We start from the raw sequence: 230,686 nt of genomic DNA, 5'->3' as shown, positions 1-230,686 counted from the left end.
GCGACATCTTCTCCAAGGAATACATGGAGACCCTGCGCCAGATCAACGACGAAGTGTTCTACATTTCCGGCGTTGACCGTTCCGGCCTCAAGTCGCTGTGGAGTCCGAGCGTACGCTGGACCGAAGTGACTGAGGAGGGCTTTGCCGGGGGTGAAGTGATCCCGCAGAGCTATAACGGCTCCCAGGCCAGCCTCGACATGCTGCGCAACAACGTCCTCAAGTCCGGGCAGGTCGGTCGCCTGGTGGCCAACGACTTCAAGTCGAGCATCGTCGACATCCCGTTGCTGGAGGCCTATCCGGACCCGCAGGACCAGGGCAAGTTGCTGGCCCTGGACTATCGCAAGTTCTCCCATGAGCTTGAAGACAAGATCCGCAACAAGTTCGAAGCGCAGAACCCCAACATCAAGATCCACATCGTCGGTTTCGCCAAGAAGGTCGGTGACCTGATCGATGGCCTGGTGATGGTGGTGATGTTCTTCGGGGTCGCGTTTGTCATTACCCTGATCCTGCTCTACTGGTTCACCAACTGCATGCGCAGTACCGTGGCGGTGTTGAGTACGACGCTGGTGGCGGTGGTCTGGCAATTGGGCCTGATGCACTTCTTCGGTTTCGGTCTTGATCCTTATTCGATGCTGGTGCCGTTCCTGATCTTCGCCATCGGTATTTCCCACGGCGTGCAGAAAATCAACGGCATCGCCCTGCAATCCAGTGAGGCGGACAACGCCCTGACCGCAGCGCGCCGGACTTTCCGCCAGCTGTTCCTGCCCGGGATGATCGCGATCCTTGCCGATGCCGTGGGCTTCATCACGCTGCTGATCATTGATATCGGCGTGATTCGCGAGCTGGCCATCGGTGCTTCCATCGGTGTGGCGGTGATCGTGTTCACCAACCTGATCCTGTTGCCGGTAGCGATTTCCTATGTCGGCATCAGCAAGCGCGCAGTTGCGCGCAGCAAGAAAGATGCGACTCGCGAACATCCGTTCTGGCGCTTGCTGTCGAACTTCGCCAGCCCGAAAGTCGCGCCAGTATCCATCGCGCTGGCACTGATCGCGTTCGGCGGCGGCCTCTGGTACAGCCAGAACCTGAAAATCGGTGACCTCGACCAGGGTGCGCCGGAGCTGCGTCCGGACTCGCGCTACAACAAGGACAACAACTTCATCATCAACAACTATTCCACCAGCTCTGACGTGTTGGTGGTGATGGTCAAGACCAAGTCCGAAGGCTGCTCACGCTACGAAGCCATGGCGCCGATCGACGAGCTGATGTGGAAGATGCAGAACACCGAGGGCGTGCAGTCGGCGATTTCCCTGGTGACCGTGTCCAAGCAAATGATCAAGGGCATGAACGAAGGCAACCTGAAGTGGGAAACCCTGTCGCGCAACCCGGACGTGCTGAACAACTCGATTGCCCGGGCCGATGGCCTGTACAACAACAGTTGCTCGCTGGCACCGGTGCTGGTGTTCCTCAACGATCACAAGGCTGAAACCCTGGATCGCGCGGTCCACGCCGTGCAGGACTTCGCCAAGGAACACAACACCGAGAACCTGGAGTTCATCCTGGCTGCCGGTAACGCCGGGATCGAGGCTGCCACCAACGAAGTGATCAAGAAGTCCGAGTTGACCATCCTGATCCTGGTGTACATCTGCGTAGCGGTCATGTGCATGATCACCTTCCGTTCCTGGGCGGCGACCTTGTGCATCGTGCTGCCGCTGGTGCTGACCTCGGTGCTCGGCAACGCCTTGATGGCGTTCATGGGCATCGGCGTGAAAGTGGCGACCCTGCCAGTGGTGGCGCTCGGGGTGGGGATTGGTGTGGACTACGGCATCTACATCTACAGCCGACTGGAAAGTTTCCTGCGTGCCGGTCTGCCGTTGCAGGAAGCCTATTACCAGACTCTGAAATCCACCGGTAAAGCCGTATTGTTCACCGGCCTGTGCCTGGCCATCGGCGTGTGCACCTGGATCTTCTCGGCCATCAAGTTCCAGGCCGACATGGGTCTGATGCTGACCTTCATGTTGCTGTGGAACATGTTCGGTGCGCTGTGGCTGTTGCCGGCACTGGCGCGATTCCTGATCAAACCGGAGAAACTGGCAGGGCAGAAGGGCAATTCGTTGTTCGCCCACTGATTCACGCTGCAATGAAAAAGCCGCAACCCTGGTTGCGGCTTTTTTGCATCTGAAGATCGACACACTTCCTGTGGGAGCTGGCTTGCCAGCGATTGCGGTTTAACATTGAACGATGATGTAACTGATAAGCCGCCATCGCTGGCAAGCCAGCTCCCACTGGGATAGTGGTGGTCAGGTGGGATCGCTACCCAGCACGACATTCAACGCACTGCGCGCATCATCCAGCTGCACCAGCGTCGCATGCCGCGCACCCAGGGCGTCGCGGTTTTCGATGGCGGTGAGAATCGCCTTGTGCCGTGGCAACGCCAGTTCATGCAGGTTCGGGCGTTGGTTGGAATGCTTCAAGGCCTCGGCGATGGCCACCGACAGCATGTTGCACAGGTTGGCCAGCAAGTCGTTGTGGGTAGCGTCGGCAATGCGGCTGTGGAAATCCAGGTCCGGTTGCAGCAAGGCTTCAGGCGTCGGCGCGGTTTCCATGCGTTGGTAGGCTTCGCCGATCGCGGCGATGTCGTCGTCGGTGGCGAACTGCGCGGCGAGGGCGGCGGCCGCCGGTTCGATGATGCTGCGTACACTGGTCAACAGATTGAAGAATTCATTTTGCGGGCTGCTTTGCATCAGCCAATGCAACACGTCCGGGTCGAGCATGTGCCATTCCCGACGTGGTTTGACCACGGTGCCCACTCGCGGGCGGGAGTACACCAGACCCTTGGCAACCAGCACCCGTGTGGCTTCACGCAGGACTGGCCGACTGACCGCATATTCTTCACACAGCAACGCCTCTGCGGGCAGTTTGTCGTCTGGCAGGAAGCGTCCGGAGACGATCTGCATGCCCAATTCCTGGACGATACGCGAGTGCATGCTTTTGCGGTCGGAGGGTTTGCGGTAATCCATGGGGAGTGGCGCGGTCCTGTGCGTGGAGGTGCTGCGCATGATAGCAGGCACGACACAATCTTGAGGCGGATTGATCGTTCCCACGCTCCGCGTGGGAATGCAGCCAGGGACGCTCTGCGTCCCAAGTCAACAGCCGAACGCGGAGCGTCCGTTGAGTCATTCCCACGCGGAGCGTGGGAACGATCGGTGGAGAGGGGTCAGTGAGAATGACGCGGCACTTCGGCTCCGCGGCAGCCGACCAGGAAGTCGAAGTCGCAGCCTTGATCAGCCTGCAACACATGGTCGATGTACAGCTGACGGTAACCGCCTACCAGCAATTGCTGCGGTGGTTGCAGGTCGGCCATGCGTGCGGCCAGTTCCGCATCCGGGATGTCCAGGTGCAGCCGGCCGCTGGCGCAGTCGAGCTCGATCCAGTCGCCTTCTTTTACCGTCGCCAACGGACCGCCCGCAGCGGCTTCAGGGGCAACGTGCAGGACCACAGTGCCATACGCGGTGCCACTCATGCGCGCATCGGAAATGCGCACCATATCGGTCACGCCCTGAGCCAGCAACTTGGCCGGCAAGCCCATGTTGCCGACTTCAGCCATGCCCGGATAACCCTTCGGCCCGCAGTTCTTCATGACCAGAATCGAGTTGGCATCCACGTCCAGCTCCGGGTCGTTGATCCGCGCCTTGTACATGTCGAAGTTCTCGAACACCACGGCGCGTCCACGATGCTGCATCAATTCAGGCGTCGCGGCGGACGGCTTGAGTACCGCGCCCAGTGGCGCCAGGTTGCCGCGCAGCACGCAGATACCGCCGTCGGCGCGGATCGGGTTGTCGAGGGTGCGAATCACTTCGTCTTCGCCATAGATCGGCGCATCCTTGGTGTTCTCGCCAATGGACTTGCCGTTCACGGTCAAAGCATTCGGGTTGGGGATCAGGTTGGCCTCGCCGAGGCGACGCAGTACCGCAGGCAGACCGCCGGCGTAGTAGAACTCTTCCATCAGGAAGCGCCCGGACGGTTGCAGGTCGACGATGGTCGGCATGCCGCGACCGATGCGGGTCCAGTCGTCCAGATCCAGTTCCACGCCGATGCGCCCGGCGATGGCTTTCAAATGGATCACCGCGTTGGTCGAGCCACCAATGGCCGCGTTCACACGAATAGCGTTTTCGAAGGCTTCCTTGGTCAGGATCTTCGACAGTTTCAGGTCTTCGCGGACCATCTCCACCGCGCGCATGCCGCACATGTGCGCCAGCACATAACGGCGTGCATCCACGGCCGGAATCGCGGCGTTGTGGGGCAGGGAAGTACCGAGGGCTTCCGCCATGCAGGCCATGGTCGAGGCGGTGCCCATGGTGTTGCAGGTGCCGGCCGAGCGGGACATGCCGCCCTCGGCTGCAAGGAAGTCATCGATGGTGATGGTGCCAGCCTTGACCTGTTCGCTGAGCTGCCAGACCACGGTGCCCGAGCCGATGTCCTTGCCCTTGTGTTTGCCGTTGAGCATCGGCCCGCCGGTGACGACGATGGCCGGCACGTCGCAACTGGCGGCGCCCATCAGTAATGCAGGGGTAGTCTTGTCGCAACCGGTCAACAGCACCACACCGTCAATCGGGTTGCCGCGAATCGCTTCTTCAACGTCCATGCTCGCCAGGTTGCGGGTGAGCATGGCGGTCGGGCGCAGGTTGGATTCGCCGTTGGAGAACACCGGGAATTCCACCGGGAAGCCCCCGGCCTCGATCACCCCGCGTTTGACGTGTTCCGCGATCTGGCGGAAATGCGCGTTGCATGGGGTCAGTTCCGACCAGGTATTGCAGATGCCGATGATCGGCTTGCCGTGGAACTGGTGGTCGGCGATGCCCTGATTCTTCATCCAGCTGCGGTACATGAAGCCGTTCTTGTCGGCGGTGCCAAACCATTGGGCGGAGCGCAGGGTGGGTTTCTTATCAGACATGATCGATTCTCTTATTGTATGACTATATTGTTCGAACTGAGGCGTAACATAAGCTCAATTTCGCCGCTTTGGAAGTGTTGTTGAGTAAATAGTATTACTATATAGTCATTTTCAGCGGAGGGATGGTCCTGGCGATTTGTCGCGAGAGGCGTCCCCCGAGGTTCTATAAAAACAACAATCGGAGACCGATCTCATGAGCCAGGAACTGCGGCTTATTCGTCGCATCACGCTGAAACTGATTCCCTTCCTGATCCTGCTGTACCTGATCGCCTATGTGGATCGCTCCGCAGTGGGCTTCGCCAAATTGCACATGGGCGCTGACATCGGTCTGGGCGACGCGGCCTACGGTCTCGGTGCAGGGCTGTTCTTCATTGGTTACTTCCTGCTGGAAATCCCCAGCAACCTGATGCTCGACCGCTTCGGCGCGCGGCGCTGGTTTGCGCGGATCATGGTCACCTGGGGTGCAATCACCATTGGCATGGCGTTCGTACAAGGGCCGAACAGCTTCTACGTCATGCGGTTTTTGCTCGGTGCCGCCGAAGCGGGTTTCTTCCCTGGCGTTCTGTACTACATCACCCAGTGGTTCCCGGTCCGCCATCGCGGCAAGATCCTCGGGCTGTTCATCCTGTCCCAACCCATTGCCATGATGATCACAGGTCCCGTGTCCGGCGGCTTGTTGGGCATGGACGGTGTGCTTGGGCTGCACGGCTGGCAGTGGCTGTTCATCGTTATCGGCGCCCCGGCGATCCTGCTGACCTGGCCCGTGTTGCGCTGGTTGCCTGACGGCCCTCAGCAAGTGAAGTGGATGGACCAGGCGGAAAAGGACTGGCTCACCGGCGAACTGAAAAAAGACCTCGAAGCGTACGGCCAGACCCGTCACGGCAATCCTTTGCACGCCCTCAAGGACAAGCGCGTGTTGCTGTTGGCGCTGTTCTACCTGCCGGTGACCTTGAGCATTTATGGCCTCGGTTTGTGGTTGCCGACGTTGATCAAGCAGTTCGGCGGCAGCGATCTGGTGACCGGGTTCGTGTCATCGGTGCCGTACATTTTCGGGATCATCGGCCTGTTGATCATTCCACGCAGTTCCGACCGATTGAATGATCGCTACGGCCATCTGGCGGTGCTCTATGTACTGGGCGCCATCGGCCTGTTCCTCAGTGCCTGGCTGTCGGTGCCAGTGCTGCAACTGGCAGCACTGTGCCTGGTGGCGTTCGCGCTGTTCTCCTGTACGGCGGTGTTCTGGACCTTGCCGGGCCGGTTCTTCGCCGGTGCCAGTGCGGCGGCGGGGATTGCGCTGATCAACTCGGTGGGCAACCTCGGCGGTTACATCGGCCCGTTCGTCATTGGTGCGCTCAAGGAATACACCGGCAACCTGGCTTCCGGCTTGTATTTCCTGTCGTGCGTGATGGTGTTCGGGTTGATCTTGACTGGCGTGGTTTACCGCTTGCTGGAGCGCAAGCATGTGCTGCCGGCGGATGAGTTTGCGGCCAGTGCACGTGGCGCGACCCGTACCTGACACAAAACCGGAAATCACCACCATCCCTGTGGGAGCGGGCTTGCCCGTGATAGCAATTGATCTGGCACATCAATGTTGAATGTGCAGCCGTCATCACGGGTAAGCCCGCTCCCACAGGGAACTGAAGTGTTTGGAATAACAGGAGAAATTTCATGCGTTTGGTTCAATTCGAATTAAGTAACGGCGAACGCCGCGTTGGTGTGGTCGAGGATGGCCTGGTGTGCGAAGTGCAAGACGCCCGCACCGTTCGCGACCTGGCCCTGGCGGCTATCGAGGCAGGCGTTGGCCTTGAGCAACAAGTACAAGCCTTGGGCCTGGGGATCAGCCACGATTACGCGCAACTGCTGACACAACTGCGCATCCTGCCACCGCTGGATCACCCGGACCCTGCGCACATGCTGGTCAGCGGCACCGGCCTGACCCACTTGGGCAGCGCCTCGGCCCGGGACAAGATGCACCAGCAGGCCGGTGACGAAGCGGCGATGACCGACACCATGCGCATTTTCAAGTGGGGCGTGGAGGGCGGTAAACCCGCCGCAGGTCAGGCGGGTGTACAACCGGAATGGTTCTACAAGGGAGACGGCAGCATCGTTGTGCGTCCCGGCCAGCCATTCCCGTTGCCGCCGTTTGCCGAAGACGCCGGTGAGGAACCGGAACTCAGCGGCCTGTATGTCATCGGCCATGACGGCAAACCGTATCGCCTCGGTTTCGCCGTGGGCAACGAATTCTCCGATCACGTCATGGAGCGCAAGAATTACCTTTATCTGGCCCACTCGAAACTGCGCAGTTGCAGTTATGGTCCGGAGTTGCGGGTCGGTGAATTGCCCCAGCATCTGGCCGGCACCAGCCGAATCCTGCGCGACGGCGAAGTGCTGTGGCAGAACGAGTTCCTCAGCGGCGAAGCCAACATGTGCCACAGCCTGGCGAACCTTGAGTTCCACCATTTCAAATACAGCCAATTCCTGCGCCCGGGGGATGTGCACATTCACTTCTTCGGCACTGCAACGCTGTCGTTCGCCGATGGCGTGCGCACGCAACCGGGGGATGTGTTCGAGATCAGCCAGGCGGAATTCGGCGCGCCGCTGATCAATGGCATCGCACCGGATGCAGCAGCGTTCGAGCCCGGCACCGTTGGCACACTTTGAGGAATATTGAATGTCCCTGATTCTTGGTCACAACTACATCGGCGGCCAGCGCAGCGCGTTGGGTAGCGTCAAGCTGCAGAGCGTCGACGCCGAAACCGGCGAGGCATTGCCCCATGATTTCATCCAGGCCACGCCGGAGGAAGTCGATACCGCCGCCAAGGCTGCCGCTGCCGCGTTCCCGGCTTATCGCAGCTTGAGCGCAGAGCGGCGCGCGCAGTTTCTGGACGCGATTGCCTCTGAGCTGGATGCGCTGGGTGATGATTTCGTCTCTCTGGTTTGCCGCGAAACGGCACTGCCGGCAGCGCGGATCATCGGCGAACGGGGCCGCACCAGTGGGCAGATGCGTCTGTTCGCCAACGTGCTGCGTCGCGGCGATTTCTACGGTGCGCGTATCGACAAGGCACTGCCGGACCGTCAACCGCTGCCGCGTCCCGACCTGCGCCAGTACCGTATCGGTCTCGGCCCGGTGGCGGTATTCGGCGCCAGTAATTTTCCCTTGGCGTTCTCGACTGCCGGTGGCGACACCGCGTCGGCATTGGCCGCCGGTTGCCCGGTGGTGTTCAAGGCCCACAGTGGCCACATGGCAACGGCCGAGCACGTCGCTGACGCGATCATCCGGGCGGCGGAAAAAACCTCGATGCCGGCCGGTGTGTTCAACATGATTTATGGCGGTGGGGTCGGCGAAGCGCTGGTCAAGCATCCGGCGATTCAGGCGGTGGGCTTTACCGGGTCGCTCAAGGGCGGTCGGGCATTGTGCGATATGGCCGCGGCGCGCCCTCAACCGATTCCGGTGTTCGCCGAAATGTCGAGCATCAACCCGGTGATCCTCCTGCCCGAGGCGTTGCAGGTGCGTACCGAGACCATTGCCCGTGAGCTGGCGGCCTCGGTAGTGCAAGGTTGCGGCCAGTTCTGCACCAATCCGGGGTTGGTGATCGGTATTCGCTCGCCTCAGTTCAGCGCGTTTCAAAAACTGCTGGCCGATGTGATGGCGGATCAGCCGGCGCAAACCATGCTCAATGCCGGGACGCTGGCCAGCTACGGCAAAGGCCTGCAAAAGCTCCTCGATCATCCGGGAATCGAGCAACTGGCGGGTCAACCGCAGCAGGGACGCCGGGCGCAACCCCAGTTGTTCAAGGCTGATGTCAGTTTGTTGATCAACGGCGATGAAGTACTGCAGGAGGAAGTGTTCGGGCCGACCACCGTCGTCGTCGAAGTGGCGGATCAAGCGCAGCTGAGCGCTGCGTTGAACGGCCTGCACGGTCAACTGACAGCGACCATCATCGGCGAACAGGCGGACTTCCAGCAGTTCAGCGAACTGACGGCGTTGCTGGAACTGAAGGTCGGTCGAATCCTGCTCAATGGCTATCCGACGGGGGTCGAAGTGTGTGATTCGATGGTCCATGGCGGACCGTATCCGGCGACCTCGGATGCCCGCGGCACGTCGGTGGGCACCCTGGCGATCGATCGCTTCCTGCGCCCGGTATGTTTCCAGAACTACCCGGACAACCTGCTGCCGGATGCCCTGAAAAATGCCAATCCGTTGCGCATTCAGCGGCTGGTGGATGGCAAGCCATCGCGCGAGGCCATCTAACGACCGGGTTCCCTGTGGGAGCGAGCTTGCTCGCGATGACGGTGTATCAGTCAACGCAATTGTTGGCTGACATACCGTCATCGCGGGCAAGCCCGCTTCCACAGGTTTGTGTGGAACAATCATCAAGTGCATGAGCTATCATTGCGTTTTTCCCATTCAAAGATCGACTGCCATGACAGCTGCAACCGACACCTTGCTCAACGCCCTCGAACACTGCGGGATGGTGGAAATCGATGGGCTGCATGCCTTCGAATTCGCCCTCGATGAGGACGACAATCTGCACATCGAGTGCATGGATGGCCGCAATGCGTTGCACTGGGAGTTCACCCCGGCGCAGATCCAGGCCGCGACGTTCGACGCCACACTGCAAAGCTGGCTGATCAGTGATAACAACGGCGAACACCGACTGGTGTGCCTCGGCGATGTCGTCAGTGGCGACAACGACGACGATGAACCTGCGGATGAATAAGCTGTGGCCACTGTTAATCGCCGGCAGCATGGGCGCGATGGGCGTTCAGGCAACGTGGGCCGATGATTATCAATTGCTCGTGGGTTCGTACACCGGTGGGCAGAGCCAAGGCATTTACCGGCTCAATTTTGACAGCGCAACCGGGCAGATCGCCGCCAGGCCCTTGCAAGTCATTCAAAGCGAAAACCCGTCGTGGCTGACCCTTTCCAAGGATCAGCGGCACCTGTTTGTGGTCAACGAAAACGGCCCGGGCCAGAAAGATCCGGTTGGGCGTGTCAGCAGCTACTCGATTGACCCGAAAAGCCAGGCACTGAGCCTGATCAATCAGGTACAGAGCCTGGGCAATGAGCCGACGCATTCGAGCCTGAGCAACGATGCCAGCCATTTGTTCGTCAGCAATTATTCGGTGGCCGAAGACCCGGGCGGGACCCTGGCGGTGTTGCCGATCGGCGCTGATGGCGCGCTCAAGCCCGTGGTGCAGATGAGCAGTCACCCGGCCAGTCGGGTCAATGCCGAGCGGCAGATGTCAGCGCACGTGCATTCGACGGTTCCATCGCCCGATGGCAAGTTCGTGTTCTCCAATGACCTGGGTGCGGACAAGGTTTTTGTCTACCGTTTCGACCCAAAGGCCAATCCGCAACTGCCGTTGACCCCGGCCACGCCAGCTTTCGTCCAGCTACCGCCCGGTAGCGGTCCGCGTCATCTGCTGTTCAGCGCCGATGGCAACCACGCTTGGTTGACCATGGAAATGAGCGCCCAGGTCGCCGTGTTCGACTACCGCGATGGCAAGCTTGAACAAACGCAGCTCGTTGAGCTGGCAGCCGGTCAGCCGGTTACCGACAAAGCCGCTGCTGCGCTGCACAGCTCGGCCGACGGCAAATTCCTCTACGTCAGTAACCGTGGCACCGCCAATCAGTTGCTGGTGTTCGCCATCGACCCGGCGACCGGCCATCTCAAGGAGCTGCAACGCCGAGCGGTGGAGGGCGATCATCCGCGTGAATTCAGCCTCGATCCAAGCGGCAAGTTCGTGCTGATCGCCAACCAGAAAAGTAACCAGATTGTCGTCATCGAACGCGACGCCAACACCGGTTTGCTGGGCAAGACCGTACAAAAACTGCCGATGGACGCCCCGAGCGACCTCAGGTTTTTGCTGCGACAATAGGCCGCAGGCCCCGGTTTGCGGGGCCTGCGTCTTTCTATCAATGAGGCTGATATGTGGTAATGCTACAAAGCATTTCAAGGCCTCGTTCTTCGAGGGTTAAGTTTGCTTCACGGCCCCACCGGGCATGCAAGCCAACTGACTTCGAGGAATACAGCATGAACTTCAATCTCTTCTCCGTAATCGCCGCGTCCGCCATCTCTGCCACCGTGGCTCTGCCAGCCAGCGCCAACGTTGAAATCAGCGACAAAAAATCCCACACCCAGAGCTACACCCAGAAATACTTGCAACAAAGCGCTAACTTCTACGCCGCGCTGGATCACAAAACCCAGCACTGAAATTTCCTTTCTGCTGCCTTTATGCAGGAGCGAAGTCACTTGCCGATCGAGGTTCAACCACTCGAAAAGCGCTGAAGTGATGTCGCTCCTGCATAACGCATTTACGACAGTATCAAATTGCCATCAAGGTATCGCTTGATATCATCTGGCCAGCGGTTTAAATTTGGCGCGAATTTATTGACTCCTTCCCAAGAAAAGGATCGACAATATGGCGATGCGTCTGGCCGTGGTTTTGCTGTTTCTCTATTCGACCCCGATTCTGTCAGCGGCAGAGCCGATTTCCGGCGAGCCTGACGCGGCCCGCGAGCGCATGATCAGTTTTATTGAAGACTGAGATAGTCTGGCTTAATGATCAACGAAGTTGATATCTGGTATAGACGAGACTCGTTGGTTCTTGGGGCTGTTTTGATTGAATCTGTGGACTCTGAAACATGTCCACGGAGTTCATCATGGCCCACGCAATCATCACTTCCGCCAAACGCGGCGCCTATGTGGCTATCGGTCTTTACCTGGTCATGGTGCTGGTTGTCAGTCTTTCGCCGCAGTCACAACAAACCTACGAAGCGCCGATTCAGGTCGCCCATCCTGGTATCCAGTTTGAACACCGCGCCCAACAGGCGATGGTCGATCAGGCTGACCTCGCAGGAGTCGGCGGAGCATGAACAGATGCAAACTCTTGGTCATCGCCTTCCTGGCTTTCATCACCAATGGATTTTCCTTGCTGGGGATCGGGCAAGGTTCGATAGGTGGTGTAGCGCGGGCCATCGAAGCTAACCACAACATTGCGCGCAACATCGACATCGCCAAGGGCATGGGCCTGCTGGCCGGTAATCCGCCAATCGAACCTGAGAGCAGTTTTTTCGGGCCGTTCCAGGTCGATTGCTCGGTGATCGGAATGTGCGAAGTATTGGCCTGATTCCTTGAAACACCACCGTCCTTGTAGGAGCAAGGCTTGCCCGCGATGTTTTTTTGCGTCCTTGACGGCCCCATCGCGGGCAAGCCTTGCTCCTACAGGTATCGGTTACTTCTTCATGATTGAAGTGAAGAGGTCTGACTCCAGAAACCGTTGCAACCACGCCTGCAAATGCCGATACGGCGTCTGCGCGAACCAGTCGCGATCGACATGAGCGAATTGCCGTATGAACGGCATCAGCGCCACATCGGCCAGGCTGGGGTGTTGCGCCAACAAGTAGTCGCGACGCTCCAGCAGTTGATCCAGCTTGTGCAAAAACTGCGAGCCCTCGGCGCGATAGGTTTCCATCGGTTGCTCGGGGTAGCGTTCGGCGTACTTGTAGCGATTGAGATGAATTTTGAACGACTGATCGTTTTCCGCGATCAGCTCTGCGATTCGCAACTGCCTTTGCGGATCATCCTTGAGCAGCCAGTCCTGCGGATCGTTTTGTGCCAACGCCCAACGCATGATGTCCAGGCTTTCCTCGATCACTTGGCCGTCGACGCTGAGCACCGGCACCGTGCCTTTGCTCGATAGCGCGAGCATCTCTGGCGGCTTGGCCTTCAGGCTCACTTCGACGATGTCCACGGCAACGCCGGCGTAGCGCAAGGCCATGCGCGCACGCATGGCGTATGGGCAACGTCGGAACGAATACAGCGTACTCATTTCACCTCCAGCGTGCTGAGACCGTTGCCTTGGCGGCGCACCTGAATCTGCACCGGAATGCGCTCATGCATTTCCTGCACATGGGAAATTACCGCAACCTTGCGACCTTGCGCCTGCAAGCCGTCGAGCGCGTCCATGGCCAGTTGCAGCGACTCGGGGTCCAGACTGCCGAAGCCTTCGTCGATGAACAGCGATTCGATTTTCAAGGTACTTGAAGCCATTGAGGCGAGCCCAAGCGCCAGGGCCAGCGACACCAGGAAAGTCTCGCCACCCGACAGCGAATGCACCGAGCGCAGTTCGTCACCCATCTCGGTGTCCATCACCAACAGGCCGAGCATGCTGCCGCCACGCTTGAGGCGATAACGGCGCACCAGTTGCCGCAGTTGCACGTTGGCGTGGTGCACCAACAGGTCGAGGTTGTAGGCCTGGGCGATCTTGCGGAAGGTGTCGCCAGTGGCGGAACCGATCAGAGCATTCAGGCGCGCCCAGCGCTGGAACTCGGCGTAGGCCTTGGCAATTTGCTCGGCCAGCGCCTGATTGGCATTCTGCCGTCGCTGATCTTCGGCTTGCTCGGCGCGCAGTTCGGCGCATTGTTGCTCGCTGAGGTTGAATTGACCTTGCAGGTCGGCGAGGGCGCCGGCGAGTTGTTCGGCATCGAGATTGCCGTTGTGCTGCGCTTGATGATCGGCCAGACGCTGATCACGTTCCTGCAGCAGCACCTTGGCCTGCTCAACGGCTTTTTCGTTGTGCTGCAAGCGCTGACGCAGTTCGCTGACCTGAGTGTCATCGACACGCAGCAGGTCTTCGAGACCGCCGTCGTCCAACTCAGGATGACGCGCGCGCCACTCGGCGATTTTGCCCGTTAGCTCGCGGTCTTCGTTTTCCAGGATCTGCTGACGCTCCTGTTGTGCTTTCAACTGCGTAACGATCTGCACACATTGCGTGCGCACGTTCTGCAGTGCCTGGGCCGTTGAGTTTTCGGCGTTGCGCGCCTGTTCCACAGCCTGTTCGAGCTGCTGCTGCCAGTGCTCGGCGCTGCCGTGTTCACCCAGCAGTTGCGCGAGTTTCGCCTCGCTGGCCTGTTGCTGGGCGGCCAGTGCGTTGAATTGCTGTTCGGCGCTTTGCAACTGTTGCGCGCGGCTGAGCTGGCGATCCTGTTCCTTCTCCAGCGTCTGCTGACGTTGCTGCTGTTCGGTCAACTCTTCTTTGTGCTGATCGGCTTGCGCCAGGCGCTCGGCAATTTGCCGATCCAGCTGCAGGAAGGTCGCCGCAGGCTCGACGCGCAGGGCTTCCAAGGTGTCTGCCGGTAGCAGGCTGGCGAACGCGCTGAGTTCCTCATCGAGTCGCTGACGGTCGCTGCTCAGTTCCCGTTGTTGATCGCTCAGGTGCTGCGCCGCTTGCTGATGCGCGGTTTCGGCGTTGCGCAGTTGCTGGGTCAGACGCGCCGCGTCCTGTTGCAGGGTGAGCAGGGCGCTCTGGCGTTGCTCGTCCTGGGTGATGCTCTGGTTCAATTGCTCGTTTTGCCGGACCAGCCAGGCGTCGCGCTTGTCGGCGTCCTGATTGAGCAACGTGGTTGCCAGCGGATGCGCTTCAAGGCTCGGCGTCAGCGCCTGAAGCTGGGCGGTCAATTGCTCCTGTTGTTGCAACAGCTCTTTCTGTCGGGCGATCACGCCACCGACGTCGGCGCGCAACTCGGTGAGTTTTTCCTTGAGCCGATCCACCGCTTGCTGCGCGCTGGCCTGTTCGGATTCATCATGACGGCCGAGGCTTTGCAGCAGGGCCTGCGGCTGATGATACGGATGCTCGTTGCTGCCACAGACCGGGCACGGCTGGTCGTCCTGCAACTGCGTGCGTAGCTCTTCGACACTGGCACTGCGAGCCAGACGCTGACGCTCGAGCAGTTCACGGGTGACGTTGAGGGTTTGCTCGGCGACGCTGAGTTCGGCTTTGGTCTTCACCCCGTCCTCAGTCAACCGCTCGCGCTCCAGTTGCGCATCGAGCAGGCGCTGATGCAGCTCGGCGCCGTGTTTTTCCAGCGCTTGCTGACTGGCCCAGAGCCGCGTCAGGTCTTCGACGGCACGCAGCTGTTTACGATTGTCCTGCAGCAGATTGCCTAGGATGCCGATTTGCTCGGCGACCGCTTCAGGCTCGGCGCCAGCCTCTTTGAACAATACTTCCAATTGTTGCTTTTGCTCGGCCAGCGCTTGGGCGCTGTGCGCGGCGCTCCGTTCGAGGCTGGCCAGTTCGGCCTGGCCCTTGTTCAGGCGATTGCCGATCAACATCAGTTGTTGCAAGCGGTCGCGATAGGCATTCCACGCATCGCTCAGCGGCGCCAGAGAGGCGCTTTGTTCCAGCTCGGCGGCAATCTTTTGCAGGCGCTCGGCGACCTGAACCTGTTTTTCCTGCAACGCCTGAATCGCGCTCTGGCCTTCGGTGCAGGCCTGCTCGGCAGCTTGTCGGGTTTCGGCGCTGAGGGCGGTGTCCCTGGCGAGGCGGGCGAGGGTGCTTTGCTCTTCAAAGGCCTGACGCAACAGCGGGGCGCTTTCGCTGTGTCGCTGCTGCGCTTGGCTCAGGGCAATTGTTGCCGACTCGAGCGCCTGCTCCAGTTGCGTCTGCCGCTGGTTGAGTTCGCCGTGCTGGCGAGTGTGCTCGGCAATTTGTTCGGCCAGCGGCGTCAGTTGCGCATCGAGCCCAGTCTTGCGGGCGAACTGGTGTCGTTGCGGGGCGAGTTGTTCAAGGCGCGTGAGTTTCAGGCGCTCGCCGGCCAGAGCTTCCCACGTTTGCTGTGCACTGTGCAGTTGCTCGGCGGCGGCTTGCTGCGCGTCTTGCAACTGACGCAAATCCTTGAGCCAGCCATGCTGTTGTTCCAGTTGTTTGAGCTGTGCCTGTTGCAGCTTCAATTGTTGCTGGGCGGCATTGAAGCGCGAATCCAGTTCGACCCGGTCTTCAGGAGACAGCGGCGTGACACCGCTGGCCTGATCCTGCAACAGCTTGTGGGCTTCGCGGGCTTCCTTGGCCTTGTCGAAGGCGCGGCGACCGAGGCGGGTGTAGAGCGCGGTGTCGGTGAGCTTTTCCAGCAGTTCGCTGCGGTCGTTGTCATCGGCCTTGAGAAAGGCACTGAACTCGCTCTGCGCCAGCAGCACGGCGCGGGTGAACTGTTCGAAATTCAGGCCCAGGGCGGCTTCGAGCTGGCTTTTGTATTCGCCTTTCTGGCTGGCCAGCAGTTGATCCTGATCGATATCGCGCAGGCTCTGGCGGCTGGCTTGCAACTTGCCACCGGCCTTTTCCCGGGCGCGGTTGGCCTCCCAGCGTGCGCGGTAGCGACGACCATCGACCCCGACGAAATCCACTTCGGCATAGCCTTCGCCAGTACCACGGCGCAGCAAGGTGCGCGGGTCACCGGTGCCGATTTCGCCATCGGCATCGGGCACCTTGGCGTCGCGTCCGGTGTTGTTCAGGCGCGGTACGGCACCGAACAGGGCCAGGCACAGGGCGTCAAGCAAGGTGCTTTTACCGGCGCCGGTCGGTCCGGTAATCGCGAACAAACCGGCGCTGGCCAACGGTTCGGCGGTGAAATCGATTTCAAACGGGCCGGCCAGGGAGGCAAGGTTTTTCAGGCGGATCGCGAGGATCTTCATGGTTGTTCGCTCTCCAGCTGTACGTCTTGCAATAGCTCGGCAAAGTCTTTGAGCGTTTGTTCGTCAACCTCACTGCCGTAGCTGTCCTGCCAGGCACGGCGGAACAGTTCCTGAGGTGTGAGCTGGTCGAGCTCGATCAAGGCGTCGCCCTCGTCGGCGCCTTCGCGGTTGCCGTTACCCGCGTATTCGGCGGCGATTCGCACCAGACGCACGGCCTTGCCTTGCAGCGCGGTTTCGATTTGGTTGCGCAGGTCTGGCTGCGGCTCGTCCAGACGAACCCGCACTTCAAGCCAGGGTTGGCGTTGGTAGTCGGCCAGCAGATCGATATTGGGCAGATCGGCCAGTTGCAGGAGGATTTCTGCCAGAGGCGCCGGGCCAATGCGTTGCAGATTGACCGCACGGGGGATCAGTCTCGGTTCAACGCTGACCAGGGTTTCGCCATCGAGCGTGATGTCGAGAATCTGGTGTTGATAGCCGATCTCGGAGAACGACAGCGGGATTGGCGAGCCGCTGTAGCGAATACGTTCTTCACCGTTGACCTTCTGCGGTTTGTGCAGGTGGCCCAAGGCAACGTAGCTGATACTCGGCCCGAACAGGCTGGCGGGCAGGGCTTCGGCATTGCCGATGATCAGGCTGCGCTCGGAGTCTTCCGAGACCGAACCACCGGCCATGTGCGCATGGCTGATGGCGATCAGCGCCTGGCCCTTCTTGCGTTTGGCGTTGGCTGCCTCGATCAGCCATTCATGAACCTGTCCGATGCCGCGCAGATAATTGTCGCCCAAGTGCGGGCCGGTGACTTCGGCAGGCCGCAAGAACGGTAGCGCCAGGCACCAGGCGACGGTTTTACCTTTTGCGTTCGGCAGCGGTAACAGCAAACGTTCGGCGTCGAGTTGCCCGTCGTCCAGCCACAACACGCGGCCCAACGCATGAGTGCGCAAGCGGCGCATCAACGGCGCGGGCAATTCGATCCGCGAACCGGAATCGTGGTTGCCGGCAATCATCACGATGGTCAGCAACGGTTGCTGCTCGTGGGCGCTGACGATGAAGTCGTAAAGACGTTCCTGGGCTTTGACCGGTGGGTTGACCGTATCGAAGATATCGCCGGCGATCAGCAGCACATCCGGTTGCTGCAGTTTGAGCTGGCGCAGCAGCCAGTCGAGAAAACAACCGTGCTCGAAATCGCGATCCTGGCCGTGCAGGTTCTGCCCGAGGTGCCAGTCGGAGGTGTGGAACAGACGCAAGGGCAACTCCGCTAGATAAAAAATGATGGCCGCGAAGACAAATGACAGCGGCGAAAGGGGAGAGAGTTTACTGGCAAACGACGGTTGTTGCAGAGCACCTTTGAACGCTGACGGCGTCTGCATTTGGCGAAGAATATGGCTACCACCTGTCCCTTACTGTCAGTTCTGTCAGTAGTCGGCATAGGTAACCCGGGTATTTAATGAAGTCGAGCATGGAGCCTTACAGCGCAAGCGACGGAATGTGTCTTCTATCGAAGGGCGGGTAGGTCGAGCAGTGACTGAAGTGGTTAGGGCGTTACATGTGATTCCAGGACTATCGAAGCTGCAACGAATGTTAATGGAGAAATACTATGTCACAGCGACGTCCGAACACGATCAGCAGAAGCAATACACCGCGCCATGGCCATGTCTTTTCCCCCTCTTCACGCGCACATTTTGAGTGGCTTGCGGGGAGACTTGACGAAGGGGCATTGAATCAACGCGAGTCGGGCAAGTTTTTTCCTTTGGTTTCTGGTGGGGTCAGAGATGTTTTTGCTCCAGATGACGACGCCAACGTCCCGCCACCGCCGGATGGAAAAATCGCCAGTGCAAATCAGCTGACCGGTGCATGGCTGGATGAACCGGGCACACACTGGCAAAAGCACGATGTGCGAAGTGGCGATACGCTGGATGTTTCGTGGTATTACAGTGCGACGCATGCCACTCGTCGCTGGAATTATTTCATCACGAAAGTTGATTGGGTGCCTGACGAGGTCTTGTCGCGCAGCCAGTTTGAAGCAGAGCCGTTTTACACCGTGCAAATCAACTTGAAACCGCATTGGGCCCATGGCGAGGCAATGCTGCCTGACTCACCTACGACCCATGGCATCCCGCTGCCCAATCGTGAGGGGTACCATGTATGTTTGGCGGTTTGGGAAGTCGCCAATACGTCGATGGCCTTTTACCAGGTGATTGACCTCAATTTTGTACCGTCGGAAGGGGGAGGTGAACTGCCCGACACTCCGACCGGATTGTCCGCTATCAAGGTTACTGACAAGCAGGTAACGTTGAAGTGGAATGCAGCAACTGGTCAGTTACCGATTACCTCTTACCATATCTTGCGCAACGGAAGCTTTTTAGTCCAGGTAGATGTACCGCAACTAACATTTTCCGATAACGCTGTGGTGCCTGAAACCCGTTACAACTATGCCATTTGTGCAGTCGATGATCGAGGCAGTGTCTCGGTTCCAAGTCGGCCGATTCAAGTGCACACCTTGCCCGAAGGTGGAGTAGGTCCCACCGCTCCGACTAACTTGCACAGCATGGGTCAGACCTCGCAAAGCGTCAGCCTGATGTGGGGGGCATCAACCGGTTCGGCGCCGGTTGTGGACTACCTGATCTATCGAGACGACATTCACATCAAAACCGTAAGCGCCTCTCGCACCTCTTATGAGGACGCTGATCTCACTCCAAACACCCAATATCGTTACGCCGTCAAAGCGCGCGACCTGAATAAACGACTTTCGTCGTTCAGTAACGTCCTGAGCGTCAGAACCCAGGCTGACGGGGGCGAGTATCCGGCGTGGAAGCTGGGTAATACATACGCAAAAAATGACCTGGTGAGCCACGCCGGACAGAACTGGGTCTGCATTCAGGCTCATACGGCACACGTAGAGGAGTGGGCGCCCGGGGTGGGCGACAATGTCCTTTGGAAAGCTTACGCCTGACCTGTTGATGGCTGGAAAGGCTTAAAAGATCGCAGCCTGCGGCAGTTCCTACAGAGATCAATGTAGAAGTTGCCTCAGGCTGCGATTTTTATTTGGGATAAAGCGGCGGCAAGCCGCTGTCAGCTACCGGGTCCTGGACCCGTTCGGCTATCGGAATGGTGCGAATCACCCGCCACAGTTCTTCACCTTGCCAATGCTGGCCGGTCTCGCTGTAGAGCGCGCCGTTCAGACCGTCGAGCGCGTCGGACAACGGGACGAAGCGGGCGGCCATGTCGGCCAGGGTTTCCGGTTGTTGCCTGGCCCAGGCGTCGAGGGCCTGGCGGGTGGCGTGGGGGTCGTTGGCCTGGCAGGCACGCTTGAGGTCGTCGAGCACGGTGCGCGGGCTCGGGCCGGTTTGCGCGGCGCGCAGGATTGCCGGTTGCCAGCGCGCCCGCCACCACAGGCCGAAGCCGAGCAGGGTGGTACAGGCCAGAATCAGCGTGCTGAGTTGCCAGCGCCACAGCGTTTCGCTGTCGGCGGTGGCATTGGTCGGGGCAGTGCCGGCCGGTGTATCGACCATCAGGCTTGGATTGGCCGCTACTTGCAGGGTTCGGGCGGGCAGGCTGGTGTGTTCCAGATGATCTTCAAAGGTGTTCCACCAGACCACTTCAACCGACGGCAATTCGATCGAACCGCTTCGGGACGGAACCAGCGCTTCACGGTCTTCGCGACTGCCAACCAGGCCGCGTTCACTGTTCTGGTTGCCCAGCACCGGCTGATCCGGATAACGGCGCAAGCCGCTGACTTCGGTACCCGGCAGCGGCGGCAGTTGCGAGCTGGACAGCCCTTCGGCGGTGACTTTAAGGCTGCGCGTCAGCGAGTCGCCGACCTGGACATGTTCCGGCTCCGGGCTCCAGCTCTCGCTCAGGCTCAGGCTGCGCGCCGGCAGCCACGGCAGGTCGGCAGGGTAGGTGATGGGTTTGGCCTTGACTGTCAGCAGGAGTTCGCCGGAGCTGACACGCATGAGTTTTCCCGACTTCGGCGTTTGGGTCGAGGCGTCCTTGGCGGGCTGCGCGTCCACCAGGGCAGCGTTGAAAATCTGCCCCGGAATGATCAGTTCGCCGCTGTGCTGCGGATAGATCGCGTAGCGCATTTCAATAACGCCGTGGCGCACACCGTTGATGTCTTTTTCGTAGGTGCGCGATTCGCCGAGCTGTTCGATGCGAGTATCGGGAATCTGCAGCGGGGGCAAGCTGCTGTCGTCGTACAGCGACACCGAATGGTAGATGCGCAAGGTCAGGATCGCCTGGGCTTGCACGTAGACGCTGGTTTGATCGAGGCTGGCGTCGATGAAAACCGCGGCCTGTTTGCTCGGATTGTTCTGGCTTTCGCTCGCGACCACTTGCACGGTAATCGGTTGGCTCTGCGCGTCACCGAGCGTCAATGGCGGAATTTCCACGCTGCCGTTCTGCAATGGCAACAGCGTGACAATCCAGCGGGTGGTCGCGCGATTGTCGCCACTGAGCGTGTTCAATTGGTTGACCTGGCGTGTGCCTCGGACTTCGAACAGCGGCTCCAGCGGCGTCAGGTCAGGTTTGCCGAATTGGGTGACGTCGTTGGATTCCAGGGTCAGCTCGACCGTCTCGCCAGAGTTCAGGCGCGCGCGATCGACACTGGCGACCAGCTCGGCTGCCTGGACCTGCGAAGTGCAGACCAGCAAGGCGATGGTGAAAGCGGTGAAGCGGGTCATCGAGTTTTTCCCTGATCCTGATGTTGTTGCTGTTCGTACCAGAATTTGCGCCTGAGCAATTCTGCCGGGTCGTCCGGAATCTGCCGCAGCCATTGCTCCAGTGCCTGTTGCTGCTCGCCTTCGATGCTGTCGCTGGCCGGGCGCATGGGCGGTGTAGTGTGCTGTTCGTCACCCAGCTCGCTGCCCGGGACTTCGTTGGCGCCGGGACGCGGAGGCAGGGTCGACGGTTGCTCGGTATCGCTGGCCTGATGATCGGTGGCTTTCGGTTCGCCATTGCTCAACGGTTGAGCCTGGGTGCCGGGCGGTGTTTCCTGCTCATTGACCTGGGGCGTTGCGTTGGCGGTGTTGTCCGGTTCGGCTGCAGCCGGGGATACCTTTTGCTTGAGCAGACTTTCCACCAGTGCCTTGTTGGTCAACGCCGGACGCAAATCCGGTTGCCGCTCGAGGGCCTGTTCGTAAGCATCCAGCGCCGCCTCCAGTTCACCACTTTTAGCCAGGGCGTTGCCACGATTGTAGTGGGCGTGGGCGTCGTTGCCTTCGGCGAAACGCTGGGCGGCCCCAGTGTAATCACCGGCCTCATAGAGGGCCACGCCTTGCCATTGGTGATCGGCAAAGTGTTGCGCGGCTTGCGCCGGGCGGTTTTGCTTGAGCAAGTGCAAGCCCTGTTGGTCGGGGCGCAACCACAGGTCCTGGAATTCAAAGGCTTGGCTGGGCTGTGGCAGTGCCAGCAACAACGGCAGGCACAACAACCAGCCACGGCGACCAGCGCAAGCCGCCAGAAGCAATAGCGGCAACAACAGCCAATAACCCTGATCGGCCCAAGTATCCAGGCGCAAGGTCTGGCCATCGTTACGCAAGTTGCGTGGGCCATCGAGCAAACCGAGGGCACGCAGATCCGCGTCGCCCAGGCGTGCATGGCGATAGCGCCCGTCCAGATCTTTGGCAAAGGCTTTCAGTCCGGGGTCATCCAGATGCGGCACCAGAATGGCGCCCTGTTCGTCCTTGAGAAAACTGCCGTCCTCCTGAGTGATCGGCGCGCCTTCGGCGGTGCCGACGCCAATCATCAGCCATTGTGTTGATTTGCCACTCAGCGCGCGGCGGATGCCTTCGCGTTCGGTTTCCGTGAGGGATGAGCCGATCATCAGGATCCGACCGTCTCCCAGCGCTGCTTGCTCCAGCAATGCGAGGGCCTTGGCTACCGCCAGATCAGCGCGGTGGCCGGGTTCCGGCATCAGCGACGGCTTGAGTGCATCCAGCAAGTTGCGGCTGGTCGACAGGTCGTCCGACAACGGCACCAGCGTGTGGGCGCTGCCGGCATAGACGACAATGGCGGTCTGCGCATCGCTACGGTATTGCAGCAGGTCAAACAGCTTGCGCCGGGCTTGTTCCAGGCGGTTGGGCTGGACGTCGGTGGCGAGCATTTCCGGGGTCAATTCAAGGATGACCACCAGCGGATCGGCAGGTTTCTGGCTGAGTTGTTCTACTCGCGACCAGCTCGGGCCGAGCAGCGCGAAAACCGTCAGTAGCCACGCCACACCCAGCGCGACCCAAGGTAATTTACTGTCGCGGCCATTGCCACCACTGAGCAGCGCCGCGTGAAAGGCTGGCGGCAGGATCATCTGCCAGCGGCCGGCGCGCTTCTGCCGGTGCCAGAGCTGCCAGAGCAGCCAGCCTAGCAATGGCAACAGCAGCAACCACCCTGGGCGGAACCAATACGGCCAGAGCGCGCTCATCGGCGTCTCCGCAGGCGCAGGCGTTTAAGACGCTGGCGCCAGTCAGGTAGTTGCGTTTGCAAAAACAGATCCTTGGTAAACAGCCGTTGAAGAGGGTTGTCCGGCCAGAGTTCGCGTGCCACCAATAAAATGCTCAATAACAGCGCAATCGCCAACGGCCAGTGATACAACGCCTGGGCTGGACGAGCCTGGGTCGGTTGCTGGGTCACGGGCTCCAGTTGATCGAGGGTAGCCTTGATGGCCTGCAACTCCTTGCCATCACGTGCGCGGAAATACTGGCCGCCGGTAGCTTCGGCGATGGACATCAGGGAGGGTTCATCAAGATCCAGGCTTGGGTTGATGCCGAGAAAACCCAAGGTGCCGCTTTGTTCCGGGTCTGCGCCGATGCCGATCGGATAGATTTTCACCCCTTCCTTGGCCGCCAGTCGCGCCGCCGTCAGCGGATCGATCTCGCCACCGTTGTTGGCGCCGTCAGTGACCAGAATCAGTACCCGGCTTTGGGCCGGCCGTTGGCGCAGGCGTTTGAGGCCCAGGCCAATCGCGTCGCCGATGGCGGTGTTCTTGCCGGCAATGCCGATGCGCGCCTCATCGAGCCAGACACGCACCGTGTGCCGATCAAAGGTCAGCGGGGCCTGAAGGTAAGCCTGGCTGCCGAACAGGATCAGGCCGACCCGATCGCCCTCGCGGCTTTCCAGGAAGTCGCCGAGCAAATGCTGGACCAGCGCCAGGCGGCTGACGTCCTCGTCCTGCCATTGCATGTCGGGGTAGTCCATGGAACCGGAGACGTCGACCGCCACCAACAGATCCCGGCCACTGGCGGCAATCGGCAGCGGGTCGCCGAGCCATTGCGGGCGCGCGGCGGCGGTCAACAACATCAGCCACAACAGCAGGAACGGAGCCTGTTGGCGCCAGGCTGGCAGATTGGCCCGGGCGCGACGCCCAGCCAGGCCTTCGAGGTCGTTGAGGAAGCTGACTTTGAGCGCCGGTTCGCCACTGTCGGCCACCGGCAACACGATGCGCATCAGCCACGGCAAGGGCAGCAGGGCAAAAATCCACGGCCAGGCGAACTCAAACATGTTTGCGAATCCAGGTTTCAACCGCCTGGGTCAGGCCGGCGATGGCCTTGTCGTCGAGCTTGCATTCGGGCTTGTAGGCGCCCTCGACCAGCACCATCCAGCGGGTCAGGCCGGCAGCCGGGCAGCGGTTGTCGAGGAATGCCAGCCATTTGCGGCCGTTGAGGGTATGGCTCTGGCTGTAAGGGTAGTGGTTGCGGCAAAGACGCTTGAGCAAGCCGTTGAGTTGCTGCAACCAGGCGCCGGCCGGAGCACCGTCGTAAGGCTTGGGCATCAGTGCCAGTTCGGCCAGCGCGGCGACGCGTACCGGGTCCAGCGGTTGTTCGGCACGCACGACGGGGCGTTTGTTGGGAATGAATCGGCGCAGCTTCCACACGCCGAAACCAATGATCGGCAGCAGCAACAGCAAGAACCACCAGCCCGGCGCAGGGGGCCAGAATCCGATCTGGGGCGGAGAGATCAGTGGTTGCAGTTGATCGAGACCGTTCATCGGCCTTTTCCTGGTTTCTGCGGGTTCAAGTATTCGCGCAGCTGTTCGACCATTTCGCTTTGGGTGCTCAAGGGCATCAGCAATACCCGCAGCTTTTGCGCGAGCAATTCCCAGCGGGCGATGCGGCTTTCAGCCTGGGCACGGTAGGTCTGACGCAGATCGAAGTTGAGCGTGTCGAGCTCCAGTTGTGCGCCGCGTTCAGCAAAGCGCAGCAGCCCGGCTGCAGGCAGGGCATGATCCAGCGGGTCGGAAAGAGGCAGCAGCAACAGATCACAATGGCGCGACAACAGGCTCAGCTGTTGTTCGGCGCTTTCCGACAAGGCGCGCTCATCGCAAATCACGATCGCCAGGCTGCCGGGGCGCAATACCTCGCGGGCGCGGCGCAGGGCAATGCCGAACGCGTCGCGATCCGGCTCGCTTTCGGTGTGCAGCGACTGATTGACCCGTACCAGGCGGTTGAGCAATTGCAACAGGCTTTGTTTGCTGCGGCGGGGCTTGATTTCGTAGTGCTCGTTGTCGCCGAACACCAGACCGCCGACCCGGTCATTGTGGCCCAGTGCGGCCCAGCCGATCAGCGCTGCGGCCTGGGCGGCGAGCACCGATTTGAACATCAGGCCCGAGCCGAAAAACAGTCGGCGGCTTTGCTCGACCATGATGAAAATCGGCCGCTCGCGTTCTTCATGGAACAGTTTGGTGTGTGGTTCTTGCGTTCGGGCGGTGACGCGCCAGTCGATGGTGCGCACGTCGTCGCCGGCCTGATAGACCCGCACCTGATCGAAATCCACCCCACGCCCGCGCAGCTTCGAGTGGTGCAGGCCAATCAGCGGGCTGCGTTGGCTCGGCGTGGAAAACAGCTGCACTTCACGCACGCGATGGCGCATCTCGATCAGCTCGGCCAGCGTGACGCGGATGCCCGGTTGAGACGGCAGGAGGGCGTTCATCGGAGTCAAGCGACAGCTACGACGTCGAGAATCCGCTGGACCACTCGGTCCTGATCGATGCCAGCGGCTTCGGCTTCAAAGGAGAGAATGATGCGGTGACGCAACACATCGAACAGCACCGCCTGAATGTCTTCCGGGCTGACGAAGTCGCGCCCGGCAAGCCAGGCGTGGGCGCGGGCGCAGCGGTCGAGGGCAATCGAGCCGCGAGGGCTGGCGCCATAGGCGATCCATTCGGCCATCTCCGGGTCGAATTTGGCCGGGGTGCGGGTGGCCATGACCAGTTGCACCAGGTATTCCTCCACGGCGTCGGCCATGTACAAGCCGAGGATTTCCTTGCGTGCGGCGAAGATCGCCTGCTGGCTGACCCGGCGTTCGGGTTTGGTTTCACCATTCAACGCTTCGCCACGGGCCTGTTGCAGGATGCGGCGTTCGACGGCGGCATCCGGGAAGCCGATTTTCACGTGCATCAGGAAGCGGTCGAGCTGCGCCTCAGGCAGTGGATAGGTGCCTTCCTGCTCGATGGGGTTTTGCGTGGCCATCACCAGGAACAGCGGCGACAACTCGTAAGTACTGCGTCCAACACTGACCTGGCGCTCGGCCATGGCTTCAAGCAGCGCCGACTGAACCTTGGCCGGAGCACGGTTGATTTCGTCCGCCAGCACCAGATTGTGGAAGATCGGGCCTTGCTGGAACACGAAGCTGCCGGTTTCCGGGCGATAGATCTCCGTTCCGGTGATATCGGCAGGGAGCAGGTCGGGCGTGAACTGGATGCGATGGAACTGAGCCTCGATGCCTTCGGCCAATTCCTTGATGGCCTTGGTCTTGGCCAGCCCAGGCGCGCCTTCTACCAGCATGTGGCCGTCGGCAAGCAAGGCGATGAGCAAGCGCTCGATGAGTTTTTCCTGGCCGAGAATCTGCGTTGAAAGAAAGGTTCGCAGCGCCAGCAGCGCTTCACGATGTTCCATCGATGACTGTTCCTGGAAATGGATGGCCGAGAGCGTGCGTAATACGCCAAGGCTGGGGGCGTTACTTTAATCCATCGCGGTGGGCGGCGACTAACGGCATTTGTGCAAAGCGCGGGAAATACCGGGGCGCATTGGTGGTTTTTTGTAGCAGGGGAGTGTTGGACCGGCAGTTCCGGCCCAATCGCTGGCAAGCCAGCTCCCACAGTGATCGCTGCGTTGCATAAATTGCCTGCACGCCGCTAAAACCTGTGGGAGCTGGCTTGCCAGCGATTGGGCCTGTCCAGACGCCATCAAATCTGGCTGATATAGGTGCCAGTGCCGTCCAGAATATTCTTCAAGGTCAGCTCAACCTCAGCCATATCGACCATGTCCGGATTGAAGGTGATCTCCAGTACATCATCCCCATTCAACGCATCGGCATCCGCCGCGGCGATTTCGATCTTCAGCAGGGTCGGGCTCAGGGTGACTTTTACCCCGTCCAGCGTCGATGGCTCGCCATCGAGGGTGATTTCCAGCTCATCCTCGTCCGGATAACGGCTCATCAGGAACATTTCGCCCTTTTCGCTGTGGCAGCAGAGCATGGCCATGTTGTCTTCTTCGTCATCGCATGGGTTGACGATCAAGAGGGCGGTTGTCATTTGCATGGGGCAATTCCTGGCTGAACGAGCGTGATAGGCGCAATAGAGGGCGATTTTGCCAGCACACGCACAATTATGCTCGTCCGAGTGTCAGAGGATATGTCGTGAACGAGCGAAGTGTTGCTGGTCATTTCTGGTACGTATGTCCCGTAAATACGAGCGCAAAACCGTCATTTTTCTGTGCGGATGCTAGTGTTATCCGTTGCACCGGCGTCAAGCTGCGTGCCGTTGACCGAATATGTCGCAGCACCGCAAGCACGGGCCTTGCCGCACTCGTTAAGCTGCGCAACGGATGAGCACCCGTAAAGACATTGCGCTGCACGCAGCCCAGTCGTTTTTGCAGATGCCCATTCACGGAAGGTGAATGTGACCCGAGTGTCTCGTCCAGCTTCACCCACCTGTCACCCTGTTTCCTCTGCCCGAGAATCAGGAACAGGCTGACGGGTAGCCCCTGACAGGGGTTTTGCACGCGACGCTTCCATCAATAACAAGCCCAAGCGGAGTACCACAGATGGCGTTCTTCACCGCAGCCAGCAAAGCCGACTTCCAGCACCAACTGCAAGCGGCACTGGCGCAGCACATCAGTGAACAGGCACTGCCACAAGTGGCGCTGTTCGCTGAACAATTCTTCGGCATCATTTCCCTGGACGAGCTGACCCAGCGTCGTTTGTCCGACCTCGCTGGCTGTACCCTTTCCGCGTGGCGCCTGCTTGAGCGCTTCGATCATGCGCAACCGCAAGTGCGCGTCTACAACCCTGATTACGAACGCCACGGCTGGCAGTCGACCCACACCGCGGTCGAAGTGCTGCATCACGATCTGCCATTCCTGGTGGACTCGGTGCGCACCGAGCTGAACCGTCGCGGCTACAGCATTCACACCCTGCAGACCACCGTGCTCAGCGTGCGTCGCGGCAGCAAGGGTGAACTGCTGGAAATCCTGCCAAAAGGCACCCAGGGCGACGACGTGCTGCAAGAGTCGTTGATGTACCTGGAAATCGACCGTTGCGCCAACACCGCCGAATTGAACGTGCTGAGCAAAGAGCTGGAGCAAGTGCTCGGTGAAGTGCGCGTCGCGGTGGCTGACTTCGAGCCGATGAAAGCCAAGGTCCAGGAAATCCTGACCAACCTGGACAGCAGCCAGTTTGTCGTCGATGCCGACGAAAAAGCCGAAATCAAAAGCTTCCTCGAATGGCTGGTGGGCAACCACTTCACCTTCCTAGGCTATGAAGAATTCGTTGTCCGCGATGAGGCCGATGGCGGTCACATCGTCTACGACCAGAACTCTTTCCTGGGCCTGACCAAACTGTTGCGCGCCGGCCTGACCTACGATGACCTGCGCATCGAAGACTACGCCGTGAACTACCTGCGCGAGCCGACCCTGCTGTCGTTCGCCAAGGCTGCGCACCCAAGCCGTGTACACCGTCCGGCTTACCCCGACTATGTGTCGATCCGTGAGATCGACGCCGATGGCAACGTCATCAAGGAATGCCGTTTCATGGGCCTGTACACCTCGTCGGTGTATGGCGAAAGCGTGCGAGTCATTCCGTATATCCGCCGCAAGGTCGCGGAAATCGAACGCCGTTCGGGCTTCCAGGCCAAGGCTCACCTGGGCAAGGAACTGGCCCAGGTCGTTGAAGTCTTGCCTCGCGACGATCTGTTCCAGACGCCGGTGGACGAGCTGTTCAGCACCGTGATGTCGATCGTGCAGATCCAGGAACGCAACAAGATCCGCGTGTTCCTGCGCAAAGACCCGTACGGCCGTTTCTGCTACTGCCTGGCCTATGTGCCGCGTGACATCTATTCCACCGAAGTGCGCCAGAAGATCCAGCAAGTGCTGATGGATCGCCTGAAAGCCTCGGACTGCGAATTCTGGACCTTCTTCTCCGAATCCGTGCTGGCCCGCGTACAACTGATCCTGCGTGTCGATCCGAAAAACCGTATCGACATCGACCCGCAGCAGCTGGAAAACGAAGTGATCCAGGCCTGCCGCAGCTGGCAGGACGACTATTCGGCCCTGACTGTCGAAACCTTCGGCGAAGCCCATGGCACCAACGTGCTGGCCGACTTCCCGAAAGGCTTCCCGGCCGGTTACCGCGAGCGTTTCGCTGCGCATTCGGCCGTGGTCGACATGCAGCACCTGCTGAACCTCAGCGAAAAAAATCCGCTGGTGATGAGCTTCTATCAGCCGCTGGGCCAGGTGTCCGGTCAGCGTGAGCTGCATTGCAAGCTGTACCACGCCGATACCCCGCTGGCACTGTCCGACGTGCTGCCGATCCTGGAAAACCTCGGCCTGCGCGTACTGGGTGAATTCCCGTACCGCCTGCGTCACACCAATGGCCGCGAGTTCTGGATTCATGATTTCGCCTTCACCGCGGCTGAAGGCCTGGACCTGGACATCCAGCAACTCAACGACACCCTGCAGGACGCGTTCGTCCACATCGTGCGTGGCGATGCCGAGAACGATGCGTTCAACCGCCTGGTGCTGACCGCCGGCCTGCCATGGCGCGACGTGGCGTTGCTGCGTGCCTACGCTCGTTACCTGAAGCAGATCCGTCTGGGCTTCGACCTGGGTTACATCGCCAGCACCCTGAACAACCACACCGACATCGCTCGCGAGCTGACCCGGTTGTTCAAGACCCGTTTCTACCTGGCGCGCAAGTTGAGCGGCGATGACCTGGACGACAAGCAACAACGTCTGGAACACGCGATCCTGGCGGCACTGGACGACGTCCAGGTGTTGAACGAAGACCGCATCCTGCGTCGCTACCTTGACCTGATCAAGGCGACCCTGCGGACCAACTTCTACCAGACCGACGCCAACGGCCAGAACAAGTCGTACTTCAGCTTCAAGTTCAACCCGCACCTGATCCCTGAACTGCCCAAGCCAGTGCCGAAGTTTGAAATCTTCGTCTACTCGCCACGCGTCGAAGGCGTACACCTGCGCTTCGGCAACGTTGCCCGCGGCGGTCTGCGCTGGTCCGACCGGGAAGAAGACTTCCGGACCGAAGTCCTCGGCCTGGTAAAAGCCCAACAAGTGAAGAACTCGGTCATCGTGCCGGTGGGTGCGAAGGGCGGCTTCCTGCCGCGTCGCCTGCCACTGGGCGGCAGCCGTGACGAGATCGCCGCCGAAGGTATCGCGTGCTACCGCATCTTCATTTCCGGTCTGTTGGACATCACCGACAACCTCAAGGACGGCGCGCTGGTACCACCGGCCAACGTCGTGCGTCATGACGACGATGACCCGTACCTGGTGGTGGCGGCGGACAAGGGCACTGCAACCTTCTCCGACATCGCCAACGGCATCGCCATCGACTATGGCTTCTGGCTGGGCGATGCGTTCGCGTCCGGTGGTTCTGCCGGTTACGACCACAAGAAAATGGGCATCACCGCCAAGGGCGCGTGGGTTGGCGTTCAGCGTCACTTCCGCGAACGCGGCATCAATGTCCAGCAAGACAGCATCACCGTAGTGGGCGTCGGCGACATGGCCGGTGACGTGTTCGGTAACGGCTTGCTGATGTCCGACAAGCTGCAACTGGTCGCCGCGTTCAACCACCTGCACATCTTCATCGACCCGAACCCGAATCCGGCGACCAGCTTCGCCGAGCGTCAGCGTTTGTTCGACCTGCCGCGTTCGGCCTGGTCGGACTACGACACCAGCATCATGTCCGAAGGTGGCGGTATCTTCTCGCGCAGCGCGAAGAGCATCGCGATCTCCCCGCAAATGCAGGAACGCTTCGACATCAAGGCCGACAAGCTGACCCCGACCGAACTGTTGAACGCCTTGCTCAAGGCGCCGGTGGATCTGTTGTGGAACGGCGGTATCGGCACTTACGTCAAGGCCAGCAGCGAAAGCCACGCCGATGTCGGCGACAAGGCCAACGATGCACTGCGCGTGAACGGCAACGAACTGCGCTGCAAAGTCGTGGGCGAGGGCGGTAACCTTGGCATGACCCAACTGGGTCGTGTGGAATTCGGTCTCAATGGCGGCGGTTCCAACACCGACTTCATCGACAACGCCGGTGGCGTGGACTGCTCCGACCACGAAGTGAACATCAAGATCCTGCTGAACGAAGTGGTTCAGGCTGGCGACATGACCGACAAGCAACGTAACCAGTTGCTGGCGAGCATGACCGACGAAGTCGGTGGTCTGGTGCTGGGCAACAACTACAAGCAGACTCAGGCATTGTCCCTGGCAGCCCGTCGTGCCTTGCCGCGGATCGCCGAATACAAGCGTCTGATGAACGATCTGGAAGGTCGCGGCAAGCTGGATCGTGCAATCGAGTTCCTGCCGTCCGAAGAAGCCATCAACGAACGCATCGCCGAAGGCCATGGCCTGACCCGTGCCGAGTTGTCGGTGCTGATCTCCTACAGCAAGATCGACCTCAAGGAACAGCTGCTCAATTCGCTGGTCCCGGATGACGACTACCTGACCCGCGACATGGAAACCGCTTTCCCGCCGACCCTGGTGAGCAAGTTCTCCGAAGCCATGCGCCGTCACCGTCTGAAGCGCGAAATCGTCAGCACCCAGATCGCCAACGACCTGGTCAACCACATGGGTATCACCTTCGTTCAGCGACTCAAAGAGTCCACCGGCATGAGCCCGGCGAACGTGGCTGGCGCTTATGTGATCGTGCGCGACATTTTCCATCTCCCGCACTGGTTCCGTCAGATCGAAGCCCTGGATTATCAGGTTTCCGCTGATGTGCAACTGGAGCTGATGGACGAGCTGATGCGTCTGGGCCGTCGCGCCACGCGCTGGTTCCTGCGTGCCCGCCGCAACGAGCAGAACGCTGCCCGTGATGTGGCGCACTTCGGTCCGCATTTGAAGGAACTGGGGCTCAAGCTCGACGAGTTGCTCAGTGGCGAGATCCGCGAAACCTGGCAGACCCGTTACCAGGCTTACGTCGCAGCCGGTGTACCGGAGTTGCTGGCGCGCATGGTGGCTGGCACTTCGCACCTGTACACCCTGCTGCCGATCATCGAGGCTTCCGACGTGACCGGCCAGGACCCGGCCGAGGTGGCCAAGGCTTACTTCGCCGTGGGCAGTGCGCTGGACATCACCTGGTACATGCAACAGATCAGTGCTCTGCCGGTTGAAAACAACTGGCAGGCCCTGGCCCGTGAAGCGTTCCGTGATGATGTGGACTGGCAGCAACGCGCGATCACCATCTCGGTCCTGCAACAGGGCGACGGCACTCAGGACGTGGAAACACGCCTGTCGCTGTGGATGGCGCAGCACGACAGCATGATCGAACGCTGGCGTGCCATGCTGGTGGAAATCCGTGCCGCCAGCGGCACCGACTACGCCATGTACGCAGTGGCCAACCGTGAACTGCTGGACCTGGCGTTGAGCGGGCAAGCGGTAGTGCCTGCTGCTGTCGCGGTAGAACTGGAACCGGCTGCCTGATCAGGCGCTGAATGAAAAAGCCCCGCATTGAGAGATGCGGGGTTTTTTTTGTCCCAAGGTTTTGTGGTGTCAGGTCAGGCCTCATCGCCAGCAAGCCGGCTCCTACGGTGATGTGTTGTTGCAAAACATGTAGGAGCCGGCTTGCTGGCGATGAGGCCATTCGACTTAATACAATTTCATATTCGGAATGTTGTTTATCATCGACACATTACTTGTCGGGCTAGTCAATAAATTATTGAGCGACTGGTCAAACTTCTGCAATGCCCTTACTTGCACGTTTTGTTGTTCGTTAATGTCAGCAACAATCTCTTCGCTGCGTTTATAGTCGGCCCACACCGGGCTGAGCGCTCTGGCGTCATAGCCTTTCGCGGTGCCGATATAATTGAACTGGTTGTCATAGAAATCGGCACTGACTCTGGATTCGACGTCCGAACTGCGCGAGGTGATCAATTGGCTGCGGCTGTCGATGACGGCCACCACATCGGGTTTCGCAGCCTTGAGGCTTTGCATGTCCGGGTACACCGTGACCGAGCCAAACTGACGCTGTAACGAGGCTTTGACCCAATCCACGGCGAGGTCGGGCTTGGAGGTGGCGACGTAGGCATCGTGGATCTCCTGCACCAACAGGCTCTGGCCGAAACCGGTGCCGGCATTGGCCTGATAATCCTGCAGGTATTCACGGTTGGCCTGGGTGTTGCGGCTGTACACCACGCCCAGGGCAACATGGCTGCCGTTGGGGATGCGGGTTGCGTTGCTGCGGCCCACGGGTTGAGTGAAGATTGCGTCCAGCGAGGAAACCGCCGAGGGTGCGGTGGGAACCGAGCAGCCAGACAAAAGAGCAGTTGTAAGGGTTAACGTACTGACAAGTGCAAGTTTCATTGTGTTACTCCAGTGAAACAACATCAGTAAGGAAGTTGCAGTGTCCGGCATTGGCCGGCAGTTGTTCCAGACTAAACCGGGAAGCCCAGAAGGAAATAGCCAATATCCATGGTTATTGGCAGGCCGCTAGTATTGTTTGGTTTAAACACAGAAAGTTAATTGCTCGAGGAAATAAAAACGCCCGAATAGAATTTTTGGACGTTTTTATTTATGGCTATACGCTCAGCGATCAGTTTTTCAAGGGGACCAGCACTTCTTCATCCGGCGACAGCACCATGAACACCAGCAACTTTGCAGGCTCGGTAGCGCTGGCGTTTTTCGAGACCAGGTGCTCGGAGCCGGCCGCTTCGTACCAGTATTCGCCCGCCTTGTAGGTCACTGCTTTCTCGCCTTTGACCTGGGAAGTAATCGACCCGGAAAGGACATAGGCCATGGCCGTACCGTCGTGCCTGTGGGCGATGGACGATTGGCCGGGCTTGTAATCGACTTCGATCATCAATGCTTTTTTGCCCGGTACGTTTTTCAGCATCTGGTCTTGCAGCACCGTGACCTTTTCCGAAGGGTCATGGGCAAAGGCTGAGGCGGAAAAGGCCAGGGCCAGGGCAGCAAGAGGAGTGGCACACAAGCGCAAAACATTCATGTTCATGACCTTCTAAGAGTGGTTGTCGGGATCACAATAAGCTGCGCATCCGGACTGGAAAACAGCCAATTTTCCGGAAGGTCAGGGGACCAATCCTGAGCGTTGAAAGCAAAAAAAACCGCAGCCTGCGCCAGCTCCTACCCTGTAGGATCTGCCGCAGGCTGCGATTTTTCGATCTGGCTTTTAGCGAATCGGAAAGCTGTTGAAGTCGACGGCATTGGCCAGTTGGCAGTCGATCAGGTCGATGAAACCCTGCACCTGAGGGCTGTTGAAGTGCGACTGCATGGCCGCTTCCGATTGCCAATGGGCGCTGACGGTCCAGCGGTTACTGTCCTCAGGGCAGCGGTCGACCATGTAGGAGTCACAGCCCGGTAGTTCGCGCAGGGTGTCGACAATCTTTTGCAGTTGCTTACCCAGTTCTTCCGAGCGGCCGGCGACGGCCTGCACCTTAACGGTATTGATCACTTTGTAGGACATTGGCTCAGACTCCTGAATCAGGCCGGACGAATCCTGCTCATTGAGGGATAACGCCTATGCAGGATAGGCCTGCCCCCCTGGACAACCAATAGCCAATCGCCGGATAAAGCCGCAGACCAATCCGTCAGGCGACTTGCTGCAAAATGTCCCGCAGCCGGTCCAGAGCGGGGTCGATGTCCAGGGTTTCGATGGCGCCAAAGCCCATGAGCAAGCCGGCCCGTGGCGCTTGCTGGTGGAAAAAGCCTTCGATGGAGTAAAGCCCCACTTCCACTTTTTTCGCCAGTTCGATGACCAGGGGAATATCAATCGGCACTTTGCACATGACCGCCATGTGAAAACCTGCCGTGCTCGGGATCGCTTCGAGCCAGGGCGACAGGTCACCGGCCATGCGCGCCAGTATGCGGTCGCGCCGACCGGCATAAATCGTATGGCAGCGGCGGATGTGCTTGAGCAGGCAGCCCTCAGCAATGAATTTGGCCAGCGCCCATTGGGGCAGGGTGGAGGTGTGCAGGTCGGTCAGTTGTTTGGCGCGAACCACCGCCTCGTGGATCGCCGGCGGCAAAATCGCATACCCCAGGCGCAGCTCTGGCAACAGGGTTTTCGAGAACGTCCCGACGTAGGCAACGATCCCGCGCTCATCCATGCTTTGCAGCGAGTCCGTAGGGCGGCCTTCGTAGCGGAATTCGCTGTCGTAGTCGTCTTCAATGATAATCGCCCCCAGTTCATGGGCCTTGGCCAGCAGGGCGACCCGACGCGCCTGGCTCATGGGCATGCCCAGCGGAAACTGATGTGACGGGGTGACGTAAATCAACCGCGTGCCGAGGGGGATCTTGTCCACCTGAATGCCTTCGGCATCCACGGGTACGCCTACCACTGTCGCGCCGTGGGTGCCGAACAGCAGGCGCGCGGGCGGATAGCCGGGGTCTTCCATGGCCACGATACTGCCGGGGCGGGTCAGCACCCGGGCAATCAGGTCCAGCGCCTGCTGAGCGCCATTGCACACCACCACGTCTTCGTCCTGACAATTGACCCCACGGGAGAACGCGATGTGTCGGGCGATGGCATTGCGCAGCGCCGGCAAGCCTTCGGGCAGGCTGTAGAAACCCTTGGACGCGGCAATCTGGCGCAAGGCGTGAGCGGTGCAGCGTCGCCAGTCATCCTGCGGAAACTGGCCCTTGCTGGTGGCGCCACCAATGAAGTCATAACGCAACGAACCTTCCAGCGTCGGATGGCGCAGAAACACCGGCAAGTTGCGCCAGGACTCGATCACCTCAAAGCCTGCCAATTCCGTATGGCTTTGCTTGCGCTCGATCTTGGAGGCCCGCGCATTGACGTAGGTACCTTTACCGATCACGCCAGTGAGGAAGTTTTCGTAGGTCAGTTGTGCGTAGGTATCGGAAATGGTCTTGCGTGAAATGCCCAGTTGCTCGGCCAGCAAGCGGCTGGGCGGAAGCTGTGTGCCCGCTGCCAGGCGGCCCGATTCGATGGCGCTGCGCAGTTGGTTGTACAGCTGGCCCGCCAGGTCCTTGCGGCCATTGATGACAACATGAAGTTCCATACCGGCGAGGCTCCGGAGCAGTTGAGGCGCGTGTGCGTGGCGCCAGATTACCCTCATCGGGTGCGGGTGCAGTAGTTGCGTGCTGGAAAAACCGTTAATTGGTCTGGCATCCAGTGGTCCACGGAATTTCCGCAGAATTGGACCTGTAACGCGCACGCAGCAGCGACTACCTTGAAAGGAACATCTCCGCTGCACGAGGCCCGCCATGACCCCCCGCCTGGATTACTACAGTGCTTCACCCAAAGCGATGAAGGCGATGATCGCCATGGAGGCCCTGACCAGCAGCCTTAGCATCGAAGCGCCGTTGCTGCACCTGATCAAGATTCGCGCCTCGCAACTCAATGGCTGCGCGTTCTGCACCGACATGCATTCGGTGGACGCCCGGCGCCTGGGCGAAACCGACAGGCGCTTGTATTCAATCGTGGTCTGGCGCGACAGCAACTTCTTCAACCCGCGCGAGCGCGCAGCCCTGGCCTGGACCGAGGCGGTGACGCTGCTTTCGCAAAATCATGTGCCCGATGACGTCTATGAACAGGCACGGACGCAGTTCAGTGAGGGTGAACTGGTCGACCTGACCATTGCAGTCACCACCATCAACAGCTGGAATCGACTGGCGGTGAGTTTTCGCCAAAGCCCTAATGCTTGATTGCCTGCACCGTTCGCGCTTTTAGTCGTACATCGGCAACGCGCATCTGCCATGCTCAATGTCCGCAGCACCGCTTCAATCAAAGGAACAATGCAATGGACGACGTACAGCAACTGGGCGAGATGCTTCGTCACTACGCAGAAAGCGAAGCGCACAAGAAGCAGTTGTTCGAAGCGCAATCGGCCGAGTGGGCCAAGCGCATTGGTGAACTGTTCGATCAGATCCAGCAGTGGCTCGAGCCGGTGCAGGCACCACATCTGTTGGAGGTCAGCCGCGCAGCGTATGTCGCGTCAGGGCCGAGCGTTGCGCTCGAGACTTCGACGTTCAAGACGCAAAAGCTGAGCATCCTGATTGCCGGTAGGCCGGTGGAGTTTGTGCCGGAGGTGATGGGCGCTGGCGGGCAGATTTCGGTGGCGGTGCTGGGCTTTACTGCTGCGCGTGTCGGCAGTGTGTCGCTGGTGTGCCTGCCGCCGGCTTCGAACTGGCAGTGGCGCAAGACCAATGGCTTGAAAGACCCGGACACTTTTGCATTTGATGCGAACTTCCTGGCGCAGCAGTTGCAGAGCCTGATTCCCCGCGATCGCGGCTGAAGCAAGTCTCCCCTGTAGGAGTGAGCCCTGCTCGCGATGCACGCAAGGACGCCGCGGGGGTGTCAGGCTGCCAGCGTTATCGTTGACGTCCATCGCGAGCAGGGCTCACTCCTACAGGGATCTTCAGCGACCAGCGATCACTTCAACGCCGGGTCGCCCATGTTCATTTTCTTCCAGCCTTGCAGCAGCACTTGGGCCTTGGGCTCCTGGCCGTTATTCAGGTAGTACTGAATCAGCGCCAACCGAGCGTTGCGGTTGGCGGGCTGCACTTTCAACAGCCTTTCCAGTTCCTCGCAGGCTTGATCAATCTTGCCGCTGTCGTGAAGCGCCACGGCCAGCACGTAACCGTACTGGGCACTTTGTGGTTCCAATTGCGCGGCTTTGCGCAGGAACGGCATGGCCTGTTCGGTTTTGCGCGCACGCACCAGCGACAGGCCCTGAGTGTGCTGCAAAAGGGCGGCATTCGGGTGGTCTTTCAGGCTTTGCGCCAGGAGTGCCTGAGCTTCCTGACCACGGCCATTGGCCTCCAGCCATTGCACCAGCGTCACCAGCGCCGGGTAGAAGTCCGGATCGCGCTTGAGCGCAGTACGCAGCAGCCCTTCGACTTCGCCGCCGCGGCCATCGGCCTGGTACAGCATGGCCAGATTGAGGTTGGCTTCGGCACGTTCGGCAAGGCTCTTTTGCACTGCTTCGTACTCGCCAATGGCAGTGTTCCAGCTGTCCTGATCCGTGCCCATACCGCTGCGCGCCACGCTTAACAAGTCGCGGGCGGCGGCAATGCGCACGGCTTTGACAGGGTCGCTGAGCAACGGCGTCAACAGTGGGGCTCGCTCCGGTGGTGGCAGGAAGGCACTGATCGCACGGATGGCACTTTCGCGCACTTGCGGCGCCGGATTGGCCAAGTCCTTGGTGGCCAGTTTCAGTGCCTGTTCGCTCGGGTACAGAGGCAATTCGCCCAGTAGCGTCGCTCGTTGAATCGCCGGCAGGTTGTTGCGTTGCAGCTGCTCGTACAGCGCTTGCGCTGCACCTGGCTGGCCATTGCGGATCAGCCACAGGCTTTCGTCGTAACGCGGGGCCTGCGGCGCACTGGCGTTGGCGGTGTTCCAGAGCTTGAACTGCTCGGTGACCTTGTCACCGGCCTTGCCCTGATGACAGGTCAGGCAGGCGTCCGGGGTGCCGAGTTTTTTCGCTCGCTCCGGGTTGGGAATGCTGAAGCTGTGGTCATGCCGGAAATCGTTGCCCATGTAGAACTTGCCGGGCATATGACAATCGATGCACTGCGAACCCGGCTGGCCCATGGTGTGGCGAGTGTGTTCGATGGAATCGTAGTTTTTCGCTTGCAGGCCTTTGCCGTCGACACCTTCCACCGGAGTCTTGCCGGCGGTGTTGTGGCATTGCAGGCAGACACCGTTGCCCGGCGCCTTGAGTTCGCTGCTGTGCGGGTTGTGGCAGTTGCTGCAGCGCACGCCTTTGTCGAACATTTTGCTTTGGGCGAAAGAGCCGTGCTCGAACACTTCGTCCTTGATCTTGCCGTCCAGGGCGTACAGCTCGCGGGTCAGGGGGCTTGGCAGGTAATCATCCATCAGTCGGTTACCGGCGCTGAAACCATCACCCAGCGGCGCACGACGGGAGTGGCAACGAGCGCAGGTTTCGATTTCAACGGTGGCGTCCTTGTCCTTGAGGTCGACGGCAAACCCGGCATGAATCAGGTCGGTTTTCTTTGCTGTCCATTCCAGATGATTGGATGCTGGACCGTGGCAGGCCTGACAGCCGACGCCGAGGCTGTTCCACTGGCTGTCGAAGGTGTTTTTTGCCGTATCAAAGTTACGTTTATAACCGGTGGTGTGGCACTCGACGCACATGAAATTGGCGTTCTGGCTCGGTTTGCTCCAGTGCAACGGGTCCTTGAAAGTCACGCCCTGGCCCGGATAGAGATGAAACCAGCGCTGTTTCTCGGTATCCCAGGCGATGCCGAGCGCTTGCAAGCGACCGTCTCCGACCTCGATCAGGTATTGCTGCAATGGCGCTATGCCAAAGGTGTAGGCGACTTTGAAGTCTGCGTTCTTGCCGTCGATTCCAGGCGTATTGACCCAGAACCCATCGTCCTTGCGCGAGAAACGGGTGGTTTCGTTTTCTGCCTTGAACGTGACGTTGTTGAAGTCACCGAGCAGGGTATCGGCGTTGGCCGGTTGCATCGCCAATTGGTGATGGGAGCCTTGCCAATCCTTGACCTGGGCACTGTGGCAGCCTTGGCATTGCTGTTCGTCGACCATTGTTGCCGGCGCCGTGGCCAGCGGTTTTGGCTGCGGTTTGGCAGGTTGCACGGCGGGCGTGCTGACGGGCGCATAGGTCGTCGGCGCGGGGTTGCTGGCAAACAGGAACCAGCCGATAGCTGCGACCGCCAGGAGCAGGATGCCGATGGTGACGGGGAACAGATAACGATGAATCAGCGTGGGCCGTGAATCAGGACCAGGGTTTACTGCTTTGTTTTTATGTTTCGGCATTGCGACTTCCGTGGTCCAGGTGCGTTTGCCGTCAGGCGTGCGTTCATGCTGGGTGCAGCTTTGCCGTAAGGCCGGCGTGTGTCAAATGATGGTTGTGGTGAATCGGATCGCCCCATCGCTGGCAAGCCAGCTCCCACAGGATTTGCATCGGTCACAACATTCCGGCACGACACAACACCTGTAGGTGCTGGCTTGTCGGGTCGCCGCATCGCAGCGATAGCGATCTCTCATTCCCCGACAAACCACCGGTAATACGGATTGCCGCCATCGCCACGCATGACTTCGCGGATATCCCGGCTCCAGGCATCGCGATCGCCCTCATAGGCATGCAGGCTGGCCCGGTAGAACTGCATCAGGCGTTGTTGATGAGTGTTCATCCGCTCGGTAAACCCTTGGTCGGCATTCAACAACGGTGGCGCAGTGTGCAGGTCCAGCAGCGTCGGCAACACACGGGTGATTTCCTTGGCCCGTACCCACGGCGCGTATTCGATTCGTGGTTGATCGTCGGTCACCGGTGGCGCATTCGCGGCGAATCGCTCAAGCCCGGCGCGATCTGTGACCCAGGTGGCCAGCAGCGCGGCCGCCGAGCCGATGCCCACGTCCTGCAAGGTGCTCCGCACGCTGTCCTGTTGGAAGCGTTGGTTGATCTTCGTCGCGTCCAGTTCCATCGGTTCCATGGAACCTACCAGCAGCATTTCATGAAACTCACTGGTCCACAGGCTGGCGTAGGGGTAAACGTCGAGGAAGCTGCGTACCAGCGAGCGCGAATCGTCGATGTTTTGGGTCGGCAATGGCAGCCATTGTGCGACCAGGCCTTGTTTGTTCAACCGACTGGCAGCCAGTTGGTAGAAGTCGCGGGAGTACAGATTTACCACGCCGGCCGCGGAGGGCGGGGGCGGCTCGAGGGTAATGAGGTCATAGCGTTGCGGGTTGCGCAGCAGTTCCTGGCGACCGTCGCGCAGCCGGACATCGACGGCGGGATTGGCTGCCGCGTTGAAGTTGCCCTTGAACAACGGTGCCGCCTTGACCACCGCGGGCAGCAACTCGGCGACCACCCGATGCTCAAGACCCGGGTACTGCGTCAACGCGCCCGCGGTAATGCCAGTGCCGAAGCCGATCACCAGGGCCGAGCGGGGTTCACCGTTGTGGATGAGCAACGGCAGCAGCGCCTGAATCCGCATGTAACGCAGGGAGGGCATGGCGTCGCCGGTATTGGATACGCCCTGGATATACAAACGCTCGAAGGTCCTTTGTCCCTTGCCTTGGGTGACCACGGCAACGGTGCCGCCGCGGCCTTCCTCGTAGTACGCCAGCGTGCCGTTACGCGCGCCGGGAAGCAGGCTGGCCAGTTTGTCTATCGGTGTCAGCAGTGCCAGAGCCAGCGAAATCAGACCGACAGCAATCACCCCCTGACGCCGACCTTTCTTCACGCCGTGACCCTTGCGCACCGCAAAGTAGCCAATCGCGGCAGCGATAATCGCCAGCAACCCAAGGGTTCGCACCAGGCCCAGCAGCGGGATCAGCACGAAACCGCAGAGCATGACGCCGACGATCCCGCCCAGGGTATTGAACGCCACCACTTCACCGACGTTGCGCCCCACGTGATCGTGTCCGACGCTCAAACGCAGCGCCACGGGAAACGCCGCGCCGAGCAGTACGGTCGGCACGAACACGATGCACACGGCCGCCACTGCGAAGCGTGCGCTCATGCCCAGCAGTTCGCTGGCTCCCAACGACAGCACCCAGGCTTCGACCACGCTTTGGGCGAGTACCAGCCAGCGCCCGAGCAAGGCAATTTCCAGTAGCGCGATCAGCCCGGCCCCGGCGATCAGCAGACCAAACACGCCCCAGGGATCGCGCAGGCGATCAACCCGACGGGAGAGCAGGGCGCTACCCAAAAACAAACCGGTGAGGTAGGTCGCCAACACCACGGCGAAGGCGTAGGTGCGCGTACTCATGAATTGCACGATGGATTGCGACCAGACCACTTCATAACCGAGGGCCACGCCACCGGCGATTGAATAGAGCCACAAAGCGAGGCGATCCGGCGCTGTTTTAGTGTGGTGTGTGACGGCCGTTTCCACGGACTGCGAACAATGGCGCTGGAACCACAAGGCACCCGCAGCGGCCAGCAGATTCAGCATCGCAGCGGCCAGGGCGCTGCCGCGTACACCGAGGGTGGCAATCAACACGAAAGCGGCGAGCAGGGTGCCCGCGATGGCGCCCGCGGTGTTTGCCGCATACAGGTGCCCGCCAGACTTGCCCAGGTGCTGCGGATCGGTTGCCAGGGAACGCACCAACACCGGCAACGTGCCGCCCATCAGCAACGCCGGAATACCCACCAGTGCAAACGGCAACACCCAGGCCAGCAGACCGACATGCTGCTCCAGCCAGGCAAACGGACTGGCCGCCAGACTCATGGCGAACGTAGCGCCAACGCCCAGTACGGCAACCAGCACTTCCAGCCCTGCATACAGCAGAACCGGTTGTCGCAGGCGATCCGCCCAACGACCGAACAGCAAGCCACCCAACGCCAACCCGGCAAAGAATGCACTGATCCCGGCAGTAATGGCATACACCTCGACGCCCACCACCAGTGACAGTTGTTTGATCCATAGCACCTGATACACCAGCGCTGCGGCGCCGGAAACGAACAGCAACAGGGCAGGGATCAACAGTGCCGGAGAGGCGACTTGCGGGGCAGGCATGGCCGACGACTTGCTGGCGACACGTGAGGACATTGCGGATTGCCTTGTACAAAATTCGAATTGAACCAAAACCTGTGGGAGGCTGGCTTTGATCGTTCCCACGCTCTGCGTGGGAATGCCTCAATGGACGCTCCGCGTCCACTTCGGCAGGGGACGCGGAGCGTCCCTGGTTGCATTCCCACGCAAAGCGTGGGAACGATCGCCGCTCGCCGATAAAGGCGAGCGGCGCGACAGCGGTCTTACTGTGCAGCTTTTGCTTTTTCAGCGATCTTGGCATCTACCGCAGCACGGATCTGGTCAATGCTGAAGCTTGCCGGTTTCTGGCTGGGTGGATACTCGACGAATGTTTCGAGGAACGCGGCCGACTTGCCTACGGCAATTGCAGTCAGATAAACGTTCTTTGTGGTCCAGTCGTAGTATTGATCGGAAACCACGTCGGCCCTTTCAAACGGGTCCATACGCAGGTTGAAGATTTTTGGCACGCGCAGACAAACGAAGGGCTCGCTCCAGACTTTAAAACCACCCGGTGCGCGCTGCTCGCAAAATACCGCCTTCCAGTTATCGAAGCGCATCGACACCAGCATTCCGTCGTCGTTGAAATAGTAGAACTCCTTGCGCTCGCCTTTGGGCTGTTGGCCGGTCAGGTAAGGCAACTGGTTATAGCCATCCAGGTGCACTTTGAAGTTCGCGGCGCCCGAAGTGGGTGCCCAACCTTTGAGCAACTTGTTCTTCACGTCCGTTTCACCGGCTGCCGCGAGCAGCGTCGGGAACCAGTCCATGCCCGAGAACATCTCGTTGGACACTTCACCCGGCTTGATCTTGCCCGGCCAGCGAATCATCGCCGGCACACGGTAAGCGCCTTCCCAGTTGGAGTTCTTCTCGTTGCGGAACGGCGTGGTTGCCGCGTCCGGCCAGGAGAACTGGTTCGGACCGTTGTCGGTGGTGTAGACGACGATGGTGTTGTCGGTGATTTTCAGGTCGTCGAGGGTTTTCAGCAGTTTGCCGACGTCACCGTCATGCTCGAGCATGCCGTCGGCATATTCGTTGCCGGGCATGCCGCTCTGACCCTTCATCGACTCGCGCACATGGGTGAACAGGTGCATGCGCGTGGTGTTCATCCAGACGAAGAACGGCTTGTCGGCCTTGGCCTGTTTCTCGATGAACGCCTGTGCTGCGGCGGTGGTCTCGTCGTCGATGGTTTCCATACGCTTGGCGGTAAGGGCACCGGTGTCTTCGATCTTGCCATCGGCAAAACTGTGGATTACGCCGCGCGGGGCGTTGGCTTTGACGAACGCGGCATCGTCTTTGGGCCAGTACGGACGCTCGGGTTCCTCTTCGGCGTTGAGGTGGTACAGGTTGCCGAAGAACTCGTCGAAACCGTGGTTGGTCGGCAAGTATTCGTCTTTGTCGCCCAAGTGGTTCTTGCCGAACTGACCGGTGGCGTAGCCCTGGGACTTCAGCGCCTGGGCGATGGTGATATCGCGTTTTTGCAGGCCTACGGGGGCGCCCGGGATGCCAACTTTCGACAGACCGGTACGCAAGGGAGTCTGCCCGGTAATGAACGACGAGCGCCCAGCAGTGCAGCTGTTCTCCGCGTAATAGTCGGTGAACATCATGCCTTCCTTGGCGATGCGATCAATGTTCGGAGTCTTGTACCCGACCACGCCCATGGAATAGGCACTGATATTGGTCTGGCCGATGTCGTCGCCGAAAATCACGAGAATATTGGGTTTATCGGCGGCCACGGCGGTTGCCGAGATCGCCATTACCGATGTCGCCACCAGGGCGAGTTTCGGTAACCAGTTGCGTATGCGAGTCATCTGACTAGCTCCTTTCACTTACGTCGCTCGGTGCGACAAACGTTTATTGCGGCCCTGCGTTACGCTTTTTTTACTGCACTTGCCCGGTAGTGGTGGTATCGAACGGATAGATACGACGCCATTCGGCTGCCATGTCGACGACGGTCCAGCCACGTTTGTTTGCTTCGTCCAGTGCCTTGTCCAGACGACCGATCTGCGACTGGCGGTCGTAAGCCCATTCGCGTTTGGCGTCGGTGTGGTGCACCAGCCCCATGAATCGTTTGCCCGGCCCGGCCGCCGTCCACTGCAGCATCTGCAAGTCACCGTCGGAGTTGCCGAAGGCGAGAATCGGTCGTCGGCCGATCACCGCGTCGATGCTCACCGGTTTGCCCGGGCCGTCATCGTTGTGCGCCAGTTTCGGCGTGCGCAGGATCGACGCCTTGCCATCCTTGTACTCAAACGTGGTGACAAAAGTGGTGCCGATGACTTGCTCGGGTGGAATGCCATAGACCTTTTCGGCGAACGCACGCATGAACGCGGTGTCGCCGCCGGAGACGATGTATGTTTTGAAATTCTGGCTGCGCAGGTAGTCGAGCATTTCCAGCATTGGCTGGAAGATCATTTCTGTGTACGGCTTGCCGGTTTTCGGATGGCGGGCCTGGGTCAGCCAGGTTTTGGCGTAATCGTCGAAGGCCTCGGTGGTCATGCCGGTGTGGGTGGCGCCGAAGATCTTCATCATGCCTTCCAGGCCGGTGGCGGCCAGGGCCTTGTGATCGTTTTCCAGCACGGCCTGGAACGGCTGGGTGGTTTTCCATTCCGGGTGCTGCGCCGCCGTGCGCTTGACCTCTTCGAGGGCGAACAGCAATTCGAAGTACATCGGTTGCTCGCTCCACAGCGTGCCGTCGTTATCGAACACTGCGATGCGGTCCTCGGGTTTGACGAAGTCCTTGCTGCCCTGATCGGTGACGGCCTGGACGAATTCGATGATGTTCTTTTTCGATGGGCCGTCGTTCCATGACGCCAGCGGCTCGGCGGCCTGTACCAGCAACGGCAGGCTCAAGGCCAGCGCCAGCAGGAACTTGAGCCCTTGAATTTGGCGCAACGAACTCGGACTAGTCATGGGAAATCCTTCTCGAGAACGGGGTTGAGTGGTCGCAATGCAGTAGCGACTGATTCTTTGTTGTGTTCGGCCTGACTATGCAGCGTAGTCAAGGATTTCTTCAGTTGGAGCACTGCCTGATCTTTGGTCGGTTCTCGGCCGTAGCAGGCCCGCAGAAACGCTTGCAGGCGCGGGCCGAGGCCAGTGAGCTTCAAGCCCTTGCGGCTGCGGCGCGTCCACAGGTACAGCGCGCTCAGTTGCGGCGGCTTGCCATCAAGTTGCGCCGGTATTTGTTCCCAGGCGTAATCGGCAGAGGCCAGCCAGGCCTTGTGCCGAGCCTGACGTCGAGCCTTCCAGCCGAGGTACGCGCGCCAGGCGTAGGGACGGGCAAACCAGCCCAGCACAAGCAACCCCGACAGCAGCGCGAGCAGGCCGAAGGCAAAACCCGAAAGGTGAAGGCGATGGCCCTGACCGAGTGTTTTCAAGTCTTCAGTGATCGCGAAAACCGGTTTGTAGGCACTGTTGGCGGCGGCATCGAAACTGATCGCCGGCACTTGCGCAGTGCGGATCTGACGAGTGCTGGCGTCCCACCATTTCACCGCGATGGGCGGGAGACTGTAATGGCCTTCGACGTCGATCCGGTAGGTCACGGTATCGATGCGCTGCCCGCCGTTGAAGTGGCCACGGCCATCATCCAGATTGCTGACCTGTGGCGATTTCGCGTAACGACTCAGGCCTCGAAGATCGCCCAGTGACGGCGTTGGCAATGACATGCCCAGCGCGCCATCCGCTTGTAGCGTCAGTTCTCGGGTGATGCTGTCGCCGACTTTCAGTGGGGCGGTCGAATTCACGACCTTTTGCGTGAAGCGCAAGCCTTGCGCCACCAGCACCGGCTCGCCGACGTCAAACCCTGGTGGTGGTGTCGCCGTGAAATGCAGGGGCAAGCTGCGGGCGCTCAACTCGGTACTGGCCTGACCGGGAGTGGCGCGTACGGTCAGTGCTGGAATATCGAAACTCTGTGCTGCGTTCGGGGTGATCAGGTAGCTGTAGCGCAAGCCGCTGAAGGATTGGCCATCAAGGGTCTGATTGATGTGTTCGGCATGGCCGTCAGGCGGCAGCACCAGTGCGCCGGGCAGCTTCAGGTCGGGCAGGGTGGGCGCACGGGTGAACCAGGTATCGGTCAGGACATCGAGTTGCAGTTCGATCAGGCTGCCGACCATCGCCGGTTCATTGGGTTGCAGGCTGGCCTGGACCCGCAGTTCGGGTTCGGCGGCGAGGGCGTTGAGGCTGATTAACAGGGTGCCGAATAAGGTGGTGATTGCTCTGGCGCTATCGCTGGCAAGCCAGCTCCCACAGGGTTTTGTGTGGTTTTGGAATCTAATGAACGACGCAAAACCTGTGGGGGCTGTGGTGCGACGATTCGACTTGCCAGCGATGGAGGTGACTCGGTTTTTCAGGAAGGTCATGGTTTGACCCCCGCCTGATCCTGCAAACTGAACTTCTGTTTGAGGAATTTCGCCGGCGATGTCGTCAGGTTCTGCAACCATTGTTCATCCGAAGCCGCCTGTTCGGTTTGCACCGGTTTTTCCTGACCCTTGCCCGGCGCCTTGTCCATTTTGATTTCGTCGGGTTTGACCTCGGGGGCATTTTTCTGCGCGTCTTCGGTGTCTTTCTGCAAGGCGATCGCCAAGGCCAGGTTGGCCGTTGCCTCAGGAAACTGCGGTTGCAACTTCAACGCCAGGGTGTAGGCCGCGATGGCCTCGTCGAACTTGAAGCGCCGCACGTAAATGTTGCCCAGATAGAAATAGGCTTGTGGCGTTTGCAGGCGCGCGAAACTGACCAGTGCCAGGTCGAAATCAGCAGCGTTATAGGCGGCGATGCCTTTCCAGTAAGGGTCGACGAAATGCGCTGCCGCCTGGGGGAAATGCCCATGCTCGAAGGCCCAGCGGCCTTGCTGGTCCGGGGTGAAGAACGCATCGGTCAGCGGGTTGGCCTGTGCCGGGGTTGGTTGCAAGCCGACGCCGATGGCCAGTAAAAGACCGGCGACCCAATTCACGCTCCAACCCTTGCGCACGCTGAAAAAACCGATCAGCAGCAGTGGCCAGCACAACCAGTACCCGGCGTCTTTCCAATGCAACTCACGCTGTTCATCGCTCGCAGTCTGGAAATGTTGTTGGGCATGCAGGTCGACCCAATCCAGATCGTCGTTGTTGAGCGTCAGGCTGCCCAGCGGCGCATCCACCGCAGAGGCCAACTGCTTGAGCGCTGCCTGATCGAAACGGCCGAGTTGCGGGCGACCATTGCTGTCGGTGCGCGGTTGGCCACTGCCATCGCGGATGATGCCGCCATCCTCGTTGCCGACGGCGAGGACCAGTACCTGCAGAGCTCCGCCATCGAGTTTCTTGTTCAGGTCATCGAGCGTCGATGTGTCTGCGCCGTCGGTGATCAGCAGCAACGTGCCGGGGGTTTTTTCAGCAGCCAGCAGACGTTTGGCCTGGTCGATCACGGCGCCGACGTCCTTTCCGGGTTTGCTGATCAGGTCGGTGCTCAGTGCTTGAATGAACGTGTCGAGCAGGGCCGGGTCGTCGGTGGCCGGCAACACCAGATGGGCGCTGCCGGCGTAGGCGATCAGCGCATTGCGCGCGCCGGCCCGACGCTGGATCAGGTCATGCAGCTTGTGTTTGGCCGCTTCCAGGCGTGTCGGTTGCACATCATTGGCGTCCATCGAGGGCGACAGGTCAACGGCGATGATCAGCGGTGCACGGTTTTCCAGGAAATCCGGGCGATCCTGCTCCCAGGTCGGCCCCGCAGCGGCAACCGCGCCGAGCATCAGCATTGCGCTGACCAGGTGCACCGGGCGCAGCCATTGCTGGTCTTGCGGGGTGATCAACAAGTGCGGCAACAAGTGCTCGGCAATGTTGCTGCGCAAACGCCGCTGCATGTCACGGCTGCGGCGCCACAGCCATGGCAATAATGCCGCGAACGGCAGCAGCAACAGCCAAAGCGGGCGCAGGAAGTGCAAGTCGCCGAGGTTGATCTCCATCTCAAACCTCCTGCCGCTGACGCACAATAAACAAACGTGGACGCAGCATGGCGAACAGGTGATAGAGCGCGAGTACCGCGATGGCCATCCCGAGCGGCCACCAGAACAGATCGCGTTTGGGTTGGTGGCTGAAGGTTTGCACTTGATGAGGGGTGAGTTGATCGAGGGTGCTGTAGACCTGATCCAGTGCATCGCGATCTTCGGCACGGAAGAACTTGCCACCGGTGGCTGTGGCAATCTGCTGCAAGCCCTGCAAATTGACCTTGGCTTCGCCCTCGGCGCCCGGGTCGCCGATGCCGATGGTGTGGATCACTACGCCTTTGGCGGCAGCCATTTGTGCTGCGTGATCCGGCGTGATGGCGCTGCTGGTGTCGTTGCCGTCTGTGAGCAGAATGACGACTTTTTCCTGTTCATGGGCCTGGTCCAGCAGCTTCAGGCTCAGGCCAATGGCGTCCCCGATCGCGGTGTTGGGCCCGGCCATGCCGATGCCGGTATCGTCCAGCAACAGCGACAGGCTGGCATGATCGAGGGTCAGTGGCGCCTGCGGGTAAGCGCCGCTGCCAAACACGATCAGGCCCAGGCGATCCTCTTTGCGTTTGTCGATAAAACCATGCACCACGTCCTTGACCGCTGCCAGGCGATTGATCTTCTGGCCGTTGGCATCCGTGAAATCGGTGGTTTCCATGGACTGGGAAATGTCGATGGCGAGCATCAGGTCGCGCACCGGTTGCTGGCGCTCGATAGGTTTTTCCACGTACACCGGGCGGGCGGCCGCCAGCAGCAACAGCGCCCACACCAGCAGATTGAGCAGCAACTGCCAGTGGTTGGTGCGAGTTCCGGCCTGGCTTGGCGCCTGGCCAACCGCACGGCTCATGGCGCCGAAAAACGGCACCCGGACCGCGCTGCGAGCTTCGCGATAATCAGGCAGGTAGCGATAACCGAGCCACGGCAAGGGCAGCAGCAATAACAGCCACGGGTATTCAAACTGCCACATGATGCCGCTCCACCCAGAGTTTGCAGGTGTCGAACAACTGCTGGCGTTGTTCGGGGGGCAGGGCGCGCAACAGCGCATCCGGTGCATAGGCAAGCAGGGCCAGTTGCTGACTGAAATCGGCGGGGAGTGGCTCTTTACTGTGCCGTTGCAAAAAAGCCTGCCAATCCTCTTTTCCAAGCGCAGCAGGCCCCTGTAGGAGCATGGCTTGCCCGCGATGAACGATAACGCGATCGGTCTTGGCGTCCGAGGTGCCTGATTCGCGGGCAAGCCTCGCTCCTACGGGGTTTGTGCGGGGCATTGAGATGGCCACGCGCTTGAGCAGTTCTGGAAGCTCGCGCAACGCGTTCAGGTCATTGCTGCGTTTTTGTAACTGTGCCAGCCGCACCAGGGCTTCACGCCGATAGCGGTCACGCCGCCATTGCCGATATCGGCGGGCGGTCAGTAATGAAATCGCAACAACCAATACTGCCAAAAGCATCCACCAACCCCAGGTTTGCGGCGCATAACTGATCGGTGCCGGCAAGGCGATTTCCTTGAGCTGCTCGATGCCCGGAATATTCGGGTTCATCGCCGCGTCCCCGACTGCTTGCCCAACTCGGCGCGCAATTGTTCGTGAGCTTCAACGGCGGTGCTGAACATCATCAGTGGCACCTGGCTGCGCCGCAGCAGCGTGGCCACATCTTTGAGCCGGCCGCTGAGAAAGTCGCCCAATGGCTGGTGCACCTGACGGCGTTCCACCGCCAGTTCAACCTGGAGCTGGCCTTGGGTGATCAGCAGTCGGCCATTTTTCGGCAGATTCAAGGCCAAGGGATCGTAGACCTGCATGGCGATCACATCGTTGTGCGCCGCGAGCTGCCGCATCAACTGCAAGGTTCGTTCGCCGGCACCGGCAAAGTCACTGACGATGCAGATCAGGTGATCGTGACCGGCCACGGCCAGGCACTGTTGCAAGACCTTGTCGAGCTGGTCTTGACCTTCAGCGTCCGGGTTGGCGGCATTCAACGCCTGATTCTGTTCGGCGATGCGGCTGCACAACGCTTCGATGCGTTTGCGGCTACGCAGCGGCGCGATGCTGTCGATGCGCCGGTCGTTGAACACCAGCCCGCCGACCCGGTCGCCGGCGTTGAACACCATCCACGCCGCCAGCGCGCCCAGCTCGGCGGCGACCGCGGATTTGAAGCTGCGTTGCGAACCGAAGAACATCGACATGCGTTGATCGACCAGGATCAACGCCGGGCGATCGCGCTCTTCGGTGAAGGTGCGCACCACCGGTTTACCGGTACGCAGCGAGGCGCGCCAATCCAGGTGCCGCAAATCATCCCCCGGCTGATAGCGTCGCAGCTCATCGAAGTTCAATCCGCGACCGCGCAAGCGCGACGCGTGATTGCCGGCCAGAATACTGCCCTGCGGTTGGCGGGCAGCAAAACTCAGGTCGCGAGCCTTAAACTCCACGGCCATCAATTGCGCCAGAGAAACGTAGACCCGCCCATCAGCATTCATGCAGGAATCGCGACTTTATCGAGCAAACGGTCGAGCACTTGATCGGCCGTTACACCATCGGCCACCGCGTCGTAGCTCAGTTGCAGGCGATGACGCAGCACCGGGTGCACCACGGCGCGCACGTTATCCGGCGAGACGAAGTCCTGGCCTTGCAACCACGCATCGGCCCGGGCGCAACGGTCCAGGCCGATCCCTCCGCGAGGGCTGGCACCGATGGCAATCCAGCGAGCTAGGTCGGCGTCGTAATCAGCCGGGTGGCGCGTGGCGTTGATCAGGTCGATCAGGTAGCGGTCGATGGCGGGGGACACGTGCACCGCACTGACTTCCCGGCGTGCGGCAAAGATCACCTCTTGCGACAGCTCGAAGCCTTTGACCGCGGGGGCTTTGGCGCCGAGGGCCTGTTCTTCTTCGCGCAGCAGGCGCAATACCTGGCTTTCGTTTTCCGCACTCGGGTAATCCAGCAGCACTTTCATCAGGAAACGGTCCATCTGCGCTTCCGGCAGCGGATAAGTGCCTTCCTGTTCGATCGGGTTTTGGGTGGCAACGACGATGAACAATTCCGGCAAGGCATGGCTGTTGCCGGCCACGGTGATCTGCCGTTCTTCCATGGCCTCCAGCAAGGCGGCCTGGACCTTGGCCGGGGCGCGGTTGATTTCGTCGGCCAGGATCAGGTTGCCGAACAGCGGGCCGGGCTGGAACTGGATCTGGTTTTGCCCACCGACCTGATGCAGCACTTCGGCGCCGGTGATGTCCGACGGCAGCAAGTCCGGGGTGAACTGGATGCGGCTCATCTTCGCGTCCAGGTGCTTGGCCAGCGCTTTCACCGTGCGGGTCTTGGCCAGCCCGGGCAGGCTTTCCAGCAGCAGGTGCCCGTTGGCCAGCAAGCCCAGGAGGATTTGCCGGATCACCTGGTCCTGGCCGAGCACTGCTTCGGCGATGCTGGCTTGCAGGGCGTTGAGGTCATTGAGCGCAGTCACGCGGCCTCCTAGAAAAATGCCAGTGTCATGTTGACGGCGATGCCATTGCCTTCCGGCCGGTTCTTGGTGTCGAACTCCGGCACCCAGCGCAGGCTCAGGTTGGCTTCGGCGTCGGCAAACTTGCCGGTCCAGCCCACGACAGGACCGGCGCCCACCGAGCGCCCGCGAAAACCGCTGGTGGCGCTGCCGCTATCGTCGTTGATCTGCTGGATGTAACCGGCGGCCACACCGGCAGCCCAGCCATTGCCGAAGCCGTGGGTCCAGAGCGCGTCGAAGGTGAATAGATCGCCGTTCTGGTAATCCGTGGCGTCGTTTTCGCTGTAGAACTCAAGGCCGCTGGACAGGGTGAGCTCGCCACCGTTTCCGTCCAGATGAGTGAACGCCACGGTAGGCATGAAGGTGTAGGTGTTCTGCCCGGGGTTGGCCAAGCGGTCGTCGTTATAGGCGCCGGTCGGCAAGTAGATCGGCAGCGAGAACGAGATGTGGTTGACCTCGTCGAAGTGATAGCCGGCGGCGATCGGTGTCACCAGCATGTCGGCAAACTGGGTGCCTGTGTCTTCTGTCCCCAGGGTTCTGCCGCGAGGACCTGTGATGTTGGCGGTGACGTCGGTGTACTGCACGGGCACGCCGATGGCCGAGGCGTAGTTCCAGCGTCCCTTGCCGGTGTCCCAGACATGGGTGAAGTTGGCCATGGTGTAGGAAACCTTCATGTCCAGCCCGGTACTCAACGCGCCGACAATCGGCACTTGGGTGTTGCCCTTGAGATCGCCGTCATACCAGATGCTGGTCAGCGACATGACCCAGCCCGGTTCGGGCGGCACGATCCCGGCATTGGAAAAAACCTGCTGCCCGGTGATCGGCCGGCCGACGCCGCCTTCAACGGCCAACACCAGCGGACTGCCGCCGATCATGCACAGCGCCAACAATGGGCGCACAACACAGGGCTTGATCATCACTGACTCCGCTTATTGATCTTGTTGGTTGACGGGTGTCAGCAACGGCATTTTCCATTGGCCGCTGTTGACTTCCGGTTTCGGCAAGTAGAGGCGCAATACGCCATAGAACGGACCGTTCGGTGCTGGCAGCCAGTTGCTTTCCAGCTCTTTGGCCGGTGCCTTGTTTTGTATGTAAAGGGTCAGGCCGCCGTCCGCGTCGAGCTTGAGGTCCGGCAGCATGCGCGAGTTGATCAGGTAGCGATTAAGCGGATTGGCCACCAGCAGTTTGTTCCTGCCGTCGTACATCGTCAGCGACCAGAAAGCGTCGGCCGGGGGCAGGGCACCTTTATCGAAATGCAAGGTGTAGTCGTGCTTCGAGGCATCGACAGGGTGGTTGTCCTTGTCGACGAAGTAACCGATGTAATTCGCCTCTTCAGCGGAATTGCCGAAAATCCCCATGTTGGCGCCCGCGTAGCGGTACAGGTAGTTGCCCTTGAGGTGGTCGCGGGTGCCAAAAAAATCGCCGCTGGTGACTTCGTGGGTATCGACTCTGCTTTTCTTGAATTGGGCGAACTCTGCTTTCGCGTCAGCGATGCCATCTTCCAGGGCCTGGCGTTGATCGGCGCTCAGTTTGCTCAGGTCGAATGGTTTGCCGGCTTCGATGCCAATGGTTTTGAAACGTGCAAGAAGATCCTTTTCAACGTCCTGGGGCGGGGTGAAGGCCAGCATGAAATTCAGGTAGCGGAACAGGTCCGGGGTGTCGCTCATGGTCGGCGCGGGTTTGGGCCAGGCGATTTTTGCCGGGGCCGGCGGCGCCTTGTGCTTGTCGTAATGACTCAGGGTTTCGACCTTGTAACCCTTCTGGATCTGCTTGACCTTGGCCAAGTCCGCGTCATCGAACAGCTGGGTGCGATACAGCGCGTAGGCGATGTTGCTTTCACTGCGCAGCAGCCGATCGATGTTCAACGGTTGCTTACCCTGCCAGTCGGGGCCGGCGATCATGAAATGGCCACCGTTATTGCCAGTGCTGCGGGTGCCCAGGTAGGCGAAGTTTTGCGTATAGGCGTCAATCAGCTGCACGGAGTAATAACGGTGCTCTTCGACGGGCGGAAGCGTCAGTACCAGCGGTTCTGCGCGCAAGTCCATCCACACGAAGGAGTAGGGCGTGTCAGCATTTGGCGTGACGAACGCGGTGTCCTTGGCGGTAAAGGCCTTGGCGGTGTTGCCGATCTGATTGAACGGTGCCTTGTAGTTCGCGCTCGTCTCGTCTACGGCCTGGGTGTAGAGCGTCTTGTACATCTCCACCACCGGGAAACCGTATAAATAGGCTTCCTTGGCGATGCCTCTTGCTTGTTCCGGGGTGGCTGTGAACTCGGCCCAGGCACTGGTGCTCAGCGCCAGGGTCACTACGGTCAACAGCACGTTACGTTGATTCATCATGCGTCCTTGTTGCAATCGCGGGCGTTATTCCACGTTTGTGATGTCGTCGAGTTTCCAGCTTTTGTCGAAATAGGCCTCGGTCGGCGCGTACAGACGGAAGTAACTGAACCAGTGCTTGCCCGGCAGGGTTTGTACCCAATTATTCTCGAAGCCTTTTGGTGCGGTCGGGCCGAAGTACAGGTCGACGGACCCATCGGCGTTTTTCTTCAGGTCCTGGCGCGAGGAGAGGTCGGCCTTGCGCTGCGGATTGTCGATCAGGCAGCGACTGTCGATGTCGTACACGGTCATCGACCAGAACTGCTTGGCCGGAGGATTGGCGCCGACGTGCAGGCGATAGTTTTTCCCGCCGTCGAGCCATTCACCCTTGGCATCGGTGTAGGCGCCCAGGTAGGTCTGACCGAGGCCCGGGGTTTTCGAGACCATGCCTTTGGTGTTGGTGACCGCTTCGTAGAACCACGCACTGCGTTCCCACAGCTGGTCGTAATAGGCCACGCGTTGCGATGGCTCGGCGATGTTCAGCACCGTGTCCCATTGCCGATCAGGCCAGTACTGTGCATCCGGGAAACGCTTGGCGAAGGTGTTGGCCTTGGCGATCAGCTCACCGACCTGTGCCCCTTGCTCAAGTGCCTTGCGCTGGTTGTCATTGGGGTTGAACGGCTTGTCTTTCTCGATGCCGAGGCTGGCGAGCATGGCCATGTAAAAGCGGTCGCGTTCGTTGACCGGTTCTTTCTGGATGATCTGGTGCAGGCGCTGCCAATACGTCAGGCCGCGTGGCTGGGTGCCGGACCAGGCTTTGCCGCCGGGAGTGAGCAGTTTGGTCTTGGTCGGCTCGGCACGTTGGGCGTAGGGGTACATCTTGAATTGTTCGACCAGTGCCTTGCCCTTGGCCGGGTCCGGATCGAGCACACGAAAACCCACCAGCACGTTCATGGTTTCCGATTTGGCCAGGTAATACTTGCCAGCATCGGCCGGCGGCTCGGCGCCCGGTGGCAGCACCAGGTATTTGCCGCCCTTGCCTTTGTCCGGGCCGGTCTGGCCCATGTCGATGATCGCCCGCTGCCAGAAATCACCGATGCCGCCCGCCGTTGGGCCTGACGGCAATTCAATGACCAGCGGCCCGGTTTCATTCAAATCGACAAAGCCCAGGATATACGGCGTGGTGGCATTGGCGGTGATCACACCGAGCTTGTCTTCGTAGCTGTTGAGTACCATCAGGTCGCCACTGTGGGCGCCGAGTTTGTCGCGAAACTCTGCCTGCCATTGCGCGTAAGACACCAGTGGCAAGGCCCACAGGTAACTCTGGGTGGCCTGCTGGAAATCCAGTTCAGCGTACAGTTTGGCGACGGAGTCGTGGGCCGGCAGCTCGCCTTCCATGCTGATCTTGCCGATTCGCGTGTCCAGCTCCTGCGCACCGACCCCACAACTGACGAACATGGTCATCAGGCTGAAACCGGCGGCGCGAAGTGCAATGTGCATATAAAAATCCCTATTTGCCGAACGTGACATTGAGGCCGGCGTACAGCGTGAATTTCGGCAGGCCATCACCTTTGTGATCGACGGTCCACTGCGGCTCGATGAACGCGTTGAGGATATTGGAACCGGACTTCCAGACTTTGCCGCCACCCAAACCGAGTGGGATGTAGTGGGTGTCGTTTTTCAGGTCGAAGGTCCAGGTACCGGTTGAACGCAGGTACCAGCCTTTTTCCAGGTTGTGAATGATGAAAGGCTGCAAGGTTGCGCTTTCGACGTGGGGCCGGTCGCTGTCACCTGCGAAAGAGCTCTGGTATTGCACCAGCGCACCCAAAAGGCCCCGGGGCGAGGAATCGATGGCGACGGCGGCCAGACCACCTTGCCATTTGCCGGTGCCGAGCTCGTCCTGATCGGCGGTGGGCGCGGTGATCATCGGGCCAACACCCAATTGCACACCCTCGGTCTTGAGCAGAAAGATATCGAACAGGTTGAGGTCGCCCTCACCGGTGCTGTAGCCGCTGCTGGGGTCGGGGCGAGTGCTGATAGGCGCAGTGGCACGTATCAACTGCGGGACACCGATGAAGTCGTTGGGCGCAATCGGCAGCGTGCCACGCACCAACAGATCGTTGGTGTGGATATTGGAGTCGTAAAACTTCGGGGTGTAATAGTCCTGCAGACTCATCCCCGGTGCGATGTTCAGGGGGTTGTTGCTTTTGTTGGCGGTCTCGGCGTCATCCGCGTGCGCGTAAATAAAAGGCACGAACGAAAACGCCAAAAGAAAGGCGTGCTTCCCCAATGTGTTTGACATGATTCCCCCGGCTCCCTGGTGGCTCACTTGGATGACTCGGCACTTGATGGCCGTTACTGCGTAATCCCTTTCTTATCAAGCCTGTAGGACACGTCTCTTGAACGTAGCAGCTAAATCCGGGTTAGCCAGTCGAAAGTGTTAATTCCTTGGTTTCTTGTATAAGTTTTTGATTTTTTGTATGTACTGAAAAGTTAATACGAATCAGCAGGTTGGACACAGGCGTGGTTGCTGGAACGAAAAACCCGCAGTCTGTAATGAAACAAACGGCGGGTTTCACGGACGTTGCAGTTCAGTGTGAATCAGGGCGGGTCGAGGTTGTCCAGCACCCGGTTGACTGCCAGCTCCCCGAGCATGATCGATTGCTGAATCCCCAGCAGCGTGTTGCTCTGCGAGCCTTGCAGATACCTGGCGAAATCACTGGCCATGACATTCGCCGAGGCCAGCGATTCGCAGGCGTATGCCAGCAGGGTTTGATTGTCGATATTGGGGGCGATGAGGAAGATGTTGCTGGGTTGGTGGGGAGATTGGCTGGAGGTGTCTGGATCGGTGTCCGGTGGAGTTGAGCTCGATTTGGTCATGGGTCGTAGTCCTAATAGTTAGGGCTGCAACTATCTCGCTACTAAACGAAGAGGTGGCAGCTATGCGCAAGTTAGTAGACCGGATACCGACCCAAATCCGGCGCGCCCAAGGGCGCCATGCGCACAGCTACCATTAAGTACAGGCCAATGCCTGACTGAATGAAGCTTGTACAACCGTATCAGGAAGGTAGTCGGGCTACTAAACCCGGTCACTGACAATCAGCGACGCAAATCAAGTTACCGATGGCCTCTGGGACGCACAAGCCGGCGGATTCTGGCGTAGTTGTAGGCAATGCCGCAAGGCGCTGTAGCCTCCCGGAAACTGGCATTTTGATGCAAAACATCACGCTCACTGACGCTGAGCAAAAGTAAGCGGTTTAACAGAGGTAGAGCCCGTCGGAGATCACGTCCACTCGGGACGTGACCATGCCAGCGCATCAAGGCAACCCACTTGAAAATGGCTCAGGACTGCTTGCCCTTGCCAAACGCCCGCTCTTCCTGCTCCCGCAATTCCGGCGTCAGCTCTGCACCGAAATCCTCCATTTCAAATACCTGGCGAATCTCGATTTCCGATTCGGTGCCGGGCATTGGGTTGGGGCAGCGCTTGACCCATTCGACTGCCTCTTCTTTTGATTTCACCTGCCATAGCCAGAAACCGGCGATCAGTTCCTTGGTTTCGGCAAAGGGGCCGTCGATGACCGTGCGTTTATCACCCGCGAAGCGCACGCGGGCGCCTTTGCTGCTCGGATGCAGGCCTTCGCCAGCGAGGAGGATTCCGGCCTTGGCCAGTTCTTCGTTGTAATTGCCCATGGCGGTCAGCAGTTCGGTGCTGGGCATGATGCCGGCTTCGGAATCCTGGCTGGCCTTGATGATGATCATGAAGCGCATGGTGGTTTCTCCGCATGATTTGAACGATTCGCTAATGGTCGAATGGTGAGGACGCAAATCGACAGCGCGTCCAAAAAAACTGAAAGAACCTTAGGCGCGGCATTGCGATGCGTAGCGATTATTTATGTAACACCGCGATTCTCTGTGGGAGCTGGCTTGCCAGCGATAGCAATCGGCCGGTCACAGCGTTGTTGAATGTACGGCCGTCATCGCGGGCAAGCCCGGCTCCCACAGGGTTTGGTGGTGACTGGCAAAGCAATACCTCACGATTTGTATCCGGGGTAGGTCACCGGGCCATTTCGTGGTTAACTTCGACCTCTTCAAAATTCTCTACCACAACGTTCAGAAGGACTCCGTTCATGGCTCAAGTCACTCTTAAAGGCAACCCCGTTCAAGTCAACGGCCAACTGCCTCAAGCCGGTTCCAAGGCGCCAGCCTTTTCTCTGGTTGCCGGCAATCTGTCCGACGTCACCCTGAAAGACTTTGCCGGCAAGCGCAAAGTGCTGAACATCTTCCCAAGCGTCGACACCCCGACCTGCGCCACATCTGTGCGCAAGTTCAACGCCCAGGCCAACGATGTCGCCAACACCGTGGTGTTGTGCATCTCCGCCGACCTGCCATTCGCCCAGGCGCGTTTCTGCGGTGCCGAAGGCCTGGAAAACGTCCAGAACCTGTCGACCCTGCGCGGTGCCGAGTTCATCGAAAACTACGGCGTGGCCATCGCTGACGGCCCACTGAAAGGCCTGACCGCTCGTGCCGTGGTGGTTCTGGACGAGAATGACAACGTGCTGCACAGCGAACTGGTCAAGGAAATCGCTGAAGAGCCGAACTACGAAGCAGCGCTCGCTGCCCTGAAATAAGCTTACCTTTACAAAGTTTAATGCCTCCTAATCTCCACAATGCTGTTCAGTTAAGAGATAGAGCGAGTAATCAGTAACCTGTGGAGGGGGAGCTTGCCGGAGCGCCGCACCGTCCCGCTGGACTGCGTAGCAGTCCCATTTTTTGGGGCCGCTTCGCGCCCCAGCGGGAGCAAGCTCCCTCGCCACAGGTGCAGTGTTCGTCCATAACTGAATAGCATTACCCCTCTGTCCAGGCCGTTTTCATTTGTGTTTCAGTGTCTTGGATACATTTCCTGTTACGTAAGCCGAAGGTAAATTGCCGGTAAAGGCGCTTTGCTTAAGACCCGCCAGTGCTTATCGTTCAGCCTCATGTAAAACAAGCCCACGCGCCCAATGGTTGATCATTCAATGCAATCCTCTGCTTCCCGTAGTCCTCGTCGCTGGCTGTTCGGCCTGCTTGTCCTGCTGGTCATCGCTGGCCTGTGCTGGAAATTCTGGCCCGGCAGTACTGCGCCCAAAGAGGGGGCGGGGCAGAAAGCCGTGGCCGGACACACAGGCCGTTCGGGCGGTATGCGTCCGGGGTTCGGCGGGGCGTCCGGGCCCGTTCCGGTGCGTGTGGCGCCGGCGGTCACCGGTGACTTCCCGCTGTATTACAAGGCGCTGGGCACGGTCACCGCGCTGAACACGATCAATGTGCGCAGCCGCGTGGGCGGTGAGCTGGTCAAGATCCATTTCGAGGAAGGGCAGATGGTCAAGGCCGGCGATCTGCTGGCCGAGATTGATCCGCGTCCTTACCAGAACGCGCTGCTCCAGGCCGAAGGCACCTTGCTGCAGAATCAGGCGCAACTGAAGAACGCCCAGGTCGACGTCGAGCGCTATCGCGGCCTTTATCGCGAAGACAGCATCGCCAAGCAGACCCTGGACACCGCCGAAGCACTGGTCGGCCAGTACCAGGGCACGGTCAAGACCAATCAGGCGGCAGTCAACGACGCCAAGCTCAATCTCGAATTCACCCGGATCCGGGCGCCAATCGCCGGGCGCGTCGGTTTGCGTCAGCTCGATGTCGGTAACCTGGTAGCGGCCAATGACACCACGGCGCTGGCGATCATCACCCAGACGCAACCGATCAGCGTGGCCTTCACCTTGCCGGAAAACAGCCTCGAGACCGTACTGGCCCGTTATCGCAGCGGTGCAAAACTGCCCGCCGAAGCCTGGGATCGCGGCGACACCAAATTGCAGGCCACCGGCGTGTTGCAGAGCCTGGACAACCAGATCGATGTCACCACCGGCACCCTGAAATTCAAGGCGCGTTACGACAACCGTGACCAGGCGCTGTTTCCCAACCAGTTCGTCAATGTGCGCCTGCTGGCCGACACCCTCAAAGGCGTGGTGCTCGCACCTTCGGCGGCGATTCAGTTCGGCACCAACGGCACGTTCGTCTATGCCCTGGACGGCGACAAGAAGGTCAAGATTCGTCAACTGAAGATCGGTGCCAGCGACGGTGAGAACACCGTGGTCACCGAAGGCCTGGCCGCCGGTGATCGTGTGGTGCTGGAAGGCACTGATCGCTTGAAGGACGGCAGCGATGTGGAAGTGGTCAACGATCCGCAGCAAGTGCCGACCAGCCCAGCCGGCCATCTACAGGGCAAATCCGCGGCTACCACGACTGAACCGGCACCTGCCGACAAGGCGAAAAAGGGCGGCGCATGAATCTCTCGCGGCTGTTCATCCTTCGTCCGGTAGCGACGACCCTGAGCATGCTGGCCATTATTCTGGCCGGTGTGATCGCCTATCGGTTGCTGCCCGTGTCGGCCTTGCCCCAGGTCGACTACCCGACCATTCGGGTCATGACGCTCTATCCCGGCGCCAGCCCGGATGTCATGACCAGCGCCGTGACTGCGCCCCTTGAACGCCAGTTCGGGCAAATGCCCGGTCTGACGCAAATGGCCTCCACCAGTTCTGGTGGTGCGTCGGTCCTGACCTTGCGGTTCAGCCTCGACATCAACATGGACGTGGCCGAGCAGCAGGTGCAAGCGGCCATCAACGCCGCCACCAATCTGCTGCCCTCGGACCTGCCGGCGCCGCCGGTGTACAACAAGGTCAACCCGGCCGATACGCCGGTGCTGACCCTGGCCATCACGTCCAAGACCATGCTGTTGCCAAAGCTCAATGACCTGGTCGACACCCGCATGGCGCAAAAGATTGCCCAGATCAGTGGCGTCGGCATGGTCAGCATTGCCGGTGGCCAGCGTCAGGCCGTGCGAATCAAGGTCAACCCCGAGGCGCTCGCCGCCAACGGCCTGAACCTGTCCGACGTGCGCACGTTGATCGGTGCCTCCAACGTCAACCAGCCCAAGGGCAACTTCGACGGCCCGACCCGGGTGTCGATGCTTGATGCAAACGATCAACTGACCTCGCCCAAGGACTACGCCAACCTGATCCTCGCTTACGCCAACGGTGCGCCCCTGCGCCTCAAGGACGTGGCGGAAATCGTCGACGGTGCCGAAAACGAGCGTCTGGCCGCGTGGGCCAACGAAAACCAGGCGGTGTTGTTGAACATCCAGCGCCAGCCCGGAGCCAATGTCATCGAAGTGGTCGACCGGATCAAGGCCTTGCTGCCGAGCATCACCGACAACCTGCCGGCTGGTCTCGATGTGGTGGTGCTCACCGACCGCACCCAGACCATCCGTGCCTCGGTCAAGGACGTGCAACACGAACTGCTGATCGCCATTGCGTTGGTGGTCATGGTCACGTTCCTGTTCCTGCGCCGGGCCAGTGCGACGATCATTCCGTCGGTGGCCGTACCGCTGTCGCTGATCGGCACCTTCGGCGTGATGTACCTGGCGGGGTTCTCGGTCAATAACCTGACCCTGATGGCCCTGACCATCGCCACCGGTTTTGTGGTGGACGATGCGATCGTCATGCTGGAGAACATTTCCCGGTTTATCGAAGAAGGCGACAGCCCGCTGAACGCCGCGCTCAAGGGCGCCAAACAGATCGGCTTCACCCTGATTTCCCTGACCCTGTCGCTGATCGCCGTACTGATTCCGCTGCTGTTCATGGCCGATGTGGTAGGGCGCCTGTTCCGCGAATTCGCCATTACCCTGGCGGTCGCCATCCTGATTTCGCTTGTGGTGTCCCTGACCCTGACGCCGATGATGTGCGCGCGCCTGCTCAAGCGCGAGCCCAAGGAACAGGAACAGGGTCGTTTCTACCGGACCAGCGGCGCGTTCATCGACTGGATGATCGCGGCGTACGGGCGCAAGTTGCAGTGGGTGCTCAAGCACCAACCGCTGACGCTGATGGTGGCCATCGGTACCTTGGCGCTGACTGTGTTTCTGTACATGGTGGTGCCCAAGGGCTTTTTCCCGGTGCAGGACACCGGAGTGATCCAGGGCATTTCCGAGGCGCCGCAGTCGATTTCCTTCGCGGCGATGAGTGAGCGTCAGCAAGCGCTGGCCAAGGTCATCCTCGCGGATCCGGCGGTCGAGAGCCTGTCGTCCTACATCGGGGTGGATGGCGACAACTCGACACTCAACAGTGGCCGCTTGCTGATCAACCTCAAATCCCACAGTGACCGCGACCTGAGCGCCACTGAAGTGATTGCGCGCCTGCAACCGGAACTGGACAAACTGGTGGGCATCCGCCTGTTCATGCAGCCGGTACAGGACCTGACCATCGAGGACCGGGTCAGCCGCACGCAGTACCAGTTCAGCATGTCCTCGCCGGACTCCGAACTGCTCAGTCTGTGGAGTGGGCGTCTGGTGGAGGCGTTGGCACAACAGCCTGAACTGACTGATGTCGCCAGCGATTTGCAGGACAAGGGCTTGCAGGTCTATCTGGTGATCGACCGTGATGCGGCGTCGCGGCTCGGCGTGTCGGTGTCGAACATCACCGATGCGCTGTATGACGCCTTCGGTCAGCGGCAGATTTCCACGATCTACACCCAGGCCAGCCAGTATCGGGTGGTGCTGCAATCGCAATCCGGCGAGAAAATCGGCCCGCAGGCGCTGGACCAGATCCACGTCAAGACCACCGATGGCGGGCAGGTGCGCTTGTCCAGTCTGGCGCGCATCGAAGAGCGTCAGGCGCAACTGGCGATTACCCACATTGGTCAGTTCCCGGCGGTGATGATGTCGTTCAACCTCGCGCCCGGCGTGGCGTTGGGGCATGCGGTGGAGATCATCGAGCAGGTGCAAAAGGACATCGGCATGCCGATCGGTGTGCAGACCCAGTTCCAGGGCGCTGCCGAGGCGTTCCAGGCTTCGCTGTCGAGTACTTTGCTGCTGATCCTGGCGGCGGTGGTGACCATGTACATCGTGCTGGGCGTACTCTACGAGAGCTACATCCACCCGATCACCATTCTCTCGACCTTGCCCTCGGCGGCGGTCGGCGCCCTGCTGGCGTTGATCCTGAGCGGCAATGACCTGGGGATGATCGCGATCATTGGCATCATTTTGCTGATCGGTATCGTCAAGAAGAACGCGATCATGATGATCGACTTCGCCCTCGACGCCGAACGCAATCAGGGCATGGACCCGCAGACTGCAATTTATCAAGCGGCGCTGCTGCGATTCCGGCCGATCCTGATGACCACACTGGCGGCGTTATTCGGTGCAGTGCCGTTGATGCTGGCCACCGGTTCCGGCGCGGAATTGCGCCAGCCGTTGGGTCTGGTGATGGTGGGTGGTTTGTTGCTGAGCCAGGTTCTGACGCTGTTCACCACGCCGGTGATCTACCTGTATTTCGACCGTCTTGGCCGGCGCTGGGGGCGCAAGCCTGAGCCTGTGGACGCGGTAGAGCAGCCATGAACCTCTCCGGTCCTTTCATCAAGCGCCCGGTGGCGACCATGTTGTTGAGCCTGGCGATCATGCTGCTGGGCGGTGTGAGTTTCGGCCTTCTGCCAGTGTCGCCGTTGCCACAAATGGACTTTCCGGTGATCGTGGTTCAGGCCAGTTTGCCTGGCGCGAGCCCGGAGGTCATGGCGTCGACCGTGGCCACGCCGCTGGAACGTTCCTTCGGCGCCATCGCCGGGGTCAACACCATGAGCAGTCGCTCCAGTCAGGGCTCGACCCGGGTGATCCTGCAATTCGATCTCGATCGCGACATCAATGGCGCGGCGCGGGAAGTGCAAGCGGCGATCAATGCTTCGCGCAATCTGTTGCCCAGCGGCATGCGCAGTATGCCGACGTACAAGAAGGTCAACCCGTCCCAGGCGCCGATCATGGTGCTGTCGCTGACCTCTGATGTACTGGAAAAGGGCCAGTTGTACGACCTGGCTTCCACCATCCTGTCCCAGAGCCTGTCCCAGGTACAGGGCGTGGGTGAAGTGCAGATCGGCGGCAGTTCCCTGCCGGCCGTGCGTATCGAACTCGAACCCCAGGCGCTCAACCAGTACGGCGTCGCGCTGGACGATGTACGTAAAACCATCGCCGATGCCAACGTACGCCGGCCCAAGGGCTCGGTGGAAGATGCCCAGCGCCTCTGGCAGGTGCAGGCCAACGACCAATTGGAGAAGGCCAAGGATTACGAATCGCTGATCATCCACTACGCGGACGGTGCAGCCTTGCGCCTGAAGGATGTGGCCAAGGTCAGCGACGGCGTCGAGGACCGCTACAACAGCGGTTTCTTCAACAATGACGCGGCGGTGCTGCTGGTGATCAACCGCCAGGCTGGCGCCAACATCATCGAGACGGTCAACGAGATCAAGGCCCAGTTGCCGGCGTTGCAGGCGGTGCTGCCGGCCAGTGTCAAACTGAACCTGGCCATGGACCGTTCACCGGTGATCAAGGCCACCCTGCACGAAGCGGAAATGACCCTGCTGATCGCCGTGGCTCTGGTGATTCTGGTGGTGTTCCTGTTTCTCGGCAATTTCCGCGCTTCGCTGATTCCGACGCTAGCGGTGCCGGTGTCGCTGGTCGGTACGTTTGCCGTGATGTACCTGTACGGGTTTTCCCTGAACAACCTGTCGTTGATGGCACTGATTCTGGCCACCGGCCTGGTGGTTGACGATGCCATCGTAGTGCTGGAGAACATTTCCCGGCACATCGACGCTGGCATTCGCCCCATGAAAGCGGCGTACCTGGGCGCGCAGGAAGTCGGCTTCACCTTGCTGTCGATGAACGTATCGCTGGTGGCGGTGTTCCTGTCGATCCTGTTCATGGGCGGGATTGTCGAAAGCCTGTTCCGCGAGTTTTCCATTACGCTGGCGGCGTCCATCGTGGTGTCGCTGATCGTTTCCCTGACCTTGACGCCCATGCTCTGCGCGCGTTGGTTGAAGCCGCACACGCAGGGCCAGGAAAACCGTCTGCAACGCTGGAGCCAGCGGGCGAACGAGTGGATGGTCGGCAAATACGCGACCAGCCTGGACTGGGTGCTGCGTCATCGGCGCCTGACGTTGCTTAGCCTGTTTGTGACAATTGGCGTGAACATAGCGTTGTATGTGGTTGTTCCAAAAACATTTATGCCGCAGCAGGATACCGGCCAGCTGATCGGTTTCGTGCGCGGCGACGATGGCCTTTCGTTCTCGGTGATGCAGCCGAAAATGGAAACTTTCCGCCGCGAGGTGTTGAAGGACGAGGCGGTCGAAAGCGTGGCGGGCTTCATCGGGGGCTCGAACGGCACCAATAACGCCTTCATGCTGGTGCGCCTCAAGCCCATCAAGGAACGCGGGATTTCCGCACAAAAGGTCATCGAACGCCTGCGCAAGGAAATGCCCAAGGTGCCCGGCGCACAACTGATGCTGATGGCCGACCAGGACCTGCAATTCGGTGGTGGCCGCGAGCAATCCTCGTCGCAGTATTCCTACATCCTGCAAAGTGGCGATCTGGGCTCGCTGCGCGAGTGGTATCCGAAAGTCGTCACCGCGCTTAAAGCGCTGCCGCAGCTGACCGCGATTGACGCCCGCGAAGGCCGGGGTGCGCAGCAAGTGACGTTGATTGTCGATCGTGACCAGGCCAAGCGCCTGGGTGTGGACATGGACATGGTCACGGCGGTGCTCAATAACGCCTACAGCCAGCGGCAGATTTCCACCATCTACGACAGCCTGAACCAATATCGGGTCGTGATGGAGGTCAACCCGAAATACGCCCAGGATCCTATAACCCTCAATCAGGTGCAGGTGATTACCGCCGATGGCGCACGGATCCCGCTGTCGACCATCGCTCGCTATGAAAACAGCCTGGAAGACGATCGGGTCAGCCATGAAGGCCAGTTCGCCTCGGAAAGCATCGCCTTCGACATGGCCGAAGGCGTAACCGTGGAGCAGGGCAGCGCCGCCATCGAGCGGGCGATTGCCTCGGTGGGTTTGCCTGAAGATGTGATCGCGAAAATGGCCGGTACCGCCGATGCCTTTGCCGCCACCCAGAAAAGCCAACCGTGGATGATCCTCGGCGCGCTGGTGGCGGTGTATCTGGTCCTTGGCGTGCTGTATGAAAGCTATATCCACCCGTTGACGATTCTCTCCACGTTGCCGTCGGCGGGTGTCGGCGCATTGCTGTCGATCTACGCGCTGGGTGGCGAGTTCAGCCTGATTTCCTTGCTGGGCCTGTTCCTGCTGATCGGCGTGGTGAAAAAGAACGCGATTCTGATGATCGATCTGGCGCTGCAACTGGAACGGCATCAGGGCATGGCGCCGCTGGAGTCGATTCGCAACGCCTGCCTGCAACGTTTGCGGCCGATTCTGATGACGACGCTGGCCGCGATCCTCGGTGCATTGCCGTTGCTGCTGGGGCGTGCCGAAGGCGCGGAAATGCGTCAGCCGCTGGGCCTGACCATTATCGGCGGGCTGATCTTTAGCCAGGTGCTGACCCTTTACACCACCCCGGTGGTTTACCTCTATCTCGACAAACTGCGCCATCGCTTCAACCACTGGCGTGGGGTGCGTACCGATGCTGCTCTGGAAACTCCGCTATGACTGACCGTTCGCTGTTCAACCTGGCTACACCGCTGATCACCGCCCGAGGCTCGAGATTGTTGAGCCTGTCGCTGTGCGCGGCCCTGCTCAGCGCCTGCGCTATCGGCCCAGATTACCAGCGCCCGCAAACCGCCGAACCTGCGCAGTACAAGGAAGCGGCAGGCTGGCGTCAGGCCAGTCCGAGCGATTCCCTGGCTCGCGGTGCGTGGTGGGAGTTGTATGGCGATCAGCAGCTCAATGGCCTGATCGAGAAACTCAACAGCTCCAACCAGACTGTCGCGCAATCCGAAGCCCAGTATCGCCAGGCCCAGGCATTGGTGCGCAGCGCCCGGGGCGCGTTTTTTCCAACGGTTGACCTGACCCTTGGCAAAAACCGCTCCAGCCAGGGCACCGGCAGCAGCAGTTCCAGCCTGACCAGTTCTTCCAGCGGTATTCGCGACACCTACACCGCTCAGGCCGGGGTGAGCTGGGAAGCGGATGTCTGGGGCAAACTGCGCCGTGGTCTCGAAGCCGACACAGCCAATGCCCAGGCGAGTTTTGCCGACCTGGCGGCAATGCGCTTGAGCCAGCAATCGGAGCTGGTGCAGAACTATTTGCAATTGCGGGTGATCGACGAGCAAAAGCGTCTGCTGGAAGCCACGGTCGAGGCTTATCAACGTTCTCTTAAAATGACCGAAAACCAGTACCGTGCCGGTGTTTCCGGCAAGGATGCGGTGGCGCAGGCGCAGACCCAGCTCAAGGGCACCGAAGCGGACATGGTCGATCTGATCTGGCAGCGTGCCCAGTTCGAAAATGCCATTGCTGTGCTGGTCGGCTTGCCGCCAGCAGAGTTCAGCCTGGCAGAAACCCCCAACATCCCGGCGCTGCCTGAGGTACCCCTGAGCCTGCCTTCGCAACTGCTGGAACGGCGCCCCGACATTGCTTCGGCCGAGCGCTCGGTGATCGCCGCCAATGCCAACATCGGCGTGGCGAAGGCGGCGTACTACCCGGACCTGACCCTGAGTCTGAACGGCGGCTACAGCAGTAGCACCTCCAAAGACCTGTTCAGCGTACCGAACCGCTTCTGGTCGGTGGGGCCGCAACTGGCCATGACGTTGTTCGATGGCGGGCAACGCTCTGCTGAAGTGGACCGCAGTGAAGCCGCCTACGACGAAACCGTGGCCAAGTACCGACAGACCGTGCTCGATGGCTTTCGTGAAGTGGAAAACTATCTGGTCCAGCTCAAGGTATTGCAGGATGAGGCCGTCGTGCGGCAACAGGCGCTGGATGCCGCGCGCGAGTCGTTGCGCTTGACCCAGAATCAGTACAAGGCCGGTGTGATCGCTTATCTCGATGTGGTCGTGGTGCAAGCGGCGGCGTTGAATAATGAGCGCAGTAACCTGGATTTGTTGCAGAGCCGCTTGATCGCCAGCGTGCAGTTGATTGCTGCACTGGGCGGCGGCTGGGACGGGCAGGTGTCACCGCAGAATCTGTAGGAATAGCAGGGGGGGGGCGGGGGCGAATCCAGCGTTCGAATCCACCGATTCAGAGCGCTGACTTCGGATCAAACAAGCGTTTCATCGCCTTGATGGCCTTTTGCTAATTTTGTGAGTGCGTTCTCATTTGGAATCAGTACAATCGCCCTTTTTGCGCCCCCGAGAATGGAAGCGATACGGCGGTGATTTCGAGAACTTTCCATGCTCATCGGTAGCTACTCCCCCACACTGGTCATCATTTCGCTTTGCGTGGCCATTCTTGCCTCGTACACCGCCCTCGACCTGACCGGCCGTATCGCCACGGCCAAGGGCCGGGCCGTGCACCTGTGGACGGCGGGGGGCGCGTTTGCCATGGGCGTGGGGATCTGGTCGATGCACTTCATCGGCATGCTGGCCTTCAATTTACCCATCGATCTGGGCTACGACATCGCCATAACGTTGCTCTCGCTGCTGATCGGCATTCTCTCCAGCGGCTTCGCCCTGTGGCTGGTCAGTCAGCCGCAATTGCCGCTGTGGCAATTGGGGTTCGGTGCGCTGGTGATGGGGGCGGGAATCAGTGCGATGCACTACACCGGCATGGCCGCCATGCGCATGCAGCCGGGAATCGACTACGACCCGACGCTGTTCAGTACGTCGTTGTTCATAGCGGTCGCCGCGTCCGGTGCGGCGTTGTGGATTGCCTTCCACTTGCGTCGGAACACCCCTCACGTGCGGCTGATTCGTGGCGGGGCGGCGGTGATCATGGGGATTGCCATTGTCGGCATGCATTACACCGGTATGGCGGCTGCACAGTTTGCCGATGGCAGCTTCTGTGGCGCGGCCACCGATGGCCTTAACGGCGAGGGCCTGGATAATCTCGTACTGATCACTACTCTGGCGGTGCTGAGCATTGCCTTGCTGACTTCGATTCTCGATGCCCGCCTGGAAGCCCGCACCGCAAGCCTGGCCCAATCCCTGACCGAGGCCAATCGTGAACTCACACAATTGGCTTTGCATGACACTCTGACCGGTCTGCCGAACCGGGTCTTGCTGGCCGACCGTATCGATCAGGCGATGTCGCGGGTCAACGGCGAGGGCGGTTGCTTTGCCCTGATGTTCATCGATCTGGACGGCTTCAAACCGGTCAACGATGCGTTCGGTCATCACATGGGCGACCAGCTGTTGCGTGAAGTCAGCCTGCGCCTGCGCGAAGACCTGCGCAGCCAGGACACGCTGGCGCGAATCGGTGGCGATGAGTTCGTGTTGCTGGTGCAGTTGACCGAGCCGAACGACGCGGTGGGGCTGGCGGCACGTCAGGTCAGCTTGATTTCCCGGGCTTTTCGCGTCGCTGAACATGATTTGCAGATCTCCGCCAGCGTGGGCATCGCCTTGTATCCGGGTAATGGCCAGAGTGCCCATGAATTGCTGATGAACGCCGACGCGGCGATGTATCACGCCAAAGGCGCGGGTAAAAACGGTTACAGCTTCTTTGACGCTTCGATGAACAGCAACGCGCGCAAGCAACTGCAATTGTTGCAAGACCTGCGCAATGCCGTGGAGCATCAACAATTCTGCTTGCATTACCAACCCAAGTTCGACGCCAGCAACGGCCGGCCGGTCGGTGCCGAAGCGTTGTTGCGTTGGGAGCATCCGACCCAGGGCATGTTGCTGCCGGACAAGTTCATCGAACTCGCGGAAAAGACCGGCCTGATCATTCCCATTGGCGAATGGGTACTCAACGAAGCCTGCCGTCAGATGCGTGAGTGGTATGTGCTGGGCTACACCGATTGGCGTATCGCGGTAAACCTTTCCGCGTTGCAGTTCTGCCATGCCGGACTGGTGCAAAGTGTCGCCAAGGCGCTGGCCACGCACCATTTGCCAGCCAACAGCCTGACCCTGGAAATCACCGAAACCACGGCCATGAGCGATGCCGACGCGAGCATGACGGTGTTGCAGGAACTGTCGGACATGGGTGTCGACCTGTCCATCGATGACTTTGGTACCGGTTACTCGAGCTTGATGTACCTCAAGCGCCTGCCGGCCAATGAATTGAAAATCGACCGGGGATTCGTGCGTGATCTCGAGCGTGACAGTGACGATGCAGCGATCGTTTCCGCGATTGTCGCCCTCGGTCAGGCGCTGGGTTTGCGCATCGTCGCCGAAGGCGTGGAGACGGGGGTACAGCAGGACTTCCTGACCCAGCTCGGCTGTGATTCGCTGCAAGGCTATCTGCTCGGTCATCCGTTGCCGGCGCAACGTTTCATGGTTGAAATCCATCGTGCGGAGCAATTGGAACTCGCCTGACCTGTGGCGAGGGAGCTTGCTCCCGCTGGGTCGCGAAGCGGCCCTCGGTAACGCTCAGTTCAGCGAATACTGCGCAGTAGAGCGGGCGCTAGCTGCGCTCGGCACATCGGTTGGCAGCAGGTTCATGCAAAAACCGCGAAGGACAGTTATTCTTCCCCTCGACCGCTTACGCTTGAAATGGGGAAAGCCTGCATGGTTAAAGTCATCGTCATCACTGGTGGCAGTCGTGGCATCGGTGCCGCCACCGCCCTGTTGGCCGCCGAACAAGGCTATCGGATCTGCATCAACTATCAGTCCGATGAACAAGCTGCGCAGAGCGTGCTGGAGCAGGTTCGTGCCCTCGGTGCCCAAGCCATTGCGGTTCGCGCAGACGTCAGCATCGAAGACGAAGTCATCGCCTTGTTCAATCGAGTGGACACCGAACTGGGCCGGGTTACGGCGCTGGTGAACAACGCTGGCACCGTCGGGCAAAAGTCCCGGGTCGACGAAATGTCCGAATTCCGCATCCTGAAAATCCTCAAGACCAACGTTCTGGCCCCTATGCTGTGCGCCAAGCACGCCATCCTGCGCATGTCGCCCAAACACGGCGGGCAAGGCGGCAGCATCGTCAATGTGTCCTCGGTCGCCGCCCGTCTGGGCGCACCTAATGAATACGTCGACTACGCGGCATCCAAGGGCGCACTCGACACCTTCACCATCGGCCTGTCCAAGGAAGTCGCAGGCGAGGGGATTCGCGTCAACGCGGTTCGGCCCGGATACATCTACACCGATTTTCACGCCTTGAGCGGCGATCCGGACCGGGTCAGCAAACTTGAGTCGGCGATCCCGATGGCACGGGGCGGACGACCGGACGAAGTGGCCGAGGCGATTGTCTGGTTGCTGTCGGACAAGGCATCGTATGCGACGGGGACGTTCGTCGATCTGGGCGGTGGCCGTTAAGCGTAGAGTTGAGTTGATTGCACTGGCCTCATCGCCAGCAGGCTGGCTCCCACAGGGTTGAGTGTTGCACCCTATTGTGGGCGCCAGCCTGCTGGCGATGGCGTCAGTCGAGACACCATCAACCCATCAGAACGACCGCACAATCCGCCCCAACGTCTCCATCGCCTTTTCCGATTCCTCGGTCCACGGGCTCCCATAATTCAATCGAATACAGTTCCTGAACCGCTGCGCCGGCGAAAAGATCGGCCCCGGCGCAATGCTGATGCCTTGCGCCAACGCCATCTGGAACAACTTCAACGAATCCATCTGCGCCGGCAGTTCCAGCCATAGAAAATACCCGCCAGCTGGCTGGCTGACACGAGTCTGTGCGGGAAAATAGCGTGTAATGGCCGCCAGCATGGCGCTTTGTTGATCTTCCAGCGCATGGCGCAATTTACGCAGATGCCGGTCGTAGCCGCCGTGTTGCAGGTAATCGGCAATGGCGGCCTGGGCTGGCATTGATGCACACAGCGAGGTCATCAGTTTCAGCCGTTCGATTTTTTGCGCATAGCGGCCGGCAGCGACCCAGCCGATGCGGTAGCCGGGGGCAAGGCTTTTGGCGAACGAACCGCAATGCATCACCAGGCCTTCGGTGTCGAACGCCTTGGCGGGTTTCGGTGCCTGCTGACCGTAATACAGCTCGGCATAGACATCGTCTTCTATCAGTGGCACCTGATGACCGCGCAGCAATTGCACCAGTTGTTGTTTCTTGGCCTCAGGCATGGTCGCGCCCATGGGGTTCTGGAAACTGGTCATGCACCAGCAAGCCTTGATCGGGTAACGATCCAGGGTTTGCGCCAAAACCCCGAGATCGATGCCGTCACGCGGATGCACCGGGATTTCCACGGCTTTGAGTTTCAACCGTTCCAGTATTTGCAGGCAGGCGTAGAACGCCGGGGCTTCGATGGCCACGAGGTCGCCGGGCTGGGTCACCGCTTGCAGGCATAGGTTCAGCGCCTCGAGGGCACCGTTGGTGATCAGCAGTTCCTCCATGGGCAGCATCAGTCCGCCAACCATGTAGCGCAGGGCAATCTGCCGGCGTAGCTGCGGGTTACCCGGCGACATGTCGGTGACCACCATGCGCGGGTCCATCTCCCGCGTGGCGCTGGCCAGCGAGCGCGACAGGCGTTGCAGCGGAAACAGGGTCGGGCTGGGGAACGCCGAACCAAATGGCACGGTGTTCGGGTCTTTGATCGAATCAAGGACCGAGAACACCAGTTCGCTGACGTCGACCTCGGTGGATTCGTTGACCTGGCTGCTGATCACGGGCTCGGAAAACGGCCGCGGTGCGTGGGCATTGACGAAATAGCCGGAGCGCGGGCGGGCGCGAATCAAGCCACGGCGCTCAAGCAGGTAATAAGCCTGGAACACCGTGGACGGGCTGACCCCGTAGGTCTGGCTCGCATAGCGCACCGACGGCACGCGCTGGCCGGGACCCAGGACGCCGGTGCGGATCAGTTCAGCGATGTCATCGGCGAATTTTTCGTAGCGTTTCATCGGTATCCCGAGATCGAATCAATCAACTGTGGCGAGGGAGCATGCTCCCGCTCGGCTGCGCAGCAGTCGCCAGTTCTTTGGGGGGCGCTTCGCACCCCAGCGGGAGCAAGCTCCCTCGCCACAAAGGCCTGCATCTTAAAGGATCAACGGTTCATCGGCGCAACAAACCGGCTCTTCGCTACGCTGTAGATTCCCGGTTCATCACCGTCGACAATTTTGAAACTGATGCTCTGCGAACTGCTGGTCGGCCGCTCGGCAGTCATGGCCACCGAGACCGGCACGTCGACAATTTCACCGGGTGCCAGGCTCAAGTCGGTCGTGCCCTGCAACTGGAAGCCGTCAGCGTTGACGAGGGTCAATTGGTAATCCTGGTGCTGCTGGGTTTTGTTGATCACTTTCAGGCTGTAGATGTTTTCGATCTGCCCCTGACTGTTCTCGCGGAACAGGCCACGGTCCTTGCTGACATCCAGCGAGACCATAGGCCGCTCGATCAAGGCAAATACCAAGGTCGCGATCATGACCAACAGCACGGCGGTGTAGCCAATCAGCCGTGGCCGTAGCAAGTGGGTCTTGCCACCCTGCAACTGGCGTTGGGAGGTGTAGCTGATCAAGCCGCGCGCGTAGCCCATTTTGTCCATGATCGAATCACAGGCATCGATGCACGCCGCGCAACCGATGCACTCCATTTGCAAGCCGTCGCGGATATCGATGCCGGTGGGGCAGACCTGCACGCACAACTGGCAATCGATGCAATCGCCCAGGCCGACCTCGGCCGGTTTGACTTCACGCTTGCGCGGGCCACGATTTTCGCCCCGGGCGACGTCATAGGAAATGGTCAGGGTGTCCTTGTCGAACATCACGCTCTGGAACCGTGCATACGGGCACATGTGCATGCACACCGCTTCACGCAACCAACCGGCATTGATGTAGGTGGCGCCGGTGAAGAAGACGACCCAGAACAAACTGACACCGCTCATCTGCAGGGTCAGCAGTTCTTCGGCCAGCGGCCGGATCGGCGTGAAGTAGCCGACGAAGGTCAGGCCAGTCAGCAGGCTGATGGCCAGCCACAAGGTGTGCTTGGCTGAGCGACGCATGAGTTTGTTCAAGCCCCAGGGCGCGGCTTGCAGTTTGATGCGCTGATTGCGCTCGCCTTCGGTGATTTTTTCGCACCACATGAAGATCCACGTCCAGGAACTCTGTGGACAGGTGTAGCCGCACCAAACGCGGCCGGCGAATACGGTGATGGCGAACAGACCGAACGCAGCGATGATCAGCAGTGCCGACAGCAGAATGAAGTCCTGCGGCCAGAACGTGGCGCCGAAGATGTGGAATTTGCTTTCGCCAAGATCCCAGAGTACTGCCTGACGTCCACCCCAGTTCAGCCATACGGTACCGAAAAACAACAGGAACAGCAGTCCTGCACCGCTTATGCGCAAGTTGCGGAAAAGGCCGGTGAAGCTGCGGGTGTGAATCAGGTTGTCGCTGGATTTGACCTTCATCTTTGCACGTGAAGGTTCGAATGTTTCAACGGTTCGGACGGGGATTCTCTCGCTCATGGTCTTTCGCTCATCAGCCTCCATCAGGCAGGCGCACTATGAGCGTCGATCTGTTTGCATAACAGACTCAGGTATTGCAATAAAAAGCAGATCAGATGAAGGACGAGCAATGACCTGCGACAAGTTGAAGCACTCGTCCAGGCGCGGCGCAAACGCCCCTGTCATACGCCTGCGGCTGTGGTCGACAGGATCGGTCAGATCACCGAATCACTGTCCGTGGCTTTCAAGTGACGGCGACCATCGACAGCACCTGCTACGGTCAATGCATCAGCCTCGGCTTCAGTGATGTAAATGCGCTGACCGTCGATGTCCACCGCCGACATGGCTTTTTCGCCGTCCGTGACGATCGTCACATCGGGGCACAGGCGAATTTCCTCGCCGTTTTCAGTGGTAAAGAAGCAGGTTTCGTTTTCGATACGTACGGTCATGGCGATGTCCCTGTTTTTTTGCGAGTACTGAAACTTTAGGGCGTCTGCACTGGATATCGTTCTGTGCAACCGATTAATGGTCGCCATGGTCCATGCTCCATGGATCGTTCAAAAGGAAAAACAACATGAATGCCTGGTGGCATGAAGTCTGGGTGACCCTGCAGGCGGAGTTCGCCGACATTGGCGACGCGTCACAGCTGACACGCGTTACCGTGCGCCTGGTGACGGCGGCGGTGCTCGGCGGGATTCTCGGTTTTGAACGTGAGCACAAGGGCAAGGCAGCGGGCGTTCGTACCCACATGCTGGTGGCCATCGGTGCGGCGCTGTTTGTGCTGGTGCCGCAGATGTCCGGCTCGCAAGCCGATGCCATGAGCCGCGTCATGCAGGGTGTGATCGCCGGGATCGGCTTTCTCTGCGCCGGCACCATCCTGAAAAATGAGGAAGGTGATGAAGGTCACGTCAAAGGCCTGACCACCGCCGCCGGTTTGTGGATGACCGCTGCCATTGGGGTGTCGGCCGGGTTGGGGAGGGAAGCAACGGCGGTACTCAGCACTTTGCTGGCGTTGGGGATTCTGAGCGCGATGCCCCGAGTGGTGAAAATCTTCGAGAAGAACAACGACCACAATGATCAACAGAATTAACGGAAGGAGCGAGCCTGGTCGCGCTGGTCCTGAGTATTGCGCGGAGCATCAGGCTTCCCGCGTCATTGTTGACAATCATCGCGAGCAGGCTCGCTCCTGCAGGTAAACGGCGATTGGTCGTTATTCCGGTGTAACGATGACAGGTGGCATGGTCGTCGGTGGTTCTTCCCTTGGAGGAGGGTTCGTTCCGGGTGGGTCTTGCTCGGGCACCGGTTGCGGGTCGCTCGGCGGTATTACCGGGTTGTCGATGTTCGGATCGGGTGTTTCAGCCGGGAATGGATTGTTCATCGTTCCTGCCTCCAGTGGCACATGGCGTGAGTCGTGCTTAAGTTGTTGACCACCGACTGAGGGATTTGATTCCGGCCAAATGCCGATGAACTTTTCCCGGCGATGGTTGCTCGGAACCTAAGTGAGTTGATTGCCGGGCGGATGGCCCGACGGGATGACAACCAGACACTTGAGCGTCCATGGGGCGTAAAGGAGAGATGCTCGATGACGGCTGAAAAACCGACAGAACTGAGCTACAACCCGCACATGCCATTGTCGCAAGCGCTGCTACTGCCGCGCATTGTCATTGAAAACACCATGCCGACGCTCGAAGGTGGCCAGTTTGCGGTCAAGGCCGTTGTGGGCCAGGACGTGGTGGTCACCAGCAAAGTGTTCGCCGACGGTCACGACAAACTGGCGGTGCGTGTGCGCTGGCGGGCCGAAAGTGATGACACCTGGCAAAGCGAAGTCATGGCCGATCTGGGCAATAACGGCTGGCAAGGCAGCTTTCGGGTGCCGAGTCAGGGCCGTTATGTGTTTTGCATCGAAGCCTGGATCGATCAGTTCGCCAGTTTTCGCTACGAGCTGGAGAAAAAACACGCCGCCGCAGTGCCGGTCAGCCTGGAGTTACAGGAAGGGCGCCTGCACGTCCAGCAAGCGGCCGAGCGCAGTGAAGGGCAACTGAGCGAACAACTCGCCGCGTTGCACCATGAATTGTCGGGCCTGCTCGAAACCGAGCAGGTCGCATTGTTCCTGCACCAGCGTAGCGCCGACTTGATGGCTCAGGCCGATCATCGTGCCTACCTGAGTCTGAGCGCTGAATTTCCGATAGACGTTGAGCGCGAGCTCGCACAGTTTGCCAGTTGGTATGAGTTGTTCCCGCGCTCGATCACCGACGATCCTAATCGCCACGGCACTTTTAATGACGTGCACTCACGTCTGCCAATGATTCAGGACATGGGCTTTGACGTGCTGTATTTCCCGCCGATCCATCCGATCGGTCGCAGCTTTCGCAAAGGGCCGAACAATTCCCTGACCGCCGGACCTGACGATCCCGGCAGCCCCTATGCCATTGGCAGTGAAGAAGGCGGGCACGAGGCGATCCATTCGCAATTGGGTACCCGCGAGGATTTCCGGCGACTGGTCGCCGCTGCCGCAGAGCACGGCCTGGAAATCGCCCTCGACTTTGCCATTCAGTGTTCTCAGGACCACCCATGGCTCAAGCAGCATCCGGGCTGGTTCAACTGGCGGCCCGACGGCACGATCAAATACGCCGAGAACCCGCCGAAAAAATACCAGGACATCGTCAACGTCGATTTCTATGCCGCTGATGCGATTCCCAGCCTCTGGATCGAATTGCGCGACATCGTCCTGGGCTGGGTCGAGGAGGGGGTAAAGATTTTTCGCGTGGACAATCCGCACACCAAACCGCTGCCGTTCTGGCAATGGCTGATCGCCGATGTGCGGGCGCTGTATCCGGAGGTGATCTTCCTTGCCGAAGCGTTTACCACGCCGGCGATGATGGCCCGACTGGGCAAGGTCGGTTACTCCCAGAGCTATACCTATTTCACCTGGCGCAATACCAAGACCGAACTGGCGACATATTTCACTGAACTCAATGAATCGCCCTGGCGCGAATGCTACCGGCCGAATTTCTTCGTTAACACACCGGACATCAATCCGGCATTCCTGCATGAATCCGGGCGCCCCGGTTTTCTCATCCGTGCTGTGCTGGCGACCATGGGTTCTGGCTTGTGGGGCATGTATTCCGGTTTTGAACTGTGCGAATCGGCACCGGTGCCGGGCAAAGAGGAGTACCTCGACTCCGAAAAATACGAAATCCGCCCACGGGATTTCACCGCCCCAGGCAACATCATTGCCGAAATCGCCCAGCTCAACCGCATCCGCCGGCAGAACCCGGCATTGCAGACGCATTTGGGCCTGAAGGTCTACAACGCCTGGAACGACAACATCTTGTATTTCGGCAAGCGCAGTGCCGATGGCAGCAATTTCATTCTGGTAGCGGTCAGCGTTGATCCGCATAACGTCCAGGAGGCGAATTTTGAATTGCCGCTGTGGGAAATGGGCCTGCCCGACGACGCCAGTACCCAGGGCGAGGACCTGATGAACGGCCATCGCTGGACCTGGCATGGCAAATATCAATTCATGCGGATCGACCCGGCCTACCAGCCGTTCGGGATCTGGCGGATTACCGTCTAGCAAATGATCGTTCCCATGCTCCGCGTGGGAGTGCAGCCCGTGACGCTCCGCGTCACTGGACGCAGAGCGTCCCTTGAGGCATTCCCACGCAGAGCGTGGGAACGATCTGCTTCAGGGAGTTCTCTCGTATTCAACAGGAGTTTCAAATGGCGAAGAAACCCAAGGCAGCCACCTTCATCAAGGACCCGCTCTGGTACAAGGACGCGGTGATCTATCAAGTGCACGTTAAATCTTATTTCGACTCCAATAACGACGGGATCGGCGACTTTCCTGGCCTGATCGCCAAACTCGACTACATCGCCGAACTCGGCGTCAACACCATCTGGCTGCTGCCGTTCTATCCCTCACCACGCCGCGACGACGGCTATGACATTGCCGAATACCGCGGTGTCCACAGTGATTACGGCACCATGGCCGATGCCAAGCGCTTTATTGCCGAGGCACACAAGCGCGGTCTGCGGGTGATAACCGAACTGGTCATCAACCACACCTCCGACCAGCACGCCTGGTTCCAGCGCGCCCGCAAGGCCAAGAAAGGCTCGGCGGCGCGGGACTTCTACGTGTGGTCAGATGACGATCAAAAGTACGACGGCACGCGCATCATTTTTCTCGACACCGAAAAGTCCAATTGGACTTGGGACCCGGTGGCCGGCCAGTACTTCTGGCACCGCTTCTATTCGCACCAGCCCGATTTGAATTTCGACAACCCGCAGGTCATGAAGGCCGTGCTGTCGGTGATGCGTTACTGGCTGGACATGGGTATCGACGGTTTGCGCCTCGACGCTATCCCGTACCTGATCGAGCGTGACGGCACCAACAACGAAAACCTTCCTGAAACCCACGATGTGCTGAAACAGATCCGCGCCGAAATCGATGCCAATTACCCCGACCGCATGTTGCTGGCCGAGGCCAATCAATGGCCGGAAGACACCCAGCTGTATTTCGGCGACACCGACAAGAAAGGCCTGAACGGCGATGAATGCCACATGGCGTTTCACTTTCCGCTGATGCCGCGCATGTACATGGCGCTGGCCCAGGAAGACCGTTTCCCGATCACCGATATCCTGCGCCAGACCCCGGAAATCCCCGCCAACTGCCAATGGGCGATTTTCCTGCGCAACCACGATGAGCTGACCCTGGAAATGGTCACCGACAAAGAGCGCGATTACCTCTGGAATTACTACGCGGCCGACCGTCGGGCGCGGATCAACCTGGGGATTCGCCGCCGGCTGGCGCCGCTGATGGAACGTGACCGCCGCCGGGTGGAGCTGCTCAACAGTTTGCTGCTGTCGATGCCCGGCACGCCGACCCTGTATTACGGCGACGAAATCGGCATGGGCGACAACATCTACCTCGGCGACCGCGACGGCGTGCGCACGCCGATGCAATGGTCCATTGACCGCAACGGTGGTTTCTCTCGCGCCGATCCGGCCAGCCTGGTCTTGCCGCCCATCATGGACCCGCAATATGGCTACTTGTCGGTCAATGTCGAAACCCAGGCCGGCGACCCGCATTCGTTGTTGAACTGGACCCGACGCATGCTGACCGTGCGCAAGCAATCCAAGGCGTTTGGTCGTGGCACGCTGAAAATGCTCTCGCCGACCAACCGTCGCGTATTGGCCTACACCCGTGAATACACCGGGCCTGACGGCAAGCACGAAATCATTCTGTGCGTGGCCAACGTTTCTCGCAGCGCTCAGGCGGTGGAGCTTGATCTGTCGGCCTACGTCGGCATGGTTCCGGTGGAAATGCTTGGCGGTAATGCCTTTCCGCCGATCGGCCAGTTGAATTTTCTCCTGACCCTGGCGCCCTACGGTTTCTATTGGTTCGGACTTGCCGCCGAAAACCAGATGCCCAGCTGGCACGTCGAGCCGGCGCAAAGCCTGCCGGACTTCACCACGCTGGTGCTGAAAAAACGCATGGAAGAACTGCTCGAAGCGCCATCACGGGGCACGCTGGAACAGAGCATCCTGCCGAGCTGGTTGCAGAATCGTCGCTGGTTTGCCGGCAAGGATGCGGCTATCGACAAGGTCGAGCTGGCTTACGGTGTGCGGTTTGGTGACGCTCAGCATCCGGTGTTGTTGAGTGAGATCGAAGTCACCAGCGGCGGCCAGATCAGCCGCTATCAATTGCCGTTCGGCTTCATCGCCGAAGACCAGGTAGGCGCGGCGTTGCCTCAACAACTGGCGCTGTCGCGGGTGCGCCGAGGGCCTCAAGTCGGCTTGATCACCGATGCGTTCAGTCTGGAAAGCTTTGTCCGCGCCGTATTGCAGGGCATGCATAACAACATGGTGTTGCCTTCGGACGGTGGCGAGATCCGCTTCGAACCGACCGCCGAACTGGCCAAGCTGGGCCTGACGGCGGAATCCGAAGTGCGGTATCTGTCGGCGGAGCAATCCAACAGTTCGGTGGTGGTCGGCAACAGTCTGGTATTGAAGCTGATCCGCAAGGTGGCGTCGGGCGTGCACCCGGAACTGGAAATGAGCGCTTATCTGACCGCCGCCGGCTTCAGCAACATTTCGCCGCTGTTGGGCGCGGTGGTTCGCCGGGACGCCGCAGGCGAAGACAACCTGCTGATGATCGCCCAAGGCTACTTGAGCAATCAGGGCGATGCCTGGGAATGGACCCAGAACAACCTCGAACGGGCACTGCGCGATGAGTTGGCGGACGCTGTGTCGGAACAGGAACAGCATTACAACGCCCTCGGCGAGCTGAAGGATTTCGCCGGCATGCTCGGCCAGCGCCTGGGCGAAATGCATCAGGTACTGGCGGCACCGGGCAACAACCCGGACTTCGAACCGCAAATCACCACGGCAAAAGAGGCGCTGGCTTCGGCCAAGGACGTCGCTGCGCAAATCGAGCACGCACTGAAATTGCTCAAGCAGCATCAAAACGAACTGAACCCGGCAGACAAAACCTTGGTCAGCCGTTTACTGGACAACAAAAAAGCCATCCTCGCCCATGTGCAGGCGCTGGCCAAAAAGACCGCCGGTGGCCTGCGTATCCGCGTGCATGGTGACTTGCACCTGGGGCAAGTACTGGTGATCAAGAGCGATGCCTACCTGATCGACTTCGAAGGTGAACCGGCACGACCGCTGCATGAACGAAGGGGCAAGCACAGCCCGTACAAGGATGTCAGCGGGGTACTGCGTTCTTTCGATTACGCAGCGGCCATGACCATCAACGTGCACAACGTCGACAACACGGCGCAGGCCCAGGTCGCGCGCGAGCGCGTAGCGACTCGCTATTTGACCGAAGCCAGGCAGGCATTTGTCGACGCTTATCGGCTGGCGGCAGCTACGCTTGATCATGCATGGCAAGATCCAGAAGGCGAGGACGCTGCATTGGCGTTGTTCGGCCTGGAGAAGGCGGCGTATGAAGTCGCTTACGAGGCGGAAAATCGCCCCGGTTGGTTGCCCGTGCCGTTGCACGGTTTATATGGATTATTGAGTGGGCTTAAACCCTTTTCCGATCTTGGTGGAGAGTAGTCATGAGTTTCTCGAACAAGGAACAGGGTCAACATCACAAAGAAGCACTGCTACCCAGGGCGCGGGATATCGACGCGTTGGTACGTGCCGAGCATCATGATCCTTTTGCCATTCTTGGCCCCCACGGCGATGGCGTCGGTGGGCAGTTCATCCGGGCCTACCTCCCGGATGCCTTGAGCGTACACGTGGTCGCCAGAGAAACCGGTGAAGAGCTCGGTCAACTTGAAGTTACCCAGACCCCCGGTCTGTTCGTTGGGCATTTCGAGCGTGCGCAACCCTATCTGTTGCGCACTCGTTGGGCCGGTGGCGAGCAAACCGCCGAAGATCCATACAGCTTTGGTCCACTGCTTGGCGAAATGGATTTGTACCTGTTCGCCGAAGGCAATCACCGCGACCTGAGCAGTTGCCTCGGCGCGCAGCTGAAAACTGTCGACGGCGTCGACGGCGTGCGTTTCGCAGTGTGGGCGCCGAATGCCCGACGGGTGTCGGTTGTTGGGGACTTCAACGTCTGGGACGGGCGCCGCCATCCGATGCGCCTGCGCCATCCCAGTGGTGTCTGGGAATTGTTCATTCCGCGCCTGCAAGCGGGCGAGGCGTACAAATATGAAATTCTTGGCAAAGACGGCATTCTGCCGTTAAAGGCCGACCCGATGGCGCTGGCCACCAGCCTGCCGCCAGATACCGCCTCGAAAGTCGCTCCTCCCTTGCACATCGACTGGCAGGATCAGGACTGGATGCTGTCCCGTGCCGAGCGCCAGCGTCCGAGCGAGCCGTTGTCGATTTACGAACTGCACGCCGGGTCCTGGCAATGCGAACTGGATGATCTGGGTGAAGTGGCCCGCCAGTACACTTGGCCCGAACTGGCTGAGCGGCTGATTCCCTATGTCAAGGAACTGGGTTTCACCCACATCGAACTGATGCCGATCATGGAGCACCCGTTCGGCGGGTCTTGGGGATATCAGTTGCTGTCGCAATTCGCCACCAGTGCCCGTTACGGTACGGGCGACGAGTTCGCAGCGTTCGTCAATGCCTGCCACCAGGCGGAAATTGGCGTGATTCTCGATTGGGTGCCGGCGCATTTTCCGACCGATACCCATGGCCTGGCGCAATTCGACGGCACTGCGCTGTACGAGTACGGCAACCCCCAGGAAGGCTTTCACCAGGATTGGGACACGCTGATCTACAACCTCGGGCGCACCGAAGTGCACGGCTACATGCTCGCTTCAGCACTGCACTGGCTCAAGCATTTTCATGTCGATGGCCTGCGGGTGGATGCGGTGGCGTCGATGCTCTATCGCGATTACTCGCGCAAGGCGGGCGAGTGGGTGCCCAATCGCCATGGCGGTCGGGAGAACCTCGAGGCAATCGACTTTCTGCGCCACCTCAACGACGTCGTAGCGCTGGAAGCTCCCGGAGCATTGGTGATTGCCGAAGAGTCCACGGCGTGGCCGGGTGTCAGCCAGAGCACGCAACAGGGCGGACTGGGCTTCGCCTACAAATGGAACATGGGCTGGATGCACGATTCGCTGCATTACATCCAGCAAGATCCGGTGTATCGCGCCCATCACCATAACGAACTGAGCTTCGGCCTGGTGTATGCCTGGTCAGAACGCTTCATCCTGCCGATTTCCCATGACGAAGTGGTGCATGGCAAGCATTCGCTGATCGACAAGATGCCCGGCGACCGTTGGCAGAAGTTCGCCAACCTGCGAGCCTACCTGAGTTTCATGTGGGCGCATCCGGGCAAGAAACTGCTGTTCATGGGCTGCGAGTTCGGCCAGTGGCGCGAGTGGAACCACGACCAGCAACTGGACTGGTACCTGCTGCAGTATTCCGAACACAAAGGCGTGCAGAAACTGGTCGGTGACCTTAACCGTCTGTACCGCGATATTCCGGCGCTGCATGAGCAGGACGATGTGCCGCAAGGCTTCCAATGGTTGATCGGCGACGATGCGATCAACAGCGTGTACGCGTGGCTGCGCTGGAGCAAAGAGGGGCGGCCGGTGTTGGTGGTCGCCAACTTCACCCCGGTACCGCGCGAGGCTTATCGCATCGGCGTACCATTTGCCGGGCGCTGGACCGAGTTGTTCAACAGTGATTCGGCAACCTATGCCGGTTCCAACTACGGCAACAACGGTGGGACGTCCACCGAGGAAATCTCGAGCCATGGGCAGAATCTGTCGCTGGTGTTGAATTTGCCGCCGTTGGCGGTGTTGATGTTGAGTCCGCAGGGCTGATCCGAAATTGCGTCGTTCCAATCGCGGGCAAGCCCGCTCCCACAGGTTCAGTGGTGATCCTTGTGGGAGCGGGCTTGCCCGCGATGGCGTCAGATTGAACCACGCATTTCTTGAGGTCTGATCCTCACCACCGCATCCGCACACCCAGGCTGCCAATGATCCCGTTCAAATCATTGTCGTCGACATCACTGCTGTAGTCGGCGCTGACATACAGGCTCACCGCCGGTGTCACCCGTGCCACCAAGCCCAGGCCCAACTCGACCGTCGACGATTTGCGACTGCTGCTGATCTTGTCGACCTCATCAAGGGTCACGGTATTGCCGGTGTAGACCGTGTGCCACACGTTGGTTCGCACATAAGGTTCGACCGGCAGGCCGTTGATGTCGTAGCTACCTTTCAATTTCGCACCGACCCGTCCGCTCCACGACGTCAGATCGCTGGAGGACGCATTGCCCGAACCGGCATAGGGCGTGTCCAGGGTGATTCGCTGATTGATCAACTGCGCCTGGGGTTCGACCACCCAGTTTTCGCTGATGCCAATCGGGAACCCGCCTTCGACCGACAGCGTCACCGCGCTGCCTTCGGTGGCCTGGCGCGCACCTTGTTCGTTGCGGCTGAAACCGTTGACCCGCCCGCCACTGGCCGACAGATCGACGTGCCAGCCTTGTGGGCCGGTCAGGCTGTAGTAAGCGCCCAGGCTTTGCCCTTGCAGATTGAGAGTGTCGCTGTGCGGGTCGGACATGCCGCGGTTGGTCAACAAGCCATTGCTGTTGCCCTGGATCTGACTGGTGCCGCCGATCAGGCCGACCCGTTGGGTATGGCCGCTGTTGCTCTGCAATGTGAGGATCGCCGGGCTTTTGAGTTCGCCTGAGCCGACGTAGGTAAAGCCTTGGGCGAGGGCATCGGTTTGCGACTGGCGCGAGGTCTGCCCGTAAATCTGATCCCAGGCATAGGGCGTTGCGTCTTCGGTGGTGACGTGGCTACTTCGTATGTCGGGATGGGGGCTGAATCGGCCGGGGTAAGTGGTAGTGAGAGCAGGCAAGGCAAGCGCGGGAATGTCCTGGCGATACCACGGCGTCGCCTCTTCCTCGGCCGGTTGGGCCTGTACTTCCATGGAGGAGCACAGCAGGAGTGAACTCGAGACAGTGCAAAAAGTGATTTTGATCTCTTGTTGGGTGAATGAAGTTCTCATGGCGGGCTACCTTGCAATCGCGTGCCGTACTTGCCTTGGCGTCTCTCCTACCCCGAACGAGGGGCGACCGAATGAGTGGGGCAAGCCGGGGGCCGCCCGTATGCGCGGGTGTCCTGGGGGCTTGCCCCTGATTGTGTTTCCGGGGGTAGTAACGTGAAGTCAAGTGGACCGCCGCCACTGCGTCAAGAAAATGGCCGATAAGTGGTATGGGTATTTCAGGTCTTATAAGTGACTGATTTATGCCGCGTCTCTAAGTACTTGTTTAATTGCAAAATCGTCAAGAAAGTCACCCTATAGAGCCTTTGCTCGATCCTACCAACTCACTCTGAAGCCCAGGTTGCCAGCCATGCCTCGCTGCTGATTGCTGTCTACATTGCTGCTGTAATCAATATTGCCGTACACGCTGACGCCGGGTGCGAGCGACAGAGTCGCGCCGACGCCAAGATCAGCCCATGAAACTTGCTGCTCGGTATCGATATCAGTGGTATTGGCAAAAGTGACCGTGTCGGTGCCTGAAAAAGTGTGCCACAGATTCGCCCGCAGATAGGGTTCCAGCGGTAGGCCGCTGACGTCGTAGTGCCCCTTGAGACGTGCGCCGAGCCGGCCGGTCCAGGAGGGGTCGGTATCGAACTCCACATCGGAGACACCGTCGTTCTGACTGTCGAGTTCGATGCGTTGATGGATGAGCTGTGCCTGGGGTTCGATGATCCAGTCGTTCGCTATCGGGAATGGATAACCGGCCTCTACGGACAGGCTCAGGGCGTGTCCATCGTTATCGAGCTTGAGGCCGCGATCGGAATGGCTGTCTCCATCGAGCCAGGTGTACATCGCAACGGCATCGAGGTACGCATTGCCAGGATCGGTCAGTGTCCAGTAAGCACCCAGGCTGTCGCCCTCGAGCTCGACCTTGCCGGCGCGTTTGTCTTCAAAGCCCTGGTTGAACCCGTCGACATCACCCTGCAAGCGGCTGTGGCCGACGAAGAATCCACTGCGTTGGATTTGCCCGCCAGACAACTGCGAACCGAAAAGGTCATTGCCAACCTGGAAACCGTTCAGCGAGCCGTCGAGTTTCGGTGTCACAGTGCCGGCCCAGGTCTGCTCGAAGTTCTTGCCATAGACCCGACCCCAGCCCGCACCGAAGGCGCCGGTCTCGGTCAGCAGGCGCTGCTCGCCCTGACGATCGTGAAACGTCCCGAGAGCGTTCAGGGTCAACTGCGCCGCTGCAGGTGGCAGCACCGACCATACAGGCACTTCCGGACGATACAGGGGAATGGGCGCGGCGCCGGGTGCGGGAGTAGGCAACGAAGGACTACCGGCCGCTGCCACTGGCGCGGCTATCAACGGCACCAGAATCGGTGGCAGGGTCGGGTCGGGGTTGGGTACCGCGACCAGTGGCGCTGCCACCACCGATGACCGCAAGTACCAACTGTTTTCGCTGCCAACCGTTACGCCGCCCTTGTACAGGACGTAATCGAACGCACCTGCCGACACCGGTGTCTTCAGGCTGAAGGCATCATTGTTGCTGACAGCGGTGCCTTGGGCCTGAACCAGTTGAATGCCGTTTTGCAGGGTTTCTGCACCTGCGCCCTCCAGGTTGCTGACAGTGATGGCAGTCGTGCCGGTCAAGGCACCGTCATTGACCACCAGTTTGTCGCTGGGCGAGTTGTCGCCGCCGAGTACGCTTTGCACAAACAACTGGCCGCCATTGCCTGCGTAGTTGCCCTGCACGGTCAGGGTGTCGCTGGTTCGGCTGTTGCCACTGCTGAGGTCAATGATCCCGGCGTTGTTCAGCGTGGCGCGCTGGCCGACAGTGAAGGGCATGATGCTGCCCTGGACAGACGTCATGACGCTGCTGCTGTCGATGTTGAACACGCCGCTGCCACTGGCACTGTCGCCGAGCATCAGGTTGCCGTCGACGTCGAACTGCGAGCCGTTGCTCAGGTTGATCGTTTCCCAATTTGCGTAACGCGCGGCGCCCGCAGTGGTGGTGCGGTTAAAGGTCAGCACGTCGTTGTCGGTGCCACCGTTGAGGCCCGGGGTCAGGGACAGGGAGCTCTCCAACAGATTGCGCAGGGTTGCGCGGTCGTTGCCAGCCTCCATCAGAATCTGCGAACGGATAATGCCACCACCGTCCCAGACAAACGTGTCATCGCCGGTGCTGGTGCGGATGTCGCCGACGATTTCGCCGCCCGTCACGGTAATGCTGTCGTTGCCGCCGCTGACGCTGATGTTGCCGCCAATCCGGCCGCCCGAGACGATGATGGTGTCGGTGCCGAACCCGGTGACCAGGTTACCGATGATTTGCCCCCCAGACATGTCGAACAGATTGTTGTCGAGCTTCATGTCGACCCGGCCGATGGTTCCACTGGTCATCTTCGCGGTATCACCGTCCTCGAAGGCACCCGTGATCGTGCCGCCGGTCATCAGGAAAAAGTCGCGGTTGTCACCTTGGGCCAGTGACTGGATCGTGCCACCGGTCATGGTGAAATTGTCGATGCCGCTCCCTTGATTGACGGCTCCGGTTACTTGTCCGGCGCTGATGTTGAAGAAATCTGCGCCATCGCCCTGATCGACGCTGCCGACAATCCGACCGGAATCCATGTTGACGGTGTCGCTACCGGCCCCGAATGTAACGTTGCCATTGATCGTTGCGCTGCCGTTGGCGGGAAGGTTCAACGTGTTATTGCCGGCCAGATCGCTCAGTGGGCCGCCAATGCCACTGTCGCACAAATGAGTATCGTCACCGGCGGTTGGAGTAAGGACACAAGCTGCCTGGGCGGGATGGGGCCATCCGAGGAGCAGCCAGATGGAAAAGGCACAGGCGCTGTAACGGTATTTGGGCAGATCGGCAGCCAATGTCATGCAAATCCCTCGCATCGAATGAATCCGGACGACACGACCGTAACAGCCGCCTGAGCGCACGGCTACTGTCACAAATGACAGGTCGGACGAATGATTCAACCCTCGAGGAACACATCAGCGGGTCACAAGTGGACTTCCACCGCCAGCGGTAAATGGTCTGACAGATGCGTCCAGGGCTTGCTGCCGAGAATTTTCGGGTCGTGGCTGCTGGCATTGCGCAGATAGATACGGTCCAGCCGCAGCAGAGGGAAACGTGCCGGGTAGGTCTTGGCCGGGCGGCCGTGGTGCCGCTCGAAGGCTTCGTGCAGATAGTCGCGGCGGGCGAGGGCGGCGTTGCCTTGCAATTGCCAGTCGTTGAAATCGCCAGCGATGATCACCGGAGCCTTGTCTGGCAACGATTCAAGCAATTGGCAAAGCAACTGCAACTGCAACTGACGATGGCTTTCCAGAAGACTCAGATGCACGCAGATCGCGTGGACTTCAGCGTGGCCGGGCACATCGAGCACGCAGTGCAGCAAGCCGCGACGTTCCGGACCGGTGATGGAAACGTCGAGGTTGCGGTATTCGCGAATCGGGTACTTCGACAACAGGGCGTTGCCGTGGTGGCCATCGGGGTAGACCGCGTTGCGACCGTAGGCGAAATCGCTCCACATGCTGTCCGCGAGAAACTCGTATTGCGAGGTCTGTGGCCAATTGTGGTAACGGGTGGAATGGCCGTCATGCTCGCCGACGACTTCCTGGAGAAACACCAGGTCCGCCGAAGTACTGCGTACCGCCTCTCGCAGTTCCGGCAGGATGAAGCGGCGGTTGAGGGCGGTGAAGCCTTTGTGCGTGTTGACCGTCAATACACGCAAGCGATGAATGGCCGGGGGACTGGTCAACGGCACCGATTCGGCCGTCTGCGACTTGGAATGGGTGGTCACGATCACTCCTCTGAATCCGTGTGGCATATGTATGCGACTGATGCACCGCCGGGCAGTTCAGTTTGAGCGATTGCAGGATCGATACCCGTAAAGTCTTGCCACGGGATGATCCGTTCAGACAAAGACGATTTCATAGGGCAAGCGCATTCGCTCCAGCAGCACGCGGGGCAAGGGCGGAGCGATGCCGATGGCGGGCTCGCCGTCCAGTTGGCTGGCGTAAGCGTGGGTGGCGTGGCTTTTACGCGCAACCGTCCAGGTGTCCAGACGCAGTTTGCGAGCGCGATGCCACGGGATCAGTTCGCGATCCCGCGCTGGCCAGTGCCACGCCCAGACGGGTACTTCGTTGAACGTCGCGCCGGCGATCGCCGACGCCTGGGCGCTGGCTCGGCCCACGGCGTCATGGTCGCTGTTGCCGTCCGCGGCCCAGGTGCTGAACACCACGTCGCCGGGGCGCAGGTAACGGGCGATGAAACGGGTCAACTCCAGTTCGTGCTCGGCCAGGGCGTTGTCGGTGAAGCCGCCGCGAATCCATTTCAGGCTGTGCATCGGCAAGCCGAGCCGGCGCAGGGCTTCGACACTTTCCTGGGCGCGGAACACACTCAGGCGTTTTTCCGACCACTGCTGCGACCCCGGGTGACTGGCACTGCCGTCGGTAACCGAGATCAATTGCAAGGGATGGCCCATATTGCTGAGCAGTTGCAATAGACCGCCGCAGGTCACCACTTCGTCGCCGGGATGTGGGGCAATTACCACCACGCGGGCGCCGGGCGGGACCAGGGATTGGGTGCTGATGACCGGAACGTTGTCCAGTTGCAGGGCGCTGTTCCAGATCTGTGCTGGCAGGCTGCTTTCGTTGATGGAAACAGGTTTCATGGGATTACGTCCTTGTTTCATGTCGCCTTCAGTCGTGCGCGATGCTGGCGACAGGCAAGCACGGCAGACCCGTGAGGGCGGATTGATAACGATCGCGGCATTACGAACCCTGAAATGCCGCGCACCGAGTATTGCTCATGTAACGTTATTCGTCGCGTCCGAGGCCCTTCAGCGGCATTTTTTTAGCTGACCGGTACGTTGCAAATTGTTTACTCCTCTTGTTCATGTTGTAACTCGAACAGCAGCAGCGAGCGGCCAGTGACCGAATACTCGTGGCCGAACTCGAATCGCTCCTGGCCGCGTATCGATGGCTGATTGGTGTCGATCATGCAGGTCCAGAAGCCGCCGTCAGGCACTTCCGGCAACAGGAAGTTGACGATGTCGTGATGGGCATTGACCACCAGCAGCAGTGTCGCGTCGGCCCCTTTACGGCGAATGCCGGTTTCCTGTGCACGACCATCGAGCAGCATGCCCAGGCAGCGATTGTGCGCATCGTGCCAATGTTCGGTGGTCATTTCGCTGCCGTCCGCCGCCAGCCAGGTCACGTCCTTGACACCGATGTCCTCGTTGTAATTGCCCACCAGAAAGCGCCCGCGACGCAGGATCGGGTAAGCCAGGCGCAATTTGATCAGGCGTTTGACGAACTTGAGCAGCGCCTTGCCGTCTTCGCTGAGGTCCCAATTGACCCAGCCGATTTCGCTGTCCTGGCAGTAGGCGTTGTTGTTGCCGTCCTGGGTGCGAGCGAACTCGTCGCCGGCCACCAGCATCGGCGTGCCTTGGGCGAGCAGGAGCGTGGCGAAAAAGTTACGCATCTGCCGATGGCGCAGTTCGTTGATTTGCGGGTCGTCGGTCGGGCCTTCGACGCCGTGGTTCCAGGACAGGTTGTTGTTGCTGCCGTCCTGGTTGTTTTCATCGTTGGCTTCGTTGTGCTTGTCGTTGTAGGACACCAGGTCATTGAGGGTGAAGCCGTCGTGGGCGGTGATGAAGTTCACCGATGAATACGGCCGTCGACCGCGCTGATTGAACATCTCGCCGGAAGCGGTCATGCGACTGGCAAAGTCGGCCAACTGGCCGTCGTCGCCTTTCCAGAACGCTCGCACGGTGTCGCGAAACTTGTCATTCCACTCAACCCAACCGGGCGGGAAATTGCCGACCTGATAACCACCGGGGCCGCAGTCCCAAGGCTCGGCAATCATTTTCACCTGGCGCAACACCGGGTCCTGGCGGCAGGCCACGAGGAAACTGTGACGTTCGTCGAAACCGTCGTGGTAACGCCCGAGAATGGTCGCCAGGTCAAAACGGAAGCCGTCGACGTGCATTTCCGTGGCCCAATACCGCAACGAGTCGGTGACCATTTGCAGCACGCATGGGTGGCTCAGGTCGAGGGTATTGCCGGTGCCGGAGTCGTTGATATAGAAGCGTTTGTCGTCGGGCATCAAGCGGTAATAAGAGGCGTTGTCGATACCACGCATGGACAGGGTCGGGCCTTGTTCGTTGCCCTCGGCGGTGTGGTTGTAGACCACGTCGAGGATCACTTCCAGGTTGGCTTCGTGCAGGTGCGCGACCATTTCCTTGAACTCGGCGATCTTGCCGCTGGCCAGGTAGCGCGGGTCGGGGGCGAAGAAGGCGATGCTGTTGTAGCCCCAGTAATTGGTCATGCCCTTGTGCAGCAGGTGCTGGTCGTTGACGAAGGCGTGGATCGGCAACAGCTCCACGGTCGATACGCCGAGTTTGCGAATGTGTTCCAGCACGTCGTCGACCATCAAGCCGGCGAAGGTGCCGCGCAGGTTTTCCGCAACGCCAGGGTGGCGCATGCTGATGCCGCGCACATGTGTCTCGTAAATGATCGTCTTGTCCCAAGGCACGCTGACGCGGTGGTCGTGACCCCAGGTGTGTGCCGGGTCGATGACTTTGCATTTGGGTACGAAGGGCGCGCTGTCGCGCTCATCGAAACTGAGGTCGGCGTCGGGGTGGCCAATGGTGTAGCCGAACAGTGCTTCGGACCACTTGAGTTTGCCTACCAGTTGTTTGGCGTAAGGGTCGATCAGCAACTTGTTGTGATTGAAGCGATGCCCGTTCGCTGGGTCGTAAGGACCGTAGACACGATAGCCATAGATCAGCCCTGGATGGGCGTCGGGCAAGTAACCGTGGTAGATCTCATCGGTGTATTCCGGCAGTTCGATGCGTTCCAGTTCCACTTCCCCGGCATCATCGAAAATGCACAGTTCGACCTTGGTGGCGTTGGCGGAAAACAAGGCAAAGTTGACCCCCAGACCATCCCAGGTCGCACCCAGCGGAAAGGGCAGACCCTCACGGATGCGCGAGGGCTCGGCACGGGGTGCTGGCGTGTCTTTTTTTGGTCGGGTCATAAATGCTCCTGCAATGGAGGGAAATCGGCGTGTTTTTTGCGGGCGAGTGAGCCCGTTGTGACGAGCAGGCTCGCCACATGTTCATTCAGGGCAACAGCGGAAACGTCAGACCGCAGGCGGTTTTCGTGCTGCGCGAGGCTTTTTCTCGGCGGCTTTTTCCCCGGGAGGAATGACGGACGACGCCGCAGCCGGTTTGGTTTTGGCCTTGGGCGCCGTCACCTTGACCTCGCCAGCCTTGCCATTGGCCGTCTTGCTGACGGTGGATTTGCTCGCCGGCGCCTTTGCCGGCTTTTTCGGCGCAAGGGCTTCGGCCTCGGCCAACTTGCGAGCCATTTCCCAGTGCCGGGCTTCCTGGCCTTCAGGCTTTCCTTCTGACTCCCAGATCTGATAGGCAAACTCGCGGATGCGTTTATCGTCGGTACTCATCGCTATGCTCCTGCACTGAACTCAAGTGTCGGTAGTTTGGATAAAGAGATTGACCGGGAAATCCCCCAGCGCGGCGCTGATCATCAGCTCCCTGTTTTTTGTGACTGCGACGCCAGAAAAAAGTCCCTTCAGATTTTCCTCAGCGGTAGTGAACGGCAGACTGATGCGGGTATCGCCCCACTGCGGCGCATCCACGTGCGGTACGGCACTGTTTTCCAGCAGCGGCGCACAGCGGATTGGCACGATGACGATGGCGCGTTTTCCCTCCCATTGGCGAACAAACCCAAGCACCCTATGTGCCTGGTTGCCGATGACATCGAGTGCCTGGTAGGTGCCGTGGCGAAACAGTTCGGCATGCTCGGCACGCAGGTTCAGGGTCTGTGCGATCAAGGCTTGCTTGATGCGCCCGTCATGCCAGTGTTGCAACAGATCAGGCAGATCCAATGGTTGCGACAAGGCCTGTTGGCGACTGGCGTAATCCACCGGGCGACGGTTGTCCGGATCGACCAGGCTGAAGTCCCAGAACTCGTCGCCCTGATAGAGATCCGGCACCCCAGGCACGGTCATGCGCAGCAAGGTTTGCGCCAATCCATTGAGGGCGCCGGGCACGGCGATGGTACGTGCCACCTTGCCAAGGGCGCTGCGCAGCAGGTCACCCTCCGGGCTCAGCAGCAGGCGCCGGGTGAAGTTTTCGCTGGCTTGTTCGTAAGCATCGTTTGGTGCACTCCAGCTACTTTGCAACTTGGCTTCGCGCAGGGCTTTGCGTTGCCATTGGCTGACACGCGCGGCGTAGGCTTCAAGCGCCGATGGGTCATCGGCCTGCAAATCGAGCGGCCAACTGCCAAGCAGTGCCTGATAAAGAATCAACTCGTCACCGGCAGACGGCATCTGGTCATCGTCGCGCAGTGGCCGGGCGAGGGCGCGCCACAGGCCGATCTGTTCGACGTACCATTTACTGCGCTCACTCAAGATCGCCAGGCGCGCGCGCGTATCTTCACCGCGCTTGTGGTCGTGGGTCGCGGTGGCGAGCAGGTTGTCGGGAAACAGTTGTAAGCGCTTGAGGCAGGCCTCATGGAAGTCAGCCACCGGCGCACTGAATTGCTCGGTGTTGAAACCGACGTCATTGCGTGACAGCAACACCGCGGAGCGATAGAACGCCGTGTCTTCCACGGCCTTCGCGGCGGCGGGTGAAGTCAGCTGCTGGAAACGTACGCAAGCATGCTTGAGGCGCTTGCGCAGGCGGCCGGCGGGGCGTTCGCGCCAGGTTTCACCGCCCAACCATTTAGCCAGGCAATCGAGCACCGGCCAGTCGGCTTCGCCCAGGGTTTGGCGGGCACCGTCCATGGCCTGCTGGAAAAACACCTCGTCCTGGGCTGACCGCCCAAGGGCGCTGATATAAGTGCGGTACACCGAAAAATGCACGATCAGTTCCTGCAAGGCGCGACGGATCGCGCCCAGCGTCAAATCGCGGGTCATGAGGTCATCGCGGGCCACTTGCAGCAGGGCCTGGGCCACGCTTTCGAAATCGCCGGCCAGTGAACCGTTGAGAATCTGCTGACGGGCCAGTTGTGCTTCCTGGCGGAAGTCGGCCGGGCGTTCGCTGTAGCGGTGCCAGACTTCACCCAAGGTGGTTTGCCCGTCGGGATCGTGTTGCAGCAGTGACAACTGATTCATGAATTCATAGCCGGTGGTGCCATCCACCCACCAATCACGGCGCAAGGTTTCACCGTCGCCAAGGATCTTCTCGACGTAGATCGGCAAGTGGCGGCTCGCTGACAGGCTGTCGACCCGCCGCCGCAGTTTGCGGCAGTAGCCGCGCGGGTCGGCCAGACCGTCAATGTGATCGATGCGCAAACCGTCGATCAGCCCTTCAGCCACCAATTGGAAAATCTTCGCGTGGGTCGCCTCGAACACCGCTGGACGCTCCACCCGCAAACCACCCAACTCATTGACATCGAAAAAACGCCGCCAGTTGATGTCGTCTGCGGCGGTACGCCAACTGGCGAGGCGATAACTCTGCCGTTCCAGCAGATCGTGCAAGCGTTGGAAGCCTTCAGGGGTCAGCGAATCGTAGGCTTTGAGGTTGTGCTCGATGGCTTGCAGAATCGCGGGGTCGCTGGCCAGTTCGCGCAATTGATCCTTCAATGGACCCGCCAGACTGTGGGCGTCAGTCTGATAGCTCAAGGTGCTGAAGTGGTCCGCCAGCTGTTTGAGCAGCTCGTTGTCCGACTTGAGCAGTTCGCCGTAATGCATCGGGCAAATCGGAAAGTGGTGGTCGTAATGCTCGACATGAAAGGCACCGTTCTGCGCATCGAAGCGCAGGGGCAGTGTGCCGTCCTGCAGGGCCACGCCATAATCGCTGCCGAGAAATGGCACCAGCAGTTGGCCTTCCATCAACGGATCGGGCGAGTGCCATTGGATATCGAAGAACTCGCCGTACGGGCTCAAGCGTCCCCATTCCAGCAAATCCAGCCACCAGGGGTTGTCGCAACCCCCCACAGCCATGTGGTTGGATACGATGTCGAGGATCAGCCCCATGCCTTGCCCGCGCAATGCGTCGACCAGGCGCCGCAATGCGGCCTCACCGCCGAGTTCCGGGTTGACCGAAGTCGGGTCGACCACGTCGTAGCCGTGCATGGAGCCGGCGCGGGCTTTCAACAAGGGCGAGGCATACACATGACTGATCCCGAGGCGGGCGAAGTACGGCACCAGTGGCACGGCATCGTCCAGGGTGAAGCCTTTATGGAATTGCAGTCGCAGGGTTGCCCGCAAGGGCAGCGTCGTCACTTGATTCATTGGTCACGCTCGGCCGCCTGGAGTCGCGCACAAGCGAGCAGTTCCAGACGCCGGGCTGCGTCGGCGTTATCGAGCAGCGCTTCGCTGTAACCGGGCAGGCGTCGCGACCAGTTTGGGTGGGTATCGATGGTGCCGGGCAGGTTGGCCTGCTGTTCTATACCCAGCGCATCTTCCAGCGGCAGCAACACCAGCGGCGCGCGGGTGTGGCCGAGGAAGCGCACGCTGGCATCGAGCACCTGATCGGTCTCGTGGGACTCTTCGCGAAAATTCTGCGGGTCCTGGCTCAGCGTCCTGCGCAAGCCTTCGCGCTCGCGTTCGCGGTGTTGACGCCATTCGATTTCGCCGCTGGCATCGACCAGGCCGAGGCGGGCATTCCAGTCGATGTCGCGGCCATGCCACCAGCCATTGAGGGTCGGCAGGTCGTGGGTGCTGGTGGTCGCCAGGGCATTGTCCGGCCAGTCGAGGATCGGTTTGAAATGGGTGTTGTCCTGTTCAAACAGCAACACACGCATGCCCAGCATCGAGCGGGCGCTGAGTTTTTCCCGCAGGCCCTCGGGCACTGTGCCCAGGTCTTCGCCGAGGACGATGGCCTTGTGACGATGGGATTCGAGCGTCAGCAGACGCAGCAAGTCGTCAATCGGGTAGTAAAGGTAGGCGCCGTCGGCAGGCGGTGCGCCGTTAGGGATAACCCATAAACGTTGCAGGCCCATGACGTGGTCGATTCGCAGTCCGCCGGCGTGGGCGAAATTGGCCCGCAACATTTCGATGAAGGCACGAAAGCCGTTGCGTACCAGACCTTCGGGGGAAAATGCCGAAATCCCCCAGCCTTGGCCCGTGCGATTGAGAATGTCCGGTGGCGCGCCGACCGTCAGGGCGGCGAGCAATTCATCCTGACGACTCCAGGCCTGGCTGCCACCGCCATCGGCACCCACCGCCAGATCGGCGATCAGGCCGATGCTCATGCCACTGCTGCGGGCAGCGGCTTGCGCACGCTCCAGACAGCGGGTGATCAGCCACTGGCAAAAGGCGAAGAAACCGATGCGTCCGGCATTCTCCTCAGCGAACTCAGCCAGCGCGGCGCTGCGCGGATTGCGCCATTGTTCCGGCCACTGGCGCCAGTCGAGGCTTTCTCCATTGGCGGCCCGTGTCTCCTGGATGGCCTCGAAGCGGCAATGGTTTTCCAGGGCTTCGCCACCGGCGTGGCGGAAACTGCTGAAGTCGGCGTGCAACGGGTGCTCGCCTTGTACGAAGCCTTCGTACAGCGCCTGCAACAGTTTGTGTTTGGCTGCCGCGGCGGCGGGCCAGTCGATCAGCGGCAACGCCTCAAGATCCTTGAGCTCGGCGCCCAGACCGGTGGCATCGATAGCGGCACGCATGGCCCGTTCGCCGAGAATGCTCCCCGGCGCGCAGTACAGACTGTTCAAAAACAGACGACTGGAGGGCGAATAAGGACTGTAGCGTTCGGTATCGTTGCTGAACATCGCATGCAGCGGACTGATCGCCAGGGCCTCGGCGCCGCGCTCACCGGCGACCCGTGCCAGATCTTCCAGCGCCTGGGTATCGCCGAATCCGCCATCGCCGGCTCGTCGCAAGGCATATAACTGAACGCTCAGGCCCCAGGCGCGGGGGATCGGACTGTCGACCGCATCGCCGACGCTGTAACAGCGCTCAGGGGCCACGGCCAGGGTAAAGGTTTGTCCGTCGATGGTGACGTGCTGATAACCCACCGGGATCAACCCAGGCAGAATCGCCTCGGCATCCAGTTTCAGATGCAGGCGGGAGCCGTCTTCCAAGTGAACTTCGCAGGGCGTTTCCGGCTGGAAGTAGCGGGCCAGGTCGAGCCCGCTACCGACGTCCACGGTCATCAAAGGTGGCAGGTGCAGGGTGTCTTGTACCTGTTGCAGCTCTTGCAGGCTGGCGTCGATTTCCTGGGCACTTCCGGCCGGGTGACCAAGACCGGTGAGGACATTGCGCAGCACTGCGGGGGCGACTTTTTGCGGGCGGCCATTGGCGTCGATCCAGTCGACTGCCAGGCCCGCCCGGCTTGCAAGGATTTCCAGTTGCGCATCACTCATTGGCGCTCTCCATCGGGGGTAGCAAAGGGGCTGCGGCCGTGAGGCTGACAAGCGCGCAATACGGAGCCAGAGTGCCTCGGTCGAGCAAACTGGCGGACCGGGGCGGGTGTTCAAACAGCAACGAAGTTCTGGCCGACGCAGTGTGGAGTACAGGCGTGTCGCTTAGGTTCAGGTCAATGTGCAACAAACTGCCGTCGCCCAACCGCCAGGACGCGCTGACTGCACCGACGCCCAGGACGTCGGCATCCAGGGCCTGGGTGCCGGGCAGGCGCGGAATGATCTGTTGGTGGCGGATCTGCAACAGCTGGCGATACAAGGCGTGCATCGGCGAAGTCTGGTGGTGCGCCAGATTCGGCCGTGACGCTTTGAAGGTCTGCGGGTCGTTGGGATCGGGAATCTGCTCGCGTCTATGCGGATCGGCGAAGGCGCTGAAGGCAGCAAACTCGTTGCGCCTTCCTTCACGTACCAGCTGTGCCAACTCGCCGTGATGACTGGTGAAAAACAGAAACGGCTGCTGCGCAGCGAATTCCTCGCCCATGAACATCAGCGGAATCATCGGCGAAAGCAGTAGCAATACGGTTGCAGCTTTCAGTGCATCGGGATGGGCCAATTGGTGCAGGCGCTCGCCGAATGCCCGGTTGCCGATCTGGTCATGGTTCTGCAGGAACAGTACGAAAGCGCTGGGCGGCAAATGACCGCTGGGCTCGCCACGGGGTTCGCCATGGCGGTTGATATGGCCCTGGAACACGAAACCCTGGCTGAGGCAGCGGGCCAGTTGTTGCGTAGGATTGTTCGCGTAATCGACGTAATAAGCGTCGGTTTCGCCGGTCAGCAGCACGTGCAGCGCATTGTGGCCATCATCGTTCCACTGCGCGTCGTAGCCTTTTTCCAACAGGCTCGACTGATTGTGTTCGTTTTCCACGGTAAGCCAGATATGTCGCGCGGGGTCCGTCTGCTGGCGCACCCGCTGAGCAAGCTCCTGGAGAAAGTCCGGGTCCTCTATGGCATGCACCGCGTCCAGGCGCAAACCGTCGAAGCGGTACTCCATCAACCACATCAAGGCGTTGTCGATGAAAAAATCCCGCACCTCGCGCCGCCGGAAGTCGATCGCCGCGCCCCACGGCGTGTGCTTGTCCTCGCGGAAGAAGCTTTTGGCGTAGCGATGCAGGTAATTGCCGTCCGGCCCGAAGTGGTTGTAGACCACGTCGAGAATCACCGCCAGACCATGGCCGTGGGCCGTGTCGATCAAGTGCTTGAGTTGTTCGGGCGTCCCGTATGAAGCTTGCGGCGCGTACGGCAACACGCCGTCGTAACCCCAATTGCGCTCTCCGGGAAATTGCGCGATAGGCATCAATTCGATCGCGGTCACGCCCAGCTCGACCAGCCGCGACAGATGCTGCTCGACCGCCTCAAAGCCGCCGAGCAGACCTACGTGCAACTCGTAGATCACCGCTTCGTGCCACGGTCGCCCCTGCCAGGCGCTGTTCTGCCATTGATAAGCCAGCGGATCGACCACCACGCTGGGTTGGTCGATATCACCAGACTGGGCACGGGAGGCCGGGTCAGGCACCTCTATCTCGCCATCGATGTTGTAGCGATAGCGAGTTCCCGCCGGGCAACGGGTGTTGATCACGAACCAGCCGTCGGCCTGGGGCATCAACGGCAAGGATTGTCCATTTTCCAATTCGACACTGACGTAAAACGCATCTGGCGCCCACAACGCGAATCGCGTTTGTTCTGCGTCCAGCTTGATTGCGCCGTGGGGCCAGGTCTCAAGGGTCCGTAACGGCATTTGCAAAACCTCTTATTGTTTGTGCGATTTCCCCAAGGCCTTGGCCACCAGTTGTTCATAGAGTTCGGCATAGGGTTCGACGGCTTTGCACCAGTTGAACGGTGCTGCCATGGCTCGGCAACGCATGGCGTGCAACAAGTCCGGAAATGCGAAGACCTTGAACGCGCGGCTCAGGGCTTCCTGATAACTCTCGACCGTGGATTCATCGAACAGGAAACCGGTCACGCCGTTTTCAATGGTGTCGGCCAGGCCCCCGGTATTGCGCGCCACCGGCAGGGAGCCGAAGCGCTGGGCGTACATCTGGCTCAGGCCGCAAGGTTCATAGCGTGAAGGCATCAACAGGAAATCGCTGCCGGCGAACATGCGCCGGGCATCGGTTTCGTTAAAGCCGATGCGCACGCCGATCTGCCCGGGGAACCGCAAGGCCAGCTCGCGCATCGCTTGTTCTTCTTCCGGCTCGCCACGACCGATGATCGCGATCTGGCCACCGGATTTGACGATGTATTCGGAAACCGCTTCGGTAAGGTCCAGGCCTTTCTGGTAAACCAGACGTGAAACCACGGCAAACAGTGGACCTTCGGAGTCGTCGAGGCCAAACAACTCGCGTACATGGGCGGCGTTGGCGGCCTTGCCGTCCCAGTCACCGATGCTGAACGGGCAGAGCAGGTGCGCGTCAGTGGCGGCGTCCCAGCTTTCATCGATACCGTTGGGAATGCCGCTGAGCAAACCTTGCTGGGTCTTGGCGGCGAGAAAGCCGTCGAGACCGCAGCCGAAATCCGGTGTGGTGATTTCCTGGGCGTAGGTCGCGCTGACGGTGGTGATGTGGCTCGAGTAGGCCATGCCGGCCTTGAGGAACGACATCTTGCCGTAGAATTCCATGCCTTCCTGTTGCAGCGCGTGATGGGGAATACCCAGTTCCGGGCAGGAACCCAGGCTGGTCACGCCTTGATAGGCGAGGTTATGGATGGTGAACAGCGTCGGGGTACGCTGCCCGCGCCAGTGCATATAGGCAGGCGCCAGGCCGGCCGGCCAATCGTGGGCGTGCACCAGGTCCGGGCACCAGTGGATTTGGGCGAGGTTGGCGGCGATATCGGCAGCGGCCAGACCGAGGCGGGCGAAACGAATGTGATTGTCCGGCCAGTCGCGGCCATTGTTGGCGCCATAAGGCGAACCTTCGCGCTCGTAGAGTTCAGGGCAGATCAACACGTAAATGACCAAGCCATCGGGCATGTCCATGCGCCCGATCTTGCACGGCGGCAATGCGGCATGACCGCCAAGCTCGCCAATGATGTGAATCGGATTTTCGCTGTGCAGCACTTGCGGGTAACCGGGAATCAACACCCGCACGTCGTGCAAGTGCGCCATGGCGCGGGGCAGTGCAGCGGAAACGTCGCCCAAACCACCGGTTTTCACCAGGTCGGCGATTTCCGAGGTCACGAACAAGACTTTTTTCTTGTTCGGATTTCGGCTGGCCACGGGAGCCAGTGTCTTGGTGCCGGGAACGCTGATCGATTGGGAAGCCGGTGCACTCACAGTGCTTGATTCGCCGACATGCTGATGAGCACGTTCTCCCTGAACATCTAAAGCCGCACTAATCATATGAATCTCCCGCGTTGTTGATCTTCTTAGGCCTGGCAGACGGTGTTTCGTGGCCAAATCCTGTGGCCGGGCGCTGAAGCGCTGCGCATCAGTGAGCAAGCGCTGCCCAATGCGCTGTAGCAAGATGGGTGGAGTAGCCATTGCAAGGATTGCACCAGTCGCATCGCAGCTTCCTTTTAGTCGACCGACCACGCGTAGCAAAAGTTTCGACTTTTTTCCCACTTTGTGACCGACTGGTTTTACCCCCCGAAAATGAGTCTAGGCCAGAAGTTAGAGCGGTAAAGTGCAGATGGCAAAATTGTTCGACAATCGGTTGACGAGGTACGAGCGTGCCGGATTTGAGGGCTTACGCACCGACGAAGGGCAGGTTTTTTTGCAGTTTTGTCAGGAAATGAAGCAGTACTGTCACATCGGTGTGCGTCAGTGAACAGCGGCAATGCACCATTGCAGTGCAGGCTCTTGGGTGGTCGCCATGAGTACGGGTCTCATCGCGAGCAAGCTTTGCTCCTACAGGTCGCTTCAATGTCTGGGCTCCTGTAGGAGCAAAGCTTGCTCGCGATGAACGATAACGCGGTATCCGTTGAGTACACGAACGGGCTGACCCCACGAATCGCCAATCAGCGTCATTGGCACCGCCTTCAGCCTTGCCTCAATTAACGCACAGGGTTGGTTTTGTTCAGCCAGTCGAGCAGGGCCTTGTGGAATTGCGCCGGTTCTTCCATTTGCGGGGCGTGGCCCATGCCGGGGAATTCGACCAGTGTCGATTGGGGAATCAGTTTTGCCACCTGCTTGCCGAGTACGTCGTAACGGCCGATCTTCGCCTTGACCTCGGGTGAAGCGAGGTCCTTGTTGATGGCGGTGCTGTCGGCCGTGCCGATCAACAACAGGGTCGGCATCTTCAAGTCCTTGAACTCGTAATACACCGGCTGGGTGAAGATCATGTCGTAGATCAGTGCCGAGTTCCATGCGACCTGAGCCTTGCCAGGGCCTTTGGCCAGACCGGCGTACATGTCTACCCAACGATCAAACTCCGGTTTCCAGCGCCCGTCGTAATAGGTGCTGCGCTGATAATCATGAATGCCCTGCGCGTTGACCTTCAGCTCACGTTCGTACCACTGATCGACGGTGCGGTACGGGACGCCGAGGGCCTTCCAGTCTTCCAGGCCGATGGGATTGACCATCGCCAGTTGTTCAACCTGATCGGGATACTGCAGCGCATAGCGGGTGGCGAGCATGCCACCGGTAGAGTGGCCGAGCAGGGTGGCTTTCTGGATGCCGAGGGCTTTGAGCAATTGCTGGGTGTTGCTCGCCAATTGCTGGAACGTGTACTGATAGTGGTCAGGCTTGCTGGATGTGCAGAAACCGATCTGGTCCGGGGCGATGACCCGGTAACCGGCGTCACTCAGTGCCTTGATCGAGGTTTCCCAGGTGGCCCCGCAGAAATTCTTGCCGTGCATCAGCACCACGCTGCGCCCGTTGGCCTTGCCATGGGCGGCGACGTCCATGTAACCCATTTGCAGGGATTTGCCCTGGGATTGGAAGGCAAAGTGTTTGACGGTGTAAGGGTATGCAAAACCTTGTAATTCAGGACCGTACGCCGGGCCTTCAGCGGCAAGGGCCGGCAGTGCGGCGGTGAGCAGCAGGCCGGCAAACCAGTGTGAGCGGGTCAAGGGCATGGGTGAACTCCATTGGAAATCCGCCGATCCTGGATCGGCATGATTAGGGCGACATTAAACAGGCAATCGCCACCACGGTTGGTTCAACCCATCCAGCCCAAAGTGGCCAATGCCAGTACGCCATAGCGTGCGCCCTTGGCCAGGGTCACGATCAGCAGGAATCGCCCCAGCGGCTCACGCAACACACCGGCCACCAGCGTCAGCGGGTCGCCGATGATCGGCAGCCAACTGAGCAGCAGTGACCAATGTCCGTAGCGCTGATAGTGGATACGGGCTTTTTCCAGGTGAGCAGGGCTGACCGGGAACCAGCGCCGGTCACGGTAGCGTTCAACGGCGCGGCCCAACCACCAGTTCACCAGCGAGCCGAGGACATTGCCCAGTGTCGCCACTGCCAACAATGCCCATAGCCAGTATTTGTCGCTGAGCAGCAAGCCCACCAGCAGGGCTTCGGACTGCAACGGCAACAAGGTCGCGGCACCAAATGCCGCCAGGAACAAACCGATATAGGCGCCGAAAATCAATGGGCCGGGTAGTCGGCCACGACCACATCCGTGCCGTCCTTTTTCAGGCCGATCACCTGATAGGCATCGCTCATGCCGTCCATCTCCATGCCGGGCGAGCCCATGGGCATGCCGGGCGCGGCCACGCCCAGCAGGTCGTCGCGTTTGCTCAGGGCCAGCACCTGATCGGCCGGGACATGGCCTTCAACGAATTTGCCGTTGACCAGCCCGGTGTGGCAAGACGCCAGACGCGGCGGTACGCCATGCTGTTGCTTGAACTCACTCATGTTGGCTTCGACGTGGTCCTCGACCTTGAAGCCGTTGGCTTCCAGGTGAGTGATCCATTTTTTGCAGCAGCCGCAATTGGCGTCGCGGTGGACTTCGATCGGGATCAGGTCAGCGGCCTGGGCCAGGGAAGAAATGAAGAGGGCGCTCAAGGCAGCCAGACGCAGAGAGTTTCGCATGACGGGTCAAGTCTCGGATTGCGGGCGAAAAAACGCATTCTGACCGGTTTTTCCGGGCAGGCATTCATGGTTTGTTTCAAAGTACTACGGCGCAGTGCAGCCCTATTATCGTAGATCAAGGCTGTCAGGCAGATGAGGGCGGCATGACAAATTTGTCAGCCGGGGCGGCGCTCAGGCAGTTGATGTAACATGTGGCCCCGGTTGCAACGCCCATCCCCACTGAACGGCAGGGATCTGGCAGCAATCGGGTACACAGCGCATACACTTATTCAGATTCAGGAACTGCAATGACCCAGTCGCAACGTTTGAAATATTCGATTCTGATCTCCCTGGTGGTCCTGGGAATCATGTTTGGCCTTTCGTATTTGCAGAACACCGGTGTCATCAGTGAAAAACTGTTCCAGTACATCGCCATTGGCGTGGCGGTGATCGTGGTCGTGATCAATGGCGTGATGCGCCGCAAGGTGAAGCCCTGAGCCGTGAGGCTCAAGGCCACTTGATCAATCGTTGTGCAGCACCGCGGCGGCCCGTGGGTCGAGGCTGTAGCTTTTGTCCGGGTTGAGGACGATCACGCCTTCGCTGCACAGACGTTTCAACACCTCGCGCACACTCAGAAAGGACAGGGGAATATCCAGTTCCAGCAAATGACTGTGTACACCGCGCACGCCCAGGCTGCGGTCGCTTTCGGCGGCTGTCAGCAAAGCGTCGATGACTTTCAGGCGAATCAGACTCGTTCGCAAGCCAAAGCTTTTGAGCAGGAAGCGAATCCTCTCGTTGCCATTGCGCTCGGTACGCTGGTCGAAAACGCCGACCCCAATGGAGGTGCTCTTTGGCGCGTTGCTACCGTCCGTTGGCAGATGCGAGTTGTACATTGCAAAACTCCTTTTCAGAGCCTGATCAGGAAAAATGGGGCGCTCTTGCATAACAAGACGTATGAGCGACCCAAATAATGAAGACTTGAATGTAGAAATTTCGTCGTCATTACGTCACCGCTCTGTCGGGCGCCTCTGGATGGCAGTTCATTCTCCTAAATTTTTGTCGTTTGCTTCGTCCCTGAAAGGATGCGCAGTGCGTGTCAGTACGCAGAACTGTGACCATTGTTTTTCGATCAGGAGCGAGTGTGATTATTTCCAGCCAGTTAACCAGGTTGAGCCTGGCAGGTTTGTTCTTGGGGCTCAGTCTCGCGGCGAATGCACGCAGCCAGCCTGAGCAGGCGAGTGCCGATATCCGCCGGACCACGTTCGGTGTTCCGCACATTCGTGCCGAAAACGAGCGAGGGCTCGGTTATGGCATCGGCTATGCCTACGCTCAGGATAACCTGTGTTTGCTGGCGAATGAGATCGTCACGGTGAACGGTCAACGCTCGCGTTATTTCGGCCCTGATCAATTCACGTTGGAAGAGCGAGCAAACCTGGCCAGCGACTTGTTTTTCAATGGCTTGAACACAGAGCAGGCGGTCAGCGGGTTCTGGCGGGCACAAACCCCTGAAGTGCGCGAACTGATGGAAGGTTATGTGGCCGGCTACAACCGATTCCTGTCGCAAAGCCGAGGGCAGGGGCTACCGGCGCAATGTCAGGGCGACTGGGTGCGGGAAATCACCACCACGGACCTGGTCAAGTTGACTCGACGGCTGTTGGTCGAAGGGGGGATCGGGCAATTTGCCGAGGCGGTGGCGGGGGCGACACCCCCGACTGCCGTCGCCACCCATGCCGGTGAGCGCGCGTCATTTCAGCTGGCTGCTTCGCGCCTGCAGCGTTTTGCCCTCGACCGCGGCAGCAATGCGGTGGCGGTGGGCAGCGAGCGCTCCTTCAACGGCCGTGGCATGTTGTTGGCAAACCCTCATTTTCCGTGGGTCGGCGGCATGCGTTTCTATCAGATGCACCTGACTATTGCGGGCAAACTGGATGTGATGGGGGCTGCATTGCCGGGCCTGCCGTTGATCAATATCGGTTTCAACCGGCATTTGGCCTGGACCCACACCGTGGACACGTCCAAGCATTTCACCCTGTACCGCTTGCAACTCGATCCAAAGGATCCGACCCGCTATCTGCTCGACGGTAAGTCACTGCCGATGCACAGGCAAGCACTGACCGTCGATGTGAAGCAAGCCGATGGAACGGTCAAAGCCATTTCCCACGTGGTGTACAGCTCGCAGTTCGGCCCGATCGTGCAATGGCCCGGCAAACTGGATTGGGATAACCAGTTTGCCTACAGCCTGCGTGATGCCAACCTGGAAAACGATCGGGTGTTGGCCCAGTGGTACGCGATGAATCGCGCTGATAGCCTTGAAGCGTTTCAGGCCAGTGTCAACAAGATCCAGGGCATCCCTTGGGTCAATACGCTGGCGGCGGATGACAAGGGGCAAACCCTGTACATGAATCTGTCGGTGGTGCCCAACGTCAGTGCCGAGAAACTGGCGCAGTGCAGCGATCCGCGTATCGGTCTGGAAATGATCATTCTCGACGGTTCGAACAGTGCGTGCGCGTGGGACATTGACCCGCGGGCCGCGCAGAAAGGCATTTATGCAGCAGACAAGCTGCCGCAACTGTTGCGCAAGGACTTTGTGCAGCATTCCAATGATTCGGCTTGGATGGTCAACCCGGCGCAACCGTTGACCGGTTACTCGCCGCTGATCAGCCAGGACAATCAGCCATTGGGTTTGCGTTCGCGATTCGCCCTGCAACGGTTGGGCAGACTGACCCAGGCGGGAACGCTCAGCGCGCAGGATCTGCAACACATGGTGATGGATGATCAGGTCTATCAGGCCGCACAAGTGATGCCGGACCTGCTGCAGTTCTGCGCCGATGGTCTTGGCACCGATGCGAAAACGCTGGCCCCGCTGTGCGCCAGTTTCAAGGCCTGGGACCGCAAGGCAAATCTGGACAGTGGCCTGGGCTTCGTACACTTCCAGAATGTCATGGAACCTTTGCTGCAAATCCCGGATGTCTGGCGTGTAGCGTTCGATCCCAAAGACCCGCAACACACGCCACGGGGTTTGGCGCTCGATCGTCCGCACGTGGTGCAAGCGTTGCGCCAGGCGATGTTGGCCTCGGTGGAGCAGGTCAACGCCTCCGGGCTGAAGCAGGCCACGCGCTGGGGTGATGTTCAAGTCGTCAGCAGCGGTGGCCAGCAAACGCCGATTCACGGTGGGCCGGGAACATTGGGCGTCTACAACGCCATCCAGAGTGTGCCCCGCAGCGACGGCAAACGCGAAGTTGTCAGCGGCACCAGCTACTTGCAGGTGGTGACGTTCGATGAGAACGGTCCGCAGGCCAAAGGTGTGTTGGCGTTCTCGCTCTCCAGTGACCCGTCTTCGAAGTACGCGCGGGATCAGACTGAGGCATTTTCGAAAAAACAGTTGAGTGTGCTGCCGTTTACCGAGCAACAGATCCAGGCCGATCCGCACTATCAGGCCATGACCCTGCGCGAGCAGGATGAAAGAACCGGGAAGGTGGCGGCACAGTAAACACCGCTGCAGCCGTTGAATGAAAGGCCGCACTCGGCAAAGGATGCGGCCTTTCAGCTTTTCGGCGGTTGTTGCGGGATGGAGTTGAGGACCGGGTTGCCCTCTTTGTTGCGGGTCAGGTAGACCGGCAGCACCTTGGGCAGGGTTGCCACCAGGCTATTGAGTTCCTTGATGTTGTAGATACCCCCAATCCGGATCGCGCCGGTATTGTGGTCGGCAACCATCAACGGGTTTTCCAGGTAGCGGTTGATCAATGGCAACGCATCGTTGAGCGCCAGGTCATCGAGTACCAACTTGCCGTTGAGCCAGGCCAACGCGTTGTCGTTGTCGTAGGTCTGGCTGATCTGCGGAATGTAATCGCCCTGGCGGTAACTGGCCTGCATCGACGGGCCAAGCCTCAAACCATCTCCCGGCAGGTCATCATTGCTGCTGACCAGCACCGATCCTTCGATCAGATTCACTTTGACCTGGTCTTCATACATCCAGACATTGAACCTGGTACCGGTGACGCGGATCTTGCCTTCAGCCGCCTTGACCACGAAAGGGTGGCCAGTGTCATGGCTGACGCTGAAAAACGCTTCGCCCTTTTTCAGAGTGACCTGACGACGATCCTTGTAATTGCTGTAGGTCAGCTCGCTGCCCAGGTTCAGTTCGACTTTGCTGCCGTCATTCAAAGTGACCTGGCGTATGTTGTTGGTCGCTTCAAAGTGCTGGTATGAATTGGGCAGCCAGCCCAGATTCCAGCCGCTGTAGGCCGCCAGCGGCAGTGCCAGTGCACAGACGGCGGCGGCCATGCCAACGGTGCGCCATGGAGACTGTGACTTGACGGGCACCATCGGCACGACGACAGCAGGCTCTGGACGAGGCAAATCCCCCGCGACATCCCAGATTTCCAGCATGGCTTCGTACTCGAAGGCATGAAGCGGGTGTGCACTGCGCCACTGCTCGAACGCCAGACGCTCCTGCGCGGTGCAGTCTTCGGCGTGCAAGCGCATGCACCAATGCGCTGCGGCATCGGTGATGGCGTCGTATTCGTCTTGGGAGAGAGAGTGGTCGGTCATTGACTCATCCTGATTTGCGCCATTCTAACCTTGAGGGCGGCCGGCGAGAAACATCGGTCATGGCAATTAACCATCAAAGAGTGTTTATTTTTACCGGGATGCCCGTAAACACGGGGACGCCAGGTTTTATTCGTCGTCAGTGTGAAAAAACATTCACGGGCAGACCCGGCGGATCTGCGCATGTTTAATAGATCAGGCTGACGTGTTGGAAGTGGATGGAAGCGGGTCGAGCTGCCGCCCCATTTCACAAATCAGAAAGGCAATCGAATCGGCATTGCGCAAAATGATGTCGATCCGTTTCTCTGCGTTACTCGGATCCAGGAACGCATTGCGGGCTGCTGCCATGGTACGGGTGCCCGCAATAGTGAGGATTTCCTTGCCAATGTGAGTCGAACCCGGGATCGAATCCAGGCTTATCCATGACTGCAAGCGACTGTTCCAGCGTGCGAAGAGTTCCTCCTTCGGGGTGCTCAGGGACAACGCCTCCCGCTGAAACTTCGTCTGACTTTGCTTCATTGCCCGGCCGTAACCGGTGATCGGTGCGACAAGATCGAGAAATGGCCGCCGGGCTTCCAGGGTCGCGATATCCAGGGTTTTTGAAAACTGATGGGAAAATTCGTGAATCAGCGTGGCTGCCTGGCTGTGACCATCGACATCAAAGGGTTCAGTCAGACAGGACTTGTACCAGTCCAGTTGTTGATCGAAGAACCTTTCAGTGAAATGCACATGGTTGCTTGCGTCATCATTGACCACGAACGCGATCAGATTGGCTTGCTGGTATTTGTTCGAACCGACGACAAAGCGCTCGGTGTTCATCAAGTCTTCGTCCGGATCCACCAGTGCCGTACACACCGGCAGTATCGCCTGTTTGATTTTATCGAGCAGGGCGGTGTCGACGGCGCTGACATCAAAAAAACGCTTGAGAAAGGTGTCGAGGCGCGTGCCACTGGTGAGTTGCCTTTGTTGCGCCAGATTGTGCAGGCTGTTGAAGGCGTAATAGCGCGCCAGGTCGATGGCCTGCACAATCATGCGGGCCTTTTCCGGATGATTGGCGCGGATGGCTGCCATGCCCCGCGCTTCGATGTTCAGTACCAGCCTGGCTTCGAGGCTCGCCACATAGTCGTTACGCATTTTTGACAGGGCTTTTCCGTAATGCACGGTGTGCACGTCGGGGTCGAGCACCAATTGCCGGGTCGATGTGCTCGCCAGATAGGGCCCGTCGTGGCTGGCATTGAGGATTTGCCAGACCGCAGCGGGTTTATCGACGCGATAGACCTTGCCGGCGATGGGCGCGTAACGGTGTTTGTCGACTGAATTGAGGTAGGTGCCATCGACGGCATTTTTGCTCAGATCTTTCAGGGACACGGTCGACGCTTCGAAGGTTTGCAATTGAGTGCGTGAGGCAGACGTCAGTTTGATCTCAGACCATTTCGGTTTAGTCACGGCGGTGATGACCGGTGTTGTTTCGCTGGATTCCTGCAATGTCAGCTGTTCATTCTCGAGCGACAAACGCCCCAAGGAGACCATTTGTACCGTACCGGCAATAAACGCCTGCAAGGCCCGCGTCCAATGGTGGTCCTGCAACGCTTCGGCGGAGGCTTTGAAATCCTTGAAGCTTTGCCATAAGAACTGCACATAGGCGAGTTTGCCCGGCAACAGACCGGACGCCAATTTGAGACCGGAGCTGAACAGATGTTTGACGGCCTCCCAATCCGACTGGCCGTTGGCAAGCGATCGGCTGCCGAGCATTCGCTGCAACAGGCTGGCATTGTCGCTGAACAAGCTATCCAACAGATTGCCGTCAATGGCAGACGAGGCGAGGGTGATTTCGCTTTCCTCGCCGATCGTGGACTTGAGCAGGTTACTGAAGATCGATTGTTGGTTTTCAGGTAATCGCCGAATCACCAGGTCCTGGAATGAACCGGGGGTATTGATCGCCGCAACGACTTTGGCCTCGCTTTCAAACTCGCTGAAAGCCGAGCCTGCAAAGTATGGCGCATACAGGACATGCGGCCCGTGATGGCCGGCACCAGGGCTGATCAAATACAGTCCCAGGGTTTTGATGGCAGCAGCCCCCGCTGTCTTGATCAGTTCGAGCGGTCGGACGATAGCGTGCGCGCCTTCCACCGAGGCTCGAGCGGTGGCGTCCGGCATATCGAGCACTTGGCTGACCAGATCGAATGCCTCGCTGGAAAGACGCTGTTGCAACTTCAATGCGTGAGCATGCTGCAAGAGCTGCCAAGGAAGCTGTTGGGCAAAACGACGTTTACACTCTTCAGTGTCAGCGCCGGTCAATGTATCCGCCACCCGTTTTGCAAAGTCACTCTCGATATTCAGGGACTGCAAAAACTGTTGAACAACGCTCTGGTTCAGTCCCTCGGGCAGCGAGGTGGTCGTGGTTGATGTGATCTTGAAGCCCGTGCCTTGAGCAATCTTGACGTGATTGAGGGCGAAATCGGTCAGGGCCAGAGGCGGGCCGGCCAACGCCAGGTTGGGGGTGATTGTGATGTCGTCAGGGCTGAGCGACGTCCCGGGAAACCGGCTGGCAAGCAATGACTTCAACCGCTCGCGCGTGTAGTCAGATAGCGTCTGTATTCCATGCAGATAGTCTTTGTCATCGGTAACGCTGTTGCGGTACTGCTCCAGCAATTCGATGTGCAACTGTTGCTCTTCGACGGGCGCCATGCCCAGCCAGGCGGGTAAGGACTGCTGTTGTGAAATGGCTTTGGCGATACTGGCGGCCCTGGGCAAGTTGGTGTCGATGATGTTTTTCGTCAGTTCGCCAAGTGCCTTGCGCTCTTTGGCCTGCGCAAGCTTGCGCGAGCGTACCTGCTCACAAGTGGCCAGAAAGTGTTCGATGGATGATTGCGTGAGGTGCTCCATCACGTTGCCTTCGATCAGCCGCAACGCGTGGATTGAGTAGCGTTGATGAAATTGACGCAGGGCGGGGGACAGGTTCTCCAGCAGCTCCAGACGGATGCGAGGGTCGAGCAGGCGTCGGTTCAGTACCTGTTTCGCGCGGTTGAGCGAATCAAAGACCTCGAGTCCTGCTGCCGGGGACCTTAAAATGACGCGTCCCGAATGTTGGTTATCAAGTCCGCCACGCTCGGTCAGCAGCACGCAATTGGCCAAGGGCAGCAGCTCTTTCTGTCCGCTGCATTCAATCATCAGCGTGTAGGCGTCAGGCCGGAATCCATTGAGTGCGCGGCGACTTTTGCGATCCGGTTGATCGGGGTTGAACACCGTGTCGACGATGGACTGTTCTGCCGTCCGCAAGGTTTTATCAAGCACCCGCAGCCTGGCTTCCCCGCCAACTCCGACGGACAGGGCATGGGCTATTTTCGGTTTGATTTTCTCCAGATAGAGCCGTTGCAACGCCAGTGAAGTGATCGGTTGGGCGGCGAAGTCTGTGCTGATCGGTGTTTCGACAGCCGTGAAAGTTTTCACGTAGGCCGCCGCGGTGTCGCCGCGCACCGCCGAGGGTTTTTGCTTGCCCACCAGCATTGGCTGTGTACTCCAGCGACCATCGGTGCCGAGCGCGAGCAAGCGTTCGCTGATCATCGAACGTATATCCAGCGCTTTGTCGAACAGGGCATGGAAGTTCACCGTGCCGTCGCTGTGACGGAAAACCTGCAAGGCGTATTCGATGTTTTGCCGTTGTTTGGTGATGATTGCCTCGAACAGTACCGTGAATATCGGGCCGTAAACGACCTCTCCGGAGACTTGCGGCTGATCGAATCCGATGAAGCTGTTTCGTTCGCCCAGACTCAGCAGACCATAGAGTTCATCCTCGTGACCACTGGCGCTGAACTTGCTCATCAACGTCGCTTTCAAGTCTTGATAGTCTTTCAGTACCTGTAATCCCTGGGTCGGGGTGTAAAGGTAGGCAGTCGAGTGGCTGATCATCAGCGAGCCCGCCAATTCCACGAAGTTGGCTTGCTGCTCCCACAGGCGCACCGTCTCCAGGGTAACGGTGTGCGTGGTGGCGGTTGGTTGAAACAAAGTGTGCAGGGCACGGCTTTGGTCGGGGCTGATGATCTTCGCCTCACGCTTGAGCAAAATATCTGCTCGTGCCTGCTGACACAGGGCCCTGCTGAAGAGTGACCGGCGCGTTGCACCGTCACCGGCCGCGGGTGCTTCCCAGTAGGCTTCCAAACGCTGGAAAAGCAGGGGCAGCAGTTTGCTGGAGGCGCTAAGTACCGCAGCTTGCCAATGTTGCTGGTCGGAACTGCTGGCCTTTTTCTGCGGGTGAGAAAACTCGACATGTTGACCCGCTGGCCACTGTTGATTGCGGTAATGGGACAGCACCGCAGCCTTCAGTGACAAGGAGTTGCTCAAGCGTTCAAAGGTGTTCTGCGTCTGGCCGACAGTGGCGTCGAGATAAAAATCTGCCCGGGTCTGACGCTGATCGAGCCCGGGCTGCGTGTTCGCCAGCAAGTCGGCAATTATCGTGTCGAGCAATGAATCGAGGGACGGCAGGGCAACCAGTTCGTCGATGAGTGCCTGATCATTCACAGCCAGGTTTTGGCGAATGGCAGCACCCTGGTCTTCGAATACATCGCCATCGATCGTCTGATAAGTCACCTGGACGCTGGTAGCCTCCGCCAGCGTCTTGCGCTGGGCAAGGGGCATGAAGGCCAGCAGGTTATCGTCCTCGTCAGCGTCGCCAAGTTTTTGTACCAGGTGTTCGGTCAAGGCTGCTCGGCTGTAGAACTTCTGAATGCCGGCGTAGGGTGTATAAACGATCGCCCCGTTGGTATCCGGAGAAGGGCTCAACACGAAACAGCCGGCAAGAGGCACCGGTACCTGGTCGGAGGTGCCTATCAGTATTCTTTCGACGAGCATCGGTGGTGACTGACGACTGCGCAGGGTCTGGCTGGTGAGTTCAATGTGCTTGAACCATTCGAAATCTTTGCGCGCCAGGCCGTGGATATTGCCCAGTTCAGTCCAACGGCCGGGGGACTGCAGGGCTTCGGGGAAAAACAGTGGATCTGGAGGTACAGGCATTATCGAATCTCGAACAAGGCACTGCGCAGAGCGCCAATGGATGGAGCGTCGAGACTAAAAGCCGCGGCTGCGGTACGGGTGGTAGATAGTTAACGCACGACAGGTCCATGTTCATGCAAACAGGCACCACCGAAGGGTTGACAGCGCATACGCCGCGCGTTGTTAATCGGCGCTCTACGTACGCTGTAGCCCCCTCCAATAATTAGTCTGGAGCTTCAGATGTCTGCGCCACACGAACATGTGTCTACTGTTGTCTCGCAAAACCTGTCACTCGATGAGCTGACGGCACTGCTTGAGAAGATATTCCTGCGTCACGGCACTTCGGCCGATGTCGCGCGGGTGCTGGCGCAAAACTGCGCCGGTGCCGAGCGCGACGGCGCCCACAGCCACGGCGTGTTCCGTATGCCTGGCTATGTCTCGACGCTCAAGAGCGGCTGGGTCGACGGCCAGGCTGTTCCGACGGTCGAGGATGTGGCTTCGGGGTTTGTCCGGGTCGATGCCAAAAACGGTTTTGCGCAACCGGCCCTGGCTGCCGCTCGGCCACTATTGATAGAAAAGGCTCGCAGCGCGGGCATCGCGGTCCTGGCGATCCGTAATTCCCACCACTTCGCGGCGCTCTGGCCGGACGTTGAACCCTTTGCCTATGAAGGGTTGGTGGCGCTCAGTGTGGTTAACAGCATGACGTGTGTGGTGCCCCACGGTGCCGATCGACCATTGTTCGGCACCAACCCGATTGCCTTCGCTGCCCCTCGGGCTGACGGCGAGCCAATCGTGTTCGATCTGGCCACCAGCGCCATCGCCCACGGCGATGTTCAGATCGCTGCGCGCAAGGGCGAGCGCCTGGCACCCGGCATGGGCGTGGACAGTCTCGGTCAGCCGACCCAGGACCCGAAGGCGATTCTTGAAGGTGGCGCGTTGTTGCCGTTCGGCGGGCACAAGGGCTCGGCGCTGTCGATGATGGTGGAGCTGTTGGCGGCGGCGTTGACCGGGGGTAATTTTTCTTTCGAGTTCGACTGGAAAAATCACCCGGGCGCAAAGACTCCCTGGACCGGTCAATTGTTGATCGTCATCGACCCGAGCAAAGCCGCCGGGCAGAACTTCGCCGAACGCAGTCAGGAGTTGGTGCGACAGATGCACGGTGTGGGGCTCAAGCGATTGCCGGGTGATCGGCGTCACTATCAGCGGGCCAAGTCGCAAGCCGACGGCATCGCACTCGATGAGCAGACACTGGCGGATCTGCGGGAGCTGGCAGGGCTCTGATCTGAAAAACCTGTGGGAGCGAATTCGCTCCCACAGGTTTTGTGTTCAGGTTGATGATCAGCGGCGTGCCAGGAGCATCCCCACCACAAGGCCGAAACCCGCCGATACCGCAACCGTCTGCCAAGGGTGGCCGCCGATGTAGGTTTCAGTGGCCTCGACTGCAGGCAGTGTCCGGTTGCGTACGCTGGTCACCGAATCCCGGGCCTGCTGGAGTTTCAGGGCGATTTGCCCACGCAATGTCTCTGCTTCCTCACCGACCAGTGAGGCACTGCTTTTGAGCAGCTTTTCCGACTCTTCGATCAGCGATTGAAGCTCGCTGAAGGCTTGATCCTTGATTTGTTCATCGGCAGCCTGTGCGGCGGTTTTCCGGGCCATTGAAGTACTCCTTGCAGTGGGTGAACAGTGAACAATGGAGTCCTCGGCACTGGAAAAAGTTGCAGCGATTTCTCGCGTCAGCCCGATTCCAAAGAAATCCAGCGCAGGACGATTCATCCTACAGTGTAAGATGTCGCCTATTTTATGCAGCAGGAAAAATCCCATGAGCTTCAATCTGGCCGACAAATCCCTCGCCGAGCGCGCTGCGCTTGAAGATGAAAAATCCCGTCTGTTCGAACTCTGGCAAAACAACCTGGGCAAAGCCAAGGGTGAAGCGGCGCGCTTGTTTGGCGAACGTGCTAAACGCAAAGGCAAGTGGGCCGAGTGGGTTCGTGCCGAGCTGGACGGCATGTCGCCACCGGAGTACTCGAACATGGTGCGCAGTGAAGTCAATCGCCTGATGGCCGCCAACAAGTAAGTCGCTACATAAAACTCGCCACGATCGCCTCGCGCACTTTCAGCACCACCGGGTCTGGTTGGGTGCTGGTACGCCAGCCCAGTTCGATCGGATAGCGCGGCAATGCCAAGGGGCAAGGCAGCAATGTCAGGCCGCTGAGCGCAGCAATGCTCCTGGCCGCGTGAGCCGGAATGGTCGCCACCGCCTGGCTGCCCTTGAGCAGATGCGGCAGTGCTGCAAAGTGCGTGGTCGAGGCGCACACCCGGCGACTCAAGCCCACTGCCGCCAGCCCTTCATCGGTAATGCCGATAAAGCCCCCCGAAGACACAAGGATGTGCTCACGGGTGACGAACTCCTCCAGACTGATGGTCTGCTGGCCCTCGCTGAGGCTGAGCGGGTCGACCAGACACAAGTAACTTCCTTCCCCCAGCACCTGACGGCTCAGCAAGCGTTCGGCGAACCCGCCGGCGGTAATCGCCAGATCGATGCTGCGTTCCATCAAGGCCTGAGCGACGATCTGGCTGTGGGTCTGGCGAAAGATCAGGCGCAAATTCGGCGCGCAGCGGGCAATTTCCTCTATCAGCCCACGCCCGTAGGCAATCTCGAAATCATCCGACAAGCCGATACTCACCGAGCGTCCGTCGTAATGGTGGGTGGTCGGATCGACCATCGCCAGGCTCTGCCGGCATTTATTCAGTGCATCGCTGACCACCGGCTTGAGTTGATTGGCCTTGAGCGTTGGCGCGAGGCCCCGGCCGGTTCGGACAAACAATTGGTCGCCATACACCTCACGCAACCGCCGCAATGCGGCACTGACCGCCGATTGCGTGACACCAAGGCGCAGCGCCGCTCGACTGGCACTGGACTCTTCGTGCAGGGCTTCAAAGACTTTCAACAAATTGAGATCGATGTCGCTGATATTCATTTGGTTCATATCATTCAGCAGCTAACTGGGCTTTATTCATGATCCCGTGTCGCCGCAGAATCAGCAACATCTGACCCCGCTGGAGTTACTGTGATGCCCAAGTCAATCGTTGCTGCGCTGCAAATCGGCGCCTTGCCCGGCGGCAAGGCCGACACGCTGGAGCAAATTCTGTCGTATGAAAGTGCGATCATCGAATCCGCCGCCGCTCTGGTGGTGATGCCCGAAGCGCTGCTCGGCGGTTATCCGAAAGGTGAAGGGTTCGGCACCCAATTGGGCTATCGACTGCCGGAAGGGCGCGAAGCCTTTGCCCGTTATTTTGCCAACGCCATCGACGTGCCGGGCTTGGAAACGCAAGCGCTGGCCGGGCTTTCAGCGCGTACCGGCGCCAACCTGGTGATCGGCGTCATCGAGCGCTCGGGCAGCACGTTGTATTGCACTGCGCTGTATTTCGATCCGCAGGCGGGACTGGTCGGCAAGCACCGCAAGTTGATGCCGACCGGCACCGAACGGCTGATCTGGGGCAAGGGCGATGGTTCGACGTTACCGGTGATCGACAGCCAGGTCGGGCGGGTCGCGGCGGTGGTGTGCTGGGAAAACATGATGCCGCTGTTGCGCACAGCGATGTACGCCAAGGGGGTGGAGGTGTGGTGCGCGCCGACGGTGGATGAGCGGGAAATGTGGCAAGTCAGCATGCGGCACATCGCGCACGAGGGGCGCTGCTTTGTGGTCAGCGCTTGTCAGGTTCAGGACTCGCCACAGGCCTTGGGCCTGGAAGTCGCCAATTGGCCTTCGGACCGGCCATTGATTGCTGGCGGCAGTGTGATTGTCGGGCCGATGGGCGATATTTTGGCCGGTCCGCTGCGTGGTGGTCGCGGTTTGCTGACCGCCGAAATTGACACGGACGACTTGATTCGCGCGCGTTACGACTACGACGTGGTCGGGCACTATGCGCGCCCGGATGTGTTCGAGTTGACGGTGGATGAGCGAGCGAAACCGGGTGTGCGCTTTGCTTCATAGCCTCTGCATCTTCAGCGTTACCGGCTGCCCGTCGTCGGCCCTGGCAGGCTGAGCTTGCCGCTATCGACAAAGCGCATGGTGCCGAACAAGCCGTCGGCGAGTTTGCCACGCAGGATGTAGGGCATGTTGTTCAGGGTCTGCGTCTTGCTCAAGCCGAAGGTCTGGCGCAGCACCGAGAACGCCGAGACGCTGACGGGAACCGTGAGCACGGTTTCGGAGAAGCGCGCAATCGAACCCGACTGATCGCTGACACCGGAAGCGAAGGGTTGGCCGTTGATGTCCAGATCCAGCGCCACCCCGTTGAAACTGATCGAGCCCTCATTGGGGTTCTGCACACGAATCTTCACCGCAAAACGGATCTCCATGTCCTGGCTTTGTAAAGGTTCGATGCCAACCACGTTGATGTTCAGCGGATCGCGATTCGGGAGCAGGGCGCAGGCGCTGAGGGAGAGTAACAACAGGGAAAGGATAACGGCGTGGACGCTGCGCATGGACGTGCTCTCACAAGTAAAAAAGGGCTGAGCCGCAATGGCTCGGCCCTTGAGCATTTGCCTAGCTGTTCAACTGTGCGACAACCGCAGGTCTGGCGGGTTCACTCTTGGCCGGGACATCCGGGTTTTCCATGACCTGCAGAATCGACGCTTCAGGATCGAAATCGTCTTCTTCCAGCTCGATGAATTCTTCCGGCAGGAAGATGTTCAGAACGATGGCGCACAATGCACCGACGGTGATCGGCGATTCAAAGATGTTGTGCAGCGCCTTCGGCAGCTCACGCAAGACTTCCGGCACCGCGGCCACACCCAGGCCCATGCCGATGGAAATCGCCACGATCAGCATGTTGCGCCGATGCAGACCGGCTTCGGCGAGGATCTTGATCCCGGCCACGGCAACCGTTCCGAACATCACCAGTTCAGCGCCTCCGAGTACCGGTTTTGGCATCAATTGCAGCACGGCGCCGATCATCGGGAACAGCCCCAGCACGACCAGCAAACCAGCAATGAAAAACGCCACGTAACGGCTGGCCACGCCGGTCAGCTGGATGACGCCGTTGTTCTGCGCGAACGTCACCATCGGCATGCTGTTGAACACCGCGGCCATCGCCGAGTTGAGACCATCAGCCAGCAATCCGGATTTGATCCGGCGAATGTACACTGGGCCTTTGACCGGCTGCCGGGAGATCATTGAGTTGGCGGTCAGGTCACCGGCGGCTTCCAGTGGCGACACCAGGAAAATCACCGCCACCGGCACGAACGCGACCCAATCGAAAGAGAAGCCGTACTTGAACGGCACCGGCACGCTCATCAACGGCACAGCAGGCAGGCTGGCGAAATCGACGTGCCCCAGCAGCCAGGCGACGAGATAGCCAAGGGTCAGGCCGATGACGATTGCCCCCAGGCGCAGGAACGGCACGTCCACGCGGTTGAGTACCACGATAGTGCCAAGCACCAGTGCCGCCAGGCCCAGATGGCTCGCTGCACCGAGGTCAGGCGCGCCGAAACCGCCGGCAATGTCGGTCATTGCAACCTTGATCAACGACAAGCCCATGAGGGTGATGATGGTGCCTGTGACCACCGGGGTGATCAGCATGCGCAGCTTGCCGATGAATTGGCTCAGCACCACTTCGATGAACGCGGCGAAGAAGCACACGCCGAAGATCGTCGAGAGAATCTCATCGGTGCCGCCGCCCCGGGCCTTGACCATGAACCCGGCGCTGAGGATCACGCTGATGAACGAAAAACTCGTGCCTTGCAGGCACAGCAGGCCTGAACCGACCGGTCCGAAGCGTCGCGCCTGAACAAATGTGCCCAGGCCGGAAACGAACAGCGCCATGCTGATCAGGTACGGTATTTCGCTTTGCAGGCCGAGGGCGCTGCCCATGATCAGCGTCGGGGTGATGATGCCGACGAAACTGGCCAGCACATGTTGCAGGGCTGCGAACACGGTAGCCGTCAGGTGAGGGCGGTCGTCGAGGCCGTAGATCAGGTCGTTATTGCGCGGGGTTTTTTCTGGGGAGGTCATGGTGGTTTGCGTGCCGGGAGGCGGGACCGGGTCGGAAAATGGAGGCGCAGGATGCCAGAACGGTCCGATCACGGCAAAAGAACCTTCAGGCAAAAGCCGCCAGTAAATCCTCTTCAAACGCTTTCTGCGCATCCCCCGGCACCAGCGCCCGATGTCTGGCCAGATGAAACGCCACGTCGAAACTCATTTCCTCGCGGCGCACCGCACGTAAGAGGCCTTTGTCTTCCCAAGCACGGGCAAAGTGGCTGGGCAGATAACCGATATGCTTGCCGGACAGAATAAAGGCGAGGGTGCCTTCGACCTGTTCTGCCCGCGCCGAACACAGTTTGCCCTGGAACGGCTCGTCACTGCGCAGGAAGCGGTAAGGGTGATCGACCCGGTCGCAGGCTTGCAGGGCCCGGTCATCCGGCGCTGCATCGGCGAACAGCGGATGGCCGACTGCGCAATACAAATGCTGGGTTTCACTGAAGAGTTGGCGGTAATCAAAAGCGTTCTGGATCTGCGAGAAGTACCCGATCGCCAAATCCAGTCGCTGTTGCAGCAGCAGGCGTTCCATTTCGCCGGGCATGGCACTCATCAACTCAATACGCACCGATTCGTCGCGCTGGCGAAAGCGTCGGATGGCCTCCGCGACCCGTTGCAGCACCGATTGATCCAGCGCTTCGGACAAGCCCAGGCGCACTTCGCCGATCAGGCGACCGGCCACGCCATTGGATTGGTGACGGAACGCTTCGATGGACTCGAACAGGCTGCGCGTGGCGTTGAGCAGTTGCTCGCCCTTGGGCGTGACATTGAAGCCACCCTTGCCACGGCTGCACAGCCGATAGCCGAGGCGAGTCTCGAGCTTGGCCATTTGCTGGCTGATGCTCGACTGGCTCAAGCCCAGCTCGCCCTGCGCCGCGCTGAAGCCGCCGCACTCCACCACACTGACAAACAGACGCAACAGTTGCAGATCCACATCGTGCAGTTGACCGAGCATCAAACATTACTCCCGGGTAATGTCAGGTTAATAAACGTGATATTTCACCAATGTATCCGACGCAGCATCCTGCAACCACTTCCAATGGTCAGGTGTTCGTCATGGCTCCCACGTTCAAGCTGTGTTTACCCGCGTTGTTTCTTGTCGTGTCCGCGTCGGCCAGTGCCGAGGAGAAAGTGCTCAACCTCTACAGTTGGGCCGATTACGTGGCACCGCAAACCTTGCAGCGATTCGAGCAGGAGACCGGCATTCATGTGCGCTACGACACCTTCGATGCGCCGGAAGTGCTGGAAACCAAACTGCTGACCGGTGGCAGTGGCTATGACGTGGTGGTGCCGTCCTCCAGTGTGCTGGCACGCGGCCTGGCGGCGGGTGCACTCAAAGCCATTCCCCACGATGGCTTGAAGGGTTACGCCAATCTTGATCCCGACCTGTTGGAAAAACTGGCGGCGGTCGATCCCGGCAACCGCTACGGCGTGCCCTACACCTGGGGCACGCTGGGCTTGGGAATGAATGTTCAGGCGGTCAAACAACGCCTGCCGAACGTGCCGCTCAATAGCCTGGACCTGCTGTTCAAGCCCGAATATGCCCACCAGCTCAAGGACTGCGGCATTGCGATCATCGACTCACCGCAAGAGGTGATCGGCCTGGCACTGCACTACTTGGGCAAAAACCCCTACAGCACCGACAAGCGCGATCTCGAATCGGCCCAGGCGTTATTGCAGCAATTGCAGCCATCGGTGCTGTACGTCGCCAGCGGCCGGCAGATCAATGATCTGGCCAATGGCAGTGTGTGCCTGGCACTGACCTACAACGGTGACGCGAGCATGGCCGCCGAGCAGGCGCGCAAGGCGGCCAAGCCCTATGACATTGCCTACCGGATTCCCAGGGAAGGCACGCTCGTGTGGCAGGACAACCTGGCAATCCCCAAGGATGCACCGCACCCCGAAGCGGCGCGCCAGTTCATCGAATTCATGCTGCGCCCTGAATCCGTCGCCGCACTGACCAATACCCTGTTTTTCGCCACCGCCAACCAGGCTGCAACGCCGCTGGTGGATGAGGTTGTACGCACCGACCCGGACATTTACCCGCCCGCCGAGGTGCGTGAGCGGCTGTATGCCGACCGCAGCATGAGCCTCAAGGACATGCGCCAGCGCACCCGCGTATGGACCAGTTTCCGTAGCCGTCAATAACAAGGAGCCTTCAATGGACGTCCCAGCGCAGAACGACCAAGCCATCACCCGTGACAGCCTCTACGGCACCGCGGCCGAAAGTACTTACGCTGGCATCACCAGTTTCATGCGCCGTCGTTACAGCCGCGATTTGCGCGGTGTCGACGTGGCGGTCAGCGGTGTGCCGTTCGACACCGCCACCAGCAACCGTCCCGGCGCACGCTTCGGGCCACGCGGCATTCGTGCAGCGTCCACCGGGATTGCCTGGGAACGCCACTGGCCGTGGGCCTTCGACCCGTTCGATCATCTGGCGGTGATCGACTTCGGCGATTGCGACTTCGATTACGGTTCACCACAGTCGACTCCGCAAGCCATCGAAGCCCACGCCGAACATATCCTCGGTGCCGGCAGCGCGATGTTGACCTTTGGTGGCGATCACTTCATTACCTATCCGCTGCTCAAGGCTCACGCCCGCAAACACGGGCCGCTGTCGCTGATCCACTTCGACGCCCACAGCGACACCTGGCCGGACGAAGAGGGCAAGCGCATCGACCACGGCACCATGTTCTGGCACGCGGCCAAGGAAGGGCTGGTCGATCCGTCACGCTCAGTGCAGATCGGCTTGCGCACCACTAACGATGATCATCAGGGGTTTGAGGTGCTGGACGCGCGACAGGTGCATCGATGTGGCGTGGATGCAATCGTCGAAGCGATTCGGGCGCGGGTCGGCGACAACCCGGTGTATCTGACGTTTGACATCGACTGCCTCGACCCCGCTTTCGCCCCAGGGACCGGCACGCCGGTGTGTGGCGGATTGAGCACGGTGCAGGCGCTGGAAATCCTCGGCGGCTTGCGCGGGATCAATCTGGTGGGCATGGATGTGGTGGAAGTGGCGCCAGCCTATGACAATGCAGACATCACCTCGCTCGCGGCGGCGACGTTGGCGATGGAAATGTTGTGCCTCTATGCGGCAAAACATAAGGTCGACCGTTAAGTAGCAATCTCCCGTGGGAGCAAGCTGAACTGGCCAAATGATTTTGCACACTTCAAGCGGGCGCTATGATGGCGCCCGAATCTGAGGTGTTTGCTACTGCCAATTTCTGTCAGTGGCCTCTGCTAAGCTCACTCGAATTTCCGGACTGGGCCTGCCGATCGTGTCGCGAACCACTCGTTTACTGACGTTGCTGCAAGTGTTGCGCGGCCGAAGCCGGCCGGTGACGGCGGCGACGCTGGCCGGGGAACTGGACATCTCCGAACGCACGCTGTATCGCGACATCGCCGAACTCACCGCCCTCGGTGCACCGATCTATGGCGAGGCGGGAATTGGCTACGTGTTGCGCAGCGGTCTGTTCCTGCCTCCGTTGATGCTCAATGCCGATGAAACCGAAGCCATCGTGCTTGGCTTGCGTTATGTCGACCAGCGAGGGGACGAGGTATTGAGCAAAGCCGCTGCCGACGCCCTGGCCAAGATTGCCGCGGTACTGGCGCCGGAAGCGCTGGACGCGTTGCACAACCCGACCGTTCTGCCGGGACCGTCCGGTTATGGCTTTGCGCCAAATGCGGTGCCGTTGAACGTGTTTCGCCAGGCCATTCGCAGTCAAGCCAAGTTGCACATCGATTATGCAGACGCGCAGCAAGTGCCCAGCCAGCGGTTAATCTGGCCACTGGCCCTGGGTTTTCTCAATGAGGTGCGAATCATCGTCGCCTGGTGCGAATTGCGCAGTGCCTATCGCACCTTTCGCACAGACCGTATTTCGCAAGCGAGGGAGCAGGGCGAGCGCTATCCGGGGCGACGCAGCGACCTGCTGCGAACATGGCGCAAGCAGATGCAACTGGACGATGCAGGGCGTTTCACTCCTGACAAGAATTGACATTCACCTGTTCTAGCATGGCTCCAGAACCAACCAACAAGGAGCCATATCATGTCTCATTCAGCTTCTGCGCTGGCGCCGGCCATCGCCGCCTACATTGCTGCCGCCAATGCCCGTGACACTTCGCGCGTCGGCAGTTTTTTCGCTGAAGATGCCAATGTGTTCGATGAGGGCCAGCATCGGGTCGGCACCCAGGCCATCGCCCAATGGATGCAGGACACGGCCGAGCGGTACCAGCCACGGGTCGAAGTGCTGGGAGTGCAGCAACGCACTGGAAAGGTGCTGGTCAACGGCCTGATTTCCGGCACATTTCCCGGCAGTCCGTTGACGTTGCGCTACATGTTCCGCCTCAATGATCAGGGCAAGATCGCCCGGTTGGACATTTCACTGTAGCTGTCGCGATCTGGTGGCATACTGCCGCGCATGAATGTCGACTCCCCACTCAAAGCCTGGCAACACGCCATCGAACAGAAGGGCTTCGTCCAGGACGAAGCCCAGGAACATGCCGTCTGGGCCTTGCAGAAGTGCCATGAAGCGCTGCATGAAGGGCGCTCGCCCGTCATGGGCGTTTACCTGTGGGGGCCGGTCGGGCGCGGCAAGACCTGGTTGATGGATCAGTTTTACCAGCACTTGCGGGTGCCGGCCCGGCGGCAGCACTTTCACCATTTCATGGGCTGGGTGCACCAGCGCTCGTTTCAATTGACCGGTACCGCTGACCCGCTGAAGGCGCTGGCGCGTGAATTGAGCGAAGAAGTGCGGGTGCTGTGCTTCGATGAGCTGTTCGTCAACGACATTGGTGACGCAATCATTCTCGGGCGCCTGTTCCAGGTGATGTTCGAACAGGGCGTGGTGGTGGTCTGCACCTCCAACCTTCCACCCGATCAACTGTATGCCGATGGCTTCAACCGCGACCGGTTCTTGCCGGCCATTGCCGCGATCAAACAGCATATGCAGGTGATTGCAGTCGACGGCGGCGAGGATCATCGTCTGCATCCGGGGCAGGGGTTGCAACGCTACTGGGTTGCCGAACCCGGACAGCCCAGTCCGCTGGCGGATGTGTTCAAGGTCCTGACCGTGGGGCAAACGGTTTCCAGCGCGCCGATCAACGTGGGTTATCGACCGCTGGCTGTGGTGCAAGCCAGTCAATCCGTGCTCTGGTGTCGTTACGCCGATCTCTGTGAACAGCCGTTCGCCGCCATGGATTTCATGGCTTTGTGTGACACCTTCAGCGCTATTCTGCTGAGTGACGTGCCCAACCTCAGCGCGCAAAAACGTGCCGGACGCATTGCCCGGGGCACCGAAGACGCGCCCGTGCGCGTGGAAGCCGGCGACCGGGAGTTGCCGCAGTTGTCGGTGCACGACGACGGCGTGCGACGTTTTATTGCCCTGGTGGATGAGTGCTACGACCGCAAAGTGCCGTTATACCTCGAAGCACAAGTGCCGATGGATGCGCTGTACACCGAGGGTTATCTGGAATTCCCGTTCCGCCGCACGCTCAGTCGTCTGCAGGAAATGCAGCTGGAACGTTTCGCCGAGGTTTGAAACCCAGGAGGAATGACCATGAATCAACCTCTTTCGCATCACTTGCTGACCATGGCTTACCAGAATGCCTGGGCCAATCATCGCCTGGCCAAGGCCTGGTGCCAATTGAGCGAGGATGAGCTGCAGGCGCACCGCGTCAGTTTCTTTCCCGGTATCCGCGCGACCCTGAATCACATCCTGACCTGCGACTGGTTTTACGTGGATGCCCTTGAGCGGGAGCTGCGCGGCGATGAGCCTCATCCCGATTGCCAAGTGTTTTTCAATGAGGACGAGCCGTTCACCCGCGCTGTGGATCTCAAGCGCGAACAGGCATATGTTGACCGACGCCTGATCGCTTATTGCGAACAGATGCGTGACGCCGATCTGGGCAAAATCGTTACCATTGCCCGCGATACGCCGCAGTACGACAGCCGTTTGCGTCTGTTGTCACATCTGTTCGAACATCAGATCCATCATCGTGGCCAGGTTCACGCGATGCTCAGTGGAACGCGGGTCAAACCACCGCAACTGGACGAGTTTTTCTGCGCGGGTGAATCGTCCCTGCGAGCACAGGATTTCGCCGAGTTAGGCTGGACCGAAGCCTTGATCTGGGGGCATTAGGACCTTTCGATTTTTTGCTGCTCGCGATATCGTCACGCCGGCCTTCCAGGACGAACTGCGTTCCGGGGCCTTTTTTCGATCGAGGATGGAAATGGATTCCGCAGAAATTCTTGTACTGCAAGCCAGCTACACCAACCCGGTGCATGCCGAAGCCATCGGGCTGGTGCTGAACAGCTACGCCCAGGACCCGATGGGCGGCGGCCATGCCTTGGCCGCCAGTGTTCTGGAGCATTTACCGGGTGAGCTGGCCAAGCGCGCGCATGCGTTCAGTGTATTGGCGTTCGTCAATGGCGAACCAGCCGGGCTGATCAATTGCTTTGAAGGCTTTTCGACTTTTGCCTGCCGGCCATTGGTCAATGTCCACGATGTGGCGGTGGTGCCGAAGTTTCGCGGGTTGGGTTTGAGCCAGCGGATGCTGCAAAAGGTCGAAGAAATCGCCCGTCAGCGTGGCTGCTGCAAAATCACTCTGGAGGTGCTGGAGGGCAATGCGGTGGCGCAAGCCTCCTACGGCAAGTTCGGCTTTGCGCCAGGCGAGTTCGACCCCGCCCACGGGCGCATGATGTTCTGGATCAAGCCACTGTAGGAGGGGGCCTGCTCGCGAAGAAGGCGAATACGCCGCGGTGAATCAGAGTTCACGCGCCATCGTCGGCGATCATCGCGAGCAGGCTCGCGCTTGCAAGCAAGTAGCCAGGTCAATCATTTCGGTTTGTAGGTTTCAGTCATTTGTGCGGTTTGGTCGTCCGGGACTCGCAGCTCGTTGGCCTGGCTTTGCGTGATATTGCCCAGTGCCAGTTGCTGGTTGTAGCGCAGCGTTTCGAAGTAATACCTCATGCGCTCGGCGCCTCCTTCGGCAAATGCGCTGGCGGAACCGAATGTCATGAGTGCGGCGAGAATGAGTGTGGTGCGTTTCATGGTGTGCCTCCCACTTACAGATGTCGGATGCCTGTCGTCCATGAGTCAATGAATCAAAGTCGAACGCTCATTATCCGCCGATTCCGTTAAATGGGAACGCTATTGCACATCTTTGAATCTGCGGTGGGAGCAAGCGTGCTCCCACCGGGTTTGTGTTGCAATGAACTGACTATTTGAGGACAACTTCCGCCGCGACCGGCGCTTTCGGTTTGATCAGGCTGAAATCAATCAACGGCCGTTGTTGGCGTTCGTACGGGTTTCCGATCATCAACGGGCGAGGCTTGAAGCTGTCGCTGACCAGGCTCTTGCTGTGATCGAGCTCGTCGAAACTCAGGCCCGCCAGGTCTGCCCAGGTGTGGATCAGATGGGAGCTGCTGTACGGCCGCCCCAGATCAGCGGCAAAGTTCCAGTCATGGGTTTCACGCCATTTTGGCGAGGCCCAGGCCATGAACGGGATGGTGTACATCGGCGCTGTCGGTTTGCTTTCGTTGCGCCCGAGCGTGCTGTGGCCCGGGGAGTCGAAGACGTCTTCACCGTGATCGGAGAGGTACAGCAAAAAGCCGTTCGGGTCGGTCCTGGCGTAGTCCTTGATCAGGCTCGACACCACGAAGTCGTTGTACAGCACCGCGTTGTCGTAGCTGTTGTAGGTCGGCAACTGATCGTCACGGACACCGGCCGGAACACCGTTGCGATCCTTGAACTTGTCGAAAGTCGAAGGGTAGCGGTACTGGTAACTCATGTGCGTGCCGAGCAAATGCACGACGATCAGCTTGCGCGGCGCGGTGTCAGCCAGGGCCTTGTTGAACGGCTCGATGACGTCGCCGTCGTACTGGGCGGCGTTCTGGTTACGGTTGTTGTTCAGATACACCTGCTCGTCGGCCTGTTGGGAGAACGTCGTGAGCATGGTGTTGCGCTTGGTCATGGTCTGCTGGTTGGTGATCCAGAAGGTCTTGTAACCGGCCTGTTTCATCATGCTGACCAGCGAAGGCGTGCTCAGGTACAGGTCAGGGTTGTCTTCGTCGGCGAAGGTCAATACCTGCTGCAACGCTTCGATGGTGTAGGGGCGTGGCGTGATGACGTTATCGAAGACAGCCAGTTGATCCTTCAGCTTGTCCAGTTCCGGCGTGGTCTTGCGCGGGTAGCCGTACAGGCTCATGCGTTGCCGATTGGTGGACTCACCGATTACCAGCACCAGGGTGGAGGGCTGGTTGGCCATCGAATCCTTGAAGTTGTGCAGGGGTGGAATCGTGCTGGCGCTATTGAGCATCTCCTGCATACCGGCCAGGGTGTCCAGATAGCGGTGGTAGGCCACAGCCATCTGCCAAGGCACTGCCGGTTCGATACGGGTTTCGAATTTTTCGAAGCCGGCGGCAAAACTGCCGGTGCGCAGGGTTTGCTTGACTAATGGATAACCGACAACGGCCACCAGGATCGCTGTGGCTGCGATCAAAGCCTTGCCGCGCGGCAGGTACACCGGGCGCAAGCGCGTCCACAGGAAGTAGCCGAAGGCGGTATGGGCGAGGAAGGCCGGGACCATCCACCAGGCAAAGTATTGCGTCATGTATTCGCCGGCTTCAGACACGTTCGATTCGAACATGATGAAGATGACGCTCTGTGAAAATTCCTGTTGATAGATAAAGAAGTAACCCAGGCTGGCCATGGAGCAGGCCCAGAGCACAACACCGATCACGGCAGCCATGACGCGGGTCTGTTTCGGGAACAGCAACATCGGCGCGAGCCAGATGGCGCTCATCACGAAGGCTTGGCGAAAGCCGGAAAAACCGGAAGTGCCGGTCAACTGAATCAGCAGTTGGGTGATGCCGGAAAAATACCAGAAGAACAGGAAGAGCCAGAGAAAGCCTGCCCAATCGAAACCATTCGCAGACTGTTCGCTGCGTTTAAACCAAGACATTCACCGCTCCAATCTCTATTCACTTCCACCGTCGAGCCACTGCAAAGTCGCCGACGAACGGGAGGCGCGCGCATACCGAGCGGCCACAATGAACCGGAGTATCAACAAGCGGATGTGAAAACTTTGTGAGTTGCCAGGACTGGCAAAGCGCTATGGCGTATCGGAAGCAGGGCGGTGCTGCTTCCGATTCAAGCGAGAGATCAGGCGTGAGGGGCGCGCTGGGTCACCGCTAACGGCTGTTGACCCTGGATCAGCAAGCGCAAGTGCGCCAGCTCCTGCTTCATTTGCTCGTGCTCATCTTTCAACTGACGCAATTCATCGCGACGAATTGTGACGTAAAGGGTTTGTGCTGGCAGTGCGGTGTGTACTGTGCCCATTGCTCACCTCGCAAATGGCGTGTCTCAACTGTAGATCCGCCTGAAATCAGCGGCTGATCTACTATCGGCGCCAATTTTGATTTCTTTTGCCCCCGAAGGGAACTTTTTTATTTTTCATGGTCGGTGTGTCTTCGGCACGATTCCCGACGTTATCAATCAGGATCGGGCACAATGCCCGGAAACTTCACGCCTGCTCGCTGGACTAAACCGAATGAGTCGCGTTGGGCTATAACCTTTGACACACTTTTTATTTGTAGTAGGGAGCATCAGCACATGCAACTCGGGATTATTGGACTGGGCCGCATGGGCGGTAATATTTCGCGGCGCCTGATGCTCAACGGACATTCCACCGTTGTGTACGACCGCAATACCGCTTTTGTCGAAACCCTGGCCGAAGAGGGTGCCACCGGCGTAGCCGATCTGCCGGCCCTGGTGGCTGGCCTGAGCAAGCCGCGAGCGGTGTGGGTCATGTTGCCGGCAGGCGCACCGACCGAAGACACCATCAACACCCTGAGCACCTTGCTCGAAGCCGGCGACACTATTATCGATGGCGGCAACACCTTCTATAAGGACGATATCCGCCGGGCGAAAACCCTCGCCGAAAAAGGTCTGCACTACGTCGATGTCGGTACTTCCGGTGGCGTCTGGGGCCTGGAGCGCGGTTACTGCATGATGATCGGCGGCGATACCGAGACCGTTCAGCGCCTCGACCCGTTGTTCGCAAGCCTGGCACCGGGCATGGGCGATATCCCGCGCACCAAAGACCGCAAGTCCGATGACGACCGTGCCGAGCGCGGTTACATCCACGCCGGCCCTGCTGGCGCCGGGCATTTCGTCAAGATGATCCACAACGGCATCGAGTACGGAATGATGCAGGCCTTTGCCGAGGGCTTCGACATCCTCAAGACCAAGAACAGCGAGAAACTGCCCGAAGATCAGCGCTTCGACCTGAACGTCGCCGACATTGCCGAAGTCTGGCGTCGCGGTAGCGTGGTGTCCTCATGGTTGCTCGATCTGACTGCCGACGCGCTGGCCAGCGATCCGAAACTCGATGGTTTCTCCGGCTCCGTAGCCGACAGCGGCGAAGGTCAATGGACCATTGAAGCCGCCATGGAACAAGCGGTGCCGGTGCCGGTGCTGTCGAACTCGCTGTTCTCTCGTTACCGTTCACGCGGGCAGGGCTCATTTGGCGACAAAGTCCTTTCGGCCCAGCGCTTCGGCTTCGGCGGCCACGTGGAGACTGCGAAAAAATGACCCATGCGATCCGCAGAAAATCCAAGACTGAACCCGCACCACCGACCACTCTGTTTTTGTTTGGCGCACATGGTGATCTTGTCAAGCGTCTGCTGATGCCGGCGCTGTATAACCTCAAGCGCGACGGGTTACTCGGGGATGGACTGCGGATCATTGGCGTTGACCACAACGCCATCAGCGATGAAGGCTTCGCGAAAAAACTCGAAGACTTCATTCGCAACGAAGTGGCCACCAAGGTCGGCAAGGGAGATCAGTCTCTTGATCCGCAATTGTGGGCTCAACTCGCAAGAAACATCAGCTACGTCCAGGGCGACTTCCTGGACGACAGCACCTATCAAGCGCTGGCGGCGAAAATTGCCGACAGCGGCACTGGTAATGCGGTGTTTTACCTGGCTACCGCGCCGCGTTTCTTCAGTGAGGTCGTTCGCCGCCTCGGCGCCTCCGGTCTGCTGGAAGAAACGCCCGAGGCGTTCAGAAGGGTGGTGATCGAAAAGCCTTTCGGGTCTGACCTGCACACCGCCGAAGCGTTGAACGCTTGCTTGCTCAAGGTCATGTCGGAAAAGCAGATCTACCGCATCGATCACTACCTGGGCAAAGAGACCGTACAGAACATTCTCGTCAGCCGCTTTTCCAACAGCCTGTTCGAAGCGTTCTGGAGCAACCATTACATCGACCATGTGCAAATCACCGCCGCCGAAACCGTCGGCGTGGAAACCCGTGGCAGTTTCTACGAACACACCGGCGCCCTGCGCGACATGGTGCCCAATCACTTGTTCCAATTATTGGCGATGGTTGCCATGGAGCCACCGGCTGCTTTTGCCGCTGACGCCGTGCGCAGTGAGAAAGCCAAGGTCGTTGGTGCGATCCGCCCCTGGTCGGTCGAAGAGGCCCGGGCCAACTCGGTGCGCGGGCAGTACACCGCTGGCGAAGTCGACGGCAAACCCATGCCGGGGTATCGCGAAGAGGACAAGGTGGCCCCCGACAGCAATACCGAAACCTATGTCGCCCTCAAAGTCATGATCGACAACTGGCGCTGGGTTGGCGTGCCGTTCTACCTGCGCACCGGCAAACGCATGAGTGTGCGTGACACCGAGATCGTCATCTGCTTCAAACCGGCGCCCTACGCGCAATTCCGCGATACCGCAGTCGATGAACTGGCCCCGACCTATCTGCGGATCCAGATCCAGCCCAATGAAGGCATGTGGTTCGATTTGCTGGCTAAACGGCCAGGGCAGGCCTTGAAGATGGACAACATCGAACTGGGTTTTGCCTACAAGGATTTCTTCGAGATGCAGCCGTCCACCGGCTACGAAACGCTCATCTACGATTGCCTGACCGGCGATCAGACGCTGTTCCAGCGTGCCGACAACATCGAGAATGGCTGGCGCGCAGTGCAACCCTTTCTCGATGCCTGGCAGCAGGATTCAACGGTGCAAGGTTACGCGGCGGGCGAGGACGGTCCGCCGTCCGCTGAAGAACTGCTGAGCCGTGATGGTCGGGTCTGGCATTGTTTGGACTGAGCGACCCGCGTTCTGCCCGATGACCTGGACGGCACGTTGCTGCTGCCCGTGGGGTTCGAGCCTCAGATACCGCCCTCTGGAGGTGCCTGAGGCTGCGATTTTTTGATTTTGTTCTTCAAGTTCAAGATCAAGATCAAGAAATCGCCGCCTTCGGCAGCCCCTGCAGGGATAGAGCGATTACAGCCAGTAGCTCACGGCATACCAACCCAACGCACCCATTACCACGGTATAGGGCAAGGCCATCCAGACCATGCGTCCATAGGACAGTCGAATCAGCGGTGCAATAGCGGATGTCAGGAGAAACAGGAACGCTGCCTGGCCATTGGGTGTTGCCACGCTTGGCAGGTTGGTGCCGGTGTTGATCGCAATGGCCAGCGTTTCGAAATGCTCGCGGCTCATGTGTCCGGAGATGAATGCCTGCTTCACTTCGGTGATGTAAATGGTCGCGACAAACACGTTGTCACTGATGGCAGACAACAAGCCATTGGCGATGAACAGCATGCCCGGTTGTTGATCGGCGGGCAGGGCCAGCACCCATTGGATCAGCGGCGTGAACAACTGCTGATCGTGAATCACCGCCACTACAGCGAAGAACACCACCAAGAGTGCAGTGAACGGCATGGCGTCCTTGAACGCACTGCCAAGCCGATGCTCGTCAGTAATACCGGTAAACGCGGTAATCAACACAATGACCATCAGCCCGATCAGGCCGACTTCAGCCACATGGAATGCCAACGCGACGATCAAAATCAAGGCCGCCACGCCTTGCACGATCAATGCAGCGCGCTGACGCGAAGTACGCTCGGCATTGTCTTCATCAGCGTAATTGGCCAGCACAGCGCGTACGTTGTCCGGCAGCAACGTGCCGTATCCGAACCAGCGCAGCTTCTCCAACACTACGCAGGTCACCAGGCCTGCCACCAACACCGGCAACGAGACCGGCGCGATCTTCAGAAAGAACTCGGAAAAGTGCCAGCCCATTTCATGGCCGATCAACAGGTTTTGCGGCTCACCCACCAGTGTGCAAACGCCGCCGAGCGCGGTGCCCACTGCGCCGTGCATCAGCAGGCTGCGCAGGAACGCGCGGAATTGTTCCAGGTCGCCATGATGAAGTGCAGGTAGTTTCTGGTCATCGCCGTACTCGCTGTCCTGACGCGGATCGGAGCCGGATGCCACGCGGTGATACACCGAATAGAACCCCACGGCGGCGCTGATGATCACGGCGGTCACCGTCAATGCATCGAGAAATGCCGACAAGAACGCAGACAGGAAACAAAACATCAACGCCAGCATTGCCTTGGAGCGAACCCCGAGCAGTAAGCGTGAAAACAGGAACAGCAGCAGATCTTTCATGAAGTAGATACCCGCCACCATAAACATCAGTAGCAGGATCACCGGAAAGTTGTGCAGAAGTTCGTCGTAAAGTGCCTGAGGGGTGGTCATTTTCAGCAGCAGCGCTTCGACCAACAACAAGCCACCCGGCATCAATGGATAGCACTTGAGCGCCATGGCGAGGGTGAAGATGAACTCCAGCACCAACAGCCATCCTGCGGCAACCGGCCCTACGGTCCAAAAGACCAACGCGTTGAGTATCAGGAAACCGATAATACAAACCTTGTACCAGCGGGGTGAGTTGCCGAGAAAGTTATGCGCGAACGCCTGGGCCATGGAACCGGACATCGGCTACTCCTTGTATAAAGAAGCGCGCAAGTTGCCGTAAGCGGAGAAGAAGATCAAGTGTAGGAAAAGTACCTTTTGACTATGCCAGATAGCGAGCGACAACTGCCCGATAGTTGCCATCAAGTGAATAGCCGCCGACAACGATCTTGCCATCGTCCTGGACGGTGATAGAGGTGGCCGTGTCGAGGCTGCGGCCCAGACGCGTGCGAACCCATCCGGTGCGGTCGCCAAAGTCCGAATCCAGCTGCCCGTCAGGTTGATAGCGGCCCACCAGGAAATCGGCCTCGATACCACCGATGGTGGCTCCGGCGGTCAGCACATGGCCATCAGGCTGCAGGTGAGCGGCGGTCCATTGACTGCCTCCACGAGCGATTTCCAGCAATTGCGGCAGGCCGCCGTTGCAATGAATGTCCGGGCGACCATTACTGTGCACCTTCAAGGCAAGACAATGCATCGGATCGCGGCTGCTGCCAAAGCAGTGAATGTCACCGTTTTGATGCTGGACGATGTGGCTGATCTGGGCACTGCGGCCCTGCGCCTTGAAGCTCATGAAACCGTCCACGGCAAAACTTTCATCAAGACTGCCGTCACTGTGATAACGGGCCAGCAAACCTTCCTCGGGGAAGTTGATCGAGCCGCCGACAAGGATTCGGCCATCACTCTGCAGTTTCAGCGTACTGAGCCAGGTGTTCATCAGCAAATGCCTGACGATCACGAACCCTCGCCCATTGAAGGTTGGGTCCAGGGATCCATCGGTGTCGAGGCGTATGAGAATGCCAGCGTGGTCTGCCAGCTCAAAATGGTGATTGGCCACCAGCAAAATCCGGCCATCCTCCTGGACGTTGATATCGCAAGCTTCGGCCCCCGGCACGCCGGGTGGCAGCCAGGCATCGCGCACACCATGGGACAGATTGCCCGGCAATCGAACGACGCAACGGCCGTTGTCACCGAATTCCTGGACGGGACGGCCTTGTGCGTCGAACATCGCCAGGGCCGGCAGCGTGCGGTGGGCATTCTCGTAATGCAGGCCGATGACCAGCAGGCGACCATCCGGCAGTACCTGAACCTTCCCGGCCATCGCATCGAAGCCCGGTTCGAACTGGCCGATGATGCTGCCTTGTTCGCCGAAGCCCAAATCTGCCGAGCCATCTTCCAGCAAGCGCGCCAGACCGAAACGGCTGCCGTCCGCCATGCCGACTTTCGCCGCCACCAACAGCCGGCCGCTGGAATCGATCGTGACCCCGTTGGTCATGCTTGAAAGACTGTCGGCGAAATACACCTGCGCTTGGCCATGGGAGGCAAAACGTGTGTCGAGCTGTCCCGAGGAATGGGCGGGTAGAGGGAAGGCTAAAACGGACTGGGTTGACATGCACGCATCTCCTTGCGAGTCGTCCTTATCCGGATTGGGGAGGCGACCTGATAAGGAGATCATTCAATCCTTGAATGCTTGGATGCACAACTGACAGAACTAACAGACGGAGGGTCGTAGTGCGCCACAACAGTGTCTTTTCGAACCAAAGGCAAGCCTGCAAAGAATTCAGGCGTGTGCGCAGTTCAAATAGCAATACGTCGCAAGTGCAGACACGCCAGGTTCAACCAGGCAACTAATCAAGAGAAAGAGGGCGCGGATTACTCATGGAGTAATCCGCACAAGGATCAATGCGGCATCGACCATGACTGGAGCGTGTAACCTTCTTCGCTCAACTCGGCACGGGCCTGTTCAAGCAAACGTTCGAGCTGTGCCGGATCGGTGTAGGCACTGCTGGGGATCAGCTTGCGACCTATACTGGTATTGGTCCGGTCAATAACCGTCAGGCTGAGTTCACCGTTGCCATCCTGTGGCGCCCAGGCCACGCACTGAAAAGGCTTGAAAGCGCGGTCGGCAATTAAAAGAGCTTCGTTGATACGGATCGGGGCGTTCATGGAATGTTCTCTCAGTATTGCCCAATCAGATGATGTGCCGAAGGTTGGGCTTACCAATCGGCTGGTTACTTGTACTGATGTCCGCAACCAAGGTTCAGGTCACACCCAAACAAAAGAAATTTCAACTTTCTTTCGAAAGACCCACGCGAAAGTGGCTATTTGAAAGCTTAATGAAAGATTGAAGTTCGTTAGGTAACTATCCAACTACCTGCTTATAACTAATTACGCAATAACCCTATAGTCAAACGGTACAAGCACACGTCAAATTCTTGCTAATGTTACAGCCAGGTCCGCCAAATGACTGTTTTTAATAAAATTTCTTAAATTTGGCGCCAAGGAACAGTCATGAGTGAAGCGCCTGCCTTACGACGTCTATTAGTGGTTGACCCGTGTGACGACTGTCATCGTCTATTACCGGGATTGCGCTCCGTGGGTTGGGATGTAGACAGCTGTTCGCTGGAAAACGCCATCGACCGAACGTGTGACGTGGGGCTGCTACGCTTGCAGCCTTTTCACCTCGAACGACCGGATGCCGTCAAAGAACTCATCAGCCGCAGCGGTACGGAGTGGATTGCCGTTCTCAACCAGGAAGTCCTGCGATTGCAGAACGTAGGCGACTTTGTCTGTGAATGGTTTTTCGATTTCCATACCTTGCCGTTCGATGTATCCCGGGTACAGGTCACGCTCGGGCGCGCGTTCGGCATGGCGCGCCTGCGCGGTCAGGGCACTGTTCACATCGATCAGCCTGAACATGAATTGCTTGGCGACAGCAAGCCGATACGGGAACTGCGCAAACTGCTGAGCAAACTGGCTCCCACCGAGTCGCCGGTGCTGATCCGGGGCGAGAGCGGTACCGGCAAGGAATTGGTCGCGCGCACGCTGCATCGACAATCCCAACGTCACAGCAAGCCTTTTGTCGCGATCAATTGCGGGGCAATTCCCGAGCATCTGATCCAGTCGGAACTGTTCGGCCACGAAAAGGGGGCCTTTACCGGCGCCCATCAACGCAAGGTCGGACGAATCGAAGCGGCCAATGGCGGCACGTTGTTTCTCGATGAAATCGGTGATTTGCCTTTGGAACTGCAGGCCAACCTGCTGCGGTTCCTCCAGGAAAAACACATCGAACGGGTCGGTGGCAGTCAGCCTATTCCCGTGGATGTGCGGGTTTTGGCGGCGACCCACGTTGATCTTGAAGCAGCGATCGAAAAGAAGCGCTTTCGTGAAGACTTGTACTATCGGTTGAATGTCCTGCAAGTCGTGACAGCTCCACTGCGTGAGCGTCATGGCGATCTGTCGATGCTGGCCAACCACTTTTCCCATTTCTACAGCCATGAAACCGGGCGCCGTCCTCGCAGCTTCAGTGAAGACGCGTTGATTGCCATGGGTAAACATGATTGGCCGGGCAATGTCCGGGAGCTGGCCAACCGGGTCCGCCGTGGGCTGGTACTGGCTGAAGGCCGGCAGATCGAAGCGCGGGATCTGGGCTTGATCAGCCAGCAGGCAATTGCCACGCCAATGGGCACGCTCGAGGACTACAAGACTCGGGCCGAGCGTCAGGCGCTGTGCGATGTGTTGAATCGCCATAGCGACAACCTGAGTGTGGCTGCACGGGTGCTGGGCGTTTCGCGGCCGACGTTCTATCGGTTGTTGCACAAGCATCAAATTCGCTAGGCAGCCAACAAAAAAGCCTGGCTGTGATTGAGATCGCAGCCAGGCTTTATGTTGTGGATCAGAAGTAGTACGGGAATTTCAGGCTGAACTGGAAGTCCGGGGCATCGTCCGTCATGCCGATGGACAGGTTGGGAACGATGGTCAGGGCGTTGGTGGCGGCAATGGTCATGCCGATGTTGAAGTAGCCCGCGTTGGCGTCACTGGACACCACCGACTCCCAATCACCGCCATCCTGTTTGATTTTACTTTTGCGTTGCACCACATCGGATACCGAGAACGACATACTCATCTTCTCGTTGAGGGCGAATGCAATACCGGCACCGAGCTGGAAGCTGTCGCCGATGTCCACTTTGCCCGGGTTGTCCTGTCCGACCGTTGAACTGATGTCGTCGAATGACTCCTGGAAGTTATGGGTATATGACAGGCTGCCGAACAGCACGGCCGGGTCGTAGGTCTTGACCAGGGAAATGCCTGGCGTGATCGACCAGACGCCGTTACCGGTCGGCAGTGTGTCAGGTACGAACAGGTTGGAGTTGGCGTCCACCTGGCGCAGCTTGATGCCGAACGGGTCCTTGCCGGTAGGAGCCTTGACGCGCAAGGTGACCACCGCATCCGGCGTGTTGACCGACTCGTCGAGGAATTTGTAGGCGATACCGAAGTTGACGTCACCGATTTCCGGATCGCGGGTTACGGTTTCTTCGGTTGTCACACCGGCGGAGCCACCATTGCCTCCGCCCGACTGGTAAGTGGATTCGCGATAGATCACCGGCACGTTCAGGTCGAATTGCCAGCGGTTGTCGAAGTTGTAGCGACCGGTCAGGTCGAGTGTCCAGGTATCGGCCTTGATCCGGTCAAGGTTGATGTTGCCCAGAAAGATAGAATCCAGTGCGAGGAAACCGTTAAGGATCAACTGGCGAGTGTCGTACCGCGAATAGGTCAGCCCGGTTTCCACGCTGAACCTGCCGCCGCCGAAGAATCCGCTGGCCTCGTCATACAGGTTGGAAACGCTTTGTGCCGGTTGGGAATCGTCTGCCAGCGACTGCCCGTAGGAACTGCCGCCCCCGGCTGCGCCTCCCGAAGCCGCTGCAGCACCGGTGCCGACCGCGACTTGTGAGTTGCCTTTCATGTCTGCTGGCGATTTGGCCAGGCGTTTCGGAGGAGGGGCTGCCGGTTGTTCCTCAACCTGGCGGACCCGTTGTTCGAGTACCGCCAGGGCTTTTTGTTGTGCTTCGTATCGTTGCTTCAGCTCCATAAGTTCCTGTTTCAGAAGCTCTACTTCCGCATTCGGTGCTGCTTGCACCATCACCGCCGGGAACAGAGTGCTCAAACATACAACTGCACGCAGTGATACTGATCGATACATGAATCAAGCCGTCCCTTTAATGCCTAATGGTCGAGACTCAGCGTAGTTCAATATCCCAGGGAGCGAAGGGCAGTGAGTTGGTTCAGGTTGCAGTCCAAAGCACCTGCAGTCGGGCCATTGTTATTGAGAACGACGTTGAGCTGAGTGAGGTTGCTGACCATGTTGCTGTTGCCCAGCAATCGAGTGTTTTGCAGCAGGCCGCCCTGGGCGACTTGCTGGATGGCCGAACCTTGATTGTTGTTGGCCTGAATAGCCATTTGCACGCCGCCATTGCTGGCAGAAACCGCAATGCTGCCAGCGGCGCTGCTGCCGGTGATGGTATGGCCGGCCATCAGTGCCTGCCCTTGGGCCGGTACCAAAGCCGGCGCATGGCTGGCTTCTTTCACATCAATGGCGATGTTGTTGTAAGCGCTGTTGCCGTCACCTGCGGCGCGCACACTCTGGTTGATACCCTGAGTGCTGTTGAGCCCTGCACCTCCAATCACACTGCCGGTGCCTTGTTCGGCAGGTCCACCGTTACCGCTTTGGCTATAGGTTGAAACGTAGAACTCGGGTTTTACCGTTGCGGCCTGTATCTGCATTGAGGTGGTTGCCCCGATCAGATCGCCACTGGCATTGCGCCAGGTACTGCTCATGACCACACCGAAGCTGATGATCCTGCCCGGCATCACATATCGACCACGCAGCTCGGCCAGCTCCTGATCTTTTATCTCGATGGGTTTGAATCCATTGGCAAAACCTGAGGTGCTGGCTACCAGACACGCAGCCGCCACCCAATAAGAGGTTTTCATGTGCTGCTCCCGGAGCGTCCTGCTCCAAATCTTCTTGTTGGCGATTAAAAGAAGTCGCTCTGTATGAAACCAAAATCCATCAATTCAGCATCTTTGACCGGGTTGAAGTTATCCAGCTTGTTCTTGGCTGTCAGGGGTTCCGGTGGGCTGCGCAGTACATTTGTTTTTTCGTAACCGGCACCCACAATAGCGAAGACAATACCGTTCCAACCTTTGACAAAGTCATCATGGGAGTAGCGTTTTTGACCGAGTACCGGGTCGGCGATGTAGACCCAGTTTTTGTCAGCACGCTGCAACACCACGAAGTGCTTGTAACCGCGAACTTCCGTCAGTACCACCACCGGGATTGTTACTGCGTCGAGCTTTTCCGGCGGGATCTTGTAGCCCCTGGCGCGCATGCCGATGCTTTCTATGTAGCGCTTCATGTCGAGCATGGAAAAACCCTGGGTACGAACCAGGTCCTGGTCTGCATTGACCAGCATGCCTTTGATGACGTGCTCTTCATCGACGTCGAGCCAATAGGCCTGGCGCAAGATCGTTGCCAGCGCGGCGGCGCCGCAGCTGAAATCGGTCTTCTGTTCGACAATGTTGCTGAATTTGCGCTCACGCAAACTCTGCACCTGTTTGTAGATGAGTGTTCCGCCAGGCAGGGCGGCCACTGACATCTGAGCGGCCTCGGTCAGGCCAGACAGGCAGAGAAGGGCGATAAGGGCAGTCTTACGCATGGTCGATACGCCTTGGGACTGAGGAAAAAAGCCCCGTTGCCGGGGCTTTCAGTGCTATCGCGATTACAGGCAGGCTCTGCAGCCGGCAGCGATGGACAGCGAGTTGCTTTGTTGGTTGCCAACACCGGCAGCGTTGTTGAACCCTGCGTTGCCGGAGAAGTTGTTGCCTACGTTGCTGACACTGGCATTGTTGGTGACAGGGTTTTTCCAGCCGTCTGGAGTCATCACTTGTTGAGTGGTTACGCCAGCCAGACCGAATACACCTACGGCTACGAAGTCGGAAGTGGTGTCGCCGTTGCCGCCGTGGCCACCACCGTGGCCGCCGCCATGACGTGGGCCACCGTGGCCGCCGCCGTTGCCTTCGGTTTTTGCCTTGCCGACTGCGACGAATTTCCCGGCAGCGTTGAAGGTCCCGGTGAGCGTGTCGGTAGAGTAGGCCTGATCAGCATTGTTGGTAACGCTCAGGCCGGTCGAGCTTTGGTTGGCCGCTGCAGCAGCTTGTGCGACACGGCCGCCCGATACGGCAATTGCCAGGTTGTTTTTCTGTTGGTTGAAGTTGCCGGCAGCGTTGTTCACACCCATGTTGCCGGAACCGCCATTACCCACGTTGTCGAGGGTTGCGCGAGCAGTGCTGGAGTAGTTGGATACGGTGTTGCCGCCGTTTACTTGAGTAGCGCTGGAAGCGGCGACTGCGGTGCCGAAGATGAAGCTTTCGTCAGCAGTAGCCAGTGCAGCGGCGTTGTCTTGTTGGTTGCCGTCGCCACCAGCGTTGTTGAGGCCCACGTTGCCGTTGGAGCCATTAGCCGAGTTTTCAACAGTGGCACGGTTGGTGGTGCCCTGGTTCAGTACTTCGTTGCCGCTGCTGCTTTGCTGATCCATGACGGTGGCCCCGGCACCGGCGGTGATCTGCAGAATTTGTTCCAGAGACGGGCCTCTAGGTCCGTTGTTGCCGTGCCCGTTGCCGTGACCATTGCCATGACCGTGATCATCACGACCGCCTGCTTGTGCTGCGATTGCCATCACTGCTGCGAGAGCGAAAACCAGTGGTTTTAAGGCCATTGTAGGTTTCATGGTGTTTCTCCGTGCTTATTAGTTGGTTAAGTGTTGGTACTTTCTAATCGCACTGCGTTTGGGTCAGTCAGCGACCCGGATGCTCAGGGTGTTAGCCATTCGGTTTCCCACCCCGGCACTCTGGTTCACCTGAATCACCCCTCGGCTGCCGGTGAAAGCCTGGTCGCTTGTCACGACCTGGCGACTGCCGGTTGGGGTGCCAGTTGCTCCTGAGCCTGGTAGCAACGCCACGTTCTGTTGCGAAAGGGCGCTATCGTCAATCGCCTGCGGAGCAGCACTGATGCTGATGCGCATGACGTTGGCCATCTGGTTGTTGGCCCCGGCGCTCTGGTTGACGCCCAGTACACCGTTGCCATTGCTGAAAGAAGTGCCGCCGATGGTGGCCGTCGCGTTCATTGACGGATTGGCGGGCGTATTGAGTCTTTGGTTGACAATGGTGGTCGCACCGGCTTCTGTGCCAATGGCGATCGCTCGAACGTTGGTCTGTTGCTGTTGGTCACCAGCGGCCTGGTTGACGTTGAAGTTGCCCCTGTATTGCGTGCCGGAATCCTGGATGTCGGCGTTGTTGATGGCCTTCACGCCGGAATCAGCCATGACGCTGGCGCAGCCGAACAAAGCGAGGAAAAGCAGGGAGCGATTCATGTCATTGACCTCCAGCCAGTCTGCCCAGTGGGGCGAGGCCGGAACTCATGGCGCGGTTGATGGTTCCCGAAATCGCATTGCCGCTGCCGCCCTGATGGCCGGCACCCATGCCGGGCATGCCGTTGGGGTTGGTGACAGTGTTGAGACCCTGCATGCCGCCTATGGCCTGGTTGTTGGCGCCACGGAAAGAGGTGCCGCTGGCGACGTTGGCGAAGTCGCCATCGCTCAGTTCACCAGTGATGCGTGCCGAGGGGTTGGTATTGACGGTAACCGGATTCGGATCCTTGCCCTGATTGCGGCCGATGTGCACCGGCTGGACAGTCCGTTGAAGAACGATAACGCCATCGCCTTCAGCCTGGACATTGAAACTGAGCACCGAGCTGGCGGCGCTTGCGATCAGCAGGAGGCAGGTCAAGCCTTTCGTGTAAGTCCCCACGGTGCAATTCCTTCTTTTTGTGGGCTGGCCCTGGTCAGCGTTGTGAAGGAGAGAGCGAAAGCTATGCCTGTTTTGAATTTGTGTTTGGATTCAATAGTTTGTGGATTTTGTCCGGGCGCACGGCAACGACGCTGTTTCAACCATGAGACAGCTCGTCGTGCTTACGCCGGGCCAAAGTGCTTGCGATGCTCTAGAACAGTACTTTGCGCGAAGGTGTATCAACGCTTTAACAAATGCGTTGGCAACGAGGGAAGAGTGTTGAGATAGGCCTTCTGCGGGTACAAGGGTGTTTCAGGAGCGGACACTTTTTCCCCAGAAAAGGGCAAAGGATGGGTAAATACCCCCAGAATCAGGGGCTAGGGCCAATCAATTTCGCAACCGCATCAAACGCCTGGGCGCGTCGCTCAGCCCAGTTGCCGCATAAGACTTTCACCGGTTTCCCATGCTGTTCAAGCCACGCCCGGATGTCGTTGAAAAAAACCTGGCGTTCTTTCAACTCAGGCTGGCAGCGCTGACCATCGTCGGTCCACTCAACGTTGTCCGGTGACAACAACAAGTGCAGGTCATATCGCCGGGCCAGGAGTACCTGCTCGATCCAGCCTGGACAGTCACCAAAGAGCGTGCGACTCCAGAGGATATTGCTGAGCAAATGGGTGTCGAGGATGAGCAGTTGCGGTAGCAAGGCGCGAGCCTCGTCTTCCCATTGCAACTGGCCGCGGGCGATGGTCGGGATGTCTGCCAGACAGGTATCTCGCGGGTTCTCTTCAATGAATCGGCGCACGTATTCACCAACCAGCACCCCGCCGAAATGCGCTTGCAGCTCGCCCGACAGCCAGCTCTTGCCGCTCGACTCGGGACCTGTGAGTACCAGTACTTTCATGTGCGTAACGCCGGGGCCGCGCGCCATTCACGCCAACCTTGCACGGCCAGCAGCAAAAACAGACCGTACAGTGCGGCCGTCAAGTACATGCCTTTGTAAATGAATAGCCCGACGAAAATCACGTCCACTGCGATCCAGAGCGGCCAGCACTGGACGCGCTTTTGCGCCATCCACACTTGCGCCACCAGGCTGAAACCTGTGAGGGCCGCATCGAGCCAGGGTTGGGCGGCATCCGTCCAGTGCGCCATCGCGGCGCCCAGCAGCAGGCTGCCGATGGCACCGAGGATCAATCCGAGGGTCACTGATTGCGTGTCCAGCCGGCTCACTTCACGGCCATGGCTGGCATCGCCCGCACGTGTCCACTGCCACCAGCCATACAATTGCAACGCGGCATAGATCACTTGCAGCAACATGTCCGAATACAGCTTCACCTCGAAGAAGATCCAGCTATAGATAAGCACCATGACCAGGCCGATCGGCCAGCACCAGGGGTTCTGCTTGACCGTCAACCAGACGGCAATCACACCGAGGGTGGCGGCAAACAGTTCAAGCCCGGACATGTCGGTTCCTTGGAGAAAATCGAAGAGGGGCGGATTGTAACCGCAGGCAGCGGATTTTGGTTTGCAGATCAACAGAACGCAGACTTCGGCAAGCCTGTAGCCGCTGCCCAAGCCTGCGTTCTTTTAAGGCTTATACCCTGAACTGCTTCAGCAGCCCGTTCAACTGCTCACTCAAGCCCCTGAGCCGCACGCTGGCGGCACTGGATTGCTCCGCCGCCAGTGCAGTGGAATGGGATAACCCGGCTGCTTGCGTCACGTTCTGATTGATGTCCTCGACCACATGCGCCTGCTGCAAGGTCGCGCTGGCAATCGAGGCATTCAATCCGTTCAGATTGCGCAATGCCTGGCCGATGGCATTAAGGCTCGCGCCGGCGAGGCCAGCCTGTTCAATCGTCAGTTGCGACGCACGGCTGCTGTCGCCGATGACCTTGACCGCCGCTTCGGAATGACTTTGCAGGCGTTCGATCATCGACTGGATCTCCGCCGTGGACTTCTGTGTACGCTGGGCCAGCAGTCGAACCTCATCGGCCACCACGGCAAATCCGCGACCTTGCTCGCCGGCACGGGCAGCCTCGATGGCCGCGTTCAAGGCCAGCAGATTGGTCTGCTCGGCGATGGAGCGGATCACCTCCAGCACGCTGCCGATCTGCGTGCTTTCGGCGGCCAGGGTACGAATGACTTCCACGGCCTGATCGATGGTCGAAGACAGCGTATCGATCTGTTGCAGGCTGCCGTCGATGTTGATCTGGCCTTGTTGAGCCTGGGCTTCGGCGTCGCGCATTTCACTGGCGGCATGTTCGGCGTTCTTGGCCACATCCTGCACGCCATAGGTGACTTGGTTGATCGCCGTGGCCACCAGTTCCATTTGCTGCGACTGTTGCTGGCTGCGTTGCTGGGCCTGAGTGGCGTCGTTGCCCAGTTCGCTGGACGACTGGCCCAAGGCACTGGCAGATGCCTGCAACTCGCCGATCACCAGGCGCAGTTTGGCGGTGAAAGCATTGAAGTGCCGCGCCAGTTGCGTGACTTCATCCTGGCCATGGGTGTCGAGGCTGCGGGTCAGATCACTTTCACCGCTGGCAATGTTGGCCATTGCGTTCACGGTTTCCTGGAGCGGACGCACGATGCTGCGGGCAATCAGGATCACCAGCGCAACCATGATCAGCGCAATGGTCACCCCAATGATCGTTGCTTTCCATACTTGCCCGTAAAACTCGGCCTGCATGTCATCAATGTACACCCCCGAGCCGAGCACCCAGCCCCAGGGCTCGAACAGTTTGACGTAGGAGGTTTTCTCGACCGGCGCGCTGGCCCCCGGTTTCGGCCAGCGGTAATTGATGATCCCGGCGCCTTTGCTCTTGGCCACGGCGACCATTTCGTTGAACACGGCAAAACCGTCGGGATCGCGGATCGCCGAAAGGTTCTGGCCGTCGAGCTTCGGGTTGGCCGGGTGCATGATCATCACCGGCGTCAGATCGTTGATCCAGAAGTAGTCATTCTGGTCATAGCGCAGGCCGCGTACGGCGGTCAGCGCCTGTTTCTGGGCGTCTTCACGGCTCAGCGTGCCGGTGGTCTCCAGGCCATGGTAATAACTCAAGATACCGCTGGCCGTCTGCACCACATGCTGGGTTTTTTGAGCCTTGGCGTCATACAGGTCATCGTGAATCTGCTTGAGCATCAAAACGCCCAAGGCCAGCAGCATCATGACGGCCACGATCAAGATGAGCCACAACCGACGGCTGATCGACATATTGCGCAAGCTGTTCATAACGCGGTGCTCCGGTTTCTTGTTTTTGTAAAGTGATCGCCAGCATCCTGCCAGGTCCGATAACGCGGCAGCGCTTTTCAGACTTGTCTGTTAGGATTTCGGCCCGGCGCGCAAAAACCTGAATCCAAATTGATTTTCCACGCGATTTTCAGGGGCCAGGGGGGACTTTGCGCACGCGGACTTCAACGACGCTGATCGCAGTGAACGCTTGGTATTAATGACGGGGCATGCGCAGATGCATAGCCTTTTGGGGGATTGATGGACCTTTGGACTGCCTTTCAGGCTTTGATTCTTGGCGTTGTAGAAGGACTGACAGAGTTTTTGCCCATTTCCAGTACCGGGCACCAGATCATTGTTGCGGACTTGCTCGAGTTCGGTGGTGAACGCGCCATGGCGTTCAACATCATCATCCAGCTCGGGGCGATCCTGGCGGTGGTCTGGGAGTTTCGCCGCAAGATTTTCGACGTGGTCATTGGATTGCCAACCCAGCCAAGTGCGCGACGTTTCACCGCGAACCTGCTGATTGCCTTCCTGCCGGCCGTGGTTCTGGGGGTAATCTTTGCCGACCTGATTCACCATTACCTGTTCAACCCGATCACCGTGGCCGCAGCCCTGGTCGTGGGTGGCGTGATCATGCTGTGGGCCGAAAAGCGTCAGCATGAAGTGCATGCCGAAACCGTCGATGACATCACCTGGAAAGATGCGCTCAAGGTGGGTTTCGCCCAGTGCCTGGCGATGATTCCCGGCACTTCGCGCTCCGGCTCGACGATCATCGGTGGACTGCTGTTCGGCCTGTCGCGCAAGACCGCTACCGAGTTCTCGTTCTTCCTGGCCATGCCGACCATGGTCGGTGCCGCGGTGTACTCGGGCTACAAGTACCGCGACCTGTTCGTGCCGGCAGACTTCCCGGTGTTCGCGATAGGTTTCGTCACCGCTTTCATCTTCGCGATGATCGCCGTACGTGGCTTGCTCAAATTCATCGCCAGCCATAGTTATGCGGCGTTCGCCTGGTATCGCATTGCCTTCGGCCTGCTGATCCTGGCCACCTGGCAGTTCGGCTGGGTCGATTGGACAGCGGCCCAGCCATGAGTGATTCCAGCGCACGCAACAACCCCGGTCGGCAATCCGGGGGAGGGGTGCAAAACCTTCGCCTGAAGTGGCTGGTGTTTGCGATCCTGTGTGCGCTGCCTCTGTTCGGTTCGACGTCGTTATGGCTGCATGGGGTGTCGACGATTCCCCTGGCGGCCTATGGCATCGTCAGTGTGCTGGCGTTTTTGCTGTATTGGAGCGACAAGCGCAAGGCCCGCGCCGATCAGTGGCGAACCCCGGAAAACGTGCTGCATGCGCTGGAGTTCGCCGGTGGCTGGCCGGGCGCCTTGTTGGCTCAACAGGCGTTTCGGCACAAGACGCGCAAGGTTTCGTTCCAAGTGGTGTTCTGGTTGATCGTGCTGATGCACCAGGTGTTCTGGATCGACCACTTGTTCCTCGGCGCACACCTGTTCGCGCTGTTCTAAAGCAGTAAGCCGACCTGGCTGCGCTTGGGCAATTTGCTGACGACCAGTTGATGGGAGCGCCGTAGCAGCGCCTGCAATTCCTCGCCGCCCAGCGGATAGGGCGTGGCCATGATGATCCACTGGGCGCGTGCCAGATAAGGCGCCGGATGAATTCCCGGGCGATCGCAATGACCGAGAAACAAATCCTTGTCGACCTTGAACGCCAGTGACGCACCGCGCAGATTCTGCAGGGCGAACATCTTGTTTGCGGCAATCGAAAACACCCGTACGCCGCCCCATTTGTAGTCTTCCCGTGCACCCGGCAGTGCGAGGCAGAATGCTGCGACCTCGTCTTCGCTCATGCGCCCAGCCTTCATATCAAGCGATCTCCGCAGGCATTGAATGTTTCGATCAAATGGTCAAGCCAGGCGCGAACCGCCGGCATCACCCCACGTCGATGAGGGTAGACGGCTTGCAGCCAGCCTCCCGGCAAGGACCACTCGGGCAGCAACTGCACCAGAGAGCCGTTTGCCAGTTCCTGCTCGCAGTACATCATCGGCAACGTGGTAAAGCCCTGGCCGGCGAGGGCGCAGGTCTTGCGCACGATGAAGTCATCAATGCCCAGTCGTGCTTCAAGGGACAGCTCGTAACTTTTACCCTGACGATCAACCAGACGAATGTGCACCATTCGATCGGGTTCAAGTGCACCCAGCACTGGCAGGCTTTTCAGGTCATCGGGATGACTGATGTCATGTCCCTTGAGGAACGCGGGGCTGGCCACCATCAGCATTTGCGCCTGACGCAGTCGGCGTGTAACCAATAGCGGGTCTTCGTCGCCGGGCTCGCGTACACGTAAAGCGACGTCCACGCCTTCGGTCACCAGATCGACGCGGCGGTTGACCAGCATCACTTCCAATTGCACCTGGGGAAATTTTTCGAGGAAATTGCTGATCACACCCGGCAACATTTCATGGGCCAATCCGACCGGCGAAGACACCCGTAAACGACCGCGTGGTTCGCTGGACATGCTGGCCACAGCCTCATCAGCCATTTCCGCTTCGAGCAGCATTGCCTGGCAGTGTCGCAGGTAGCGTTCACCTACAGCCGTCAGCTTGAGCTGGCGGGTGGTGCGTTGCAGCAGACGTGCGCCGAGACGCTCCTCCAGTTCGGCAATGCGCCGCGACAAGCGCGATTTGGGAATCCCCAGCGAGCGCCCGGCCGCTGCGAAGCCGCCAGCCTCGACAACTTTGGCGAAGTAATAAAGGTCATTGAGGTCTTGCATGCGTGTGTGCTCGATTGTTCTATCAGTGAGACAAACTATCGCATTGTTGCATGCTAATCAGCTATTGGTTTCGTCTGTAGGATTGTTTCCATCAGATCGCCCTTGTGGGCGATCCTCACCTGGAGATCCCACATGAAACTGCTGCATATCGATTCGAGCATTCTTGGTGACAACTCGGCTTCCCGTCAGCTGAGCGGTGAAGTGGTCAAAGCCTGGCAAGTTGCCGAGCCATCCGCTGTGGTGACCTATCGTGATCTGGCCGCTGATGCCATCAGCCACTTTTCCGCGACGACGCTGGTTGCTGCCGGGACCAGCGCTGAACTGCGCAATGCCGCACAACAGCACGAAGCCGAACTGAGCGCCCAAACCCTCGCTGAATTTCTCGCTGCCGACGCAGTAGTGATTGCCGCGCCGATGTACAACTTCACCATTCCAACCCAGCTCAAGGCCTGGATCGACCGCATTGCCGTGGCCGGTCAGACCTTCCGTTACACCGAAGCCGGTCCTGAAGGCCTGTGCGGTGGCAAGAAAGTGGTGATCGTTTCGACGTCCGGCGGCCTGCACGCAGGTCAGGCGACCGGCGTAGCCCACGAAGAGTACTTGAAAGTGCTGTTCGGTTTCATCGGCATCACCGATATCGAGTTCGTTCGCGCCCACGGCCTCGCCTATGGTGATGAAGTGCGTACCAAAGCCATGAACGACGCCCAGACGCAAATCAGCGAGCAACTGTTCGCCGCTGCGTAAGGCTTGCGTAAAGCAGCAAACCGTTCAGGTAAAGCCCCAAAAAACTCTGTATTCTGGATATGCAAGTACCAGGTGCGGAGTTTTTTGTTTCTGGTCGTTACAGGTTGTGGCCCAAGATATGCAATCGAGGGTTTACCTCCATGGTCCGGTAACAAGGTGGGCATCCCATGATGCGTCTTTGTGCAACCTTAGTGTTATGCCTGTTGAGCAGCCTGAATTCGGTGCACGCCGCCCCCGCGCCACATCCTCACTGGAGCGTCGGTTATCACGAGATGAGTTTTCTCGACCCGCTCGATCTGCAGCCGATGCGCGCCATCGCGTTCTATCCCTCCAGCGAAAAAGAACATTCCAGCAAGCTTGAGGGCTACACGGTCGAAGCCGGCGAAGACACCAGGGTCGCCATGGGCCGCTTCCCGATGCTGATGCTCTCCCACGGCAATACCGGCACTCCGTTGGCGCTGCACGATCTGGCCACGTCGCTGGCTCGCAAAGGGTTTGTGGTGGTGGCGGTGATTCACCCCGGGGACAATTCCAGGGACCACAGCCGACTCGGCACCTTGAGCAACCTGTACGGGCGGCCGATCCAGATCTCCGAAGCCATCACCGCGACGTTGGGCGATCGTATGCTCGCGCCGTTCGTCAATGCCGAGCAGGTGGGCGTTATCGGTTATTCAGCCGGCGGTGAGACCGCGTTGATTCTGTCCGGTGCGACGCCCGATCTCGATCGCCTGCGCCGTTACTGCCAGGAGCGTCCGGATGACCGTGACGCCTGCAATACCCAGGGTGAGTTGATTGTCGACCGTGATGATTTGCAACCGGTGGCTGACCCGCGGGTCCATGCGTTACTGCTGATGGCGCCGCTGAGCCTGAAGTTCGGCCGACACACGTTGGCCGATGTGCATGTGCCGGTGCTGCTCTACAGCGGTGACGGCGACAAATTGGTGGCCTTTGACAAGAACGCCGCAGCGCTGGCGCGCAAACTGCCCATCGCACCGGACTTCAGATTATTGTCCGGGGCAGGGCACTTCGTGTTCATGGCACCTTGCAATGACGAACAGATCGCGATCATGCCGGCACTTTGCACCGATGCTGATGGCGTCGACCGCGAAGACATTCATCGCAATCTGATTGCCGAGGCTGGACGTTTTTTCTCGCGTACTCTGGGCAAGGCAACCCGGGCCGGGATGCAAACCGCCGATCAGTAGCTCAACGCCCCCACAGTTCATTGGGCCATCGAACGCTGCTTGAGCAGCAGCGTCAATCCAAGACCGCTGATCGACAACAGCGCCGCACTGAAGAAAATCCACGAGTACCCCATGTTCAGCGCAATGGCCCCCATCAGCGGGCCGGCAATCGCCAATGCCAGATCAAAAAATACTGCGTAAGCACTCAGTCCCGCGCCACGGCTGGAGTTGGGCACTTGTTTGATCGCCTCGACACCGAGCGCGGGGTAAACCAGCGACAGGCCAAACCCGGTCAACCCGGCACCTATCAAGGCATACCCGGTTGAGGGTGCGAGCCACAGCAGCACCAGGCCGACTGTCTCGATGGTCATGCAGGCAATGGCCGAGCTGAATCCGCCAAACCGGCTGATGCTGGAAATGAACAACAATCGCGCAAGGATAAAGCACACGCCGAACACCGTCAGGCAGTACGCCGCACCGCTCCAGCCGCGGTTCAAGTAGTACAAGGTAATGAAGGTGGTCAGGGTGCCGTAGCCAATGGACGCCAGGCTCAAGCTCGCACCGAACGGTGCAATGCGCCCGAACACCGCCCAGAACGGCAAGCGCTCACCACGCACCACTGGCACCGACGGTTTGTTGCGAATCAACAGTAGCGCCGCCAAGGCCAGTATCGACAGGGCAATGCCCAGGCTGGCGAACCCCAACTGAGCGACCATCACCACCCCCAACGGCGCTCCGATGGCGATCGCACCGTAGGAAGCTATTCCATTCCAGGAAATCGAACGTGCCGTGTGCTCCGCGCCAACCTGGCCCATGCACCAACTGATGGTGCCGACGCCGATCAAGCCTTGGGCGATCCCCAGCAACAAGCGGCCGGCGATCAGGATCGACAAACTTAACAACGGAAACCCTTGCAGCAAGGTCGACAGCAGCGTCAGCACACCGCTCAATACAATCCCTGACAACCCGTAAACGATCGCCCGTTTGGTCCCGACATTATCGGACATGCGTCCGGCCATGGGCCGACTGAGCAGGGTCGCAAGGTACTGCGAACCAATGGTCAGCCCCGCGATTACAGCACTGAACCCCAGTTGTTCATGGACATACCCCGGCAACACCGCAATGGGCAAGCCGATGCAGAGGAAGGCAATAAAAGTGTAGAAAACGATGGAGACGATCTGCAGGGTGATCGCCATGGAACTGTGCGGTGGCTGTTGCTGCGCAGACATGAGGGCTCGTTCGCGGGCGGCGGAGGAAGAGCTGCATGATGGCTTGGGCGCGGGATAAAAGAAAGCTGGCTAACTATGTTTTCCAGGTCGTGATCCTGATCGTTCCCACGCTCTGCGTGGGAACGCAGCCCGGGACGCTCCGCGTCCCATTCGAAAGCTGGAACGCGGAGCGTCCCAAGAGGCGTTCCCACGCAGAGCGTGGGAACGATCAAAATTCCAGCCCTGGAATGCAAAAAGCCCCGTCACAAGGACAGGGCTTTTCGATTAAAGCGGACGCTTAGAACACTACGCCCTGGCTACGCAGGTAATCGTCATAGGTACCGCTGAAGTCGGTCACGCCATTCGGGCTCAGCTCGATGATGCGAGTGGCCAGGGAGGATACGAATTCACGGTCGTGGCTGACGAAGATCAACGTGCCTGGATAGTTCTCCAGCGCCAGGTTCAGCGCTTCGATGGATTCCATGTCCAGGTGGTTGGTCGGTTCGTCCATCACCAGTACGTTCGGCTTTTGCAGGATCAGCTTGCCGAACAGCATGCGGCCTTGTTCACCACCGGAGATGACCTTGACCGACTTGAGGATCTCGTCGTTGGAGAACAGCATCCGGCCCAACGTGCCGCGAATGATCTGCTCGCCCTGTGTCCACTGGCCCATCCAGTCGAACAGGCTGACGTCGTCTTCGAAGTCGTGGGCGTGGTCCTGGGCGTAATAGCCCAGCTCCGCGCTTTCGGTCCACTTCACGGAACCGGCGTCCGGGGTCAGCTCGCCCATCAAGGTGCGCAGCAGGGTGGTTTTGCCGATACCGTTCGGGCCGATGATCGCTACGCGCTCGCCAGCTTCAACGGTGAAGCTGAAGTTCTTGAACAGCGTCTTGCCGTCGAAGCCCTTGGACATCTGCTCGATGGTGACAGCCTGGCGGTGCAGTTTCTTGGTCTGTTCAAAGCGAATGAACGGGCTCACGCGGCTCGATGGCTTGACCTCGGCCAGCTGGATCTTGTCGATCTGCTTGGCACGGGAAGTGGCCTGCTTGGCTTTCGAGGCGTTGGCCGAGAAGCGGCTGACGAACGTTTGCAGTTCGGCGATCTGGGCTTTCTTCTTCGCGTTGTCCGACAGCAGTTGCTCGCGGGACTGGGTCGCCGCGGTCATGTACTCGTCATAGTTGCCCGGGAACAGGCGCAGTTCGCCGTAGTCCAGGTCAGCCATGTGGGTGCACACGCTGTTGAGGAAGTGACGGTCGTGGGAAATGATGATCATGGTGCTGTTACGCACGGTGAGAATCGATTCCAGCCAGCGAATGGTGTTGATGTCCAGGTGGTTGGTCGGTTCGTCGAGCAACAGCACTTCCGGATCGGAAAACAGCGCCTGGGCCAGCAATACGCGCAGCTTCCAGCCTGGAGCGACTTCGGACATCGGGCCGAAATGCTGTTCCAGCGGAATGCCCAGGCCCAGCAGCAGCTCACCGGCACGGGACTCGGCGGTATAACCGTCCATTTCGGCAAACTCGGTTTCCAGTTCGGCCACGGCCATGCCGTCTTCTTCGCTCATTTCCGGCAGCGAGTAGATGCGGTCGCGCTCGGCCTTGACCTTCCACAACTCTTCGTGACCCATGATCACGGTGTCGATCACGGTGAATTCTTCGTAGGCGAACTGGTCCTGGCGCAATTTACCCAGGCGCACGTTCGGCTCGAGCATGACCTGACCACCCGAAGGTTCGAGGTCACCGCCAAGAATCTTCATGAAAGTCGACTTGCCGCAGCCGTTGGCGCCGATCAAGCCGTAACGGTTGCCACCGTTGAATTTGACCGAAACGTTTTCGAATAGCGGCTTGGCGCCGAACTGCATCGTGATGTTAGCTGTAGAGATCAAAGGTTTTTCCTGCGAAGCATTCAGAGTAGCCAGGGTGGCGGCTGGACCGCGCTTGACCCGAGTCAAGGTGCGCTGAAACGGGTTTTTTCCGTCATCAACGAGGTGGCGCGTAAAGTTTGGCGGCGATTGTACTGGTCTGGCTCTTTAAACGATAGGGCAATGGAGGCCACACCGTCGTTTTGGCGGTAGCAGTGCGCATTTTCAATGTTATAGGTTAACTATTGGTTACAAAGTGTGGCTAAAATGCCATCTCTCACCGAGGCCGACATACGGCCTGGCTCGAAAACGGGCCAAAAGACGCTGCACAAGCCTCCACACGCCGCTGGCTGGCAAGGGGCGCAGTTTGTTCACTTCTGATGTGTGACGATTTCCGTGAAACTGATCATTGCCGCTGTCTACGTTGTATCCATCGCGTACGTCCATCTGCGCGGTCGCGTGCGCCACAAGTTGGGGCGCCAGTTGAGCGATCACTCGACGTTTCTGGCGCCGATCAATTGCTTTCTTTATCTGTTCTCGAAAGTCCCCAACAAGCCCTACCTGAATCCGGCGGACTTTCCCGACCTGACGCCCCTGCAAACCCATTGGCAGGAAATCCGCGCCGAAGGCCAGAACCTGCTGCGTGCCGGCGAGATCAAGCGTTCCAACCAATACGATGATGTTGGCTTCAACTCGTTTTTCAAGACGGGCTGGAAGCGCTTCTATCTCAAGTGGTACGGCGACAATCACCCGTCGGCGATGAAACTGTGCCCGCGCACCACTGAGTTGGTTCAGAGCATCGGCTCGATCAAGGCCGCGATGTTCGCCGAGTTGCCGCCGGGCTCCAAACTGGTTCGTCACCGTGATCCGTATGCTGGTTCCTATCGTTATCACCTGGGACTGGAAACGCCTAATGATGCCGGTTGCTATATCAACGTCGATGGCGAGAACTATCACTGGCGTGATGGCGAAGCCGTGATGTTTGATGAGACCTTCATTCATTACGCGGAAAACACCACCCAACAGAACCGCATCATTCTGTTCTGCGATATCGAGCGCCCCATGAAGTATCGCTGGGCAGCCGCGTTCAATGGCTGGTTCAGCCGCACGGTGATGTCGGCTGCCGGCGCGCCCAACGAGGCGGGCGACAAGACGGGTGGCATCAATCGCCTGTTCGGCAGGATTTACAAGATTCGTCTGCGCGGCAAGGAATTGAAGAAGCGTAATCGCAAGCTCTATTACTTGCAGAAATGGGCCTTCTTCGGTGGTCTGCTGGCGATTTTTGTCCTGGTCTGAATCTCTTGTCAGTGCTGCTGACGTCATCGCGGGCCTGCCTGCGATGACGCCGGAAAATTCACCGCATCACTTGCTGACTTTCTTCCGCGCAGCCGGTTTACTCGCTGATTTGCTCTTGGCTGGCGCCTTGTCGGCGCTCCTGCCCCCAAGACTGCGCTTGAGCAGTTCGGTCAAATCGATGACATCCGCGGTCTTGCGCTCTTCTTCGCCAGTCGCCGTTTCAACGTCTTCGATCTTGCCTTCATGGGCCTTCTTGTCGACCAGGGCCATGATCTTGTCTTCGAATTCATCCCGGTAATCTTCGGGCGTCCATTCTGCGCTCATGTCCTCCACCAGGCGTTTGGCCATGTCGAGTTCACCTTTGGCCAGTTCTGCTTTGGTGACGTCCGGCCCTAACGCCAGCTCGTCAAGGCTGCGGACTTCCGCCGGCCAACGCAGTTTGACCAGTACCAGCGCCGATTCCAGTGGCATCAATGCCGCGAGGTACTGGCGGGTATGCAACACCACGCGTGCCAACGCGACTTTCTTGGTTTTGGTCAACGTCTCGCGCAACAACGCGTAGACTTTGCCGCCACGTTTATCCGGTGCCAGGTAATAGGGCGTATCGATGTTTTGCAGCGGAATCTGCTCGCCGTCGACAAAGGCGAAAATGTCGATGGTCTGCGTGGATACGGGGTGCGCTGAGCGAATTTCCTCTTCGCTGAGCACCACATAACGACCCTTTTCGTAGGCTACACCTTTGACGATGTGTTCCTTGGTCACCTCCTTGCCGGTGACCTTGTTCACACGCTTGTAGCCCACCGGCTCCATGCTGCGGCTGTCGAGCCAGTCGAAGTCCACCCCTTGGGAAGAGGTCGCTGAGACCAGCGCCACGGGGATATGCACCAGTCCGAAACTGATCGCGCCTTTCCAGATTGCCCGTGCCATGGTCGTGTTCTCGCGAGTGATGATCAGGTGACCGTAGGCCTGGAGCAAAAGTTTCAGCGGCCTGCAGCCCGTCTCTCGCGCAGGATCAACTTCGTGTTACACCTTGCCGTTGAGGTTTTGATTAACAAATCCGAACCCGGGGCGTAGCGTGCTATCGAAGACCTTACACGCGCGTGCCCAGAGGCAACCCATGAACAGATGCATCTTCGGCTTCATCCTGTTGGCCTCGAGCAGCATTCTCGGCCCATTGGCCCAGGCGCAAGTCCCTTCGACTCACGCGCCGTTGCTTTTGGCGCAGAGCCTGCCGAACAGCGGTAACAACAACCCCTACAACAGCCCGATTCGCCGGGCCAATCCCAACAGCATGCAAGGCACGCAACCCAGTGCCCCGGCGATCCGAGGACCGAACACGGTCCCTGTGCCACGTCCGCCAACCCTCGACAACGGTGGCATCGGCAATCGCTACCCGCAGACGCCAGCGGCTCCCGCCAGCTCTCCCAGATTCATACCCAACCCGCCAGCGCGGGGTACTCCCATTCGTTGAACGGCAAAATCTGCATTTCTCCCCGCCATTCTCATGACAAAAGGAATCGTGCATGTTGTGTAAATCTCTTCTGACCGCTCTCTGTGCCAGTGCAATGTTGACCGTTACGCCGCCTGTGCTTGCCGCGTCCGCGCAGGCGATGAAAAGTGAACTGGGCACGCTTGAAGTCACGCCCATCGCCGAGGGGCTGGAGCACCCCTGGTCCGTGGCGTTTCTGCCGGATCGCCAGGGCATGCTGGTAACGGAAAGGCCCGGTAATCTGCGCCTGGTCAACACGCAGGGCAAGGTGTCGGCGCCGATCAGCGGAGTGCCCAAGGTCTGGGCCAAAGGGCAGGGCGGCTTGCTGGATGTGGTGCTGTCACCCGACTTCAAGCAAGACCGCTTGATCTACCTGTCCTACGCCGAGGGTGGTGGTCAGGGTAACAAGGCCGGTACGGCCGTCGGTCGCGGCAGGCTGTCCGAAGACCTGACGAGCCTCAGGGATTTCACGGTGATTTTCCGTCAGGAACCCAAGCTATCCGTCGGCAACCATTTTGGCTCACGGCTGGTATTTGACCGTGATGGTTATCTGTTCATTACCCTCGGGGAAAACAACGACCGGCCAACCGCACAAGACCTCGACAAACTCCAAGGCAAGGTCGTACGCATTTATCCCGACGGCAAGGTACCGGACGACAACCCGTTTGTCGGTCAGTCCGGTGTGCGTCCCGAGATCTGGTCCTACGGGGTGCGCAATCCGCAAGGTGCGGCACTCAACCCATGGACCGGCACACTGTGGGAAAACGAACACGGGCCTCGGGGCGGGGACGAGATCAACGTGATTGAGCGCGGCAAGAATTACGGTTGGCCATTGGCGACTCACGGCATCAACTATTCCGGGCTGCCCATTCCTGAAGCCCAGGGCAAAACCGCCGAAGGCACCGTCGGGCCACGGCATTTCTGGGAAAAATCTCCCGGGTTGAGCGGCATGGCGTTCTACGACGGCGATCGTTTCAAGGCCTGGCAACACAACGTTTTCATTGGTGCGCTCGTCACGCAGGAACTGATCCGTTTGCAGTTCGACGGCGACAAGGTGGTTCACGAAGAGCGCCTGCTGGGGGAACTGAACAAGCGCATCCGCGATGTGCGGCAAGGGCCGGATGGTTACTTGTATGTGTTGACCGATGAAGAGGACGGCACGTTGTATAAAGTCGGATTGAAGTAACGCAAAAAGGATCGCAGCCTGCTGCAGCGCCTGTATGAACACGCGCGACCTGGAAGCGTCGCCGCAGGCTGCGATCTTTTCAACGGTTATGCAGGATCACCGCCGCCCTTAACTTGTCCCGACCAAAGCTGCACATCTTCTCGAATTCCCCATGGCTGACCGGCACATGCTGGCAGTCCATGGTTTGTCGATGCTGGCTGTGGTCCACATCGGGATCGTGTAGATAGACGAATTCGTCGTCGCAATCGGTAACGATCACCCAGTGCGGTGATTTGGAACGAGTCAGGCGATAGCTGCTGATCAGTACCAAAGGCTGACCGCCTTGCTCCAGCAGCCGTGGGAGGTCCAGCTGTCCGCCGATTTCGCACTCGACGTCGCTGGCAAGCAGCTGTTCAGTGAACGCTTCGTGCACCAGACGCATTACGTCTTTTTTATGCTCGTTGCGCACGCCGTCGAGAAACAACGGCCCGCTCATGCTCAGTTGCAGACGCACCCGAAACCCGCGGCGCCAGGCCGCCAACGCCAAGCCTTGAGGGCTGCAGCCACCGTGGCCGGAGGTCATGAAAACGGTAGTCGCCTCGCGCCAGATCTGCAGTTCTTCGCGGCGCTGCGGATATTGGTCACGCTGCAGTGCGGCCATGGCCATGATCAGGCAAGCCGGACCGCAGGTGAATTCGGTGGTTTGTGCGTAATAAGGCACTTGAACGTTACGCGACTCGCGATGCTCAAGGATGCGTTTTTGCAGGCGCAGCGCATCGGCATGGTCCTGGTAATAGTCATGAATCACGGCGAAGCGCCGGTAGCCGTTGCGTTCATACAAGGCAATCGCCGCAGGATTGTCGATACGCACCTCCAGCCGCAAATAAGCACAGTCGTGCTCCAGAGCGCAGGCCTCGACGCGATCGAGCAATTTTTTACCCAATCCGTTGCCTCGCGCCTGGGCGGCGATGGCGATCGAATACAGTCGTGCCAGCGACGTACCTCGATGAAATAGCACCACGGCGTAACCCAGCAAATGCTCACCGTGCTGTGCTACCAACAGTTGCCCGTGGGCACGAGTAATCATCCATTGAAAGCTGCGACTGTTGAGCCGATCGGTGGTGAAGCACTGCTCTTCCAGTTGCAATAACTGAGGCACGTCTTGCAATACCGCCAAACGAAATAATGTATTCATACGACCGCCGTAAAAGTTGCGTAACGAAACGGGACTTTCGAAAAACATCGTGCTTAATAGGAAAGGTCTTGTTCACCAACGGATCGATCACTATGTCAGCGGTACAAGGTCATTGGCGCGAAGTATCCGAGCAAACTTTGCCGGCGGCAATCACTTCTGAAACTTATTTAAAAGGTTCATCAAATGAGTCGGGTAGAACTTCCAGCCAGTTGATTATCATCGTCGAACGCAGGGAGGACTGGGCTTCCTACTTTCCCAGCGAGGACATTGTCACGGCCCAGGAATACCTGGAACAAAACCGCGACAACGACCAGGGCAAGCGGGTTCAGGTCATCAACCTGTGCCGCAGCTACAAGTATCTGGGGCACGGGTACTACTGCTCGCTGCTGGCAGAGGCCCGTGGGCACAAGGTCATTCCCTCTGTGCGAACCATCAGTGAACTCACCCGTAAATCCTTGTACGGTCTAGCGTTGGATGACTTGGATAAAACCCTGGAAAAAGCGCTCAGTCATCATGCTTACAGCGATACCGAAGGTTTTACCCTGACACTTTATTTCGGCAAGACCAATATCGAGCCGTTGCAGGATTTGGCGCGGCAATTATTTGAAGTATTTGCCTGCCCGATTTTGTTAGTTGAATTTCGTCGAACTAACGGCTGGCACATCGAAGGCGTTAAGTCGGGTGCACTGCATAAGTTGCGCGAAGATCAGGAAGATCAGTTTGCACAATCCCTGGATAGTTTCAGTCGAAAAATCTGGCGCCAGCCGCGATCCCGGCGATTGGCCCGATACGACCTGGCCATTCTGCATGACCCCCAGGAAGCCTTGCCGCCCTCCAATGCCAAGGCGCTGGATAATTTTGTCAGGGTCGGCCGGACGCTGGGGATCGACGTTGATCTGATCGAGCGCAAGGACTATTCGCGAATTGCCGAATACGACGGCTTGCTGATCCGCGAGACCACCAGCGTCGACAACCATACGTATCGATTCGCCAAGAAGGCCGAAAGCGAAGGGTTGGTGGTGATGGACGACCCGGCGTCGATTCTGCGTTGCACCAACAAGGTGTACCTGACCGACTTGCTCAAGAGCCACCAGCTGGGCATGCCCGCTACTGAAATCCTCTACAAGGAACGACCGGAAGATTTCGAACGGGTGGGCGAACGCCTGGGGTTTCCGTTGGTGCTGAAGATCCCCGACGGGTGTTTTTCCCGGGGTGTCATCAAGGTCGAAAGCCAGCAAGCCTTGCTCGAAGCTACCGCTGAATTGTTCGAGCATTCGGTGTTGTTGCTGGCGCAGGAGTTTTTCTACACCGAGTACGACTGGCGCATTGGCGTGCTGAACCGCAAGCCGATCTTTGCCTGCCAGTACTTCATGTCCAAGGGCCATTGGCAAATCTACAACCACAAGGCCAAAGGCCAGGATATCAACGGTGAGTGCCGAACCCTGGCCGTCCACGAAGCGCCGCGAGCGGTGGTGGAACTGGCGGTAAAGACCGCCAACCTGATCGGCGATGGTCTGTACGGCGTTGATCTCAAGCAGTCGGGGGACAAAGTGGTGGTGATCGAGGTCAACGACAACCCGAACATGGACGCAGGCATCGAAGACGCGTATTTGCAAGACGACCTGTATTCACTGGTGCTGGAAGAGTTCGTGCGACGCCTGGAACTGAAACGTCGCGGCCAGGCCTGGTGATCAGCCGATGATCAAGGGCTTTGAATTGACCCACGGCGCTCTGCACGCCGTCGATCGGCTGGATGCCCCGGTCGTGCTGTTCAGCAATCCCGATGTGGCCGAGCGCGACCTGTTGCACAGCCATTTCAAACTCGATGAACACGCCTTGGCGTCGGCACTCGACCCTGACGAGGTGTCGCGCATCGAGTTTCACCCCGACAACCTGTTCCTGATCTGGAAACGCCCGGAAAACTACTCCGGCTCGCAGAGCCTGGCGTTTGAAGTGTCATCCTGTGGCTTGCTGTTTTGCCCGGACCGCTTGCTGGTGATCGCCACCGATGACGCGCCGCTGAGCGGGTTGGGCAAGCGTCAGGCGCTGAACACGCCGCTGGATGTGTTGCTCGATCTGCTCTTCAACAACATCCATCACTACTTGGGTCACCTCAAGGTGATCAAATTGGTTGCCCGGGAGCTGCAGCAGAAATTCAATGCGTCGATGCAGAATCAGCACCTGATCCAGATGTTCAACCTCAGCGAAAGCCTGATCTATTACATCAATGCCATCCACAGCAACGGCGCGGTCCTCACCCGACTGCGCAACCACGCAGAAAAGCAACACTTCAATGCCCATGCCATCAGCCTGATCGACGACCTGATCATAGAAAACAACCAGTGCTACAAGCAGGCGGAAATCTACTCGACGGTGTTCTCCGGGCTGATCGACGCGCGGGGCAATCTGATGAACAACAGCATGAACAACCTGTTGCGCAAACTGACGTTGATCAATGTGGTGTTTTTGCCGCTGAACCTGATCGCAAGCATCGGCGGAATGTCCGAATTCAGCATGATGACGGCAGGCACGCCGTGGTGGATTTCTTATCCGTTGTTCTTGAGCGCGATGCTGCTGGGGGCAGGGGTGATGGTGCTGGGGCTCAAGCGCTTGGCGAAATGAATCGGGTGATGTTCACCAGGCCTGTGGGCGCGAGCCTGCTCGCGATAGCCGCTTCCAAATCGCCAAAATGTCCGGATCAGAGCTGTTGAGCCGCATCCATGCGGTCGAGCGCGCCGCGTTTGGCGACGCGTTGGCATGATGTGCAAGGATTATTCGGCAACGGCTTTTTCGACTTTAGTCGACGCCGACCAGATCCTGTAACGTACCTCTACATCCTCAGGTACATAGAGCACGATCGGCAGTTTGCTGTTGTAGCGCAGCATGAAACCGTCACCCACCACGGGCACGAAATCCTGTTTGCGCTTGCCGTCCGGGCAGGCCATCAGGGTGCTCATCGGGCCGATGACTTTTTCCAGTCGGTAAAACGGATAACCCCAGCCTTCGAGGTTTTTTTCCTCAAGCATGCCGCCCAGGCGTTGGCGGTTGCAGTCGACGGCAAGGGTCTTGCCAGCGAGGATTTCGACCTGGAAATCGTCTTCCCGGGTTTGCGGTGCCAAGTGAATGACCTGGCGACTGAAGCCGTCCTCGGCTTTTGGAAATGGCGCGGTTTTTTCCAGCGTTGCCCCGTGGATGACGCCCGACAGTGCAGCCGCGATAAAGCCGATGGATGTGCGAACAATTAAAGGACTCATGGTGCCTCCTTGCAGGTAAACAGAAGCGAACGATCGCCTGCGCGCATTCTCCCTTCCACGGGCACCCGATGCAAACTCACGCTGTGTGCAAATTGCAGGGCTATCTGAGGCCGACAGTGCAAATTGCATGACGGTTGTTACAGGTTGTTAACCTAAACCTCTGATTTACCGATGAGCTGCATAGCTGAATTCAAGGCATGTTTTATGCTGTAGATGTTCTTAAGCTGACCGGGATCGCACACGAGTCAGCCATCGATAACCGTTGGCAGTCTCACAAAGGAGAGGGTCGCCATGTTTCTTTCTGCCTTGGAACTTCGCAACATCATTGAAAGCAGTTTCCTGCCGAAACGCTGCCAATGCTCGCTCTCTCCGGACCTCAAGATGACCGTCAAGGTCTTCGCGGAGGATGGCACTGATACCCTCGATCTATTGAGAACGGATATCGATGCCCAGCATCTGAACAGCTGCAGGGAAATCCATGAGTTGATTGCGGGGCTGCGCTCAGACCTTTACCACCATCACGGGGAAAACGAGCACCATGAGGTGCTGGGCAAAGCGCTGTAGCCCAACGTTTGAATCTGCCGTGCGCTGCGGGCCTGGATCAAAATACCAGGCCCAGCGCCAGATCGAACGCATAAATGCAACTTGTGCGATCAGTCAGTTTTGATAACTGCAAGCGTCCGACAGTTTTCGGTAGGCGAGTTCCGCGGGTTTGCCCGACTGCTTATCGATATACGTCATCGTTGCCGTGATCACTTCACAATCCATCGTCGTGGGTTCGGTCAGGGCAATCACTTTGCCAATGTGCAGGGGCATTCCGTAATGATACGAGGGTATCGCGTCGGCGACGGTGGTGTCCGCTACGGTAAAACCTGAAAAGCTGGCACAGACAAGAGCTGAAGAAACGAGCAAAACGCGCGAGTTCATGGGGCAATCTCCAGTGCAGACGGAAGTCAGCTCGACGGATCGTCGAACCTGCCGCACTGGGCGTCAGAGAACTCTGAGGGCGTGCGGTCCAGTAAGTGTTGGACTGCACGATTAAGCATTGGTTAATTCTCCTGAACGCCACCTGTCGCTTTGCCACTACCGTTCGGCGGACGACCACACCATCAGGTGCGTTATGCCAGTTGTTTTCGATAGGGCAGGTCCGGCCCGGTTTTGCCGCAAGTCAGTGCCGCTGCCTGAACCGCAAACCGCATCATCGCTTCGATCTGCTCGCGGCTGAGCTCACGCAATCCCTCGATTGAATCCAGTTGTTGCTCAGTCAACCAGGCAATCAACGCCGCCTGAAAAGTATCGCCAGCGCCCACGGTATCTGCGATTTTGACCGCGCAGGCCGGCACCGACCACGAACCATGGACCCGGCTGAACACCGTCGCGCCTTCGCCACCGCGCGTCAGGAACACCAACTGGCAACGGTGCTGCAACCAGCCCTCGATGACCCGCGCAGGGTCCTGTTCGGGATACAACAGGCGCAAATCCTCATCGCTGACCTTGATCAGGTCGGCATGTTCGACCAGCGTGGCCACGCGCGAACGCCACAACTCGATATTTGGCTCGGGGTTGAGGCGCACGTTCGGATCGAGGCTGATCAGGCGTTTACCGCTTTCCCGTCGCACCAACGCCAGCAGCGTGTCGGCAATCGGTTGCACCACCAGCGAAAACGAGCCGATGTGCAAGCCGCGTACGTCAGGCCCAAGTTCCGGCAGATGCTCAACTTTCAATTGCCGATCGGCACAACCTTCGCCACGGAAGCTGTAATGTGGCGAACCATCAGCACCCACCGCAACCATCGCCAGCGTGGTAGGGGCGGCGAAATCCCGTAGATAGCCGGTTTGTACCCCTTCGTCCTGCAGCACTTGCAACAGTCGTCGGCCAAGGTAATCGGTGGACAACCCGGCAAACAGCGCCACGTTCACACCCAATCGGCGCAAACCCACCGCAACATTGAACGGCGAACCGCCGGCAATCGCCTTGAAATTCACTTTTGAAGCCAGGCCACTGGCATCGTTTTCACTGAAAAAATCAAACAGCGCTTCGCCACACACCAGATACATAATTGCTCACTCTTCAAAGGGTTGCGACATGCTGTTGATAGCGTTCGTAGGCTTGCTGCGAAGCCACGACGTTTTGTGCAATGGGCAAGGTTTCACTCGCCGGGTCGAGCTTCACGCAGCGCTCGCACAGATCCGCCAGGCTCTCTTCTCGGCCGCTTTCCCGGGACTTGCACCAGGCTGCCTGAATCGCCGCCCCAAGGGCCGCGGCTTCGCTTTGTTCAGTGCAGACCACCGCAGTGTTCATGATGTCCGCGACTACCTGGCGCCATACCGTACTTTTCGAGCCGCCGCCGATCAGGCAAATGCTGCGGCTTTGTAAGCCATTTTGGCGCAGCAGGTCCACACCGAAACGCAATCCGAAGGTCGTGCCTTCAACCACTGCACGGCACAGATTGGCCTGGGTCAGGTTGGTCATGGTCAAGCCGCGCACGCTGCCGGTGGCGTGGGGTAGGGCGGGTACGCGTTCACCATTGAAAAACGGCAGCACACAAACGCCTTCGGCACCGATCGGTGCCTGGGCCGCGAGTGCATTGAAGCGATCGATATCCAGCTCGAATAACTCACGGAACACCCCGGTGGCATTGGTCAGGTTCATGGTGCAAATCAAGGGCAACCAGCCACCGCTCGAAGAACAGAATGTGGCGACTCCAGCGTCCGGGCTGACGATCGGTTGATCGGCATAGGCGTACACCGTGCCGGATGAGCCGAGACTCATGGTGATGGCGCCTGGCCGAATATTGCCGGTGCCGATGGCGCCCATCATGTTGTCGCCACCGCCGCTGGAAACAAGGGCTTGCGGATTGATACCCAATCGTCCAGCGATCGCCGGCAGGACCGTACCGACCGCTGCGTGCGCGTCGATCAACTCCGGCAATGCCGCTTGCAGGCGCCCGCTTGGATCGATGTCGCGCAGCAATTGTAAATCCCACTGGCGAGTGCGCACGTTGAAATAGCCCGTGCCGGAAGCATCGCCGTACTCGCTGCAACTGCGGCCGGCGAGCCAGAAATTCAGGTAATCATGGGGCAACAGAATGCGGGCGATTCGGGCAAATACCGCCGGATGCTGTTCTTTGGTCCATAGCAGCTTAGAGACTGTGTAACCCGGTGCGATGACCACGCCAAGGCGCTCCAGCGAACCTTTTTCACCGCCCAGGCGTTCGAGAAGGCGATCGTTCTCGGCGCTGGTTTCGGTGTCGCACCAGAGTTTGGCGGGGCGCAGGACCTGGCCCTGATCATCGAGCAGGACGAGGCCGTGTTGTTGTCCGGACACACCGATGCCGAGGATCGATTGGCCATCGACACCGGCCGCCAGCAATGCGTGGCGAGTGGCGCTGGCGAAAGCATCCAGCCACTGAGCGGGGTCCTGCTCGCGACGGCCGTTGGCGCCGCTGATCATGGTGTGGGCAGCGGCGCCCTGGCCAATCACGGCACCACTGACCGCATCGAGGATAATGGCTTTGGTGCCTTGGGTGCCGCAGTCGATGCCGAGGAATAATTGTTGGTCTGCCATGGTGGGTCCTTGGTGTATGAAGATCGTTCCCATGCTCTGCGTGGGAACGCCTCAATGGACGCTCCGCGTCTGCTTCTGGATGGGGACGCAGAGCGTCCCGGGCTGCATTCCCACGCAGAGCGTGGGAACGATCAGAAATCACTGTGGGAGCGGCGGTGCGACGATTCGACTTGCCCGCGATGACGGCAGCAGATTCACCGCATGCTTACACCAGAACCCGCTCAAGCGTGCGCGTCACACCCACCTCGCGCAAACTGTTGCAACACCACTCAAACGCCGCGACAAACTCTGCCGAGCGAGGGATCGCGGTGCCGAAAATCTCCTCAACCTCCAGCAAGCGCTGGGTGATCAATACGTCGTCGGCCACCAACGCCTGACAGAACGCCGCCCGTGGATCCGGTATCGAGTAGGTATCGCCATTTTCATCCACGCCTTTCAAGTACAAGGCCCATGCGGCCACCACCAGCGCCGCACGCTTGGTCTCGCGGCCATCGGCGATCAAGCGGTTGATGGTCGGAATGGTGAACTTGGGAAACTTCGACGACCCGTCCGAGCACACACGTTCCAGTTGATCGGCAATGGCCTGATTGGAGAAGCGTTCGACCAGCGTGTTCTTGTAATCGGTCAGGTCAATGCCTGGCACTGGCGCCAGTTGCGGCGTGACGTCGAGGTCCATGTAGGCACGCATGTAGCGCACGAACAGCGGGTCGTTCATGGTTTCGTGAACGAAGCGATAGCCCTTCAAGAACCCTAGATAGGTCAGGGCCAGATGACTGCCATTGAGCAGTTTGATCTTCATCTCTTCATAGGGCGTGACATCGTCGGTGAACTGCACGCCGACCTTTTCCCAGGCCGGCCGGCCATTGACGAACTTGTCTTCCAGCACCCATTGCACAAAGGGTTCGCAGACCACCGGCCAGGCGTCATCGACGCCATGTTTGTCCGCCAGCAGCAGGCGATGCTCAGTACTGGTCATCGGCGTGATGCGGTCGACCATGGCGTTGGGGAACGTCACGTTGCGCTCGATCCAGTTGCGCAACTCGGCGTCCCGCAGCGCGGCGAATGCCAGCAGTGCTTTGCGAGTGACCGCGCCGTTGTGCGGCAGGTTATCGCAGGACATCAAGGTAAACGCGGGTATACCTGCGGCCCGGCGCTTGGCCAGTGCCGCGCAAAGAAAACCGAACACGGTTTTGGGTGAGTCCGGGTTGGCGAGGTCGTGCTGGATCTGCGGCAGGTGCGCCATGAACTCGCCGTTGCTGTCATCGATGCAATAACCGCCCTCGGTGATGGTCAGCGAGACGATGCGAATCTGCGGGTCGGCGAGTTTGTCGATCAGCGTTTGCGCACCGTCCTCTGCCAGCAGCATGTCGCGAATGGCGCCGATTACCCGGACTTCGGTGTCATAGGTATCACCCAGCTCAAACAGGGTGAACAGGCAATCCTGTTGCTTGAGATCGTCGCGGGCGCGGCGGTCTTCGGCACGCAGGCCGACGCCGCAGATCGCCCAGTCCAGGCCCTCGCCAGTGTTCATCAGCGCGTCGGTGTAGTACGCCTGATGGGCGCGATGGAAACCGCCGACGCCGATGTGGGCGATACCTTGGCGCGTGTCGCTCAGGGCGTAGGCGGGCAGTGCCACTTCGGGGGCGAGGCGGTTGAGGTTCTGTTTATTCAGTTTCATCACACACTCTCGCAAATCAGGCAGCAACGCGCAAAGGACGGGTCAGCGCCACGCCGTCGGCATCGAATAAATGGCAGTGTTCGGCATCCAGATGCAGGCTCAGGGTTTCGCCATAACGGCTGGCGAGGTCGCCGCGTACACGCATGGTGAGGGCTTCGCCGGAAGCGGTGCGAACATGGCAGAAGGTGTCGCTGCCCAGGCGTTCGCTGACATCGGCGGTGACTTGCAGTGTGCAATCGCCGGGTTTGGCCAATTCCAGGTGCTCGGGGCGAATGCCCAGCGTCACCGCACCGCCGACGCTCAGCTTGGCGCCGCTCAGCGCCAGGCTGATGCGGGTGCCGGCGTCCAGTTGCACTTCACAGCCCTGGCCATTGACCTGGGTGATCCGACCTTTGAGGAAGCCCATTTTCGGCGTGCCGAGAAAACCGGCGACGAACAGGTTGGCCGGCTGGTGATACAGATCCAGTGGCGAGCCGACTTGCTCGATCTTGCCGCCATTGAGCACGACGACTTTGTCGGCCATGGTCATGGCTTCGACCTGGTCGTGGGTCACGTAAATCATCGTCGCTTGCAGGTCTTTGTGCAGGCGCAGCAACTCCAGACGCATCTGCACCCGCAGCGCCGCGTCGAGGTTGGACAGTGGTTCGTCGAACAGGAAGATTTTCGGGTTGCGCACAATGGCCCGGCCGATCGCCACACGCTGGCGTTGCCCGCCGGACAGTTGCTTGGGCTTGCGCTCGAGCATCGGCCCCAGTTCAAGGATGCGCGCCGCTTCGCCGACTTTCTTTTCCACTTCGGCCTTGGGCACGCCGGCCAGATCAAGGGCGAACGACATGTTTTTGCGCACGCTCATGTGCGGGTACAAAGCGTAAGTCTGGAACACCATCGCCAGGTCTCGCTTGGCTGGACTGACTTCAGTGATGTCGCGGCCATCGAGTTCGATGGTGCCACCGCTGACTTCCTCCAGCCCGGCGATCAACCGCAGCAGGGTGGATTTACCGCAGCCCGATGGGCCGACGAAGACCACGAATTCCTTGTCGTTCACTTCAAGGTCAATGCCCTTGATGATGGAAAAGCCTTCAAAGCCTTTTTGCAGGTTCTTGATTTTCAGGTTGGCCATGGTGATGGGCCTCCGCATGTTTTTATTCATTTAAACCGGACGGCTTTTCGTAGGAGCCAGGCTTGCCGGCGAAGGCAATTTGACGGGCGCCTTCGCCGGCAAGCCTGGCTCCTACAAGGGGCGAACCGTTTATTTCACGGCGCCAAACGACAGGCCGCGCACTAATTGCTTCTGGCTGATCCAGCCGAAGATCAGGATCGGCGCGCAGGCCAGGGTCGAGACCGCCGACAACTTGGCCCAGAACAACCCTTCGGGGCTGGAATACGAAGCGATCAAGGCGGTCAGCGGCGCCGCTTTCGATGAGGTCAGGTTCAGCGACCAGAAGGCTTCGTTCCAGCACAGGATCAGCGACAGCAAAACCGTGGAGGCCAGGCCACCCTTGGCGATCGGCAGCAGCACGCGGACCATTTCCTGCCACAGCGTGGCGCCATCGAGGCGGGCGGCTTCGAGGATGTCCTTGGGGATGTCCTTGAAGTAGGTGTAAATCATCCAGACCACGATCGGCAGGTTGATCAGGGTGTAGATCACGATCAGCGCGATGCGCGTGTCGAGCAGGCCGAAACTCTTGGCCAGCAGGTAGATCGGCATCAGCACGCCCACCGGCGGCAGCATTTTGGTCGAGAGCATCCACAGCAGCGTGCCCTTGGTGCGCTGGGTTTCGTAGAACGCCATCGAGTAAGCGGCCGGCACCGCGATCAGCAGGCACAGGGCCGTGGCGCTGAAGGAAATCACCACCGAGTTCCAGGCGAAACTGAAGTAATCGCTGCGCTCGTTGATGTGCAGATAGTTCTCCAGGGTCGGTGCGAAGATGAACTGCGGCGGCGTGGCGAATGCGTCGATTTCGGTTTTGAAACTGGTCAGCACCATCCAGAAGATCGGGAAGAAAATCAGGATCGCAATGGCCCAGGCCAGGGTGCCGAGCAGCAGGCTTTGCAGACGGCGCGATTGTTGAAGGGTCATGGCAGGCCTCAGGCTTTGTCAGTCAGGTTTTTGCCGATCATCCGCACCAGCACGATGGCCGCGATGTTGGCGATCACTACGGCAATCAAGCCGCCGGCCGAGGCCATGCCGACATCGAACTGCACCAGCGCCTGGTTGTAGATCAGGTAGGCGAGGTTGGTCGAGGCGTAGCCGGGGCCGCCGTTGGTGGTGGTGAAGATTTCGGCGAACACCGAGAGCAGAAAGATGGTTTCGATCATCACCACCACCGCAATCGGCCGCGCCAGGTGCGGCAGGGTCAGGTGCCAGAAAATCGCCAGTGGCCCGGCACCGTCCAGGCGCGCGGCTTCTTTTTGTTCCTGATCGAGGGACTGCATGGCGGTCATCAGGATCAGTATCGCGAACGGCAGCCATTGCCACGAGACGATGATAATGATCGACAGCAGCGGGTAGTGCGCCAGCCAGTCCACCGGTTGCGCGCCGAACAGCTTCCAGACGTAGGCGAGGATCCCCGACACCGGATGGAAAATCAGGTTCTTCCAGATCAGCGCGCCAACCGTGGGCATGATGAAGAACGGTGAGATCAGCAACACCCGCACGATGCCGCGACCGAAAAACTCGCTGGCCTCCAGCAGTGCACTGATCAACACGCCGAACACCACGCTGATCAGCAGCACACTGCCCACCAGCAACAGAGTGTTGCTGGCACCGGGCAGGAACCCCGAATCGGTTAGGAAATAGGTGAAGTTTTCCAGCCCGATGAACTCGTTCTCGCCGGGATTGAGCAAGTTATAACGAATCGTCGAGAAGTAGACGGTCATTCCCAACGGCACGATCATCCATAACAGCAGCAACGCTACCGAAGGGCTGACGAGAAACCAGCCGGGGTTGACCAACCGGCTCTTGCGTACCGGTTGGGGCATTTCCATGTGAGCTTTGGCAGTTGAAGTATTCATGGTGATCACTTGCTCGTTGTCCGACGAGTTCTCTGTGGCGAGGGAGCTTGCTCCCGCTCGGCGGCGAAGCCGTCGTAAAACCGGTTCGCACGTTGCGACTGTTAGATCGCAGGGGCCGCTTCACAGCCCAGCGGGAGCAAGCTCCCTCGCCACAAAAATGGATGTTTACGCGTTACTTGGGGTAACCGGCGCGCTTCATCTCTCGTTCAGTGGTTTGCTGGGCGGCGGCCAGGGCCTGGTCGACTGTGGTCTGGCCGATCAGCGCCGCAGAGAAGGATTTGCCGACCTGGGTGCCAATGCCCTGGAACTCGGGAATGGTCACCAACTGAATGCCGATGTACGGCACCGGTTTGGCGCTCGGCTTGCTCGGATCTGCTGCCTTGAGCGATTCGAGTGTGACCTTGGCGAATGGCGCGGCGCTCATGTAGGCCTCGCTGTAGGTCGAGGCCCGAGTGCCTGGCGGCACGTTGGCGATGCCGTCTTTCTCGGCCACCAGTGCCCCGTATTCCTTGGAAGTGGCCCAGGTGCTGAAGGTTTTTGCCGCGTCTTTGGCCTTGGAACTGGTCGGGATCGCCAGCGCCCAGGAATACAACCAGGCCGAGCCTTTGTCGGTGACTTCATGGGGCGCGTAGGTGAAGCCGACGTGATCGCTGACCTTGCTCTGGGTCTTGTCGGTGACGAACGAACCGGCAACGCTGGCGTCGACCCAGATCGCGCATTTACCGCTGTTGAACAACGCGAGGTTTTCATTGAAGCCGTTGCTCGATGCGCCCGGCGGACCGAACTTTTTCATGGTATCGACATAGAAGTTCAGCGCGTTTTTCCATTCGGGGCCGTTGAATTCCGGTTGCCACTTTTCATCGAACCAGCGGGCGCCGTAGGCATTGGCCACGGTGGTGATCAACGCCATGTTCTCGCCCCAGCCGGCCTTGCCGCGCAAGCAGATGCCGTACTGTTCCTTGTCCTTGTTGGTGAGTTTGCCGGCGAATTCGCTGATCTGGGTCCAGGTCGGACGCTCGGGCATGGTCAGGCCGGCGTCCTTGAACAGGTCGGTGCGGTAATAGGTGATCGAGCTTTCGGCGTAGAACGGCAGGGCGTACAACGAGCCTTTCACCGAAAGGCCTTCACGCACCGACGGGAACACGTCGTCGAGGTCATAACCGGCCGGCAGGTCCTTCATCGGCTCCAGCCAGCCTTTGGCTCCCCAAAGTGCCGCTTCGTACATGCCGATGGTCAGCACGTCAAACTGCCCGCCCTGGGTGGCGATGTCGGTGGTCAGACGCTGGCGCAGAACGTTTTCTTCCAGCACCACCCAATTGAGTTTGATCTCTGGATGCTCGGCCTCGAAGGTCTTCGAGAGTTTCTGCATGCGGATCATGTCGCTGTTATTGACGGTGGCGATGGTCAGGGTCTGGGCGCCGAGGGTGACGCTGCTGAGGGTCATGCAGGTGAGGGCAAGCAGAGCTTTGACTGAAGGTTGCATCGAGCACTCCTTTTCTGCACCCGAAAGGCAACAGAAGGACAGTTATTGTTTTTGTGTCTTCCGAAGGCTGGAAGAATCTGTGCTGATTACAGCCTTCAATGGCGGGCGAGACAAATCATCCATCGCACTGGGATCGATACTTTTTTGCACTGCTGTTTGGCGATGTAGACGCAGGGAAGGGGGTTCCAGCGAGGCAGGGGTATTGAATCCGTACAGGTCTTCGCTACCCCAAGGTCGCCAAACATCCTGTAGGAGCAAGGCTTGCCCGCGATGGCGTATTTGAGGTCGCTATCGCGGGCAAGCCTTGCTCCTACAAAAGCTTGCGCGGTATTTAACCGAGGTTTTGTTCGGTCAACCGCTGCACCACCAACCGCCGGTAATGCGAAGGCGTCATGCCCTTGAGCTGCTGGAAGCGTCGGTTGAAGTTGGAAATGTTGTTGAAGCCCGACTCGAAGCAAACGTCGGTCACCGGTTTATCACCATCGGCCAACAACTCGCAGGACTTGCTGATACGCAGGCGATTGACGAACTCGATGAAGTTGCGCCCGGTGGCCTGCTTGAATACCCGGCTGAAATAGGTCGGCTTCATGCCCAGATGCTCGGCCACTTCCTCCAGCGTCAAGTCCCGGGCGTAATAGGCAAAAATGTAATCCACCGCGCGGTTGGTGCGGTCGATATTGTGCTCGTCCGCCAATTGTGGCGTGGTTGCGCCGGACAGCAACTGATAGTCATCAGTAGCGGCCAGCAATTCCAGCAGGATGAAAAAGTGCCCGAGCCGGGTCACGCCGGTGCTATCGGCGATGCGTTGCATCAGGTCCATCGCTCGGCCAATCGTCTGCTTGCCACGAAACTCGATGCCGTACTTGGCGCGCTCCAGCAGCGGCGCGAGGGTCTTGAGTTCGGCGAAGACCTGATAGCCACTGTCGAACAACTCGTCAGTGAAGTTGACCAGCATGTCGCGCTTGGGCACGACTTCGTCTTCGGCGACCTGGCTGATCCAGTTATGGGGCAGGTTAGGGCCAGTCAGAAACAGGGTTTCGGGATAAAAATTGCCAATGTAATCGCCGATGAATACTTTGCCGGAACTGGCGACGATCAGGTGCAGTTCGTATTCCTTGTGGAAATGCCAGCGCACCAATGGACAAGGAAAACCGTGCTGACGATAGATGATGGACAAACCGTTGTGGTCGTCCATCAATTCGTAGGAAGGGTCGGTGACTCTGGCGATTCGGGTCATGGCAGGGCGCTTTTGTGTTTTGGTTACATGGCGTCGATCGTATTCCGGTTCTTTGCCTCAATCCATTGCGCCATGTACTGGGTACTTTTGTGGTGGTGATGGCGCAACATGCTGCCGGTGAAATTATCCCGTCGAATGTTCGCCAGATTCTGTCGACATTCCATCAGTCGCTGAATCAACGCCGGGCCATGCAAGGAATGTCGGTAGCGGTTGGCGAGCAAGGTCTGGCCATGCGCCTGTGCCTCAAGCCAGCGAGGCTTGTCGGTGTACAGTTGCACAGCCTGATCGGCAATCTCGCGAGCGGTGCAAGCGACAGCGCCGGGCCAGGCTTCGTCGCCATGCATCGCCTCCGCCCCTACGGGCGTCGTGACGTTGGGGGTGCCGCAGAGCATCGCATCAACAATCTTGCCCTTTATGCCGGCACCGAAACGCAGCGGTGCCAGGCACACTCGAGCCGCCGACATGACTTGCAAGGCATCTTCTGCCCAGTTCATGACATGAAATCCTTGGGCCGGGTTATGCAGTGCTGTCGCCTTGGGTGGCGTGTATGAGCCGTAGATGTGCAGTTGCGCCGCGGGTAGTTGCTCGCGAATCAGCGGCCAGATCGTGGTTTTCATCCACAACACCGCATCCCAATTGGGCGCGTGCCGGAAGTTACCAATGCTGAGAAAGTGCGCCCTGTCTTCAAATGCGGCCGGCGCCACACTCGGCAGATCGACCATCAGCGGGCACCAATGCAAGAGGGTAGCGGGCAATTTGAACTGTTCGATCAACAATTGGATTTCCACTTCGGAAATCATCAGGTTCAAGTCGCAACGATAGATCGCGGCAATCTCACGCTTGGCCAGATCGTTATCGGCCATGAACTCAAACTCTTCACGCAGGCTGGGCGCAAACAGTTCACCGAAGTCATTCGCGTCGTCACTGGCCTTCAAACGCTGTTTGAGACGTTGCTGCCGGGCATCACGCAAGCTCTGCAGGTCCGACGTCTCCAGCACGCGAACGGCGTCGGGACAGTGTTTTTCCACGCGCCAGCCGAACTGTTCTTCCATCATGAAACGGTCGAACAGCACCACATCCGGCGCGAGTTCGCGGATGAATGTGTCGAAGCTGCTGTTGTTCAATTCGATCGGCACTTCGCGAATGCCCAGCGACGTCAGGTCAGCGCGCTGCTCACCATAACCGGCAGGGCTGCTGAAGGTGATGTCCCAACCTTGCTGCAAGAAGGTCTCGAGAATTTGCATCATGTGCCCACCGGCCGCCGAAGAACGGGGCTCGGGCCAGACGTAGCCGATGACCAGGACTTTGGTTTGGCGAGGTTGATTCATGGGCGATTGTTCCAGGCTACAAACGAGAATAAAGCGATACCAGGGAAAAACAGGTGAGAGTGTACGTAACCTTCCAGGTCACCTGAATCGAATGCGGATCACCAGCAATTGTTGTTCATCCAAACCAGCTTACTTCGACTGCGCGAGAATTCCCTGGACCTTGTCTCGCAACTGATCGATCGAAAACGGTTTGCCAATCACCGACATGCCTTCGGGCACGTCAATATTCTCCGCATAACCACTGGCGAACAGGATGGGCAATTGCGGGCGCAGCATCCGGGCCTGGACGGCCAGTTCCCGACCATCCATCACCGGTAGGCCGACGTCGGTCATCATCAAGTCGATGTGCTGGTCCTCGTCATTGAGGAACTCCAGCGCCTGTTCGCTACCATCCGCGTCAAGTACCTTGAACTCCAACTCCTCCAGCACATCGACGATCAGCATGCGCACGATGGCATCGTCTTCGACGACAAGAATGGTGGACGCATTGGCGGTGGACATAGTGGGGTTCCTGAAAAATGATTGGCGGTTGCCGGCTTGCGAAAGCGCCGGTCTCTTGCATGAGTAAGTGACGGCTCCCGACAAGTTCCCGAGGGACGGAAAAAGATTGGTCGCACATGTCAGGCAAGGATACCCGCGTCCATCAACTGGCGCAGGGGAATGTAGGACCTGGCGTTAAAACATGTGAGAAAAATGGATCAATGTGCCAGTTTTGGGGCAAACTCGCCCAATTCTGACAGTTCGACAAGGCCTGCCCCATGACCTCTGCGTCTTTGGTTGATGAGCAACGATTCCGCAAACTCCTGAGCCGCAATATCAGCCTGCCGCTGGGTGTCGGCGCCATCAGCGCTGTTTTCTTCGTGTCATTGATTACCTATCTGCTGTCGACGATCCAATGGGTCGAGCACACCGATCGGGTCATCAATAACGCCAATGAGGCCGTCAAGCTGACGGTCGACCTGGAAACCGGGATGCGCGGGTTTCTGCTCAGTGGCGACGAAAAGTTTCTCCAACCTTATGAAACGGCTAAGCCTCGGGTCGAGGTGGTGCTCAATACGTTGCTCGAACTGACGGCTGACAATCCGGTCCAGACCGATCGCTTGCATCGCCTGCAGTCGTTGCAACAAGAGTGGGCCAATTACGCGCAATCGATGATTGATCTGCAGCGATCGAGCGGCGATTACCGCAGCGCGGTCCGCGCCGGCAAAGGCAAGCGCCTGACCGACGAGATACGCAAGCAGTTCGAAGACGTGATCGACATGGAGCAGCAACTGCGTGCCACGCGCAATGAAGAGGTGCGGCGCACCACCGTCTGGAGCATTGGCCTTTATCTGCTGTTTATCGCAGGCATCAGCGCGTTGCTGGCCTACATCGGCCGTCGTGATCTGTTGAACCTGTCGCAAAGCTACTCCGCGACATTGGCTGCGCAGCAAGCCAGTGCTCAGCGCCTGGAGCAACAAGCGTGGCTGCGCAACGGCCAGACCGAACTGGCCGAGCAGGTATTGGGGCAACTGTCCCTGAATTTACTGGGGCGCAACATCCTGCAATTCTGCGCGCAGTACCTGGGCAGCGCCGTGGCGGCGATTTACGTGCGCGAAGAACATGGTGGCCTGCGGCGCGTGGCGTCTTACGGTTTTTCGCGCGAACAGGAAGCACTTGAGCAACATATCTACAGTGAGGAAGGCATCGTTGGTCAAGTTGCGCATCAGGCTAAGTTGATTCGCCTCGACAACGTGCCGAGCGACTACTTCAAGGTCAGCTCCGGCCTCGGTGAAGGCCTGCCACGCAGTGTGCTGGTGGTGCCGACCAGCGATGACGACCGGGTCAACGGTGTTATCGAACTGGGTTTCCTGCGGCCCTTGGTTGACCGCGACATCGAATTGCTGGAGTTGATTGCCGGTAACATCGGCACGTCTATCGAGGCTGCGCGCTATCGTCAGCGCTTGCAGGAAGTGCTGGCCGAAACCCAGCAACTCAACGAAGAGTTGCAAGTGCAGCAGGAAGAACTCAAGACCGCCAACGAAGAACTCGAAGAGCAGTCGCGGATTCTCAAGGAATCCCAGGCCCATCTCGAGACGCAACAGGTCGAGCTGGAACAGACCAATGAACAACTCGCCGAACAGGCCGAAGTACTGGCCCAACAACGCGACGCCATGGACCTCAAGAACACTGAACTCAATCAGGCGCAGATCCAGCTCGAAGAGCGCGCCGAAGAGTTGCAGCGCTCAAGCAAGTACAAGTCCGAATTCCTCGCCAACATGTCCCACGAACTGCGCACGCCATTGAACAGCTCGTTGATTCTGGCCAAGTTGCTGGCGGAAAACCCTCAGGAAAACCTCAGCGCCGAACAGGTGAAGTTCGCCGAGTCGATTTACTCCGCCGGCAACGATTTGCTCAACCTGATCAACGACATTCTCGATATCTCCAAGGTCGAGGCCGGCAAGCTCGAGATTCGCCCGGAGAACACCAGTGTTGCGCGTCTGGTGGACGGCCTGCGCGGAATGTTCCAGCCGTTGGCAACGGACAAGCAGCTGCAATTCCATGTCGATTTGCAGGACGGCGTGCCCGCGATGATGTTCACCGACCGTCAGCGCCTGGAGCAGGTGATCAAGAATCTGTTGTCCAACGCGGTGAAGTTCACCGAAAAAGGCAGCGTGAGCCTGAGCGTCGCCGCAGCGCCGAACAATGGCATAGCCTTCAGCGTCCGTGATTCCGGCATCGGCATTGCCGCCGATCAGCACGAAAGCATTTTTGAAGCGTTCCGCCAAGCCGACGGCACCACCAACAGGCGATACGGCGGAACCGGTCTGGGGCTGTCGATCTCCCGCGACCTGGCGGCCCTGCTCGGTGGCTCCATCAGCGTGAGCAGCACGCCGGGGCAGGGCAGTGTATTCACCCTGGTCTTGCCGCAGCAGTACATTGAGCCCGGAGAAGAACCGGTCGAACCGATGCGTGCCGCGCCGGTGGCGATTGCACCTTATGTTGCGCCAGCTACCGTGGCGTCGGTGGTGGCGCAGGATATTCCGCGTTTCAATGATGACCGGCAGAAGGCGCCGTTCACCTCGCGTTGCATCCTGGTGGTGGAAGACGAGCCGAACTTTGCGCACATCCTCTTCGATCTCGCGCATGAACTGGGCTACCACTGCCTGGTGGCCCACGGTGCCGACGAAGGTTACGACCTGGCCCGGGAGTTCATTCCCGATGCCATCCTGCTGGATATGCGCCTGCCGGACCATTCCGGCTTGACCGTGCTGCAACGTTTGAAGGAACACGCCGAAACCCGGCACATTCCTGTGCACGTGATTTCGGTCGAGGACCGGGTCGAAGCGGCGATGCACATGGGCGCGATCGGTTATGCGGTCAAACCGACCACCCGTGAAGAACTCAAGGACGTTTTCTCGCGTCTGGAAGCCAAACTGACCCAGAAGGTCAAACGCGTCTTGCTGGTTGAAGACGACGACTTGCAGCGTGACAGTATTTCCCGGTTGATTGGCGACGATGACATCGAGATCACCGCGGTCGGCTTGGCCCAGGATGCACTGCACTTACTGCGAAGCACGATGTTCGATTGCATGATCATCGATCTGAAGCTTCCGGACATGCTCGGCAATGACTTGCTCAAGCGCATGTCTACCGAAGATATCTGCTCGTTTCCGCCGGTGATTGTCTATACCGGACGCAACCTCACCCGGGATGAAGAGGCGGAACTGCGCAAGTATTCGCGCTCGATCATCATCAAGGGCGCGCGCTCGCCCGAGCGTTTACTGGATGAGGTGACACTTTTTCTGCACAAAGTCGAATCGCGGTTGTCCCATGAGCGACAGAAGATGCTCAAGACTGCCCGCAGCCGCGACAAAGTCTTCGAGGGACGCAAAGTGCTGTTGGTGGACGACGATGTACGCAACATCTTCGCCCTCACCAGCGCGCTGGAGCATAAAGGTGCGGTCGTGGTCATCGGCCGTAACGGCCGGGAAGCGATTGAGCGATTGAATGAAGTGGAAGACATCGATCTGGTGTTGATGGACGTGATGATGCCGGAGATGGATGGTTTTGAAGCCACCATCGAGATCCGCAAGGACCCGCGCTGGCGCAAATTGCCGATCATTGCGGTGACGGCCAAGGCCATGAAGGACGATCAGGAACGCTGCCTGCAAGCAGGCGCCAATGATTATCTGGCCAAGCCCATCGACCTGGATCGGTTGTTTTCGTTGATCCGTGTGTGGTTGCCAAAGATGGAACGTATCTAAGTGGAGCGCAATTATTCAGGGGAACGAATCAGCGAGATAGAGTTGCGGTTGTTGATCGAGGCCATCTACCTCAAGTACAGCTACGATTTTCGTGATTATTCAGGCGCTTCCATCAAGCGCCGGGTGAGCCATGCGCTGAGTCAGTTCGAATGCAACACCATTTCGGCCCTCCAGGAAAAAGTCCTGCATGACCCGATGGCCTTCATGCAGCTCCTGCAATTGCTGACAATTCCGGTCAGTGAAATGTTCCGCGACCCTTCGCACTTCCTGGCCATCCGCCAGGAAGTGGTGCCGCTACTCAAGACGTACCCGTCGATCAAGATCTGGATTGCTGGCTGCAGCACGGGGGAGGAGGTCTATTCGATGGCCATCCTCCTGCGTGAAGAGGGCTTGCTTGAGCGCACCATCATTTATGCAACCGACATCAATCCGCGCTCGCTGGACAAGGCCAAGCAGGGAATATTCTCGATGGAGAATGTCCGCGCCTACACTTCCAACTACCAGCAAGCCGGTGGTAAACGCTCGTTCGCCGACTACTATACGGCGGCGTATGGCTACGCCATTTTCGACAAGTCGCTGTGCGAGAACGTGACCTTTGCCGACCACAGCCTGGCTACCGACAGTGTATTTTCAGAAACACAATTAATTTCGTGTCGTAACGTATTGATCTATTTCAATAAAAAACTTCAGGATCGGGCTTTCGGTTTGTTTCATGAGTCGCTGTGCCACCGTGGTTTCCTGGTGCTGGGCAGCAAGGAAACCCCGGATTTTTCAGCCTTCGGCAACCAGTTCGAACCGCTGGTCAAACAAGAACGGATTTATCGCAAATCATGAACAGCGCAACGGGTTTGCCTTCAGTAGAAGCGATCGTGATCGGCGCTTCGGCCGGTGGGGTCGAGGCGCTGCTGAGTATTCTCGGCCCGCTGCGTGCAGGCTTCGTGTTGCCGATCATTGTCGTGTTGCACTTGCCGGAACAGCGTCGCAGCCATCTGGCGGAAGTGTTCGCCCGGCGAGTGTCGCTGCCGGTTCAGGAAGCCAGCGACAAGACTCCGGTGGTGTCCGGCACCCTGTATTTCGCATCGCCCGGCTATCACTTGTCAGTGGAGCAGGACCGCAGCTTTTCCCTGAGCCTGGAAGACCGCGTGCATCATTCGCGGCCGGCCATCGATTACCTGTTCGAGTCTGCCGCCGACGCCTACGGTCCCAGCCTGGCGGCAGTCTTGCTGACGGGCGCCAACCGTGACGGTGCGAACGGTCTGGCGCAGGTCAAGCAGCGCGGCGGTCTGACCATCGTGCAAGACCCGCAGGAAGCCCAGGTTGCAACCATGCCCCAGGCAGCATTGGATATTCACCAACCTGACCACATTCTCCCTATCCGCGGCATCGGCCGTCTGCTTGTCGAGCTGGAACGAATCGCATGCTAAGTAATATCCAGGCCAAACTGCTGATCGTGGACGATCTGCCGGAGAATCTGTTGGCACTCGAAGCGCTGATCAAGCGTGAAGACCGTACCGTCTACAAAGCGCAATCTGCCGACGAGGCCTTGTCGCTGTTGCTGCAACACGAATTCGCCATGGCCATTCTCGATGTACAGATGCCTGGGATGAATGGCTTCGAACTGGCCGAGTTGATGCGCGGTACGGAAAAAACCAAGAACATTCCAATCGTGTTTGTCAGTGCCGCCGGTCGTGAGCTCAATTACGCGTTCAAGGGCTACGAAAGCGGCGCTGTGGACTTCCTGCACAAACCGCTGGACATCCATGCGGTCAAGAGCAAGGTCAACGTTTTCGTCGAGCTGTTCCGCCAGAGCAAGGCGATGAAACAGCAAGTTGAAGAACTCGAGCAAAGTCGCCGCGAGCAGGAAGCGCTGCTCAAGCAATTGCAGAGCACCCAGTTGGAATTGCAACAGGCGGTACGCATGCGCGATGACTTCATGTCGATTGTCGCCCATGAGGTGCGCACGCCGCTCAACGGCCTGATCCTCGAAACCCAGCTGCGCAAGATGCACCTGGCCCGGGATAACGCCTCGGCGTTCACCCTCGACAAAATGCACGCCATGGTCGATCGCGACGAACGGCAGATCAAAAGCCTGATCCGGCTGATCGAAGACATGCTCGATGTGTCACGCATCCGCACCGGCAAATTGTCGATCCGCCCCACGCGGTTTGATCTTTCGGCCCTGGTGCGCGCCCTGCTGGAAAATTTTGCCCAACAGATCGAAGCCGCCGAAGCGACCGTGACACTTGAAGCCGAACAACCAGTGGTCGGCAATTGGGACGAATTCCGCATTGAGCAGGTAGTTTCCAATCTGTTGACCAATGCCTTGCGCTACGGCGCCAAGAGTCCGATCAGCGTCAAGGTGTACAGTGAGCACGGCGAAGCACGGATAGAAGTCCGTGATTGCGGAATCGGCATCAGTGAAGAAAACCAGCAACGGATTTTCCAGCAGTTCGAGCGGGTGTCGGCCAAGCACGCCGTCGCCGGACTGGGTTTGGGATTGTTTATTTCCGAACAGATTGTCACCGCCCATGGCGGTACCATTACCGTCGAAAGCCGGATTGGCGAAGGCGCCCTGTTTCGCGTTTGTCTGCCGCTGTAGGAAAACAGCCCGATAAACGCAACCTCTGATCGACCCCACGGTCGTATCAGCAGCTATTGACCGAACAAAGGCTTCCCATGAGTGAAGATGCACAAGACGTCGTACTGATCGTCGAAGATGACCCCTCGATTCTGATGGTCCTGTCGGCCTATCTGTCGGGGGAGGGCTACCGGGTGTTGCAGGCCGAGAATGGCGAGCAAGCGTTTGAGATTCTCGCCAGCAAGCCGCACCTGGACATGATGATCACTGACTTCCGCCTGCCGGGTGGGATTTCCGGCGTGCAGATCGCCGAGCCCGCGGTAAAACTGCGACCGGAGCTGAAGGTGATTTTCATCAGCGGCTACCCGCAGGAAATCCGTGAAACAGACAGCCCGATCACCCGCTCGGCACCGATACTGGCCAAGCCATTCGACCTGGACGTGTTACAGGAAATCATGCAGGACATGCTCTCCTGAATCGCGGCAGAAGCCGCTTCAGGCGCTGATCATCTCCCGCACCTTGGCCGTCAACAGGTCAAACGTGAATGGCTTGGTGATCATCTGCATGCCCGGATCGAGGAATCCGCCGCGTACGGCCGCGTGTTCGGCATAACCGGTGATGAACAGGACTTTCAGGCCGGGCCGGAACTGCCGGCCGATTTCTGCCAGTTGCCGGCCGTTCATGCCGGGCAGTCCGACATCGCTGATCAACAGGTCGATGCGTTGCGCGGATTCAAAGATCGGCAGGGCGCTATCGGCATCGCACGCTTCGACGAAGGCATAGCCCAAATCACTGAGCACCGTGCTGACCAGCACCCGTACAGCCGGGTCGTCCTCAACGATCAGGACGGTTTCGCCATTCTGCGCGAAGAGCGGGTGGTGACTGTCTACCGGCGGATCCTGCGGCAGATCACCACCGTAACGCGGCAGATAAATGCTCACCGTGGTGCCTTCACCCACTTCGCTTTGAATGGCGACGTGGCCCCGCGATTGTTTGCTGAAGCCATAGATCATCGACAATCCAAGGCCGGTGCCTTGGCCGATCGGCTTGGTGGTGAAGAAAGGGTCAAACGCGCGGTTGATGGTGCTTTGCGGCATGCCGCAGCCATTGTCGGTGACGCTGAGCGTCACGTAATCACCGGGTTCGAGATTGCTGTGCAGGTCGGTAAAGGACTTTTCCAGATGTTGGTTCGAAGTGGTCACTACCAGTCTGCCGCCGTTGGGCATGGCGTCGCGGGCATTGATGACCAGGTTGAGCAGGGCGCTTTCCAGTTGATTGGGGTCGGCCTCGGCCACCCACAGTTGTTCGCTCAACTGCATGTCCAGGCGAATGCTCTCATTGATGCTGCGTTGCAACAGTTCACCCATGGAAACCACCAGCGTATTCATTTCCACGGGTTTGGAATCGAGCGACTGCCGGCGAGAAAACGCCAGCAGGCGATGGGTCAAGCCGGCGGCCCGGTTGGCCGAGGTCACGCCAAGATCGATCAGGCTGTCCAGGTCTTCGATGCGGCCGCGGGCCAGGCGCCGGCGCAGCAGCTCAAGGCTGCCGATGATGCCGGTGAGCATGTTGTTGAAGTCATGGGCGATACCGCCGGTGAGTTGGCCAACCGCTTCCATCTTCTGGGATTGACGCAAAGCTTCTTCGTTGTGGCGCAATTGCGCGGTGCGCTCTTCGACCTGTTGTTCCAGGGTTTCCAGGGTGTTTTGCAGGCGCAGTTCGCTTTGGCTCAAGTCGACCAGCCGATCCCTGGCTTCGTACTGTCGTCGACGGCCGCGCAAGGCGGTGGTCACCAGACTGATCAATGTCTCCGGGTGAAAAGGACGTTCCAGGAACGTGACGTTGCCCAACTGCGGCCCGAAGCGCGAAGCGGGGTTCTGTTCCGGGCCACCGTGGTGCGTCAGCAAAACAATCGGCAAGTCCGACCAGGCCGGTTGTTGATCGATGAGGGTCAACAGCGGACCCAGATCACTGCGCAACAGCGCTTCGGAAGAGATCAGCAGCAAACCGGCGCCTTGCTCCAGTTCGCTGCACAGTTGCGGTAAATCCTGGCTGATGATCCCGTCGAACCCTGCTTCTTTGAGCAACATCATCGCAATCTGACTGTCTCGCCCCAGCGGGGCGAGAATAATTGCGCGTTCGGATGTCGCAGGTTGGGTCATCACAGGCCTTCATCCCCAAGCAATGGAATGCTCGCGCCCATATAGGTCGGCACGCCGCGCAGTACGCCCTGGAAGGCTTCCAACGGTTCGCCGATGGTCATGCCTTTGGCGCTGATGCGGTATTCGCGGATAGTTGCTTCATGGCTGCCGGTACGTTTCTTGATGATTGAAATGGCCCGGCGGACTTTGCCCAAGGCTTCGAAGTAGCGCAATAGAATCACTGAGTCGGCCAGGTAGGTAATGTCCACCGGGGCCTGCATGTCGCCGACCAGTCCATGCTGGGCAACGGTCATGAAGGTCGCAGCGCCTTTGCGGTTGAGGTAAAGCAACAACTCGTGCATGTGCAGTACCAGGGCATTCTCCTCTGGCATCGCCGCTTGATAGCCGTTGATGCTGTCGATCACTACGGTCTTGATGTTGCCTTGATCGACGCAGCGCCGCACCCGGTGGGAAAACTCGCCAGGGGACAGTTCGGCGGCATCCACCTGCTCGATCAGCAGGTTCCCGCCATCCTGCAACGCCTGCAGATCGATACCGATGTTCTTCATCCGCTCGAACAGCAATCCAAGCTCTTCGTCGAAGATGAACAGGGCTGCTTTCTCGCCCCGAGCCACTGCGGCGGCGGCGAACAGCATCGAAATCAGCGATTTGCCAGTGCCGGCCGGCCCGAGAATCAGCGTGCTGGAACCCGTTTCGATGCCGCCACCGAGCAGCGCGTCCATTTCGGCAATGCCGCTGGTCAACTGCCGCCGGACGTAGTTGCCGCGATGTTCGGCGGCCACCAGGCGCGGGAACACGTGCACGCCGTCGGTCATGATCGTGAAGTCATGGAAACCGCCACGGTATTTCTGGCCGCGATATTTCACTACGCGGATACGGCGGCGCTCGGCACCGTAATTGGGCGTCAACTCCTCCAGGCGAATCACACCGTGGGCCACACTGTGCACGGTTTTATCCAAAGATTCGGTGGTCAGGTCGTCGAGCAACAACACCGTGGCATCGTAGCGCACGAAGTAATGCTTGATCGCCAGGATCTGGCGGCGGTAGCGCAGTGAACTCTGCGCCAACAAGCGGATTTCAGACAGGCTGTCGAGGATTACGCGGGTCGGTTTGACCCGCTCGACCACTTCGAAGATCTGTCGTGTGGCTTCACCCAGCTCCAGATCGGAGGAATACAGCAGTGATTGCTGATGCTCGGCGTTCAACACGCTTTCGGGCGGCGTCAGTTCGAAGATATGGACGTTTTCGCCCAGCTCCCAACCGTGGGAACGGGCACCCTGGCGCAACTCGTGTTCGGTTTCAGACAGGGTGATGTATAACGAACGCTCGCCGGCTTCGGCGCCCGCCATGAGGAAATGCAGTGCGACAGTGGTCTTGCCGGTACCCGGTTCGCCTTCAAGTAAAAACACATGGCCGCGGGACAATCCACCATTGAGGATGTCATCCAGGCCTTCAATACCTGTGGCCGCTTTTGTGCTGATCAACTCGTTGGATATAGACAAATAATGCCCTCTCTTGAATAGGGGAAACGAGGCTGCTGGCACGATGGCCATTATAGGCTGCCTGTTTCACTTGACCCTTTGTCGAGACGACGGTTCAACCTTTTCTGCTATGGGCGGTTGATGCGCATAAGGAAACACAGCAGAGAGCGCGTCCTTACAGACCTTGCTGCAAGGCCGGATCATCCGGATTGAGCTGTTCGAGTTGGGCCAGCAGGATCTGTACGTTTTGCAACTGGCCGCTTTCCTTCCAGTAGTTGATCAGCAGCACCCGCGCCCGGCGATCGTTGGGGTGTCGCTGCACGATATCCTGCAATTGCTTCTGCGCCGCTGCCAGTTCCTGTTCACCGTGCAGCGTGGTGGCCAGGTCATAGCGGTAATCCTTGTTGTCCGGTTCAAGCTCTACGGCCTTGGACAGGCCGAGCAGGGCGAACTCGCTTTGTCCGTGATGCAACAGCCACATCCCCAGTGCATGTTGCAAATAGGCTGAATCGGGCTGCGCCTTCAGTTGTTTGGCCAGCAACTGGCGAGCGGCGTCGTTCTGACCAAGTTTATCCAGCACCTCGATCTGCATCACCAGCGCCGGCAAATTGTCCGGGGCAAGGCGCAAAGTATTTTCAAGAGCCTGCTGGGCTTCTTTGAATTGGGCATTGTGCAGATACAACCGCGCCAATTGATATTGGTTTTCGGCACTCTGCGGCGCACTTTTGAGCGTTTGCTGCCAGGCATCGATGGCCTGTTCCAGCGGCGCGAAATACAGACCAAGGTCATCCGGTGAAAGCCCGAGCAATGCGTTGACCGCGGCCAGGCGTACGCTTCGCTCGGGGTCATCGAGCAATGGCCCCAGCAACAGAGTGCGTTGGCCACTGGACACCAGCCCGCTGATGCTTTTGATCGCGGCAATACGCACGTCCGCTGATTCATGCTGCAAATCCGCATCAGCCAGTTTCAGCGCGACGGAGCTCGGATAGTTGGGCAGTTCGGCATGCAGCCAGACGCGTCGTTTCGGCGAAATGTCAGGCCGGGCCAGTTGCTGGTAAAGCACCCGTGCCGCACCCGGTTGGCCGGCCCGGGCCTTTTCCAGAGCTTCGCTGTAACCACGCTTGATGGCCTCCGGTATCACAGGGGTTGTACTGCGCAGAAACGCCCACGCAAGACCGATGGCGAACAGGACACAGAGGCTGATTAGCAGGTAACGGCGGGACTTGGGCATGCAGAATCCGGGCTGGCAAGCTTTTGCAAAGTGATCAGCTTCGGTCAGGCAGGGCTGTGAGTCAAACCTTGGGCGCTTGCAAAGCGCTTTCTTCAGGTTGTCGAGGTTGCGAAGCAGTGTCTACGCTTGCTGAATAGCAATCAACGAGCGTTCCATGCAGCCGTTTTTGCAGTACTTCAAGGCGATCATTCACCCCGGCCCCGGGGTGTTGCTGTTTGCCTTGCGAACCATTGCGGCCGGGTTGCTGACGCTGTACCTGGCATTTGTGTTCGATCTTGAGCAACCCAAATGGTCGATCATGGCCGTGGTCATCATTAGCCAGCCCTTGGCCGGCATGGTCTTGGCCCGCAGTTTCGGCCAAGTCATCGGCACTACGCTTGGCGCGGCTGTGGCGGTGCTGATCATGGCGATTTTCCCCCAGGCGCCGGTGCCGTTTCTTATCACGCTGTCCCTGTGGCTGGCGTTGTGTACTGCCGGTGGCACCTTGTTGCGCTACACCAGTTCGCAGGCATTCGTACTCAGCGGGTATACGGCGGTGGTCGTCGGTTTGCTGGCCGTGCCGGAACCTGACGGCACATTTTTGCTGGCCGTCACCCGTGTCACCGAAACATTGCTCGCGGTGGCCTGTGTTTGCGTGGTGAGTCTATTGACCGCCCGTCCGGAAGCCGTGGCCAAGGATTACTTCGCGCGGATCGATCAGGTGATCAAGCTGCTGGCCACGCACGCCAGCGCCGTCATCCGTACTGAAGAAAGCGAGGCCGAGTTCCATCGGCGACAAATGCAGCTGCTTGCGCAGATTGGTGCATTGGAAGGCGTTCGCCGCCACCTCTATTACGATGCACCGCGGTTGCGCAGTGCCGACGATCTGGTGCAATTGTTGGGCAACCAACTGGTGCTGTTGACGGCACGGCTGACTGCGTTGCGCCATCAGCGCGAATTGTTGCTGGAGCGCTGGGAGGGTGAGATTCCCTTGGAGATTCGGCAGTTGCTCACCGAAGAACTGGAGTTTCTCGATGAATTGGCCCGGCAAGGGCGCGCACTTCCGGCGGAGCAACGACGGCAGTTTGCGGTATTGCAAAAGCGTTTTGATGCGCTGGCTTATCGCTCGGAACAGCTTACCGAACCGCTCAAGGCGACATTACGCTCGCTGTCATGGTCTTTGCGCTGGGAACAGGCGCGAATGCTGCAGCAGCTGGAAACCATTCTTGAGTTGAGCGACGCGATCCAGAGCGGGCGCGGCGCCAGCAGCATGTTTCGTGGGCAGAAGAATCCCTTGCATCTGGATTACACGCTGGCGGCGATGAACGCTATCCGCGCCTACAGCGCGCTGATGGTCGCGGGCCTGATCTGGATCGAAACCGGCTGGGACGGCGCGCGTGGCGGGATGATTGTGACCGGCATTCTCTGTTCGTTGATGGCGACATTTCCCCGGCCATTGCTGGCAGTCCAGAGTTACGCCAGAGGGTTGGGGTTGGCGTTGGTCGTGTCGGCGGTGCTTCAGTTCGCCCTGGTACCGATGATCAGCAGCTTCGAATTGCTCGCTTTGTTATTGGTGCCATTGCTGTATGCGGTCGCCGTCGGGTTGTCCAGCCCGCCGACCACAGGGACCGGGATCGGTCTGGGGCTGACCACGTTTTTGCTGTTAGGTCCGCAAAACACCGGTTTGGGCCAGAACACCGCGATTCAATGGTTCGAATTTGCCGGTGCTTACGTGTGCGCTGCCGCTCTTGCCTTGAGTGTCTATGCCTTGATTTTCCCCTTCAGGCCCGGCCTGCGCATGCGTCGGTTGCACCAGGAAAACTGCGAACAGGTCTACGCCTTGCTGAAAGCTGCGGCCACCGATGAAAACCAGTTTGCTTTCGAAAGCCGCATGGTCGATCGCCTGACCATGATGCTGGGCTTGTTGCCAGCCATCGAGGACTCGTCTTCGCGGGAACTGTTCGAAGTCAGCCTTGGCAGTATGGCCCTGGGCATTGCCTTGAATCAGCTCAGGCAGCAGGGGCAAAACAACGTGTTGTTGAGCCCGCAGACGCAGGAGCGTTTGTTCGCCACCGTTCAGGAAACCGGGCGCCTGGTCGCCGGCCGGGCCAATATCGATGTCGATCGCGTGCTAGGCAGCCTGCACAGCTTGGGTGATGAACTGGACGCGTTGCATTCAAGCGTGCATGAACATTTATGGTCGGTGTTCCGCATGCGCGTAGCGCTGCTGATCGTCGTGTCATTCCTGGAACGACACCGCGGCCACTTTGAATCCACAGCACCCCAAGGAGAACCGACACTTGCCCATTGATCTGGAAATAGGCGGTGTTTATCTGCCGCCGATTGCCCAGGCACTGTTGCTGGGGCTGCCGATATTTTTGCTGCTGGACTGGCTGCTGCGCCGCCTCGGCGTGCTGCGGTTGGTCTGGCATGAAGCGTTGTTCGAAGGCGCGCTGTACGCCTGCGTGTGCGCGACACTGATTCTGTGGATGGGAGCCTGATGCCTTGAAGACGATTCTTGCCCGACTCTCGACGTTAGCCGTGGTAGCGCTGGCGTTTGTGCTCGGCTGGTTTGCCTGGGAGCATTACACGCGCGCGCCGTGGACCCGGGACGCCAGGGTACGCGCCGATGTGGTGACATTGTCCGCTGATGTCGCCGGACGCATCGTCAAACTCAACGTGCAGGATAACCAGCATGTGGACAAGGGCCAGTTGCTGCTGGAGATCGATCCCTCGCGCTACACCCTGGCAGTGGAGCACGCCAAGCGCGCGGTGGAAGTGTCCAAGGCCTCACTGGGGCAATCGCAAGCGACGATTGTCGCCAGCCAGGCACTGCTTCGCCAGCGCCAGAGCGAAGAACGCCGTCGGCGGACCCTCAAGGAACGCTCGGCAATCTCCGGCGAAGAGTGGGAAAAAGCCAACACCGATGTATCCGTGGCCGAAGCTGATTTGCTGCGCAACCAGGCCAATCTGGGGTTTGCCCAGGCCAACGTGCAACTGGCGATTGCTGCGCTGGCCGAGGCTGAACATGATCTTGAACGCACCCGGGTCGAGTCGCCGGTCAGCGGCTACGTCACCAATCTGCTGACCCGCCAGGGTGACTATGCAACGGCGGGTGGACCCTTGGTGGCGCTGGTGGACAGCGATTCGTTTTATATCAGCGGCTACTTCGAAGAAACCAAATTGCCGCGAATCGGGGAGGGCGACCGGGTCGCTATCGAGTTGATGAGTGGCGAGCGATTTGGCGGCACCGTGCAAAGCATCGCCTTCGCCATCGCCGACCGTGAAAACCTGCCGGGCGGGCGTTTGCTGGCCAACATCAACCCCAGTTATACCTGGGTGAAACTGGCGCAGCGGGTGCCGGTGCGGATACGGATCGACGAGGATTATGCGGGCAAGGACAAACTGCGCGCCGGAACAACAGCCACCGTGACCGTGCAGCAATCCCAAAATTCCGAAGACCAGCGCTACCCCCCGTAGGAGCCGAGCTTGCTCGCTATAGCGTCATGTCAGCCACTATCAATGTTGAAGTTTCGACCGTCATCGCGAGCAATCTTAGCTCCTACAGGATCCATGTTGTTTGGCTGAAAAAATGCAAAAAAAGCCCCGCGACCGAATGATACGCGGGGCAAAAAATTTGGTTGGTTGCGGCCAACCAAAGGAGCTCTTTAGTAAACCGAATTACTTGCTGGCGACCGTCTCCGGCTGCCAGCCACCGCCCAGGGCCTTGTAGATCGCGACGATGCCGCGATACAGATCGACCTCAGCCTGGGCCTGGGTATCTTCAGCCGCCAGACGTTCGCGCTGCGCATCCAGCAGCACGAGGAAATCGGCGGTGCCTTCGCGGTAGCGGATCTCGGCGAGATCGGCTGCGGAGCGGCTGGACTCACTCTGGCGAATCAATGAAATAAGCCGTTGTTGGCGCTTGCCGTAATCGCTGAAGGCGTTCTCCGATTCTTCCAGGGCCAACAGCACTTGTTGCTCGTAGGTCGCCAGTGCGCCTTCGGCGTCGGCATCGGCGCCGCGCAGACGGGCACGCACGCTGCCCAGATCGAAGGCCGCCCAGGTAATGCTCGGGCCAAGCGCCCAGGCGTTGGCCGCCGAGGAGCCGATCTGCGAACCGCGCCCGGCGGTGAAGCCGAGGAAGCCGCTGAGGCTGACACGCGGGAACAAATCCGCTTTGGCCACGCCGATGCGCGCCGTGGCCGAGGCCAGTTTGCGTTCGGCACTGAGAATATCCGGACGGCGTTGCAGCAGTTCACCCGGATCACCAATCGGCAGCGCCTTGGCAATCGCCGGCAGGTCTTTGGGGCTGAGGTCCACAGTCAGCTTGTCCGGGCGTTCACCGAGCAGGGTAGCGATGCGGTTTTTCTGCCGCACCTGCTCCGCCTGCAATTGCGGCACGCTGGCTTCGACCGAGGCCAGGCGCGCATCGGCGCGCTCGACATCGAGCTGATCGCCAACGCCGGCATCACGCAGGCTGATGGTGATCTTGCGCGATTCCTGCTGGTTCTCCAGGTTGGCCAGGGCAATCTTTTCCCGCAGCTGGGCACCGCGCAGTTGACCGTAAGCATCCACCAGTTCGGCGATCATGGTCACTTGCAGCTGGTACAGATCAGCCTCGAGTGCCTGTTGCTCGGCGTTGGCCGATTCCAGATTGCGCTGGATGCGGCCAAACAGATCGATCTCCCAGGCCATGTCCAGGCCCAGGTCGTAGCGTTCGCTATTGACCCGGTCAGTGGTTTCGCCAGGGATCTGGCCCTTGCCCAGGTCACTGCTGACCCGGCTGGTGATCGTCGGCATCGCGTCATTGCTGACGTCGTCACGGATCGCCCGCGCCGCTTTCCAGCGGGCGAAGGCGACGCGCAGATCGCGGTTGCCCTTGAGCGATTCAGTCACCAACTGGTTGAGGGTCGGGTCTTCGAACTGCTGCCACCAGATGCCTTCGAAACGCGAGCGGTCAAAATTCTTCTGACCGGCCGCACCGTCGGTGGCGGTGGTGATGTTGGCCGGTTCTGTGGCTGGGGTCTTGTAGTCCGGGCCGACGGCACAGGCGCTCAGTGCCAGTACCAGCAGGCTCGGCAGGAAAGCTTTCAAACTCATCAATGCGACTCCAGCTGATTTTGCAGTTTCAGCGCCTTGGCGGCTTTGCGCGCTTCACCGCGTTCGACGAAGTTACGGATCAGTACGTAGAACACCGGCGTCAGCAGCAGACCGAAGAAGGTCACCCCGAGCATCCCGGAGAACACCGCCACACCCATCGCATGACGCATCTCGGCACCGGCACCGCTGGAGAACACCAGTGGCACCACACCCATGATGAACGCGAAGGAGGTCATCAGGATCGGCCGCAGACGCAGACGGCACGCTTCGAGTACCGCCGCCAGCGGGCTCATGCCTTCGAGCTGTTTGTCCTTGGCAAACTCGACGATCAGAATCGCGTTCTTACAGGCAAGCCCCACCAGTACGATCAAACCGATCTGGGTAAAGATGTTGTTGTCGCCACCGGAGGCGATCACCCCGGTAATGGCCGACAGCAGGGTCATCGGTACGATCAGGATCACCGCCAGTGGCAGGCTCCAGCTTTCGTATTGGGCCGCCAACACCAGGAACGCCAGCAGCACACAGAGCGGGAACACGAACAGCGCGGTGTTGCCGGACAGAATCTGCTGGTAGGTCAGGTCGGTCCATTCGTAGGTCATGCCGTTCGGAAGTTCTTCCTTGAGCAGTTTCTCGATGGCTTTTTCGGCCTGGCCGGAGCTGTAGCCGGGGGCTGCCGCACCGTTGATTTCAGCGGTAATGAAACCGTTGTAGTGCATCACGCGGTCAGGTCCCGAGGTGTCGCTGACCTTGATGAAGGTCGCCAGCGGGATCATCTCGCCTTTGTTGTTGCGCACTTTCAGCTGGCCGATCTGGTCGGATTCGAGGCGGAACTGTTGTTCGGCCTGAACGTTGACCTGATAGGTGCGACCGAAGCGGTTGAAGTCGTTGGCATACAGCGAACCCAGGTAGATCTGCAGGGTGTCGAAGATGTCGCTGACGGCCACGCCGTGGGTCTTGGCTTTCTCACGGTCGATGGCGGCATCGACCTGTGGCACGTTCACGGTGTAGCTGGTGAACAACCCGGCCAGTTCCGGCACGCTGTGGCTCTTGTTGATGATGTTCATGGTTTCTTTGTACAGCTCTTCGTAGCCCAGGTTGCCCCGGTCTTCGATCTGCAGGCGGAAACCACCGATGGTGCCCAGGCCTTGTACCGGCGGTGGCGGGAAGATCGCCATGTAGGCTTCCTGAATCCCGGCGTACTGGCCGTTCAAGGCACCGGCGATGGCACCGGCGGACATGCTCGGGTCTTTGCGCTCGTCGAACGGTTTCAAGGTCACGAACACGATGCCGGCGTTCGGGCTGTTGGTGAAACCGTTGATCGACAGGCCAGGGAAGGCCACCGCGCTTTCCACGCCAGGCTGTTTCAGCGCCAGGTCGGACATGCGCTTGATCACGTCTTCGGTACGGTCCAGGCTCGCCGCATCCGGCAATTGCGCGAAGGCCACCAGGTATTGCTTGTCCTGGCCGGGTACGAAACCGGTCGGGGTGCTGGAAAAACCGAAGAAGGTCAGGACCATCAGGCCGGCATACAGCAGCAGGGCGATACCGCTTGAGCGGATCACACGGGCAACGGTGCCGACATAACCGTGGCTGGCCTTTTCGAAGAAACGGTTGAACGGGCGGAACAACCAGCCGCCAAACATCTTGTCCAGCACCTTGGAGAAACGATCCTTCGGTGCGTCATGGCCCTTGAGCAATACCGCAGCCAGTGCCGGCGACAGGGTCAGCGAGTTGAAGGCCGAAATCACCGTCGAAATCGCAATGGTCAAGGCGAACTGCTTATAGAACTGACCCGTCAGGCCAGAAATGAACGCCGCCGGTACGAACACCGCACACAGCACTAGCGCCGTGGCGATGATCGGGCCGGTGACCTCGCCCATGGCTTTTTTGGTCGCTTCGACCGGCGTCAGTCCGAGTTCAATGTTGCGCTCGACGTTCTCCACCACCACGATCGCATCGTCGACCACGATACCGATCGCCAATACCAGGCCGAACAACGACAGGGCGTTCAGCGAGAATCCGAACAAGTGCATCACCGCAAACGTACCGATCAACGATACCGGCACCGCCACCAACGGAATGATCGACGCGCGCCAGGTCTGCAGGAACAGGATCACCACCAGCACCACGAGGATCAGCGCTTCGAAGAGGGTATGCACCACTGCCTCGATGGAACCGCGCACGAAGATCGTCGGGTCATAGACAATGCTGAAGTCCATGCCTTCGGGGAAGCTCTTCTTCAGCTCGGCCATTTTCGACCGCACTTCGTTGGAGATTTCGATCGCGTTCGAACCCGGACGCTGGAAGATCGGGATCGCCACCGCCGGCTGGTTGTTGAGCAACGAGCGCAGGGCGTATTGGCTGGAACCCAGCTCGACCCGAGCGATGTCTTTAAGGCGAGTGATTTCACCGTTATCGCCCGAGCGAATGATGATGTTCTCGAACTCTTCCTCGGAAACCAGACGACCCTGGGTGTTGACCGACAGCTGGAACGCGGTGGCATTCGGCGCAGGCGGGGCGCCCAGGGCACCGGCCGCTACCTGGCGGTTCTGTTCACGAATCGCGGTCACTACATCCGTTGCAGTCAGGTTGCGCGAAGCGGTCTTGTTCGGATCGAGCCACACCCGCAGCGAGTAATCGCCCATGCCGAACAGTTGAACGTCACCGACACCGCCCAGACGCGCCAGCTCATCCTTGATGTTGAGCAGGGCGTAGTTGGACAAGTAGAGCATGTCGTAGCGTTTGTCCGGCGAGGTCAAGTGCACCACCATCGTCAGGTCGGGCGACGCCTTGTCCACGGTGATGCCGATGCGCGTCACTTCCTCGGGAAGTTTCGGCTCGGTCCGGGTCACGCGGTTCTGCACCTGCACCTGAGCGTTGTCCAGGTCAGTGCCCAGCGCAAAGGTGATGGTCAGGGTGATCTTGCCGTCGGCGGTCGACTGCGAGGACATATAGAGCATGTTCTCGACGCCGGTGATCGCTTGCTCCAGGGGAGCGGCTACGGTTTCACCGATGACTTTCGGGTTGGCACCCGGGAAGTTCGCACGAACCACAACAGTCGGCGGCACCACTTCCGGGTATTCGCTGATCGGCAACTGGAACAGCGAGATCGCACCGGCGATCAGGATCAGCAGCGAAAGCACCGCTGCGAAGATCGGCCGTGAAATGAAGAATTGGGAGAAATTCATCGGAGTCGTTATCCCTTAACCGCGTGGGGTCGCTGCAGCCAGTTTCACAGCCGTGCCCGGCGCAACCTTGGCAGGTGCGACTTGTGGCAGGTTGCTGGCTTCCAGCGCTTGTCGTTGTTGTGCGAGGGCCGCGAGCGTTTGTTCGCTGGCCATCGGGATCACTTCAGGGGTGACTGGCGAACCGGGGCGTACCCGTTGCAGGCCCTTGACGATGATGGTGTCGTCCTTGTTCAAGCCGTTGCGCACGATGCGCAAGCCTTCGATCTTCGGCCCCAGCTCAACGGCGCGGTAGGCGGTCTTGTTGTCGGCATCCATCACCAGCACAAACTTTTTGCCAAGGTCAGTGCCGACTGCTTCGTCATTGATCAGCATGGCGTTGTAGGTGCCGCTGCCTACCAGTTTCAGGCGTGCATACAGGCCCGGGGTGTAGCTGCCGTCGCTGTTGTCGAACACGGCGCGACCACGGATGGTGCCGGTTTTCGGGTTGACCTGGTTGTCGACGAAGTTCATCACGCCCTGGTGCGGGTTGCCGTCTTCGTTGGACAGGCCCATGTAAACCGGGGTGGTGGCGCCGCGTTTACCCTGGCGTGCGAGTTGGGTGTACTTGAGGAACACACGCTCGTCAGCGTCGAAGTAGGCATAGACCTTGTCGGTGGACACCACGCTGGTCAGCGCGGTGGTATCGGCGGTCACCAGGTTACCGGCGGTGATCTCGGCACGGCTGACGCGACCGCTGATCGGCGCGGTGACGCGGGTAAAGCTGAGGTTCAGCTTGGCCAGGTCCAGTTGAGCTTGCAGGGCGCCGACTGCGGCGCGGGCTTCCTGGGCGGCACTGGTTCGCGAATCGGCCAGTTCGGCGGAAATCGCATTGCTGGTACGCAGGCGCTCACCGCGCTGGGCTTCGTTTTCGCTGCGGGTGGCGGTGGCGCGGGCCTGAGAGACCAGCGCTTCGAGGCGGCGAACCTCGGCCTGGAACGGACGCGGGTCAATCTGGAACAACAGGTCGCCTTTCTTGACGAGGGCACCCTCGGTGAACGCCACTTCATCGATCTGGCCGGAGACCCGTGGACGGATCTCTACGGTTTCCGGTGCCTCAAGGCGCCCGGTGAACTCGTCCCACTCGTTGACCGGCTGCTCGAGCACCTTGGCGACGCTGACTTTCGCCGCCGGCATCGTAGCGGCCGTTTCCGGTGCCTTGCCGCAAGCGCTGATCACCACCATGGCCAATAAAGCCAACGGGAAGCGCAAATGTTTGAATGACTGTTCCATGGATGCATCCGCCAATGTGTTTAGATTGGCGAATGATGCTCGGCGAGGTTGTATGGCACGAATCGAATGAGCCGAAGGTAACTATCATCCGGAATGATATGAGGCCCCATGCAGCCCTCTAGCATGCACCTCTGATCAGCGGACTATCAATTGAGTCAATAGCAATTCAGTGTTGCCGAAAATGCATCAAAGGGCATGAGTCAACGCCACCGGCAGGCAGTTAAGCGTGACCGGACACTGTCGAGTATCTACACTGCCCGCTATCGGAGTTGATTCCGGCCCGCCCTGGATAACAAGCATGTCCCTTCAAAGTCGCAACAATGTAAAAGTGATCGGTGAAGGCTCGGCGACGCTCATTTTGTCCCATGGCTTTGGCTGCGACCAGACCATGTGGCGTTATCTCGTCGATCACTTCACCGGGCATTTCAAAGTCGTGCTGTACGATCTGGTAGGCGCGGGTCAATCGGACCTCGGGGCCTATGTTCGCCAAAAATACGACTCGTTGGCGGGCTACGCTCAGGATTTGGGTGACATCATTGATGAGTATGCCTGCGGGCCAGTGATCGTGGTCAGCCACTCCGTCAGCAGTATGATCGGTGTCCTGGCTGACCGCATGTCCCCCGGGAAAATCGACGCGCATGTGATGATCGGCCCGTCGCCATGCTATATCGATTCCGACAACTACGTGGGTGGCTTCAAGCTTGAAGACATTCACTCGCTGCTTGATACCCTGGACAGCAACTATCTGGGCTGGTCCAGCACCATGGCCCCGGTCATCATGGGCGCACCCGGCCAGCCGGCGCTGAGCGAAGAGTTGACCAACAGCTTTTGTCGTACCGAGCCTGAGATCGCCAAGCAGTTCGCACGGGTGACGTTCATGTCCGACAATCGCAAGGATGTTGCCGGATTGACCACCCCGACATTGATTCTGCAATCGGCCGATGATCTGATCGCCCCCATTGCGGTCGGCAAGTACCTGGAAGCCGTAATGCCCAACAGCACACTGTGCATCGTCGCCAACGTCGGTCATTGCCCGCACATGAGTGTACCTAGCGCCTGTTCTGAAGCTATCGACAACTTCTTGTTGCCGTGGACGGCTGCCAATGCCGGCTGACATACCGTTTTTGCTCGATCCGCAAGCACTGTTCGACGGGGCTCCCTGCGGGCTGGTCGTCACCAGGGAAGATGGCACCATTGTGCGTAGCAATCAGACCTTCAGCCATTGGATCGGCTGCGATGCCCCTGATTTGGTCGGTCGGCGTTTCCAGGACCTGTTGACGATGGGTGGGCGGATTTTCCACCAGACCCACTGGGCGCCCCTGATGCAGATGCAGGGTTCGGTGGCCGAAGTGAAGCTCGATCTGCTGCACCGAAACAAACGCATCATCACTATGCTGCTCAACGGCGTGCGACGAGAGCACGAAAGTGGCGCGTTTTATGAACTGGCGCTGTTCGGCACCACCGATCGCGACAAGTACGAGCGCGAATTGCTCAACGCCCGGCGAACTGCAGAAGCTTTGCTGCGGGAAAAAACAGCAGCCGAAACGGCCCTGCAACAGGCGCAAACAGCGTTGAACGACGCTTACGAAAAATCCCAGCGCCGCGCTTCATTCGCCGAACAAATGGTCGCGATTGTCAGCCACGATCTGAAGAACCCTTTGACGGCTATCAGAATGGCTTCCGACATCCTCGCCCAATCCGAGCGCAGCGCAAAGGAAAGCAAGATGCTCGAGCACATCAGTCGCTCGACCGACCGCGCCGAGCGCATGATCGGAGATTTGCTGGACTTTGCCCTGGCGCGCATTGGGCGGGGTATAGCGGTCAATCCCGATTGGCTGGATTTGCATCGATTCATCAGCCAAAGCATTGATGAACTGCGTGTCGCTTTTCCGCAAGCCACACTCTTGCACACGTCCAACGGTTCTGGCCGCGCTTATCTGGATGCTGACCGGGTGCAGCAAGTCATTGGCAATCTGGTCGCCAACAGCGTGGCGTATGGTGATCTGGCGCATCCGATCACTATTGTTTCCGAATGGGGTGACGATCAATCGGTGATCTCGGTCCATAACCACGGCCCGGCAATTGCGGATGCATTAGTGGCCGCTCTGTTCGAACCCATGACCCGTGGCACCGAAACCGACAGTGATGTGCGAAGCGTGGGGCTTGGTTTGTTCATCGTCAGAGAAATAGCCAGGTCCCATGGCGGGGAGGTTGCGGTCAGCTCGACGGCCGAGGAGGGCACTCGGTTCAGCGTGCATCTTCCCCATCCTGAATAAGGCCGGTCAACAAATTACCAATGATCGACGTGGTGTTGTGTTCCAGAGTTTCGATTGATTGTTTGGCGAATCGCAGGACCCCGCGGGATCAACCAAGGCCCGAGCTCAACGGAGCACAGCAAAGGCCAGGCTGTACCGGGTTGTCATTGGGGGCAGGGTGTTGAAATCAACCCGATGCATTTGTTTCAGATAAATGTGGCCTGGCATCCGGGCTGCTTTTACTATCGAGTGCCATCCGACATGTTTACCGCGTGCTGTTGAGCGCGCGGTGTTTAAAACCAAGGGGCTTGCATGGCTCAGTCGACTTCTTCATTGGTAGCTCCTCTGCGTGCTTTCTTTACACAGTTGACCCGTTCTGGACGGGGAGGCATGGCGTTTTGGCTGGTGTTGGCCTGTGTGATGGCGTTGCTGATGGTGAGCGGTTACAGCGCTGTTGTCGGGGGCAACAAGGACAATCTGCGTTTTGCTTTACTCGGGGGATTGTCCGGATTCGGCGCAACGGCGCTCGGCGCAGTGGTGGCGATTGCGCTTCGCGACATTGCGGCTCGCACCCAGGACATCATGCTCGGCTTTGCTGCCGGGATGATGCTGGCCGCCAGCTCTTTCTCGCTTATTCTTCCTGGCATCGAGGCGGCTCGGCAACTGAGCGGCAATGGGTTACTGGCAGCCGGTATTGTCGTATTGGGTTTGGCACAGGGCGTTGCCTTGATGATCGGTCTTGATCGATTTGTGCCTCACGAGCACGAAAAAAGCGGCCGACGCGGCCCAGAAGCCAAACGGATCAATCGGGTATGGCTGTTCGTCCTGGCCATCACGTTGCACAACTTGCCCGAAGGCATGGCGATCGGTGTCAGCTTTGCAACAGGCGACATGCAGGTGGGAATACCGCTGACCACGGCGATCGCCCTTCAGGACATACCCGAAGGTCTGGCGGTTGCAATGGCTTTGCGAGTGACCGGTATTACGGCACTGCGCGCGGCGCTGATTGCCGTCGGATCAGGCCTGATGGAGCCTTTTGGCGCCCTGGTCGGCCTCGGTATTTCCAACAGCTTTGCCCTTGGCTACCCCATCGCACTCGGCCTTGCCGCCGGCGCCATGATCTTTGTGGTGTCCCATGAAGTCATTCCCGAGACCCATCGCAATGGTCATGAAACACCGGCAACACTGGGCCTGATGCTGGGCTTTGGCGTCATGATGTTTCTCGATACTGCGCTGGGATAAAACACTCGCGTTATTGTTTCTGCATTGGCCAGATCATCCGCCACTGACTTTCCAGTGTTTAACATCATCGGCAAACACCATTTGCCTCATCTCGTGAGCAATGCCGTATGCGAGAGACTCATGGGCGGCGATGACTTTTTCCTCCGCGGACAAGCAATGGAAGATATCGAGTTTGGTCTGCGCTTCAGCGGTTTCCAGCGCGAAAATCTGCACGTAGCGCGCAAGGTCATTGTCGAGACTCGACAGGTATTCACGCAGACGTTGGTGATCAACGGATTTCTGACTGAAATACCAATTCATCGGGTGGATCAGAAAGCGTGAGTGGGGAGAGGTGATCCGGCGCCCTGCGGCCAGGAACATGATGATGCCCATCGATTCGATGTTCCCCGCATTGATTGCACACAATGGCACTGGCAGCGATTTCAGGAAGGTATAAAGCGTGAAACCGAAATTGGTACTGCCCCCGGATGTGGACAGGTTCAACAGTAAAGACGTGGCACCTTGATCAATGGCTTCGAGACAGCAATCCCTGAAACGCTCGGTGGTTGCCTGGTCGATCTGGCAATGAAAATGCACGATATGTTCGGTCATGGCCCGACCTCCGAAATCCATAATTTGTAAAGCTGCGTATGCGCTATGCAGTCTAGTAAATATTGACCTTTCGTTAGCGAAATATTCGACTTTATCAACCGGTTTTTGAGTGCCTGTTCCGTCAGTCGAAAGTCTTTATTTTTCATTGAACTAACGTCGTAAATCCACTGGTCGCGAAGCCTTTTTTTTGTTCAAACTTTCGATTTCCCATGCCATCCGAATTAAACGGGCGACTGCTCGTGTCAATGATTCAGAGGTGATTGAAATGGCCAATACAGGAAATAACAATCCCGGCAATTTTTCTAATGACCGAGATAAGGCATCCGAAGCTGGCAAGAAAGGTGGCCAAGCTTCAGGCGGTAATTTCGCCAATGATCCACAACGAGCATCTGAAGCCGGCCAAAAAGGTGGCCAGGCATCAGGTGGACAACAATCGAGAGATGCTGATCGTATGTCCGGAGGCGGGCAGGGTACCCAACGCGGTGGAGAGTTCACCGATGACATGGAGGACATGAACAAGCCTGGACAGAAAGGCGGACAGGCATCGGGTGGACGGCAATCCAACGAGGCTGATCAATCCACCGGTGGTGGTCAGCAAAGTGGACGCGGCGGCAATTTTGCCGATGACAGGGACAAGGCGTCTGAAGCAGGCCGCAAAGGAGGAGAAAACAGTGGTGGCGGAGGGCGTCAGTCCTGATGCCTTGTAATCACCAAGCCCCGATTTTTCGGGGCTTGGTTTAAAGTTTCCCGGGTGACTCTTTTGGCTGCTGATCTTTTTTACGAAGCACCACTGTCTGCCGCACTCACCTGAATCAAAGCATGAACACGCGAACTGAGTTCATTCAGGCTGAAGGGTTTGGTCAGCACCTTGGTAGTGGCATCGACAGAAATCAGGCTGGAGCCACCTGCGAAACCGGTGATGAACAGCACCTTCATTTGCGGGAATTTCAATTTCAGTTCAGCCGCCAGGCTGATCCCGTTCATCATGCCGGGCAGACCAATGTCAGTCAGGAGCAAATCCAGGTGCCCGAGCTTTTCTGCCTGCTTTATTGCCGATACGCTATCGACCGCCTCTACTACGCAGTAACCTGTTTCGCTCAATAATTCCGAGGCCATCTGGCGTACCGCGGCTTCGTCATCCACCAGCAAAATAGTTTCGCCGTTCCCCACTGGCTCCGTCGAACCTGATTCGGAATGGGCTTGGGTCTTATCGGGTTCAGAATTGTCCACTGGAAAATACAGGGTTACGGTGGTGCCGACGCCGACGCTGCTGTGGACCCGCACCTGCCCACCGGATTGTTGGGTAAATCCATAGATCATTGAAAGACCCAGGCCAGTTCCTTCGCCGATTTTCTTGGTGGTAAAAAACGGATCGAAAATGCGCGACAAAAGCTCTGGTTTGATCCCGGTGCCGGAATCTGTCACGGATATGCTCACATAGGATCCTGTAGGCATCATTTTCTCGGAAGACGACGCTTCATCTATCACGCATCGGTCGACCGAAAGATCCAGCGTACCGCCATTGGGCATGGCATCTCTTGCGTTGATGGCAAGATTGAGCAGGGCATTCTCCAGCTGATTGAGATCGCACTTGATACGATCACTGGTCTTGAACGAGCACCCCACTACAATGCTCGGCCCGACCGAACGGCGGATCATGTCTTCAAAATCGGCCACTACTTTGCGAGGTTCGATAATTTCGGGGTTGAGTGATTGCTGTCTCGAAAACGCCAGCAGACGTTGCGTCAAAGCGGCTGCGCGAGACGCTGCGGTCATGGCAATCGAGTTGTAACGGGCCAGTTTGTCATGGCGACCGGCATCAATTCGACGTTGCATCAGCTCCAGGTTACCGATGATGCCCGCCAACAGGTTGTTGAAGTCGTGGGCAATGCCACCGGTCAGTTGACCTACCGCTTCCATTTTCTGACTCTGCCGAAGCTTGAGTTCCGCCATCGCCCGTTCATGTTGTTCGGCTTCCAACTGCTGAGTGCGCTGATTGATTCGGTCCTCCAGCAGCTCGTTCCAATCTCGCAATGCGTTCTCTAGCTGAACCCGATCGTCGATGTCTTCAATGGTGCCGTACCACTGCTCGCAATGACCGTCGATACCGAGGCTGCACAACGCGCGGACGCGGAACCAACGATATTCTCCGGTGCCTTTGCGTAAGCGGATTTGAGAGTCGAAAGGCTGCAAGGTGGTCAATGATTGATCCCAGAGCACTATCAACGCCGTCTTGTCCTCAAGATGCACCGCGTTGGACCATTGACGATCCAACGTTTGCTCAGGTGTCAGGCCGGTGTATTCATACCAGCGATGATCGATGGAAATGAGATTGCCGTTTTTGTCGGCCGTCCAGGGCCAGAGCGGATTGAGTTCAGCCGCTATTCGATAGTGCCTTTCACTTTCCCGTAGCTTTTTTTCGGTCAAGCGCATGGCTTGCATGGTTTTGGAACGCTTTAAAGCTGCGCCAAGCAAATTGCTGTAACCGCGAAGAAAATCGATATCGCTGTCGGTGAACTGGCGAGGGATTCGACTATCCACCTCAAAAATGCCGAATGGACGTTCTCCATCGGCACCGTGGACGAGCACGTTAACGAACGCTTTAACGCCGTTTTCGATTTGAAAATCGTGATAGCGAAAGCGGGTTTCCGTTGCAATATCCGTTGAAATGACCGGGCCGTTGGTGTCCAGAGAGTGACGTTCAGGGGTTCCCTCGCAGGCTTTTACTTTCACCTTCCCGACGACATTGGGTGCCCAGCCCACACCATTTCGCACAAAAAAAGTGATCTCGTCTTCCAACAACAGCATGAATTTCGCCATGTTGGTTCCGAGCCCGTCGCCGACCAAGCGGCAAGCTTCATCGAGAATTTGCTCCAAATCATCTGACGCCAAGGCCAGCTCGCCAAATTTGGCAAGCACCTTGCGCTGGCGCAGAAGCGTCTCCTCGATTGCCATGTCATCACCTATGGGGTTTTAGTATCCGAGGGTCGGGCACTGGCCTAGGTTCAAACGATGTGATCAAACGCAGTTTGTCTTTGCTTCCTGCAGCGCGGTCAGTCAAACCAGACAGGGATCTCAGGCGAGTTCAACAGGCCGATCACAGGTGATATGTAAATCCTTTGAACTGTGTCTAAAGCTAGAAATTAGGCGATAAGACACAACTTCAGGGAATTAAGTTGCTTGATAGGGCTGGGCGTTAATTCTATAATTTTGGGAATTAACTGGCACAGAACAGGCTGGGTGCACTCTATGTTGGATTTAAGCTTCAGCAAGCCGAGCGAGGTCGTCAAGCGCCTCTGCGATCGCTTGCGCACAGAGCGCTTGGCGCAGGATATGACACAAGCCGACTTGGCCGGACGTGCCGGCATCGGCACAAATACAGTCTCCAACCTTGAAGCCGGGCGCAATGTCGGATTCGAGAACGTCGTTCGGGTGGCGATGGCTCTTGGCCGAACCAAGGAACTGGAAGGCCTGTTTCTGCCTAGACTGGACAGCATCGAGGACATTCGGCGCTACGAAAACAGCGCCAATCGTCTCCGTACAAAAAGGAAGTCCGGCAATGCTTGAGCAGGTGAACGTCTTCTACGAGGGATGGGGTGAACGATGGCAATGGGGCACGCTGGTCTCCACGACTGCCCTGACCGGTCGCCCGTTGATCGTGTTCGAGTACAGCAATGAAGCCAGGCAAAGGGGCTTGGAACTGTCCTCCTACACGCTGCCGTTGGGGGGGGCTAACTTGCGCCGAGATTTTCCAGAGCACCAACTGTACTTGCCAGGGCCTGTTTACGACGCCTTGCCGGATGGGTGGGGCATGTTGCTGATGGACCGTTTGTTCAGGCGTCGCGGGCTCACCACAGCACGCATCGGTTCACTGGAACGGCTGACCTACATTGGTAGCAATGCAATGGGGGCCATGACGTTTGAGCCCGTGGCACCCGAAGGGCAGGAATCTGAAGTCCACATCCCGCTGCAGCAGCTTGCCGCCGAAGTACAGAAAGTCCTCCATGGAGACGGTGGCGAGTTCCTGCAGACGTTGCTGCTGGTGGGCGGCTCGCCTCAAGGCGCAAGGCCTAAGGCCCTCGTCTATCGCGATCCAGAAACTGGCGGATTTACCACTGCCGCCACGCCGGGCTTTGAAGCATGGTTGATCAAGTTCCCGGCCAAAGAAGAACATGCCGAGGTGTGCGCTGTCGAAATGGTCTACGCCGAATGCCTGCGCATGTGCGGTATCGAGACCCCTGACACGCAGTATTTCAATCTGCCTGATGGGTTGGCGGCGTTCGCCAGTAAGCGATTTGACCGTCGGGATGGTCTACGCGTACCCATGCAAAGCCTCGCGGCGTTTACGGGGGCAAATTACCGCTCCCCGGGAGTGTTGGACTACGTCAACTTCCTGCGGGCAACACAGATGTGTACCAACGACGTGCGAGAAATGGCGCGGGCGTTCGAACGTGCAGTCTTCAACGTTGCGTTCAACAACAGAGACGATCATCCCAAGAACTTCGCCTACATCATGTCGCAAGACGGTCAGTGGAGACTGTCACCGGCTTACGACGTGACCTTCTGCGAGGGGCCAAGTGGATATCACCAGATGGATGTGATGGGGGAAGCACTGTCGATTTCCCGCACGCAAATGCTTCGGCTGGCCGAGGAAGCCGAGGTGCCCCCGGAGATTGCAGGCAGAATGATTGACGGCATTTGTGATGTGGCGAGCCAGTTTGAAAGCATCGCCGAGAACCTGTATCCACAGGTTATTACTCGAGACACCTTGCGCACGATCCAAGACCGCATCGATCAGAACGTAGCTCGGTTACACCGTGGTCCATAGTGTGTGGAAAGGCAAAATAATCAGATTAGGAGCCTGCCCGACGACACTTAAAGACTATCCGGGTCCCCGAAAAACATCTGAATCCGCGATCGCAACCAGCGCTCACCCGGATCATTATCCTGTGACCCGCGCCACGCCATATGCAATTCAAAGCTGCGCACCGGCAACGGCGGTTCCTCCGCACGTACACCACCCGCGGCCGTGAGGGCTTCTGCCGTGTAGTCCGGAACGGTGGCGACGATGTCAGTCCCGCTCAGCAGCGTGCTCAACCCGTTGAACTGCGGCACCGCGAGCACGACATGGCGCTTGCGTCCCAGTTTTTCCAGCTCTTCATCGATAAAGCCGCTGAGGTCGCCGGCGAATGACACCAGAGCATGAGGCCGCGCGCAGAAGTCATCCAGGCTCAAGGGGCCCGGCACGGTATCGGCACGCAGCAGCTTGGGCGAACTGCGGCGCAGGACTTTACGCTTGGCATTCGCCGGCAAGTCGGTGGTGTAGCTGACGCCAATGGAGATTTCGCCGGAGGCCAACAATCCCGGCATCAGGATGTAATTGACCCGCCGGACCACCAGCACAATCCCCGGAGATTCGGCCCGCAGGCGCTTGAGCAGCATCGGCAGCAGGGCAAACTCGACATCGTCGGAAAGACCGATGCGGAACACCGCGGTGCTGGTGGCCGGGTCAAACTCGGCGGCTCGGCTGACGGCGGTGGAAATGGAATCCAGCGCCGGGGAAAGCAGGGCGAAGATCTCCACGGCCCGGGCAGACGGCTCCATGCTGCGGCCAGTGCGCACAAACAACGGATCATCGAACAACCCACGCAAGCGCGAAAGCGCCGCACTGATGGCTGGCTGACCAAGGAAAAGCTTCTCCGCAGCGCGGGTCACGCTGCGCTCGTGCATCAGGGTTTCGAATACGATCAACAGGTTGAGGTCGACACGACGCAGGTCATTACGATTCATCTGGAGTCCAGGCAGAGTCAGTAAACTTGACGTGGGCGGCCATATGAGAACAATGGCCAGCAGGAATATTACGGGGAAAGGCTGGTACTCTGCACCGAGTAATTCAGTTTTCCTACAAAGGCTGCTTCAGTTTCTTACGACATTTGACGATGTTGCCGCTGATGCGGAATCAATGACAAGCATGTCGACTATTAATAGCCACAGATAGTGTTGGGTTGAAAGCCCAGCTAGAGTTCATGGCATTAGAGGTTCATTTGGCGAGGTTTGCGATGTCCCGCACGATCCGGTTTCACAAATTTGGTCCAGCCGAGGTGCTCAAATGCGAAGAGCATGCGGCCGCTCTGCCTGCACCGGGTGAAGTGCAGGTGCGCGTCGAGGCCATTGGCATCAGTTGGTACGACACACTCTGGCGGCAAAACCTGGCGTCTTCCCGTGCTCAATTGCCCGCCGGCCTTGGCCAGGAAATGGCCGGTGTCGTCACGGCTGTCGGTGAGGGTGTCGATGATCTGGCCGTGGGTGACAAGGTCGCCAGTTTCCCGGCTCAAAGCCCGAACGATTACCCGGTCTACGGCGAATTGATTGTGCTGCCACGCACGTCGCTGACCCGCTACCCGGACGTGCTCAGCCCGATTGAAGCCAGCGTGCATTACACGCCTTTATTGATTGCCTACTTTGCCTACTCGGATCTGGCACGGGTCAAACCCGGGCAGTTTGCCCTGGTCACTGACGCCAGCCATTGCGCAGGCCCTTCGTTTGTCCAGTTGGGCAAGGCCTTGGGTGTGCGGGTGATCGCGGCCACCAAGTCGGCGGATGAACGTGAATACCTGCTGTCGTTGGGCGCCGAGAAAGTGATTGTCACCGAGGAAGAGGATCTGCTGATGCGGATCAACAAAATCACTGACAATCGCGGCGTGGATGTGGTGTTCGATGGTCTGGGCGGCCCACAGATGTCACTGCTTGGCGACGTTCTTGCGCCACGTGGCAGCCTGGTTCTGTACGGCCTGCAAGGCGGGAACCAGACACCATTCCCGGCTTGCGCAGCGTTTCAGAAAAATATTCAGTTCTTCGTGCATTGTATCGGTAACTTCACCGGCAAGCCGGAACTGGGCATCATCCAGGATCAGGTTGCACTGCAACGGGCCTTGCGTGACATCAACCAGTTGACCGCCGACCGCGTGGTGCTGCCGCTCAAGACTCGGGTCTTTCCGTTTGCCGAGTTTGTCGAGGCTCACCGCTACATGGACGAATGCCCCTGCCGGGAAAGGGTTGCGCTCCAGGTCGAGCCAGCCTGATCCACTCAAAGAGTCCGTGCCTTCACGGACTCTTTGCTTTCAGTACTTTCCTACATGAGACCTTCCATTGATCTGTCAGTGGAGCAGTTCAGCAACTGAACTGGTTTTTGCTCTCAATCTGTAGCTTCTAATCAGCATCTAAGCCCTGATAATTGAATGATTACTTTCATCTCAAGGAATGAGCTATGAGCCGGTATCAGGCTGATACTTTTCAATGTGCACTGCTGATAAATATTCAACCATTAACGATCGTCTCGGTAGTTGCTGGAAATTTATTGGCTACTTCTTTCTTTATTTCCTGTGTTAAATGTCTGTGGGACTCTGTCGGATATTTCCTAGGACGTCGAAAGGCATGGAGTGAACCCCCGTTAATACGGGCTCCACGGCTGATCGACAGGATGCAAGGCCTGCGCAGCCTCCGACGCACTCAAATGTCGACATGAACATTTAAGTGCTAGCATTTACCAATATAACCAGTATCCAAACCCTGTTCAGGCCAACCTCCTGCGCCGCGTCCTGCTGTGTGCGCGATATTGAACTACGAGTATCAGGTACATATAGATGACCAATATCCATGAACAAGCCATGAGCAATGTCTATCAACAAGTGCTGCAACGATTGCTGAGTTTCTTTTCCCGGGCCGAACGCACGGCATTGCAGTTGTTGATTCAACGCCTGGGCGTGGCCGCCGGCGGCATGGAGCAGATCGGTGACTTCAAAGTATTGGCCATTCAAACCGGCTCCCGTGACAGTTGCTACTCCCTGGCATTGCTGCGGGCCGCACAGCTGACCATCGCCAGTCGAGCGCCGGCAACGTTCCAGTTGCGCGTGGCAACCCTGCGCCTTGGCAGTTCCAGCGAGGCAGCCCTGGAAAACATTCATCGCAGCTACAGCGCCTTGTTCGTCTACGATGACCCGCGGGTTGAAGTTCTGATGGTGGATAACCGCGAGGTTGTAGCGTTCGATCCCGTGGCCCCGTTGTCTGCGGCAGGCCGTGAGTCCGAACGCACCAACCTGCTGATGATCGGGCACGTGCGGGCCATGGACGGGCCGCTTGACCTGTGGGACAACGGCTACCTGGCCACCGGCGAGTTCTGCGGGCAAATCACCCGCTGGAGTCATGGCGTCGACGCCCTGATCAGCCACGATACGCCGCGCCAACAGAGGCGATTTATCGAAGGCCTGAAACGGGCTGCCACCAAGGCTGGCCACGATATGTCCAGGCATCCCGAGCCGGGCTATGAGGGATTGTTCCGGCTGCTCGACGACCTGGGCGCTCAAGGCTACCAACGGTTTTACTCGCAACCGGGTTATCAACCCTGGCGTCCCGCAGAGGATTTTGAAATCTGCCGCCGCGCGACATTGATTGATATTCACGATTTGCTGGTCAGCAATCTGGAAGAACGATGGCCGCTGCTTACCGAATTTCTCGGATTCCAGGCGGACGAACTGGCGGCTCACCTCTGTGACAATGACTACAGCAGTCTCCCGGTTTGCGCCCACGTGCGCGGGTTGGATGCCTGCTTCGTGCAAGGTCGTACCTATGAAGAGGGGATTGGCGAATACCTGCAACGGGCGTTGGTGATGATGCGCCGTAAACAACTGCCGGAACGCTTGTGCGAACAGGCGATGGAAACCTTTGGTCGGCCAGTGACACTGGCAGAGCAGCGGACAAGGACTGCAACCGAATTGCAACGAAGCCTGGGTTTGAATGAAGCCCAGTTGGTGTGCCTCTTGTTTGCGCCTTTTGTCGACAACGGCGCAACACTCGAGCGATTCCTGCGCCAGTGCCACCCAGGCATGATGGTGGCATTGCCTGATCTGCATCGGGCCATGCAGGGGCAACAAGTTGCCGACCAGATCAAGCAATGGCTCACCGACGTCAGTGGTCTGCCGGTGAATCTCGTCTGCGACCTTTATCGCATGAAGTCGGTGGCGGTACTGGAGGGCAGGGTAGCCGAACCGGTGATCGGCGATGCCGTTGCTGATCCGGTCGACTATCACTCATCCGTGCCGGGTGAGTCGTCCGCCGGTGGTTGAAGGTGAGCCGTCATTGCCAGGCCCGCGGTCCTTGTCCATGAAAGGACCGCGTACTACCGACTTTGCCTATCAGGCGGTATATCGATACCTGACCCACCTCATCGGCGAAACAGCCAATGATGCGCGGGTTCGCCTGCCTTCATTGCGGCAACTGGCAGTGCGGCTGAATGTGTCGATCTCGACCATTCAGTACGCCTACGCGCTACTGGAAAAGGAAGGCCGGGTGTACTCAGAGGCCAAGTCAGGATATTTCGCGCAGCCGGTGCCTGCTGCGAATACGCTCTACAGCGGTAATGACTTGCTCGAAAGCGTCTACGTCAACGCCCGCCGTCCAGGCATGCTGGTACTGAGTACAGACGATCCGGCAATGCTGCAGCCCATAGACAGTCCGTTGCTGCTGCTGGAAAGAGAGTTGCTTCGTCAGTATCCGCGCCAGCCGCAGGCACACTCGCAACCCTGCGGCGAACTGGAGTTGCGCATGGCATTGGCTGCGCGCTACACCACTTCGCCGGTGCGGTGCTGGCACGCTGAAGATGTCTACATCGGGGCGGACCTTCGTGGTGTGCTGGAAATCCTGATCGTCGTGCTGGGCCTCAAGGAGGCGACGGTGGTGGTCGAGTCACCGTGTGACTGGGGGATTCTGCGGTTGTTGGATGCGGCAGGCGTCCGGGTCATCGAGTGGCCGGTGATGACCGACGGCAGCCTGAATCATGACCTTCTCAAGACACTGCTGGAAACTGAACCGGTGTGCCTGGTGATGCTTTCGTCCGGCATGAATACGCCCAGTGGCAGCCAGGCATCCGAGGGCAACCGTGAGGCCATTGCGCAGTTATTGAAGCAGCATGACTGTTGGGTGTTGGAGAACGACTGCTACGGTGAGCTCGAATTCGAACCCGGCGGCCCGCGATTTCGCGAGTGGCTGGCCCCGGAACGTCTGATCGTATTTTCTACTTTCGAAAAAATAATGGGGCCGGAAGCGCCCTTTGGTTATCTACTTTCGCGCCATTTGCGCGTGGAGCTGCAACGCCATTTCCTGCTGCGCGCTTTCCGCCTGTCCGCGATTCGCCAGAAAGCCATTGCCCGCTTGTACAGCAACGGACGCATCGACCAACACCTGCAATTGCTGCGGCGTCGACTCAAGGACGGCAAGGTGCAGATGATTCAGTTATTGCAAGAACGCTTGGCCGATGCCCTGCATTTCGTCGAGCCACAAGGAGGTGCAACGATCTGGGTGCGTCCGTTACGGCGGGTCAACGTGCGCCGGGTATTCCAGCGCCTGCTCAAGCAACATGTGGTCATAGCGCCGGGAGAACTGTTCAGCCTCCAGGGGTTACATGCACAGCATCTGCGATTGAGTCATAGCGTGGTTGCTGAACAGGATCTGGCGAACGCCTTGGGTCTGCTGGCGGATGCGCTGCGAATGGAGTCGATCGAATGAACGCATCACCCTGTCTGGCGCAATGCTCGACTTTTATAACACTGAGCTCGATCCTGCACGGGATCGATAACGTCGCGCGACGGTCAAACTGCCAGTAAACTGCGTTCCAATTCCTGAACCACTCTATTCCAGAGGTTTTTGCATGACACTCAGTCAATATGCGGGCAAACCGGCACCGGCAGAATTGTTGGTCGATATCCCGCGACTGGTTACGGCGTATTACACCGGCCAGCCAGATGCCGCCATTTCGACCCAACGCGTGGCTTTTGGCACGTCCGGGCACCGAGGCAGCTCCTTCGACCTGAGTTTCAACGAATGGCACGTTCTGGCCATCAGCCAGGCAATCTGTCTGTATCGCGAGGCGCAAGGCATCGACGGCCCGCTGTTCGTCGGTATCGACACCCATGCGCTGTCCACTCCAGCAGGCGCCAGCGCCCTGGAGGTGCTGGCGGCCAACGGTGTGACGGTTATGATTGCCGAAGGCGACGAATACACCCCGACGCCGGCGATTTCCCACGCGATTCTTTGCTACAACCGTGGACGCACCTCGGGCCTGGCTGACGGCATCGTCATCACCCCGTCGCATAACCCGCCGCAAAGCGGGGGTTACAAATACAACCCCACCAACGGTGGCCCAGCCGATACCCACATCACCAAGTGGATCGAAGCCAAAGCCAACGAACTGCTGGGCAACAAGCTCGCCGGGGTCAAGCGCATCAGTTACGAGCAAGCGCTGAAGGCCAGCACCACCCATCGCCACGATTATGTGAACACCTACGTTGCCGACCTGATCAACGTCATTGATTTCGATGCGATCCGTGATGCCAAACTGCGCCTGGGTGTCGATCCGCTGGGCGGAGCAGGGGTGCGCTACTGGTCGGCGATTGCCGAGCATTACCGCCTGGACCTGGACGTGGTGAACAAGCAGGTTGATCCGACGTTCCGCTTCATGACCGTCGACTGGGACGGCCAGATTCGCATGGACCCATCGTCCACGCATGCCATGCAAGGTCTGATCGGCCTCAAGGAACGCTTCGACGTGGCATTCGCCTGCGACCCGGATCACGACCGTCATGGCATTGTTACGCCGTCCGGTGGCTTGCTGGCGCCGAACAATTATTTGGCGGTGTCCATTGATTATCTGTTCCAGAACCGGCCGCAATGGCGCGCCGACGCTGCCGTAGGCAAAACGGTGGTCAGCAGCGGGCTGATCGATCGCGTGGCCAAGCGTCTGGGGCGTCGCCTGTACGAAGTGCCGGTCGGCTTCAAGTGGTTTGCCGATGGCTTGTTCGATGGTTCGCTGGGCTTCGGTGGTGAAGAAAGCGCCGGAGCATCGTTCCTGCGCAAGGACGGTGGCGTCTGGAGTACCGACAAGGACGGGCTGATCCCGGCATTGTTGGCCGCTGAAATGACCGCCCGCACCGGTCGCGACCCGAGCCAGGCCTATCGAGCCTTGACCGATGAACTGGGAGAACCTTTCTCCGTGCGGGTCGACGCCAAGGCCAACCCGGAGCAAAAAGCTTTGCTGAGCAAGCTGTCGCCGACACAGGTGACCTCCACCGAGTTGGCGGGCGAGCCCATCCAGAGCATTCTCAGCCATGCGCCCGGTAACGACCAGGCGATTGGCGGCTTGAAGGTCATGACCGAGAACGGTTGGTTCGCTGCGCGTCCGTCGGGTACCGAAGACATCTACAAAATCTATGCGGAAAGCTTTGTCAGCGACGACCATCTCAAGCAGTTGGTGGCCGAAGCGCAGACGTTGGTGGATGGCGCTATTTCCACGAAGTAAGTGATGGGCGTTGGTGGCGAAGGAGCAAGCTCCCGCTGGGCGGCGAAGCGGCCCCCATGGCGCTGTTCCTGACAGTGCGCATTCGTTGTATTTACGACTGCTGCGCAGCCGAGCGGGAGCAAGCTCCCTCGCCACAAATTGATAGACGGCCTATAGAAAAGGGGTGACCGTTCTGGCCACCCCTTTTTTGTGCGTCGCAATTACCCAATCAAGCCAGATCCACCAGCACAATCTCGCTGTCCTCGACGGCTGTTACTTGCAGTACCTGCTCGTCGGCAACTGCAATGCCGTCGCGAGCCTGTGCACGCAAGCCATTGACTTCAATGACGCCAGTGGCCGGAACCAGATACGCGCGACGACCGCTGTCCAGCCGATATTCCGCGGTTTCACCCGCTTTCAGGTTCGCCGCCACCAACCGGGCATCGGCGCGAATACGCAGGCTTTGATCATCGCCGTCCTTGCCGCTGGCCAACGTCACGAAACCTTCGCGCTGGCCTTTGGGAAACGGCTTGGCGCCCCAGGACGGTGCCAGTCCGGATTCATTCGGAATGATCCAGATCTGGAAAATCCTGGTCGGTGTCGCTTCCAGATTGTATTCACTGTGGGCAATACCGGTACCGGCGCTCATGACCTGGACGTCACCGGCCTCAGTGCGACCCTTGTTGCCCAGGTTGTCCTGGTGGGTGATCGCACCTTCACGCACGTAAGTGATGATTTCCATGTCCCGATGTGGATGCTGCGGGAAGCCGGTACCAGGGGCGATAACATCATCGTTCCACACCCGCAGGTTGCCCCAGTTCATGCGTTTTGGGTCATGGTACTCGGCGAACGAAAAGTGATGATGTGCATCCAGCCAGCCGTGGTGAGCGCCACCCAGCGAGTTGAAAGGTCTGAGTTCAAGCATGATCGTCTCCTGAAAGGTTCGTCATGGGCTTGATGCATGAGCCATGAAGCGAGACCGGTGGTTGATGACGGCCATCATCCAACAGGCAACAATCGATAAAAAGCGTAAAAAATGCCTCATAACAATCGAATGTATCGATATAAAAACCCTTCGAAATATTGTCATTCGGCCTTCACTTCATCGTATAAGCCAATGAGCTACAAGCATTTCACTAGAACTCATCGGCAAATGCAGACACCATAGCCGTCAACAGTCTCAGACCATGGAGTCCGTCCGCGTGGCGCAACACACCCCCGATCTTCCACCTGAACTTCGCCCTTTGGCCGAGATGCCGCTGCTCAAGCGTCTGGCCGCCCGGTTTTTTGGCCATGGCTTGACCCGCTTGCGTGCACAGCACCGTGCTTCGTGGTTGCACGGCCAGGCGGACGGTTTTCGCAGCGGGCATATTGCCGGGGTGGACTACGGCTACAAGGAAGGCAAACTGGAAGGGCTGGAAGAAGGCCGACAGGTATTGCTGATTCGTGACTCACGCAGCACTGAACACAGGCCGCCCAACATTGATGATCATTTGTTCGATGATTGGCGCCTGCCGTTGACCGCCGAACTGAAAAAACGCATGAAGGCGGACGTCGCACGACTGCTGCCGCCGCACGCGCAACCCAGCACCGCTCAGTGGAAGATGATTTTCAGCGATACACCGTCTACCTCGGTAATCGCCGGCGCGGGTGCGGGCAAGTCGACAACGCTGGTCCTGCGTATTGTGTTGCTGACGCAATACCTGGGCTTCGAGCTGAGTTCGATGACAGTCGTGACCTTCACCCGCGAATCGCGCAAAGACTTCATCAACAAGCTGATCGAGCTGTTTGCCCTTTGGGGGCGGGCGCTCAGCTTCAAGGAAGCACGCGATCTGGTGCGTACTTTCCACTCGCGGATTCTGCCCATGGTGCGCAGCCTGCCGGGTTTTGAGCGCTTGCAGGCCTTCGAGAACCTCAGCCACCGGATACAAGGTTCTGAGGAAGAGGTGGACAGCAATCCGTTCGACTTGCGCATCAACGATGCCCAGCGCCAGCAACTCAATGCCTGTTATCACGCCTTGCATACCCGCGACGAACGCTTTCGCGAGTTGATCAAGCCGCTGTCGCGCCATGCCTTGCAGCTCAAAGAGCTGGAGCGCGATCACCCGGATGTGCAGAAACGCATGGCCGTGACCGAACTGGCCGCCAAGCGCGATGAAGAACTTTGCGACATGATCGAAGACCTGTGGTTTCGCGCCAAAGCCTGGCCGATCAAAGGTATCGAGCCCAATCGCCAGACGTTCGATATCAACGGTTCGAGATTTCATTGTCACGGCTACATTCCGTCGCTGGATGCCTGGGTGGTGCTGGGTTTCGATCCTCGGGAAAACCCTCAACTGACGCGTCCCAACGCAAAGTTGAGCGTGCGCGCGGAATGGGCTGTAAAGCGCACCCTGTTTCAAGCTTTCTGCCGTAAGCCTTTGATATGGCTGGATAGCTATGAATCGTCGAAACGTGTTCTGGCGTCGCTGGCAGGAGAGGCCAGTGCCGGGCCAGGCTTCGATTACAAGGTCAAGGGTGAACTCGCTTCTGCACCGTTGCTCGACTGTTTTGTCGCTGCTGCCGGGTTTATCGAGAACCTGGGCCTGGACGTACCGACCGCCGTGGGCCAGATGAGCTTCGGCAAGGATGACCCGGACCGGTTCTTCTTTGAGGCCTTGAGTCTGTATTGGCGTGCACTGGAAGATCATTTGCTCGACCAGAAACCGCCGATCATGACCTACAACCGGATGTTCGCGCTGTTCAGCGAACACTCGCCGGAAAACCTCAAATTACTCAGTGACGAGTTGCTGCGGCCACTGTCGCATTTGATGATCGATGAATTCCAGGATGTCTCACCGCAGATCGTGTCGTGGATTCGTGCCAGCCTGGCAGAAATCCGCAGTCGGGGTCCGGCCATGCATGTCGGGCGCGGCGCGCAACGCTCGTCTTTGCTTTGCGTGGGGGATGATTGGCAGTCGATTTATGGTTGGCGCGGCAGTTCGCCAAGTTATTTCATGGAGTTCAACCAGTCGTTCTCGTCCCCGAGCACCACCAAAGTCATGCTCAGCGACAATTACCGCAGCCATCAACACATCATTGACGCTGCCGAACACATCGTGCGCGCCGCTCCGGCGATTGCTGGCAAGAAGGCCAAGGCCAGCGGTGAGCCAAAGCCGTTACTGCCAGTCAACGTGCTGGACCGCGACGACCAAGGCCTGGCTCAAAGGTTGATGGAACATTACAGGAAGGGCGATTCAATCTTGATGCTCTATCGAAAAAGCAGCGATAAGTCATTTATAGAAGAGCATATTCAGTCTGTAGTTAATCTTGATTCTAGCTTGCCGTATGACGCAAGGCGCTTGAAACAGCTGACTTATCACAGCGCCAAGGGTCTGCAGGCGGACGCGGTTTTCCTGCTTGGCGACTGTCAGCACTTGACCAGTTCTCCCTACAAGAATCAGGTGTACCGCATGGCCGGCCTGGGCAAGGCTGGTGATAACGAGCCGTACGACAATGCGCAGAAAGACGAAATCCTGCGCCTGGCCTACGTGGGCATTACCCGGGCAGTGAGTCATTGCTACTGGTATGTCGATACGGCGGACAATCAGGCTGCAAACATGCCCAAGGCGTCCGACCGGATCGGTAAGGGCAAGGCATTCTTTGCTGATCATCGCCAGGGCAAGACTGTGGCGTGAGTCTTTGGATTTCACTCAACAAAAAGCCCACCGGGAGTGTAATGCTGTTCACTTAAGGACGAACACTGTACCTGTGGCGAGGGAGCGAGCTCTCTCGCCACAGGATGCTAATGCTCATTTAAGTGAACAGCATTACACGTGAAGTGGGCTTTTTTATGACTTTCAGGCCTTCAGGCATAGCTCCTGAGGGCTACCGGGGGAATGAACGCCTCAAGCTCATCCTCCACGGCTTCGATGATTCGCTCCACATCGGCTGCATTCATCACCGTCGCACACGGAATACCGGCAATGGCGATCATGGTCTCGCCGGTTGCTCGATCAAACAAACGGGCAATCATGCTGCCCGGGGCATCCATGCTGGCCTCGAAACCCATGGGATGAAAATGCCAACGCATCAGCTGGCAGGCGTTTGGAAAAGTGACCTTGCTGAACCCTTTATTCATGTGTTGCCCACCTTCTTCATCGAGCGCTTCCTTTAGCTCACGTTAGGAGGGAAGAGCCTTCATTGGCTCTACCGATGACAGACTTTAAAAGTAGCACCTGAATGTGAAAAAAATGTGGATTTTTCAGGTCGTTTGGCAATTGCTTCGCATTTTTTATTCACGCCTTTTGGCGCAAACGTTTTCGTAAATATACCGCTATCCGTTTAACCATTGATGCAGAAGCCGAAGTTGGGCAAGCTCGGCTTTTTCACGTCGAGACCTTTATGCACGCCGAGGATGATGGCCCGCAGCAAACCCAGGCCACGGCCGAGACGGTCATGCGTTATCACCTGCGTTGGAAACACCGGGATCTCGACGGGGTCATGGCGCTTTACCATCCCGAGATCCAGTACAACGACTTTTTCCAGAACCGCGTGATGGGCCTTGAGCACTTGCGCGAATACGTGCGCAGCAGCATGCCCCGCGATCCGGATGAGGCGCTGGAACATTCGGACCGCATTCGGCTGGACGGCAACACGGCGTTCATTCAGTACCGCATCACCCTGCGTGGCGGCGAAGGGTTGGTGTCGTTTCGCGCCAGTGAAGCGATTACCGTCAAGGACGGGCTGATCTGGCGGGTCAACGAATACGCCTCTGTGGTGCGTGAACAGCCCACCGGTAAAAGCAGCAGCCAGCGGCCGGCGGTCAGTCGCCTGGGCTTGTCACCACGGCAGTTGAGTTTCATGGCCGAGGATCTGCAACAGTATTTCCAGCGCCAGCAACCCTATCTCGACCCTGAACTCGACCTGCAACGGGTGGCAAAGGAGTGCGGGTACAGTCGCAACCAGATTTCCTATTTGCTTAATCAGGTGTTGGGGCAGAGCTTCTATCGCTACGTCAACCAGGCGCGCCTGCAACATCTTCTCGCGGCGCTGGACAACGCCGCACCACCGCTGCGCATCGACGAACTGGCGTTCGCTGCCGGGTTCAATTCGTTGTCGGCGTTCTACAGCTGTTTCCGTCAACACACCGGGCTGTCACCCAAGGCGTATGCCAAACAAATTTCTTTGCGTGCACGCGCGCAAGACAACGCTTGAGCTCACGCACTAGGATCAGCGCCAACGAAGTTTGATTGGCGGAGTCTTGCATGCCGGCGTGGCGCACTATCAGTTTGTGGATGGACCAACTCGACGAGCCGTTGCTGGCGCGTCCGGCGCTGGAACAGGATCTGGACATCGATGTAGCGATCATCGGCGCCGGGTATACCGGACTCTGGACGGCCTACTACCTCAAGCGTCAGGCGCCTGGCCTGAACATCGCCATTATCGAGGCGCAAACCGCCGGTTTTGGTGCTTCGGGACGCAATGGCGGCTGGTTGATGGGCAATCTGTTGGGGGAGGACCGGCTGCTTGCCGAGCTGTCACCTGAACAGCGCCGGGCGTCATACGACTTATTGCACAGTATTCCCGATGAAGTGGAAATCGTCCTGGAACGTGAGGGCATCGACGGCGATTATCGCAAAGGTGGAGTGCTGTACTGCGCTGCCCGCTACCCGGAACAGGAAGCCAACCTGCGCCTATACCTGGACAAACTCTACAAGCAGGGACTCAACGAGCGCGATTACCGTTGGCTCAGCCCTGAACAATTGGCGCAGCAGATCCGTGTCGCCAAACCCTACGGCGGCATCTATGCCCCGCATGTCGCGACCATTCACCCAGCCAAACTGGTACGCGGCCTGGCGCGGACGGTGGAGCGCATGGGTGTGCGGATCTACGAGAACAGCCCGGTGACCCAATGGCAGTCCGGCAGCCTGCGCACGGCGAAAGCATCGGTGCGCAGCCGTTGGATAGTGCCAGCGGTAGAAGGCTATTCGGTAACGTTACCACCGTTAGGTCGCTATCAACTGCCGGTACAAAGCTTGATCGTCGCCACCGAACCTTTGTCCGCTGCGACCTGGGACGAAATCGGCCTGAGCCGCGGCCAGGCGTTCAGTGAAAGCAGCCGCCAGGTCACTTACGGCCAGCGTACCGCAGACAACCGCCTGGTTTTCGGTGCCCGCGGTGGTTACCAGTTTGCTGGCAAGTTGCGCCACAACTTTGACCTGACCCGCAGTGAAATCGAACTGCGCCGCTATCTGTTCGGTGAGTTGTTCCCGCAACTCAAGAACGTCCAGATCACCCATGGCTGGGGCGGCAATCTTGGCATGTCGCGGCGGTTCAAACCGCACATGCTGTGCGATCAGGCCAGTGGCATCGCCTTGTCCGGCGGTTATGGCGGGGAGGGCGTGGGTGCCAGCAACCTGGGCGGGCGGACGTTGGCTGACCTGATCCTGCAACGCGACACCGAGCAGGTCCGGCAGCCATGGGTCATTCCCCAACGTAGCCTTGATGCACTGCGGGCCTGGGAGCCCGAGCCCTGCCGCTGGCTCGGCTACAACGCGATCATCCGCAGCTTTGTCCACGAAGACCAGACCCTCGCCAACCCGGCCACCGCGCCTTGGCGGCGCAAACTCGCCAGTGGAGTGGCGGGGTTCATGGAAGGTTTCATGCAGTAACCGACGCGTTCTACAACCACAGGTATTCCCATGAGCATCACGCAATTCAAGAACACCGCAACCCTGCAACTGGAGGAGTCGAACCCGGTCGCCGTGCCGCTCGGCACGCCTGTGGCGGTGGCCTCGACCACCAGTGTCGAGCGCGACGACGGCGTCGAAACCGGCGTCTGGGAATGCACCCCCGGTCGCTGGCGCCGACAGATCGTTGCCCAGGAGTTCTGCCATTTCATCCAGGGCCGCTGCACCTTCACCCCGGACGATGGCGAAACCCTGCACATACAAGCCGGCGATGCACTGATGTTGCCCGCCAACAGCCTCGGTATCTGGGATATCCAGGAAACCGTGCGCAAGACCTACGTTTTGATTTTTTGAGCTCTTAAAAAAACAAAAGCTGATCCTTTGATTGCCTGCCAACAAAAACAAACCCATACAGGAATCGCTCATGATCCGAAAGACACTGACACTGGCCCCGCTGATGCTGGTCGCATCCATCAGCCAGGCGGCTGAAACGGTCAAAATCTACAACTGGTCGGACTACATAGCGCCAGACACTACGAAAAACTTCCAGAAAGAAACCGGCATTGCATTCACCTACGACGTCTATGACAGCAACGAAACCCTTGATGGCAAGCTGATGACCGGCAAATCCGGTTACGACGTGGTGTTTCCTTCGAACCACTTCATGGCGCGGCAAATCGAAGGCGGAGCGCTGAAAAAACTCGACAAGAGCCAGTTGCCGAACTGGAAGAATCTCAATCCGGTGCTGCTCAAGGCACTGCAAACCAACGATCCGGGTAATGAGCACGGCTTCCCATACCTGTGGGGCAGCACTGGCATCGGCTACAACATTGCCAAGGTCAAAGCGGTGCTCGGTGATAATGCACCGGTGGATTCCTGGGACCTGATTTTCAAACCGGAAAACATGCAAAAGCTGCAAAAATGCGGCGTGGCCATCCTCGACAACGGCCCCGAATTGTTGCCAGCGGCGCTGAATTATCTAAGCCTGCCGCATCACAGCAAAAGTCCGGAAGACTACAAAAAGGCCGAGGCCTTGCTGATGAAGATTCGCCCTTATGTCAGTTACTTCCACTCGTCCAAATACACCAGTGACCTGGCCAACGGTGACATTTGCGTGGCTGTCGGCTTCTCGGGCGACATCCTGCAAGCGGAAAACCGCGCCAGGGAAGCCAAAAATGGTGTCGACATCGGCTACTCGATTCCCAAGGAAGGCGCAGCGATCTGGTTCGACATGGTTGCCATGCCTGTAGATGCTCCGGACGAAAAGGCCGGTTATGCGTTCATGAATTACCTGCTGCGCCCCGACGTCATGGCCAGTATCAGTAACCACGTGCATTACGCCAATGGCAATGAACAGGCAGACAGCCTGATCGACCCGGCCATCAAGAATGACACCAAGGTCTACCCGAGCCCGGAAATGATGGGCAAATTGTTCGCCCTGGAAGCCATGCCACTGAACATCGACCGGATTCGGACACGGCTATGGAACAAGATCCGTACCGGTAGCTGATTCGTCAGACGGCAGCACCTGAAGGCCTCATTACCAGCCTGCTGGCGATGAGGCCGGTACATTCGACATTGTTGGTGCCCGATACGCCGCCATCGTGAGCAGCTCGCACCAGGTGAACCCCACCGGTCAGTCTTCCTTGCGAATGGTGGACACCTCGTCAGCCCTGACCTTGACCTTCGCCCCGGAAATATCCTCGAACTCGTAGAAGCCGTCCTTGGTTTTGGTTTTCGGCATGTCCTTGGTCAAATATTGGGTGCCGTTCTGCAGGGTAACCACCGTTGGGGTAGAACAACCGGCGAGTGCCAATGAGGCCGCTATCGCCACGGACATACCCAAAGTCTTGATATTCATAACTCACACTCCCACAAAAAAGACCGACTGTTGCTTTAAACAGTGCCTGTAACGCGGTTGGTGCCGTGGATCGGCGGAAAGTTCTGCGCGCCGGAAAAAATACCTGACAGCGCCGCCGCTTATCCTTTTCCGTTTGCACCGGGCAGGCCGTTGCTGGTATCTGTACGCATAACCAGTATTCGCTCCCATGGCTCCCATTCCCCGTGACTGCAAAACCCCTCGACGATCCGTTCTACTACTTGAACAACTTCATGCAAGTCATTGATTGGCTTGAACATCGCTATGCCGATGTGCTGGCTGACGAGGAGCAGCGCTTCATTACCGACTTCAAAGGGTTACCTCGCGAGTCCCGGGCCTTGCTGGTCCGCCTGATCATGCGCAAGGGCATTCACTTCAGAGCGGGTAAATTGCATTACCCCGAAATTGGCGACATCGCCGCCGCTGCCAGCCCGTTGCTGGCGTTGGCGTGGGTTGATCAACAAATGCCCCTGGCGGTGGAGACGCTGTTCGAGGTGTTGCTCAAAGCCGAAATTCTCCAATGTCTGGGTACGGCCATTGATCAGCCAAAAGGAAAAAAGTCTGACTGGCTACCGGCACTGAGCGAGCAGTTTCCCGAGGCTCGCACCTTCAGGCAATGGTGCCCGACGCTGGACGACCAGTTGTTCAGCCTGACGATCATGGGCTTGTGTGATCGCCTGCGCTTGATGTTTTTTGGCAATCTTTTCCAGGATTGGTCCGAGTTCGTGCTGGCGGACCTGGGTATCTTTACCTATGAAAAAGTCGACTTTTGCGCCGACTCGCGAGGCCTGCGCAGCCGCGAAGACGTGGATGCCTGCATGTTCCTGCACCATTGCCAGCAACTGTTCGAGGCCGGTGAAGCGCTGGGGGATGTTATCGGACAGGTCAACGGGCTGACATTGAGCAACCCATGGCTGCAAAGGCGCCGCGAGAAACTGCTGTTCCAGATCGCTCAGCATTGCGAGCGCATCGCCGATTTCGCCTCTGCGCTGACGCTGTATCGCCAGTGCAGATATCCCGGCGCGCGGTTGCGGTTGATCCGCGTACTGGAGCGCTGCGGTGAATTCGAATTGGCACTGGCGTTGGCCACCCAGGCCGAACAGGCACCGGAAAGTGCCGCCGAGCAACAAGTGCTGCTGCGGATGCTGCCAAGGCTGCGGCGCAAGCTCGGCGGGCCGCCAATGAAACGCGCATCACCCCGGCAAATGCTGCGCCTGGACCTGCAATTGCCACGCACGGACCTGGCGTTGTCGGTGGAGCATTACGTGCAGGCGCACCTCACGCAGGATGAGGCACCGGTCCACTATGTGGAAAACACGCTGATCAACTCGTTATTCGGTCTGTTGTGCTGGCCGGCGATTTTCGCGCCGTTGCCCGGGGCTTTCTTCCACCCGTTCCAGCGTGGCCCGGTGGACCTGCTCAACGAGGATTTCCATGAGCGCCGCGCAGATCTGTTCCAGGCGTGCCTGGCAGAACTCGATGACGGGCGTTATCGGCAGACCATCCGTGAACGCTTTATCGAAAAATGGGGGGTGCAATCGCCGTTCGTGTTCTGGGGAGCGCTCAACGAAGCGTTGCTGGAGCAGGCACTGGATTGTTTGCCGGCGGAACACCTCAAGCACTGGTTCAATCGACTGTTACTCGACATCAAGGCCAATCGCGCGGGCATGCCCGACTTGATCCAGTTCTGGCCGCAGCAAAAAACCTACCGCATGATCGAAGTCAAAGGGCCAGGGGATCGCTTGCAGGATAACCAGCTGCGCTGGCTGGAGTTCTGTCATGAGCACGGCATGCCGATTGCCGTTTGCTATGTGCAATGGGCGGAGCAAGCCGCTTGAGCTACAGCATTGCCGTGCGGGCGCTGTGTGAATTTACCGCCAAGGTCGGTGACCTTGACCTGCGCTTCACACCGTCGCCGACAGCGCTGGAAGGCATTGTCGGCCATCGCACGGTAGCGTCCCGGCGCAGCGAGGGCTACCAGAGTGAAGTCGCGCTTGAAGGGTTGTTCAAAAGCCTGAAGGTCAAGGGCAGGGCGGACGGCTACGATCCGACGCAGAACTGCCTGGAAGAAGTCAAAACCTACCGGGGCGACTTGAACAAGCAACCGGCCAACCACCGTCAACTGCATTGGGCTCAAGCGAAGGTCTACGGCTGGTTGATGTGCCAGAAACTGGTGCTTGAGCAGATCAATGTGGCGCTGGTGTATTTCGATATCGTCAGCGAAAAGGAAACCTGTCTGGTCGAGTCCTTCAGCGCCGGGCAACTGCAAGTGTTCTTCGAGCAGCATTGCCGACTGTTTCTACACTGGGCTGAACAGGAAGAGGCTCATCGCGAAGCACGTAATGGCGCCGCCCAGCAATTGCAATTCCCCCATGCCGGTTTCCGCCCGGGCCAGCGACATCTTGCCGAGTCCGTGTTCAAGGCAGTCAGCACCGGCCGTTGCCTGATGGCCCAGGCACCGACAGGGATCGGCAAGACCGTCGGCACTTTGTTTCCGATGCTCAAGACCCTGGCGCCGCAGCAACTGGACAAAGTGTTCTTCCTGACGGCAAAAACGCCGGGGCGCAAACTGGCCCTGGATGCCGCGCAGGTGATTCTCGACAGCGCCGATGCGCCACCCTTGCGCGTCCTGGAAATGATCGCCCGGGACAAGGCTTGTGAGCATCCAGGCAGCGCCTGTCACGGCGAATCCTGTCCGCTGGCACGGGGTTTTTATGATCGCCTGCCCGCGGCACGGCAGGCTGCCAGTGAGTTGCGTCTGCTGGATCAGAATGCGCTGCGTGAGGTCGCCCTGGCGCACCAGGTCTGTCCTTACTACTTGAGCCAGGAAATGGCGCGCTGGGCCGACGTCGTGGTGGCCGACTACAACTATTACTTCGATTTCAGCGCGTTGTTGTTCGGGCTATGCCAGGCCAACCAATTGAAAGTCGCGGTATTGGTGGACGAAGCCCACAACCTGGTGGAGCGCGGTCGTCAGATGTACAGCGCCAGCCTCGACCAGGCGACGCTCAATGGCGTGCGTAAAACCGCCCCCGAGGCATTGAAAAAGCCACTGCAACGGGTGAACCGTGAATGGAACGCCCTGCATAGCCAGCAACTCGGCGTCTATCAGGCTTATGACAAACCTCCGGAAAAGTTGCTCCAGGCGTTGTCATCCTGCAGCGCAAGCATCGGCGACTTTCTGAACGATCACCCGCAGGGGCTGGACAGCGCGCTACAGAGCTTTTACTTCGACATGCTGCAGTTTTGCCGTGTGGGCGAACTCTTTGACGAGCAGTACCTGTTCGACATCAGCAAGCGTGATCTCGATCGCAAACGCAACCTCTCGCAACTCTGTCTGCGCAACGTGGTGCCGGCGGGGTTCATCGGCCCCCGTTTGACGGCAGCGCGTAGCACCGTGCTGTTTTCCGCGACGCTCAGCCCCAGGCACTATTACGCCGACTTGCTGGGAACACCGGCGAGCACCGTGTGCATTGATGTTGAATCACCGTTTCATGCCGACCAATTGCAGGTGCACATCGTCAACCGCATCTCCACCCGTTTTGTTCATCGTCAGGCGTCACTCGCACCGATCGTTGAATTGATTGCCCGGCAGTTCAGCCAGCGCCCGGGCAATTACCTGGCTTTTTTCAGCAGCTTCGATTACCTGCAGCAAGTTGCACAGCTATTGGCCGAACGCCATCCGCAGATCAATCTGTGGTCGCAATCGCGGGGGATGACAGAGGAACAACGCCAGCAGTTTCTCGATCAATTCACCGCCGATGGCCAAGGTGTCGGCTTTGCCGTACTGGGCGGGGCGTTTGGCGAGGGCATCGATTTGCCGGGGGCGCGCCTGATCGGCGCGTTTATCGCCACCCTTGGGCTGGCACAGCTCAATCCCGTCAATGAGCAAATGAAACGGCGCATGGCGGCGATATTTGGTGCCGGTTACGACTACACGTACCTGTTTCCCGGCGTACAAAAAGTGGTCCAGGCCGCAGGCCGGGTGATTCGCACACAACAGGATCAAGGCGTGGTGATGTTGATCGATGACCGCTTTGGCGAGGGCAAGGTCAAGCAATTGCTGCCGCGATGGTGGTCTGTGGAACCAACGCTTTTTCACCCCGGCCAGTAGGATTTTTTACCTTTAAAAACATTGACATACCTTGAAGCAAACGACGATTTGAACAATCACCGAAAGCACACTTTATTGAAATGACCGGGTATCACTCTCACCCGGTTCTTTGATAAGGAAATCAAGCCATGTCAGAAACACCAAAGTACGCCCATACGCCTGCAGACGTGTCCAAAGCACTCAACGAAATCACGGCCACACTGTTCGCCGGTAAAACCGCCGAAACCCCGCCCAAACTGTTGGTCACCGCAGGATTACAGGGCTCAGGTAAAACCTATCTGCTTGAAAAGGAACTGCTGCCTTCAGGGCAATACGCCAATTATGTTCGGCTTTACTTGCCCGAGTATCGAGAAAAGCACCCTCAATACGCGGACATGATCAAGGAAGGGGTCCTGCATGCGTATGCCCACACAGAGAAGTTTGTTCGAGAACTCAGCGGCAAAATCTTTATCGAGGCTCTAACACGCAAATACAACCTCATCATGGAATGCGCCTTCGATGACATCCGCTTTTCCGATTTGTCGTCCATCGCTAATGGCTATCGTCTGGAAGCCCATGTCGTCGGTTGCAACCAGGCGTTTGCGCACGTGTCCAGCATCAAGAGGGCACTCAAAAGTCTTGAAAACGAGGAGCTGGAACGCTTTGTCAGCTATTCGGCCCTCACGGCCAGCATGAGTAACGCGCAGGCCATCCTTCTTGCGTTTGAAGCCATCGCCAAAGTGCATAGCGGTTCACAGATCCTTTTGTATGAACGCGGATTGGGGACCTTGAACGAGCGCACTTTGCGGGCTCACAGTACCTACACTAGAGATGCCAGGGACAATCTCAACGTCAGCGAGTCGACAAAGGCATACACCTACAGCGAGTACCAAGCCATCATCGACAAGAAGGTCTACACCATGGCGGAGCGTAACGAAATGGTGAAAGACTGCCATTTGGCATTGCTCAAGACTGGAGCCCACGCCAGGCAAGTGCCGGATTTTGTATATAACAACCTGTATACCTATATCGAAAAGTACGTGTACCGGTAAAATCCGCGTGGCGTCTATATGACGCAAATACTGGAGCTTTCCAATCCTGCGGTTTGTCGCATACTTCAAAGCAAGCATAAACGGGTGAGGGGTCAATGAGCGAAGATCGAACCAATACCGACGGATTCGAGGACAAGCGACTTCGTTTGTTGATCGATGCGGTGGTTGACTATGCGATCTACATGATTGATCCCGATGGCATCATCACTAGCTGGAACGCCGGTGCCAGGCGTTTCAAGGGGTATGACGAAGACGAAATCCTTGGTCAGCACTTCTCGCGTTTTTACACCGAAGAGGATCGCCGTGCCGGGTTGCCGCAAAAGGCCCTTGATACGGCGATTCGAGAAGGGCGTTTCGAAGGTGAAGGCTGGCGTGTACGCAAGGACGGCACGTATTTCTGGTCTCACGTGGTGATCGATCCGATTCTCGATCCAACAGGCAAGTTACTGGGGTTCGCCAAGATCACCCGCGACCTGACCGATCGCAAAATGGCTGAAGAAACCCTCAAGCAAAGCGAACAGCAATTCCGCTTGCTGGTGCAAAGTGTCACCGATTACGCCATCTACATGCTCGATCCCCGCGGCCATGTGACCAACTGGAACCTGGGGGCCCAGCGCATCAAGGGCTATTTGCCGGAAGAGGTCATCGGCCAGCACTTTTCAATGTTCTACACGCCCGAAGACCGCGAGGCTGGCGAACCGCTACGCACGCTGAGCATCGCTACGAATGAAGGGCGATTCGAAAACAAGGGTTGGCGCGTTCGCAAGGACGGCACGCGTTTTCTGGCCCACGTGGTGGTCGATCCGATTTGGGGAGAAACCGGCACCTTGCTCGGTTTCGCCAAGATTACCCGTGACATCACTGAAGTCACCCAGGCGCAACAAGCCCTGGAGCAAACCCGCGAGGCATTGTTCCAGGCGCAGAAAATGCAAGCCATTGGTCAGCTCAGCGGCGGGATTGCCCATGACTTCAACAATTTGCTCACGGTGATTCTTGGCAATCTGGAGATTGTGCGCAAACGCCTGGCCGATGATCCGAAAATCGTTCGCCTGCTGGACAATGCGACCCAGGGCGCGCAGCGCGGTGTTTCACTGACTCAAAGGATGCTGGCATTTGCCAGACGCCAGGAACTGAAATCCGAGCCGGTCGAAATTCCCGTGCTGGTGCAAGGCATTTCCGGCTTGCTGCGCAGTTCGCTCGGGCCGTCAGTGGTTCTGCAAACCCGCTTTCCTCCAGAGATCGAACCGGTCATGGCGGATGTCAATCAGCTGGAACTGGCCGTGCTCAACCTGGTCACCAATGCCCGTGATGCAATGCCCAACGGCGGCACGATCATCATCAGCGCCCGTAAAGCCGATGCCCGGGATGAGCCCCGGCCTTTACCCGATGACGGGCGCTATGTCTGCCTGAGCATCAGCGACACCGGGGACGGCATGGATGAGGCCACTCTGGGATCGGCGATGGATCCGTTTTTCACCACCAAAGGGCTTGGCAAAGGCACCGGGCTGGGTTTGTCGATGGTCCATGGATTTGTCGAGCAACTGGGCGGGCGGTTCATTCTCAAAAGCCAAAAGAATCACGGCACCACAGCCGAACTGTGGTTACCCGTCGCATCGGAGGGAGCGGTAGCGGTCCAGGTTGCCGACCCAGCCAAAACGCCAGAGACCCATCGGTTGTGTGTGTTGGTGGTCGATGACGACAGCCTGGTACTGACCAGCACGTGCCTGCTGCTCGAAGACCTCGGCCATCGGGTTATCACCGCGACGTCAGGTGCTCAGGGGCTTGAATTGTTTGAGGTCAATCCCACCATTGATCTGGTGATCACCGACATGGCAATGCCAGAAATGAACGGTGCACAACTGGCGGATGCGATCCGCGCCGTGAAACCCGACATACCGATCATTCTCGCTACCGGCTACGCCGAGCGACTGGAAGGCTTCGCTGCCAGGCTGCCACGGCTCTCAAAGCCGTTCACCCAGCTCAATCTGGTGAAATCGATTGCCTCGGCAATGAAATAACTGCGCAAAAAAAGGCCTGACGAAAGCCAGGCCTGTGTGTGTCGTGGCTCATCAGGCAGCCATGTGCGATTCGCTGAATTGCTTTTTGAGCTGGGTTTTCAGGGTTTCCATTTGTGTTCCGAGTTCTTCCAGTTCAGCTTTGCCGAGCAATTTCTTCGCTTGAGGAAACATTTCAGTCTCTTCCTCTTCAATGTGGTGCTCCAGCAACTCCTTGACCACTTTGACGCGACCGGCGAATTCAGGGGTCGACGGGTCGGTGTGTTTCAGATCCGGCAAAACCAGTGAATCAACGGTGCGGTGTTCTTCCTTGGCTTCGTAATACATGACGTCCTGTTCTTTGCCGCCGGCTTTTTTGTACGCCGGATACAGAATTTCTTCTTCGAGACGGGTGTGAATGGAAATCTCCATTTCCAGTTTGTTAAGCAGCTCTGTGCGTTTTTTTACGCCGCGCTCGGTGGATTCGCTCAATTGGCTCAAAATGCCCTTTACGCGTTCATGGTCGGCTTTCAACAGGTCGATGGCATTCATGGTCAGGTCTCTCAAATCGTCACGGATGGGGTAGGGCGCAAACGGTCTCGATGCCGAAGGTCGCTCATGGGAATGGAGCATTTGTCGTGCCGTTTCTGACTGATTTATAAAAACCTGAAACATCAAAGACATAGGATTGAGTGCTGGCAAATGGAAGTCATGCAGGGTGCATGAGTTCGAAGATTGACTCATGCAGTTCGCGGTCCTGCCACTGGCTTTTTGCGCTGCTCATAACGGGCAAGGACCGGCTGGGTGCTGATGCCGTGGATCAAAATGCTAAGCGCGACCACGGACAATGTCAGGTCAGTGCATAGCGTCGCCACCGCTGGGTTCAGCCCGTGATTGAGGACATAGAACAGGTAATAAAAGCTGCCGATCCCGCGTATGCCGAACCAGCCGATCAGCAGTCGTTGCCGACCGTCGAGCAGGTTCCCCCAAGGTATGAGCGCGACACTCATGGGACGAATCAGGCAAAACAACACCCCTGCGATGGCCAGTGCGCGCCAATCCCAATGCGCCATCAACACCACGCCGAGCAGCGTCACCAAAAAAACTTCCATGGCACGTTCCACCAGACTGCCGAAGGACAGCATGTCGCCGATCATGATCCCGGCCGCGACTTGCGTTTCCTCCAGATGCTCCACGTCGCCATGCAGAGCAGCATCAGGCTCGACGTTCTGATGGCCGACCACCGCTTGGACCAGATGCTCTGCCGGTGGTTGGGAATCTCCCGTGGATTTGACCTCCGCACCACGCAGGCCGAGGCCCGCAGCGAATACCGAAAGGAACCCGTAGCCATGCACCGACTCGGCGGCGACATAGGCCAGTGCGATCAGGGCAAAAGTCAGGTAATCATTGGGGGAAACTGTGCTGTCGGCGTTTCTGATGCGCATCGACAAGGTCAGCCGGCCGATGCCACGGCCCATGCAATAACCGATCAGCAAACCGGCGGGAACTGCCCACAACAGTCGTTTGAGCGCCCATTCATCGAGCCAGGCTGCGGATGAGGCCTCACCCTGTTGAATAAACAGCAGGCCGAGGATCACAAACGGAAACGCGATCCCGTCGTTCAACCCGGCTTCGCCGGAAAGCCCGAAGCGGACAGGATCGTCATCCTTGGCATCATTGACTTGAACCAGCGATGCCAATACCGGGTCGGTCGGCGCCAGTATTGCGCCGATCAGCAGCGAAGGTCCCCACGCCAGATCGAAAACAAAATGCAGCATCAGGCAGACGCCGGTGATGCTCAGGAGCATCACCGGTCCCGCCAGCCCATAGGCCACGCGCCATTTGCGATCCTTGAGCGGCAGCCGCAACTTGAGCCCGCAGACGAACAAAGAAAAGAGCACCGCGACTTCCGTCAGGTGCTCCATCCAGAACGACGCGTCCTTGATATCCAGCCTGAGCCAACCGAGGCCTGCCGGCCCGATGGCCACGCCCAGCAGCAGGCACACTGCCGATGTGGTCACCGGCATCCACCGCAGGTACGACGAGGTGAGTGCCAATGTCAGCAGCACGGCCCCCAGCACGGCGACCCAGATGATGAAGCTCATGGCTTCGGTGTTCAACCGACAGTAGCGCGCAAATACTCAGGCGTAAGCACGTTGAACCACAGCAGGATCATTTCCACCAGGATGGTCACCAGCACCAACAGCCCGACGCCCCAGACGCAAGCGGAGTTGAGCAGGCCTTGTTCCTTGCGCTCATGCATGAACGTCGGCAAGCCAACGAACAGCAGGAAGGTCGAGTAGACCGACGCCGCGCCTAATACCAGGATGGCCAGCCAGCGGCTCGGGTACAGCCCCGCAATACCGGCGAGGAAAAACGGGGTGACGGTGTAGGCGGCAAAACCGATGCATTGATTGAGAGTCGGGCGTGCGTCGAAGGTACGCGACATCCAGCGGATGAACATGCCCATTACGGCGACGCCCACGAGGATGCTGACGTAAAGCAGTATGCACAGTTGTAACGCACTGGCCGCGCTGAGCTTGACCGTTTCGTTTTCCGCCAGGCTCCAGCCTACGTAGGTGGTCCCAATGAACAGACACACCGGGGGGATCAAAGCGAGCAACAGCAAATGTGCAAGATAATGACGTGGATGCGCTTCCTCTTCCTTGCGAATATCCGTCCACGCATAGTTCGGTTGAGTAAACAGCTTGACGATAGGTGCGGACATGGCGACCTCCTGATATCCAAAGGCCCGCCTGAGGTGGGCCTATGGAGTGTTGAGCGCCGCAAGCGTCGACCGGTTCCATTTTTCGGGATCGCCGGGCATCAGAGGATAGGCTTGCCACCCGTGACGCCATAGCGCTGGCCGGTGATGTAGCTGCCTTCGTCGCTTGCCAACAGCACATAGATGGGCGCGACTTCAACCGGTTGCCCGGGGCGCCCAAGGGGGGTATTGCCACCAAAATCCTGCACCTTGTCTTCAGGCATGGTCGAAACGATCAGCGGCGTCCAGATTGGCCCAGGCGCGACGCTGTTTACCCGAATGTTCTTCGGTCCCAGCATCTGGGCAAGGCCGGCAGAAAAATTGGCAATCGCGCCCTTGGTGGTGGCGTATGCCAGCAGCGTCGGGTTAGGAAAGTCCGAGTTGACCGAACTGGTGTTGATGATCGAGCTGCCCGGCTGCATATGTTTGAGTGCTGCCTGGCAAATCCTGAAAATGGCCGTGATGTTGACGTCGAAGGTCATCACCCATTCTTCATCGGGAATGTCTTCGAGGTTTTCGTGGGTCATCTGGAAAGCGGCGTTGTTGACCAGCACATCGATGCGTCCGAAGCGCTCGACGGTTTTCTCGACCAGTGCCTGGCAATGCACTTTGTGCGCCAGGTCGCCGGGTAGCAAGAGGCATTGGCGCCCAGCCTGTTCGACCCAACGGGCGGTTTCCTCGGCATCTTCCTGTTCATCAAGGTAGGCAATGGCCACATCCGCGCCTTCACGGGCAAACGCTATCGCCACCGCACGGCCAATGCCGCTGTCGCCACCAGTGATCAGGGCAATCTTGCCGTTCAGGCGTCCCGAGCCTTTATAGCTTTGCTCGCCACAGTCCGGGTACGGATCCATTTTGCGCTGGGAGCCAGGGACGGGTTGCTGTTGTTTCGGGAAGGGTGGTTTTGGGTATTCGTTCATCATCAATCTCCGGTCTCAGGCGGGGGAGTCAAAGGGTTGACCCTGGCGTTTTGGCTTGAGTTCGGTTGGATTTTTGATGGTGGGAAAACGTTAGCATCCTGTGGCGAGGGAGCTTGTCGGATCGCCGCACCGTCCCGTTGGGCTGCGCAGCAGTCCTTTTCAGGGCCGCTTCGCGCCCCAGCGGGAGCGAGCTCCCTCGCCACAGGTACAGTGTTCGTCCTTAAGTGCGCTTCTGCCGGGGGATTTATCAGGCCCTGAGGTTGCGCAAACTGCGCTCCATCCGCGCAATGCCTTCTTCGAGCAGCGAGCGCGGGCAGCCGAAATTCAAGCGCACGAACTGCCGGCCGTCATCACCGAAATCCAGGCCCGGGCTCAAACCGACCTTGGCCTGTTCGAGAAAGAATTGCTGTGGGTTGTCCAGCCCCAGCGCCGAGCAGTCCAGCCAGGCCAGATAAGTGCTCTGCGGCACGTTCATGCTGATGCCCGGCAAGCGGCTGCGCACGGCGTCGACCAGATAATCACGATTGCTTTGCAAATAGTCCTTCAGCGCGGCCAGCCATGGCCCGGCTTCGCTGTAAGCGACGCGCGTGGCTTCCATGCCCAGCGGGTTGACGCTGTCGACCATGCCGCAGCGGGCATGGTTGACCTTCTCGCGCAGGTGGCGATCCTGAATGATCATGAACGAGGTTTTCAGCCCGGCGATGTTATAGGCCTTGCTCGCCGACATCAGCGTAATGGTGCGCTGGGCGATTTGC

Annotated in this window: 184 protein-coding genes and 1 pseudogene (2 of these 185 running past the window's edge); 78 read left to right on the top strand and 107 right to left on the bottom strand. The window is 58.9% G+C overall.

Going from position 1 to position 230,686, the window contains the following annotated elements:
- Positions 1–2,126: the 3' portion of an efflux RND transporter permease subunit gene (locus tag ASD60_RS19345; RefSeq protein ID WP_056855539.1), read on the top strand. 259 nt of this gene lie to the left of the window's left edge; 2,126 of the gene's 2,385 nt are visible here — the last part of the coding sequence; its start codon lies beyond the left edge, outside the window; its stop codon occupies positions 2,124–2,126.
- Between the two features lie 171 nt (positions 2,127–2,297).
- On the opposite strand, the gene ASD60_RS19340 is transcribed toward ASD60_RS19345, so the two are convergent.
- Together ASD60_RS19340 and ASD60_RS19335 are read right to left on the bottom strand one after the other, a co-directional pair.
- Positions 2,298–3,017: a FadR/GntR family transcriptional regulator gene (locus ASD60_RS19340; RefSeq protein ID WP_056855538.1), complete on the bottom strand. Its 720-nt coding sequence runs from the start codon at positions 3,015–3,017 to the stop codon at positions 2,298–2,300.
- 197 nt (positions 3,018–3,214) lie between these two features.
- Positions 3,215–4,951, bottom strand: coding sequence for an IlvD/Edd family dehydratase (locus ASD60_RS19335; RefSeq protein ID WP_056855537.1), 1,737 nt, complete (start codon positions 4,949–4,951; stop codon positions 3,215–3,217).
- Between the two features lie 193 nt (positions 4,952–5,144).
- Between ASD60_RS19335 and ASD60_RS19330 the strand changes: the two genes are divergently transcribed.
- The 9 genes from ASD60_RS19330 (at position 5,145) to ASD60_RS19295 (ending at position 12,085) form a co-directional block, all read left to right on the top strand.
- The gene (locus tag ASD60_RS19330; RefSeq protein ID WP_056855536.1) at positions 5,145–6,467 is read left to right on the top strand and encodes an MFS transporter; all 1,323 of its coding nucleotides are present in this window, start codon (positions 5,145–5,147) and stop codon (positions 6,465–6,467) included.
- Between the two features lie 152 nt (positions 6,468–6,619).
- Complete coding sequence (gene araD1, locus ASD60_RS19325; RefSeq protein WP_056855535.1) at positions 6,620–7,612, top strand: AraD1 family protein; 993 nt, start codon at positions 6,620–6,622, stop codon at positions 7,610–7,612.
- 10 nt (positions 7,613–7,622) lie between these two features.
- Complete coding sequence (locus tag ASD60_RS19320) at positions 7,623–9,203, top strand: aldehyde dehydrogenase (NADP(+)) (protein ID WP_056855534.1); 1,581 nt, start codon at positions 7,623–7,625, stop codon at positions 9,201–9,203.
- A 130-nt stretch (positions 9,204–9,333) separates the two neighbouring features.
- The gene (locus ASD60_RS19315) at positions 9,334–9,672 is read left to right on the top strand and encodes a DUF5629 family protein (RefSeq protein ID WP_056855533.1); all 339 of its coding nucleotides are present in this window, start codon (positions 9,334–9,336) and stop codon (positions 9,670–9,672) included.
- Positions 9,665–10,834, top strand: coding sequence for a lactonase family protein (locus ASD60_RS19310; RefSeq protein WP_056855532.1), 1,170 nt, complete (start codon positions 9,665–9,667; stop codon positions 10,832–10,834). Before ASD60_RS19315 ends, ASD60_RS19310 begins: the two co-directional genes overlap by 8 nt.
- Before the next feature lie 155 nt (positions 10,835–10,989).
- Positions 10,990–11,169, top strand: coding sequence for a hypothetical protein (locus tag ASD60_RS19305; RefSeq protein WP_019650041.1), 180 nt, complete (start codon positions 10,990–10,992; stop codon positions 11,167–11,169).
- Between the two features lie 208 nt (positions 11,170–11,377).
- A complete protein-coding gene (locus ASD60_RS29635; protein WP_256590244.1) occupies positions 11,378–11,503 on the top strand; it encodes a hypothetical protein in 126 nt (41 codons plus the stop codon).
- Positions 11,504–11,618: 115 nt separating this feature from the next.
- Positions 11,619–11,831 carry a hypothetical protein gene (locus tag ASD60_RS19300; RefSeq protein ID WP_056855531.1) on the top strand — a complete coding sequence of 71 codons (213 nt, stop codon included), beginning with the start codon at positions 11,619–11,621 and terminating at the stop codon, positions 11,829–11,831.
- The gene (locus ASD60_RS19295; RefSeq protein WP_056855530.1) at positions 11,828–12,085 is read left to right on the top strand and encodes a hypothetical protein; all 258 of its coding nucleotides are present in this window, start codon (positions 11,828–11,830) and stop codon (positions 12,083–12,085) included. The genes ASD60_RS19300 and ASD60_RS19295 overlap by 4 nt, the downstream gene beginning before the upstream one ends.
- A 105-nt stretch (positions 12,086–12,190) precedes the next feature.
- On the opposite strand, the gene ASD60_RS19290 is transcribed toward ASD60_RS19295, so the two are convergent.
- The 3 genes from ASD60_RS19290 to ASD60_RS19280 are packed head-to-tail and all read right to left on the bottom strand — an operon-like array spanning position 12,191 to position 17,666.
- On the bottom strand, positions 12,191–12,787 hold the full coding sequence (locus tag ASD60_RS19290) for a glutathione S-transferase (RefSeq protein ID WP_056855529.1): 597 nt from the start codon (positions 12,785–12,787) through the stop codon (positions 12,191–12,193).
- Entirely contained in the window at positions 12,784–16,425 is a 3,642-nt protein-coding gene (locus tag ASD60_RS19285) for an AAA family ATPase (protein WP_056855528.1), read from the bottom strand. The genes ASD60_RS19290 and ASD60_RS19285 overlap by 4 nt, the downstream gene beginning before the upstream one ends.
- Positions 16,422–17,666, bottom strand: a complete 1,245-nt coding sequence (locus ASD60_RS19280; protein ID WP_056855603.1) for an exonuclease SbcCD subunit D C-terminal domain-containing protein — start codon at positions 17,664–17,666, stop codon at positions 16,422–16,424. Before ASD60_RS19280 ends, ASD60_RS19285 begins: the two co-directional genes overlap by 4 nt.
- 350 nt (positions 17,667–18,016) lie before the next feature.
- Here ASD60_RS19280 and ASD60_RS19275 point away from each other — a divergent pair, with 350 nt between their 5' ends.
- Positions 18,017–19,372, top strand: coding sequence for a lytic polysaccharide monooxygenase (locus tag ASD60_RS19275; protein WP_056855527.1), 1,356 nt, complete (start codon positions 18,017–18,019; stop codon positions 19,370–19,372).
- Positions 19,373–19,460: 88 nt separating this feature from the next.
- Here the strand turns inward: ASD60_RS19275 and ASD60_RS19270 are convergent, their stop codons facing one another.
- The 7 genes from ASD60_RS19270 to ASD60_RS19240 all read right to left on the bottom strand — a co-directional run bounded on the left by ASD60_RS19270 (position 19,461) and on the right by ASD60_RS19240 (position 26,947).
- Positions 19,461–21,101 (bottom strand): BatD family protein, encoded by a 1,641-nt coding sequence (locus tag ASD60_RS19270; RefSeq protein WP_056855526.1) that lies wholly within the window; start codon positions 21,099–21,101, stop codon positions 19,461–19,463.
- Positions 21,098–22,834, bottom strand: coding sequence for a VWA domain-containing protein (locus ASD60_RS19265; RefSeq protein WP_056855525.1), 1,737 nt, complete (start codon positions 22,832–22,834; stop codon positions 21,098–21,100). The genes ASD60_RS19270 and ASD60_RS19265 overlap by 4 nt, the downstream gene beginning before the upstream one ends.
- Positions 22,831–23,910: a vWA domain-containing protein gene (locus ASD60_RS19260; RefSeq protein WP_056855524.1), complete on the bottom strand. Its 1,080-nt coding sequence runs from the start codon at positions 23,908–23,910 to the stop codon at positions 22,831–22,833. Before ASD60_RS19260 ends, ASD60_RS19265 begins: the two co-directional genes overlap by 4 nt.
- Entirely contained in the window at positions 23,903–24,397 is a 495-nt protein-coding gene (locus ASD60_RS19255) for a DUF4381 domain-containing protein (RefSeq protein ID WP_056855523.1), read from the bottom strand. The genes ASD60_RS19260 and ASD60_RS19255 overlap by 8 nt, the downstream gene beginning before the upstream one ends.
- Positions 24,394–25,338: a DUF58 domain-containing protein gene (locus ASD60_RS19250; protein WP_056855522.1), complete on the bottom strand. Its 945-nt coding sequence runs from the start codon at positions 25,336–25,338 to the stop codon at positions 24,394–24,396. Before ASD60_RS19250 ends, ASD60_RS19255 begins: the two co-directional genes overlap by 4 nt.
- 5 nt (positions 25,339–25,343) lie before the next feature.
- Positions 25,344–26,303: an AAA family ATPase gene (locus tag ASD60_RS19245; RefSeq protein WP_003218556.1), complete on the bottom strand. Its 960-nt coding sequence runs from the start codon at positions 26,301–26,303 to the stop codon at positions 25,344–25,346.
- Positions 26,304–26,593: 290 nt separating this feature from the next.
- Complete coding sequence (locus ASD60_RS19240; RefSeq protein WP_056855521.1) at positions 26,594–26,947, bottom strand: hypothetical protein; 354 nt, start codon at positions 26,945–26,947, stop codon at positions 26,594–26,596.
- Between the two features lie 505 nt (positions 26,948–27,452).
- Between ASD60_RS19240 and ASD60_RS19235 the strand changes: the two genes are divergently transcribed.
- On the top strand, positions 27,453–32,348 hold the full coding sequence (locus ASD60_RS19235) for an NAD-glutamate dehydrogenase (protein ID WP_056855520.1): 4,896 nt from the start codon (positions 27,453–27,455) through the stop codon (positions 32,346–32,348).
- A gap of 165 nt (positions 32,349–32,513) precedes the next feature.
- On the opposite strand, the gene ASD60_RS19230 is transcribed toward ASD60_RS19235, so the two are convergent.
- From ASD60_RS19230 to pdxR, 4 genes are all read right to left on the bottom strand, one after another.
- On the bottom strand, positions 32,514–33,227 hold the full coding sequence (locus ASD60_RS19230; RefSeq protein ID WP_056855519.1) for a hypothetical protein: 714 nt from the start codon (positions 33,225–33,227) through the stop codon (positions 32,514–32,516).
- Between the two features lie 229 nt (positions 33,228–33,456).
- A complete protein-coding gene (locus ASD60_RS19225; protein WP_056855602.1) occupies positions 33,457–33,867 on the bottom strand; it encodes a cupin domain-containing protein in 411 nt (136 codons plus the stop codon).
- Positions 33,868–34,050: 183 nt separating this feature from the next.
- Positions 34,051–34,344, bottom strand: coding sequence for an antibiotic biosynthesis monooxygenase family protein (locus ASD60_RS19220; RefSeq protein WP_056855518.1), 294 nt, complete (start codon positions 34,342–34,344; stop codon positions 34,051–34,053).
- Between the two features lie 124 nt (positions 34,345–34,468).
- Positions 34,469–35,902: a MocR-like pyridoxine biosynthesis transcription factor PdxR gene (gene pdxR, locus ASD60_RS19215; protein WP_056855517.1), complete on the bottom strand. Its 1,434-nt coding sequence runs from the start codon at positions 35,900–35,902 to the stop codon at positions 34,469–34,471.
- 205 nt (positions 35,903–36,107) lie between these two features.
- On the opposite strand from pdxR, the gene ASD60_RS19210 reads away from it, so the two are divergent.
- Positions 36,108–36,548 (top strand): carboxymuconolactone decarboxylase family protein, encoded by a 441-nt coding sequence (locus ASD60_RS19210; RefSeq protein ID WP_056855516.1) that lies wholly within the window; start codon positions 36,108–36,110, stop codon positions 36,546–36,548.
- Positions 36,549–36,643: 95 nt separating this feature from the next.
- Positions 36,644–37,138, top strand: a complete 495-nt coding sequence (locus tag ASD60_RS19205; RefSeq protein WP_056855515.1) for a hypothetical protein — start codon at positions 36,644–36,646, stop codon at positions 37,136–37,138.
- Between the two features lie 137 nt (positions 37,139–37,275).
- Here the strand turns inward: ASD60_RS19205 and ASD60_RS19200 are convergent, their stop codons facing one another.
- The 16 genes from ASD60_RS19200 to ASD60_RS19125 form a co-directional block, all read right to left on the bottom strand.
- The gene (locus ASD60_RS19200; protein ID WP_056855514.1) at positions 37,276–39,642 is read right to left on the bottom strand and encodes a tetratricopeptide repeat protein; all 2,367 of its coding nucleotides are present in this window, start codon (positions 39,640–39,642) and stop codon (positions 37,276–37,278) included.
- A gap of 227 nt (positions 39,643–39,869) precedes the next feature.
- Positions 39,870–42,383, bottom strand: a complete 2,514-nt coding sequence (locus ASD60_RS19195; protein WP_056855513.1) for a fused MFS/spermidine synthase — start codon at positions 42,381–42,383, stop codon at positions 39,870–39,872.
- A gap of 206 nt (positions 42,384–42,589) precedes the next feature.
- Positions 42,590–44,170, bottom strand: a complete 1,581-nt coding sequence (locus ASD60_RS19190) for an arylsulfatase (protein ID WP_056855512.1) — start codon at positions 44,168–44,170, stop codon at positions 42,590–42,592.
- A gap of 70 nt (positions 44,171–44,240) precedes the next feature.
- Complete coding sequence (locus ASD60_RS19185; protein ID WP_056855511.1) at positions 44,241–45,269, bottom strand: HAD family hydrolase; 1,029 nt, start codon at positions 45,267–45,269, stop codon at positions 44,241–44,243.
- Positions 45,266–46,714: a BatD family protein gene (locus tag ASD60_RS19180; RefSeq protein ID WP_056855510.1), complete on the bottom strand. Its 1,449-nt coding sequence runs from the start codon at positions 46,712–46,714 to the stop codon at positions 45,266–45,268. Before ASD60_RS19180 ends, ASD60_RS19185 begins: the two co-directional genes overlap by 4 nt.
- A complete protein-coding gene (locus ASD60_RS19175) occupies positions 46,711–48,291 on the bottom strand; it encodes a VWA domain-containing protein (protein WP_056855509.1) in 1,581 nt (526 codons plus the stop codon). Before ASD60_RS19175 ends, ASD60_RS19180 begins: the two co-directional genes overlap by 4 nt.
- A gap of 1 nt (position 48,292) precedes the next feature.
- A complete protein-coding gene (locus tag ASD60_RS19170) occupies positions 48,293–49,285 on the bottom strand; it encodes a vWA domain-containing protein (protein WP_056855508.1) in 993 nt (330 codons plus the stop codon).
- Entirely contained in the window at positions 49,272–49,853 is a 582-nt protein-coding gene (locus ASD60_RS19165) for a DUF4381 domain-containing protein (protein ID WP_056855507.1), read from the bottom strand. The genes ASD60_RS19170 and ASD60_RS19165 overlap by 14 nt, the downstream gene beginning before the upstream one ends.
- On the bottom strand, positions 49,850–50,785 hold the full coding sequence (locus tag ASD60_RS19160; protein ID WP_056855506.1) for a DUF58 domain-containing protein: 936 nt from the start codon (positions 50,783–50,785) through the stop codon (positions 49,850–49,852). Before ASD60_RS19160 ends, ASD60_RS19165 begins: the two co-directional genes overlap by 4 nt.
- Complete coding sequence (locus tag ASD60_RS19155) at positions 50,782–51,762, bottom strand: AAA family ATPase (protein ID WP_056855505.1); 981 nt, start codon at positions 51,760–51,762, stop codon at positions 50,782–50,784. The genes ASD60_RS19160 and ASD60_RS19155 overlap by 4 nt, the downstream gene beginning before the upstream one ends.
- An 8-nt stretch (positions 51,763–51,770) precedes the next feature.
- Positions 51,771–52,715: a SphA family protein gene (locus ASD60_RS19150; protein ID WP_056855504.1), complete on the bottom strand. Its 945-nt coding sequence runs from the start codon at positions 52,713–52,715 to the stop codon at positions 51,771–51,773.
- A 12-nt stretch (positions 52,716–52,727) separates the two neighbouring features.
- Positions 52,728–54,134, bottom strand: a complete 1,407-nt coding sequence (locus tag ASD60_RS19145; RefSeq protein ID WP_056855503.1) for a DUF1254 domain-containing protein — start codon at positions 54,132–54,134, stop codon at positions 52,728–52,730.
- A 27-nt stretch (positions 54,135–54,161) separates the two neighbouring features.
- Positions 54,162–55,613, bottom strand: a complete 1,452-nt coding sequence (locus ASD60_RS19140) for a DUF1254 domain-containing protein (RefSeq protein WP_082557619.1) — start codon at positions 55,611–55,613, stop codon at positions 54,162–54,164.
- Positions 55,614–55,623: 10 nt separating this feature from the next.
- Positions 55,624–56,415: a hypothetical protein gene (locus ASD60_RS19135; protein ID WP_056855502.1), complete on the bottom strand. Its 792-nt coding sequence runs from the start codon at positions 56,413–56,415 to the stop codon at positions 55,624–55,626.
- Positions 56,416–56,714: 299 nt separating this feature from the next.
- On the bottom strand, positions 56,715–56,993 hold the full coding sequence (locus ASD60_RS19130; RefSeq protein ID WP_056855501.1) for a DUF6124 family protein: 279 nt from the start codon (positions 56,991–56,993) through the stop codon (positions 56,715–56,717).
- A gap of 462 nt (positions 56,994–57,455) precedes the next feature.
- Positions 57,456–57,881 carry a YciI family protein gene (locus ASD60_RS19125; RefSeq protein ID WP_056855500.1) on the bottom strand — a complete coding sequence of 142 codons (426 nt, stop codon included), beginning with the start codon at positions 57,879–57,881 and terminating at the stop codon, positions 57,456–57,458.
- A gap of 359 nt (positions 57,882–58,240) precedes the next feature.
- On the opposite strand from ASD60_RS19125, the gene tpx reads away from it, so the two are divergent.
- The 7 genes from tpx to ASD60_RS19090 all read left to right on the top strand — a co-directional run bounded on the left by tpx (position 58,241) and on the right by ASD60_RS19090 (position 71,332).
- Positions 58,241–58,741 (top strand): thiol peroxidase, encoded by a 501-nt coding sequence (gene tpx, locus ASD60_RS19120; protein WP_056855499.1) that lies wholly within the window; start codon positions 58,241–58,243, stop codon positions 58,739–58,741.
- Positions 58,742–59,113: 372 nt separating this feature from the next.
- Positions 59,114–60,430 (top strand): MdtA/MuxA family multidrug efflux RND transporter periplasmic adaptor subunit, encoded by a 1,317-nt coding sequence (locus ASD60_RS19115; protein ID WP_056855498.1) that lies wholly within the window; start codon positions 59,114–59,116, stop codon positions 60,428–60,430.
- The gene (locus tag ASD60_RS19110) at positions 60,427–63,531 is read left to right on the top strand and encodes an MdtB/MuxB family multidrug efflux RND transporter permease subunit (RefSeq protein ID WP_056855497.1); all 3,105 of its coding nucleotides are present in this window, start codon (positions 60,427–60,429) and stop codon (positions 63,529–63,531) included. Before ASD60_RS19115 ends, ASD60_RS19110 begins: the two co-directional genes overlap by 4 nt.
- Positions 63,528–66,635, top strand: coding sequence for an efflux RND transporter permease subunit (locus ASD60_RS19105; protein WP_056855496.1), 3,108 nt, complete (start codon positions 63,528–63,530; stop codon positions 66,633–66,635). Before ASD60_RS19110 ends, ASD60_RS19105 begins: the two co-directional genes overlap by 4 nt.
- Positions 66,632–68,110 (top strand): efflux transporter outer membrane subunit, encoded by a 1,479-nt coding sequence (locus ASD60_RS19100; protein WP_056855495.1) that lies wholly within the window; start codon positions 66,632–66,634, stop codon positions 68,108–68,110. The genes ASD60_RS19105 and ASD60_RS19100 overlap by 4 nt, the downstream gene beginning before the upstream one ends.
- 201 nt (positions 68,111–68,311) lie before the next feature.
- Positions 68,312–70,393 carry a putative bifunctional diguanylate cyclase/phosphodiesterase gene (locus ASD60_RS19095; RefSeq protein WP_056855494.1) on the top strand — a complete coding sequence of 694 codons (2,082 nt, stop codon included), beginning with the start codon at positions 68,312–68,314 and terminating at the stop codon, positions 70,391–70,393.
- Between the two features lie 192 nt (positions 70,394–70,585).
- Entirely contained in the window at positions 70,586–71,332 is a 747-nt protein-coding gene (locus ASD60_RS19090; RefSeq protein WP_056855600.1) for an SDR family oxidoreductase, read from the top strand.
- 126 nt (positions 71,333–71,458) lie between these two features.
- Here the strand turns inward: ASD60_RS19090 and mapR are convergent, their stop codons facing one another.
- From mapR to ASD60_RS19075, 3 genes are all read right to left on the bottom strand, one after another.
- The gene (gene mapR / locus ASD60_RS19085) at positions 71,459–72,868 is read right to left on the bottom strand and encodes a GntR family transcriptional regulator MpaR (RefSeq protein ID WP_056855493.1); all 1,410 of its coding nucleotides are present in this window, start codon (positions 72,866–72,868) and stop codon (positions 71,459–71,461) included.
- 143 nt (positions 72,869–73,011) lie between these two features.
- Positions 73,012–74,424 carry a cytochrome c oxidase accessory protein CcoG gene (gene ccoG, locus ASD60_RS19080; protein ID WP_056855492.1) on the bottom strand — a complete coding sequence of 471 codons (1,413 nt, stop codon included), beginning with the start codon at positions 74,422–74,424 and terminating at the stop codon, positions 73,012–73,014.
- A 194-nt stretch (positions 74,425–74,618) separates the two neighbouring features.
- Positions 74,619–74,852 carry a DUF3203 family protein gene (locus tag ASD60_RS19075; RefSeq protein ID WP_056855491.1) on the bottom strand — a complete coding sequence of 78 codons (234 nt, stop codon included), beginning with the start codon at positions 74,850–74,852 and terminating at the stop codon, positions 74,619–74,621.
- Between the two features lie 125 nt (positions 74,853–74,977).
- On the opposite strand from ASD60_RS19075, the gene ASD60_RS19070 reads away from it, so the two are divergent.
- Positions 74,978–75,493, top strand: coding sequence for an MgtC/SapB family protein (locus tag ASD60_RS19070; RefSeq protein ID WP_056855490.1), 516 nt, complete (start codon positions 74,978–74,980; stop codon positions 75,491–75,493).
- A gap of 120 nt (positions 75,494–75,613) precedes the next feature.
- Here ASD60_RS19070 and ASD60_RS29195 read toward each other — a convergent pair whose 3' ends face one another.
- On the bottom strand, positions 75,614–75,781 hold the full coding sequence (locus ASD60_RS29195; RefSeq protein WP_177336591.1) for a hypothetical protein: 168 nt from the start codon (positions 75,779–75,781) through the stop codon (positions 75,614–75,616).
- Positions 75,782–75,985: 204 nt separating this feature from the next.
- On the opposite strand from ASD60_RS29195, the gene ASD60_RS19065 reads away from it, so the two are divergent.
- From ASD60_RS19065 to glgB, 3 genes are all read left to right on the top strand, one after another.
- Positions 75,986–77,980 carry an alpha-1,4-glucan--maltose-1-phosphate maltosyltransferase gene (locus tag ASD60_RS19065; protein WP_056855489.1) on the top strand — a complete coding sequence of 665 codons (1,995 nt, stop codon included), beginning with the start codon at positions 75,986–75,988 and terminating at the stop codon, positions 77,978–77,980.
- 146 nt (positions 77,981–78,126) lie between these two features.
- Positions 78,127–81,468: a maltose alpha-D-glucosyltransferase gene (gene treS, locus ASD60_RS19060; protein ID WP_056855488.1), complete on the top strand. Its 3,342-nt coding sequence runs from the start codon at positions 78,127–78,129 to the stop codon at positions 81,466–81,468.
- A gap of 2 nt (positions 81,469–81,470) precedes the next feature.
- The gene (glgB, locus tag ASD60_RS19055; protein ID WP_056855487.1) at positions 81,471–83,705 is read left to right on the top strand and encodes a 1,4-alpha-glucan branching protein GlgB; all 2,235 of its coding nucleotides are present in this window, start codon (positions 81,471–81,473) and stop codon (positions 83,703–83,705) included.
- A 124-nt stretch (positions 83,706–83,829) separates the two neighbouring features.
- Here the strand turns inward: glgB and ASD60_RS19050 are convergent, their stop codons facing one another.
- The 13 genes from ASD60_RS19050 to ASD60_RS18990 all read right to left on the bottom strand — a co-directional run bounded on the left by ASD60_RS19050 (position 83,830) and on the right by ASD60_RS18990 (position 103,252).
- Positions 83,830–84,897 carry an autotransporter outer membrane beta-barrel domain-containing protein gene (locus ASD60_RS19050; protein WP_056855486.1) on the bottom strand — a complete coding sequence of 356 codons (1,068 nt, stop codon included), beginning with the start codon at positions 84,895–84,897 and terminating at the stop codon, positions 83,830–83,832.
- Positions 84,898–85,209: 312 nt separating this feature from the next.
- The gene (locus ASD60_RS19045) at positions 85,210–87,759 is read right to left on the bottom strand and encodes an autotransporter family protein (protein ID WP_056855485.1); all 2,550 of its coding nucleotides are present in this window, start codon (positions 87,757–87,759) and stop codon (positions 85,210–85,212) included.
- A 122-nt stretch (positions 87,760–87,881) separates the two neighbouring features.
- Complete coding sequence (locus ASD60_RS19040) at positions 87,882–88,682, bottom strand: endonuclease/exonuclease/phosphatase family protein (protein ID WP_056855599.1); 801 nt, start codon at positions 88,680–88,682, stop codon at positions 87,882–87,884.
- Positions 88,683–88,796: 114 nt separating this feature from the next.
- The gene (locus tag ASD60_RS19035; protein ID WP_056855484.1) at positions 88,797–89,555 is read right to left on the bottom strand and encodes a PIG-L deacetylase family protein; all 759 of its coding nucleotides are present in this window, start codon (positions 89,553–89,555) and stop codon (positions 88,797–88,799) included.
- 209 nt (positions 89,556–89,764) lie between these two features.
- The gene (gene glgX, locus ASD60_RS19030) at positions 89,765–91,924 is read right to left on the bottom strand and encodes a glycogen debranching protein GlgX (protein WP_056855483.1); all 2,160 of its coding nucleotides are present in this window, start codon (positions 91,922–91,924) and stop codon (positions 89,765–89,767) included.
- A 105-nt stretch (positions 91,925–92,029) separates the two neighbouring features.
- Positions 92,030–92,350 (bottom strand): DUF2934 domain-containing protein, encoded by a 321-nt coding sequence (locus tag ASD60_RS19025; RefSeq protein WP_056855482.1) that lies wholly within the window; start codon positions 92,348–92,350, stop codon positions 92,030–92,032.
- A 21-nt stretch (positions 92,351–92,371) separates the two neighbouring features.
- The gene (locus ASD60_RS19020; RefSeq protein ID WP_056855481.1) at positions 92,372–95,146 is read right to left on the bottom strand and encodes a malto-oligosyltrehalose synthase; all 2,775 of its coding nucleotides are present in this window, start codon (positions 95,144–95,146) and stop codon (positions 92,372–92,374) included.
- The gene (malQ, locus tag ASD60_RS19015; protein WP_056855480.1) at positions 95,143–97,221 is read right to left on the bottom strand and encodes a 4-alpha-glucanotransferase; all 2,079 of its coding nucleotides are present in this window, start codon (positions 97,219–97,221) and stop codon (positions 95,143–95,145) included. Before malQ ends, ASD60_RS19020 begins: the two co-directional genes overlap by 4 nt.
- The gene (gene treZ, locus ASD60_RS19010; protein WP_056855479.1) at positions 97,214–99,013 is read right to left on the bottom strand and encodes a malto-oligosyltrehalose trehalohydrolase; all 1,800 of its coding nucleotides are present in this window, start codon (positions 99,011–99,013) and stop codon (positions 97,214–97,216) included. Before treZ ends, malQ begins: the two co-directional genes overlap by 8 nt.
- 12 nt (positions 99,014–99,025) lie before the next feature.
- Positions 99,026–100,612 carry a glycogen synthase GlgA gene (gene glgA / locus ASD60_RS19005; RefSeq protein ID WP_056855478.1) on the bottom strand — a complete coding sequence of 529 codons (1,587 nt, stop codon included), beginning with the start codon at positions 100,610–100,612 and terminating at the stop codon, positions 99,026–99,028.
- A gap of 653 nt (positions 100,613–101,265) precedes the next feature.
- Complete coding sequence (locus ASD60_RS19000; protein ID WP_056855477.1) at positions 101,266–102,288, bottom strand: alpha/beta fold hydrolase; 1,023 nt, start codon at positions 102,286–102,288, stop codon at positions 101,266–101,268.
- A gap of 83 nt (positions 102,289–102,371) precedes the next feature.
- Complete coding sequence (locus tag ASD60_RS18995) at positions 102,372–102,806, bottom strand: YqaA family protein (RefSeq protein WP_056855598.1); 435 nt, start codon at positions 102,804–102,806, stop codon at positions 102,372–102,374.
- Entirely contained in the window at positions 102,806–103,252 is a 447-nt protein-coding gene (locus tag ASD60_RS18990) for a DUF411 domain-containing protein (RefSeq protein WP_056855476.1), read from the bottom strand. The genes ASD60_RS18995 and ASD60_RS18990 overlap by 1 nt, the downstream gene beginning before the upstream one ends.
- Before the next feature lie 287 nt (positions 103,253–103,539).
- Here ASD60_RS18990 and ASD60_RS18985 point away from each other — a divergent pair, with 287 nt between their 5' ends.
- Positions 103,540–103,728, top strand: a complete 189-nt coding sequence (locus ASD60_RS18985; RefSeq protein WP_028620074.1) for a hypothetical protein — start codon at positions 103,540–103,542, stop codon at positions 103,726–103,728.
- Between the two features lie 24 nt (positions 103,729–103,752).
- Here ASD60_RS18985 and ASD60_RS18980 read toward each other — a convergent pair whose 3' ends face one another.
- On the bottom strand, positions 103,753–104,124 hold the full coding sequence (locus ASD60_RS18980; RefSeq protein WP_056855475.1) for a hypothetical protein: 372 nt from the start codon (positions 104,122–104,124) through the stop codon (positions 103,753–103,755).
- 248 nt (positions 104,125–104,372) lie between these two features.
- On the opposite strand from ASD60_RS18980, the gene pvdQ reads away from it, so the two are divergent.
- Entirely contained in the window at positions 104,373–106,718 is a 2,346-nt protein-coding gene (pvdQ, locus tag ASD60_RS18975) for a bifunctional acylase PvdQ (protein WP_056855474.1), read from the top strand.
- Positions 106,719–106,771: 53 nt separating this feature from the next.
- Here pvdQ and ASD60_RS18970 read toward each other — a convergent pair whose 3' ends face one another.
- Both ASD60_RS18970 and ASD60_RS18965 read right to left on the bottom strand, forming a co-directional pair.
- The gene (locus ASD60_RS18970) at positions 106,772–107,779 is read right to left on the bottom strand and encodes a FecR family protein (protein WP_056855473.1); all 1,008 of its coding nucleotides are present in this window, start codon (positions 107,777–107,779) and stop codon (positions 106,772–106,774) included.
- Positions 107,780–107,971: 192 nt separating this feature from the next.
- Positions 107,972–112,786: a dermonecrotic toxin domain-containing protein gene (locus ASD60_RS18965; protein ID WP_056855472.1), complete on the bottom strand. Its 4,815-nt coding sequence runs from the start codon at positions 112,784–112,786 to the stop codon at positions 107,972–107,974.
- Positions 112,787–113,005: 219 nt separating this feature from the next.
- Here ASD60_RS18965 and ASD60_RS18960 point away from each other — a divergent pair, with 219 nt between their 5' ends.
- Positions 113,006–114,046 (top strand): Ldh family oxidoreductase, encoded by a 1,041-nt coding sequence (locus tag ASD60_RS18960; protein ID WP_056855471.1) that lies wholly within the window; start codon positions 113,006–113,008, stop codon positions 114,044–114,046.
- A gap of 57 nt (positions 114,047–114,103) precedes the next feature.
- Here ASD60_RS18960 and ASD60_RS18955 read toward each other — a convergent pair whose 3' ends face one another.
- Positions 114,104–114,421, bottom strand: a complete 318-nt coding sequence (locus ASD60_RS18955) for a DUF883 family protein (protein WP_056855470.1) — start codon at positions 114,419–114,421, stop codon at positions 114,104–114,106.
- A gap of 163 nt (positions 114,422–114,584) precedes the next feature.
- Between ASD60_RS18955 and ASD60_RS18950 the strand changes: the two genes are divergently transcribed.
- A complete protein-coding gene (locus tag ASD60_RS18950; protein WP_056855469.1) occupies positions 114,585–114,839 on the top strand; it encodes a hypothetical protein in 255 nt (84 codons plus the stop codon).
- Between the two features lie 4 nt (positions 114,840–114,843).
- On the opposite strand, the gene ASD60_RS18945 is transcribed toward ASD60_RS18950, so the two are convergent.
- A complete protein-coding gene (locus ASD60_RS18945; RefSeq protein WP_056855468.1) occupies positions 114,844–115,752 on the bottom strand; it encodes a LysR family transcriptional regulator in 909 nt (302 codons plus the stop codon).
- 84 nt (positions 115,753–115,836) lie between these two features.
- Between ASD60_RS18945 and ASD60_RS18940 the strand changes: the two genes are divergently transcribed.
- On the top strand, positions 115,837–116,760 hold the full coding sequence (locus ASD60_RS18940) for a carbon-nitrogen hydrolase family protein (protein ID WP_056855467.1): 924 nt from the start codon (positions 115,837–115,839) through the stop codon (positions 116,758–116,760).
- Between the two features lie 17 nt (positions 116,761–116,777).
- On the opposite strand, the gene ASD60_RS18935 is transcribed toward ASD60_RS18940, so the two are convergent.
- From ASD60_RS18935 to ASD60_RS18925, 3 genes are all read right to left on the bottom strand, one after another.
- Positions 116,778–117,251, bottom strand: a complete 474-nt coding sequence (locus tag ASD60_RS18935) for an LEA type 2 family protein (protein WP_056855466.1) — start codon at positions 117,249–117,251, stop codon at positions 116,778–116,780.
- 61 nt (positions 117,252–117,312) lie between these two features.
- Positions 117,313–118,779, bottom strand: a complete 1,467-nt coding sequence (locus ASD60_RS18930) for a nucleobase:cation symporter-2 family protein (protein ID WP_056855597.1) — start codon at positions 118,777–118,779, stop codon at positions 117,313–117,315.
- Positions 118,780–118,864: 85 nt separating this feature from the next.
- On the bottom strand, positions 118,865–119,758 hold the full coding sequence (locus ASD60_RS18925) for a LysR family transcriptional regulator (RefSeq protein WP_056855465.1): 894 nt from the start codon (positions 119,756–119,758) through the stop codon (positions 118,865–118,867).
- A 101-nt stretch (positions 119,759–119,859) separates the two neighbouring features.
- Between ASD60_RS18925 and ASD60_RS18920 the strand changes: the two genes are divergently transcribed.
- From ASD60_RS18920 to ASD60_RS18890, 7 genes are all read left to right on the top strand, one after another.
- Entirely contained in the window at positions 119,860–120,951 is a 1,092-nt protein-coding gene (locus tag ASD60_RS18920) for a polyamine ABC transporter substrate-binding protein (RefSeq protein ID WP_056855596.1), read from the top strand.
- Positions 120,952–120,964: 13 nt separating this feature from the next.
- Positions 120,965–121,924, top strand: a complete 960-nt coding sequence (gene speB, locus ASD60_RS18915; protein ID WP_056855464.1) for an agmatinase — start codon at positions 120,965–120,967, stop codon at positions 121,922–121,924.
- A gap of 160 nt (positions 121,925–122,084) precedes the next feature.
- The gene (locus ASD60_RS18910) at positions 122,085–122,801 is read left to right on the top strand and encodes a helix-turn-helix transcriptional regulator (protein WP_056855463.1); all 717 of its coding nucleotides are present in this window, start codon (positions 122,085–122,087) and stop codon (positions 122,799–122,801) included.
- Positions 122,802–122,852: 51 nt separating this feature from the next.
- Positions 122,853–123,194, top strand: a complete 342-nt coding sequence (locus ASD60_RS18905; RefSeq protein ID WP_056855462.1) for a nuclear transport factor 2 family protein — start codon at positions 122,853–122,855, stop codon at positions 123,192–123,194.
- A gap of 30 nt (positions 123,195–123,224) precedes the next feature.
- Positions 123,225–124,343 carry a cell division protein ZapE gene (gene zapE, locus ASD60_RS18900; protein WP_056855461.1) on the top strand — a complete coding sequence of 373 codons (1,119 nt, stop codon included), beginning with the start codon at positions 123,225–123,227 and terminating at the stop codon, positions 124,341–124,343.
- Positions 124,344–124,361: 18 nt separating this feature from the next.
- Positions 124,362–124,943, top strand: a complete 582-nt coding sequence (locus ASD60_RS18895) for a DinB family protein (protein WP_056855460.1) — start codon at positions 124,362–124,364, stop codon at positions 124,941–124,943.
- A gap of 91 nt (positions 124,944–125,034) precedes the next feature.
- Positions 125,035–125,526 (top strand): GNAT family N-acetyltransferase, encoded by a 492-nt coding sequence (locus ASD60_RS18890; protein ID WP_056855459.1) that lies wholly within the window; start codon positions 125,035–125,037, stop codon positions 125,524–125,526.
- A gap of 113 nt (positions 125,527–125,639) precedes the next feature.
- On the opposite strand, the gene ASD60_RS18885 is transcribed toward ASD60_RS18890, so the two are convergent.
- From ASD60_RS18885 to ASD60_RS29190, 3 genes are all read right to left on the bottom strand, one after another.
- Positions 125,640–125,855, bottom strand: coding sequence for a hypothetical protein (locus ASD60_RS18885; RefSeq protein ID WP_056855458.1), 216 nt, complete (start codon positions 125,853–125,855; stop codon positions 125,640–125,642).
- A 169-nt stretch (positions 125,856–126,024) separates the two neighbouring features.
- Positions 126,025–127,767, bottom strand: a complete 1,743-nt coding sequence (locus ASD60_RS18880; protein WP_056855457.1) for a phosphoethanolamine transferase CptA — start codon at positions 127,765–127,767, stop codon at positions 126,025–126,027.
- Positions 127,768–127,967: 200 nt separating this feature from the next.
- Entirely contained in the window at positions 127,968–128,144 is a 177-nt protein-coding gene (locus ASD60_RS29190) for a DUF6026 family protein (RefSeq protein WP_177336590.1), read from the bottom strand.
- A gap of 273 nt (positions 128,145–128,417) precedes the next feature.
- Here ASD60_RS29190 and gnd point away from each other — a divergent pair, with 273 nt between their 5' ends.
- Positions 128,418–129,398 carry a phosphogluconate dehydrogenase (NAD(+)-dependent, decarboxylating) gene (gene gnd / locus ASD60_RS18875; RefSeq protein ID WP_056855456.1) on the top strand — a complete coding sequence of 327 codons (981 nt, stop codon included), beginning with the start codon at positions 128,418–128,420 and terminating at the stop codon, positions 129,396–129,398.
- On the top strand, positions 129,395–130,918 hold the full coding sequence (gene zwf, locus ASD60_RS18870) for a glucose-6-phosphate dehydrogenase (protein WP_056855455.1): 1,524 nt from the start codon (positions 129,395–129,397) through the stop codon (positions 130,916–130,918). Before gnd ends, zwf begins: the two co-directional genes overlap by 4 nt.
- A gap of 177 nt (positions 130,919–131,095) precedes the next feature.
- Here zwf and nhaB read toward each other — a convergent pair whose 3' ends face one another.
- The 3 genes from nhaB to ASD60_RS18855 form a co-directional block, all read right to left on the bottom strand.
- Positions 131,096–132,598 (bottom strand): sodium/proton antiporter NhaB, encoded by a 1,503-nt coding sequence (gene nhaB, locus ASD60_RS18865; RefSeq protein WP_056855454.1) that lies wholly within the window; start codon positions 132,596–132,598, stop codon positions 131,096–131,098.
- Positions 132,599–132,677: 79 nt separating this feature from the next.
- On the bottom strand, positions 132,678–133,967 hold the full coding sequence (locus ASD60_RS18860) for a hypothetical protein (RefSeq protein WP_056855453.1): 1,290 nt from the start codon (positions 133,965–133,967) through the stop codon (positions 132,678–132,680).
- A 287-nt stretch (positions 133,968–134,254) separates the two neighbouring features.
- Positions 134,255–134,521, bottom strand: a complete 267-nt coding sequence (locus ASD60_RS18855) for a hypothetical protein (RefSeq protein WP_056855452.1) — start codon at positions 134,519–134,521, stop codon at positions 134,255–134,257.
- Positions 134,522–134,866: 345 nt separating this feature from the next.
- Here ASD60_RS18855 and ASD60_RS18850 point away from each other — a divergent pair, with 345 nt between their 5' ends.
- The gene (locus ASD60_RS18850; RefSeq protein ID WP_056855451.1) at positions 134,867–136,192 is read left to right on the top strand and encodes a sigma-54 dependent transcriptional regulator; all 1,326 of its coding nucleotides are present in this window, start codon (positions 134,867–134,869) and stop codon (positions 136,190–136,192) included.
- A gap of 58 nt (positions 136,193–136,250) precedes the next feature.
- Here the strand turns inward: ASD60_RS18850 and ASD60_RS18845 are convergent, their stop codons facing one another.
- The 9 genes from ASD60_RS18845 to ASD60_RS18805 all read right to left on the bottom strand — a co-directional run bounded on the left by ASD60_RS18845 (position 136,251) and on the right by ASD60_RS18805 (position 144,425).
- The gene (locus tag ASD60_RS18845) at positions 136,251–137,555 is read right to left on the bottom strand and encodes a hypothetical protein (RefSeq protein WP_056855450.1); all 1,305 of its coding nucleotides are present in this window, start codon (positions 137,553–137,555) and stop codon (positions 136,251–136,253) included.
- Between the two features lie 47 nt (positions 137,556–137,602).
- On the bottom strand, positions 137,603–138,346 hold the full coding sequence (locus ASD60_RS18840; RefSeq protein ID WP_056855449.1) for a hypothetical protein: 744 nt from the start codon (positions 138,344–138,346) through the stop codon (positions 137,603–137,605).
- A 44-nt stretch (positions 138,347–138,390) separates the two neighbouring features.
- Positions 138,391–139,071, bottom strand: coding sequence for a C39 family peptidase (locus tag ASD60_RS18835; protein ID WP_056855448.1), 681 nt, complete (start codon positions 139,069–139,071; stop codon positions 138,391–138,393).
- 63 nt (positions 139,072–139,134) lie between these two features.
- The gene (locus ASD60_RS18830; RefSeq protein ID WP_056855447.1) at positions 139,135–140,142 is read right to left on the bottom strand and encodes a hypothetical protein; all 1,008 of its coding nucleotides are present in this window, start codon (positions 140,140–140,142) and stop codon (positions 139,135–139,137) included.
- Positions 140,143–140,205: 63 nt separating this feature from the next.
- Positions 140,206–140,784: a hypothetical protein gene (locus tag ASD60_RS18825; RefSeq protein ID WP_056855446.1), complete on the bottom strand. Its 579-nt coding sequence runs from the start codon at positions 140,782–140,784 to the stop codon at positions 140,206–140,208.
- 1 nt (position 140,785) lies between these two features.
- The gene (locus ASD60_RS18820; protein WP_056855445.1) at positions 140,786–141,220 is read right to left on the bottom strand and encodes a hypothetical protein; all 435 of its coding nucleotides are present in this window, start codon (positions 141,218–141,220) and stop codon (positions 140,786–140,788) included.
- Between the two features lie 349 nt (positions 141,221–141,569).
- Positions 141,570–142,100, bottom strand: a complete 531-nt coding sequence (locus ASD60_RS18815; protein ID WP_056855444.1) for an AAA family ATPase — start codon at positions 142,098–142,100, stop codon at positions 141,570–141,572.
- Complete coding sequence (gene pnuC / locus ASD60_RS18810; protein WP_056855595.1) at positions 142,097–142,660, bottom strand: nicotinamide riboside transporter PnuC; 564 nt, start codon at positions 142,658–142,660, stop codon at positions 142,097–142,099. Before pnuC ends, ASD60_RS18815 begins: the two co-directional genes overlap by 4 nt.
- Before the next feature lie 130 nt (positions 142,661–142,790).
- On the bottom strand, positions 142,791–144,425 hold the full coding sequence (locus tag ASD60_RS18805; protein WP_056855443.1) for a methyl-accepting chemotaxis protein: 1,635 nt from the start codon (positions 144,423–144,425) through the stop codon (positions 142,791–142,793).
- A gap of 258 nt (positions 144,426–144,683) precedes the next feature.
- Between ASD60_RS18805 and ASD60_RS18800 the strand changes: the two genes are divergently transcribed.
- Both ASD60_RS18800 and ASD60_RS18795 read left to right on the top strand, forming a co-directional pair.
- Positions 144,684–145,514 (top strand): undecaprenyl-diphosphate phosphatase, encoded by an 831-nt coding sequence (locus tag ASD60_RS18800; RefSeq protein ID WP_056855442.1) that lies wholly within the window; start codon positions 144,684–144,686, stop codon positions 145,512–145,514.
- The gene (locus ASD60_RS18795; protein ID WP_056855441.1) at positions 145,511–145,939 is read left to right on the top strand and encodes a DUF1294 domain-containing protein; all 429 of its coding nucleotides are present in this window, start codon (positions 145,511–145,513) and stop codon (positions 145,937–145,939) included. Before ASD60_RS18800 ends, ASD60_RS18795 begins: the two co-directional genes overlap by 4 nt.
- Here the strand turns inward: ASD60_RS18795 and ASD60_RS18790 are convergent.
- Together ASD60_RS18790 and ASD60_RS18785 are read right to left on the bottom strand one after the other, a co-directional pair.
- The gene (locus ASD60_RS18790) at positions 145,936–146,295 is read right to left on the bottom strand and encodes an MmcQ/YjbR family DNA-binding protein (RefSeq protein ID WP_056855440.1); all 360 of its coding nucleotides are present in this window, start codon (positions 146,293–146,295) and stop codon (positions 145,936–145,938) included. The genes ASD60_RS18795 and ASD60_RS18790 overlap by 4 nt on opposite strands.
- Positions 146,292–147,200, bottom strand: a complete 909-nt coding sequence (locus ASD60_RS18785; protein WP_056855439.1) for a LysR substrate-binding domain-containing protein — start codon at positions 147,198–147,200, stop codon at positions 146,292–146,294. The genes ASD60_RS18790 and ASD60_RS18785 overlap by 4 nt, the downstream gene beginning before the upstream one ends.
- Positions 147,201–147,332: 132 nt before the next feature.
- Here ASD60_RS18785 and ASD60_RS18780 point away from each other — a divergent pair, with 132 nt between their 5' ends.
- Both ASD60_RS18780 and ASD60_RS18775 read left to right on the top strand, forming a co-directional pair.
- A complete protein-coding gene (locus ASD60_RS18780) occupies positions 147,333–147,944 on the top strand; it encodes an FMN-dependent NADH-azoreductase (RefSeq protein ID WP_056855438.1) in 612 nt (203 codons plus the stop codon).
- Positions 147,945–148,111: 167 nt separating this feature from the next.
- Positions 148,112–149,149, top strand: coding sequence for an alpha/beta hydrolase family protein (locus tag ASD60_RS18775; protein WP_056855437.1), 1,038 nt, complete (start codon positions 148,112–148,114; stop codon positions 149,147–149,149).
- A gap of 17 nt (positions 149,150–149,166) precedes the next feature.
- Here ASD60_RS18775 and ASD60_RS18770 read toward each other — a convergent pair whose 3' ends face one another.
- Both ASD60_RS18770 and ASD60_RS18760 read right to left on the bottom strand, forming a co-directional pair.
- The gene (locus ASD60_RS18770) at positions 149,167–150,357 is read right to left on the bottom strand and encodes an MFS transporter (protein ID WP_056855436.1); all 1,191 of its coding nucleotides are present in this window, start codon (positions 150,355–150,357) and stop codon (positions 149,167–149,169) included.
- Between the two features lie 277 nt (positions 150,358–150,634).
- Positions 150,635–152,221, bottom strand: a complete 1,587-nt coding sequence (locus ASD60_RS18760) for an ABC-F family ATPase (RefSeq protein ID WP_033044478.1) — start codon at positions 152,219–152,221, stop codon at positions 150,635–150,637.
- Between the two features lie 372 nt (positions 152,222–152,593).
- On the opposite strand from ASD60_RS18760, the gene lpxO reads away from it, so the two are divergent.
- Positions 152,594–153,493: a lipid A hydroxylase LpxO gene (gene lpxO, locus ASD60_RS18755; RefSeq protein WP_056855594.1), complete on the top strand. Its 900-nt coding sequence runs from the start codon at positions 152,594–152,596 to the stop codon at positions 153,491–153,493.
- A 66-nt stretch (positions 153,494–153,559) separates the two neighbouring features.
- Here lpxO and ku read toward each other — a convergent pair whose 3' ends face one another.
- Positions 153,560–154,420: a non-homologous end joining protein Ku gene (gene ku / locus ASD60_RS18750; protein ID WP_056855593.1), complete on the bottom strand. Its 861-nt coding sequence runs from the start codon at positions 154,418–154,420 to the stop codon at positions 153,560–153,562.
- Positions 154,421–154,610: 190 nt separating this feature from the next.
- Here ku and ASD60_RS18745 point away from each other — a divergent pair, with 190 nt between their 5' ends.
- Positions 154,611–154,964, top strand: coding sequence for a hypothetical protein (locus tag ASD60_RS18745; protein ID WP_056855434.1), 354 nt, complete (start codon positions 154,611–154,613; stop codon positions 154,962–154,964).
- A gap of 52 nt (positions 154,965–155,016) precedes the next feature.
- On the top strand, positions 155,017–156,168 hold the full coding sequence (locus ASD60_RS18740; protein ID WP_056855433.1) for a PQQ-dependent sugar dehydrogenase: 1,152 nt from the start codon (positions 155,017–155,019) through the stop codon (positions 156,166–156,168).
- A gap of 79 nt (positions 156,169–156,247) precedes the next feature.
- Here the strand turns inward: ASD60_RS18740 and rimI are convergent, their stop codons facing one another.
- A complete protein-coding gene (rimI, locus tag ASD60_RS18735; protein WP_056855432.1) occupies positions 156,248–157,342 on the bottom strand; it encodes a ribosomal protein S18-alanine N-acetyltransferase in 1,095 nt (364 codons plus the stop codon).
- 92 nt (positions 157,343–157,434) lie between these two features.
- On the opposite strand from rimI, the gene ASD60_RS18730 reads away from it, so the two are divergent.
- Together ASD60_RS18730 and ASD60_RS18725 are read left to right on the top strand one after the other, a co-directional pair.
- A complete protein-coding gene (locus tag ASD60_RS18730; protein WP_056855431.1) occupies positions 157,435–159,033 on the top strand; it encodes a RimK family protein in 1,599 nt (532 codons plus the stop codon).
- A gap of 7 nt (positions 159,034–159,040) precedes the next feature.
- Entirely contained in the window at positions 159,041–159,964 is a 924-nt protein-coding gene (locus tag ASD60_RS18725) for a magnesium transporter CorA family protein (RefSeq protein ID WP_056855430.1), read from the top strand.
- Between the two features lie 149 nt (positions 159,965–160,113).
- Here the strand turns inward: ASD60_RS18725 and eco are convergent, their stop codons facing one another.
- Positions 160,114–160,596: a serine protease inhibitor ecotin gene (eco, locus tag ASD60_RS18720; protein ID WP_056855429.1), complete on the bottom strand. Its 483-nt coding sequence runs from the start codon at positions 160,594–160,596 to the stop codon at positions 160,114–160,116.
- A 291-nt stretch (positions 160,597–160,887) separates the two neighbouring features.
- On the opposite strand from eco, the gene ASD60_RS18715 reads away from it, so the two are divergent.
- Entirely contained in the window at positions 160,888–161,160 is a 273-nt protein-coding gene (locus ASD60_RS18715; RefSeq protein ID WP_056855428.1) for a DUF1652 domain-containing protein, read from the top strand.
- Between the two features lie 93 nt (positions 161,161–161,253).
- Here the strand turns inward: ASD60_RS18715 and ASD60_RS18710 are convergent, their stop codons facing one another.
- From ASD60_RS18710 to ASD60_RS18660, 11 genes are all read right to left on the bottom strand, one after another.
- Positions 161,254–161,523, bottom strand: a complete 270-nt coding sequence (locus tag ASD60_RS18710; protein ID WP_056855427.1) for a DUF2790 domain-containing protein — start codon at positions 161,521–161,523, stop codon at positions 161,254–161,256.
- A gap of 191 nt (positions 161,524–161,714) precedes the next feature.
- Positions 161,715–162,653 (bottom strand): carbohydrate kinase family protein, encoded by a 939-nt coding sequence (locus ASD60_RS18705; protein WP_056855426.1) that lies wholly within the window; start codon positions 162,651–162,653, stop codon positions 161,715–161,717.
- Positions 162,654–162,666: 13 nt separating this feature from the next.
- Positions 162,667–164,163 carry a xylulokinase gene (xylB, locus tag ASD60_RS18700; RefSeq protein ID WP_056855425.1) on the bottom strand — a complete coding sequence of 499 codons (1,497 nt, stop codon included), beginning with the start codon at positions 164,161–164,163 and terminating at the stop codon, positions 162,667–162,669.
- Positions 164,164–164,368: 205 nt separating this feature from the next.
- Complete coding sequence (locus ASD60_RS18695; protein ID WP_056855424.1) at positions 164,369–165,841, bottom strand: mannitol dehydrogenase family protein; 1,473 nt, start codon at positions 165,839–165,841, stop codon at positions 164,369–164,371.
- A gap of 16 nt (positions 165,842–165,857) precedes the next feature.
- Entirely contained in the window at positions 165,858–166,961 is a 1,104-nt protein-coding gene (locus ASD60_RS18690) for an ABC transporter ATP-binding protein (RefSeq protein WP_056855423.1), read from the bottom strand.
- Positions 166,962–167,090: 129 nt separating this feature from the next.
- Positions 167,091–167,921, bottom strand: coding sequence for a carbohydrate ABC transporter permease (locus tag ASD60_RS18685; protein ID WP_056855422.1), 831 nt, complete (start codon positions 167,919–167,921; stop codon positions 167,091–167,093).
- Positions 167,922–167,929: 8 nt separating this feature from the next.
- On the bottom strand, positions 167,930–168,856 hold the full coding sequence (locus ASD60_RS18680) for a carbohydrate ABC transporter permease (RefSeq protein WP_056855421.1): 927 nt from the start codon (positions 168,854–168,856) through the stop codon (positions 167,930–167,932).
- Between the two features lie 172 nt (positions 168,857–169,028).
- Complete coding sequence (locus ASD60_RS18675; protein ID WP_056855420.1) at positions 169,029–170,339, bottom strand: ABC transporter substrate-binding protein; 1,311 nt, start codon at positions 170,337–170,339, stop codon at positions 169,029–169,031.
- Positions 170,340–170,670: 331 nt separating this feature from the next.
- Positions 170,671–171,576, bottom strand: coding sequence for an AraC family transcriptional regulator (locus ASD60_RS18670; RefSeq protein WP_056855419.1), 906 nt, complete (start codon positions 171,574–171,576; stop codon positions 170,671–170,673).
- Between the two features lie 23 nt (positions 171,577–171,599).
- A complete protein-coding gene (locus ASD60_RS18665; protein WP_056855418.1) occupies positions 171,600–172,904 on the bottom strand; it encodes a glycosyltransferase in 1,305 nt (434 codons plus the stop codon).
- Between the two features lie 129 nt (positions 172,905–173,033).
- Entirely contained in the window at positions 173,034–173,405 is a 372-nt protein-coding gene (locus ASD60_RS18660; RefSeq protein ID WP_056855417.1) for a response regulator, read from the bottom strand.
- 257 nt (positions 173,406–173,662) lie between these two features.
- Here ASD60_RS18660 and ASD60_RS18655 point away from each other — a divergent pair, with 257 nt between their 5' ends.
- From ASD60_RS18655 to ASD60_RS18635, 5 genes are all read left to right on the top strand, one after another.
- A complete protein-coding gene (locus ASD60_RS18655) occupies positions 173,663–177,151 on the top strand; it encodes a response regulator (protein ID WP_056855416.1) in 3,489 nt (1,162 codons plus the stop codon).
- Positions 177,152–177,985, top strand: a complete 834-nt coding sequence (locus ASD60_RS18650; RefSeq protein WP_056855415.1) for a CheR family methyltransferase — start codon at positions 177,152–177,154, stop codon at positions 177,983–177,985.
- Positions 177,982–178,575, top strand: a complete 594-nt coding sequence (locus tag ASD60_RS18645; protein ID WP_056855414.1) for a chemotaxis protein CheB — start codon at positions 177,982–177,984, stop codon at positions 178,573–178,575. The genes ASD60_RS18650 and ASD60_RS18645 overlap by 4 nt, the downstream gene beginning before the upstream one ends.
- Entirely contained in the window at positions 178,569–179,750 is a 1,182-nt protein-coding gene (locus tag ASD60_RS18640; RefSeq protein ID WP_056855413.1) for a hybrid sensor histidine kinase/response regulator, read from the top strand. The genes ASD60_RS18645 and ASD60_RS18640 overlap by 7 nt, the downstream gene beginning before the upstream one ends.
- Positions 179,751–179,827: 77 nt before the next feature.
- The gene (locus ASD60_RS18635) at positions 179,828–180,205 is read left to right on the top strand and encodes a response regulator (RefSeq protein WP_056855412.1); all 378 of its coding nucleotides are present in this window, start codon (positions 179,828–179,830) and stop codon (positions 180,203–180,205) included.
- Positions 180,206–180,223: 18 nt separating this feature from the next.
- On the opposite strand, the gene ASD60_RS18630 is transcribed toward ASD60_RS18635, so the two are convergent.
- From ASD60_RS18630 to ASD60_RS18620, 3 genes are all read right to left on the bottom strand, one after another.
- Positions 180,224–181,891: an ATP-binding protein gene (locus ASD60_RS18630; RefSeq protein ID WP_056855411.1), complete on the bottom strand. Its 1,668-nt coding sequence runs from the start codon at positions 181,889–181,891 to the stop codon at positions 180,224–180,226.
- Positions 181,891–183,393, bottom strand: coding sequence for an ATPase domain-containing protein (locus ASD60_RS18625; RefSeq protein ID WP_056855410.1), 1,503 nt, complete (start codon positions 183,391–183,393; stop codon positions 181,891–181,893). Before ASD60_RS18625 ends, ASD60_RS18630 begins: the two co-directional genes overlap by 1 nt.
- Before the next feature lie 154 nt (positions 183,394–183,547).
- A complete protein-coding gene (locus ASD60_RS18620; protein WP_056855409.1) occupies positions 183,548–184,603 on the bottom strand; it encodes a tetratricopeptide repeat protein in 1,056 nt (351 codons plus the stop codon).
- Between the two features lie 154 nt (positions 184,604–184,757).
- On the opposite strand from ASD60_RS18620, the gene ASD60_RS18615 reads away from it, so the two are divergent.
- Genes ASD60_RS18615 through ASD60_RS18605 form a run of 3 tightly spaced genes read left to right on the top strand, consistent with a single transcriptional unit; the run spans position 184,758 to position 188,062 of the window.
- Entirely contained in the window at positions 184,758–186,893 is a 2,136-nt protein-coding gene (locus ASD60_RS18615) for an FUSC family protein (RefSeq protein WP_056855408.1), read from the top strand.
- Positions 186,883–187,083, top strand: coding sequence for a DUF1656 domain-containing protein (locus ASD60_RS18610; RefSeq protein WP_056855407.1), 201 nt, complete (start codon positions 186,883–186,885; stop codon positions 187,081–187,083). Before ASD60_RS18615 ends, ASD60_RS18610 begins: the two co-directional genes overlap by 11 nt.
- 4 nt (positions 187,084–187,087) lie before the next feature.
- Positions 187,088–188,062 carry an HlyD family efflux transporter periplasmic adaptor subunit gene (locus ASD60_RS18605; RefSeq protein WP_056855406.1) on the top strand — a complete coding sequence of 325 codons (975 nt, stop codon included), beginning with the start codon at positions 187,088–187,090 and terminating at the stop codon, positions 188,060–188,062.
- A gap of 201 nt (positions 188,063–188,263) precedes the next feature.
- On the opposite strand, the gene ASD60_RS18600 is transcribed toward ASD60_RS18605, so the two are convergent.
- The 3 genes from ASD60_RS18600 to mexE are packed head-to-tail and all read right to left on the bottom strand — an operon-like array spanning position 188,264 to position 194,142.
- On the bottom strand, positions 188,264–189,685 hold the full coding sequence (locus tag ASD60_RS18600) for an efflux transporter outer membrane subunit (protein WP_056855405.1): 1,422 nt from the start codon (positions 189,683–189,685) through the stop codon (positions 188,264–188,266).
- Entirely contained in the window at positions 189,685–192,873 is a 3,189-nt protein-coding gene (locus ASD60_RS18595; protein WP_056855404.1) for an efflux RND transporter permease subunit, read from the bottom strand. Before ASD60_RS18595 ends, ASD60_RS18600 begins: the two co-directional genes overlap by 1 nt.
- Positions 192,874–192,888: 15 nt before the next feature.
- A complete protein-coding gene (mexE, locus tag ASD60_RS18590; RefSeq protein WP_056855403.1) occupies positions 192,889–194,142 on the bottom strand; it encodes a multidrug efflux RND transporter periplasmic adaptor subunit MexE in 1,254 nt (417 codons plus the stop codon).
- Between the two features lie 298 nt (positions 194,143–194,440).
- Between mexE and ASD60_RS18585 the strand changes: the two genes are divergently transcribed.
- The 3 genes from ASD60_RS18585 (at position 194,441) to ASD60_RS18575 (ending at position 197,639) form a co-directional block, all read left to right on the top strand.
- Positions 194,441–195,256, top strand: a complete 816-nt coding sequence (locus ASD60_RS18585) for an alpha/beta fold hydrolase (RefSeq protein WP_056855402.1) — start codon at positions 194,441–194,443, stop codon at positions 195,254–195,256.
- Positions 195,246–196,418, top strand: a complete 1,173-nt coding sequence (locus tag ASD60_RS18580; RefSeq protein WP_056855401.1) for a PAS domain-containing sensor histidine kinase — start codon at positions 195,246–195,248, stop codon at positions 196,416–196,418. The genes ASD60_RS18585 and ASD60_RS18580 overlap by 11 nt, the downstream gene beginning before the upstream one ends.
- A gap of 291 nt (positions 196,419–196,709) precedes the next feature.
- A complete protein-coding gene (locus ASD60_RS18575) occupies positions 196,710–197,639 on the top strand; it encodes a ZIP family metal transporter (RefSeq protein WP_056855400.1) in 930 nt (309 codons plus the stop codon).
- Positions 197,640–197,672: 33 nt separating this feature from the next.
- Here the strand turns inward: ASD60_RS18575 and ASD60_RS18570 are convergent, their stop codons facing one another.
- Positions 197,673–198,251: an ATP-dependent Clp protease proteolytic subunit gene (locus ASD60_RS18570; RefSeq protein WP_082557618.1), complete on the bottom strand. Its 579-nt coding sequence runs from the start codon at positions 198,249–198,251 to the stop codon at positions 197,673–197,675.
- A gap of 244 nt (positions 198,252–198,495) precedes the next feature.
- Between ASD60_RS18570 and ASD60_RS29525 the strand changes: the two are divergent.
- Positions 198,496–198,657 (top strand): annotated as a pseudogene (locus ASD60_RS29525) (general stress protein); the annotation flags it as partial.
- A 24-nt stretch (positions 198,658–198,681) separates the two neighbouring features.
- Positions 198,682–198,927, top strand: a complete 246-nt coding sequence (locus tag ASD60_RS29520) for a KGG domain-containing protein (protein ID WP_330219577.1) — start codon at positions 198,682–198,684, stop codon at positions 198,925–198,927.
- Positions 198,928–199,007: 80 nt separating this feature from the next.
- Here ASD60_RS29520 and ASD60_RS18560 read toward each other — a convergent pair whose 3' ends face one another.
- Complete coding sequence (locus ASD60_RS18560; RefSeq protein ID WP_056855397.1) at positions 199,008–201,185, bottom strand: GAF domain-containing hybrid sensor histidine kinase/response regulator; 2,178 nt, start codon at positions 201,183–201,185, stop codon at positions 199,008–199,010.
- 294 nt (positions 201,186–201,479) lie between these two features.
- On the opposite strand from ASD60_RS18560, the gene ASD60_RS18555 reads away from it, so the two are divergent.
- Positions 201,480–201,797, top strand: coding sequence for a helix-turn-helix domain-containing protein (locus ASD60_RS18555; RefSeq protein ID WP_056855396.1), 318 nt, complete (start codon positions 201,480–201,482; stop codon positions 201,795–201,797).
- Positions 201,790–203,058 carry a type II toxin-antitoxin system HipA family toxin gene (locus tag ASD60_RS18550; protein WP_056855395.1) on the top strand — a complete coding sequence of 423 codons (1,269 nt, stop codon included), beginning with the start codon at positions 201,790–201,792 and terminating at the stop codon, positions 203,056–203,058. The genes ASD60_RS18555 and ASD60_RS18550 overlap by 8 nt, the downstream gene beginning before the upstream one ends.
- A gap of 47 nt (positions 203,059–203,105) precedes the next feature.
- Here the strand turns inward: ASD60_RS18550 and ASD60_RS18545 are convergent, their stop codons facing one another.
- The gene (locus tag ASD60_RS18545; protein ID WP_056855394.1) at positions 203,106–204,020 is read right to left on the bottom strand and encodes a LysR family transcriptional regulator; all 915 of its coding nucleotides are present in this window, start codon (positions 204,018–204,020) and stop codon (positions 203,106–203,108) included.
- Positions 204,021–204,289: 269 nt separating this feature from the next.
- Between ASD60_RS18545 and ASD60_RS18540 the strand changes: the two genes are divergently transcribed.
- From ASD60_RS18540 to pgm, 4 genes are all read left to right on the top strand, one after another.
- Complete coding sequence (locus ASD60_RS18540) at positions 204,290–205,312, top strand: zinc-dependent alcohol dehydrogenase family protein (protein ID WP_056855393.1); 1,023 nt, start codon at positions 204,290–204,292, stop codon at positions 205,310–205,312.
- A 561-nt stretch (positions 205,313–205,873) separates the two neighbouring features.
- Positions 205,874–207,352 carry a hypothetical protein gene (locus tag ASD60_RS18535; protein WP_056855392.1) on the top strand — a complete coding sequence of 493 codons (1,479 nt, stop codon included), beginning with the start codon at positions 205,874–205,876 and terminating at the stop codon, positions 207,350–207,352.
- A gap of 37 nt (positions 207,353–207,389) precedes the next feature.
- Entirely contained in the window at positions 207,390–208,790 is a 1,401-nt protein-coding gene (locus ASD60_RS18530; protein ID WP_056855391.1) for an aminotransferase-like domain-containing protein, read from the top strand.
- Between the two features lie 142 nt (positions 208,791–208,932).
- Entirely contained in the window at positions 208,933–210,579 is a 1,647-nt protein-coding gene (gene pgm / locus ASD60_RS18525; protein WP_056855390.1) for a phosphoglucomutase (alpha-D-glucose-1,6-bisphosphate-dependent), read from the top strand.
- A 208-nt stretch (positions 210,580–210,787) separates the two neighbouring features.
- On the opposite strand, the gene ASD60_RS18520 is transcribed toward pgm, so the two are convergent.
- The gene (locus ASD60_RS18520) at positions 210,788–211,483 is read right to left on the bottom strand and encodes a pirin family protein (RefSeq protein WP_056855389.1); all 696 of its coding nucleotides are present in this window, start codon (positions 211,481–211,483) and stop codon (positions 210,788–210,790) included.
- 277 nt (positions 211,484–211,760) lie between these two features.
- On the opposite strand from ASD60_RS18520, the gene ASD60_RS18515 reads away from it, so the two are divergent.
- Entirely contained in the window at positions 211,761–214,235 is a 2,475-nt protein-coding gene (locus ASD60_RS18515; protein WP_056855388.1) for a UvrD-helicase domain-containing protein, read from the top strand.
- A 170-nt stretch (positions 214,236–214,405) separates the two neighbouring features.
- Here the strand turns inward: ASD60_RS18515 and ASD60_RS18510 are convergent, their stop codons facing one another.
- On the bottom strand, positions 214,406–214,678 hold the full coding sequence (locus tag ASD60_RS18510) for a DUF1652 domain-containing protein (RefSeq protein ID WP_034148820.1): 273 nt from the start codon (positions 214,676–214,678) through the stop codon (positions 214,406–214,408).
- A 263-nt stretch (positions 214,679–214,941) separates the two neighbouring features.
- Here ASD60_RS18510 and ASD60_RS18505 point away from each other — a divergent pair, with 263 nt between their 5' ends.
- From ASD60_RS18505 to ASD60_RS18490, 4 genes are all read left to right on the top strand, one after another.
- A complete protein-coding gene (locus ASD60_RS18505; RefSeq protein ID WP_056855387.1) occupies positions 214,942–215,754 on the top strand; it encodes a helix-turn-helix domain-containing protein in 813 nt (270 codons plus the stop codon).
- A 50-nt stretch (positions 215,755–215,804) separates the two neighbouring features.
- Entirely contained in the window at positions 215,805–217,211 is a 1,407-nt protein-coding gene (locus ASD60_RS18500) for an NAD(P)/FAD-dependent oxidoreductase (RefSeq protein WP_056855386.1), read from the top strand.
- 30 nt (positions 217,212–217,241) lie between these two features.
- Complete coding sequence (locus ASD60_RS18495; protein WP_056855385.1) at positions 217,242–217,583, top strand: cupin domain-containing protein; 342 nt, start codon at positions 217,242–217,244, stop codon at positions 217,581–217,583.
- A 70-nt stretch (positions 217,584–217,653) separates the two neighbouring features.
- Positions 217,654–218,739: a polyamine ABC transporter substrate-binding protein gene (locus tag ASD60_RS18490; protein ID WP_056855384.1), complete on the top strand. Its 1,086-nt coding sequence runs from the start codon at positions 217,654–217,656 to the stop codon at positions 218,737–218,739.
- Positions 218,740–218,865: 126 nt separating this feature from the next.
- Here the strand turns inward: ASD60_RS18490 and ASD60_RS18485 are convergent, their stop codons facing one another.
- Positions 218,866–219,090, bottom strand: coding sequence for a YgdI/YgdR family lipoprotein (locus tag ASD60_RS18485; RefSeq protein WP_056855383.1), 225 nt, complete (start codon positions 219,088–219,090; stop codon positions 218,866–218,868).
- A gap of 203 nt (positions 219,091–219,293) precedes the next feature.
- Between ASD60_RS18485 and ASD60_RS18480 the strand changes: the two genes are divergently transcribed.
- The 4 genes from ASD60_RS18480 (at position 219,294) to ASD60_RS18465 (ending at position 226,271) form a co-directional block, all read left to right on the top strand.
- Positions 219,294–220,946 carry a VRR-NUC domain-containing protein gene (locus ASD60_RS18480; protein WP_056855382.1) on the top strand — a complete coding sequence of 551 codons (1,653 nt, stop codon included), beginning with the start codon at positions 219,294–219,296 and terminating at the stop codon, positions 220,944–220,946.
- The gene (locus ASD60_RS18475) at positions 220,943–223,222 is read left to right on the top strand and encodes an ATP-dependent DNA helicase (RefSeq protein ID WP_056855592.1); all 2,280 of its coding nucleotides are present in this window, start codon (positions 220,943–220,945) and stop codon (positions 223,220–223,222) included. Before ASD60_RS18480 ends, ASD60_RS18475 begins: the two co-directional genes overlap by 4 nt.
- A gap of 128 nt (positions 223,223–223,350) precedes the next feature.
- On the top strand, positions 223,351–224,253 hold the full coding sequence (locus ASD60_RS18470) for a zeta toxin family protein (RefSeq protein WP_056855381.1): 903 nt from the start codon (positions 223,351–223,353) through the stop codon (positions 224,251–224,253).
- A 95-nt stretch (positions 224,254–224,348) separates the two neighbouring features.
- Positions 224,349–226,271 carry a hybrid sensor histidine kinase/response regulator gene (locus ASD60_RS18465; protein WP_056855380.1) on the top strand — a complete coding sequence of 641 codons (1,923 nt, stop codon included), beginning with the start codon at positions 224,349–224,351 and terminating at the stop codon, positions 226,269–226,271.
- A gap of 51 nt (positions 226,272–226,322) precedes the next feature.
- On the opposite strand, the gene ASD60_RS18460 is transcribed toward ASD60_RS18465, so the two are convergent.
- The 5 genes from ASD60_RS18460 to ASD60_RS18440 all read right to left on the bottom strand — a co-directional run.
- On the bottom strand, positions 226,323–226,799 hold the full coding sequence (locus ASD60_RS18460; protein WP_056855379.1) for a hemerythrin domain-containing protein: 477 nt from the start codon (positions 226,797–226,799) through the stop codon (positions 226,323–226,325).
- Positions 226,800–226,987: 188 nt separating this feature from the next.
- Positions 226,988–228,352: a cation:proton antiporter gene (locus ASD60_RS18455; protein WP_056855591.1), complete on the bottom strand. Its 1,365-nt coding sequence runs from the start codon at positions 228,350–228,352 to the stop codon at positions 226,988–226,990.
- Between the two features lie 11 nt (positions 228,353–228,363).
- Positions 228,364–228,975: a Yip1 family protein gene (locus ASD60_RS18450; protein WP_056855378.1), complete on the bottom strand. Its 612-nt coding sequence runs from the start codon at positions 228,973–228,975 to the stop codon at positions 228,364–228,366.
- A gap of 98 nt (positions 228,976–229,073) precedes the next feature.
- Positions 229,074–229,931: an SDR family oxidoreductase gene (locus ASD60_RS18445; protein ID WP_056855377.1), complete on the bottom strand. Its 858-nt coding sequence runs from the start codon at positions 229,929–229,931 to the stop codon at positions 229,074–229,076.
- A 247-nt stretch (positions 229,932–230,178) separates the two neighbouring features.
- Positions 230,179–230,686: the 3' portion of a MalY/PatB family protein gene (locus ASD60_RS18440; RefSeq protein ID WP_056855376.1), read on the bottom strand. It continues 647 nt past the right edge of the window; the window shows 508 of its 1,155 coding nt (coding positions 648–1,155); its start codon lies off the right edge, out of view; the stop codon is at positions 230,179–230,181.

The sequence above is a fragment of the Pseudomonas sp. Root562 genome (assembly GCF_001427125.1).
Lineage (GTDB): Bacteria > Pseudomonadota > Gammaproteobacteria > Pseudomonadales > Pseudomonadaceae > Aquipseudomonas.
Note: the sequence above shows the minus strand (reverse complement) of the source record. Positions and strands in the feature narration are given on the sequence as shown.

Coding starts and splice junctions, on each gene's coding strand:
- ASD60_RS19340 (WP_056855538.1), bottom strand. CDS start 3,017: ATGGATTACCGCAAACCCTCCGACCGCAAAAGCATGCACTCGCGTATC.
- ASD60_RS19335 (WP_056855537.1), bottom strand. CDS start 4,951: ATGTCTGATAAGAAACCCACCCTGCGCTCCGCCCAATGGTTTGGCACC.
- ASD60_RS19330 (WP_056855536.1), top strand. CDS start 5,145: ATGAGCCAGGAACTGCGGCTTATTCGTCGCATCACGCTGAAACTGATT.
- araD1 (WP_056855535.1), top strand. CDS start 6,620: ATGCGTTTGGTTCAATTCGAATTAAGTAACGGCGAACGCCGCGTTGGT.
- ASD60_RS19320 (WP_056855534.1), top strand. CDS start 7,623: ATGTCCCTGATTCTTGGTCACAACTACATCGGCGGCCAGCGCAGCGCG.
- ASD60_RS19315 (WP_056855533.1), top strand. CDS start 9,334: ATGAGCTATCATTGCGTTTTTCCCATTCAAAGATCGACTGCCATGACA.
- ASD60_RS19310 (WP_056855532.1), top strand. CDS start 9,665: ATGAATAAGCTGTGGCCACTGTTAATCGCCGGCAGCATGGGCGCGATG.
- ASD60_RS19305 (WP_019650041.1), top strand. CDS start 10,990: ATGAACTTCAATCTCTTCTCCGTAATCGCCGCGTCCGCCATCTCTGCC.
- ASD60_RS29635 (WP_256590244.1), top strand. CDS start 11,378: ATGGCGATGCGTCTGGCCGTGGTTTTGCTGTTTCTCTATTCGACCCCG.
- ASD60_RS19300 (WP_056855531.1), top strand. CDS start 11,619: ATGGCCCACGCAATCATCACTTCCGCCAAACGCGGCGCCTATGTGGCT.
- ASD60_RS19295 (WP_056855530.1), top strand. CDS start 11,828: ATGAACAGATGCAAACTCTTGGTCATCGCCTTCCTGGCTTTCATCACC.
- ASD60_RS19290 (WP_056855529.1), bottom strand. CDS start 12,787: ATGAGTACGCTGTATTCGTTCCGACGTTGCCCATACGCCATGCGTGCG.
- ASD60_RS19285 (WP_056855528.1), bottom strand. CDS start 16,425: ATGAAGATCCTCGCGATCCGCCTGAAAAACCTTGCCTCCCTGGCCGGC.
- ASD60_RS19275 (WP_056855527.1), top strand. CDS start 18,017: ATGTCACAGCGACGTCCGAACACGATCAGCAGAAGCAATACACCGCGC.
- ASD60_RS19270 (WP_056855526.1), bottom strand. CDS start 21,101: ATGACCCGCTTCACCGCTTTCACCATCGCCTTGCTGGTCTGCACTTCG.
- ASD60_RS19265 (WP_056855525.1), bottom strand. CDS start 22,834: ATGAGCGCGCTCTGGCCGTATTGGTTCCGCCCAGGGTGGTTGCTGCTG.
- ASD60_RS19260 (WP_056855524.1), bottom strand. CDS start 23,910: ATGTTTGAGTTCGCCTGGCCGTGGATTTTTGCCCTGCTGCCCTTGCCG.
- ASD60_RS19255 (WP_056855523.1), bottom strand. CDS start 24,397: ATGAACGGTCTCGATCAACTGCAACCACTGATCTCTCCGCCCCAGATC.
- ASD60_RS19250 (WP_056855522.1), bottom strand. CDS start 25,338: ATGAACGCCCTCCTGCCGTCTCAACCGGGCATCCGCGTCACGCTGGCC.
- ASD60_RS19245 (WP_003218556.1), bottom strand. CDS start 26,303: ATGGAACATCGTGAAGCGCTGCTGGCGCTGCGAACCTTTCTTTCAACG.
- ASD60_RS19240 (WP_056855521.1), bottom strand. CDS start 26,947: ATGCAAATGACAACCGCCCTCTTGATCGTCAACCCATGCGATGACGAA.
- ASD60_RS19235 (WP_056855520.1), top strand. CDS start 27,453: ATGGCGTTCTTCACCGCAGCCAGCAAAGCCGACTTCCAGCACCAACTG.
- ASD60_RS19230 (WP_056855519.1), bottom strand. CDS start 33,227: ATGAAACTTGCACTTGTCAGTACGTTAACCCTTACAACTGCTCTTTTG.
- ASD60_RS19225 (WP_056855602.1), bottom strand. CDS start 33,867: ATGAATGTTTTGCGCTTGTGTGCCACTCCTCTTGCTGCCCTGGCCCTG.
- ASD60_RS19220 (WP_056855518.1), bottom strand. CDS start 34,344: ATGTCCTACAAAGTGATCAATACCGTTAAGGTGCAGGCCGTCGCCGGC.
- pdxR (WP_056855517.1), bottom strand. CDS start 35,902: ATGGAACTTCATGTTGTCATCAATGGCCGCAAGGACCTGGCGGGCCAG.
- ASD60_RS19210 (WP_056855516.1), top strand. CDS start 36,108: ATGACCCCCCGCCTGGATTACTACAGTGCTTCACCCAAAGCGATGAAG.
- ASD60_RS19205 (WP_056855515.1), top strand. CDS start 36,644: ATGGACGACGTACAGCAACTGGGCGAGATGCTTCGTCACTACGCAGAA.
- ASD60_RS19200 (WP_056855514.1), bottom strand. CDS start 39,642: ATGCCGAAACATAAAAACAAAGCAGTAAACCCTGGTCCTGATTCACGG.
- ASD60_RS19195 (WP_056855513.1), bottom strand. CDS start 42,383: ATGTCCTCACGTGTCGCCAGCAAGTCGTCGGCCATGCCTGCCCCGCAA.
- ASD60_RS19190 (WP_056855512.1), bottom strand. CDS start 44,170: ATGACTCGCATACGCAACTGGTTACCGAAACTCGCCCTGGTGGCGACA.
- ASD60_RS19185 (WP_056855511.1), bottom strand. CDS start 45,269: ATGACTAGTCCGAGTTCGTTGCGCCAAATTCAAGGGCTCAAGTTCCTG.
- ASD60_RS19180 (WP_056855510.1), bottom strand. CDS start 46,714: ATGACCTTCCTGAAAAACCGAGTCACCTCCATCGCTGGCAAGTCGAAT.
- ASD60_RS19175 (WP_056855509.1), bottom strand. CDS start 48,291: ATGGAGATCAACCTCGGCGACTTGCACTTCCTGCGCCCGCTTTGGCTG.
- ASD60_RS19170 (WP_056855508.1), bottom strand. CDS start 49,285: ATGTGGCAGTTTGAATACCCGTGGCTGTTATTGCTGCTGCCCTTGCCG.
- ASD60_RS19165 (WP_056855507.1), bottom strand. CDS start 49,853: ATGAACCCGAATATTCCGGGCATCGAGCAGCTCAAGGAAATCGCCTTG.
- ASD60_RS19160 (WP_056855506.1), bottom strand. CDS start 50,785: ATGAATGCTGATGGGCGGGTCTACGTTTCTCTGGCGCAATTGATGGCC.
- ASD60_RS19150 (WP_056855504.1), bottom strand. CDS start 52,715: ATGATCAAGCCCTGTGTTGTGCGCCCATTGTTGGCGCTGTGCATGATC.
- ASD60_RS19145 (WP_056855503.1), bottom strand. CDS start 54,134: ATGAATCAACGTAACGTGCTGTTGACCGTAGTGACCCTGGCGCTGAGC.
- ASD60_RS19140 (WP_082557619.1), bottom strand. CDS start 55,613: ATGCACATTGCACTTCGCGCCGCCGGTTTCAGCCTGATGACCATGTTC.
- ASD60_RS19135 (WP_056855502.1), bottom strand. CDS start 56,415: ATGTCAAACACATTGGGGAAGCACGCCTTTCTTTTGGCGTTTTCGTTC.
- ASD60_RS19130 (WP_056855501.1), bottom strand. CDS start 56,993: ATGACCAAATCGAGCTCAACTCCACCGGACACCGATCCAGACACCTCC.
- ASD60_RS19125 (WP_056855500.1), bottom strand. CDS start 57,881: ATGCGCTTCATGATCATCATCAAGGCCAGCCAGGATTCCGAAGCCGGC.
- tpx (WP_056855499.1), top strand. CDS start 58,241: ATGGCTCAAGTCACTCTTAAAGGCAACCCCGTTCAAGTCAACGGCCAA.
- ASD60_RS19115 (WP_056855498.1), top strand. CDS start 59,114: ATGGTTGATCATTCAATGCAATCCTCTGCTTCCCGTAGTCCTCGTCGC.
- ASD60_RS19110 (WP_056855497.1), top strand. CDS start 60,427: ATGAATCTCTCGCGGCTGTTCATCCTTCGTCCGGTAGCGACGACCCTG.
- ASD60_RS19105 (WP_056855496.1), top strand. CDS start 63,528: ATGAACCTCTCCGGTCCTTTCATCAAGCGCCCGGTGGCGACCATGTTG.
- ASD60_RS19100 (WP_056855495.1), top strand. CDS start 66,632: ATGACTGACCGTTCGCTGTTCAACCTGGCTACACCGCTGATCACCGCC.
- ASD60_RS19095 (WP_056855494.1), top strand. CDS start 68,312: ATGCTCATCGGTAGCTACTCCCCCACACTGGTCATCATTTCGCTTTGC.
- ASD60_RS19090 (WP_056855600.1), top strand. CDS start 70,586: ATGGTTAAAGTCATCGTCATCACTGGTGGCAGTCGTGGCATCGGTGCC.
- mapR (WP_056855493.1), bottom strand. CDS start 72,868: ATGAAACGCTACGAAAAATTCGCCGATGACATCGCTGAACTGATCCGC.
- ccoG (WP_056855492.1), bottom strand. CDS start 74,424: ATGAGCGAGAGAATCCCCGTCCGAACCGTTGAAACATTCGAACCTTCA.
- ASD60_RS19075 (WP_056855491.1), bottom strand. CDS start 74,852: ATGACCGTACGTATCGAAAACGAAACCTGCTTCTTTACCACTGAAAAC.
- ASD60_RS19070 (WP_056855490.1), top strand. CDS start 74,978: ATGAATGCCTGGTGGCATGAAGTCTGGGTGACCCTGCAGGCGGAGTTC.
- ASD60_RS29195 (WP_177336591.1), bottom strand. CDS start 75,781: ATGAACAATCCATTCCCGGCTGAAACACCCGATCCGAACATCGACAAC.
- ASD60_RS19065 (WP_056855489.1), top strand. CDS start 75,986: ATGACGGCTGAAAAACCGACAGAACTGAGCTACAACCCGCACATGCCA.
- treS (WP_056855488.1), top strand. CDS start 78,127: ATGGCGAAGAAACCCAAGGCAGCCACCTTCATCAAGGACCCGCTCTGG.
- glgB (WP_056855487.1), top strand. CDS start 81,471: ATGAGTTTCTCGAACAAGGAACAGGGTCAACATCACAAAGAAGCACTG.
- ASD60_RS19050 (WP_056855486.1), bottom strand. CDS start 84,897: ATGAGAACTTCATTCACCCAACAAGAGATCAAAATCACTTTTTGCACT.
- ASD60_RS19045 (WP_056855485.1), bottom strand. CDS start 87,759: ATGACATTGGCTGCCGATCTGCCCAAATACCGTTACAGCGCCTGTGCC.
- ASD60_RS19035 (WP_056855484.1), bottom strand. CDS start 89,555: ATGAAACCTGTTTCCATCAACGAAAGCAGCCTGCCAGCACAGATCTGG.
- glgX (WP_056855483.1), bottom strand. CDS start 91,924: ATGACCCGACCAAAAAAAGACACGCCAGCACCCCGTGCCGAGCCCTCG.
- ASD60_RS19025 (WP_056855482.1), bottom strand. CDS start 92,350: ATGAGTACCGACGATAAACGCATCCGCGAGTTTGCCTATCAGATCTGG.
- ASD60_RS19020 (WP_056855481.1), bottom strand. CDS start 95,146: ATGAATCAAGTGACGACGCTGCCCTTGCGGGCAACCCTGCGACTGCAA.
- malQ (WP_056855480.1), bottom strand. CDS start 97,221: ATGAGTGATGCGCAACTGGAAATCCTTGCAAGCCGGGCGGGCCTGGCA.
- treZ (WP_056855479.1), bottom strand. CDS start 99,013: ATGCCGTTACGGACCCTTGAGACCTGGCCCCACGGCGCAATCAAGCTG.
- glgA (WP_056855478.1), bottom strand. CDS start 100,612: ATGATTAGTGCGGCTTTAGATGTTCAGGGAGAACGTGCTCATCAGCAT.
- ASD60_RS19000 (WP_056855477.1), bottom strand. CDS start 102,288: ATGCCCTTGACCCGCTCACACTGGTTTGCCGGCCTGCTGCTCACCGCC.
- ASD60_RS18990 (WP_056855476.1), bottom strand. CDS start 103,252: ATGCGAAACTCTCTGCGTCTGGCTGCCTTGAGCGCCCTCTTCATTTCT.
- ASD60_RS18985 (WP_028620074.1), top strand. CDS start 103,540: ATGACCCAGTCGCAACGTTTGAAATATTCGATTCTGATCTCCCTGGTG.
- ASD60_RS18980 (WP_056855475.1), bottom strand. CDS start 104,124: ATGTACAACTCGCATCTGCCAACGGACGGTAGCAACGCGCCAAAGAGC.
- ASD60_RS18970 (WP_056855473.1), bottom strand. CDS start 107,779: ATGACCGACCACTCTCTCTCCCAAGACGAATACGACGCCATCACCGAT.
- ASD60_RS18965 (WP_056855472.1), bottom strand. CDS start 112,786: ATGCCTGTACCTCCAGATCCACTGTTTTTCCCCGAAGCCCTGCAGTCC.
- ASD60_RS18960 (WP_056855471.1), top strand. CDS start 113,006: ATGTCTGCGCCACACGAACATGTGTCTACTGTTGTCTCGCAAAACCTG.
- ASD60_RS18955 (WP_056855470.1), bottom strand. CDS start 114,421: ATGGCCCGGAAAACCGCCGCACAGGCTGCCGATGAACAAATCAAGGAT.
- ASD60_RS18950 (WP_056855469.1), top strand. CDS start 114,585: ATGAGCTTCAATCTGGCCGACAAATCCCTCGCCGAGCGCGCTGCGCTT.
- ASD60_RS18945 (WP_056855468.1), bottom strand. CDS start 115,752: ATGAACCAAATGAATATCAGCGACATCGATCTCAATTTGTTGAAAGTC.
- ASD60_RS18940 (WP_056855467.1), top strand. CDS start 115,837: ATGCCCAAGTCAATCGTTGCTGCGCTGCAAATCGGCGCCTTGCCCGGC.
- ASD60_RS18935 (WP_056855466.1), bottom strand. CDS start 117,251: ATGCGCAGCGTCCACGCCGTTATCCTTTCCCTGTTGTTACTCTCCCTC.
- ASD60_RS18930 (WP_056855597.1), bottom strand. CDS start 118,779: ATGACCTCCCCAGAAAAAACCCCGCGCAATAACGACCTGATCTACGGC.
- ASD60_RS18925 (WP_056855465.1), bottom strand. CDS start 119,758: ATGCTCGGTCAACTGCACGATGTGGATCTGCAACTGTTGCGTCTGTTT.
- ASD60_RS18920 (WP_056855596.1), top strand. CDS start 119,860: ATGGCTCCCACGTTCAAGCTGTGTTTACCCGCGTTGTTTCTTGTCGTG.
- speB (WP_056855464.1), top strand. CDS start 120,965: ATGGACGTCCCAGCGCAGAACGACCAAGCCATCACCCGTGACAGCCTC.
- ASD60_RS18905 (WP_056855462.1), top strand. CDS start 122,853: ATGTCTCATTCAGCTTCTGCGCTGGCGCCGGCCATCGCCGCCTACATT.
- zapE (WP_056855461.1), top strand. CDS start 123,225: ATGAATGTCGACTCCCCACTCAAAGCCTGGCAACACGCCATCGAACAG.
- ASD60_RS18895 (WP_056855460.1), top strand. CDS start 124,362: ATGAATCAACCTCTTTCGCATCACTTGCTGACCATGGCTTACCAGAAT.
- ASD60_RS18890 (WP_056855459.1), top strand. CDS start 125,035: ATGGATTCCGCAGAAATTCTTGTACTGCAAGCCAGCTACACCAACCCG.
- ASD60_RS18885 (WP_056855458.1), bottom strand. CDS start 125,855: ATGAAACGCACCACACTCATTCTCGCCGCACTCATGACATTCGGTTCC.
- ASD60_RS18880 (WP_056855457.1), bottom strand. CDS start 127,767: ATGTCTTGGTTTAAACGCAGCGAACAGTCTGCGAATGGTTTCGATTGG.
- ASD60_RS29190 (WP_177336590.1), bottom strand. CDS start 128,144: ATGGGCACAGTACACACCGCACTGCCAGCACAAACCCTTTACGTCACA.
- gnd (WP_056855456.1), top strand. CDS start 128,418: ATGCAACTCGGGATTATTGGACTGGGCCGCATGGGCGGTAATATTTCG.
- zwf (WP_056855455.1), top strand. CDS start 129,395: ATGACCCATGCGATCCGCAGAAAATCCAAGACTGAACCCGCACCACCG.
- nhaB (WP_056855454.1), bottom strand. CDS start 132,598: ATGTCCGGTTCCATGGCCCAGGCGTTCGCGCATAACTTTCTCGGCAAC.
- ASD60_RS18860 (WP_056855453.1), bottom strand. CDS start 133,967: ATGTCAACCCAGTCCGTTTTAGCCTTCCCTCTACCCGCCCATTCCTCG.
- ASD60_RS18855 (WP_056855452.1), bottom strand. CDS start 134,521: ATGAACGCCCCGATCCGTATCAACGAAGCTCTTTTAATTGCCGACCGC.
- ASD60_RS18850 (WP_056855451.1), top strand. CDS start 134,867: ATGAGTGAAGCGCCTGCCTTACGACGTCTATTAGTGGTTGACCCGTGT.
- ASD60_RS18845 (WP_056855450.1), bottom strand. CDS start 137,555: ATGTATCGATCAGTATCACTGCGTGCAGTTGTATGTTTGAGCACTCTG.
- ASD60_RS18840 (WP_056855449.1), bottom strand. CDS start 138,346: ATGAAAACCTCTTATTGGGTGGCGGCTGCGTGTCTGGTAGCCAGCACC.
- ASD60_RS18835 (WP_056855448.1), bottom strand. CDS start 139,071: ATGCGTAAGACTGCCCTTATCGCCCTTCTCTGCCTGTCTGGCCTGACC.
- ASD60_RS18830 (WP_056855447.1), bottom strand. CDS start 140,142: ATGAAACCTACAATGGCCTTAAAACCACTGGTTTTCGCTCTCGCAGCA.
- ASD60_RS18825 (WP_056855446.1), bottom strand. CDS start 140,784: ATGAATCGCTCCCTGCTTTTCCTCGCTTTGTTCGGCTGCGCCAGCGTC.
- ASD60_RS18815 (WP_056855444.1), bottom strand. CDS start 142,100: ATGAAAGTACTGGTACTCACAGGTCCCGAGTCGAGCGGCAAGAGCTGG.
- pnuC (WP_056855595.1), bottom strand. CDS start 142,660: ATGTCCGGGCTTGAACTGTTTGCCGCCACCCTCGGTGTGATTGCCGTC.
- ASD60_RS18805 (WP_056855443.1), bottom strand. CDS start 144,425: ATGAACAGCTTGCGCAATATGTCGATCAGCCGTCGGTTGTGGCTCATC.
- ASD60_RS18800 (WP_056855442.1), top strand. CDS start 144,684: ATGGACCTTTGGACTGCCTTTCAGGCTTTGATTCTTGGCGTTGTAGAA.
- ASD60_RS18795 (WP_056855441.1), top strand. CDS start 145,511: ATGAGTGATTCCAGCGCACGCAACAACCCCGGTCGGCAATCCGGGGGA.
- ASD60_RS18790 (WP_056855440.1), bottom strand. CDS start 146,295: ATGAAGGCTGGGCGCATGAGCGAAGACGAGGTCGCAGCATTCTGCCTC.
- ASD60_RS18785 (WP_056855439.1), bottom strand. CDS start 147,200: ATGCAAGACCTCAATGACCTTTATTACTTCGCCAAAGTTGTCGAGGCT.
- ASD60_RS18780 (WP_056855438.1), top strand. CDS start 147,333: ATGAAACTGCTGCATATCGATTCGAGCATTCTTGGTGACAACTCGGCT.
- ASD60_RS18775 (WP_056855437.1), top strand. CDS start 148,112: ATGATGCGTCTTTGTGCAACCTTAGTGTTATGCCTGTTGAGCAGCCTG.
- ASD60_RS18770 (WP_056855436.1), bottom strand. CDS start 150,357: ATGTCTGCGCAGCAACAGCCACCGCACAGTTCCATGGCGATCACCCTG.
- ku (WP_056855593.1), bottom strand. CDS start 154,420: ATGGCACGGGCAATCTGGAAAGGCGCGATCAGTTTCGGACTGGTGCAT.
- ASD60_RS18745 (WP_056855434.1), top strand. CDS start 154,611: ATGAACAGATGCATCTTCGGCTTCATCCTGTTGGCCTCGAGCAGCATT.
- ASD60_RS18740 (WP_056855433.1), top strand. CDS start 155,017: ATGTTGTGTAAATCTCTTCTGACCGCTCTCTGTGCCAGTGCAATGTTG.
- rimI (WP_056855432.1), bottom strand. CDS start 157,342: ATGAATACATTATTTCGTTTGGCGGTATTGCAAGACGTGCCTCAGTTA.
- ASD60_RS18730 (WP_056855431.1), top strand. CDS start 157,435: ATGTCAGCGGTACAAGGTCATTGGCGCGAAGTATCCGAGCAAACTTTG.
- ASD60_RS18725 (WP_056855430.1), top strand. CDS start 159,041: ATGATCAAGGGCTTTGAATTGACCCACGGCGCTCTGCACGCCGTCGAT.
- eco (WP_056855429.1), bottom strand. CDS start 160,596: ATGAGTCCTTTAATTGTTCGCACATCCATCGGCTTTATCGCGGCTGCA.
- ASD60_RS18715 (WP_056855428.1), top strand. CDS start 160,888: ATGTTTCTTTCTGCCTTGGAACTTCGCAACATCATTGAAAGCAGTTTC.
- ASD60_RS18710 (WP_056855427.1), bottom strand. CDS start 161,523: ATGAACTCGCGCGTTTTGCTCGTTTCTTCAGCTCTTGTCTGTGCCAGC.
- ASD60_RS18705 (WP_056855426.1), bottom strand. CDS start 162,653: ATGTATCTGGTGTGTGGCGAAGCGCTGTTTGATTTTTTCAGTGAAAAC.
- xylB (WP_056855425.1), bottom strand. CDS start 164,163: ATGGCAGACCAACAATTATTCCTCGGCATCGACTGCGGCACCCAAGGC.
- ASD60_RS18695 (WP_056855424.1), bottom strand. CDS start 165,841: ATGAAACTGAATAAACAGAACCTCAACCGCCTCGCCCCCGAAGTGGCA.
- ASD60_RS18690 (WP_056855423.1), bottom strand. CDS start 166,961: ATGGCCAACCTGAAAATCAAGAACCTGCAAAAAGGCTTTGAAGGCTTT.
- ASD60_RS18685 (WP_056855422.1), bottom strand. CDS start 167,921: ATGACCCTTCAACAATCGCGCCGTCTGCAAAGCCTGCTGCTCGGCACC.
- ASD60_RS18680 (WP_056855421.1), bottom strand. CDS start 168,856: ATGAATACTTCAACTGCCAAAGCTCACATGGAAATGCCCCAACCGGTA.
- ASD60_RS18675 (WP_056855420.1), bottom strand. CDS start 170,339: ATGCAACCTTCAGTCAAAGCTCTGCTTGCCCTCACCTGCATGACCCTC.
- ASD60_RS18670 (WP_056855419.1), bottom strand. CDS start 171,576: ATGACCCGAATCGCCAGAGTCACCGACCCTTCCTACGAATTGATGGAC.
- ASD60_RS18665 (WP_056855418.1), bottom strand. CDS start 172,904: ATGAATCAACCTCGCCAAACCAAAGTCCTGGTCATCGGCTACGTCTGG.
- ASD60_RS18660 (WP_056855417.1), bottom strand. CDS start 173,405: ATGTCCACCGCCAATGCGTCCACCATTCTTGTCGTCGAAGACGATGCC.
- ASD60_RS18655 (WP_056855416.1), top strand. CDS start 173,663: ATGACCTCTGCGTCTTTGGTTGATGAGCAACGATTCCGCAAACTCCTG.
- ASD60_RS18645 (WP_056855414.1), top strand. CDS start 177,982: ATGAACAGCGCAACGGGTTTGCCTTCAGTAGAAGCGATCGTGATCGGC.
- ASD60_RS18640 (WP_056855413.1), top strand. CDS start 178,569: ATGCTAAGTAATATCCAGGCCAAACTGCTGATCGTGGACGATCTGCCG.
- ASD60_RS18635 (WP_056855412.1), top strand. CDS start 179,828: ATGAGTGAAGATGCACAAGACGTCGTACTGATCGTCGAAGATGACCCC.
- ASD60_RS18630 (WP_056855411.1), bottom strand. CDS start 181,891: ATGACCCAACCTGCGACATCCGAACGCGCAATTATTCTCGCCCCGCTG.
- ASD60_RS18620 (WP_056855409.1), bottom strand. CDS start 184,603: ATGCCCAAGTCCCGCCGTTACCTGCTAATCAGCCTCTGTGTCCTGTTC.
- ASD60_RS18615 (WP_056855408.1), top strand. CDS start 184,758: ATGCAGCCGTTTTTGCAGTACTTCAAGGCGATCATTCACCCCGGCCCC.
- ASD60_RS18600 (WP_056855405.1), bottom strand. CDS start 189,685: ATGAGTTTGAAAGCTTTCCTGCCGAGCCTGCTGGTACTGGCACTGAGC.
- ASD60_RS18595 (WP_056855404.1), bottom strand. CDS start 192,873: ATGAATTTCTCCCAATTCTTCATTTCACGGCCGATCTTCGCAGCGGTG.
- mexE (WP_056855403.1), bottom strand. CDS start 194,142: ATGGAACAGTCATTCAAACATTTGCGCTTCCCGTTGGCTTTATTGGCC.
- ASD60_RS18585 (WP_056855402.1), top strand. CDS start 194,441: ATGTCCCTTCAAAGTCGCAACAATGTAAAAGTGATCGGTGAAGGCTCG.
- ASD60_RS18580 (WP_056855401.1), top strand. CDS start 195,246: ATGCCGGCTGACATACCGTTTTTGCTCGATCCGCAAGCACTGTTCGAC.
- ASD60_RS18575 (WP_056855400.1), top strand. CDS start 196,710: ATGGCTCAGTCGACTTCTTCATTGGTAGCTCCTCTGCGTGCTTTCTTT.
- ASD60_RS18570 (WP_082557618.1), bottom strand. CDS start 198,251: ATGGATTTCGGAGGTCGGGCCATGACCGAACATATCGTGCATTTTCAT.
- ASD60_RS29520 (WP_330219577.1), top strand. CDS start 198,682: ATGTCCGGAGGCGGGCAGGGTACCCAACGCGGTGGAGAGTTCACCGAT.
- ASD60_RS18560 (WP_056855397.1), bottom strand. CDS start 201,185: ATGGCAATCGAGGAGACGCTTCTGCGCCAGCGCAAGGTGCTTGCCAAA.
- ASD60_RS18555 (WP_056855396.1), top strand. CDS start 201,480: ATGTTGGATTTAAGCTTCAGCAAGCCGAGCGAGGTCGTCAAGCGCCTC.
- ASD60_RS18550 (WP_056855395.1), top strand. CDS start 201,790: ATGCTTGAGCAGGTGAACGTCTTCTACGAGGGATGGGGTGAACGATGG.
- ASD60_RS18545 (WP_056855394.1), bottom strand. CDS start 204,020: ATGAATCGTAATGACCTGCGTCGTGTCGACCTCAACCTGTTGATCGTA.
- ASD60_RS18540 (WP_056855393.1), top strand. CDS start 204,290: ATGTCCCGCACGATCCGGTTTCACAAATTTGGTCCAGCCGAGGTGCTC.
- ASD60_RS18535 (WP_056855392.1), top strand. CDS start 205,874: ATGACCAATATCCATGAACAAGCCATGAGCAATGTCTATCAACAAGTG.
- ASD60_RS18530 (WP_056855391.1), top strand. CDS start 207,390: ATGAAAGGACCGCGTACTACCGACTTTGCCTATCAGGCGGTATATCGA.
- pgm (WP_056855390.1), top strand. CDS start 208,933: ATGACACTCAGTCAATATGCGGGCAAACCGGCACCGGCAGAATTGTTG.
- ASD60_RS18520 (WP_056855389.1), bottom strand. CDS start 211,483: ATGCTTGAACTCAGACCTTTCAACTCGCTGGGTGGCGCTCACCACGGC.
- ASD60_RS18510 (WP_034148820.1), bottom strand. CDS start 214,678: ATGAATAAAGGGTTCAGCAAGGTCACTTTTCCAAACGCCTGCCAGCTG.
- ASD60_RS18505 (WP_056855387.1), top strand. CDS start 214,942: ATGCACGCCGAGGATGATGGCCCGCAGCAAACCCAGGCCACGGCCGAG.
- ASD60_RS18500 (WP_056855386.1), top strand. CDS start 215,805: ATGCCGGCGTGGCGCACTATCAGTTTGTGGATGGACCAACTCGACGAG.
- ASD60_RS18495 (WP_056855385.1), top strand. CDS start 217,242: ATGAGCATCACGCAATTCAAGAACACCGCAACCCTGCAACTGGAGGAG.
- ASD60_RS18490 (WP_056855384.1), top strand. CDS start 217,654: ATGATCCGAAAGACACTGACACTGGCCCCGCTGATGCTGGTCGCATCC.
- ASD60_RS18485 (WP_056855383.1), bottom strand. CDS start 219,090: ATGAATATCAAGACTTTGGGTATGTCCGTGGCGATAGCGGCCTCATTG.
- ASD60_RS18470 (WP_056855381.1), top strand. CDS start 223,351: ATGTCAGAAACACCAAAGTACGCCCATACGCCTGCAGACGTGTCCAAA.
- ASD60_RS18465 (WP_056855380.1), top strand. CDS start 224,349: ATGAGCGAAGATCGAACCAATACCGACGGATTCGAGGACAAGCGACTT.
- ASD60_RS18460 (WP_056855379.1), bottom strand. CDS start 226,799: ATGAATGCCATCGACCTGTTGAAAGCCGACCATGAACGCGTAAAGGGC.
- ASD60_RS18455 (WP_056855591.1), bottom strand. CDS start 228,352: ATGAGCTTCATCATCTGGGTCGCCGTGCTGGGGGCCGTGCTGCTGACA.
- ASD60_RS18450 (WP_056855378.1), bottom strand. CDS start 228,975: ATGTCCGCACCTATCGTCAAGCTGTTTACTCAACCGAACTATGCGTGG.
- ASD60_RS18445 (WP_056855377.1), bottom strand. CDS start 229,931: ATGAACGAATACCCAAAACCACCCTTCCCGAAACAACAGCAACCCGTC.